This is a genomic window from Arthrobacter sp. UYCu512, assembly GCF_040547075.1.
GTDB lineage: Bacteria > Actinomycetota > Actinomycetes > Actinomycetales > Micrococcaceae > Arthrobacter.
Genome location: NZ_JBEPPA010000004.1, coordinates 1 through 229,026, shown reverse-complemented (window position 1 = coordinate 229,026; position 229,026 = coordinate 1). Strand labels below are relative to the sequence as shown.

Sequence of the window (229,026 nt, the reverse complement as noted above, 5' to 3'; positions counted from 1 at the left end):
ACATCACGTCGACGTCCCAGCGGGTGAAGCCCAGGCGCCGGTACAAGGAGACGGCAGGAACGTTGTCCGCGTCGACGTAGAGCATCACTGCGTGCAGGCCCTGACGCTGCAGATATCCGATGCCGGCGACTGTCAGTGCCTTGCCAAGCCCGGTGCCCTGCGCACCGGGTGCCACGCCCACCACGTAGACCTCGCCGATAGCGGGGTGGTCGCCGTGCCGCGGGTGCACCTTGGTCCAGTGGAAGCCGAGAATCCGGTCCGAGGAATCGACGGCCAGCAGGAAACCGGCCGGATCGAACCACTGTTCTGCCATCCTCGCGTCGAGATCTGCCCGCGTCATGTTTCCCTGCTCAGGATGGTGCGCGAAAGCGGCCCGGTTCGCGGCGAGCCAGCGGTCCTCATCCCGCGCCGGGACGAAGGCACGAAGGCTTACACCGTCCGGTAGGGGAATCGCGGGCAGTTCCGCGGCCGTGCTGGTGAGGCGCATCTTCCACAGTTCCCGGACCGGTCCGTAACCGTAGCGTGCGGCGAGGTCGGCAGCGGCTTCGTGGTTGCCATGGGACCAGGCCTTCAGGCCAGCAAAGCCGCGGGTGCTCCGGAGTTCGCCGACCAGCCGGTCCGCCACGCCTTGGTTGCGGTAGCTGGGGTGGACGGCGATTTCCAGCACACCGGTGCCGTCCGGTTCCTCGATGACGACGGCGATCCCGGCGAGATCCTGTGCCGTCGCCGGGTCGGACCCGTCATCGGGGCTGTACAGGGCGAGTGTCCGGGCCGTTGTGGTGCCGACGCTCCCACCGGTGTCCGCGGCACGCAGCGTCACGAGGGTCTGTTCGGACAGCGGCGGATTGCCGTCGGATTCCTCCGCGGCGGCCGCGAGTGCCGTGACGTCCTTCAGGAGCTGCGGATCCGCAGCTCCTTTGGCGGCGAGGACGGGCCAGGTTTCAGGATGCGCAGGACTCATGGTGCAAGGCTATACGGTGGCGCCGGGCAGGGCGGATTTTGTCGATCCGGGAACTTCTACGTATAGTCGTTAAGTCATCCGGTGCCTGGTCGGGAAGTATTCCCGGTTCGGTCAGCGCAGATGCGAGGGGGATCCACCACTGGGGTGGCCTCGATACGTTCGACCCGTATGTCCTCCACTGGTTAGCAGAAAGCCCCGGACTGATGTCCGGGGCTTTCTGCGTCTGCGCTGGTGCGTCCTTGGGCTGCCGCAGGCGCTGGCTGTCGGCGCTGCCGGGTCAGGCCCCGGTGAGTTCTTCCTCCGGGTGCCGGACCAGGGTCAGGCGGTAGCCGACGTTGCGGACCGTGCTGATCAGGTTCTCGTGGTCGGCGCCGAGCTTCGCCCGCAGCCGCCGGACGTGGACGTCCACGGTGCGGGTACCGCCGTAGTAGTCGTAGCCCCAGACCTCGGTCAGCAGTTGCTGGCGGGTGAAGACCCGGCCGGGGTGCTGGGCCAGGTATTTGAGCAGTTCAAATTCCTTGAATGTCAGGTTCAGCGGAGCGCCGTTGACGCGGGCCGTGTAGCTGGCCTCATCGATCACGACGCCGGCGGCCCGGATTTCGGCGGGGGCATCGTCCTTGTCAGGGACGGCCCGGGCGATGCCGAGGCGGATGCGGGCTTCGACTTCTGCGGGCCCGGCCGACTCGAGAACGATGTCATCGACGGCCCAGGCAGAGGAGACGGCGGCCATGCCGCCCTCGGTCAGTATCAACATCAGCGGGGCGCTCAGGCCGGTGGCCTTGAGCAGTTGGGTCAGGGAGCGCGCGCCGACGAGATCTTTGCGGGCGTCGAGGAGGACGATGTCGCAAGGGTCCGTCTCCAGGAGGGCTGTCGGCTCGGCGGGGAGAATGTGGACCCGGTGGTTCAGTAATTCCAGCGCAGGCAGGACGTCCACCGATGAGCCGGTGCTGTTCGTCAGTAGCAGGATGTGCGACATGTTTCCTCCAAGGGGTGTCCGCGCATCGTTGGGCGTCTGTAGCTGAGTTCGAGTATACCCAAACGCACCTTTCCGGACATGCTTTCGTCACCTTCGTCCGGTTCATTTGCGACACAAAACGGTCGTATAAGGCAGGATTGATCCGTCGGGCCCGCAGCCCGGTGACGTTGATCAGCTCGATTGGGGGTCCGCAGGTGAGCGAAAGTACGACCACGACCGGGAAGACGATCGGAAGACGGATGACGGATATAAAGATGTCGGGTGAGCAGTGAAAACCTGGATCATCGGCGTTATCGGCTTGGCCGGACTCGCCGCGATAGTCGGCGCATCGTACATCTCGGCGGCGGCGCTGCTGGCCGTGGCAGTGATCGCCGCCGCCGCCGTCGGAGTCGGCTGGCCGCATTTCCTGGGCATCCCGGCCAAAAAGACCCTTGCCGTCCTGATCGGGTTGCCCGGCGCCGGCGCCGCCGTTGCCGCGACGTACCTTCCCGGCCCGGGTTTCCTTGACTGGACGCCATCGTTTATGGCGGCCGGGGTGATGGCGGTCTTTGTGATGCAGCTGATCCGCGGGACCGGCCAGGCGCAGCGCCTGGAGTCCACGCTCGGTTCCAGCGCCGGTGTTTTGCTCTCCTGCCTGGGCGCAGGCTGGATCGCGTGCTCCCGATTCAACGGCGTCCGTGAAATGCTCCTGGTCGCGGCAATCAGCGCTGCGATTGCCCTGCTGGCCGGCCTGATCCGCTGGCCGGACAGGGTTGTGGCGCCGCTGGGCATCGTCGGTGCAGGGCTGGCCGGGCCGCTCGCGGGCCTCGTCTTTTCCGACATCGCGGTGCTGCCGGCCGCGGTCGTTGGGGTGGTGGTGGGCGCCGTGCTGATGAGTTTCCGCCGCCTGGTGATCCTTCGCGGCGAATCTCTCAGCTTTGCGGCGGCCCTCGGAATGGGGCTGGGCCCGGTCTCCGCCGTCGGTTCGCTGGCTTACTTCATAGACAAACTACTCATCTACTAACGCGCTAGGATGGCATCATGTCCGTACTTGCATTTGAAATCTTCTTCCTTGTACTGCTCGGCGTTGCCAGCGTGGCCATGGCGTGGTTCGCCGGCTTTGTTGTGTACCGCCTCTTCAAGGGCCAGAAGTAGACACCAGAACCACTAGCCGTCTTCGTTTCCAGGGGTAGCTGCTGTGCCGATTGAAATACCGACCGATCTGACACCCGAAATCGTTCCGCTGTCCTGGCTCATAGGTGAGTGGGAGGGTGAGGGCAGGCTGGGCGCCGGGGAAGAGGATTCCGAGCACTTCCGGCAACACGTGTCCTTCACCCACAACGGCCTGCCGTACCTGCAGTACCGGGCCGAGAGCTGGCTGACCGACGACGCCGGCACCACCTTGCGTCCGCTCACTGTCGAAACCGGGTTTTGGGCCCTGGAACGCAAACAGCGCGAGGAGGATGGCGGCCCCGGGCTGATCCCGGCGGACATCGTTCCCGTGCTCAAGAGCGCCGACGAAGTCGAGGCCCTGCGCAACAACGACGGCGGCTTCGATATCTCGGTCTCGATCTCCCATCCCGGCGGGATTTCCGAGTTGTATTACGGCCAAATTAAGGGCCCGCAGATCCAGCTCAGCACCGACATGGTGATGCGCGGCAGCCACTCCAAGGAGTACACCGCCGCGACCCGGATCTTTGGCCTGGTGGAAGGCAACCTGCTGTGGCGCTGGGACGTGGCCTCGGGCAAGGGATCTGCGGGGGGAAGCGGCCTGGCGGCGCACGCATCCGCCATCCTGCACAAAGCGAGCTGATCGGCGGCGCACGGTGCCTGCCGGCGGAAAAGCCCGGCTTTGATCTCTCACTGAAAGTCAGTTGTCCGGAACGACCGCAGGGAGCATCACAGTGAATGCCATACCCAAAACAACTGCCGATTTCAGCGACCTGAAGGCCGTGTATTTCAACGGCACCCTCAAGAGGTCCCCCGAGACCTCCAACACGCAGGGCCTGATTGACGTCAGCCGCGCCATCATGGAAAAACACGGCGTCAGCACCCGGGTCATCCGGACGGTGGACCACGACATCGCCAGCGGCGTCTATCCGGACATGCGCGAGCATGGCTGGCAGACCGATGAGTGGCCGGAACTGTATCCGGCCGTCCGGGACGCGGACATTGTGGTGCTGGCCGGACCCATCTGGCTCGGCGACAACTCCTCGCAGACGAAGAAGTTGATTGAGCGGCTCTACGCGCACTCGGGCGAGCTGAACGAGCAGGGCCAGTGGGCGTTCTACCCCAAGGTCGGCGGTTGCCTCATCACCGGAAACGAGGATGGGATCAAGCATTGCGCCATGAACGTCCTCTACAGCCTCCAGCACGTCGGCTTCACCATCCCGCCGCAGGCCGACGCCGGCTGGATAGGTGCCGTGGGACCGGGTCCGAGCTACCTTGACGAAGGCTCCGGCGGTCCGGAAAGTGACTTCACCAACCGCAACACCACCTTCATGACCTGGAACCTGCTGCATCTGGCACGGATCCTCAAGGATGCAGGCGGCATTCCTGCCTACGGGAACCTGCCCGAGGCCTGGAAGGCCGGCACCAGGTTTGACTTCGAAAATCCGGAATACCGCTAAGCGTTGAGGACTTCTACTACATATGACTACCAAAAACCCCCTGTTGGAGCGGCCCGGCGCCGTCGAGGCCGTCGGGGCTGATGCCGGCGTCGCCTCCCACTACGGCGAACCGCTGCGCGAACAGCGGGCCCTGGCTGCCGGGACCGCCCTTGTGGATCTGTCCCACCGCGGCGTCGTCACCGTTGCCGGGCCGGACCGGCTGAGCTGGCTTAACACGCTCTCCTCCCAGCAGCTGACCACCCTTGGGCCGGGGCAGTCCAGTGAACTGCTGCTGCTCAGCGTGCAGGGCCGGATCGAATTCGACGCACGGGTCGTGGACGACGGTGCCACGACCTGGCTTGTTGTCGAGGCGGCCGAGGCCGCGCCGCTGGCCGAGTGGCTGAACAAAATGAAGTTTATGCTCCGGGTCGAGATCATCGACGCATCCGCGGACTGGGCCGTGCTGGGTACCACCCGCCGGGTACCTGAGTTCTCCGGCCTGCTGGTCTGGGAAGACCCGTGGCCCCATGTCGGGGCCGGCGGCTACTCGTACGCGGTGGTGGGGGAGGATTCCCACCCGGGGCTCGAACGGCCGTGGTTCGAGTACCTCGTCCCGGCCGGGGAACTTGAAGTCACCGTCGGGGCACGCCCGCTCGCGGGGGTCTGGGCGGCCGAAGCGCTGCGCATCGCGGCGTGGCGGCCCCGCTGGGGCGCCGAAACCGACGACCGGACCATCCCGCACGAACTCGACCTGCTCCGCACCGCCGTGCACCTGAACAAAGGCTGCTACAAGGGCCAGGAAACAGTGGCCCGGGTGCATAACCTGGGCCACCCGCCGCGCCGGCTGGTGTTCCTGCAGCTCGACGGATCACAGCACACCATGCCCGCCGTCGGCAGCGAAGTCCGCGCCGGTGAGCGCAAGGTGGGCACCGTCACCTCCGTAGCCCAGCACTATGAAATGGGGCCGGTGGCCCTGGCAGTGGTCAAACGCTCGGTCTCGCCGGAGGACGTGCTGACAGTACTTGACGGCGAAGAGCCCTACACCGCGGCGCAGGAACTTATTGTGGCTCCCGACGCCGGACAGGTTGTAGGACGGCAGACCGGTTTCCTGCGGGGGACTCGATGACTGAGGGAAGCTCCGTGCCTGACGAAGAGACCCTGGCGCTGGCACACAGACTTTTTGACGCTGCCCGGCAGGGTGACTCCGCCACTCTTGGCAGCTACCTCGCCGCCGGGGCCCCGGCGGGCTTAACGAACACGGCGGGGGATTCCTTGCTGATGCTTGCGGCATACCACGGCCACGCCGACGCCGTCCGGCTCATCCTGGCGCACGGCGGAGACGCGAACACCGCCAACGACCGAGGCCAGACGCCGCTGGCAGGGGCCGTGTTCAAGGGCTACACGGAGGTGTCCCGGGTGCTGGTCGACGCCGGGGCGGACCCCGACGCCGGGACGCCATCGGCCCGGGCGGCCGCGCAAATGTTCGAGCGCAACGACATCCTGGCGCTGCTGGGCTGATCCGGTTCCCGGGATTCCCAACACTGTTGCGCCCGTATACTCCATGTGGAATAGTCGTGCTGGAATAGTGTTTCGGGCTCACCGGCCGCCATTACCAAAGGACCCCGCACCATGCCTCGAGCCACGCCGCTGACACCATTGGGCGTTGCCGCACTCTCCCTGCTCGCAGAAGAACCGATGCATCCCTACGAGATGTACCAGCTCCTGGTCGCCCGGCATGAGGACCGTTTGGTCAAGGTCCGTCCGGGAACGCTTTATCACGCAGTCGGGCGGCTTGAAGAGCAGGGGCTGGTGGCCGCGACCGGAACCGACCGTGAAGGCAACCGCCCGGAACGCACCACCTACGAGATTTCCGGGGCGGGCCGGGAGGCTTTGACCCTGCGGCTGCAGGACATGCTCGCTACTCCCGTCAATGAATATCCGTCCTTCCCGATGGCCGTCTCGGAGGCGTACAACCTGCGTGCCGGCGTCGTGATCGAACTGCTCGACCGGCGCCTTATCGGGCTCCGGGAGCAGCTCGACTTCCTCTCCGCCGCGCAAGAACGGGTCCGGGCGCAGCAGGTCGACCGCAAGTACTGGATCGACATGGAGTACCAGCAGGTCATGCTGCGCGCAGAGACCGGCTGGATCCGGAGCCTCCAGCAGGAGCTCGGAACCGGCCAGCTGACCTGGTAGCCACCCCCGGCTCCGCGTTCGACGAATAATTTCAGACATCCCCAGGCATCACCACCAGCACTAAGGAACCACATGGAAACTGTAGCCAGGCCGTGGCCGGCACTCTGGTCCCTCGTTATCGGGTTCTTTATGATCCTGATCGACACCACCATCGTCTCGGTGGCCAACCCCCGCATTATGGAAGGCCTGAACGCGGACATCAACTCGGTAATCTGGGTGACCAGCGCCTACCTGCTCGCCTACGCGGTGCCGCTGCTGATCACCGGCCGGCTGGGCGACCGCTTCGGCCCCAAGAAGCTCTACCTGACCGGCCTGGTCGTCTTCACGCTGGCCTCCCTTTGGTGCGGTCTCTCCGGCGACGTCCAGATGCTGATCGTGGCCCGGGTGTTCCAGGGCTTCGGCGCCGCACTCATGACACCCCAGACCATGGCGGTGATCACCCGGATCTTCGCACCGGACCGGCGGGGTGCCGCGATGGGCGTCTGGGGCGCCACCGCAGGCATCGCGACCCTCGTCGGCCCGATCCTCGGCGGCGTCCTCGTCGACGGCCTGGGCTGGGAATGGATCTTCTTTATTAACGTTCCGGTTGGCATCGTCGGGTTTGTCCTGGCCGTGCGGTACGTGCCGGCCCTGAGCACCCACCCGCACAAGTTCGACATCCCCGGTGTAGTGCTCAGCGCCGTCGGATTGTTCCTGCTGGTATTCGGCATCCAGGAAGGTGAGACGTACGACTGGGGGACCATCACCGGGCCGATTACGGTATGGGGCCTAATCATCTCGGGAATCGCCGTCCTGGTGGTCTTCGTTTGGTGGCAAAAGATCAACAAGGGCGAGCCGCTGCTGCCGCTGTCCCTCTTCAAGGACCGGAACTTCTCGCTCGCGAACATCAGCATCACCACCGTCGGCTTTACCGTCACGGCCTTCACCCTGCCGCTGATCTTCTACTACCAGATTGTCCGCGGGCTGACGCCCACCCAGTCTGCCCTGATGATGGTTCCGATGGCCGTGATCGCTGGTGGCCTGGCACCCGTCATCGGGAAGATTATCGACAGGGTCAATCCGAAGTACATCACCGCCACAAGCCTGGTTCTGATGTCCGTGGCGCTGTTCTGGAATTCCTCCCTGATGCACCCGGACACGCCGATCTGGCTGTTCCTGCTGCCGAGCGCTGTGCTGGGCTTCGCTAACGCCGGAATCTGGGCGCCCCTTAGTTCGACCGCCACCCGAAACCTGCAGCCCCGCCAGGCCGGTGCCGGTTCCGGGGTCTACAACACCACCCGGCAGATTGGGGCCGTCCTCGGCAGCGCTGCCATTGCAGTGCTCATTCAGTCCCGCCTGGCATCGGAGCTGCCGGCAGCTCCCGCCGGCGCCAGCCCGATGGCATTTGGCGGCACCCTGCCTGAGGCCCTGCGCGAGGGATTCTCGACGGCGATGGGCCAGTCCATTATGCTTCCCGCTGCCGTGATTCTGCTCGGCGCGGCGGTGGCGCTGTTCTTCGCGAAGCCCCAGCCGGTTCAGGGCTGGGGCAGGCCCGCAACCGCTCCGGCGGGGGCTTCGTCAGATGAGCAGGCGCCGGCAAAGCAGCGCTAACGCTCCAACCCCGGCGGCTTCCGGATCAGCCCAGCAGCACGCTGGTCTGGATGCCGCCGGCGGCCAGGCCCAGGCTGCGGGCGATGGCCAGTGCGCCCTTGTTGCTGACCTCGGCACACCATTGCAGCGTCAGCCCTGAGGCGAGTGCCTCATGAGCCGCGATGGAGGCCGCCAGTGATCCCAGCCCCCGGCGGCGCCAGTCCGGGGCGACCAGCACCCCCATCTGGGCCAGGATGCCTTCCCACTCGGTGTAGGCACCGCAGGCCACCGGGGTCTTGCGGCCGTCTTCCACATGCATGATGGTGAAACGGTGCTCAAGGTCCGCGAGGCCTACTTCGTTGACGTCATCCGGCGGGCAGGCGGATTCCAGCTCGACAGCTTCCGGGCTGCCCGGCGAGACGGTGAGCTCCTCAGCGGGTTGTTGCAGGGGCAGATCATCTGCGAAAAAAAGTGCCGTGGCGCCGAGACCGTGGCCTCCGTGCTCCCGGGTGAGGGCGAGCAGCGTGCCGTGTTGCGCCAGCTCCCCGTCGGTTAGCCCCCTGGCGGCGTCCAGCGCCCATTGTGGTCCCACGAATGCAGAATTGCCGAACAGCCGGACAAACCGGACGGCGCGGGCCGAGTCGTCTGCCCGCGTGATGCGTTCGCCCGCCGCAGCGGCAAACGCGCCGTCGTCCAGACCGAGGGAACGGGCCCACGCGAGCTGGATGATGTCGACGGAACCGGGCTCAAGTGTCATGACTCCACCCTACCCACCGGCGCGCCGGGGCCCGGGGCCTAACCGAAGAGGACCGCGGCCTCGTCGTAGCGGTACTGCGGGACGGTCTTGAGGTTACCGAGCGCGGCGTCGAAGCCTACATGGACGATGTCGGTGCCGTTGAGGGACACCATGGTGCCCCAGCGCGCTTCGACGACCGAATCGATCGCGGCCATGCCCAGCCGGGTCGCCAGGACACGGTCGAATGCGGTGGGAACACCGCCGCGCTGGATGTGGCCCAGGACGGTCGCACGGGTTTCGATGCCGGTCATGGCTTCGAGCTCGGGGGCCAGCCTTTCCGAGATCCCGCCAAGGCGCGGACGTCCGAAGGTGTCCAGCCCGCGTTCGGAGTGCGGCGTTTCCTGGTCATCCGGGACGAATCCCTCGGCCACGACAATGAGCGGCGCGCGGCCACGGTCCCGAGCCGAGACAACCCAGTCGGCGATCTGCTTCATCGAGGCTTTCTGCTCCGGGATCAGGATGGCGTGGGCGCCCGAGGCCATGCCGGCGTGCAGGGCGATCCAGCCCACGTGGCGTCCCATCACTTCGGCGATCATGCAACGGTGGTGGGACTCGCCGGTGGTCCGCAGCCGGTCGATCGCCTCGGTGGCAATTTCGACGGCGGTGTCGAAGCCGAAGGTGTAGTCAGTGGCGTCGAGATCGTTGTCGACGGTCTTGGGGACGCCCACGATCTTCAGGCCGGCGTCGGTGAGGCGTTTGGCGGCCGCCAGCGTGCCTTCCCCGCCGATGGCGATGAGGGCGTCGATGCCCAACCGGTCCATATTGGCCTTGATCACCTCGGGTCCGCCGTTGTTTTCAAACGGGTTGGTCCGGGACGTCCCCAGGATGGTCCCGCCCTGTTTGGCGATGCCGCGGACCATGCTGCGGGGGATATCGATGGTGTCTGCTTCGACGACGCCACGCCAGCCGTCCAGGAACCCCACGAACTCGTGGCCGTGCACGGCGATGCCCTTCAGGACGGCGCCTCGGATGACGGCGTTCAGTCCCGGGCAGTCGCCGCCACTGGTGAGGATTCCAATTTTCATGTCTCGGCTCAAATCCTGGTTCGTAGGTTTTCAGGAAGAGCGCCACGCTGAGCTCACCTAGAGTCTAGTGGCGCCTGTGGGGCAGGACACAACCTGTGACTTCGGGAAAGTGCCCCGGCCGGCCGGCCGGGGCACTGCGTTTCCTCGCGGGGACGGCGTCAGGGTCGTCCCGAGCGCTTGGCGAGGAACGTCTCAAGGACGACGGCGTTCCGCTGGTCCGGGAGGAGAAGCCAGGCCGCAAGATAAAGCACAAAAGCCGGTCCAGGCAGCAGCGCGACGAGCAAAAAGGCGATCCGGACGAACGCAACATCCACGTTCAGTTTGGCGGCGATGCCTCCGCAGACTCCGCCCAGCCAACGCTGCGGGCCGCGTTTGAGCCCAAGGCCCCTGACGGTGCTGAAGAATTTTTCCATGGTTCAAGACTTCCTTGTCGGGGTGGCTTTGTCACGTCCGCGCGATGAGAGCAGCCCGCCGACGACGAGAGCGGCTCCGGCGCCAATCATCAGGCCGATCACCACGTAGCTGCCGTTGAGCGACACGAGGCGCAGCTCGGAAACGATGATAAGTGCGGCCAGTGCCATCACTATCAAGCCCCAGACGATGGTGCCCACGCGGGGCGGTGATTCCACCTGCGGTTCCCGCGCTCCCGGCGGAGGCGGGGCTGCCGGGCTGCCGGCCGGTGCGTCATAGCTGCTCATGTCAATTACCTTCCTTGATGGTGACGTTGCTGAAGGTGCCGTCTATCTTGACGATCAGGGTCGCCCCCGGCATTTCGGTGTTGTAATCGATCTGCCGAGTGGTCATGCCACTGTGATTCTGGCTGCCCTCATTGAGGTTGCCCATGGTCATGTCTGCCTGGATTTCCACCGGAACGGTGTCCGGGATGACCACCGTGAGGTTGCTTGCTGTCGCGTCGAGAGGGACCACAAGGTCGGTTTTCAACGGAGGGTTGAGCGAGAGCCCGGTAAGGTCCACGGTTCCGGTGCCGGCCGTGATGTCGAAGCCTCCCAGTGCCTGCTCGATGCTCACCGGTGACCAGTCCGCATTCTGCGGACGGAAGCGGTCGCCGTTGGGCAACACATTGAAGATTCCGCCGACGACCAGGGCGAGCGCTGCCAAGAACCCGAGGCTGCCCGACGTGCGGCCCCTGAGACCGGCGATAAGGATGCCGAGACCCAGGACCACGGCGGCGCTGGCCCAGATAACGGCGCTGCTGGAGGTACCGAGGTTGATGAGGTTCGCGACGTCGAGGATCTTGATACCGCCGCCCACCAGCAGGGCAAGGCCGGCTGTCACCGCGACGGCGGGAGTGCCCGGGCCCAGCTTCCGGGGTTTGCCCGGCTGGACGGGCCCGGGCACCGGCTGGTAGCCGCCACGGAACGGGCGTGTTGCACCCGGCGGTTGGGGTGTGCCCCAGCCCGGTGCCGGCAGCGTTGACTCGCCGTTGTGGGCCGGTGTTTCCGAGGCCCCGTAGCCGGTTGCGGCGAAGGGGGCCACCCCTGCCGGTACCGCGGGCGTTGCCTGCTTTGGCGGGTAGGCGGTGTGGACCGCCGGGTCACCGTCCGGATGGCCAGCGGACAGGCCGGTGGCGCCGTTCCGGGACTTGTTGCGGTGCGTGAGGTAGTAGATGAGGTAGATGGCGCCGCCGACCCAAAAAACTGTCCAAAGGAAGGGGCCAGCGCCGTAGCGGTCCCAGCCCCAGGCGCCGCTGCCCAGGCTGGGGAAGCCGACGACCGTGGTGATCAGGGCCCCGGTCATGCCGGATGACCAGCGGCCCGCGGCGGCTTCCTGCAGATGGATGCGCCCGTCCGGTTCGGGCAGGAGTGCCCACGCGATGCCGTAGAGCAGGACGCCGACGCCGGCGAAGATTGCCAGCACTATCAGGATGCCGCGGACAATCAACGGGTCGACGCCGAAGTGCCGGGCTATGCCACTTGCCACCCCGCCGACCCAGCGCTCGCGGCCTCGGTGGACGCCGTGGCTCCGGATCCAGTCGAAGAAATCCTGCGGCGGGCTGCCGGCCGGCGGAGGCGTTGGCGCGTAGTCGTAAGGCGGAGGCGGAGGAGGTGTTGGCGCGTAGTCGTAAGGCGGAGGCGGAGGAGGTGTTGGCGCGTAGTCGTAGGGCGGAGGAGGCGGGTTGCCGGCCCCGGAACCGGCCGAATCCTCCAGCGGCGCGGTCGCGGAGGTGTTGGCGGCAGTGCCGGCAGAGGTCTCCGCGGCCGGCGCCGCAGGCTCTTCTGCGGCACCGCCTGCAGGGGCGTTTCCTTCATTGGGGTGCTCAGGGTGCGGATTCATACTTCGATCCTGCCGTCCGCCACGATTCCGTTCTACTGGGGAACACCCTGAACTGCCCCTGAGTCGACCCCGGTTCGGGCCGGAAACACGGCAGGGAAACCCTGATCCGTGTTTGGATTGCCTTATGACAACAGCCGCTTCCCGCCCGCCGCTGGTCCGCGGCAGCGACCGGGTGATCGCCGGGGTCTGCGCCGGCCTCGCCGGGCATCTGGGCTGGCCGGTGCGGATGATCCGAATCGGTATGGCGGTTGCCGCGCTCGCCGGCGGTGCCGGGGTGGCGTTCTACGCCTGGCTTTGGATCATGGTTCCCACCGCTGATGAAAGCGCCAGGCGCAGCGCCCGCCAGCCGGTGTCGCCCATTGCTCCCGCTGTGAGCGTGCCGGACGGTGAGTTTCCAGCCGGGTGGTGGCGCGGCAGGATCACCGGAATGCGCTACGGCAAGGAGATCCTGCTTGGGTCGGGCCTGCTGCTGGCCGCCGGCATCCTGATTGCCCGTCTGCTCGGCGTTGACATTCCGCTCGGGACCCTCGTCCCGGTTGCGGCCATCCTGTGCGGCGCGGCCATCGCCTGGATGCAGTTGGATGAAACCCGCCGGGCAGGCCTTGTGGACAAGACCAAAGCGGACCAGGCCGGCGGCTGGGCACGTCTTGCGGCCGGGTTGGCACTTGTTGTCACCGGCGTCCTGGTTATGGTGTCCGGCTCCGGGTCGTGGGAACAGACCTGGCTTGCGCTGCTGGCCTCGGTGGCGGTGCTAGGGGGCGTGGCGCTGGTCCTCTTGCCCTGGGGGCTGAAGTTCTGGCGCGACCTGGAGGCGGAACGGGCCGGGCGGGTCCGCGCCACCGAACGGGCCGAGATTGCCGCCCACCTCCACGACTCCGTGCTGCAGACCCTGGCCCTGATCCAGCGGCGGGCCGGCAACGAGACCGACGTCGTCCGGCTTGCCCGCGCCCAGGAACGCGAGTTGAGGGGCTGGCTGTACCGGGATCCGGGCCGGGAATCCGGTCAGTTGTCCGAGCGTATTAGGGCCGCCGCGGCGGACGTGGAGGACGCCCTGGGCCGCGCGGTCGAAGTGGTCTCTGTGGGGGACTGCGCCATGGCCGAACGCCACGAGGCGCTCGTCCAGGCCGCCCGAGAGGCGATGCTGAACGCTGCCCGGCACGGCGGCGGCGCCGTGTCCGTGTATCTGGAGGTCGCCGACGACGCGGCGGAGGTCTTCGTGAAGGACCGCGGTCCCGGCTTCGACCCGGACGCCGTCCCTGCTGACCGGCTGGGGGTCCGTGAATCGATTGTCGGCCGGATGAACCGCCATGGCGGCACCGCTACCATCAGCAGCAACGAAGACGGCACCGAGGTGCGGCTGAGGCTTCCGTTGGCGGCGGGAGCAGCCACGGGCGCTGCGGCCGCCAACGGCAACGGAGAGGCAACACAGTGAGCATTAGCGCGGAGGAACGTCCCGGACCGGGGATCCGGGTAGTAATTGTGGACGATCATGCCATCTTCAGGTCCGGCCTGAAAGCTGACCTGGACCCGAACATTGTCGTCGCCGGCGAGGCTGGGACTGTGGAAGAAGCCATCGCGGTGATCGCGGCGGTGCGTCCCGACGTGGTGCTCCTGGATGTCCATCTGCCCGGCGGGCTCGGCGGCGGCGGCCGAGAGGTGCTGGCCGGTTCAGCTCCCTTGCTGGGCAGTACCCGGTTCCTGGCCCTGAGCGTCTCCGACGCGGCAGAGGATGTTGTGTCGGTGATCCGGGCCGGGGCCCGCGGCTACGTCACCAAAACCATCTCCGGGAAGGAAATTTCCGACGCCGTGCGTCGGGTGGCGGGCGGCGACGCCGTCTTCTCGCCCCGGCTGGCCGGCTTTGTGCTCGATGCTTTCGGCACCGCCCCGGCCGACATTGCCGACGACGAACTGGACAGGCTCTCAGCCCGCGAGCTCGAAGTGATGCGGCTCATCGCCAGGGGCTACAGCTATAAGGAAGTCGCGAGGGAGTTGTTCATCTCGATCAAGACGGTGGAAACGCACGTCTCGGCCGTGCTGCGCAAGCTCCAGCTCTCCAACTGGCACGAACTCACCCGCTGGGCCGCCGAGCGCAGGCTCCTCTAATCCCACAAACCCGACGCTCCCGCAGTTTCGGCGGGTTGACGGGGAACGCTCCCGCAGTTTCGGCGGGTTGTCGGGGAACGCTCCCGCAGTTTCGGCGGGTTGTCGGGGAACGCTCCCGCAGCGGCCGGCAGCGGCTGCGGGAGCGTTCGTGATTCGCCCGCCGGAAGTGCGGGAGGGTTGTTTACTTGGCTTGGCCGAGGAAGTCCTGCAGGCGGGCGACGCCTGTGGCGAGGTCCTCATCGCCCAGGGCGTAGGAGAGGCGTAGGTACCCGGAGGGCCCAAAGGCCTCACCCGGAACCACAGCCACTTCCACCTCATCGAGGATCAGTGCCGCCAGCTCCGCGGACGTGGACGGCCGGACGGGTCCGTTTGCGGACGGCAATTCCTTGCCAAGCAGGGCACGGACGTCCGCGTAGACGTAGAAGGCACCTTTCGGCGTCGGGCAATCCACGCCCTCGATGGCGTTCAGTCCGGCCACGATGGCTTTGCGGCGCCGGTCGAAGGCGAGCTTCATCTCGTCGACGGCGCTCAGCGGACCGGACACCGCGGCGAGCGCCGCAACCTGCGGGATGTTGGAGACGTTCGACGTGGCATGCGACTGCAGGTTCGTGGCGGCCTTGATGACGTCGGCGGGGCCGATCATCCACCCGACGCGCCAGCCTGTCATGGCGTACGTCTTCGCCACGCCGTTGAGGATGACCACCCGGTCGCCCAGTTCAGGGACGGCCGTGGCAATCGAGGTGAATGGCACCCCGTCGTAGGTCAGGTGCTCGTAGATCTCGTCCGTGACCACCCAGAGTCCCTTGGCGGCTGCCCACTGGCCGATCTCCCGGACCTGTTCCGGCGAGTACACGGCGCCGGTGGGGTTGGAAGGGGACACAAAAAGGAGTATTTTCGTGCGGTCCGTAACTGCCGCTTCCAGCTGCTCCACGGCAACCAGGTATTCCTGCTCCGGTCCGGCGAAGACCTCGACCGGGACGCCGCCCGCGAGCCGGATGGCTTCCGGGTAGGTGGTCCAGAACGGAGTCGGGACAATCACCTCGTCGCCCGGGTCCAGTAGCGTGGCGAAGGTGTTGTAAACGGCTTGTTTGCCGCCGTTGGTGACGAGCACCTGGGACGCCTCTGCCCGGTAGCCGGAATCGCGGAACGTCTTGTCCGCGATGGCCTGCCGCAACTCCGGCAGGCCGGCGGCCGGGGAGTACCGGTGGTACTTGGGCTGGCTGGCGGCTTCGATTGCCGCCTGCACAATGTAATCGGGGGTCGGGAAGTCCGGCTCCCCGGCGCCGAAACCGATGACCGGCCGGCCTGCCGCCTTCAACGCCTTCGCCTTGGCATCAACAGCCAATGTGGCGGATTCGGCTATGGCGGAAATACGCTGTGAAATGCGGGCGGCAGGCATCGCGGGTCCATTTCTTCGCTTGCAGCTTCGGCGGCTGCGGGTGGGATTCGACGGAATCTACTCTATGCTGTTCATCGGATCCTCAGAGGTGCCCGTGCGGAAGTGTGACTGCAGCGTGGAAAGTCGTGGTCGCGGCTTTTTGCTCAACTGCTCCCGGCCGGACGCACGGTCCGAAGGGGCCGGTTCGACGTAGACGCAGTTGTTGCGTAGACTGGTTCTCCGGTGTTGAAAACACGACGATGGCCTGCGCCTCAGCGAAGTCTGGGGAAACAGGCCGGGGGCTTGTTTTTGATCCATAGGGTAGTGGCGCAATTGGTAGCGCAGCGGTCTCCAAAACCGCAGGTTGCAGGTTCGAGTCCTGTCTGCCCTGCGCAAGCTGTTCCGGTTTCTCCGGAACAAGCGCAGCAACCATGGTTCAGTTCAGGGCCGGGTATCCGACATTGCGAGGATGAGTGAGATCCAGGTGACCGAAACGGCTGCAGGCAGCTCCAGTGGCCGCCCCGCCAAGAATGCCCCCAAGGCAGGTTTCTTCGCCCGGATCGCGCTTTTTGTCCGCCAGGTCATCGGCGAACTGAAGAAGGTTGTCGCTCCGACCCGCAAGGAACTGATCAACTACACGCTTGTGGTGCTGGTGTTCGTCGTCATTATGATGCTCATCGCCACAGTGCTGGATCTAGCCTTCGGGGTCGGCGTTGGCTGGGTCTTCGGCGGCACAGGCCCCACGGACCGCTAAGGCGACCGGTCCGCAGACTTCGTGGCTTACCCCGGGATTCCGGCGGTTCTGCGGGGTGTGCGGAATTGAGTCATTTAAATAGGCATGTTAGGCAATGAGGAAGCAGGAGACCAAGTGTCTGAGCAGGAGCTCGAGGTAACTGAGACTGAGCTGGATAAGAGCCAGGACGCCGCGGTGGAGACCGGGGAACTGTCCGAGGCCGCGTCTGCTGCGCCCGCATCCGACGTCGCTGACGAGGCCGCTGACACAGCAGAAGCCGGGGAAGCCGCTGCGGAAGAGTCTGCTGAGGCGGACTCGGACGAGGTAGCCGTTGCCAGCGACGAAGCAGCCGGATCCGATGACGAATCGGCCGACGCGCTGGCAGCCGCTGCGGCCGCTGCAGAGGTTGACCCGGCCGATGAGTTCAAGGCCAAGCTGCGCCGCCAGGAAGGTGACTGGTTCGTCATCCACTCGTACGCAGGCTACGAGAACCGCGTCAAGGCCAACCTTGAGACCCGCATCCAGACCCTGGACATGGAAGACTTCATCTTCGAAATCCAGGTTCCGATGGAGGAAGTCGTTGAGATCAAGAACGCTCAGCGCAAGGTCATCAACCGCGTCCGGATCCCCGGCTATGTCCTGGTCCGGATGGACCTGACGGATGCCTCCTGGGGCGCCGTCCGCCACACCCCGGGCGTCACCGGATTTGTGGGCAACGCCCACAACCCGGTCCCGCTGCGCCTCGATGAGGTCTTCTCCATGCTCGCGCCGGTCTTCGAAGAAGAGCAGGCCGAGAAGGGCAAGCCCATCAAGCACGCTGCGGCGCAGATCGACGTCGACTTTGAGGTCGGCGAGTCGGTCATCGTCAAGGAGGGCCCCTTCGAGACCCTCCCGGCCACCATCTCCGAAATCAAGGTGGACTCCCAGACCCTGGTGGTGCTGGTTTCCATCTTCGAGCGCGAGACGCCGGTCACGCTGGCCTTCAACCAGGTCAGCAAGATCTAGCTGTTCCCACAGAATTCGTCCCGGGCTGCCCGCTTTAGCAGCCAGGGGCGGCCGGCCGCCTCGCCATGGCGGCCACCAAGCTGCGGCACGCTCCTGTGTCCCAGGAAGTAATTGAGAGAAGGACCCTACATTGGCTCCCAAGAAGAAGGTCACCGGCCTCATCAAGCTGCAGATCCAGGCAGGTGCCGCTAACCCGGCCCCGCCGATCGGTCCTGCGCTTGGCCAGCACGGTGTCAACATCATGGAATTCTGCAAGGCGTACAACGCTGCGACGGAAGCCCAGCGCGGCAACGTTATTCCGGTTGAAATCACGGTCTACGAGGACCGTTCATTCACGTTCATCACCAAAACCCCGCCGGCTGCAGAGCTCATCAAAAAGGCTGCAGGCGTCGCCAAGGGTTCGCCTACCCCGCACACCGTCAAGGTCGCGAAGCTTACCCAGGCCCAGGTCAACGAGATCGCCACCACCAAGATGGAAGACCTCAACGCCACCAGCCTTGAAGGCGCCGCGAAGATCATCGCCGGCACCGCCCGCTCCATGGGTATCACCGTCGAAGGCTAAATGCCTTTACCGCCGGGCAACCGGCACCACCTAAACATTTGAATGTTGGAAGCCCGGCACGGATTATCGAGCCGGAGTCCCAACTGTGGCAGGGCCCAGCGCGGTCCGCAGACCACAACTGCACAAGGAGAAATAAGCAGCATGGCAAAGCGCAGCAAAGCATATGAGGCAGCCGCAGCCAAAATCGACGCGGAGAAGTTCTACGCGCCGTTTGAGGCAGTGACGCTGGCCAAGGACACCAACCCGTCCAAGTTCGACGCCACCGTTGAGGTAGCTTTCCGCCTGGGTGTTGACCCTCGCAAGGCCGACCAGATGGTCCGCGGCACCGTTATCCTGCCGCACGGCACGGGTAAAACAGCCCGCGTCCTGGTCTTCGCAACGGGCGACAAGGCTGAGGCAGCAATCGCAGCCGGCGCCGACTTCGTTGGTTCCGATGACCTGATCGAAAAGATCGCAGCCGGCTGGACCGACTTCGACGCCGCCGTCGCCACCCCTGACCTTATGGGCAAGGTTGGCCGCCTCGGTAAGGTCCTGGGTCCGCGTAACCTGATGCCGAACCCGAAGACCGGCACCGTGACCGCTGACGTCGCCAAGGCCGTCAACGACATCAAGGGTGGCAAGATCGACTTCCGCGTCGACAAGCACTCCAACCTGCACTTCATCATCGGCAAGGTTTCGTTCGACGCCCTCAAGTTGGCCGAGAACTACGCCGCCGCTCTGGAAGAAGTTCTTCGCCTCAAGCCGTCCGCTTCCAAGGGCCGGTACATCCAGAAGGCTACCGTCGCCACCACGTTTGGCCCGGGCATCTCGGTTGACCCCAACGTCACCAAGGTCCTGACCGAGGTCTAATCCTCACCAGCCTTACAGCACACGACGGAAAGACCGTCCCGCATCCGCGGGGCGGTCTTTCCTGCATTCCACGACGAACGGCCAGGGCCCGGCGCGCGTCGCTGGTGGACCGGTATTGATGGAACAGCGGCCCAAAGCGGCATATGCTGGCCGTGGTTGCCCGGTTATCGCCGGGTTTCCGGCACGCACGGATGGCAGAACCGCTGGGGATGATGGCCGCAATGGCAAATGAAGTACGGATTGAACAGCTGTGGATCCCCGATTCGCTTGACGGGTCGGATGCCTCCGACTTCGTTGCCGCCGTCGAAGTGGGACGCAAGGTGCGAATGCAGACGTGGGGCAGCGATGATCTCGCCTACTTGCCGCAGGAAAAACTGCTGGAAATGGCGGACCCGTACGAGCGCCAGGTCATTCTCGTTGCCAAGGTGAGCGGGGAAATCGTCGGTACTGTGGACATCGCGCTGCCGCTCGCGGACAACCTCGACCTGGCCGAATTCGCGCTCGACATCCTGCCCGAATTCCAAGGACGGGGCGTGGGCCGGCAACTGCTTGAAGCTGCGGAGCACTTCGCCCGCGACGAGGGCCGGCACACCATCCTGGTCGACACGAACCATCCGAGTTCCTCGCTCGGTGACAGCGAAGCCGGGCAACTGGTGCCGGGCACGGGCTTCGGGTTCGTCCCGGACAACAGCCGCGAAGTCGAGTTCGCCCGCCACAGCGGCTATGCCCTGCAGCACATCGAGCAGTTCAGTGCCTGCGCGCTGCCGCTTGACGGCAAGCTCGTGGCGGAGCTGGGAACCGAGGCCGAGGAGGCGAACGCAGGACGCTACCGGCTGCACCATTGGACGGACCGGTGCCCGGAGCAGTGGCTTGAGGCCGTCGCGGCACTGGAAAACAACGCGGGCGAAGACGGCGTGCCCGGTGTCGATGATTCAAGCATGGTGTTCGACGGCGGAATCCTCCGGCAAGCGGAAGATGTCGCCATTGCGCAGGGCCGCCGGACAGTGGTCACCGCCGTCGAGCGTCTGGGCAGCGGTGACCTGGTCGGTCTGACCACGATCAGCGTCCTGGCACTGCGGCCCGATGTGGTCTTCCAAGATGACACAGTCGTCCTCCCGGAGCACCGCGGCAACAAACTGGGCCTGCTGATCAAGGTCGCCAACATGGAGCGGCTCTCCGAACAGTTCCCGGACGCCCGGGTGCTGTACACCTGGAACGCACCGGAAAACCGTTACCTGCTCACGGTCAACCAACAGCTGGGATTCACCACCGCCGGAGTCACCGGGATCTGGCAGAAGGAACTTCCGGATTTGGGCCCCAGCAACAGCTGAACCGTCCGACGTCGCCGATTTGGAGCAAGGGCCAGGTTTCGCGTAGGCTGGGGGGACCAAAGACCGTCGGTTGTTGGACATTCACTCTCCCAAGCAAGGCTCACTTCTGCAGCTGCGCCGGGAGAACCAGTGAATCTCCAGACGAAGGACCCTGAACATAGGGCGGCCGGCGCAGGTGAACGAAGCAAAGCTCCGCAGTCATGGACTGCGTCGAGACAAGCCCCGTGCATCTGCGCGGGGCGTTTTTAGTTTTTAGCTCTTTTGAGCGGGGACCGGGAACTACCGGCTCTATCCCCGGAAGGAGGGTTATGGCAACGCCTAGCAAGGTTTCAGCAGTAGCTGAGATCACTAACGATTTCAAGGAATCGAACGCCGCTGTCCTGACCGAATACCGCGGGCTCACCGTTGCACAGCTCAAGCAGCTGCGTGTTTCTCTCGGCCAGGACACCAAGTTCTCGGTCGTCAAGAACACCCTGACCGCCCTTGCAGCCAAGGAAGCCGGTGTCGAAGCATTCGACGGCCAGCTCGCCGGCCCCACTGCAATCGCGTTTATCAAGGGTGACGCAGTTGCCGCTGCCAAGAGCCTGACGGATTTTGCCAAGGCCAACAAGCAGCTGGTTATCAAGACCGGTTACTTCGAGGGCAAGGCACTGAACGCCAGCGAGGTAGCTGCCCTGGCAGCACTCGAGTCCCGTGAGCGCCAGCTTGCCATGGTTGCAGGCATCCTCAAGGCTCCTGCTGCCGCCGCTGCACGCACCATCGATGCTCTGCGCCTCAAGCTTGAAGAAGCGAACGGTGCCCCGGCCGAAGCCGAAGCGCCCGCCGCTGACGAAGCTCCGGCCGAAGCTCCCGCAGATGCAGCAGTAGAGACCGAAGCTCCGGCTGACGCCGCAGCCCCCGAAGAGAACTAACTCTCTTTCAAACCAGACTCCGGTGCGAAGGCGAGCCCCCGGGCTGCCGAGCACCACTATAGGAAGGACGCCACACCATGGCGAAGCTCACCAACGAAGAGCTCATTGAAGCTTTCAAGGAACTGACCATCATCGAGCTCTCTGAGTTCGTTAAGCTCTTCGAAGAGACCTTCGAAGTTACGGCCGCTGCCGTTGCCGTTGCTGGCCCCGCTGCCGGTGGTGCTGCAGAAGAAGAAGAGCAGACCGCATTCGACGTCATCCTGGAGCACCCGGGCGACAAGAAGATTGCAGTCATCAAGGAAGTTCGCGCCATCACTTCGCTGGGCCTCAAGGAAGCCAAGGACGTTGTTGACAGCGCACCGAAGGCCATCCTCGAAGGTGTCACCAAGGAAGCTGCCGAGAAGGCTGTTGCCCAGCTCGAAGAAGCCGGTGCCCGCGTTACCCTCAAGTAACCCGCCGCTTCAGGACCTGGCCGGGAACCTCGTGTTCCCGTTCCGCTCCGGGAAACCCCGCGCACCCCGGTGTGCGGGGTTTCCTGCGTTCCGGGCGGACATCAACGGCAGGTGAACTTCCCAAAGAGTTTGTGGAATCCCTGTTCTCGCGGGTGAATGCGCGCCTAGACTGTGGCTTTGTGCCAACAGGCCGCCAACGCTGAGGAGTCCCCACAATGACCGATCCCCATCACTCGCTTTCGCGCCGGACCATGCTGACTGCAGCCCTGGTGGGCGGCAGCGCGGCGGCTGCGGCCCTGTCCGGAGCCCCGGCCGCCCAGGCAGCCCCCGCAGCGGGCCGGAAGACGTTCAACCTGACGGTGCTTGGCACCACCGATCTGCACAACAACGTGTTCAACTGGGATTACTTCAAGAACGTCCCCTATGCGGATACCGCAGGGAACAAGATCGGCATCGCGCAGGCGGCCACCCTGATCAAGGCGATGCGGGACGAACGGGGAGCGTCGAACACGCTTACCATCGACGCGGGCGACACCATCCAGGGCACACCCCTGGCCTACTATTTCGCCAAGATCAGCCCCATCTCGGCGACGGTCACCCATCCCATGGCCTTGGCCATGAACGCGGTGGGTTACGACGCCGTTGGCCTGGGAAACCACGAGTTCAACTACGGCATCCCGCTGCTGCGGACCTGGGAAAGCCAGCTGAACTTCCCGCTGCTTGGCGCCAACGTCCACGACGCCACTACCGGCAAACGCGCTTTTACACCCTACGTACTCAAACGCGTGAAGACGAACAACGGCTGGCTGACCGTGGGCCTGGTTGGCTTTGTCACCCCCGGCTGCGCCCTCTGGGACCGCGACAACGTCCAGGGAAAACTGGATTTCAACGGCATCGTGGAGGAAGCCAGGACGGTTATCCCGCAGCTCAAGGCAGCCGGAGCCGACGTCGTTATCGTCACCAGCCACTCGGGCGCAACCCCGGGGTCGTCCTACGGCGATGCGCTGCCGTTCCCGGAGAACGCCTCCACGCAGTTGGCCGAAGAGGTCCCCGGCATCGACGCTATCCTGGTCGGGCACGCGCACCTGGAAATCCCGGAACGTTTTGTCACCAACAAGGCCACCGGAAGGCAGGTACTGCTGACGGAGCCGCTGAAGTGGGGCATGCGCGTGGCTGTAATGGATTTGGAAGTGGCCAAGGACAAAGGCCGTTGGACGGTCACCGCCGCCCACTCGCACTTGCTGGACGCCAAGACGGTCGATGCCGATCCCGCCGTTGTGCGCGCCGTCCAGGCAGGGCACGAGGCGACTGTAAAGTATGTCAACGAAGTCATCGGCACGTCCACGGCGCCGCTGAACACCGCCACCGCTTGCTGGGAGGACTCGGCGGCCATCGATGCCATCAACTATGTCCAGGCCAGCACCATCAAGGCCGAACTGGCCGGCGGCCCGTCCGCCGGGTTGCCGGTGCTCTCCATCGCTGCGGCCTTCTCCCGCTCGGTGGACGTCAAAGCCGGGCCGCTGACCATCCGGGACGTTGCCGGGCTGTACATCTTCGACAACACGCTGCTCTCCGTCAAGGTCACCGGGGCTCAGGTCCGGGACTATCTGGAGTGGTCCGCGCGGTACTTCAAACCGGTGTTCAGCAGCCCGGCACGCGCCGCCGACGTTACCAACGCTGCCACCGCGATGGCGCCGGGCGGGACGCCGGACTACAACTACGACGTTGTCTACGGTCTTGACGCAGCACTGAACTACGAGATCGACCTTGCCAAACCGGTGGGGGAGCGGATCACCGGGCTGCGCTACGGTGGCGAGGTCCTTCGGCGGGACCAGGAATTCGCGCTGGCCATCAACAACTACCGGCAAAGCGGCGGCGGCAACTTCCCGGCAGTCATGGCGGCTCCGGTACTCTCCAACAGCCAGCAGGAGATCCGGCAGCGGATTATCGACTACGTTGTGGATCACGGCACCCTGGACGTTTCGGTGTTCAGCCAGGACAACTGGCGGCTGACCGTCAACGGCGCGGCACTCACCGTCACCGCCTAGCCGGCCTGCGTCGACCCGGGCGATTTAACCCGGACAGGCTAGATCCCGCGCCGGCACGTGCCGGCACGTGCCGGCGCGTGACGGCCCGTGCTGGCGCGTGACGGCCCGTGCCGTCACGTGCCGTCACGCGCCGTGCCGCGCCGCGGCATGCTGTTCGTTCAATTCGGAGATGTCCGCGACCACGGCGTCGAGGGCGGCGGCGAAGGCATCGGCGTCCACAAACGCGCTGTAGCCATGCTCGCCCGCGCCCAGGGCAATCCTGCGCCCGGTGATGCTGCGGTCCACATAGACCGGCCATGGCCTGGTACTTCCCAGCGGGGTGATCGTGCCGCGTTCGTAGCCGGTGGCGCCAAGGGCGACCTCCGCACTGGGAAGGGACAGTTTGTTGACACCAAGCAGCGCGCGCAGCTTGGGCCAGGAAATCTGCCGGTCGCCCGGGATGAGCGCAAAGAGGAAGCTGCCGTCCTTGTGTTTGACCACAAGGGACTTCACGATATCCGCGGGCTGAATTCCGAGGATATCGGCCGCCTCCTCGAGGCTTTTCGCGGCTTGGCGTTCCACCAGACGGATGCTGAGGCCACGGGCGGCGGCGTCCGCCAGGAACCGCTCCCGGCCGGTGCCGCCACGAGCGTCCGCCGCCGCGCCTGGATCGTTCATGGTGGGCTCATTGACCAAACTCAGTCGCGGAACAGCAGGAGCGCTTCGCCCTGGCCTCCGCCGCCGCACAGCGACACGGCAGCCTTGCCGCTGCCTCTCCGCTTCAGCTCGTGCGCCGCATGCAGGGCCAGCCGGGCGCCGGAGGCGCCGATCGGGTGGCCCAGGGCGATCGCGCCGCCGTGGATGTTGCACTGCGCCAGCGGGTAGCCGAGGTCCTTGAGCGACTGCACGGCCACCGAACCGAAAGCCTCGTTGATCTCGATGAAGTCCAGGTCCGCGGCAGACCAGCCGGCTTTCTGCAGCGCGCTGGCAATCGCGTTGGCGGGCTGGGAGTGCAGCGAGTTGTCCGGGCCGGCCACCTGCCCGGGCTTGCCGACGACGGCCAGGTACTCAAGGCCGTTCTCTTCGGCAAACTTCCGTGAGGAGAGCACGAGGGCGGAGGCGCCGTCGGACAGGGGGGAGGAATTGCCCGCCGTGATGGTGCCGTCGGTGACGAACGCCGCCCGCAGGCCCGCCAGTGAGCCGACAGTTGTGTCCGGCCGGATCCCCTCGTCCGAGGCCAGGACAATCGGCTCGCCTTTGCGCTGCTTGACGCTGATGGGGGCGATTTCGCCGTCGAACACACCGTCCTTGGCGGCCCGCGCGGCGCGCTGGTGGGACGCTGCCGCCACTTCGTCCTGGGAGCTGCGGTCAATGCCCAGCGAAAGGTTCTTGGTCTCGGTGGACAGGCCCATGGATTGCCCGTCGAAAGCGTCGGTCAGGCCGTCGTGCGCTGCAACATCCAGGGCCTGGATGGACCCGTAGGTCCAGCCCTGCCGGGAACCGGGGAGGATGTGCGGCGCGCGGGACATCGACTCCTGGCCGCCGGCTATAACAACGGCGGCGTCGCCGCTGCGGATCATTCGGGCCGCGTCGATGACGGCAGTTAGCCCGGACAGGCAGACCTTGTTGATGGTCACACTGGGAACGTTCCAGCCGAGTCCGGCCGCGATGGCGCTCTGCCGTGCAGGGTTCTGGCCCGCGCCGGCCTGCAGCACCTGTCCCATGATGACAGAGTCCACCTGCTCGGCCTTTACACCGCTGGCGGCCAGGGCCGCCCGGATGGCGTGTGCGCCGAGTTCTACGGCCGTGAAACTTGCGAGCTGGCCGTTGAGGCGCCCCTGGGGGGTGCGGGCGGCGGCGAGGATGACAACATCATTGTTGTCTGCAGAGTGGCTCATGGTTGTCTCTTCCAATCGTGAACGTTGTACAGCAAGGCTATCGTGACCCCAGTCACGGGGCCATCCGGCGGCCTGTGGCACAGGGGGTGGACACCCCAGCCGGGAGCCGGGTCCAGTGCTTGCAATCGCGGGCGAAGTGGGGTAGACAAGTAGGTTGCTTTGCCGTATCGTAGATATTTGCGTCTTCCCTGTTTACCTTCAGCCTTCATATAGCGGTGGGCTTAGCCTGGCAGCTGCGCCATCATTGTGCCGTCTACAACGTGCACCACCATGGCCAGCGCGGGTCCCGGGTCATATAGCGGAACCGGACTGGTAGCACTGCGGAGTCACTCCGCAGGGTGCATAGCGGGGGAGATCTGAAAACGCCTGAAGGTCTGTGGAAGGATCCCTCTTGGTCGCCTCGAGCACCTCTAATGTAAACAACGCTGCAACCGCTATCAATGCCGACAGTACCGACGGTGCAACCCGCCGGCTCTCATTCGCAAAGATTCACGAACCTCTTGACGTTCCGAACCTGCTTGCCCTGCAGACGGACAGCTTTGACTGGCTGGTCGGAAACGAACGCTGGCAGGCACGCGTCGCCAAAGCCGTCGAAGAAGGCGACCTCAGCGTCGCCACCTCCTCGGGTTTGTCGGACATCTTTGAAGAGATCTCCCCGATCGAGGATTTCCAGGGCACCATGTCCCTGAGCTTCTCGGAGCCGGAGTTCGCTGATCCGAAGTACACCATGGCTGAATGCAAGGACCGGGACGCAACGTACTCGGCTCCGCTGTATGTCAAGGCCGAATTCATGAACAACAACACGGGCGAAATCAAGCAGCAGACCGTGTTCATGGGTGACTTCCCGCTGATGACCGAGAAGGGCACCTTCGTCGTCAACGGCACCGAGCGTGTTGTTGTCTCGCAGCTGGTCCGTTCCCCGGGCGCCTACTTTGAGCGCACCGCCGACAAGACCAGCGACAAGGACATCTTCACCGCGAAGATCATCCCGTCCCGCGGCGCCTGGTTTGAACTCGAAATCGACAAGCGCGACCAGGTCGGCGTTCGCCTCGACCGTAAGCGCAAGCAGTCCGTCACGGTGCTGCTGAAGGCCCTCGGCTGGACCGAAGGCCAGATCCTCGAAGAGTTCGGCCAGTACGACTCCATGCGCGCAACGCTGGAGAAGGACGCCACCGAAACCCGCGAAGATGCCTTGCTGGACATCTACCGGAAGCTGCGACCGGGCGAGCCGCCCACGGTCGAGGCTGCCCAGTCCCTGCTGGACAACCTGTACTTCAACTCCAAGCGCTACGATCTGGCCAAGGTTGGCCGCTACAAGATCAACCGCAAGCTCGGCATCGACCGCTCCCTTGGTGACAAGGAAGCCTCAGTGCTGCACGTTGAAGACATCGTCGCCATGATCAAGTTCCTCGTTGCCCTGCACGCCGGTGAGAAGACCCTCACGGGTAAGCGCGACGGCCAGGACCACGAGCTCCGTGTGGAGATCGATGACATCGACCACTTCGGCAACCGCCGTATCCGCGCCGTCGGCGAGCTCATCGAGAACCAGGTCCGCACCGGCCTGTCCCGGATGGAGCGCGTTGTCCGCGAACGGATGACGACCCAGGACGTCGAGGCCATCACGCCGCAGACCCTGATCAACATCCGTCCCGTTGTGGCAGCGATCAAGGAGTTCTTCGGAACCTCCCAGCTGTCCCAGTTTATGGACCAGAACAACCCGCTCTCGGGTCTGACCCACAAGCGCCGCCTGTCCGCACTCGGCCCGGGCGGTCTGTCCCGTGACCGTGCAGGCATGGAAGTCCGAGACGTTCACCCGTCCCACTACGGACGTATGTGCCCCATCGAAACTCCTGAAGGCCCGAACATCGGCCTGATCGGTTCGCTGGCGTCCTACGGGCGGATCAACCCGTTCGGATTCATCGAAACCCCGTACCGCCTCGTGGCTGAAGGGGTCGTCTCCGACGAGGTCGAGTACCTCACGGCCGATGACGAAGCTGAAGTCCTGATTGCACAGGCCAACGCTCCGCTCGATCAGAACAAGAAGTTCGCCGAGGATACCGTCCTCGTGCGTGCCCGTGGTGGTGGAGGCGAGCCCGTGCTGGTTCCCGCCGCCGAGGTCGAGTTCATGGACGTCTCCCCGCGCCAGATGGTGTCAGTGGCTACCGCCCTGATCCCGTTCCTCGAGCATGACGATGCCAACCGCGCACTTATGGGTGCCAACATGCAGCGCCAGGCCGTGCCGCTGGTCCGTTCCGAGGCGCCGTTCGTCGGCACCGGCATGGAGCGTGCCGCAGCCGTCGACGCCGGTGACGTCACCATCGCGAAGAAGGCAGGTGTGGTGACCGAGGTCTCCGCTGAGCTGGTCATCGTGTTGAACGACGACGGTACGGAAACCAACTACCGCATCAACAAGTTCGCCCGCTCCAACCAGGGCAACTGCTACAACAACCGCGTTCTGGTGAACGAAGGCCAGCGCCTGGAAGTCGGCGGCATCATCGCTGACGGCCCGGCAACGGACCAGGGCGAACTGGCCCTCGGTAAGAACCTGCTCGTGGCATTTATGTCATGGGAAGGCCACAACTTCGAGGATGCCATCATCCTGTCCCAGCGGATCGTGGCTGAGGACGTTCTTTCCTCCATCCACATCGAGGAGCACGAGATCGACGCCCGCGACACCAAGCTTGGTGCCGAGGAAATCACCCGTGACATCCCCAACGTGTCCGAGGAAGTTCTCGCCGGCCTGGACGAGCGCGGCATCATCCACATCGGTGCCGAGGTTGAAGCAGGCGACATCCTGGTCGGAAAGGTCACCCCGAAGGGCGAGACCGAGCTGACCCCGGAAGAGCGCCTGCTGCGCGCCATCTTCGGTGAGAAGTCCCGCGAAGTGCGTGACACCTCCCTGAAGGTTCCGCACGGTGAGTCGGGCACTGTCATCGGTGTCCGCGTCTTCGACCGCGACAACGACGACGAGCTGCCCCCGGGCGTCAACCAGCTGGTCCGGGTGTACGTCGCTGCCAAGCGCAAGATCACCGACGGCGACAAGCTTGCCGGCCGTCACGGCAACAAGGGTGTTATCTCCAAGATCCTTCCGATCGAGGACATGCCCTTCCTTGCCGACGGTACCCCCGTTGATATTGTCCTGAACCCGCTGGGTGTTCCAGGCCGTATGAACGTCGGCCAGGTGCTGGAAACGCACCTCGGCTGGGTTGCCAAGACCGGCTGGAAGATCGAGGGCGAGCCCGAGTGGGTCAAGCAGCTGCCGAACCTGCCGCGCGAGAGTGGCCAGACCACTGTCGCCACGCCGGTCTTCGATGGTGCGCGGGAAGAGGAAATCACCGGTCTCCTCGACTCCACCAACGTCACCCGCGACGGCGTCCGCCTGATCAACTCCTCAGGCAAAACCCGCCTCTTCGACGGCCGCTCCGGCGAGCCGTTCCCGGATCCGATCTCGGTCGGCTACATGTACATCCTGAAACTCCACCACCTGGTGGACGACAAGATCCACGCGCGCTCCACCGGCCCGTACTCCATGATCACGCAGCAGCCGCTGGGTGGTAAGGCACAGTTCGGTGGCCAGCGCTTCGGTGAAATGGAAGTGTGGGCGCTCGAAGCTTACGGTGCCGCTTACACGCTTCAGGAACTCCTCACGATCAAGTCGGATGATATCCACGGTCGTGTGAAGGTCTACGAAGCCATCGTCAAGGGCGAGAACATCCCCGAGCCGGGCGTTCCTGAGTCCTTCAAGGTCTTGATCAAGGAAATGCAGTCGCTGTGCCTGAACGTGGAAGTTCTTTCCACGGACGGAACCACAATTGAAATGCGTGACTCTGATGACGCAGTCTTCACGGCTGCGGAAGAACTGGGCATCGATCTGTCTCGTGCAGAGCCCAGTTCCGTAGAAGAGGTTTAGCAGGCGTCCGACGGCGGGTGGTCCCCATCCGCCGTCGGCACCTCCCTCTTCCCGTAACCCAAGACTTCAGAATTTAGAGAACAAGAGAGAACAGGGACCATATGTCCAGCGAATCCTCCTTCGGCCTCATGCAGATCGGCCTCGCCACCGCGGAAGACATCCGTGGCTGGTCTTACGGCGAGGTTAAGAAGCCGGAAACCATCAACTACCGCACGCTCAAGCCTGAGAAGGACGGCCTCTTCTGCGAGAAGATCTTCGGCCCGTCCCGCGACTGGGAGTGCTACTGCGGTAAGTACAAGCGCGTGCGCTTCAAGGGCATCATCTGCGAGCGGTGTGGCGTTGAAGTCACCCGCGCCAAGGTGCGCCGTGAGCGTATGGGCCACATCGAGCTGGCCGCCCCGGTCACGCACATCTGGTACTTCAAGGGTGTTCCGTCCCGTCTGGGCTACCTCCTTGACCTGGCACCGAAGGACCTCGAAAAGGTCATCTACTTCGCCGCCTACATGATCACGAGCGTCGACGCCGACAGCCGCCACGAAGAACTGCCCAACCTCCAGGTTGAGCACGACATCGAGAAGAAGCAGCTGATCGACAACCGCGACTCCGACATCGCCACGATCGCCCGCGACCTCGAGAACGAGCTTGCCCGTCTCGAAGGCGAAGGCGCCAAGGCTGCCGACAAGAAGAAGGCCCGCGACTCCGCCGACCGCCAGATGGCTAACGTCCGCAAGCGCGCGGATGCTGAAATCGAGCGCCTCGAGCAGGTCTGGGACCGGTTCAAGAACCTCAAGGTCGCCGACCTCGAAGGTGACGAAGGCCTGTACCGCGAACTGCGTGACCGCTACGGCATGTACTTCGAAGGCTCCATGGGTGCCGAGGCGATCAAGAAGCGTCTTGAGAACTTCGACATGCAGGCCGAGTCGGACATGCTCCGGGACATCATCGCCAACGGCAAGGGCCAGCGCAAGACCCGCGCCCTGAAGCGGCTCAAGGTGGTCAACGCCTTCCTGACGACCAACAACAGCCCGCTCGGCATGGTGCTGGACGCGGTCCCGGTGATCCCGCCGGAACTGCGCCCGATGGTCCAGCTGGACGGCGGCCGCTTCGCGACCTCCGACCTCAACGACCTCTACCGCCGCGTGATCAACCGCAACAACCGGCTCAAGCGCCTGCTTGACCTCGGCGCTCCGGAGATCATCGTCAACAACGAGAAGCGGATGCTTCAGGAAGCCGTTGACAGCCTCTTCGACAACGGCCGCCGCGGCCGTCCGGTCACCGGACCGGGCAACCGTCCGCTGAAGTCCCTGTCCGACATGCTCAAGGGCAAGCAGGGCCGGTTCCGCCAGAACCTCCTCGGCAAGCGCGTTGACTACTCCGGCCGTTCGGTCATCGTCGTCGGCCCGCAGCTGAAGCTGCACCAGTGTGGTCTGCCGAAGCAGATGGCGCTGGAGCTCTTCAAGCCGTTCGTGATGAAGCGCCTGGTTGACCTCAACCACGCGCAGAACATCAAGTCGGCCAAGCGGATGGTTGAGCGTTACCGCCCGCAGGTCTGGGACGTCCTCGAAGAGATCATCACCGAGCACCCCGTGCTGCTGAACCGTGCACCCACCCTGCACCGTCTCGGCATCCAGGCGTTCGAACCGCAGCTTGTTGAAGGCAAGGCAATCCAGCTTCACCCGCTGGTTTGTGGCGCCTTCAACGCCGACTTCGACGGCGACCAGATGGCAGTGCACCTGCCGCTGAGCCCCGAAGCCCAGGCGGAAGCCCGGATCCTGATGCTGTCCTCGAACAACATCCTGAAGCCGTCCGACGGCCGCCCGGTGACCCTGCCGTCGCAGGATATGATCATCGGTCTCTACCACTTGACCACCAAGCGTGTCGGTTCAGCTGGCGAGGGCCGGATCTTCTCCTCGGTGTCGGAAGCCATCATGGCGTACGACCTGCACGAGCTGCACCTGAACTCCCAGGTCAAGATCCGGCTGGAGGGCTTTGTCCCTTACGCCGGCTGGGAAGCTCCGGAAGGCTACGAGCCGGGTCAGACCGTGCTCGTCCAGACCTCCCTGGGCCAGGTCCTCTTCAACGAGACCCTGCCCGCGGACTACCCGTGGGTGGAGAACGTTGCGGACAAGGGCGAACTGTCCACGATCGTCAACGATCTCGCAGAGCGCTACCCGAAGGTGATCACGGCGGCAACGCTGGACAACCTGAAGGATGCCGGTTTCTACTGGGCCACCCGGTCCGGCGTTACCGTCGCCATCTCCGACATCGAGGTACCCAAGGACAAGCCGCGGATCCTCGCCGGTTACGAGACCATGGCTGCCAAGATCCAGGGACAGTACGACAAGGGCCTGATCGACGACGACGAGCGTCGCCAGGAACTGATCGAGATCTGGAACAAGGCAACCAACGAAATCGCCCAGGCGATGCGTGACAGCCTGTCGCCGATGAACACCATCAACCGCATGGTCTCCTCGGGCGCACGTGGTAACTGGATGCAGGTTCGCCAGATCGCGGGTATCCGTGGCCTGGTGGCTAACCCTAAGGGCGAGATCATCCCGCGTCCGATCAAGTCCTCCTACCGCGAGGGCCTGTCGGTGCTGGAATACTTCATCGCCACGCACGGTGCCCGTAAGGGTCTGGCCGATACCGCACTGCGTACCGCCAACTCGGGTTACCTGACCCGCCGTCTGGTGGACGTCTCGCAGGACGTTATCGTTCGGGAAGAAGACTGCGGCACCGAGCGCGGCCTGATGACCGCCATTGCCGTGGCTGACGCCAACGGTGAGCTGGTCCTGGACGAGAACGTTGAGAACAGCGCGTACGCCCGGACCCTGGCCGTGGATGTCGTTGACTCCAAGGGCAAGGTTCTGGCAGCGGGCGGCACCGACTGCGGCGACGTTGTTATTGCCGAACTGTTCGCCGCCGGCATCACCGAGGTCAAGGTCCGCTCCGTACTCACCTGTGAGTCCAGCGTCGGCACCTGCGCCCTGTGCTACGGCCGTTCGCTCGCCACTGGTAAGACCGTCGACATCGGAGAGGCCGTGGGCATCATCGCCGCACAGTCCATCGGTGAGCCGGGTACCCAGCTGACGATGCGTACGTTCCACACCGGTGGTGCTGTCTCCTCCAGCGGCGGCGACGACATCACCCAGGGTCTGCCCCGTATCCAGGAGCTCTTTGAAGCCCGTACTCCGAAGGGTGTCGCGCCGATTGCTGAAGCAGCCGGCCGGATCACCATCGAAGAGTCCGAGCGCCAGATGCGCCTGGTCATCACCCCGGATGACGGATCCGAAGAGATCGCTTACCCGGTGCTGCGCCGTTCACGTCTTCTCATCGAAGACGGCGATCACGTCAGCGTCGGCCAGAAGCTCATCAACGGTCCGGTCGACCCCAAGCAGGTTCTGCGCATCATGGGCCCCCGGGCCGCGCAGAAGTTCCTGGTGGACGAAGTCCAGGGTGTGTACCGCAGCCAGGGCATCGGTATCCACGACAAGCACGTCGAGGTTATCGTCCGCCAGATGCTGCGCCGCGTCACTGTCATCGAGTCCGGCGAATCGGATCTGCTGCCCGGCGAGCTCGCCGAGCGCAGCCGCTTCGAAGATGCCAACCGCCGTGTTGTGTCCGAGGGCAAGACGCCGGCTTCCGGCCGTCCCGAGCTGATGGGCATCACCAAGGCGTCCCTGGCGACCGAGTCCTGGCTGTCCGCAGCTTCCTTCCAGGAAACCACCCGCGTCCTGACGCAGGCGGCCATGGAAGGCAAGAGCGATCCGCTGCTCGGCCTGAAGGAAAACGTCATCATCGGTAAGCTCATCCCGGCCGGCACGGGTCTCCCGCGCTACACCGAGGTCACGGTGGAGCCCACTGAAGAAGCAAAGGCCAATCTGTTTACCGGCCCCAGCGCGTTCAGTGACTTCTCCTACGATTCCCTGGGCGGCGACGGAGCTCCTGAGTTCCACGCCATCCCGCTGGATGACTACGACCTGGGCAGCGACTTCCGCTAAGCCGCCAGTTCGACGTCGGGCCCCGTCACCGCTCCGCCTAACAGCGGAGCGGAGGCGGGGCCTTTGCGTTTGCTGGGTTCGATTAAGGGCTGGCGGCGGGCCGTGTTAGACTTGAAACTAATTGTTATTGTGGCAGTGGATGAGTGCGCCGGTTACAGCTGAAAGGCTGGGCCAGGACGACGTTTCCGGTTTGCAGGGTTCTTGTGCAACGTATGCCACATTTTCGCATGCCTAGGGGCAAGGGTGGACATTAGTCCGCGGATCCCGGCGTGCGGCCCGACTATTAAGGCTTCGCCTCAGCTGCTCTGGAGAGAACTTCAAAGCTCGAGCGGCGGGGCGCAGCGACAAGAGAGCGGCCGCCAACGGCCGCTCCGGATAAAACGGAGAACACGAGAGTGCCTACGATTAACCAGCTGGTCCGCAAGGGCCGCACGCCTAAGGTCAAGAAGACCAAGGCCCCCGCGCTTAACGGCAGCCCGATGCGCCGCGGTGTTTGCACCCGCGTCTACACAACAACCCCGAAGAAGCCGAACTCGGCTCTGCGTAAGGTTGCACGTGTCCGCCTCAACGGTGGCGTTGAAGTTACCGCCTACATCCCCGGCGTGGGCCACAACCTGCAGGAGCACTCCATTGTGCTCGTCCGTGGTGGTCGCGTTAAGGACCTTCCGGGTGTCCGCTACAAGATCGTCCGTGGTGCCCTCGATACCCAGGGTGTCAAGAACCGTAAGCAGGCTCGTAGCCGCTACGGCGCAAAGATGGAGAAGAAGTAATATGCCTCGCAAGGGTCCGGCCCCCAAGCGGCCGCTAGTTCTAGATCCCGTTTACGGCTCCCCGCTGGTCACCCAGTTGATCAACAAGGTGCTCGTTGACGGCAAGAAGTCCACCGCCGAGCGTATCGTTTACGGTGCACTCGAAGGTGCTCGTGCCAAGTCCGGCGGCGACCCGGTTGCAGCCCTCAAGAAGGCCATGGAGAACGTCAAGCCTTCCCTCGAGGTCCGCTCCCGCCGCGTCGGTGGCGCTACCTACCAGGTTCCGGTTGAGGTCAAGCCGGGCCGCTCCACCGCCCTCGCCCTGCGCTGGCTGGTTGGGTACTCCAAGGCCCGCCGCGAGAAGACGATGACCGAGCGCCTCCAGAACGAAATTCTGGATGCCTCCAACGGTCTCGGTGCCGCTGTGAAGCGCCGCGAAGACACCCACAAGATGGCCGAGTCCAACAAGGCCTTCGCACACTACCGCTGGTAATACTTCCCGGACGCCGCCGGCTCAACCGAGCCGGCGGCGGACGTGCAGTCCATCCGAAAGGGAGACACCGTGGCACAGGACGTGCTTACTGACCTTAGCAAGGTCCGCAATATCGGCATTATGGCCCACATTGATGCCGGCAAGACCACTACTACCGAGCGCATCCTGTTTTACACAGGTGTGAACCACAAAATCGGCGAAACGCACGACGGCGCTTCGACGACTGACTGGATGGAACAGGAAAAGGAACGCGGCATTACCATCACGTCTGCCGCCGTGACCTGCTTCTGGGAGAACAACCAGATCAACATCATTGACACCCCCGGGCACGTTGACTTCACTGTTGAGGTGGAGCGCTCCTTGCGCGTCCTCGACGGTGCCGTTGCCGTGTTCGATGGCAAGGAAGGTGTGGAGCCGCAGTCTGAGACTGTCTGGCGCCAGGCGGACAAGTACAACGTCCCGCGCATCTGCTTCGTCAACAAGATGGACAAGCTCGGTGCTGATTTCTACTTCACCGTAGATACCATCATCAGCCGCCTCGGCGCCAAGCCGCTGGTTATGCAGCTGCCGATCGGCGCCGAGAACGACTTCGTCGGCGTCGTCGACCTGCTCTACATGCGCGCACTGGTGTGGCCCGGCGACTCCAAGGGTGACGTCACCATGGGTGCCAAGTACGAGATCCGCGAGATCCCGGCGGACCTCCAGGAAAAGGCCGAGGAGTACCGCGCAACGCTCGTTGAGACCGTAGCGGAGTCCTCCGAAGAGCTGATGGAGAAGTACCTCGAAGGTGAAGAAATCACCACCGATGAACTCAAGGCCGGCATCCGAAAGATGACGATCAACTCCGAGCTGTACCCGGTCTTCTGCGGCTCCGCGTTCAAGAACCGCGGCGTCCAGCCGATGCTCGATGCCGTGGTGGACTACCTGCCGAACCCGCTCGACGTCCCGCCGATGATCGGTCACGATCCCCGCGACGAAGAGAAGGAACTGACGCGCAAGCCGTCTTCCGAGGAGCCGTTCTCGGCTCTGGCGTTCAAGATCGCTACGCACCCGTTCTTTGGTCAGCTCACCTTCATCCGCGTGTACTCCGGTCACGTGGAGGCAGGCTCCCAGGTGGTCAACTCCACCAAGGGCAAGAAGGAGCGCATCGGCAAGCTGTTCCAGATGCACGCCAACAAGGAAATGCCCGTTGAGGGCGCTACCGCCGGCCACATCTACGCAGCGATCGGTCTGAAGGACACCACCACGGGCGACACCCTGTGTGATTCTTCGAACCAGATCGTCCTGGAGTCCATGAGCTTCCCGGAGCCCGTGATCTCTGTTGCGATCGAGCCGAACACCAAGGGCGACCAGGAGAAGCTTTCCACGGCCATCCAGAAGCTCTCCGCTGAGGACCCGACCTTCCAGGTCTCCCTCAACGAGGACACGGGCCAGACCATCATCGCCGGCATGGGCGAACTCCACCTGGATATCCTGGTGGACCGCATGCGCCGCGAATTCAAGGTCGAGGCGAACGTGGGCAAGCCCCAGGTCGCTTACCGCGAAACCATCAAGCGTGCTGTGGAGCGTCACGACTACACACACAAGAAGCAGACCGGTGGTTCGGGCCAGTTCGCTAAGATCCAGATTGCGATCGAGCCGCTGGACACGTCCGAGGGCGAGATGTACGAGTTCTCGAACAAGGTCACCGGCGGCCGCATTCCGCGCGAATACATTCCCTCGGTTGACGCTGGCATCCAGTCTGCGCTGAACGACGGCGTCCTGGCCGGCTACCCGGTTGTCGGCATCAAGGCCACGCTGATTGACGGCGCGTACCACGACGTTGACTCCTCGGAAATGGCGTTCAAGATCGCCGGGCGGATGGCTTTCAAGGAAGCTGCACGCAAGGCGAACCCCGTTCTGCTCGAACCGCTGATGGATGTCGAGGTCCGCACCCCTGAGGAATACATGGGTGAAGTTATCGGTGACCTCAACTCCCGCCGCGGCCAGATGCAGTCCATGGAAGACGCGCAGGGTGTCAAGGTCATCCGTGCGCACGTCCCGCTGTCCGGCATGTTCGGCTACATCGGTGACCTGCGCTCGAAGACCCAGGGCCGTGCTGTGTACTCCATGACGTTCAACAGCTACGCCGAGGTCCCGAAGGCAGTCGCCGACGAGATCATCCAGAAGAACCGCGGCGAGTAGCCTCCAAGGCTTCCGCAGCAACAAACTCGGGTGCGTTTCCGGTTCCGGAAATTCACCTGGTGCAGGTGGCCGGCTTCGGTCCGCCGGACCGGCCACCAGCACCGACAGGCTCAAGGGACTAGTATTAGTTCCTGAATCTGCAATTTCATCAATCCAAAGCCCCCCAAGTAGACTTACTGAAGTTTCGCCGCGACAAGCGCGGTCGAAGGGTAAGTCATTTGAAAACGTTCTAGGAGGAACCTGTGGCAAAGGCAAAGTTCGAGCGGACTAAGCCGCACGTTAACATCGGCACCATTGGTCACGTTGACCACGGTAAGACGACGTTGACGGCCGCGATTTCCAAGGTGCTGTACGACAAGTACCCGACTCTCAACGAGCAGCGCGACTTCGCGTCCATTGACTCTGCTCCCGAAGAGCGTCAGCGCGGCATTACCATCAACATCTCCCACGTTGAGTACCAGACCGAGAAGCGCCACTACGCACACGTAGACGCTCCGGGTCACGCTGACTACATCAAGAACATGATCACCGGTGCCGCACAGATGGACGGTGCGATCCTTGTGGTTGCCGCCACTGACGGCCCGATGGCTCAGACCCGCGAGCACGTTCTGCTGGCCCGCCAGGTTGGCGTTCCCTACCTGCTGGTCGCGCTGAACAAGTCGGACATGGTCGATGACGAAGAGCTCCTCGACCTCGTCGAAATGGAAGTTCGCGAGCTGCTTTCGGCTCAGGGCTTCGATGGCGACAACGCCCCGGTTGTGCGCGTTTCCGGTCTGAAGGCCCTCGAAGGCGACCCGGTTTGGGTCAAGTCCGTCGAGGACCTTATGGAAGCTGTCGACGAGTCCGTTCCGGACCCCGTCCGTGACCGTGACAAGCCGTTCCTGATGCCGATCGAAGATGTCTTCACGATCACCGGCCGTGGCACCGTTGTAACGGGCCGCGCCGAGCGTGGAACCCTCGCCATCAACTCCGAGGTCGAGATCGTCGGCATCCGCCCGGTCCAGAAGACCACGGTGACCGGTATCGAGATGTTCCACAAGCAGCTCGACGAAGCATGGGCCGGCGAGAACTGTGGCCTCCTGCTCCGCGGTCTGAAGCGTGACGATGTTGAGCGTGGCCAGGTTGTCGTCAAGCCGGGTTCCATCACCCCGCACACCGACTTCGAGGCTAACGTCTACATCCTCTCCAAGGACGAAGGCGGGCGTCACAACCCGTTCTACTCCAACTACCGCCCGCAGTTCTACTTCCGCACCACGGACGTAACCGGCGTCATCACCCTGCCGGAAGGCACGGAAATGGTTATGCCCGGCGACAACACTGAAATGAGCGTTGCGCTCATCCAGCCCATCGCCATGGAAGACGGCCTCGGCTTCGCTATCCGCGAAGGCGGCCGCACCGTTGGTTCGGGACGCGTTACCAAGATCCTCAAGTAATACTTGCTGATCCGAGTTAGTCGCTGACCGGTCCGGCTGCCTGACGGCCGCCGTTAAGCAAGGAACAGCCCCGCTGCACTGCAGCGGGGCTGTTCTTTTTAACGTCCTGCTACCGTTGCAGGTGAAGAGAGGAGTCCGGCATGGAATGGATCATTTTCCTCGTGGTTGTCCTTGCTGTCGTCGCGGGCGGCTTGTGGGCCAAGAGGTACTTCCGGCACGAAATCAAGCGGGCGAAGCGGATCGACCGCGCCAACAAGCGCCAGTAGCCGCGCCGGCGGGCTAGGGATCGGATCGACTTTTCCGGGCCCGGCTTAGTGCCTGATACCAGTAGAACGAGTCCTTGGGCGTGCGCTCCTGGGTGTCAAAATCCACGTGGATCAGGCCGAAGCGCTGGGAATAGCCGGCCGCCCATTCAAAGTTGTCCATCAGGGTCCACACGTAGTAACCAAGCAGTTCAACGTCCTCGGCGACGCCGCCAGGCGCCGTCGCATCCAGGGCATGGCCCAGATGGGCCGCGATGTATTTGATCCGGTCCGCATCCGCTATGGCGCCGGAGACGTGGTCGGGCTCCGGAAAGCTGGCGCCGCTTTCGGTGATATACAGCGGGGGCAGCGCTGCTCCATAGCGGTCTTTCAGCTCACGGAGCAGCAGGCCCAGGTGCTCCGGTGCCACCGGCCAGCCAAATCCAGTGGTCGGGTACTCCGGGAATGCCACCAGGTGGAAGGGCATCTTCAGCATGGCGTCCACGTTGCCCGCAGGGGTGTCGCCCTGGCCGCGTCCGGTCGCGACCTTCACCGGATAGTAATAGTTCAGCCCGTAAAAATCGAGGGGCTGGTGGATGGTCCGGAGGTCGTCGTCGGAGGCATTGCCGAGTGCGCGGAACCAGGGCCTCGCGATCAGGGGGACCTTCGGGTACCGCCCCAGGAGGATCGGATCCGCATAGACCCGGTTAAGGACCAGGTCAAAGATGTCGGCAAGCATCCGGTCCGTGACCGACCGGCCGGCCGGCCGCACCGGGGAGTGCAGGTTGGTGACACCCACGGCGCCGGCAACTCCCTCGGCCCGCAGCGCCTGTACGGCGAGGCCGTGGCCCAACAGCTGGTGGTGGACGGCGGGCAGGGAGTCAAAGAGCAGCTCCCGGCCCGGCGCGTGCACCCCCAGGGCGTAGCCGTTGAGCGTCACGGATGCCGGTTCGTTCAGCGTTACCCACTGTGTTACGCGATCACCGAACCGGCGGCCGGCGGCCGCACTGTACTCCGCGAAGCGCTCCGCTGTGGAGCGGTTCAGCCAGCCGCCCCGGTGTTCGAGCGGCAGCGGAGTGTCCCAATGGTACAAGGTCGCCATCGGAGCGATGCCGGCCGCGAGCAGCTGGTCAATGAGCCGGTCGTAAAAGTCCAGCCCCTCGGTGTTGAACGGCCCGGACCCCTCCGGCTGGATGCGGGGCCAGGAGAGCGAGAAGCGGTAGGAGTCGACGCCGAGAGTGCGCATCAGCTCGACGTCTTCGGGAGTGCGGTTGTAGTGGTCGCAGGCGACGGCGGGGGAGTGGCCGTCCCGGATGCTGCCTGGTTTCTGGACAAAGGCGTCCCAGCCGGAGGGGCCGCGGCCGCCGGCGTCCAGCGAACCTTCGATCTGGAAGGCGGCCGAGGCGACGCCCAACAGGAAATCCGGGCTCAAGCGGTCGGCAAGAGCCTGCAGCGCCACAGCATCCTGCACGGTCATCTGCCCATCATCCCCACGCTGCCTGCTGAAGGCAATGAGTGTCCATCCGTTCCGGCGTCGACCGGGCTGAGAGACTGCCGCTGGCGCGGTGCCCGGACCGCCCGCCGCGGCTGCCGATTCGCTTCTGCCCATAAATTCCGGCATACTAGATGAGTTGTTCAAGCGCTCTTTCGCGTCCCGATCCGGATAATGCCGGGTGTCAGGGTCCAAGTAGGAGACCAAACATAACCCACTCCCCATGGAACTGCGGATGTGTATGCGTGAAAAGCGCGACACGCCCGACCGCGGGGGTCGGTTACGCCGGCAGGTTGAGGAACCCGGATTTGTCCGGATTCAGCTTGTGCGGCGGGTGGTAGTTACGACTTCAATTGCCTCGGCAGCCACATGCAACACGCAAGTAAACAGAGCAGCCCTCACTGGAGCAGCACTAACTGAAAGAGAGTCAGGCGACATGGCGGGACAAAAAATCCGCATCCGGCTGAAGTCATACGACCACGAGGTCATTGACGTTTCAGCACGGAAGATCGTTGAGACGGTCACGCGCGCAGGCGCCACGGTAGTAGGCCCTGTGCCGCTGCCGACGGAGAAGAACATCTACTGCGTCATCCGCTCTCCGCACAAGTACAAGGACAGCCGTGAGCACTTCGAAATGCGTACTCACAAGCGTCTGATCGACATCATCGACCCCACGCCCAAGGCTGTTGATTCGCTTATGCGTCTCGACCTGCCGGCCGACGTGAACATCGAAATCAAGCTCTAGGGAGGTGCTGAGAGACTATGACCGCAACCCGTAACGTAAAGGGCCTGCTGGGCACGAAGCTCGGCATGACCCAGGTCTGGGACGAGAACAACAAGCTCATCCCCGTCACTGTGGTCCAGGCTGACTCCAACGTCATCACGCAGCTGCGCAATGCAGACACTGATGGCTATGTCGCCGTTCAGATCGGCTACGGCCAGATCGATCCCCGCAAGGTCACCAAGCCGCTGGCTGGTCACTTTGAAAAGGCAGGCGTCACGCCTCGCCGCCACGTCGTCGAACTGCGCACTGCAGATGCTGACTCTTACGAGCTGGGCCAGGAGCTCTCCGTAGAGCTCTTCGAAGCCGGCCAGAAGATCGACGTTGTTGGCACCACCAAGGGTAAGGGCTTCGCCGGTGTAATGAAGCGTCACGGCTTCCACGGCGTTGGAGCTTCCCACGGTGCACACAAGAACCACCGCAAGCCCGGTTCCATCGGTGGCGCATCCACCCCGAGCCGCGTCTTCAAGGGCATGAAAATGGCCGGCCGCATGGGCGCCGTTCGTCACACCACGCTGAACCTCACGGTCCACGCGGTTGACGTCGAGAAGTCGCTGCTCCTGATCAAGGGCGCCGTCCCCGGCGCCCGCGGCCAGGTCGTACTCGTACGCACCGCCGTGAAGGGAGCCTAGTTCAATGACTAGCACTGTCAAGGTTGACCTGCCTGCAGAGATCTTCGACGTACAGACCAACGTGCCGTTGCTGCACCAGGTCGTCGTTGCCCAGCTCGCTGCTGCTCGCCAGGGTACCCACAAGACCAAGACCCGCGCCGAGGTTTCCGGTGCAGGTCGCAAGCCGTTCAAGCAGAAGGGCACCGGCCGCGCCCGTCAGGGTTCAATCCGTGCTCCTCACATGACCGGTGGTGGCGTTGTCCACGGCCCCACGCCGCGTGACTACAGCCAGCGCACCCCCAAGAAGATGATTGCTGCTGCACTGCGCGGCGCTCTCTCTGACCGCGCCCGTAACGGCCGCATCCACGTCGTCGCTGAACTGGTAGCCGGCACCAAGCCGTCCTCCAGCGCAGCACTGGCAACCCTGCGAGGTGTCTCCGAGCGTAAGAACCTGCTCGTTGTCATCGAGCGCGCCAACGACGTTGCTGCACTCTCCGTGCGTAACCTCACGGATGTTCACGTTCTGTACGCAGACCAGCTGAACACCTACGACGTTCTCGTCTCCGATGACGTTGTCTTCACCAAGGCTGCCTACGAAGCATTCGTTGCTGACCGGGCAGTGGCAAAGAACCAGGAGGATGCCAAGTGAGTGCAGCCACCCTCAAGGATCCGCGCGACGTTGTGCTTGCACCCGTCGTCTCGGAAAAGAGCTACGGCCTGATCGACGAGGGCAAGTACACCTTCCTGGTGGACCCCCGCTCGAACAAGACCGAGATCAAGCTGGCCGTGGAGAAAATCTTCTCCGTCAAGGTCGACTCGATCAACACCATCAACCGTGCCGGTAAGCGCAAGCGCACCAAATTCGGATGGGGTACCCGCAAGAACACCAAGCGTGCAATTGTGAGCCTCAAAGAAGGCACTATCGACATCTTCGGCGGTCCGCTCTCGTAGCGGAGACCACTTTAACGAGGAAATAAATTATGGGAATCCGTAAATATAAGCCGACTACCCCGGGCCGTCGCGGCTCGAGCGTAGCGGACTTCACTGAAATCACGCGGTCGACGCCGGAAAAGTCGTTGGTACGTCCCCTCCCGAAAAAGGGTGGCCGTAACAACACCGGTAAGATCACGACCCGTCACAAGGGTGGTGGACACAAGCGCCAGTACCGTCTGATCGACTTCCGTCGCCACGACAAAGACGGCGTCAACGCCCGCGTTGCCGAAATCGAGTACGATCCGAACCGCACGGCTCGCATCGCACTCCTCCACTACGTTGATGGCACCAAGCGTTACATCATCGCCCCGAACAAGCTGTCCCAGGGTGACACGGTGGAAGCAGGTGCCGACGCTGATATCAAGCCCGGCAACAACCTTCCGCTGCGCAACATCCCGGTGGGTACCGTTATCCACGCAGTTGAACTGCGTCCGGGTGGCGGCGCCAAGATGGGCCGCTCTGCCGGTGCATCGATCCAGCTCGTGGCAAAGGAAGGCCGCTTCGCCCAGCTGCGTCTGCCTTCCGGCGAAATCCGCAACGTTGACGTGCGCTGCCGCGCAACCGTCGGCGAGGTCGGCAACGCCGAGCAGTCGAACATCAACTGGGGTAAGGCCGGCCGTATGCGCTGGAAGGGCGTTCGCCCGACCGTCCGTGGTGTCGCCATGAACCCGGTCGACCACCCCCATGGTGGTGGCGAGGGTAAGACGTCCGGTGGACGTCACCCCGTCAACCCGAACGGTAAGCGCGAAGGCCGCACCCGCCGTCCCAACAAAGAGAGCGACAAGCTTATTGTTCGTCGCCGTCGTACTGGCAAGAACAAGCGATAGGAGCCTGGACACATGCCACGCAGCCTGAAAAAAGGTCCTTTCGTTGACCAGCACCTCTTTGTAAAGGTAGCCAGGGAAAACGAAAAGGGCACCAAAAACGTCATCAAGACCTGGTCCCGCCGTTCGATGATCGTCCCCGACATGCTCGGTCACACGATCGCCGTACATGACGGACGCAAGCACATCCCCGTGTTTGTCACTGAGTCGATGGTCGGGCACAAGCTCGGCGAATTCGCTCCCACGCGGACATTCCGCGGCCATGTCAAGGACGACCGTAAGGGCAAGCGCCGCTAGGCGCCTGCACTTACGTCAAAGACGAGAGAAGGAAAGCAATGGAAGCCAAGGCAATTGCGCGTCACATCCGCGTAACGCCTATGAAGGCCCGGCGCGTCGTCAACCTTGTTCGTGGTAAGCAAGCGAATGAGGCTCTGGCAATTCTGAAGTTTGCCCCGCAGGCAGCTTCGGAGCCGGTATTCAAGGTAGTTCAGTCGGCAATCTCCAACGCCCGGGTCCTCGCGGACCGCGACGGCGTGGCGTTTGACGAGGGTGACCTCATCATCAGCGAAATGTATGTTGATGAAGGCCCGACCATGAAGCGGTTTCAGCCGCGAGCCCAGGGTCGTGCATTTCAGATTAAGAAGCGCACGAGCCACATCACCGTGGTAGTCGCTACCCCGGAGAAAGAGGAGGCTCGCTAAGTGGGACAGAAAGTTAACCCGCACGGGTTCCGACTCGGCATCACCACCGATCACGTATCGCACTGGTTTGCTGACAGCACCAAGCCCGGCCAGCGGTACAAGGACTTCGTTCGCGAAGACATCCGGATCCGCCAGCTTATGTCCACGGGCATGGAGCGCGCCGGTATCGCCAAGGTTGAAATCGAGCGCACCCGCGACCGTGTCCGTGTGGATATCCACACTGCACGTCCGGGCATCGTTATCGGCCGCCGCGGTGCAGAAGCAGACCGCATCCGCGGCGAGCTCGAAAAGCTCACCGGCAAGCAGGTTCAGCTGAACATCCTCGAGGTCAAGAACCCCGAGATGGAAGCCCAGCTTGTTGCCCAGGGCGTTGCTGAGCAGCTGACTTCCCGCGTGGCTTTCCGCCGTGCGATGAAGAAGGCCATGCAGTCCGCACAGCGTGCCGGTGCCAAGGGCATCCGGATCGCTTGCTCCGGTCGACTGGGCGGCGCAGAAATGTCCCGCTCGGAGTTCTACCGCGAAGGCCGTGTGCCCCTGCACACCCTCCGCGCGAACATCGACTACGGCTTCTACGAGGCCAAGACCACCTTCGGCCGTATCGGCGTGAAGGTCTGGATCTACAAGGGTGACGTCACCGCCAAGGAACTGGCTCAGCAGGCTGCTGCTGCTCCGTCCCGCGGCCGTGGTGCCAGCGATCGTCCGGGCCGCCCGGGCGGCGCTGACCGTGGTGACCGCCGTCGTCGTAACGATCGCCCGGCTGAGGCTGCACCCGCTGCTGCCGAAGCTCCGGCTGTTGAAGCCGGAGCCGCAGGCACGGCGCAGTCAGTAGAAGGAGGACAGGCTTAAATGCTTATCCCACGTCGAGTCAAGCACCGTAAGCAGCACCACCCGGGTCGTTCCGGCGCTGCAACGGGCGGCACGAAGGTCTCTTTCGGTGAGTGGGGTATCCAGGCTCTGAGCCCGGCATACGTCACCAACCGTCAGATCGAGTCTGCCCGTATCGCGATGACCCGCCACATCAAGCGTGGCGGCAAGGTCTGGATCAACATCTACCCGGACCGTCCGCTGACGAAGAAGCCGGCCGAAACCCGCATGGGTTCCGGTAAGGGTTCTCCGGAATGGTGGGTCTCAAACGTCAAGCCGGGCCGGGTTCTCTTTGAGATCTCCGGGGTCGATGAAGAAACGGCCCGCGAGGCACTGCGCCTGGCGATCCACAAACTCCCGTTGAAGGCACGCATTCTGCGTCGCGAAGGTGGTGAATAGAAATGTCAGTAGGATCCAAGGAACTTGCATCCGCACAGCTGGACGGTTTCGACAACGAGCGACTCGTTGAGGAACTCCGTAAGGCCAAGGAAGAGCTGTTCAACCTGCGTTTCCAGTCCGCCACCGGTCAGCTGGAGAACCACGGTCGGCTGCGCGCGGTAAAGAAGGACATCGCCCGCATCTACACCGTTCTCCGTGAGCGCGAGCTGGGCATTCGTGCCGAGGTTGCCGCACCGGTTGTGGAAGCCAAGGAAGAAAAGAAGTCCAAGAAAGCTGCAACCAAGAAGGCCGACAAGGCTGAAACGGTTGAGACTGAGGAGGACACCAAGTGAGTGAAAAGGACGAGAACGTGACGGAAACTGTTTCCGGCGCAGCTACGGCTGACGAGCGCGGTGACCGTAAGACGAAGCGCGGCTACGTGGTCTCGGACAAGATGGAAAAGACCATTGTTGTCCAGGTCGAGGACCGTGTGAAGCACGCCCTCTATGGCAAGGTCCTTCGCCGCAACACGAAGATCAAGGCTCACGACGAAGAGAACAGCGCCGGCATCGGCGACCTCGTTCTCCTCGCCGAGACCCGCCCGCTCTCCGCTACCAAGCGGTGGCGTCTGGTGGAGATCCTCGAGAAGGCCAAGTAGCACCTGCAGCCTCGCTGTGAGTCGAGAAACCCCCGTTCCCTTCTGGGCGCGGGGGTTTCTCCGTTTCCCGCCAGCGTCGCTGCCGTGATATGGGGATACGCCTGAAACGTGCTAAGATTTTGAGTTTGTATGGCGCCCTCTGTGCGCTGTCATCAAACTCGTAAACAAGCGTGCCACGGCATAGTGCCCCCTGCTGCCCCGACCCGTCGGGATTCATTAGGGAAGCAAATGTTTTTGGCACGGGAGTTTAGGCCTGGTCTGGCAAAATCCAGGCAGGTCAAGAGACACCCCGATCAACCGTTCCGCAAGGCTCATTCCGTAGGAAGACTTTCGGTCTGAGAACCCGCGCGACGCAAGGAGTAAATAGTGATTCAGCAGGAGTCGCGACTCAAGGTCGCCGACAACACGGGTGCTAAGGAAATCCTTACCATTCGCGTTCTCGGTGGATCTGGCCGTCGCTACGCAGGCATTGGCGACGTAATCGTCGCTACCGTCAAGGACGCAATTCCGGGCGGCAACGTAAAAAAGGGCGACGTCGTCAAGGCTGTCATCGTCCGTACCAAGAAGGAACGCCGCCGTGCGGATGGTTCCTATATCAAGTTTGACGAGAACGCAGCTGTGATCCTGAAGGCTGACGGTGACCCCCGCGGTACCCGCATCTTCGGACCGGTTGGTCGTGAACTTCGCGATAAGAAGTTCATGAAGATCGTTTCTCTGGCTCCGGAGGTGCTTTAGTCCATGGCTAAGATCAAAAAGGGCGACCTGGTTCAGGTCATCACCGGTGCCAAGGCTGAGCGCGGCGGTGACAAGGGCAAGCAGGGCAAGGTTCTGCGCGTATACCCCGAGTCCAACCGCGTGTTGGTCGAAGGTATCAACCGCGTAACCAAGCACACCAAGGTCGGTCAGTCGCAGCGCGGCACCAAGACCGGTGGCATCGAAGTCGTCGAGGCTACGATCCACATCTCCAACGTGGCACTGGTTGACCCGTCCACCAAAAAGCCCACCCGCGTCGGTTTCCGCACCGAGACCGTTGAGCGCGATGGCGTGAAGCGCGAAGTGCGTGTCCGCGTGGCCAAGAGCTCAGGGAAGGACATCTAATGACTGAGACTCTCGAGACTCCGGCAAGCAAGATCGTTCCTCGTCTGAAGACCAAGTACGCGGATTCCATCAAGAGCACGCTCGTTGAGGAATTCAAGTACGAGAACGTCAACCAGGTTCCCCGTCTGGTGAAGGTCGTTGTGAACATGGGTGTTGGAGATGCCGCCAAGGACTCCAAGCTGATCGACGGCGCTGTCCGCGATCTGACCCTGATCACCGGCCAGAAGCCGCAGGTAACCAAAGCCCGCAAGTCGATCGCACAGTTCAAGCTGCGCGAAGGCATGCCGATCGGTGCACACGCAACTCTGCGTGGGGACCGTATGTGGGAATTCCTGGACCGTCTGGTCACGCTGGCTCTGCCGCGTATCCGCGACTTCCGGGGCCTCAGCGGCAAGCAGTTCGACGGCAACGGCAACTACACCTTCGGTCTGACCGAGCAGGTTATGTTCCACGAGATCGACCAGGATTCCATCGACCGCGTTCGCGGCATGGACATCACCGTCGTAACCACTGCCAAGACCGACAACGAAGGCCGCTCGCTGCTCAAGGCGCTTGGCTTCCCGTTCAAGACCGAAGATTAATCTAGCTACGTAAAAGGTCCGTCCGTGCTGGTTCCGAACTTGTTCGGCTGCCCAGCACGGTGGAAACCGTTATGAGGAAGGGCAAGAGCCCACCATGACAATGACAGATCCCGTCGCAGACATGCTTACGCGTCTGCGCAACGCAAACTCGGCATACCACGAATCTGTGTCTATGCCGTACAGCAAGCTCAAGGCACGCGTTGCCGACATCCTGAAGGCCGAGGGTTACATCGCCTCCTGGAAAGAAGAAGACGCGGAGGTTGGCAAGAAGCTGACCCTCGAGCTCAAGTTCGGTCCGAACCGCGAGCGTTCAATCGCTGGCGTTCGTCGTATTTCCAAGCCGGGACTGCGCGTTTACGCAAAGTCCACCAACCTGCCGCACGTGCTCGGTGGCCTGGGTGTCGCAATCCTGTCCACCTCTTCCGGCCTCTTGACTGACAAGCAGGCCGGCAAGAAGGGCGTGGGCGGCGAAGTCCTCGCTTACGTCTGGTAACGGGAAAGGAAGAGAATAATGTCACGTATTGGACGTCTCCCCATCACCGTTCCTGCCGGCGTTGAGGTCAAGGTTGACGGCTCTGTCGTCAGCGTCAAGGGTTCCAAAGGCGAGCTGAGCCACACTGTGGCCAGCCCGATCGAGGTTTCCCTGGAAGATGGCACCCTGACCGTCGCCCGCCCGAACGATGAGCGCGCCTCACGTTCGCTGCACGGCCTGACCCGCACCCTGATCGCCAACATGATCCAGGGTGTCACCGCAGGCTACGAGAAGAAGCTTGAAATTGTCGGTACCGGTTACCGCGTTCAGGCAAAGGGAACTGACCTGGAGTTCGCTCTGGGCTACAGCCACCCGGTTAACATCACGGCACCGAACGGCATCACCTTTGCAGTAGAGACCCCGACCAAGCTCTCTGTTTCAGGTATCTCCAAGCAGCAGGTCGGCGAGGTTGCTGCCAACATTCGCAAGCTGCGGAAGCCGGACCCCTACAAGGGCAAGGGCATCCGCTACGCAGGCGAAGTCATCCGCCGCAAGGTCGGAAAGGCTGGTAAGTAACCATGGCGATCGCAATTAACAAGAAGCGTACGAACAAGAGCAAGTCTGCCCAGCGCAGCCGTCGCCAGCTTCGTATCCGCAAGCGCATTTCCGGAACGGCTGTACGTCCTCGTCTGGTCGTCAACCGGTCCGCACGCCACGTATTCGTCCAGGTTGTTGATGACAGCAAGGGCCTGACCGTAGCGAGCGCCTCCACTTTGGAAGCCGACCTTCGTGCATTCGACGGTGACAAGACTGCCAAGGCCAAGCGCGTTGGCGAGCTCGTCGCCGAGCGTGCCAAGGCTGCCGGTATCGAAGCAGTTGTCTTCGACCGCGGTGGTAACAAGTACCACGGCCGGATCGCCGCCGTCGCTGACGGCGCACGTGAAGGTGGGCTGGCACTGTGACCGAAAATAACGAAAAGGACATTCAGGTGACTGAAGCTGTAGCTGCTCCGGCAACTGAGACCGCTGCGCCTGCTGCTGCCGCTGACGGCGCCCGTGGTGGCGCTCGTCGCGGCGAGCGTGGCGACCGCGGCCAGGGCCGTGGCGACCGTGGTGGCCGTGGTGGCCGCGATGGTGGCCGTGAAGCCGAAAAGAGCCAGTTCGTAGAGCGCGTCGTAACCATCAACCGTGTTTCCAAGGTCGTCAAGGGTGGTCGTCGCTTCAGCTTCACCGCCCTCGTCGTCGTCGGTGACGGCAACGGTATGGTCGGCGTTGGCTACGGCAAGGCTAAGGAAGTTCCTGCCGCCATCGCGAAGGGCGTCGAAGAAGCCAAGAAGTCCTTCTTCCGCGTCCCCCGCATCGGCAGCACCATCCCGCACCGCGTTCAGGGTGAAGCCGCCGCAGGCGTTGTTATGCTGCGTCCGGCTTCCGCCGGTACCGGTGTGATCGCCGGCGGTCCGGTCCGTGCAGTACTGGAGTGCGTGGGCATCCACGACATCCTCTCCAAGTCGCTCGGATCTTCCAACGCCATCAACATCGTGCACGCGACCGTTGACGCGCTGAAGCGCCTCGAAGAGCCGGCAGCAGTGGCAGCACGCCGCGGCCTCCCGCTCGACGAGATCGCTCCGCCGGCAATGGTGAAGGCGCTTTTGAACCAGAAGGCAGGTGTCTGAGTCTTGGCTAAGAACGTGCTTGTCTCCGACGCACAGTTGGAGATCACTCAGATCAAGTCCGCCATTGGCGGCAAGCAGAACCAGCGCGACACCCTTCGGTCCCTCGGCCTGAAGCGGATCGGACACACCGTTGTCCGCACCGCCGACGCCGTGACCGTCGGAATGCTCAACACGGTTCCGCACCTGGTAAAGGTAGAGGAGGCGAAGTAAATGGCAGAGAAGAACACCGCCGAAAAGGCACAGGGCGCCGCTGCTGAGAAGCAGAACGCACTGAAGGTTCACCACCTGCGTCCCGCCCCGGGTGCCAAGACCGCCAAGACCCGTGTTGGTCGTGGCGAAGGTTCCAAGGGTAAGACCGCTGGTCGCGGTACCAAGGGTACGAAGGCCCGCTACCAGATCAAGGCTGGCTTTGCCGGCGGCCAGTTGCCGCTGCACATGCGCCTGCCGAAACTGCGCGGTTTCAAGAACCCGTTCCGGGTTGAGTTCCAGGTAGTAAACCTGGACAAGCTCAACGAGCTGTTCCCGGAAGGTGGCGCAGTCACCGTGGAGAACCTGGTCGAAAAGGGTGCGGTTCGCAAGAACCAGCCCGTCAAGGTGCTGGGCACCGGTGACATCACCGTCAAGGTTGACGTCACCGTGCACGCATTCTCGGCCAGCGCCGCAGAGAAGATTGCCGCAGCAGGCGGAAGCACCACCGCCCTCTAAGGAGGCGGCGGGGCAGTTGCCCGTTGTGAAAACTCCCGGTAGCCGGGGCTTCGGCCCCGGCTGCCGGGAGTTTTTCTCGTTTCCCGGTCCGGCGATTGTTCGCAGGGCGCGTCCACCCGTTAGACTCGGTTGTTGGGTTTATTTGACCTGCCTCACACGACTTTACTTAATACTCAGGAGGACGCTTGCTTAGCGCATTTGGCCGGGCCTTTCGCACGCCTGATCTGCGACGCAAGTTGTTGTTCACGCTGGGAATCATCACCATCTTCCGCTTGGGTGCCTTTGTCCCCTCGCCCGGTGTGAGCTACCAGAATGTCCAGCAATGCTTGCAGAACGGTCAGACCTCGGGCGGTATCTACCAGCTCGTCAACCTGTTTAGCGGCGGTGCGCTGCTGCAGGTGTCCGTCTTCGCCCTGGGCATCATGCCCTACATCACGGCCAGTATCATCGTCCAGCTGCTCCGGGTGGTTATTCCCCGGTTCCAGATGTTGTACGAAGAAGGTGCCTCCGGCCAATCGAAGCTGACGCAGTACACGCGTTACCTTACGATCGCGCTGGGCCTGTTGAATGCCACGACCCTGGTGTCGTTGGCCCGCTCCGGCCAACTGCTGCCCAACTGCCAGCTGCCGATCATCCCGGACACCGGCATCGTGACCACCATCCTGATCATCATCACGCTCACGGCCGGCACCGGCCTGATCATGTGGATGGGCGAGCTTGTGACCGAAAAGGGTGTTGGCAACGGCATGTCGCTGCTCATCTTCACCTCGATCGTCTCCAGCTTCCCCGGCTCCCTGGGTGCCATCTGGACCTCCAAGGGTCCGGGCACCTTCTTCCTGGTCCTGGTCATCGGATTGCTGACGGTGGCCGCCGTGGTCTTTGTGGAGCAGTCCCAGCGGCGCATCCCGGTGCAGTACGCCAAGCGCATGATCGGCCGCCGCACCGTGGGGGGCACCAGTACCTACATCCCGATCAAGGTGAACATGGCCGGCGTCGTTCCCGTCATCTTCGCTTCGTCGATGCTGTACCTGCCGGGCCTGATCTCGCAGTTCAACCAGCCCAAGCCCGGCGAGCAGCTGGCCCCCTGGGTGGAGTGGATCAACAACAACCTGGTCCGCGGTGACCACCCCGTCTACATGGCGCTCTATTTCGCCATGATTGTGTTCTTCACTTACTTCTATGTTGCGATCACTTTCAACCCTGAAGAAGTATCTGAGAACATGAAGAAGTACGGCGGCTTCATTCCGGGTATCCGTGCCGGCAAGCCGACTGCAGATTACCTGCAGTACGTGCTTGCCAGGATCACGCTTCCCGGTGCCATTTACCTCGCTTTTGTTGCACTTATCCCGCTGGTCGCCCTGGTCCTGATCAACGCCAACCAGAACTTCCCGTTCGGTGGTACGTCGATCCTGATTATGGTCGGCGTCGGGTTGGAGACCGTCAAGCAGATTGACGCGCAGCTACAGCAGCGTCACTACGAAGGGCTTTTGCGATGACGAGAATGTTGATTATCGGACCTCCCGGATCCGGCAAGGGTACGCAGGCGGAACGCATTTCTGAGCGCCTCGGCGTTATTGCGATCTCCACGGGAGATATCTTCCGCGCCAACGTCAAGGGTGAGACGCCGTTGGGCATCGAAGCCAAGAAGTACATGGACGCCGGCGACTTTGTCCCGGACAGCGTGACCAACAAGATGGTTCGCGACCGGCTGCAGGAGGGCGACGTCGGGAACGGCTTCCTCCTCGACGGCTACCCGCGGACCACAGCGCAGGTCGACTACCTCGACGGGATCCTCGCCGAAGGGGACCAGAAGCTCGACGTCGTCCTGCAGCTGACGGCCGACGACGAGGAGCTTGTCACCCGCCTGCTGGGCCGCGCCAGGGAAACCGGACGCTCCGACGACAACGAAGCCGTCATCCGGCACCGCCTCGACCTCTACCACGGCCAGACGGAAGCCGTCGTCGCCAAGTACGCCGAGCGTGGCATCCTGACCCGTGTTGATGGCATTGGCGGCATCGACGAGGTCACCGACCGTGTGATGGAAGCGATCAAAGCGGCCCAGTCGGCCTGACCGGATCATGAACCTTGAGGCCCCTCCCGTGAACCGGGAGGGGCCTCAGCCATTTGGCCATCCGCCCATCGGGGCGGCCGGCCCCACCGAAAGGAAGTTGCGAATGGCATTCGGCCAGCCACGCATCGAATACAAGACCAACGCCCAGATGCGTTCCATGCACCAGGCCGGGCTCGTCCTCAGCCGGGCCCTTGACGCCGCGACAGCGGCGGCCGCCCCGGGGAAGACCACCAAAGACCTTGACGCTGTGTTCGCCGCCGTCCTCAAGGACGCTGGTGCCACATCGAATTTCCTCGGATACCACGGGTTCCCCGCGACCATCTGCACCTCGGTCAACGAGGAAGTAGTGCACGGCATCCCCGGCGGCCGCGTCCTGGCGGACGGGGATATCCTTTCGATCGACGGCGGCGCGATCCTGGACGGGTGGCACTCGGACTCCGCGCGAACCGTTATCGTGGGCACGGCCGATCCTGAGGACCAGAGGCTCTCCGACGTCACCGAGAGCGCAATGTGGCATGGGATTGCCGCCCTCGCGACCGGGAAGTTCGTCGGCGACGTCGGGAACGCCGTCGACGATTACGTTTCCTCCGTGCCCGGCAAGGCCTTGGGCATCCTCGAGGACTATGTGGGCCACGGCATCGGTTCCGAAATGCATATGGCCCCGGACGTACCGAACTTCCGCACCACTCACCGCGGACCGAAGATCCGTCCCGGGCTGTGCCTGGCCATCGAACCCATGCTGGTCCGGGGCAGCATCGAAACCGCTGTCCTGGACGACGACTGGACAGTCGTGACCACCGACGGCAAACGGTCCTGCCAGTGGGAACATTCCGTTGCGGTCCACGAGAAGGGCATCTGGGTTCTGTCCGCGCCGGACGGGGGAGCGGCGAAGCTGGAACCGTTCGGCGTCGTGCCCGTCCCGATTCCCTAAACCCGCTTAACCCAAGTAGCTCGCAGTTGTGGCCGTTATGAGTGCTCAAAACGGCCACAACTGCGAGCCAGTTGGGTGGGAGGGACTTAGCTCTTGAGTTTAGGCTTCACGTCCTTGGTGTAGATCCCTTCCAAGGTGCTTTTGAGTGCCGTCATTGTCGCCTGGACATCGCCCTGCTGGGTGAGGATCGCCGCGGCGGACTTGGCCATTTCCTGGTCGGCGCCGGGCAGGAACACCCGCGCGTTGTCCTGCACGCGCGTCACGGCGAGCTGGTCCATGGCTGTCTTGATCTGCGGGGTGGCAGCGAGAACAGCGGTCATGTCCGCGGACGTCCGGGTGGGCATGTAGCCGGTGGCCGCGGAGAAGTCTGCCGTGTTTTCCGGTTCCGTAATGAACTTCAGGAACATGGCTGCTGCGAGCTGGACCTCCTTGCTGACGCCGCTGGGGATGCCCAATCCCGCACCGCCGGTGGGGCACACAGGGCTCTCGTTCTTGGGTCCGCCCGGGAGGTAGCCGACGCCGACATTAAACTTCGCGGACTTCAGGACCCCCAACAGCGAACCCGTTGAGGAGATCGTTGATGAGGTAATGCCCGCGGCGAAGTCGTCGGCAGCTTCCTTGGAGGAGACGCCTGCCCACTTGTCCTTGAAGATGGAGTCCTGGGCCCACTGCAGCGCGGCGACCGACTCGGCGGAATCGCAGTTGATGGACCATTCATTGGACCAGCTGCCGCCCCAACCCCACAGGTTATTTTGCAATGTCCAGCCGGCGTACCCGGCCAGGGCCGGGTAAATGTAGGCATACTGGGCGCCGGAGCTGGCCTGCAGCTTAGGGGCCCACTCGGCAAATTCCTGCCACGTCTTCGGCGCGCGGTCCGGCAGCCCGGCTGCCTTGAAGTGGTCCTTGTTGTAGTAGAACAGCGGGGTGGAGCGGCCGTAGGGGAGCGCCCACTGCTTGTCCTCGTACTGGTAGTCGGCGACCAGGGACTTTTGGAAATCCCCCACCTTGATGTCCAGCTGCTTGACCAGGCTGTCCAGCGGGATGATGTTGCCGTTGGTGTAGTAGCGGAACCACCAGACATCGGAGAGCACCACAAGGCCCGGAAGGCCTGACTTGGCGGCCTGGGATGTTTGGAACTTCTGTGCGATTTCCTCGTAGTTCGCCCCGGCGGTGACGAGGTTGACTTTGATCTCCGGGAATTTGGCCTGGAACTTGTCGATCATGGCTTTTTCCACGTCCTGGGACTTGCCCGGGTGGTTGCTCCAGAAATCGATCGAAGCTGCCGGCTTGACGCCGTTGAAGTCGATGTCGGCGGCGGTGGTTGCTGCCGCAGTGCCGCCGGTGGACGGGCCGCCGCAGGCAGACAGCGCAGCGGCGCCGGCGCCTGCGCCGGCCAGTCCCAGGAAGTGCCTTCGGCCAAGATTCGATGCCATGGTGGATCCTCTCGATGATGCTGACTCGTTGAACGGTGTAGACGTTGTGGGCAGGGGAACTTTCGAGCGCTGTGTCATCCGGTGACGCTGCCCTGGGTGAGGCCGGCGACGATATAGCGCTGCAGGGCGGCAAAGACCAAGAGGATGGGCACAATGACCAGTACGGCGCCGGCCATCAGGATGCCCCAGCCGGAGCCGTTTCCTTCCGAGTTCTGCAACAGCGTCAGGCCGACGGGCAGTGTCATGGTTTCCGGCCGGTCGGTAATGATAAGGGGCCAGATGTAGTCGTTCCATTCGCTCACCACTGTGACCAGGGCGACGGTGGCTATGGAGGGGCCGGAGACCGGGACAGCGACCTGCCACAGCCGGCGCCAGTGGCCCGCGCCGTCGATCTCGGCAGCCTCCAGGATGGAGCCGGGCAGCGTCATAAAATGCTGGCGCAGCAGGAAGGTGCCGAAGGCGGTGCCGAGTCCGGGCAGGATGATGCCCCACAGCGTGTTTTTTCCGCCCATGCCCGCGATCAGGATGTAGTTGGGCAGGATCGAAACCTGCGGCGGCACCATCAGCGCGACCAGGATAAGAATGAAAATGGCGTTCTTGAAGGGAAAGCGCACAAAAACCAGGGCGTAGGCGGTCAGGATGGCCAGGATCACCTTCACGGTGGCGCCCACGGTAGTCACAATCAGGCTGTTGAGGAAGAACTGGGCAAACGGCACGGTGGTCATCGCAACGCGGTAGTTGTCCAGGTTTACGCTCTCCGGCAGGAGCTTGAGGTCCATGGTGATGATTTCACCGGGTTGCTTGAGGGAACTGAGGACCATCCATAACAGTGGCAGGACCACGACGAGGGTGCCGAGGATGAGGGGGACGTAGCCGCCGGCGATTGTCTGCACCAGGTTGGCGCGGGAAAACGGCCGCTGGCGCGGCACCTCAGCCTCGGTGCCGGAGGCGGCTGCGGCCGGGGGATCGGGATTCACGGGCGAGAGTGTGCTCACGAGTAGTGCACCTTCCGTTCGACGAACCGCACCTGCAGCACGGTGATGATGAGCAGGATGCCAAAGAGGATCACGGAGATTGAGGCGGAGTAGCCGGCCCGGTTGAAGGCACCGAAAGCCTGCAGGTATGCCTCGTAAATCAGGGTGCTGGTGCCGTTGCCCAGCGGGGTCATGATCCGGATCAGGTCGAAGGCCTGCAGGGAGCTGAGCATTGTGGTGATCAGCAGGAAGAAGGTTGTGGGAGAGAGCAGCGGAACCGACATGCTGACGAAGCGGCGGAAACCGTTGGCGCCGTCCAGGGAGGCGGCCTCCATCACATCCTGGGGGAGCGACTGCAACCCGGCGAGGTAGACGACGGCGCAGTAGCCGAGGTTTTTCCAGACATAGACGATGATGACCATCACCAGGGACAGTTGCGGGTCGTTGATCCACTGGGGGCTCTGCTGGCCGAAGCCTCGCAGCAGCCAGGCGAGCACGCCGTAGCCGGGATCAAAGATGAACAGCCAGACCAGCCCAACGCCCACACCGCTGAGCACGTAGGGGGCAAAGACGGCGGACCGGGCGAAGGTGGTTCCGCGGACTTTGGAGTTCAACGCGAGGGCTACCAGCAAACCGAGGACCATGGAGCCGCCAACGGTGATAACGGTAAAGACGGCGGTGGTCCCCAGGACCTTGGCGGCGTCGGCGCTGGTGAAGAAGTTGATGTAGTTGTCGAAGCCGACGACCGTGGCGGAAGCGGAGCCAAGGGTCCAGTCAAGCGTGGAGTAGTAGATGTTATTGATCAGCGGCAGGTAGGTAAACACCGCTATCAGTGCAAGGTTTGGCAGGGCCAGCGCCAGGAAGACCATAAAATCCCGGCGGGTCCGGTTGGACCAGCGTCCCCGGCGCGGGTCCGGTGCGACAGTCCGGGCGATAGCCGGAGGACTCTCGGTCAATTGTCGTGTCATAGGGGTCTCTAACGGATCCGGGCCTGCCGATGGCAGGCAAGTGGGCGGGGGATCAACAACACTTCACCACACAGGTGGTGGGCGGAACCCCGATCAAGCCCCGGTCGGAGCATTGTTTTGGCAGGCTTCCGTGCCCGTTTACCTAATGTTGGTTGCAGTATTACACAAAGTTCGCCCGGGACCGTGTGATGTGCGCCGGTCATGTTCACGGCGGCTGCGCGCACAATGGACCCATGACTGCAATCACTTCGATCACGGACGTGCCGGGAATCCGGGTGGGCCACACGGAAAGGACGGCCGCCGGGTGGCTCAGCGGGGTGACGGTGGTGCTCGCTCCGGCCGGCACTGCGGGCTCCGTCGACGTCCGCGGCGGCGGCCCAGGAACGCATGAAACCGACGCGCTGGACCCCACAACCCTGACCCGCACCGTTGACGCCGTCGTACTCACCGGAGGGAGCGCCTACGGCCTGGCCGCCGCCGGCGGGGCCCAGCGCTGGTGCGAGGAGCACGGCCGCGGGTTAACCGTGCCCGGCGGACTGGTCCCAATCGTGCCGGCGGCGGCAATCTTCGACCTTGGCCGCGGCGGCGACTTTGCTGCCCGCCCGGGACGCCGCCATGGGCTACGCGGCCACAGCGGACGCGGCCGGCCGCACTGAAGGGCACGCCGTCGAACGAGGCAACGTAGGCGCCGGCACCGGCGCCCTCATTGGCCGGGGGACCTATAAGGGCGGCATAGGCACAGCCTCGATCACGCTGGAGAACGGCGTCGTGGTCGGGGCCCTCGCCGTAGTTAACGCCCTGGGCCTGCCCTACGAGGGTTCCGGCGCGATCACTGATCGGCAAGCGAAAGCCACGGCTGCGCCGCCGCTCAACACCACCCTTGCCGTTGTAGCCACCAATGCGGTCCTGGACAAAGCCGAATGCAAACGCACCGCTTCGGCGGCGCATGCCGGCCTGGCGCGGGCACTGTATCCCAGCCACACCCTGGCCGACGGCGACACCGTCTTTTGCCTCGCCACCGGCGCCCTGTCGCTGGACCGCAGCAGCGAGGCGGCTCGGCAGGGGAGCCTGATCAGCCTGCAAAGTGCGGCTGCCGACGTCGTCCGCCTGGCGATCCTGGACGGGATCGCCAGCGCGCGGGCCGTGAGCACTCCGGCGGGCCACTTTGGTGCATACGGACGCTGAGTGCGCTACGATTGCTGGATTTAACATTTCGGCGGCAATGCCGTAGTGTTGTCTGTTGGTTGTCTGCCCTGTTGTGCCCTTTTGTGGCCGGGAGGCATCAGCCAATCAATCAAAAACGTCCGTGGTCATTTCCGGTGCAACCGGAAGGGCTGCGGCAAACAACAGTTAGCGGAGGGTATGGCCAAGAAGGACGGGGTCATTGAGATCGAGGGCGTTGTGACTGAGGCGCTGCCTAACGCGATGTTTCGCGTTGAGCTCACCAACAAGCACGTCGTTCTGGCACACATCTCTGGAAAGATGCGCCAGCACTACATCAGGATTCTCCCTGAGGACCGGGTAGTGGTGGAGCTGAGCCCGTACGACCTGACACGTGGTCGTATCGTCTACCGCTACAAGTAAACACTGGACGGCCAAGGCAACAGCCGAAGGCCGGTCCAGCTGACCACTGCAACACGCAAAGGAACGCCATGAAGGTCAAGCCGAGCGTCAAGCAGATCTGCGAAAAGTGCAAAGTGATCCGCCGTAATGGCCGGGTCATGGTGATCTGCGAGAACCCGCGCCACAAGCAGCGCCAGGGCTAATTTCCCTTTCGGGAAATCCTGGGTTGCTAACCCACGCAAGTAAATAAAAGGCAGCACAAGCTGATCTGGGACGTATGGGCCCGGACAGCTAACCCCCGGTCGGAGGCTGGGGCCGCACGCACCGTGCGGGTGTACTGCCTACGACCTCCGGTTTATTCAAGGAGCACTGCCTCTATGGCTCGTCTCGCTGGCGTAGACATTCCCCGCGAAAAGCGGTTGGAAATTGCGCTTACTTACATCTACGGCGTGGGCAAGACCCGTGCACACGAAACCCTGGCTGCCACCGGCATCAGCGCGGACGTTCGGGTCAAGGACCTGTCCGACGCCGAGCTCGTCCAGCTGCGTGATTACATTGAAGGCAACTACAAGGTTGAAGGTGACCTTCGCCGCGAAGTAGCAGCAGATATCCGCCGCAAGGTGGAAATCGGCAGCTATGAAGGTATTCGCCATCGCAAGGGCCTGCCAGTGCGCGGACAGCGTACAAAGACGAACGCACGTACCCGCAAGGGCCCGAAGCGCACCGTCGCAGGCAAGAAGAAGACGCGCTAAACCGCTCGTCTTCCACCCGATAACTTTCTGTAGGAGAAATAATGCCCCCGAAGACTCGTGGCGCGGTTCGCAAGCCGCGTAAGAAGGACAAAAAGAATATCGCGCTGGGCCAGGCGCACATCAAGAGCACCTTTAACAACACCATCGTTTCCATCACGGATCCGAACGGTGCTGTCATCTCCTGGGCTTCCTCCGGTGAGGTTGGCTTCAAGGGCTCACGTAAGTCCACCCCGTTCGCAGCCCAGATGGCCGCCGAAGCCGCCGCAAAGCGTGCGCAGGAGCACGGTATGCGCAAGGTTGACGTATTCGTCAAGGGCCCGGGTTCGGGTCGCGAAACGGCTATCCGTTCACTGCAGGCCGCTGGCCTTGAGGTTGGATCCATCCAGGATGTAACCCCCAGCGCCCACAACGGTTGCCGTCCGCCGAAGCGCCGCCGCGTCTAAGGCTTTCCAACGCACCGGTGCTTGCCCGGACCTTCGATGGTCCGGGCAAGCCCGGCGGCGTTAAGTCCTCAGACCGATCTTTCCACCACCTGTGTTGCGTCATATAGCGGATGCTCGCCGAAAGGAAACCTAAGTGCTCATTGCACAGCGCCCCACCCTCTCCGAAGAGGTCGTCTCCGACAACCGCTCCCGTTTCATCATTGAACCGTTGGAGCCCGGCTTCGGATACACCCTCGGAAATTCCCTCCGCCGTACCCTGCTCTCCTCCATCCCCGGTGCCTCTGTCACGAGCATCCGGATCGATGGCGTGCTGCACGAGTTCACCACGGTTCCGGGTGTCAAGGAAGATGTCACTGAGATCATCCTTAACATCAAGAACCTCTCGGTCTCCTCCGAGCACGACGAGCCGGTTGTTGCTTACCTGCGCAAGCAGGGCCCGGGAGTCGTCACGGCCGCGGACATCGCTCCGCCGGCCGGCGTCGAATTCCACAACCCGGATCTGCACATTGCCACACTGAACTCGAAGGGCAAGTTCGAACTCGAACTGACCATCGAGCGCGGCCGCGGCTACGTTTCGGCCGCTCAGAACAAGTCCGGCGACTCCGAGATTGGCCGCATCCCGGTCGACTCGATCTACTCGCCGGTGCTGAAGGTTACTTTCCGCGTGGAAGCTACCCGTGTTGAGCAGCGCACTGACTTCGACAAGCTGATTGTCGACGTCGAGACCAAGCAGGCCATCGCCCCGCGCGATGCGGTTGCTTCGGCAGGTACCACCCTGGTGGAACTGTTCGGTCTGGCCCGCGAGCTGAACACCGCAGCTGAAGGTATCGAGATTGGCCCGTCGCCGACGGATGCTGCGCTGGCAGCAGACATGGCCTTGCCGATCGAGGATCTGGACCTCACCGTCCGTTCCTACAACTGCCTCAAGCGTGAGGGCATCCACACCGTGGGTGAACTCGTTGCCCGCTCCGAGGCTGACCTGATGGACATCCGTAACTTCGGTGCGAAGTCCATTGATGAGGTCAAGGCAAAGCTTGTTGAACTGGGCCTGTCCCTCAAGGACTCCCCTCCCGGATTTGACCTCGCAGCACGCGCCGCAGCAATTGAAGAGGACGACGCCGCGTTCAGCGACGACGAGCTCTAACAAACAGATCTTGGCCTGCCGGCTGGATGCACCACGGTGCGCAGCCCAACGGCTTCCATATGAGGAGAAACTATTATGCCTACCCCCGCTAAGGGTCCGCGCCTCGGAGGCGGAGCAAGTCACGAGCGCCTGATGCTCGCGAACCTGTCCGCCGCACTGTTCGAGCACAAGCGGATCACCACCACGGTGACCAAGGCCAAGCGACTGAAGCCGTACGCCGAGCGCCTGGTGACTTTCGCCAAGCGCGGCGACCTGGCTTCCCGCCGCCGTGTACTCGGCTTGATCAGCGACAAGGGCATCGTCCACGAGCTGTTCACCGACATTGCGCAGGCAGTGGAGAACCGCAACGGCGGCTACACCCGCATCACCAAGATCGGCAACCGTAAGGGCGACAACGCTCCCATGGCTGTCATTGAACTGGTTCTCGAGCCGGTTTCCGCGAAGCAGGCAGTCGTAGCCGAGGCTACCTCCGCCGCCAAGCGCGACGCCGACAAGGCGGCCCCGGTTGCTGAGACCGACGCTGCCGAGACAGAAGAGGCTCCGGCCGCCGAGGTCACCGAGACGGAAGCAGTTGCTGCCGAAGAGGCTCCGGCCGCTGAGGAAGCCGCCGCAGAGTCCAAGGACGCGAAGTAATTCGCTGACTTCTTCGCCTAGACTTAAGTCTATGAACGACCAGAAACCCGTTGCCCCCGTCCGAGGGGGCGGCGGGTTTTTGCGTATCCGGCTGGATCTTGCGTACGACGGCGGGCCCTTCAGCGGGTGGGCCGTCCAGCCCGGCCGGCGAACTGTCCAGGGCACGCTCGAGGACGCCATTGCGATGCTGATCCGCCGGCCCGTCAGGGTCACCGTCGCCGGGCGGACCGACGCCGGGGTGCACGCCCGCGGACAGGTCGTGCACGTTGACCTCAGTGCGGCAGAGTGGACGGGCCTGAACCGCGGCGTGGAACTGGACCCCGCAGTGGCCCTGCTCCGCCGCCTCCGCGGCTCCCTAAGCCGTGGTCTCGGCGACCTCACCGGCGCCATTGAGGTCCATAGGGTCGCCATCGCCCCGGAGGGCTTTGACGCCCGGTTCTCAGCGCTCTGGCGCCGCTACAGCTACCGGATTGCTGACGGGCCGGCGCTCTGGGATCCATTGGGGCGGAGCTCCACCCTGTGGCACCCGGAACAGTTGAACGTCGTGTTGCTCAACGAGGGTGCCTCCCAGTTGCTGGGCCTCCAGGATTTCCGTTCGTACTGCAAACCGCGGCAGGGCGCCACCACCATCCGGGAGCTCCAGCGCTTCGAGTTCGCCCGCGGTGCCGACGGGGTACTAGTGGCCACGGTCCAGGCTGATGCGTTTTGCCACAACATGGTCCGGTCGTTGGTTGGATCAGCGCTGTTCGTGGGGGCCGGCATCGAGACGCCGGACTGGCTCTTCGAGCGGCTGGTGGCCCGCCAGCGTGATGCCAAATCCGTTCTGGCCGCCCCGCATCCACTGGTGCTGGAGGAAGTGGCCTACCCTTCGGCAAGCGGGCTGCTGGCTAGGGCCGAGTTGACCCGGGCGCGGCGCCGAGAGCAGCCCGCAGTGGATTAGAAGGCCGGCGGGGCGGCCTCGGCGGGCAGGACCATGGTGAAGGTGCTCCCGCAGCCCGGACGCGTGTTGCAGCTAAGGGAACCGCCGTGGCCCTCAATGATCGCCTTGGTGATGGACAGGCCCAGCCCGGCCCCGGGGATCGGGCCCTCACGAACCGCGGGGCTGCGGAAGAACCGGGTGAAGATCCGTTCGGCGTCGCTGGCGGTCATCCCCATTCCGGCATCCTCCACGTGCAGCAGCACCAGCCCCTCCGCCGTACTGGCGGAGACGTGGACGCTGCCGCCGCCGGGTGAGTACTTAATGGCATTGGAGACGAGGTTGTCCAGGGCCTGGCTGATCCGCAGCGGATCAACATCGGCCCAGAGCGGGTCCGGCAGGTCCATGGTCAGCAAGACCCGGGACGCGTGGGCGTGGGCTTGGGCCGAGCCGAGGCTCGCTTCCACAAGGCTGGTCAGGTCAGTCCGGCGCGGATGGACGTAGACGGTCGCGGTCGCGGACATCAACAGGTCCGAGACAAGGGCCAGCAGGCGCTCGGCGTTGCGTTGGGCCACTTCGACCCGCCGCACGGTGGTGGTGGAGAGCTCCGCGGAATCACCGAGGACCAAGTCCAGGTTGCCGATGATCGAGGTCAACGGGGTGCGGAACTCATGTGAGACGGTGGAGACGATGTCGTCCCTGACGGCGAGGGCCTCCACCAGTCCGGTGACCTCGGTGAACACCACGACGGAGCCGCAGAATCCGCCGTCGTCGTCCCTGAGCGGCCGCGCGCCAGTGGAGACCACGCGGTTGCCGGGGGCTTCGCCAAAGCGCACCAGGTAGTCCGCGAAACACTCGCCGGAGGCCGCCCGCCGCAGCGGCCGTCGTTCCGGGGCGAGGGGTGTCTCAGGGTCCTGCCCGGTGAGCAGCAGCCGTGACTCGTCCGTACCCTTCGCGGCGCCGGCAGGGGTGGCGGATTCCTCCAACGCCGTTTGCCAGCTGTTGGTCAGCAGGCGCCCGCCCGCGGCGTTGACGGCGACGATGCCAACATCGACAGTGTCCAGGATGGTTTTGAGAAGCCGCTCGCGTGCCCTGCTGGCAGCGAGCAAGGCCTGCAGCTGGGACTCCTTGGCTTCGATTCGCCGTTGCTCCTGGTGCACCCGCAGGCGGGCATATCGCAGGGCAACCGACACGGCAAGCGCCGTGCCCGGCAGGAGCAGCAGCACTGCGATCCGGTCCGGCCCGGCGGCGTTGGCCGGGATCCACGGCAGGACGGCCAGAAGCGGCCCGAAGAAGCTGATGGACAGGCAGGCAGCTGTGGGCAAGCCGGAGCTGGAGATCCAGACCACCGGCAGGATGGAAAGCACGCCGACGCTGGACAGGCCCGCGGGGCTGCCGCTGAACCCGATCGCGACGAGATCCAGAAGCGGGATCATCAGCGGGGCGAGCCGTCCGAGACGTTCCCACGGCACCACAACGCATGCCAGCAGGGCCACCGTGTGCAGTGCCACGGCGAAAAGAAACACCGGATCACTGAAGAGCACTTGCCAGCCGGCGGGTGATGCCAGGACGACGGCGACCATGGCCACCGCCAGCGGCAGCTGGCAGGCCAGCGACCGCACCCGAGGCCCCAAGGCACTGAAGTAGCCGTCCACCCTTCGGACCAGTTGCTGTTCACTCACTGAAGCCTTACTCCTTCCTCGCTGCTCCAGTTTTACACCTCCTGTCACACAAGATTGACTCAACACTTAGGAATTGGGCTTCTATTCCTGCGCCGGAACCGTCTTTTCCGCGTCCCCGTGGGTATCCTGACAATGCCGGTGGGGGCCGGTGTGATCAGCATTGCCGGCGCGTCCGCGTCGGAAGATGGAGCAGGACCTGATGTGAGGGGCGCCATGACTGACCTTGGAGTCGCTGTCGTCGTTGAGGACGACGAAGACGTTCGAAACCTGATCGAAGCCGTACTGAGCCAGGCGGGATTCGACGTCCATTTGGCAGCCCGCGGCCGGGAAGGGGTGGACGTCGTCCGTCGCTTGGACGCTGACGTCGTCACCTTGGACGTTGGGCTGCCCGACATCGACGGCTTCGAAGTACTGCGCCGGATCCGCCTGTTCAGTGATGCGTACGTCGTGATGTTGACAGCGCGAACGGACGAGATGGACACACTCACCGCGCTGCACACCGGCGCCGACGATTTTTTGACCAAACCCTTCAGGCCCCGCGAACTCCGTGCCAGGGTGGCGGCGATGATGCGGCGGCCCCGGCAGAACACTATCAGCGCACCACTCGGCACTGCGGTCGCTGCGGGTTTCGCCGCCCCGGCTGTGCCGCAGGATTCCATGCTCCGGCACAACGGTCTGGAACTTAACCCGGACAGCCGGACGGTCACCGTGGACGGCGCGGCCACCAGCCTTACCCGCAGCGAGTTCGATCTACTGCATGCCCTGCTCAAGGGAGCCGGTGCCGTCCGCTCCAAGTCTGACCTGGTCCGCGTGGTCCGGGGCGAGTACTACGCCGCGGACGCGTATATCGGTGAATCCGACGAGCGGGCCGTTGAGGTCCATATCGGGAATCTTCGGCGGAAGCTGCGCGAGGATCCGCTGCAGCCGCGCTGGCTTCAGACGATCCGCGGTGTGGGGTACCGGCTGGCACCCCAGCGCGGCTAGCTTTCCCGGAGGACGAAGCCGGACTGCAGTTCGTCCACGGTGTCGCTGCCGCTCTCGGCAACTTCGGCCAGGAGGGACCGGGCGCGGTCCATGTCGCCGGCTCGGATGGCAGCCTCAAGTTCTGCGGCGAGCCCGGCCAGTTGTACTCCGCCAACCATCTCCGAGGACGTTCTAAGGCTCAGCACAGCCTCCAGGGAGCCGGCCTGGTCCCGGCGCCCCAGCGCCGACGCCAGGCAGCTGTAGCGGCGATCCCACATCTTTGCGTAGTCTCTGGCGAAACCTTTGGCTGCGGAAGGGCTGTCCAGCTGGGTACCGAGATCCTGGAGCGCCGCAGGGTCGACGAGGGGTGGAACTGCTGGATCGGCCGCCTCGCGGACGTTCAGGCTGGCTCCGCTGGCGGTGGCCTCGCCCGAGAGGGCAGTGTTCGCGCCGCCGTCTTCTGGGGGACTTGTAATGCACATGTGCCCAACGTTACTGCCTCCACCCGGACACGCTCCGCGTTCTGGGGGTTCCTGCGGAAACCTTTCGGCTTGCCGCAGGAACTTCTCCTTACAAGCCGCTGAAAGTCGCGATGGCGTTAATGACGGCTGGGCCGAGCAGTGCGATGAAGAGCACGGGCAGGATGCAGAGCATGAGCGGGAAAAGGACCTTGACGGGGATCTTCATGGCTTGCTCCTCGGCCCGCTGCCGGCGCTTCCGCCGCATTTCGCTGGCCTGCGTCCGGAGCACCGCGGAAATCGAGATTCCGTACCGGTCCGCCTGCAGGATGGCGTTGACGAAGCGACGGAGGTCCGGCGCGCCGGTCCGGTCCGCGAGGGCCAGGTACGCCTCGCGGCGAGACATCCCGATGTGCATATCCTGCAGGGTCCGGACCAGCTCGGCGGCCAGTGGTCCTTTTCCGTTTTGGCCGGTCCGTGACATGGCGGCATCGAACCCCAGGCCGGCTTCCACAGCGATGGTCATCTGATCCAGCATATCCGGCAGTTCCAGTCCGATGGTGGCCTGGCGCTCGAGCCCCCTGCTGTAGATCAGGAGATCGGGGAGGAAATAGCCAACCATGGTTACGGCGATCGAGAGCCACAGTGTCTTGGCGCTGGGATCACCTCTGATCAGCAGTAACCCGACGACGACGGCGATGCCCGCGGCGGCGAATTTGGCGGCCATGAGGCGCTTGAGCGGCCACGCGGGAGGACGGCCCGCCAGGGCGAGCTGCCGGTCCAGGTTTGCCACCAGACGCCGGGGGGTGAACCGTCCGGCGAAAGACTCCAGTACCGAGTTCCTCGCTTTGACGGGCTTCTTGGCGGGAACAAGCCCCCGGGACAGGTTTGCCACGATGGAATCCTTCCCGGCGACACGGGTGCCGACGACGGACCACGTTGCCAGGGCAATAGCCGCCATGATCAATCCGATAGCTGCAATAGCCGTTGCCGACATAAGAAACTTCTCCTCTCAGGCCTTCGCTAGAACTTGAACTGAACGACTTTGCGCAGCCAGAGTCCGCCCAGACTGAAGAGGACTGCCGCGGCGCCGACCATCGTGAGGCCCAGCGGTGTGGTCACCATGGGATCCATGTACCCCGGGCTGATGACCATCAAGGCTCCCGTGATCGCCACCGGCAGCAGCATCAGGACCAGCGCCGAGATCTTCCCTTCGGCGCTGAGAGCCTTCACCTGGCCGCGGATCTGGCTCCGCTCCCGGATGGTCTGGCCCACCTGGTCCAGCACGTCAGCCAAGTTGCCGCCAACCTCCCGGTGGATGGCGATGGCTTGGGCCACCCAGGAAAAATCCTCCGAGCGCATGCGCAGGGCGGCGTCGTCCAGAGCCTCGCCCAGATCCCGGCCGAGCCTCGTTTCGTTGATGATCCGTGCGAACTCAGCGGTGGTGGGGGCCTCGGCTTCCCCGGCCACCGCGTCAATGGCGCGCAGCAGGCTGTGGCCGGCGCGCAGGCCACCGGCGAGAAGCTGCAGGGTCTCGTCGAGCTGTGCGGCGAATTTTGCTCGGCGGCGCGATGCCAGGAACCGCAGGATGAAGCGCGCACCGAACGGCGAGAGTAGCAGGAGAATTAACGCCGGAAGCGGACCTAGCACGGCCAGCGCTACGGCGCCGATGATGGCCGCGCCGGCCAGTCCGAGGACCACAAACTCCGCGGCCTTCATACTGAGGCCTGCCTGTTCCAGCGATGCCGCCACCGCTGCAGTGTAGTTCCGCCTCTTCAACAGGGATTCCACGGCTGCAGTTGCCCGGGCCCCCATACCCCGGGCTAAGGTACTCCGGCCGGGAACTGTGGCGGCCCGCCGGTTGAGCAGGGTGGCCGGTCGGCGCGGCGCCACAACGAACAGAACGGCAACGCCCAGGGCCGCGTAGCTCAACAGAAATCCCAGGATCATTTCCATGAGTTTGCCTTCGTCATCGGGCCCGGGCCAATACGGGAGCAGGATTGAAAATCCCGGGGGAGAGCTCTATGCCGAGTTCCGTGAAGCGGTCCGTAAACCGCGGGCGGACCCCGGTGGGCATCGGCTTGCCGAGGAAACGGCAGTTGGCATCGAGTCCGGCGCTGTAGTCGAAGACAAATGCGTCTTGAAGGGTCACGATCTCGCCTTCCATGCCCTGGACTTCGGTGACATGGGTGACGCGGCGGGTGCCGTCGCGGAGCCGGGTGAGTTGGACGATCACGTCCACGGCGGAGGCGATCTGTTCCCGGACTGCGCGCAGCGGCAGGTCCATCCCGGCCATCAGTACCAGGGTTTCGAGCCGGGCGATGGCGTCCCGGGGGGAGTTTGAGTGGACCGTGGACAGGGAACCATCGTGGCCGGTGTTCATGGCCTGCAGCATGTCCAGGGTCTCTCCGCCTCTGACCTCACCCACCACGATCCGGTCGGGCCGCATCCGGAGGGAGTTGCGGACGAGGTCGCGGATGGTGATTTCGCCTTTACCCTCAATGTTGCTGGGCCTGCTCTCCAGCCGGACCACATGGTCCTGCTGCAGTTGGAGCTCGACGGCGTCCTCGATGGTGACGATGCGTTCGCCCTCCGGAATGAAGCTGGACAGGACGTTGAGCAGCGTGGTTTTGCCCGTCCCGGTGCCGCCCGAGACGATGATGTTCAGGCGGGCTTTGACGCAGGCGTCGAGGAGCTCGGCCATTTCCGGGGACAGCGTGCCGAAGCTGATGAGGTCGTGGACCTGGAAGGGGTCGGTGGCGAATTTGCGGATGGTCAGTGACGACCCGTTGACGGCCAGCGGCGGGACAACGGCGTTGACTCTGGATCCGTCGGCCAGCCGGGCGTCCACCAAGGGCGAGGATTCATCGATGCGCCGTCCCACCCGCGCAACGATGCGCTCGATGACCTTCCGGAGGTGCGCTTCGGAGGCGAAACGGACCCTGCTGCGGGTCAGTTTCCCATCCTGTTCGACGTAGATCATGTCCGGGCCGTTGACCATGATCTCCGTGATGCTCTCGTCGTCAAGGAGGCGCTGCAGGGGTCCGTAGCCCAGGACATCATCGCTGACGCCCTTGATCAGGCGTTGTCTTTCATCCTTGGTCAGCGGCACCTGCTCGGCCTCGACCACCTCGATGAGCTCTTGCTGCACCAGCGCGTGCAGCTGATCCTCGGTCAGGGACGTATCAATCAGCCGGGTGCCCAGCCGTTCGAACAAAATGGAACCGGCCCGATCTTTCAACTTGGCCAGGGCGTCCCGGGCCGGGGCGGCCTCCGCCGGCGCGGGCTTCCGGGGACTCCCGGCGGCGGACGGGGGAACCGGCTGGGTGGTGCCTGCCGCGCGAACGGAGCGGGCATCCGGCGCACGCTTGACCGGGACCGGGACCGGTGCAGGGCCAGGCGCAGGGGCAGGGATAGAGGTCGGGTCCGGGGCGGGCATCAGTGAGGATGCGGGTGCGGGGCGGTCAGGACGTGCGGGTGCTTCGTAACGGGCCTGCTGTCCGGCAGTGTCGCGGGCAGCCTGCAGGCGCTGGGCGAGGTTCATTTGGCTCCTACCCGGTGCCGGGGCCCGTACCGCCGGGGCGGGACTGCAGGGGCGACGAAGCGGGCCAACAATGTTTGCAGTGCTTTGGTGGCCGGTCCGCGGACCGCTCCGTTCAGCAGGGGGGATCCCTGGTTGGTGGAAAGAGCGACCGCTCGGGAGCGCGGTATCACCACGTCCACGCTGGTTCCCAGCGCAGTCTCCACATCGCGCAGTGAGACGCCGGCCTTGAAGTCCGCGCCGTTGAGGATCATATGCCGCTTGAGCGGATGCATCCCCAGCTCGGCCAGCACGTCCAGTTCCCTGCGCATGCCCCGGACGCCCGGCACATCAGGACCGGTGACGAAGATGAAATCCGTGGCTTGGTCCAAGGCGGCAAGGGTGTGGTCCGACAGGCCGGGGGCGGTGTCCACTACAACATAGCGGTACTGGCTGGCCAGTTGGCCGAGCAGGTGGGCAACGTCCTCGCCGGTCAGTCCCTCGGCGGCGTCGGGGGAGTCCGGGGCGCAGAGTGCATAGAGACCACTGGGATGGGCGCTCAGGAACGTCTTGAGCACCATGGTGTCCCGCCGCGCGGGACCGTGTACGGCGTCGGACACCGAGTGTTCAGCGGAGATGGCGAGTGCGCTGGCAACGTCGCCGAACTGCAGATCCAGATCCACCAAAACTGCGCCGTGCGGCGCTGACCTGGCGAGGCCCACTGCGAGATTGCTCGCGATAGTCGTCTTTCCGACGCCGCCCTTGGGTGAGACGACGGCGATGACCCGCCCGGCAGGCGTCGCAGCCTTGGTCTGTTCCACGGGCACAGCTCTGCGGTGCACAGCGGCGCTACGCACGGCACGGTGGAGCAGCGCCGCGATCTCGGCAGCACCGGCCTCCGGTTCCAGCAGGTCAAGGACTCCGGCGCGCAGCGCCGCCAGCACAACGCCGGGGTCCGGCTGAGCCGCCAGGAGTACCGCCACTTCGGGGCATTCTACGTCGAACGCCGTCGCGAGCGTCAGCGCCAGCTCCAGCGGCATGCCCGGGCCAAGGATCAGAACCTCGAGATCAGCGGGGCGTTCCAACTGGCTCCGAACGTCGGCAGGGCGCCCCGGAAGCCTGCCGCCCTGCCAGCGGTGGACGTCCCCCTGCAAGGGCCCCGTGGCGGCTGCCCCGATCCGGCCCGGCAGGCCAGGATCATCGGTCACGACGACGTAACGGCTCACTTGTAGATCCCCTCGCGGCTCAGTTCGCGGGTGCCGTCTTCCCCGGCGGTTGAGGGTTCGCCGGAGAGCCAGATGGTGCCGAACTCCTGTCCATAGACAACTTTCTCCGCGTTTGCCGAGGTCAGTGCCAGGGTCACCAGCAAGTTCTCGGATGCGGCCCCCGGGCTGGCTTCGGAGCTCGATTTTTCCGTGACAGGGGCGGTTGCTCCCTGGACGGCAGTGACTAGGACTTTGTGCAGCGTCAGATGCGTGACTTCCGCCGGCGGTTTGGTTATGCCAGCACCGAGGGAGATGAAGATCCCCACGGTGTCCCCGGCCTTGAGCAGTCCGCCCACCGCGCGCTGCGGCGCCAGGAGGATCGACACCTCCTGCATCCCGGCCGGCACAGTGGCAGTCCCCGGGTCCGTCGTGGTGGCCGGATCCCGGAATCGGGTGCGCAGGAGCTGTTCACCGGGCACCAGGTCCACGGTTGTGACGAGTCCGCTGATGGCTGCAGGATCGGACACGGCGTCAGCCGCAAGAGTCTTTGCGGGCACAGCTTGCCGCGTGGCGCTCTGCAGCACCGTGGCTGAAGGGGTTCCGGCGGGCACCGCCGCGCTGACTATGAGCACCTCGGAGGTCTGGACTCCAGCGAAAGCTCGCTGCTCTGCGCCGTTGGTGTAGGAGACCAGCAGGATGCTCCCGACCACTGCCAGCACGACGGCTGCTACCGATGCCAGGACTCTGCTGTTCACTCTGATTGCTCCTACAGGGTTAACGCGACGAAGAAGGCGTTGAGGGACTTTCCGTCCAGCTCCTCAACGCCGAAAGACTGGAGATCCGCGAGGGAGACCAGCGTAATGAATTTGCCCTTGACGCCCGTGCACTTATTGCAGCCAGCCTCCGATCGCTGCTCGCTCGGCCAGCTGTGCGCGGTCACTTTGAGGGCGGCGAAACCGTCGATAACGTATGACACGTTGTTTCCGTTGCCGGAGGCGCTGGCGTAGACCGGAAGGAGGATGGTGGTGCCATCAATGTGGCATCCCTTGGGGCCGCTCTTGCCCGGCTCGCCGCCGATGACCTGGTGGACGTCGACGGAAGTCTGGCAGTCATTCCTTGCGTCTGCGTCTAGCCAGCCAAAAGCGCCCGGTAATGTTTGGCCACCTGCGCCGGTGCAGGTGGAGGTACTGGTGATCCAAAGCTCAACATCTTTGGGTGCCGAATCGAAAATGCAACGGGGGGCGGTGAACGGAAAAACGGTGGCTTTTGACGGGCTGCCCCACGAGGCCTTTGCCTCCGCCTCTACCGTGGTGGACTTGATGCCCAGGACCGGGGCAAACCAGTGCCGGACGGCGCTGCCGCCGTCCGGGGTGGCGGTGCTGGTCCGGACCGTCACGGAGTTCCCGGAAATGACGGCCGTGGCGGCGGAAACCCCGTCGTGGGCGTTCTTCCCGGCGAGCAGCGTGGCCGTGGCGTCGGGATTGGTGCATCTTCCCGCAGCGCAGTCCTGAGCAATGGCCAGAGCCGCAGCGTCGGCCCCGTTCTGTAGCTGGAACCGTTCCGCATAGATCATGCCGACGTCCACCACGATTGCGGTCATGCCGAGCAACACCACCATAAAAATTGCCATGATCACGGCCACGGCGCCGTCTTCCCCGTTCCTCAGCTGCCTGTTCAGCCGCCGCATCGCATCACCGCCCGTCCGGTCAGCGGGACAGAGTCGGCGAAGAGGCCGGACAACAGATCCACGGAGTAGGTGATGGTGACCGTTACATCCGTGGCGGCGGCGCAGGACGCCGGCGTGACCTGGATGTTCCCGGCGTTGAGCCGGGGATTGAGGTTTGGCGCCGCAGCGATCGCCGTGTTGATCGCCGTGCCGGGCAGCTTCTGGATGGCCATCACCCGTACCGATTCCCGGGCGGCGGCGCTCAGCTGCAGCTGGGCGTTGAAGACCCGGCCAAACTCGATAACCCCCAGAAGAAGCAAAAGAAGCAACGGAACGATCAAGGCGAACTCGACTGCGGCGGCGCCGCGCTCTGAGGATGATCGTTCCATTGCTTCTTTCGGCAGACGTAGGGAATGCGGCCACAATCAACCGAGGCACCGCAGCGCCTCGAGAGGCAGCTGTCCGGCCGGGCCGGCTACTTGAGCGTGGTCTTGGCGCTGAGGCCCGTGAAGAAGGCGCTCAGGTCTTTGCCGAAAGCGGTGACACCGACGATCAGGACCACGGCGATCAGGGCCACCAGGAGGCCGTATTCGACCGCGGTGGCGCCCTTTTCATCGTTGCGAAGGCGGGACTGGAGCGTGAAACCGAGGGTGTGCAGGTTTGCTGCCAGACGAGCGAACATAAAGACTCCTGAAGAGAGATGCGGCTGGCCCAGCGCCAGCTCCAGAATATACGTTAGAACGTGCCAGGACGCTTCGGGCCGGTGCTGCGCGCAAGCTGCGCAAAGGCTTGACGTACGGGCTGTTCCTGCGCTGGACCTGTGCCTACGCTGGGAAATGGAGCGCTCCTCGCGGGCTACGACGTGAACAAAACAACCCCCAGGGCCGCCGCGAGCAGAGAGGGCCCAAAAGCAACCTCAGCCGCTCGGCCCGGTACCTGCCGCCGGATCGCGACTAGGGAGACAATCCCCCCGATGACGAAGCCCAGGGCGCCGCCGTAAAGTACCTGGCTCCAACCCAGGAAACCCAGGTGGAGGCCCACAGGAGCGGCGAGCTTCACATCGCCCATTCCGATGCCATGCGGCGACACGAGCGCCAGGCTCAGGAATACAACGAACAAGACCGCCGCCCCGGCCACTGCGCGAAGAAACCCGAACCAATCGGTCGTGGCCACGCTACTGACAGCGAAGAGCGCCAAGCCGGACACGAGCAAGGCGCCCACGAGTGGATTTGGCAGCAGGCGGAGAGTGAGGTCGATGCGGGCCAGCTGGACGGCGAGCACGCCAAGCACCAGAAAGGCTGGCAGCGACCAGACCGCACCGAACCGGAGTGCCAGGGCGACGCAAAATAGGCCAGTCAGGGCCGACGTCGTAATTCGTGTCCATCTGGCCGGCAATACGCCAAGGCGGGGGAGCGAGCGAGCGATCGCCAGCTCGGAGAGCATCGCCGCGAACAGGCCGAACAGTCCCGCGGAAATGACGAGGAGCGGCCCGGCGCTGGCTGCAATACCTGATAAGGACACTAGGACTCCCTGACTGGAGCAGCACGGGGGCGGGCCGGGCTGACCGTGCACCGTGCACGGGGACACCCCATTTTGACCCAGCGACACGTCTTCGGCTATTCTTGGTAGTCGTTGTGCGTGTCCTTCTCGATGATGCGTGCCCACGTGGGAATCCGGTTGCAGGATGACTACCCGGTGGGCACAGTCGAGACCTCAGGATGACTGGTTACATAGAGCCCTCACCTCTGTTCCGGTAACGCATAGATAGTAGGTGCACCTTCGTGTGACGCCTAAAACAAGAACGCCAGAACAAGAACGAGGCAAACACCGTGCGTACGTACACCCCGAAGCCCGGCGATATCAACCGCCAGTGGCACGTCATTGACGCCACCGACGTTGTCCTTGGTCGTCTTGCCAGCCAGACCGCAATCCTGCTGCGCGGCAAGCACAAGGCCACCTTTGCGTCCCACATGGACATGGGCGATTTCGTCATCATCATCAACGCTGAAAAGGTTGCCCTCACCGGCGCCAAGCTGGAGCAGAAGCGCGCATACCGCCACTCCGGCTACCCGGGCGGCCTGACCTCGGTCACCTACGCGGAGCTGCTGGAATCCAACCCGGTTCGCGCCGTGGAGAAGGCCATCAAGGGCATGCTCCCGAAGAACTCCCTCGCTGCACAGCAGCTGGGCAAGCTGAAGGTCTACAAGGGTGCAGAGCACCCCCACGCAGCCCAGCAGCCCAAGACGTACGAAATCACCCAGGTCGCCCAGTAGTCCTGGCCACCAACCAACTTTTTATCAAGGAGAATCGTGGCTCAGAACGAAGAACTGACCACCGAGGCCGTTGTGGCTGAGGAAAACCTGACCAGCTACACCTCGGAAAGCGGTCCTGCAGAAGCAGAAGCGCCCAAGAAGGAACGCCCGGCCCTCACGGTTGCCGGTGCAGCAGTTGGCCGTCGCAAGGAAGCCGTCGCACGCGTTCGCATCGTGCCCGGCACCGGCAAGTGGATCATCAACGGCCGCGAACTGGCCAACTACTTCCCGAACAAGCTGCACCAGCAGGACGTCAACGAGCCCTTCAAGATCCTTGATCTTGATGGCGCCTATGACGTCTTCGCCCGTATCCACGGTGGCGGAATTTCCGGCCAGGCCGGTGCCCTGCGCCTCGGCATCGCCCGTTCACTGAACGAGATCGACACCGAGAACAACCGGGCCACCTTGAAGAAGGCCGGTTACCTGCGTCGTGACGCCCGCGTCATCGAGCGCAAGAAGGCCGGCCTCAAGAAGGCCCGTAAGGCTCAGCAGTACTCCAAGCGCTAAACTGCGCTGGCGCGAAAGCCCGTTCCGCCCATTGTGGCGGGGCGGGCTTTCGCCGTTTGCCCTCCGCAACGGCCGGTATTCGGCCGGCGCCGCGGGCTCGGCGGGGCCCGACGGGCGGAAGATGGCCCGCCATCGTCTAAACTTGACCCGATGTCTAGATTATTTGGAACAGATGGTGTCCGGGGTTTGGCGAACGGCCTGCTGACGGCCGAGCTGGCGATGCAGCTGGCCCAGGCCGCGGCAGTGGTGCTTGGCCACGACCGTAATACGAGCGTGACCCGGCCGCGTGCCGTGGTCGCCCGGGACCCCCGGGCCAGTGGTGAATTCATCGCAGCTGCCGTCGAAGCGGGGCTTTCCAGCTCCGGGATCGACGTGTACGACGCCGGTGTGCTGCCGACCCCGGCCGCGGCTTATCTGGTGGCAGATCTCGACGCAGACTTCGGTGTGATGATCTCCGCTTCGCACAATCCTGCCCCGGATAACGGCATCAAGTTTTTTGCCCGTGGCGGCCAGAAGCTCCCTGACGCCGTTGAAGACGCCATCGAGGAACAGCTCGGCAAAGAGCCATTCCGGCCGATCGGGGGCGATGTTGGCCGGATCCAGCGTTTCTCGGACGCCGAGGACCGTTACATCGTCCATCTGCTCGGCACCCTCCCACACCGCCTGGACGGTCTTAAGGTCGTTTTGGACTGTGCCCACGGTGCGGCGAGTGGCTGTTCCCCCCAGGTCTTCAAGGACGCCGGCGCTGACGTTGTTGTTATCGGCGCGGAACCGGACGGCCTGAACATCAACGACGGCGTTGGCTCCACCCATCTGGGACCGCTCAAGCAAGCAGTCCTGGAGCACGGTGCGGACCTCGGGATTGCGCATGACGGCGATGCGGACCGCTGCCTGGCCGTTGACCACGAAGGCGGTGAAGTGGACGGCGATGAGATTATGGCCATCCTCGCCGTTGCGCTGAAAGCCTCCGGCAAGCTCAAGGACGACGTCCTCGTCGCGACAGTGATGAGCAACCTCGGCCTCAAGATCGCGCTGCGCGAAGCCGGCATCAGCCTGCGCGAAACAGGAGTGGGCGACCGCTACGTCCTGGAAGGGATGCGCGAAGGCGGCTACAACCTTGGCGGCGAGCAGTCCGGCCACGTGATCTTCGCCGACCATGCCACCACCGGCGACGGCGTCCTCACCGGCTTGCAGATTGCCGCCCAGGTGGCACTGACCGGCCGTCCGTTGAAGGAACTGGCCGCGGTGATGACCAAACTTCCGCAGGTCCTGATCAACGTCAGGGGAGTGGACCGCACGCGGGTCAAGGGCGACGGCGCAGTGGCTGAAGCCGTTGCGCGGGCTGAGGCCGAGCTCGGAGACACCGGACGGGTCCTGCTGCGCCCCTCAGGCACCGAGGCTGTGGTCCGGGTGATGGTTGAGGCGGAGTCCCAGGACACGGCCCAGCACGTCGCGGAGCGCCTTGCCCAGGTGGTCCGGACCGAGCTGGCCTTGGAGCTCGTCGCCGACTGAGCTTTCCCGCACGCTGTTGTGGAGTGTCCCCCGCGGGGGACACGCCACAACTGCGTGCGGCGCCTTTAGCTGGCGCGCCCGCTCTGGAGCGCGTCGCGGATCTCGGTGAGCAGGGCGATCTGGGGATCCTCGGCTGCTTCTGCCTTGACGTCGGCGTTGATGCCGAGGCGGCGGTTGCGTCGTTCGATCATGTGGTTCATGGGGACGACGACAACAAAGTAGATAGCTGCCGCGATCAGGAGGAAGTTGACGATCGCGGTCAGCAGCACACCGAACTTGATGTCATTTCCGTTCAAGGTAACAACGGCGAAACTGTCAAAGTTGGGCGAACCCACCAGGCCTGCAATGAACGGCATCAGCACGCTCTGGACTAGTGCCGTTACCACGGCGCCAAAAGCGGCGCCGATGACGACTGCGACGGCAAGGTCTACGACGTTGCCCTTGAGAATAAAGTTCTTGAACCCGGTTAGCATGTCCTCAAAATAGCCCGCCTGTGTGAACACCCCGTATCAGGGAGGTTAGTTCCCGTAGCGTGTCGGTCGGCCGCTCCGGAGCTCGGGTCCAGGCACCCGGCCTACCGGTAGCCCGGCGCCGCTTCGAGGCCGAAGTACTCCTCGAGAGTCGCAACGCCCCGGGTGTTCATATCGACCGCCGCTTCCACGCCCACGTAGCGCAGGTGCCAGGGTTCGTAGTAGTAGCCGGTTCGCTCGTGGAACATCCACGGGTAGCGCACCACAAAACCAAACCGATGGGCGTTGGCCTTGGCCCAAAGTGCTGCCGGTTGCGTGGCGAATGCGGGGGTGAAGCTGTCCTGCCCGCTGCCGTCGCCGATGTCGAAGGACCAGCCCGTCTGGTGTTCCGAATAGCCCGGCCGGGCGGAGGCGGTATCCGCACCGGCCTGCCCCTCCGCAGCCACCCACTTGTTATAAGTCGCGATCTGGGTGGCGAAGGAGCGGTACCCGCTGGCCAGGGTGATGGAGATGCCGTCGGCCGCAGCCGCAGCAAACATCTCTTCCGCTGCTGCCGCCGTCGTGCTGTTCAGTAGCGCCGCTTCGCCGGAGGTGGCCAGGCGCACCCGCGGCTGGACGAGGCCGGCCGGAGCGAAGTCGGCGGGGGAAAGTGGCCGGTGCTTGTTCACGATGACCCACGGGCTCGCCGGGTCGGTGAGTGAGTGCCGGGCCGGGGGTGCGGCAGTGGACACCGCGGGGGCCGGGGCCGGGGCCGGAGCTGCTGCTGTTGGCTCGGTGGCTGCGGGACTGTCCGGCAGAATCCCTGCCGCAGCCGTCGCCGAAACCGTCCCCCCGGTGGCTGCCGGCGGCGTTGCCGACACGGACGGCGGCGGCCGGATCCCTTCGGGAGCGCAGGCGCTGAGGACCGCGAGGCCCGAGCCGGCCAGCAGGAGCCGGCTGAAAGCCCGCCTGCCGGGGCCGGCGGCTGACTCCGGTGCCGGCTGCGGCGCGGCCGAACCGTCATGGCACACGTGTGCTACACCTTGCGGAGCAGCATACGGCGGATGGAGTGGTCTGCGTCCTTGGTGAGGACCAGCTGTGCACGGCCCCTGGTGGGGAGCACGTTCTCTTCGAGGTTTGGTTCGTTGATGCGTTTCCAGATATCCCGGGCAGTCTGTTCCGCCTCGGCATCCGAGAGCGTGGCATAGCGGTGGAAGTAGGACTCCGGCTGCGCGAACGCCGTGGTCCTAAGGGTGCGGAAGCGGTCCACGTACCATTCCTCTATATAGGAGGTTTTGGCGTCAACATAGATGGAAAAGTCGAAGAAGTCACTCAGCGCCAGCCCCTGCCGGCCGTCCTGGCGCGGCCTGGCCGGCGCCAGCACGTTCAGCCCCTCAACGATCAGCACATCGGGGCGGCGCACCACCACTTCCTTGCCCGGGACGATGTCGTACGTTACATGGGAGTACCAGGGTGCCCGGACTTCTTCGGCCCCGCCCTTGATCTCGCTGACAAAGCGGAGCAGGGCGCGGCGGTCGTAGGATTCGGGGAATCCCTTCCGTTCCAGGAGCTGCCGCCGCTTGAGTTCGGCCAGCGGGTACAGGAAACCGTCGGTGGTGATCAGCTCCACGTTGGGGGTACCGGGCCACCGGCGGAGCATCTCGCGGAGTACCCGGGCGATTGTCGATTTGCCCACGGCGACCGAGCCGGCGACGCCGATCACAAACGGCGTGCGCTGGGTCTGCTCTCCCAGGAATGTTGTGGTCGCGGCATGGAGCTGGCCTGCCGCCTCGACATACAAATGCAGCAGCCGGGACAAGGGGAGATAGACCTCGCGGACTTCCTTTATATCCAGGGGGTCGCCGAGGCCACGGAGACGGAGCACGTCCTCCCGGTTGAGGGGCTGCTCCATCTGGGCAGCGAGCCGGGACCAGGTCTGCCGGTCCAGCTCCACGAACGGGGAGACGCCGTCGCCGTTCGCATCATTGCGTTGCAAAGTCACCCTAGAGATTCTGCCCTTCGCCGGGCCGAGAGCGAAATGGGCCGTCAGCGGACCGCCGCGCGGCAGGCAGGTTGCGGGCTGGCTGCTGATCCTACGCCGGGGGCCCGGGAAACCCGCTAGGCTTGTGTCCATGTGTGGAATCGTTGGATATGTGGGCCACTCCGCTGGCCGGGTAAATACTGGACACAATGCTCTGGACGTTGTCCTTGAGGGACTGCGGCGCTTGGAATACCGGGGCTACGACTCTGCAGGGATCGCCGTAGTGGCGGACGGAACCATTTCATCGCGCAAAAAGTCGGGCAAGCTGAGCAACTTGATCGCCGAACTTGAGGCCAACCCGCTGCCTGACTCGCTGACCGGCATCGGTCACACTCGATGGGCAACCCACGGCGGTCCGACGGACCAGAACGCGCACCCGCACCTCTCCGACGGGGGCAAGCTGGCCGTCATCCACAACGGCATCATCGAAAACTTCGCCGAACTCAAGCTGGAACTCGTGCACAAGGGAGTGACTTTCCTCTCCGAGACGGACACCGAAGTCGCTGCGGCCCTCCTGGGCGATATCTACCGGAATCAACTCCAGGGCGACCCCGCCAACGGCGGCCTCACCAAAGCCATGCAGCTTGCCTGCCAGCGCCTGGAAGGTGCGTTTACCCTCCTCGCCGTCCACGCGGACCAGCCCGATGTTGTGGTGGCAGCCCGCCGGAACTCCCCGCTCGTCGTCGGACTCGGTGACGGCGAGAATTTTCTCGGCTCGGACGTCTCCGGGTTCATCGACTACACCCGGCGCGCCGTCGAACTCGGCCAGGACCAGATCGTCACCATCACCGCAGACACCGTGGAAATCACCGACTTCTACGGCGCCCCGGCCGAGGGCAAGGAATACCACGTCAACTGGGATCCGGCTTCGGCGGAAAAGGGCGGCTTCCCGTCCTTTATGGAGAAAGAAATCCACGACCAGCCGGATGCCGTCCTGCAGACCCTGTTGGGCCGCTCGGACATCAACGGCAAGCTGACCCTCGACGAGCTCCGGGTAGATCCGGAACTGCTCAAGAACGTCAACAAGATCATCGTCCTCGCCTGCGGCACCTCCGCCTACGCCGGCCAGGTCGCCAAGTACGCGATCGAGCACTGGTGCCGGATCCCGACCGAGGTGGAGCTCTCGCACGAATTCCGCTACCGCGACCCGATTGTGGACGAGAACACCCTGATCGTCTCGATTTCCCAGTCCGGCGAGACCATGGACACCCTGATGGCCGTCCGTTACGCCAAGGAACAGGGCGCCAAAACGGTCTCGATCTGCAACACCAACGGGTCCACCATCCCGCGTGAGTCCGACGCCGTGCTGTACACCCACGCCGGGCCGGAAATCGCCGTCGCCTCCACCAAGGCTTTCCTGGCGCAGATCACCGCCGCCTACCTCCTGGGCCTCTACCTGGCCCAGCTGCGCGGCAACAAGTTCCAGGGCGAGATCAAGGACATCCTCGCGGACCTGAACAAGATCCCGGCCAAGATCCAGCAGATCCTCGACAACGAAGCACAGATCAAGGAACTCGGCCAGTCCATGGCGGACGCCAAATCCGTCCTGTTCCTGGGCCGCCACGTCGGCTTCCCCGTGGCAATGGAGGGTGCGCTCAAGCTCAAGGAACTCGCCTACATCCACGCCGAGGGTTTTGCCGCCGGTGAACTCAAGCACGGCCCGATCGCCCTGATCGAAGAGGGCCAGCCCGTGTTTGTGGTGGTTCCCTCGCCCCGCGGCCGCGACTCGCTGCACGCCAAGGTTGTCTCCAACATCCAGGAGGTCCGGGCCCGCGGCGCCAAGACCATCGTCATCGCGGAAGAAGGCGACGAGGCTGTCAAGGCATACGCCGAGCATGTCTTCTACATCCCCGAAACCCCCACGCTGCTGGCACCGCTGCTCAGTACCGTTCCACTGCAGATCTTTGCCCTTGCCCTGGCCTCCGCCAAGGGTTACGACGTGGACCAGCCTCGCAACCTGGCCAAGAGCGTGACCGTAGAATAGCGCCATGATTGTTGGCATTGGCGTAGACGTCGTAGACATTGAACGGTTCGGCCGGCAGCTGGAGCGCACCCCCGGGCTGCGTGACAGGCTGTTTGTGCCGGCGGAGCGCGAACTGAACACCCGCTCCCTGGCTGCCCGGTTCGCCGCCAAGGAAGCCGTGGCCAAGGTCCTCGGCGCTCCGGCCGGCATGAACTGGCAGGACTGCTGGATCGGTCTTGACCAGCACGGGCCCACCGTCCAGGTCAAAGGAACTGTGCTTGCCGTGGCGGAGTCGAAGGGCGTTAAACGCTGGCACCTGTCGATGAGCCACGACGGCGGAATTGCCACGGCGACGGTCATCGCCGAAAGCTGAGCGTTACCCGCCTGACCAGAACCGGACTACCCGCAGCGAGTGCACCGCGAACGGACTGAAACGATGATCAGCGCCTACACCGGAAACCAGATTCGTGCGGCTGAAGAGAGCTTTCTCCACGCCAGCCGGGCACCCCGCGCGGGCGCTGTCCTGATGCAGCGGGCCGCCTACGGGCTGGCCAACGCGGTAGTCCGCGAGCTCCGGTCCCGCGGCAGCCGGCTCTATGGCGCCAGCGTCACGGTGCTGGCCGGGAAGGGCAACAACGGCGGGGACGGATTGTTCGCGGCAGCCACGCTTGCGGGCCGGGGAATGCGGACGACGGCCGTCCTGACGGGGGGAGAAGCCCATCCGGGGGCACTCACCGCCTTTGAAGCGGCAGGCGGCCGGGTGCTGCGTCTGTCGTCGGAGAACATCGCCGCCGCCGCGCTGGCCGCCGCCGGTTCCGGCGTCGTGATCGACGCGGTCCTTGGCACGGGCGCCCGCGGCGGGCTCCGCGGCCCTGCCGCTGCGCTGTTCGAGCAGCTGGCGGGGTCGCGGCCCGGACTCGTGGTGGCCTGCGACCTCCCCAGCGGCGTAGACGCCGATACCGGTGAAGTCAGCGGACCTGTGCTGCGCGCCGAACTCACTGTGACCTTTGGGGCGGCCAAGGCCGGCCTGCTGGCCGATCCCGGCGCGGACTTCGCCGGCCGCGTGCAGCTTGTCCGCATCGGCATTGACGATGTCCTGCCGGAGCCGGCCCTGCGCCGTTTCGAAGCCGGGGATCTGTCCGCCCTCCTGCCGTATCCGGAACGGCGCTCCCAGAAGTACTCCCGCGGTGTCCTGGGTGTCGTGGCAGGATCGACGCGCTATCCCGGCGCAGCCGTCCTGGCCTGCCGCGGCGCGCTGGCCGCAGGGGCGGGCATGGTGCGCTACCTCGGCCCGCCCGAGGTCTCCGACCTGGTCCGGCGCTCCTGCCCCGAAGTTGTCTGCGGCTCCGGCAGCGTCGCTGATGCCCGCGTCCAGGCGTGGCTCCTGGGCCCGGGCCTTGATGAGCAAGCACACGCGCAACTGGAGCGCGTCAGCGACGCCGCCGCCGCCGGCCTTCCGGTCGTCGCGGACGCCGGGGCGCTGCCGGCTTTGCCGCGGACCCTCGCCCCGCACGTTGTGCTGACGCCGCACGCCGGCGAACTTGCCGCCCTGCTGGCTCGATACGGCGACGGAGCCGGCCGTTCCGCGGTGGAAAGCGCCACGCTCGCGTCCGCCCGGCGGGCCAGCGGGCTCACCGGGGCCACGGTACTGCTCAAGGGCGCCACAACCCTCGTCGCCGCACCGTCCGGGACCGTTTTCAGCCAGTCCGAAGCGACACCCTGGCTGGCAACGGCCGGCAGCGGAGACGTCCTGGCCGGTGTCCTCGGCGGCCTCCTGGCGCAGCTGTCGGATCACTCTGGAGCTTTCGGGCGCCGCGGCATTGCTGCCGCCGACCGCTGGGCCGCAATCGCGGCGCTGGCCGCCAGCGTCCACGGCCGGGCCGGGAGCGTGGCATCGGGCGGCGGGCCGGTGACGGCGTCGAACGTTGCGGAGGCCGTACGGGAGGTTATGTCGAGGATGTAATATAACCGCGCGTTGAGTGCGCCACGTCAGATAGTAACCTTACTTACAAGTAGTCTTTCTAGAGAATTTTCGCCACGCACGAGGAGTACACATGGAAGTCTGGCCCGGAACGGCATATCCGCTGGGAGCCACTTTTGACGGCACCGGAACAAATTTTGCCCTGTTCAGCGAACGCGCCGATCGGGTGGAGCTGTGCATCCTCGCTGATGACCTGACCGAAACCCGGGTTGAGCTGACCGAGGTGGACGGCTATGTGTGGCACTGCTACCTGCCGCACATCCAGCCCGGACAGAAATACGGCTACCGCGTCCACGGCCCGTATGAACCCGAAAACGGCAACCGCTTCAACGCCAACAAGCTGCTGATGGACCCGTACGCCAAAGCAGTCCAAGGCCAGATTGACTGGGATCCGGCGCTCTTCACCTATGAATTCGGCGACCCCGATTCCCGGAACGACAGCGATTCGGCGCCCCACACCATGCACGGTGTAGTCATCAACCCGTACTTCGAATGGGACGGGGACCGCCAGCTGCGGATCCCCTACCACCAGTCGGTCATCTACGAGGCGCACGTCAAGGGCCTGACCGAGCTGCACCCTGAAATCCCCGAAGAGCAGCGCGGCACCTACGCCGGCGTCGCGCACCCGGCGGTCATTGATCACATGAAAAAGCTCGGCGTCACCGCAATCGAACTCATGCCGGTGCACCAGTTCGTCAATGACGGCACGCTCGAGGAAAAGGGCCTCAACAACTACTGGGGCTACAACACCATCGGCTTCTTCGCGCCGCAGAACACCTACAGCTCCTCCGGCGACGTCGGGCACCAGGTCCAGGAGTTCAAGGCCATGGTCCGCGATCTGCACCGGGCCGGCATCGAGGTGATCCTGGACGTGGTTTACAACCACACCGCGGAAGGGAACCACCTGGGCCCCACGCTCTCCTTCAAGGGCATCGACAACCAGGCCTACTACCGGCTCGTTGACGACGACCAGAAGCACTACATGGATTACACCGGAACCGGAAACTCCCTCAACGTCCGGCACCCGCACTCCCTGCAGCTGTTGATGGACTCCCTGCGCTATTGGGTGACGGAAATGCACGTCGACGGCTTCCGCTTCGACCTCGCCTCCACCCTGGCCCGAGAATTCTACGACGTCGACAAGCTCTCCACCTTCTTCGAACTCATCCAGCAGGATCCGATTGTTTCCCAGGTGAAGCTGATCGCCGAGCCGTGGGACATCGGCCCCGGGGGCTACCAGGTGGGCAACTTCCCGCCGCAGTGGACCGAATGGAACGGCAAGTACCGCGATACGGTCCGCGACTTCTGGCGTGGTGAGGCATCCACCCTGGGTGAATTCGCGTCCCGTCTGACCGGCTCGGCGGACCTGTACGAAAGCTCTGCCCGGCGCCCGGTGGCCTCGATCAACTTCGTCACCGCCCACGACGGCTTCACCATGCGCGACCTCGTCTCCTACAACGAAAAGCACAACGACGCCAACGGCGAAGGCAACAACGACGGCGAATCCCACAACCGCTCCTGGAACTGCGGCGAGGAGGGGGACACGGACAACGACCACGTACTGACCCTCCGCGCCCGCCAGCAGCGCAACTTCATCGCCACCCTGCTGCTTTCGCAGGGCGTCCCGATGCTCCTGCACGGCGACGAACTGGGCCGCACCCAGCAGGGCAACAACAACACCTACTGCCAGGACTCGGAACTGAGCTGGATCCACTGGGAGGCGATGGACCAGCCGTTGGTCGAGTTCACCGCCGTCGTCAACAAGATCCGGCACGACCACCCGACGTTCCGGCGCAGCCGCTTCTTCGACGGCCGCCCGGTCCGCCGCGGCGAGGGCGAGAAGCTCCCGGACATCGTCTGGCTGAAAACGGACGGCACCGAAATGCTCCCGGAGGACTGGGACAGCGGCTTCGGGCGGACCATCGGTGTGTTCTACAACGGAGACGGCATCCAGGAGCAGGACTCCCGCGGACGCCGCATCACCGACGACAGCTTCCTGTTGTGCTTCAACGCCCACGACGACGACGTGGACTTCGCACTGCCGTCCGCGGAGTACTCGCGTTTCTGGGACGTGCTTGTGGACACCGCAGACCAGGCTGACACCGAGGAGCCGCTTAAGGCTGGTGCGGTGGTGAAGCTCGCGGCCAAGTCGATGGTGGTGCTCCGCGCCCACTCCGGTCCCGAGGTGGAAGTGGACTACTCCGCAGCCGCGTCGCTGGCCTCCATGGCCGAGCACGAGGACGCCCTCGAGGAAATGGTGGAGTCCCAGGAGGAAGCCGCCGCTACCAGCGCTTCGAAGGCTGCCGCCGAATGAGGACTCCTGTCTCCACCTACCGGCTGCAGGTCCGGCCCGGGTTCACCCTCCAGGATGCTGCCGAGACCGTGCCGTACCTGAAATCGCTCGGCGTGGACTGGATCTACCTCTCGCCGATCCTCACCGCCGAAAAGGGATCGGACCATGGCTACGACGTCACCGACCCCGCCGCGATCGACCCCGACCGCGGCGGCACCGAGGGTCTGATCGCGGCGTCGAAGGCGGCGCGGGACGCCGGCATGGGTGTGCTCGTTGACATCGTGCCCAACCATGTCGGCGTCGCAACCCCCGCCCAGAACCCGTGGTGGTGGTCCCTGCTCAAGGAGGGACAGCAGTCCCGTTACGCCCCGGCGTTCGACGTCGACTGGGACTTTGGGGCAGGCAGGATCCGGATCCCAGTACTCGGGGAGGACTCCGACGTTGACGCGCTGGAGATCAAGGACGGGGAGCTGCGGTACTACGACCACCGCTTCCCGCTTGCCGAAGGCACGTATACCGCAGGTGACTCCTCCGCCGATGACCCCCGCGAGGTGCACGACCGGCAGCACTACGAGCTGATCGGCTGGCGCCGGGCCGACGACGAACTGAACTACCGCAGGTTCTTTGCCGTCAATTCCCTGGCCGGCATCCGGGTGGAGCTCCCGGAGGTCTTTGATGAGGCCCACGCCGAGATTGTCCGCTGGTTCCGCGAGGGCCTGGTCGACGGTCTCCGGATCGACCACCCGGACGGCTTGGCCGACCCGGAGGGTTACCTGCACCGGCTCCGCGAAGTGACCGGCGGCAGCTACCTGCTGATCGAGAAGATCCTCGAGCCCGGAGAGCAGCTTCCAGCCGGCTTCGACTGCGACGGAACCACCGGGTACGACGCCCTCGCGGACGTGGACCGGCTCTTCGTCGACCCCGCCGGGCAGGCAGACCTCGACGCCCTCGACACCGGGCTGCGCGGCGGCCAGGCGGCGGACTACGAGGACATGATCCGGGGGACCAAGCGCCGGATCACGGACGGGATCCTGCACTCCGAGATGCTTCGGCTGGCCCGGCTGGTCCCGGCCGGTACCGGTCTCAGGGCAGACCAGAGCGCCGACGCCCTGTCCGAGATCATCGCCGCTTTCCCCGTTTACCGCAGCTACCTGCCCGTGGGCGCCGACGTCCTGGCGGAAGCGTGCGAACTCGCAGCCGGCCGGCGTCCTGACCTCGCCGACGCCATTGCGATGCTGCTCCCGCTGCTGCTTGACGCGGGCCCGGAGCCCGATGCCGAGCTGGGGCGCCGCTTCCAGCAGACCTCCGGCATGGTCATGGCCAAGGGGGTGGAGGACACCGCGTTCTTCCGCTACACCCGGCTGGGCACCCTGACGGAGGTCGGCGCCGACCCTACCGAGTTCTCCCTCGCAGCGGAAGAATTCCATCACCGGATGGCGCGCCGGCAGGCGGAGCTCCCTTTGTCCATGACCACGCTGAGCACCCACGACACCAAGCGCAGCGAAGACACCCGCGCACGGATCTCTGTGCTTGCCGAATTGGCACCGGAATGGCGGGCTGCCCTGGCCCGGCTTCAGGACCTTGCACCGCTGCCGGACGGACCGCTGGCCAACCTGTTGTGGCAAGCCATCGCCGGAGCCTGGCCCGCGGACCGTGAGCGTTTGCAGTCCTATGCACTGAAGGCCGCCCGTGAGGCCGGCAACTCCACCGACTGGCTGGATCCGGACGCGGGCTTCGAGGAGAAGCTGGCCGCCGTCGTCGACGCGGCCTTTGACAACCCTGAGGTTGTGGCGGAACTGGAATCCCTGGTGCAGCTCCTGAATCCCTATGGTGCCGTCAATTCGCTTGGGGCCAAGCTGGTCCAGCTGACCATGCCCGGAGTCCCCGATGTCTACCAGGGCACCGAGTTCTGGGACCGCTCGCTGACCGATCCGGATAACCGGCGGCCCTTCGACTACGGTGCGCGGCGTGCCGCACTGGCCGCGCTGGACGCCGGCGAACGTCCGGCGTCGTACACCGATGACGCGGCGAAACTCCTGGTCACCTCGAGGGCGCTGCGGCTGCGCCGCGGCCGGCCCGGGCTGTTCACGGGGTACCGCCCCGTGGTGGCTGCAGGGCCGGCTGCGGGGCATCTGGTCGGCTTTGACCGCGGCTCAGCGGCGGGACCGGGCGCGGTGACGCTCGCCACCCGGCTGCCCCGCACCCTGGAGCAGCAAGGCGGCTGGCGGGAGACCGCCATTGACCTGCCCGGAGCCATGACCGACGAACTGACCGGCGCCACGTTCGGCCCGGGTGCCGTGGAACTGGCAGCCATCCTGGGCCGCTACCCGGTCGCCTTGCTGGTTCCCGCCGAGCACTGACGTAACCTCCGAAAAGCGAACGGAAAGCTGTGATCACTTTGCCTGCCGATGGAAATGAACGCTTTGACCTCTGGGCGCCGGAACCGGCCGCCGTGACGCTGCTGGCCGACGGTCGGCAGTACCCGATGACCCGCCGGGCACCTGCCGATGCCGCTGACGGCTGGTGGACCGCACCGGACGCCCCGGCCAGCGGGGAGGTCGACTACGGCTACCTGCTCGACGGCGACACCACACCGCTGCCGGACCCCCGGTCCCGCCGGCAGCCCGACGGGGTGCACTCGCTCTCCCGGACCTTCGACGCAGGCAGCCACACGTGGTCGGACGGAAACTGGCAGGGCCGCGGGCTGCAGGGAGCGGTGATCTACGAGCTCCACATCGGGACCTTCACCCCCGAAGGCACCCTGGACGCCGCGGCCGGCAAGCTGGACTACCTGGCGGAGCTTGGTATTGATTTTGTGGAGTTGCTGCCGGTGAACGGCTTTAATGGAACCCACAACTGGGGCTACGACGGCGTTCTCTGGTACGCCGTGCACGAGGGCTACGGCGGCCCTGCCGCGTACCAGCGGTTCGTGGACGCGGCCCATGCTGCCGGTCTGGGTGTGATCCAGGACGTGGTTTACAACCACCTCGGACCCAGCGGGAACTACCTTCCGCGCTTTGGTCCGTACCTGAAATCGGGCGAGGGCAACACCTGGGGCGACTCGGTGAACCTCGACGGTTCCGGGTCCGACGTGGTGCGCGGTTACATCCTGGAGAACGCCGCCATGTGGCTGCGGGACTACCACGTCGACGGGCTTCGGCTCGACGCCGTGCATGCCCTCAAGGACGAGCGGGCCGTCCACCTGCTGGAGGAGTTCGGTGCGCTTGCGGACAGCATCTCCGCCGAAACCGGACGCGCTGCCACCATGATCGCCGAATCGGACCTCAACGATCCGCGGCTGCTTTACCCGCGCGGCATCAACGGCTACGGCCTGGCCGGCCAGTGGAGCGATGACTTCCACCATGCGGTGCACGTCAACGTGAGCGGCGAAGCCACCGGCTACTACGCCGACTTCGAGTCCATTGAAGCCCTGGCCAAGGTCCTGGTGGACGGGTTCTTCCACGACGGCGGCTACTCCAGCTTCCGTGGGCGGCACCACGGCCGACCGATCAACACCGGTGTGGTGCATCCCGCGGCCCTGGTGGTCTGCAGCCAGAACCACGACCAGATCGGCAACCGGGCCACCGGCGACCGGCTGTCCCAGACGCTGGGATACGGTCAGCTGGCGCTGGCGGCCGTCGCGACCCTGACTTCGCCGTTCACGCCGATGCTCTTTATGGGTGAGGAATACGGCGCCACCACACCCTGGCAGTTCTTCACCTCGCACCCCGAACCGGAACTCGGCAAAGCCACTGCGGAGGGCCGGATCAGGGAGTTCGAACGGATGGGCTGGGACCCCGCCGTCGTCCCCGACCCGCAGGACCCGGAAACCTTCACCCGTTCCAAGCTCGACTGGGCCGAAGCCGCCGCGGGTGAGCATGCCCGTCTGCTGGAGCTGTACCGCAAGCTGATCTCGCTGCGGCGCACGACGCCTGAGCTCGCCGGACTCGGCTTCGAAGACACCGCTGTCGCCTTCAGCGAGGCCGAAGGCTGGCTCCGCCTGCGCCGCGGCAGTGTGGAGGTCGCCATGAACTTCTCCGCCGAACCGCGCCGGCTCAGTGTTGCGGGCGCCTCGATCTCGCTGGCCACCGAGGACGCAGTACACCTCGCCGACGGCCAGCTCGCCCTTCCCGGCCACAGTGCCGCCGTCATCTCGAAATAGGACAGGATTGAACGTATGACTTATGTTGCAGCAGCAAGCCGTTATGACTCCATGCCGTACCGCCGTGTGGGCCGCAGCGGACTGAAGCTCCCGGCCATCTCCCTGGGGCTGTGGCACAACTTCGGGGATGATAAGCCGTTCGAGACCCAGCGGGCCATCCTGCGCCGGGCCTTCGACCTGGGTGTGAACCACTTCGACCTGGCGAACAACTACGGCCCGGCCGCCGGTTCGGCCGAAACCAACTTCGGCCGCCACCTCAAGGATGATTTCGCGCCTTACCGGGACGAGCTCATCATCTCCACCAAGGCCGGCTACAACATGTGGCCCGGTCCGTTCGGCGAATGGGGTTCCCGTAAATACCTGCTCGCGAGCCTGGACCAGTCGCTGACCCGGATGGGCCTGGACTATGTGGACATCTTCTACAGCCACCGTCCCGACCCGGAAACGCCGCTGGAAGAGACCATGGGCGCACTGGACCACGCCGTCCGGTCCGGGAAGGCCCTCTACGCGGGCATCTCCTCCTACACCCCGGAGCAGACCCTCGAAGCCGCCCGGATTCTCAAGGAACTCGGCACCCCGTTGCTGATCCACCAGCCGAGCTACTCCATGCTGAACCGCTGGACCGAAAACGGCAGCCCCAACCTGTACGAGGCGATCGAACAGGTCGGTGCCGGCTCCATCGCATTCTCGCCCTTGGCCCAGGGAATGCTGACCGACCGTTACCTGAACGGGATCCCGGCCGGTTCCCGCGCCGCCCAGGAGAAGTCCCTGGCCGAAGACAGCATCACCGAGGAGAAGCTGGACCGGGTGCGGGGCCTGCAGCGGATCGCCGAAAGCCGCGGCCAGTCCCTCGCCCAGATGGCCATCGCCTGGATCCTCCGTCCGCAGGAGAAGGGCTCCGCCGTGACATCGGCGCTGGTCGGCGCCTCCAGTGTCCGGCAACTGGAGGACACCCTGGCGGCGATCAACAACCTCGGCTTCAGCGCCGAAGAGCTGAGCGCGATCGACGAGTTCGCCGTCGAGTCCGAGATCAACCTGTGGGCGCAGAAGTAGCCTGCCTCGCCTGCGGGCGCTAAGGAAGGTGCGGCGGCCGGGAACAACTTAGGCCGCCGCGCCGTTGACTAGAATGCTAAGGGCGCCGTATGGCGCCGTGCCCGTTGCCGCCGTCGTGCATCAGAGTACTTCCGCGCCGGGCACATGAAGTCGTCCTCAAAGGAGTTCCGTGTCTTCACATCCGATTCGTGTTGCAATCGTCGGCGTAGGTAACTGTGCCACTTCACTGGTCCAGGGCGTTGAGTACTACCGCAATGCCGACCCACAGGCCACGATTCCCGGGCTGATGCATGTGGAGTTCGGCAAGTACCACGTCAACGACGTCGAGTTCGTCGCCGCCTTCGATGTCGATGGCAAAAAGGTGGGCCTGGACTTGTCCGACGCCATCCTGGCCAGCGAAAACAACACCATCAAGATCGCCGACGTCCCGCCGACCGGTGTTACCGTCCAGCGCGGCCCGACCCTCGACGGACTCGGCAAGTACTACCTCGAGACCATCGAGCAGTCCCCGGAGGAGCCGGTCGACGTTGTCCAGGCCCTCAAGGACGCCAAGGTCGATGTGATGGTCTGCTACCTGCCGGTCGGATCGCAGGAGGCCGCCGAATTCTACGCCCAGTGCGCGATCGATGCCGGAGTTGGCTTTGTCAACGCCCTGCCGGTGTTCATCGCCGGGACCAAGGCCTGGGCGGACAAGTTCACCGCCGCAGGCGTGCCGATCGTGGGCGATGACATCAAGAGCCAGATCGGCGCCACCATCACGCACCGCGTGATGGCAAAGTTGTTCGAGGACCGCGGCGTCACCCTGGACCGCACCTACCAGCTGAACGTCGGCGGCAACATGGACTTCAAGAACATGCTGGAGCGCGACCGGCTCGAGTCCAAGAAGATCTCCAAGACGCAGGCCGTGACGTCCAATGTCGAAGCCGTGCTCGCCGCCAAGGACGTCCACATCGGCCCGTCGGACTACGTCCAGTGGCTCGACGACCGCAAATGGGCCTTCGTCCGCCTCGAGGGCCGCAACTTCGGCGACGCCCCGGTGTCGCTGGAATACAAGCTGGAGGTCTGGGACTCGCCCAACTCTGCCGGTGTGATCATCGACGCCATCCGTGCCGCGAAGATCGGCATGGACCGCGGCATCGGCGGCCCGCTGCTCTCCGCCTCGAGCTACTTCATGAAGTCGCCGCCGGAGCAGTTCAACGACGACCTTGCCCGTGAAAAGGTCGAGGCCTTCATCCGCGGAGACGTGGAGCGCTAAGCCCCGCTCTTTCGCCCCCCGACAACGCTCCCGCACCTTTGGTGTGGGAGCGTTCGTGTGTCCGGAGTGTCCGGGAGTGTCCGGGAGTGTCCGGGAGGCGCTCCCTCACGTCCGGTCGCTTCCAGCCCGATCCTCCCTCACTTCCGGTCGTTTCCAGCCCGATCCTCCCTCACGTTATGCAGGTATCGGCGGAGCGCTCCTTCAGTCTTCGCTGGAAAAGCCGGCAGCAGAGGACGGGCTGAGGTATGCGTTGCGGAGGAGTCGCTTAATCCTGGCGGTGGCGACGGCGAAGCCGTCCGCAAGGTCATCTCTTGTCAGGACGAGCACCGTCCATCCCGCTGCCTCGAACGCTTTGTCACGACGACGGTCGCTAAATATCTGGGCAGGGAGCAGATGGTGACCGCCGTCGTATTGCACTGCCACCCGACGCCGGCGATAGCCAAGGTCCGCTGTTGGGGAGCCCGGTCTTTCCGGGCGGAGCAGGAGCTGGAGCTCCGGCTCCGGGAGCCCGGCGTCGCACATCACAAGGCGCAACAGCGTCTCCGGACCTGAATCGGATCCCACTCGCATCAGGTCAAGTGCCGCCCGGGCACGGACGATTCCCTGCAGATTCGGGTGGCGTTTCAGCATCGAACGCAGCCCATCCATGGTCGCGAAGGGTTCGCTCCGTCCTTCCAGGCCCACCCGGGGAATACGCACGAGCTCGTCTCCCATGCAGACAAGTTCGGGCAGGCTCAACCGCCGGGCGAGGTCGAGCCACGTCCGGGGCCGGGTGCTGATCCGGATGCCGTCCGCTGTTTCGACCTCGTCGTCCCAAGCGAGAACCGTATGCCCGACTATGCCCTTGCGGCGGACCTCGGGCAGCTCCCGCGGCTTGCTTAGGTGGAGCTCCTCAGAGTCCGAGAGCCAGGGAGGCAAGAGCTGACATCGAAGTCTGGCGGCTGTGACGTGTGAGATCCAGGCACCCGGCGACGCGACGGACAATGCTCGAGCCGCCGTTTCCAACTCGAAGCGCCACTCCACGGGCCGGTAGAGACCCCTGCTGATCTGCCGGATATCCGACTGTCTGAGTCTGTTTTTGGGCACTCCCCAGGACCGGGCGTCAGCGACAGTGAAGGGTGCTGTGCCGAGTGGCCCGGGAAGCTCCGTTCGCATTCTCATGCTGGAATTGTGAACCCATTCAGGTAACCGTGCAGGAGTTATCCACAGTTGCCCGGGAATGGCCCGTAGCGGTAGTCACCGGTTCCGACGTCCCTTGGCGGGTGGGTCGCGGGATGTGAGGGAGGGTTGGCGGGTGGGCTGCGGGATGTGAGGGAGGGTTGGCGGGTGGGCTGCGGGATGTGAGGGAGGGTCTAGAAGAGGCCGACCGGGTTGCCGTCGGCGTCAACGTCCATCCGCATCGCCGCAGGAACTCTGGGCAGCCCCGGCATGGTCATGACCGCTCCGGTGAGGGCCACGATGAAGCCCGCGCCGGTCTTCGGAATGAGGTCGCGGACGTGCACGGTGAAACCCTTGGGGGCGCCCAGCTTGCTCGCGTCATCGCTGAAGGAATACTGCGTCTTCGCCATGCAGACCGGGAAACCGGACCAGCCGTTTTTTTCGATCTCCGCGAGCCGCTTGAGCGCAGGGACAGAGAAATCAACCCCGTCGGCGCCGTAGATTTCCTGCACGATCGTCCGGATCTTGTCCTCCACCGACATCTCCAGCGGATACAGGTGCCGGAAGGTGTGCGGGGCGTCGATCGCGGCGGCGACCCTGGCCGCAAGCTCGTCGCCGCCGTCGCCACCACCCCCGCGGCCCCAGACGTCGGCCACCGCCGCCTGGACACCCTCCGCGGCGCACCATTCCAGGAGCCAGTCCAGCTCCTCGCGGGTGTCCGTGGCGAATTTGTTGATCGCCACCACCGGGGTGATGCCGAATTTCTCCACATTCCGCACGTGGCGCTGAAGGTTGACGACGCCGGCTGCCAGCGCATCCAGGTTCGGTTCGTTGAGTTGATCCTTCGCGACGCCGCCGTGCATTTTTACAGCGCGCACGGTCGCGACCACCACGACGGCGGAGGGGGCCACATCGGCGACGCGTGACTTGATGTCCATATATTTCTCTGCGCCCAGGTCCGCGCCGAAGCCTGCCTCGGTGACGACGATGTCCGCGAGGCTGCGCGCAGTCTGGGTGGCGATCAGGGAATTGCAGCCATGGGCAATGTTGGCGAACGGTCCGCCGTGCACCAGGGCCGGAGTCCCCGCGATGGTCTGCACCAGGTTCGGCTTGATGGCGTCCTTGAGCAGCATGGTCAGCGCACCCTGGACACCCAGTTCGGCCACCGTGACCGGCTGCCGGTCGTAGGTGTAGCCGAAGGTGATGCGGCCCAGGCGTTCCCGGAGGTCGGAAAGGTTCGTAGCCAGGCAGAAGACGGCCATGATCTCCGAGGCGACGGTGATGTCGAAGCCGTCCTGCCGGGGGATGCCCTGGGCCGGGCCGCCGAGACCGATCACCACCTCCCGCAGTGAACGGTCGTTTATGTCCAGCACGCGCTTGAAGGTCATCCGACGAGGGTCGATGTTCAACTCGTTGCCCTGGTAGATGTGGTTGTCCACCAGTGCCATCAGGGCGTTGTTCGCCGAGGTGACGGCGTGGAAGTCGCCGGTGAAGTGCAGGTTGATCTCGTCCATCGGCAACACCTGGGAATAGCCGCCGCCGGTGGCGCCGCCCTTCATGCCCAGGACCGGGCCCAGCGAAGGCTCGCGGAGCGCGATCATCACGTTGTGGCCCGCGCGGGCCAGGGAATCCGCCAGTCCCACGGTTGTGGTGGACTTGCCTTCCCCGGCGGGCGTCGGCGACATCGCAGAAACAAGCACCACCTTGCCCGGGGATCGGACCGGCGCCCCGGGCATGGAACCCGCCAGCCGTGCCGGGTCGATCTTCGCCTTGTACCGGCCATAGAATTCCAGGGCTTCGGCGTTGATGCCCGCCGCTGCCGCGATCTCCGCTATCGGCCGCATGGTGGCCTTCTGCGCGATCTCCAGATCACTGGGCACCGGGGCACCAGCGGTGGGGGTTCCTGCGGCGGATCCGTCAGTAACGGTGTCAGACATCGTCGTCCTTTGCTTCGTGGCATCGGTGGGTGTTCCGGCCAGTGGTTCGGGCCGGTGTTACCGGCCCGCGGTTCCGGTGGCGGGTGTGTGGCCCAGCGGAATGGTCAGGTTTCCAAAATACTGGCTCAGCGCCGTGTTATAGCTCTCCAACGTGATGGCGGCGGTGCGTTGCCAGCCGAATTCCTGCGCGTGCAAGGCGGCCGCGCGGCCCATGTCCCTGCGGGTCGCAGGATCGTCGTACAGCGCCTCCAGCGCGTCCGCCCAGTCGGCAGCCTTGTGGCCATCGACGAGCAATCCGGTCCGGCCGTCGAAGATGGCACGGGACAGTCCGCCGACCCGGGTGGCGACCACCGGTGTGCCGCAGGCCTGGGCTTCGAGCGCCACGAGACCAAAGGACTCGCTGTAGGAAGGCATCACAACGACGTCCGCGGACCGGTACCAGCCGGCCAGCTCCGGGGCGCTGACCGGCGCGTGGTGCGTGACGACGTCGTCCATCCCGGCCGCGCTGATCAGCGACTTCAAATCGAAGTCCCTGGAGCCGCTGATGGCACCGACGATGGTGAGTTGAAGGTCGATGTCCGGCCGGCGTTCGCGCAACAGGGCGGCGGCCTTGACCAGGATCTGCGGGCCTTTCAGCCGCTGGATGCGCCCGGCGAACAGCAGGTGGAAACGTTCGGGCGGGACGCCGTGGTCCGCACGGGCCCGGCTGCGGAACGCTGGTGTAAAGATGCCCAGGTCCACACCCGGCGGGGCCACATCGATGTGGTCGTTGTCCGCGTTGTAGTGCGAGACCAATTCGGCCGCTTCGTTACCGGTGTTGGCGATCAGCCGGGTGGCGCCGTCGACAATCCGTTGCTCGCCGTCCTCGCGCCGGCGGGGTTCCGGTTGTTCGCCGGCGACCAACAGCAGGTTCTTCACCTTGGCCATGGTATGCATTGTGTGCACGAGGGGCAGCCCCCACAGGCCGGCGAGCTCAAGCCCGGCGACCCCGGACACCCAGTAGTGCGAATGGATCACGTCGTAGCGGCCGTGCGGCTGCAACTGCCGGATCCGGTCGATTTCGGCAACCATGCTGTGCAGAAGCTCGGGCAGTTCTTCTTTGGGCAGCTTCCGGGCCGGACCGGCCAGGACGTTGTGGACGCAGACGCCGGGGGAGGGATGCTCGACGGCGGCTTGTCCGGCGGACGTGGACCGGGTGAAGATCTCCACTTCGACGCCGGTCTCGGCGAGGGCTGCTGCAAGGGCACGGATGTACACGTTCATGCCCCCAGCGTCGCCGGAGCCGGGCTGCTCCATCGGCGAGGTGTGCAGCGAGAGGAATGCGACGCGGCGGACCAGCGACATTGTTCTCCTCCCCGCTCCGGAACGCATCCCGGCGGACGCGCACCTTGTTCAGCTGGTCCCGGGACACACGTCCGGACCTGTGTTTCGATAAAACACTACTCCTGAAGTTACCGCCGTTTCACAGGCCGGCGGGCGGTGCCGGTCAGAGAGCCTACGGTGCTGCTACCGTGACGACTGTGCGCGCACACGAAACGAGGGATTCCACCGTCCCCGGCTGGGAAATCCGGCCGGCCGCCGCCGGGGATTGGCCCGCGGTCTGGGAAATCGTTGAGCCTGTCGTCAGGGCCGGGGAAACCTTCACCTGGGACCGGACCACTACCGGGCACCAGGCATTTGAACGCTGGTTCCAACAAACGCCCGGCCAGACCTTCGTCGCGGCGGGCCTGGGGGAGCTCGCGGGCGTCATCATGGGCACCGGCGAGCTGCATGCAAACCAGGGCGGCGGCGGAGGCCACGTTGCCAATGCCGGGTACATGGTCCACCCGGACTACCAGGGCAAAGGGGTGGCCCGTTCGTTGTGCGCCTATTCGCTGGACGCAGCGCGGGCCGCCGGGTTCCGTGCGATGCAGTTCAACGCCGTGGTGGAAAGCAACGTCAATGCCGTTGCCGCCTGGCAGTCCCTGGGCTTCGAGGTGCTGGCCACCCTCCCGGAAGCGTTCCTGCACCCACGCCTGGGCTACGTCGGACTGCACGTCATGTACCGCAGGCTATAGCGCCGCGGGCTCGGCACTTAATCCCGCCACAGATTCTGCAGTTCCGGAAACGCCCGTTCGTAGCCGGCCAGCAGCCTTCCCGCGAGGTCCCCGGAGTCGAGGTCCCCGGAACCGCCGGGTCCGGAGCCGACCAGCGGGTGCCTGGCAAAAGCAGCCCGGGCCGCATCCCGGCGTCCGGTTCCGGCGCTCCCGGCGTCCCGGCGGGTGGCGCTCACAACGAGGCGCTCGACGTCCTTGACCTGCTGCAGCAGGGCCAGTTGCGCCGGTGCCGGGCGTTCCTGCTGAAGGGGAACAACGCCGTCGGGCGTTACCTGGCAGGGGACCTCGACGACGGCGTCCGCGGGCAGTCCCGGAATAGCCGCGATCCGGCCCGCTGCCGGATCGCCGCCGGTGTTGCGGGTATTGAGGATCAGCTCCGCCGGGCCGCCGCCGGAGAGGGCGCGCATCACGGCGAGGGCAACCCGTTCGTAGCCGCCGCCGGCCAAATCCGTTTCATCCCGGCGCTCGCCAGCGGATCGGGCCTCGGCGAGGTAGCCTTCCTCACGGGATCGGCGCGCGGCGTCCCAGAGCCGGTAGGCGTCCTGGCCGGCGGCCGCGAGCCGCGGATACAGTTCGGACTGCTGCCGTTCGATGGACTCGCCGCGGGTCGTGGCGGCGGACCTGATGCCGGCCAGGGCGCGGCCGGTCTCGTAGTAGTAGTAGAGGTATTCGTTCGGCAGGCATCCCAGTTCCGCAAGGAAAGGTTGCCCAAACAGGCGTCCTTCCTCGAAACCGGCCAAAGCGTCTGCATCGGCCAGCAGTCCCGGAAGCATGTCCTGGCCGCCGGACTCCAGACGGTAGAGCCAGCCCAAGTGGTTGAGGCCGTAGTACCCGACGCCGTCGAGCGTCCCCGCGGGCAGTGCGACGCCCGCGGCACCCGCAGCCCGGTGCACCAGCCCGCTGGCCGAATCGCAGATGCCGACCACCTTGGGCCCGAGGACCGGCACAAGGGCCTCGGTGACCATGCCCGCCGGATTCGTGAAATTCAGCAGCCACGCGTCAGGACAGTGGCGCCGCATCTGCTCAGCGAGCTCCAGCATGCGCGGAATCGACCGCAACGCGTACGAGATGCCGCCGGCTCCTGTGGTCTCCTGGCCCAGGAGCCCGAGGTCCAAGGCCACCCGCTCGTCGGCGGTTCGCCCGGCCGTCCCGCCGGGACGAATCGCGGCGAACACCAGATCCGTGCCGGACAGCGCCTCGGCCAGGGATGTGGTGGCCCGCACCGCGGGTAAGGTTGCGGTGCCTGGCACGTACGGTGCCGGGTACGAGGCAAGCACCGCACGGATCGCGTCGAGGCGGCCGGGATCGACGTCGTACAGCACCAGTTCCCGGACCAGCCCGGCGAAGGGCCCCGCACAGAGCGCCCGGTAGATCAGCGGTACCCGGAATCCGCCGCCGCCGGCAATCATCAGCCGCATGCCGACAGTCTATGCGCGGAGGGGACCGACTGGACCGGCAGGCGCCTTTCCAGCGGTACCTCGACGGCGTAGGGTGCCAACTATGGACGCGCTTCCGACGCAGCGATTTGATCCGCTTGCCTCCGCCCGTACCCCCGGTGCGGCGGGTTTTGACTTGTTGCTCACGGGGACGGTCTTTCAGGACATCATTTTCACCGGGCTGCCGCACGCCCCCGTCGCCGGCACCGAGATCTGGAGCGACGGGATGGGCAGCTGCCCCGGGGGCGTAGCCAACCAGGCCATCGCCGCGGCACGGCTGGGGCTGCGGACCGGGCTGGCGGCTGCCTTTGGCGATGACGGCTACGGCGACTACAACTGGAAGATACTGGCCGGACAGGAGCACGTGGACTTGTCCCTGTCCCGGCGGGTCGCCGGTTGGCATTCACCGGTCACAGTCTCCCTGAGCGTGGAGCATGACCGGTCCATGGTGACCCACGGGCACCCGGCCCCCGTCAGCTCCAGCGAACTGATCGGCGAGCCGCCGCCGGCGCTCGCCGCCGTCGCGGAGCTCGGCGAGGAAGTGGAGCCGTGGGCAATCGACGCGCACAAAGCCGGGGTCCGGCTGTTCGGCGACGTCGGCTGGGATCCCACCGGCGCCTGGTCCTCCTCCCGGCTGGACAACCTGAAGTATTTCCACGCCTTTTTGCCCAACCAGCACGAAGCCATGGCTTTCACCCGCCATGACAACCCGTGGGCCGCACTCTACGCCCTGGCGGACAAGGTGCCGGTCGCCGTCGTGACCCTTGGATCCCAGGGGGCGATGGCGGTGGACTCCGAAACGGGCGAGGAGGAGTGGGTGCCGTCGCTGCCCGTGTCCGCGTTCGACCCGACCGGTGCGGGGGACTGCTTCGGAGCCGCCTTCATCGTCGGTTGCCTGGCCGGCTGGCCGCTGGGTGACAGGTTGAGGTTTGCCAATCTCTGCGCGGCCCTGGCAGTGCAGGAGGTCGGCGGCTCGCTGGCGGCGCCCGGTTGGGGGGACATCGCCGACTGGTGGCAGCGGGCCAACGCCCGCAAGGAACGCCAGTCCAGCCAGTGGATGCGGCGCTACCGTTTTCTGGAGGACATCATCCGGGACGTACCGCCGGAGGCGCAGCGGCGGGCGACGGCGACCATCGCCCACCTCTCGGACGCGTAGCGCTGTTCCAACCGGGAGCCCACCAGCGGACATGTCTGCCGGTGGGCTCCCGTCCCGGTGGACATGCTCTCCGTGCGAGCCGGGGAATGGGCATAAACCTGTTGTGCCCAGCGGTGGGTGCTAACAGTGGGCATGTCCCCCCGGAGCAGGGCTGCCGCGGGGCCTGAATTAAGCCCCATGCGCGGCCACCCCTAGAATCGTTAAGTGACTTACCCAGCAGCAACAGGTGACTTCCGGCCCGTCCCGGAGGCCCAGCCCGGCCACGCCGAAGAACGCTCGGCCGTAATCGACCTTGCAGCCATCCGGCACAACGTCCGCCGCATCGCAGCCGTAGCATCACCGGCGCGGGTGATGGCAGTGGTCAAAGCCGATGCTTACGGTCACGGCGCCGTTCCCGTGGCCCGTGCTGCCCTTGGCGCCGGCGCCACCTGGCTGGGAACCGCCCATATTTCCGAAGCCCTGGCCCTGCGCGCCGCCGGGATCGAGGCGCCCGTGCTTGCCTGGCTGCACACCCCGGAGAGTAACTTCGCCGCCGCCGTGGCCGCCGGGATTGATATCGGGTGCTCGGGGTGGGATCTAAAGCGCACCGTGGCTGCAGCCCGGGAGCAGGAACGGCCAGCCCGAGTGCACCTAAAAGTGGACACCGGGCTGGGCCGCAACGGGGCAACCATGAGTGCCTGGGACGGTGTGGTCGGCGAAGCCATGGATTACCAAGACCAGGGCCTCCTGCGCGTGGTGGGTATTTTTTCCCATCTGGCCGTCGCCGACGAACCCGAACGGCCGGAAACGGACGAGCAGCTGGCCGCCTTCCGCGAAGCCCTCGCTATCGCCCAGGACGCCGGCGTGGACCCCGAGGTGCGGCACCTTGCCAACACCCCGGCCACGCTGTCGCGGCCGGACACACACTTTGACCTGGTCCGCGTGGGCCTGGGCCTCTACGGGCTGTCCCCGTTCGAGGACCAGAGCCCGGAAGAACTGGGCCTGCGCCCCGCCATGACCGTCCGTACGGTGGTCTCGCACTGCAAAGACGTGCCCGCCGGCCAGGGCGTCTCCTACGGGCTGAATTACCGCACCGGCAGCGCCAGCACGCTGGGCCTGATCCCGCTGGGCTACGCCGACGGGGTCCCGCGGATCGCAACCGGCGGACCCGTCCGGGTCCGTGGTGTGAACTACCCCGTGGTGGGACGCATCGCAATGGACCAGATGGTGATCGACCTCGGTCCGCTCAGTGTGTCGGCCGGAGGGACCAGCGTGCTGGGCGCCGAGGCCGTGCTCTTTGGCAACGGTGAGGACGGCGGTCCCACCGCCGAGGACTGGGCCCGGGCCGCCGGCACCAACAATTATGAGATCGTCACGCGGATCAGTCCCCGGGTTCCGCGCCGCTACATCAATGAAATGCCCGGCCGCGAGGGGTCGCAACCGTGAGCGGGGTGCTCTGGGAACGGACCCTGACAGTCCGGAGCGCGGAGGAAACCCACGCCCTTGCCGCCGTCCTCGGTACCCAGCTCCAGGCCGGTGACCTGCTGGTCCTCACCGGCGAGCTCGGAGCGGGAAAAACCACCTTCACCCAGGGCCTCGGCGAGGGACTGGGCGTCCGTGCCGGCATCATCTCACCGACGTTCGTGCTCGTTCGCATCCACCCGAACCTGCCCTCCGGTTCCCGTCCGGGCGGTCCGGACCTGGTGCACGTGGACGCGTACCGGCTGGGTTCCGCGTCGGAAATCGACGACATCGACCTGGAAAACACCATGGACAGCGCCGTCACAGTTGTCGAATGGGGCCGGGACCGGGTGGAACACTTGAGCGAGAGCCGGCTCGAGGTGGATCTGGTCCGCAGCCTCGGCGGCGCCGCTGCGCCACCAGCTGCCGCGTCGGTGCCCGGCCCCGTTGTGCCCGGCCCCGTTGAACCAGACACCCTGGATTTTGACCCTGCGGACAACGATGAACCTCGCACCATCATGATCCGCGGGTTCGGTCCCCGCTGGGTGGACCGGCCCGTGCTGCCCGCTCCCGGCGAGAATCCCGCGCAGCCCCTGCCCACCACCCCGGAAGGGACCTGATGCTGATCCTTGCCATCGACACCTCGGCCGTGGCCAGCGCCGCCCTCGTTTCCGATGACACCCCGGAATCGGTGGTGGCGAGCTTCGCCACACAAGATACCCGCAGCCACGCCGAAGTACTGGCCCCGGGAATCGCGGCGCTCCTTACGGAGGCCGGATTGGACGGCTCCGACGTCGACGCCGTCGTCGTCGGAGTAGGACCGGGTCCGTTCACCGGGCTGCGCTCGGGGATCGTCACGGCCCGCACCCTCTCGTTCGTCTGGGGCAAGCCGCTCCATGGCCTCATGAGCCTTGACGCCATCGCCCTGGAAGTGGCGGAGTCCACGGTCGCGGCGCCGGAGTTCATTGTCGCCACGGATGCCCGGCGCAAAGAGGTCTACTGGGCCCGGTACGCCCTGGCCAGCGGCCAGCTGCCGCAGCTGCTGGACGGCCCGCACGTCGGCTTTGCCGGGGCGCTGCCCGAGCTTCCCGTCTACGGCGCCGGCGCCGGTCTCTATGCAGACCTCGTTAAGGCCGTTCCCGAGTTCAGCTCCCGCCAGCCGGAAGCCCTGTCGCTGGGCCAGTTCGCCCTCGCGCGGCTCGCGGCGGGCGAACAGCTGCTCGACTCCACCCCGCTCTACCTGCGCGAGTCCGACGCCCAGGTACCCGGTCCGCGGAAGAGGGCGCTGTGAACGCCCCGTCCGCTGGCCGCGGTGCGGAACCGGCAGCGCTGCCCGGCGGCGTGAGACTTCGGCTCATGACCGCTGCGGACATTCCCGCAGTGGATGAGCTGGAGCGCCAGCTGTTCCCGGTGGACGCCTGGCCACTGCAGATGTTTGTCGCCGAACTGGCGCAGGCCGGCACCCGGCACTACCTCGTGGCCGAGCGGGCAGGGCAGATTGTGGGCTATGCAGGGCTGATGTGCATCGAGCCGATCGCGGATGTCCAGACCATTGCGGTTGCGCCGGATTACGAGGGCCGGGGCATTGGTTCGGCTTTGCTCACAGCGCTCATCATGGAAAGCCGGCTGCGCCGTGCCGAGGACGTGCTCCTGGAGGTCCGGGCCGACAACCCCCGGGCACAACAGCTCTACCGCCGCTACGGGTTCGAGCAGATCCACCTCCGGGCCCGCTACTACCGCGACGGCGTTGACGCGCTGATCATGCGGCTGCGGCTGACCAGTCCCGAATCCGATGCCACTCCCAGGGAAGCAGCCCGACCATGAACCGCACCACTTATGTCCGGCCGCTGGTCCTGGGCATTGAGTCCTCCTGTGACGAGACCGGCGTCGGGATTGTCCGCGGGACCCGGCTGCTGACCAACACGGTGTCCTCCTCCATGGATGAGCATGTCCGGTTCGGCGGCGTGATCCCCGAGATCGCCTCCCGCGCCCATCTCGATGCCTTCGTCCCCACGCTCCGCGCGGCCCTGGCCGAGGCCGGGGTGACGCTGGAGGACATCGATGCGATCGCCGTGACCTCCGGTCCGGGCCTCGCGGGAGCCCTGATGGTGGGTGTCTGCGCGGCCAAGGCGCTCGCTGTGGCAACGGGCAAACCGCTCTACGCCATCAACCACCTCGTCGCCCATGTCGGCGTCGGCCTGCTCCAGCCGGACGACGGCGGCCCGCAGGCTTTCGCCGGGTCCGCGGCGGCAGCCGGCGGGCGCGGGAGTACCGTGCCGCGAAACGGCCTGCCGGAAAACCTGGGGGCCTTGCTGATCTCCGGCGGGCACACCGAAATCCTGCGGATCCGGAACATCACCGCGGACGTGGAATTGCTCGGGTCCACGATCGACGACGCCGCCGGCGAGGCTTACGACAAGGTGGCGCGGCTGCTGGGCCTGGGCTATCCGGGCGGACCGGCCATCGACACGCTGGCACGCACCGGCAACGCCAAAGCGATCCGCTTCCCGCGCGGCCTGAGCCAGCCCAAGTACATGGGGTCCGCGGACGAACCCGGCCCGCACCGCTACGACTGGTCGTTCAGCGGACTCAAGACCGCCGTCGCGCGCTGCGTGGAGCAATTCGAGGCACGCGGCGAGACGGTGCCGGTGGCGGACATCGCCGCAGCCTTCCAGGAGGCGGTCGTGGACATCATTACCTCCAAAGCGGTGCTGGCCTGCCGGGAGAACGGCATCACCGACCTCCTGCTGGGCGGCGGCGTGGCGGCAAATTCACGGCTGCGCCAGCTCACGGAACAGCGGTGCAGCGCCGCCGGGATCCGGTTGACCGTCCCGCCGCTTGCCCTGTGCACGGACAACGGCGCCATGGTCGCCGCGCTCGGCGCCCAGCTGGTGATGGCCGGGATCGCGCCAAGCGGCCTCGGTTTCGCCCCGGATTCCTCGATGCCGGTCACCACCGTCTCGGCCTGAGGCCGCCCCGGCGCGGCCCCGGCTCTACGCTTCGGGGCCCTGGCGCATCTGCTGGACCAGGTCCAGTACGACGGCGCGCAGGTCCCCGCCGTGCTCTGCCGCCACGCGCCGCTGCCGCTGGTATCCGGCGCCGCGCTCAACGATCTTCAGGACGTCCGCCAGCTCCGCAGCGCAGCCCAGCTTCTCGGCGACGGGCCGGAGCCGTGCGACAGTTTCGCGGATGTGGTCCGTAACAAGCTGCTCGTTCCCCTCCGCGTCCAGGATGATGATGGCGTCCAGGCCGTAGCGGGCGGCACGCCACTTGTTCTCCTGGACATGCCAGGGCGGCATGGTGGGAATGGTGCCGCCGTTGTCCAGTGTCGTTGAAAACTCATCAACGAGGCATTGGGTCAGCGCTGCGACGGCGCCGACTTCCTCCAGGGTTGCCAGGCCGTCACAGATCCGCATCTCGATGGTGCCAAAATGAGGGACGGGCCGGATATCCCAGCGGATTTCGGAGAGCGAGTCGATCACGCCGGTGGTGGACATGTCCTGTGCGTACGATTCGAAGTCCGCCCAGTTGGCGAATTGGAAAGGCAACCCCGCGGTCGGCAGTTGCTGGAACATCAGGGCACGCTGGGAGGCGTAACCGGTGTCTTCGCCGCCCCAGAACGGGCTGGAGGCGGAGAGCGCCTGGAAGTGCGGGAAATAGTTCACCAAGCCGTCCAGTACCGGCAACACCTTGTCCCGGCTGTCCAGGCCGACATGCACGTGGACGCCGTAGATCACCATCTGGCGGCCCCACCACTGTGTGCGGTCAATGAGCTTGGCGTAACGCTCTTTGTCTGTCACCGGTTGCAGCTGCGGCGGGCTGAAGGGGTGGCTGCCCGCGCAGAAGATTTCAACGCCCATCGGATCGGTGACTTCACGGACTGCGGCGAGGGAACTGGTCAGGTCCGCTTTCGCTTCCGCCACGGTGTTGCAGATCCCGGTGACCAGCTCCACGGTGTTCAGCAGCAACTCCTGCTTGATGTGGGGGTGCTCGTCGTCCTCGTTCAGTTCGGGGTGCCGCGCAGCGACGCCGCGGAGCACCTCTTTGGCGACGGAGGCCAACTCCCCGGTTTCCGCGTCCACGAGGGCTAGTTCCCATTCCACACCAAGAGTTGATTGCCTGGATGAAGCGAAATCAATCTTCATGTGGTCCCTTCACTTTTCTGCTGTCCGTTTCCCTGCCCCGACCGGCAACGTCGTGGGCGGATGTGCCGGACAGTTGGCGAGGCAACGGTGCCTCAAGTCTAGTGCAGGGGTAACATCGGACCGGTGGCAAGACTGCAGCGAAAACGTGAAAGTGTTCACAGAAGTACGCGGAAGACCGCCTTGGTCCCGGCCGTCGTCCTGCTTGTGTTCGGAACCTCCTCTTGCTCCGGGCCGCCGGCGCCGCCGCCCTCCGGAGCGGCGCAAACCGCCGCACCATCCGGACCGGCACAGCCGAGCGGCGGCACTGCCGCGCCGCTGCCCGATAGTAAGGATGCCTCCGCCCTGGCCGGGACACGCCCGCTCGGATGGGGACCGCAGGAACGGGACGCGGCCGATGCGGCGCGGGCTGTTGCCGCCATGAGCACCGAAGAGCTGGCGGGCCAGGTTCTGCTGCCGTTTTTTCCCGGACTCGACCATACCGCCCATGCCGCGGTCATCGAGCGCCTGCACCTGGCCGGTTCCATCATCATGGGGGACAACGTTCCGGGGACCGCAGACGGAAGCGTTGACACCACAGCCATGCAGGCCGCCGCCGGCCAGCTCCAGGCCGCGGCCCGCGCCGGCGGCCGCAGCTGGCCCGGCCTGATCGGCGTCGACCAGGAGGGCGGAAAGGTGGCACGGCTCAGGGCGCCGCTGACCGAATGGCCCGCCCCGATGAGCTACGGCGCGGCGGGAAGTGCGCCCCTCGCCGGAGAGGCCGGCGCAGCCATGGCAGCTGAACTGGCGGCACTGGGCTTCAACACCGACTTTGCCCCGTCGGCCGACGTCACCATGGGCCCGGCCGATCCTGCCATCGGCGCGCGCTCCATGTCCGGCAACGCCGACGCCGCAGCCGCCTACAGTGTCGCCTTTTCCCAAGGAATGCTGGCCGGGGGGCTGCTGCCGGCCGCCAAGCATTTTCCCGGCCACGGCTCCGTCACCGTGGATTCCCACGCCGGGCTGCCCGTCCAGGATGCCAGCCTGGATGCACTCCGCGCCAAGGACCTGCGGCCCTTCCAATCTGTCGTTGACGCCGGGCTGCCGATGGTCATGACCGGCCACATTGCCGTGACGGCGCTTGATCCCGGGGTCCCGGCCTCCGTCTCCAAGGCGGCCTACGCGGAACTTCGCCGGATGGGATTCAAAGGTGTTGCCATCACCGACGCGCTAAACATGGCGGCGATCCAGGACCGGTACCCCAACGACTCCGCCGCTCCGCTGGCCCTCGCCGCTGGCGCTGACCTGCTGCTGATGCCCGCCGACGTCGAGGCGGCCCACGCCGCGATCGTCGGCGCCGTGCGCAGCGGTGCGCTGCCGCCGGCACGGCTCGCGGAGGCCGCGCAGCGTGTAGTTACCATGATGATCTGGCGCGGCCGCACCGGACAGGGCCCCGGCACGGCGCCCGGGAGCGGCAGCGAACTCTCGCAAAAGGTCTCCCGGGCCGCCATCACCGTGCTCGCCGGGCCCTGCCGCGGTCCGATCGTGCCGGCCAGCGTCCGTGTGGCCGGCGGTTCGGCGCAGGACCGCTCGCGCTTCGCCGCATCCGCGAGCAAGGCCGGCATCAGCATCGGCGAGGGCCCGCTCGTCCGGCTGATCGGTGCCGGACCACAGCCGCCTGCACCGGAGGCGGCAGCCGAGGTGGCGGTGGCCCTCGATGCGCCCTGGCCGCTGGCCGACGTCACGGCCCGCAGCAGAATCGCGGTCTACGGACGCAGCCAGGGCGCGTTCGACGCGCTGGCCTCGGTTCTTGCCGGGACTGCCACGGCCCCCGGCAAACTTCCGGTCGACGTTGGGTCCCAGCCCGCGGGCACCGGCTGTGACTGATGCCGGCCCCGGCCGGGACCGGCCTGTCGTTTAATGGAAGGGTGCCCATCCTGAATAAAGACATGACCTTGTGCATCTCCCTCTCGGCCCGGCCGAGCAACAACGGGACGCGCTTCCACAACCACCTGTATGACCAGCTTGGCCTGAACTGGATCTACAAGGCCTTCGCCCCCACCGACCTCGCCCAGGCCATCGCCGGCGTGCGTGGCCTGGGAATCCGCGGCTGTGCCGTGTCCATGCCGTACAAGGAAGACGTGACGGCGCTCGTGGATGTGATGGACCCGTCGGCGAAAGCCATCGATTCGGTCAATACCATCGTCAACGACGGCGGCACCCTGACCGCCTACAACACCGACTACACGGCGATCGAGCAGTTGCTGCAGCGCAACGCAGTACCCGCCTCCTACGCGGTGTGGTTGTTGGGTGCCGGCGGCATGGCGAAGGCCACCGCCGCCGCCCTGCGTGATGCCGGGTTCCGCGACGTCACAGTGATCGCGCGCAGTGAGGAGGCGGGGCGGGCGCTCGCAGGGCTTTATGGCTTCGCCTGGCGCGCCGACGTCGATCCCGCCGGCGCGGGGGCGGCGGACATGATCATCAACGTCACCCCGATTGGTATGGCCGGAGGGCCGGACGCCGGGGCGCTATCCTTCCCGCAGGAGGTTTTGGACGCCGCGACGGTGGTCTTCGACGTCGTCGCGCTGCCCGCCGAGACCCCGCTGATCAAGGCCGGCCGTGCAGCCTGTAAGACGGTCATCACCGGTGCGCAGGTGGCGACAATCCAGGCGCTGGAGCAGTTTGTGCTCTACACCGGGATCCGGCCCACTGACGAGCAGGTCCACGCAGCCGAGGCTTTTATGCGGGATCAGTAGGCGCTCGGAATCCGGCGGTGAGTCACTGGACCGGCTCGACCGAAATGGCCACCCGCTCCTCGCCGATCCTGGTGAGGACCAGGGTGGCCGCCTTCTTTCCCTTGTTCTTGGCACTGCCTGATTTACCCCCGGGGAGCAGTTGTTTGCGCAGCTCCTCCGGAGTGACAGCGGTGCCGCGCTTTTTGATGTCCAGCACTCCGATGCCCTGGTCCCTGACCCAGGCCTTGAGCGCCTTGACGTTGTAGGGCATCACGTCCAGGACTTTGAACGCCCGGGCAAAAGGGGTGTCCAGAAGTTCGGGCGCGCAGATGTAAGCGATGTGCTCGTCCACGAGGTGGCCGCCCAGCTGGAGTGCGACGTCGGCCACCAGACCGGCTCGGATGACGGCGCCGTCGGGTTCGTAAAGGTAGCCCTCAACCGGGCCGATCGGGGCGACCGGTCCGCCGTTGAAATCCTCGGCGCTGCTGAGCTCCGCGGCCCCAGCAGGCCCGAGCAGGAGGGCTGCCCGCCGGATCCCCGGGCGCCGGAGCGCATTGAACCACAGTGCGACTTCGGTGACGTCCCCGCCGACCGAGACCCACTGGGCCTCGCAATTGCCGGGTACCGAGTCGTGCGGCATGCCCGGGCCCATCTTCACACCCACCGCCATGCCGGCGCCGGCCAGGGACTCAACAAAGGACAGCGGCGGGGAGAAGTCCTCCGGGTCCCAGAGGCGCTTTGTGCCCGAGGTGGAGGTGGTCCGGCGTGCTGGGTCCAGCCAGACGCCGTCTATTCCCTCGAGGGAAACCGACGTCGCGTCGGAGTGCAGCACTGTGGCGTTCCGGAACGGGATCAGGTTCATCGTGGCGCAGGCCGCCGTCGTCTCGTCCCGCTCCACTGCCGTGACCGTGATGTCCAGCGATGCAAGCGCCATGGAATCGGCGCCGAGGCCGCAGCCGAGATCTGCTGCATGCCGAACGCCTGCCGCCGCGAAGCGCTGCGCGTGCCGCGCCGCCACGGTCAGCCGGGTGGCCTGTTCCAAACCGGCTTGGGTGAAAATCATCTGCCGGGCGAACTCGCCGAACTTGGCTTCGGCCTTGGTCCGCAGCCGGGACTGGGTGAGCACGGCAGAGACGAGTTCGGGGGAGTGGCCGGCCTTCCGCAGGGTTGCGTTGAGGCGGAACGCCTCGTCCTCGCGGTACGCGCCCAGTGACGCCAGCAGCTCCCAGCCTGCGGGGTTGAGGAGCGGGGCGATCTGGTCCTGCGGTGCGTCAGCCATGGGATCAAGCCTAGTTCAGGCAGTCGAGGCGCCGTGCGCCCGATAGGCTAGACGGCATGGAAGACAGCGGCACGGCAAACACCGGCTCGGACGCAGATGACCCCAATGACCGGACCGCCGGCCGGGATGCCGACGGCGGCCGGGCCACCCGCCGGGGATTGGCCCGTTACGCCCGGCCGGCGCTGATCGCCGGCATTGTGCTCGCGGTGGTTTGCGCGGCGCTGCTGGTGATTATCTTTTTCCTTGATTCCTTCAACGCCACGGTTTATTCCGTCGGCGGCAAAGACGTTGCGGACGCCACCGACGAGGCGAGGGACATCCGGGACACTTATGCCGCGGCCCGAACCGGCGGCATCGTCGTCCTGGCCGCCGGCGTCGTCCTTGCCGCCGCCGGCGCCCTGGTGCTGTACCGGCACCGGGGGGAGGCCGGTGCCAGCGACGCGGACAACGGCGAAGACGTGAACTTCGAGGACCTCGGCTGAGGGCAGCCGGCAGTCGTGCGGCGTTAACGGGTGACGAAATTCTGGCACTCACCTTGACCGAGTGCTAACTACTTACATAGAGTCGTCATTAGCACTCTCCCTAGGAGGGTGCTAATACTCAAGCTGGACCTGCCAGGTACGCTGCCGGCACCGCGACGACGGTTTGTGCGCCTTGGCACCACAGCTTTAAAGTCCACGAATTTGCTGACGAAAAGGAGAGGTCCTTGTCGGTCTCTATTAAGCCTCTTGAGGATCGTATTGTTGTCCGCCCGCTCGAAGCCGAGCAGACCACGGCCTCCGGCCTGGTTATCCCGGACTCCGCGCAGGAAAAGCCGCAGGAAGGCGAAGTTGTTGCAGTTGGCCCCGGCCGCTTTGACGACAACGGCAACCGCGTTCCGATCGACGTCACCGTCGGCGACGTTGTTATCTACTCCAAGTACGGCGGAACCGAAGTCAAGACCGGCGGTACCGAGTACCTCGTACTGTCCGCCCGCGACGTCCTGGCGATCGTCGTAAAGTAACTCTTATGGACCCCGCGCCGCCGATCCGTCTGATTCATCTCTGACAGGTCAGTTGCGCGGGGTTCTGTCTTGAAAGGACAAAAACCATGGCAAAGCAGCTTGCGTTTAACGACGCTGCCCGCCGGTCGCTTGAAGCCGGCATCGATAAGCTCGCCAACACGGTCAAGGTGACGCTTGGCCCGCGTGGCCGCAACGTTGTGCTGGACAAGAAGTGGGGCGCCCCCACGATCACCAACGATGGTGTCACCATCGCCCGTGAAGTCGAACTGGACGACCCCTACGAGAACCTTGGCGCGCAGCTTGCCAAGGAGGTCGCCACCAAGACCAACGACGTGGCCGGCGACGGCACCACCACCGCCACTGTGTTGGCACAGGCGCTTGTTAAGGAAGGCCTCCGCAACGTTGCGGCAGGCGCCGCACCGGGCGAGATCAAGCGCGGCATCGAGGTTTCCGTCGAAGCCGTCGCTGCCCGCCTGCTCGAAAACGCACGTCCGGTCGAAGGCACCCAGGTCGCCAACGTCGCCTCCATCTCCGCACAGAGCGACGAGGTCGGCGAGCTCCTGGCCGAGGCATTCGGTAAGGTCGGCAAGGATGGTGTGATCACCATTGAGGAATCCTCCACCACGCAGACCGAACTGGTCCTCACCGAGGGCATGCAGTTCGACAAGGGCTACCTGTCCCCGTACTTCGTCACCGACGCAGAACGCCAGGAAGCAGTCCTCGAAGATGCGCTGATCCTCATCAACCAGGGCAAGATTTCATCCGTCCAGGACTTCCTGCCGCTGCTGGAAAAGGCGCTGCAGAGCTCCAAGCCGCTCTTTATCATCGCCGAGGACGTCGACGGCGAGGCTCTCTCCACGCTGATCGTCAACCGCATCCGCGGCACCCTGAACGTCGTTGCCGTCAAGGCTCCGGGCTTCGGTGACCGCCGCAAGGCCATGCTGCAGGACATCGCCACCCTTACGGGTGCGCAGGTTGTTTCGCCGGAACTGGGCCTCAGCCTGGATACGGTCGGCCTGGAGGTGCTCGGTACTGCCCGGCGTATCACCGTCACCAAGGACAACACCACCATCGTTGACGGCGCCGGTTCGGCCGAGGACGTCGCAGCCCGGGTTTCCCAGCTGCGCGCCGAGCTGACCCGCACCGATTCCGACTGGGACAAGGAAAAGCTCCAGGAGCGCCTGGCTAAGCTGGCCGGCGGCATCGGCGTGATCAAGGTTGGCGCGGCTACCGAAGTCGAGCTGAAGGAAAAGAAGCACCGCATCGAGGACGCCGTGTCCTCGACCCGCGCTGCCCTGGAAGAAGGCATTGTGGCCGGCGGTGGCGCTGCCCTCATCCACGCCCTCAAGGCCCTCGACGAGGACCCTGCCGTCAAGGCCCTCGAAGGTGACGCGGCCGCCGCTGTCGGCATCGTCCGCCGGGCACTGACCCAGCCGCTGCGCTGGATCGCCCAGAACGCCGGCTTCGACGGCTACGTGGTGGTCGCCAAGGTGGCCGAATCAGCCAACAACCAGGGCTTCAACGCCAAGACCGGCGAATATGAAGACCTCATCGCGGCCGGCGTTATCGACCCGGTCAAGGTGACGCGTGCGGCCCTGCGCAACGCGGCTTCCATCGCGGCGCTGGTGCTCACCACGGAAACCCTCGTGGTCGAGAAGCCTGCCGACGAGGACGAGCACGCGGGCCACCAGCACTAAGGTCCGGCGGCGGCGCCCCGGACGGTGCCGCAGTTTCCCTCGGAGCAGCCAGCCAAGGGAGCAGCCAGCCAAAGACCAGTAAACAAAGGACCGGACCAGCACCCGCTGGTCCGGTCTTTTGTGTGTTTTAGGCAGTCATCAGCGTCTGGACCCCGTGGCGGTCCGTCGTGGCCGCAGGCTCGCACCCCGCAGCCGGTGTCTGGTGACGAGCCGGTAAAAGATCAGCACGGCAACCGCGGCCGCGACGATGCCCACGAGGTTCAGCCCCAGCTGCACCGCCGAGCCGGCAGCCTTTTGGTATTCGCCCAGGACCAGGGCCACCGCCACGAAGCCCGCGGCCGGGACCGTTGTGACCGAGATGAACACCCCGACCAGCGCTGCGGACCGCCGGCTGATCACGGAGAGCATCCCAGCGGTCCCGGCCAGGACGGCAACGATGAGCGAATAGGGGCCCGGGTGGTAAATGAAGTCGACGGCAGAACCGCGGTCCAGCACGTCGGGCGGAAAGAGGCCCAGCGGTACTGACAGCCACGCCGTGAGCGCGGCCGCCAGCATGGCCGCGGGGAACCCGACGCCAAGCGCCAGTGCCGCACTGCGGCCCAGCTGCCATTGGCCGCGGACAAGTGCCACGGCCAGGGCCGCCAGGGGGCCGAACTCCGGTCCCACCGCCATGGCCCCGACAATGGCGATAGTGGAATCCGTGACGATCCCGATGGCCGCCAGCTGGGTCGCGAGGATCAGGAACGCCAGGTAGCTCCACGTAAGCCGCGAGTCTTCGCCCGTCTGTCGGGATACCTCGTCCCAGATCACGGTGTCCGCGCCTTCGCCGGGGGCGTCGGCGGTGGCCTTGTCCGCACGGTCGGAGAGCACCAACTCCGGCATGGCCACCGAGATCGAACCTTGCTCCTGGACATTCAGGGCTTGGAGTTTCTCCACGAGCCGCTCCACGGATTCCCTGGCGACCAGGACGTGGATGATGTCCCCGGCGGGAAGGACAGAAGCGCCCGGCTGGCGGGAAACTTCCGCGACGCCTAGCTCTCCGGTGCAGCAGTCCGTCACGGCGGCGGACAACTCGGCCGGAACACAAATACGCAGCTCTGCGATCACGATGGGGCCTCCTCTGGCTCGTTACAGGGTAGCCCCGGGCCGGCGGGGAACCTGCCGCTGGCCCGCCGGTCACCGCGCTGTGATTGGCCAGAAAAATTACGGCTCGGTAACATTGATGTTTTGGAAACCGGCCTGAAGGGCTCCCAGTGTCGATCGAGCGCAGCACAGCCAGCCCGCAGCAGGCGGTCGCGGGTTCTCCGGCGCCCCCACAACCGGGCTACCGGCCCGAAGTCCAGGGCCTGCGCGCCCTTGCGGTCCTGATGGTGGTCACGTACCACGTGTGGCTCGGCAGGGTCTCCGGCGGGGTGGACGTCTTCCTCCTGATTTCCGCCTTCCTGATGACTCTCAGCTTCGCCCGAAAGGTCGAAAGCGGCAGGCCCCTTCGTCTCCTGAGCCACTGGCTGCACCTGCTCAAACGGCTGCTGCCCGCCGTTGTAGTCGTTATTCTGGGTGTACTTGCAGGCACCCGGGCAATCCTGCCCGAGAGCCGCTGGCCGGACATCCTCGACCAGGCCTGGGCCTCCCTTCTCTACCGGCAGAACTGGCTGCTGGCGGACTCCGCCGTCGACTACTACGCGCAGGACCACTCCGGCGCCAGTCCGCTGCAGCACTTCTGGTCGCTGTCCATCCAAGGGCAGGTCTTCCTGCTGTGGCCGCTCGTTTTTGCCGGCGCCGCAGTGCTGCTGCGCCTCCTGCGCCGGCGGACGCCGTGGGCAAACCGGATCAGTTACCCCGGCCTCCTGGCCGCGGCGTTTGGTGCGATTTTCGTTGCCTCACTGATTTACTCCATTGAGCAAACCGCCGCCAACCAGGCCTATGCCTACTTCGACACCCGCACCCGGCTCTGGGAATTCGCGCTCGGATCGCTGCTGGCGCTTGCACTTCCACACCTCAAACCCGGTAAAGCGCTCCGGGTTGTCCTCGGCTGGGCCGGGCTGACCGCGATGCTCTCCTGCGGCTTGCTGCTCACCGTAGACCGCTCCTTCCCGGGCTTCATTGCGCTGTGGCCGACGCTGGCAGCTGCGGCCATCATCGTGGCCGGACAGAGCGGGAGCCGCTTCGGCGTCGACCGGATCCTGAGCTGGAAACCGCTGGTGGCACTCGGGGACAACTCGTACGCCCTGTACCTCTGGCACTGGCCGCTGCTGGTGCTTGCCCTTGCCGGGATGGGCATCGCCGCGCCGAACCTGATCCAGGGCCTGGCCGTGGTGGCCGCCTCGATCGTGCTGGCGGTGCTGACCACCAGGTTCGTGGAGAAGCCCTTACGCGAGTGGCACTGGCCGCAGCGACGGGCCTGGCGCACCGCCGTCGTGATCGCAGCGTGTGGCGCGCTGCTGGCTGGCCCGGTGTCCGTGTGGCAGAGCAAGATCATGGCCGACGAGGCGGCCGCGGCGGCGCAGCCGAAGGAACTGACCCCCGGCGCGGCCGCCCTGGCGCCCGAGAACGCGGGTAAACCTACTCCCGCCGCGAAGATCATTCCGGCTCCGGTCGCCATGAAAAACGAATGGGCTGACATCGACGGGCTCTGCACGGACGGGAACGTGCCCGCCGACCCGCTGCTCGCCGGATGCCTGCAAAACACCCGGCCGGAGACTGTCACCAAACGCATTGTGGTCCTGGGCGACTCCCACGCCCAGCAGTACATGGCAGCACTCGGGCCGGTCGCCCGGACCCGCGGCTGGGAAGTGGTGGCACTGCTGAAAGGCAACTGCCGCTTCGGCGGTGAGTCCCCGGAGCGGGACGCCGAGTGCAACGCTTTCAACGCCGCCAGCGCCCGGTACGTCCTGGACCAGCAGCCCGATGCCGTTTTCACAGTCGCCTCGCTCACCCACACCGAAGCGCCGTTTGAAACCGAGGTGCCGCAGTATCTTGAGGGCATTCAAGCCTTCACCGACGCCGGTATGGACGTGGTCGGCATCCGCGACAATCCGCGCTTTGGCATCAACATGCCCGAATGCGTCCAGAAGAACGGCTCGGACGACCCCAAGTGCCGGGTGCCGCTGCAGGAGTCCTTGGCCCGTTCTTCACCCCTGGACGCCTACCGGGGGAGGGTCCAGGGCCTGTACCTGATGGACCTGAGCGACTTCATCTGCGCCGACGGAATCTGCCCGGCCGTGGTCGGGAATGTGTACGTGTACAAGGACGACAACCATCTGACCAAGACCTACGTCCAAAGTATGCTCCCCATGTTCGAAGAGCGGCTCCTGGCAGCCACCGGCTGGACGTGACGCGGCGGCGTCCGGTGCAGTTGCTCACATTCCTGCCCCGGAATATGGGGATTGGCGGCAAGGTTCTACTATTTATTCAACACTTCTGCACAGGCCATGCCCGTAATGACGGGCTGGTCATCTGTTGCAACCCCTACCCGTGAAACCCGTACCCAAGGTAAGAGGCGCACTCATGACCCAGCCCGAACACAACCCCTTCGGCTTTATCGGCCTGACCTACGACGATGTCCTGCTGCTGCCCGGACACACCAACGTCATCCCGTCCGAGGCGGATACGTCTTCCCGGATCTCCAAGCGCATCACCGTCAACACGCCGTTGCTCTCCGCGGCGATGGACACCGTGACGGAGTCCCGGATGGCGATCGCCATGGCACGCCAGGGCGGCCTCGGCGTGGTGCACCGCAACCTTTCCATCGCCGACCAGGCCGACCAGGTGGACCGCGTCAAGCGCAGCGAATCCGGCATGATCACCAACCCGCTGACCATCGGCCCGGAAGCGACGCTGGCCGAGCTGGATGAAATCTGCTCGCATTACCGCGTTTCCGGCCTGCCCGTCGTCGATGAGGGCATGCGGCTGCTGGGCATTGTCACCAACCGCGACACCCGCTTTGTGCCGGAAGCGGATTTCCCGATCCGCCTGGTCAGCGACGTAATGACCAAAATGCCCCTTGTTACTGGGCACGTCGGCATCAGCCGCGAAGAAGCCTCACACAAGCTCGCGACCAACAAGATCGAAAAGCTCCCCCTGGTCGACGAGCAGGGCCGGCTCAAGGGGCTCATCACCACCAAGGACTTCACCAAGGCCGAGCAGTACCCGCTGGCCACCAAAGACGACGAAGGCCGGCTGCGCGTCGGTGCGGCCATCGGGTTCTTCGGTGACGGCTGGGAACGTGCGATGGCCCTGATCGACGCGGGCGTTGACGCCCTCTTCGTGGACACCGCCAACGGCCACTCCCAGGGTGTCCTGGACATGATTGCCCGGCTGAAGTCTGACCCGGCGGCGGCGCACGTGGACATCATCGGCGGCCAGGCCGCCACACGCGAAGGCGCCCAGGCGCTCATTGACGCCGGTGCTGACGGCATCAAGGTCGGTGTGGGTCCGGGTTCCATCTGCACCACCCGCGTTGTTGCCGGCGTCGGCGTCCCGCAGATCACCGCCATCTATGAGTCGGCAAAGGCAGCCATCCCGGCCGGCGTTCCGCTGATCGCCGACGGCGGGCTGCAGTATTCCGGGGACATCGGCAAGGCGCTGGTCGCCGGCGCGGACACCGTGATGCTCGGTTCCCTGCTGGCCGGCTGTGACGAGTCTCCCGGGGATCTGATTTTCGTCAACGGCAAGCAGTTCAAGCTCTACCGCGGGATGGGATCGCTCGGGGCCATGCAGACCCGCGGCAAGAACACTTCGTACTCCAAGGACCGCTACTTCCAGGCCGACGTCTCCGGTGATGACAAGCTCATTCCGGAAGGCATCGAGGGCCGGGTCGCCTACCGCGGGCCGCTGGCCTCCGTGGCGTACCAGCTGGTCGGCGGACTCCGCCAGACGATGTTCTACACCGGCGCCCCGACGGTGCCCGAGCTCAAGGCCCGCGGAAAATTCGTCCGCATCACGCCGGCCGGGCTCAAGGAATCCCACCCGCACGACATCCAGATGACGGTGGAGGCGCCGAACTACGGTTCGCGCTAAAACACCCAACTGACTCGCAGCAGGGGCCGTTTTGAAGGCTCATAACGGCCCCTGCTGCCAGTCAGTTGGGCAGGGGGATATGTTCTAGGCTGGAGGCATGTCCGCACTCCTGCCCGCGCGCGAGCCGAAACGCAAACTGGCGCTCAGGCCCTACGCCCGGGCTGTAGCGCAGGTGCTGCGCGTGAGTTTCCGGGCCTCGCCCGCCGCCGTCGTGATGAAGATCGTGGGCTCGGTGATTTCGGCGCTCCTGCCGCTTGTAACCACCTACTTCGCTGCCCTGACCACGACGGCGCTGGCGGCGGCCTACGCGGGGAACGCCGCGGCCGGCCAGCAGGCGATTGTCTACGTCATCATCACTGCCGGGCTGGGATTGTTCTGGGGCGCTTTCAGCAGCGTGGACCGGTACATCCAGCAGCTGATGAGCTTCAAGGTCGGCGCGATCGTCGGGGACCTGATGTACGAGCGGTTCCTGGCCCTGGAGTTCTGGCGCTATGACGACAAAGAGACGGTGGACCTCTACGACCGGGCCAAGCGCTTCTCCGATTCCTACGCCCGGGTCCTGGACCGGATCGCAGCCATTTTCACCCAGCTTGTCTCGGTGCTCCTGGCGATCGGCGCGTTGCTGCTGGTCAGCTGGTGGATTGCCGTGATCGTGCTGGTGGCGATTGTGCCCAGCGTGTACCTGCAGTTCAAGCTCTCCCGCGAGCAGATCGCGCACTGGAACACCCAAGTGGATTCGCGACGGCAACGCCGGATGATTGAAACCAATCTCCTGCGTCCCCAGCACATCGCCGAGATGCGGCTCTACGGGATCGTGGGCTACCTGATGGGGCTGCGCTCCCGGCTGCGGGACGCTGATGAAAAGCGCCGGCTCGACTTCCAGAAGCGCTACATCCCCAAACAGCTCGCTGCCGACGCCCTGCAATACGGTGCGGAGGTGGTCTCCCTGGTCTGGGTGGTGGGCCAGATCATCGCCCGGGCCCAGCCGGTGGGGCAGTTCCTCTACGTCCAGCAGATTGTCAGCCGCGCCCTGTCCACCGCCAACAGCCTCGTCTCTTCCCTGAGTTCCATCGACGAGGACCTCGCGAACCTCAAGGACTACGAGCTCTTTATGGCGCTGCCGGTCCCGTCGGAGCAGGCCCCGCCCCTGCTGCAGGCGCCCCGGACCGTGGAACTGCGGGATATCCGGTTCACCTACACCGGCAGCGAGCTGGAAGTCATCAGGGGTATCTCGCTGACTATCCGCGAAGGCCAGCACATCGCGATCGTGGGGGAGAACGGTGCCGGAAAGTCCACCCTCATCCGGATTCTCGCCGGGCTGTACCGCCCGGACTCCGGACAGGTACTGCTCGACGGCGTCGACCTCGCCGCCGTCGACGTAAAGACCTGGCACCGCCACCTTGCGGTGCTCAGCCAGGAGTTCCTGAAGTACGAGTTCGCCACCGCGGCGGAGAACATCTACTTCGGTGACGTGGATACACCGCGCGACGACGAACGGATCCGCCGGGCGGCGGCCGATGCCGAAGCCCTCGAATTCATCAACAAGCTGCCCAACGGGCTGGACAACCACGTGAGCAACTGGATGGAGGACCCGCGCGGCCGGAAAGGCAGCGGGCTCTCCGGCGGCCAATGGCAGCGCCTCGCGATGGCCCGGAACTTCTACCGCGGTGCCTCTTTTATGGTGATGGACGAGCCGACGTCGGCGATCGACGCACTCGCCGAGCACCGGATCTTCACCCGGCTCTTCGCGGACCGCAGCAGCACCATCATCGCCATCAGCCACCGGCTCGCCACCATCGAAAAGGCGGACACCGTCTACATGCTTGAGGACGGCCTGATCGTCGAGCAGGGCACACACAAGGAACTGGTGGCCATGCGGGGCCGCTATTTCCGGATGTTCGAATCGCAGCTGGCCGTGGACGAGGCCGAAGGCGCCTGAGCGGACACCCGGGCTAGCGGGAACTGCTGTGGCCCGGCCCTTTTTTGCGCAGGACGACGGTGACGACGATTGCGGCCACCGTACCGCGGAAAAAGGCCGGAACCGCCCCGGCTAAACCATTGAACCGGCCGTGGACCCTCTCTGGTGCCGGACGAAAGCGAGCCTCAACCCCGATACGAGTGCCAGCGATCCGGCAATGAGCAGCAGTGTGGCCACGTCGTAGAGGACGAGTTGAACGACCAGGACCACCAAGGCGCCCAGACACGCCAGGAAGCCGATGGCGCTGACCAGCTTGGGCCAGAAGCCCGGGACTGCACTTTCAACGGTGTAACTCTGATCCAGGAGGTACATGATGAGCGTGCAGGTTGAAGCGGCCGCCGAGGTGGTCGCGGTGGAAGGTGGTGAGCGGGTGTCGGTGGCTGAGAAATCGCCGGTCGTTAACAGGGCGTTGATCGCGCGGTTGGTCGGTGACGCGCAGGCGCAGGGATTGTCCATTGACGGCGAGGGCGGGCTGCTGGCGCAGTTGACCAAGCTCGTGGTCGAGTCCGCGCTGGAGGGTGAGATTACCGCTCATCTGGGCTATGAAAAGCACGAACGCGCCGAGGAGCCCGCCGGGAACAGCAGGAATGGGACCCGGTCCAAGACGGTGCTGACGAAGGCCGGCCCGGTATCGATAGAGGTTCCCCGGGACCGTGCGGGGACGTTTGAACCGGCCGTGGTGGCCAAGCGGCAGCGCCGGCTCGGCTCGATCGAGGACGTCGTGCTGTCCCTGTCGGCCCGTGGGATGACGCATGGGGACATTGCTGCGCACCTGGCCGATGTGTATGGCTCGGAGGTATCCAAGACGACGATCTCCACGATCACCGACAAAGTCCTGGAGGGGATGGCTGAGTGGCAGAACCGGCCTTTGGACCCGGTCTCCCCGGTGGTGTTCATCGACTGCATCCACGTGGAAGTCCGGGACGGGCAGGTCGCTAACCGACCGGTCTAGGTGGCGTTGGCCGTCACGACCGAGGGGAACCGGGACATCCTGGGTCGGTGGGTCGGGGACGGCGGTGAGGGTGCGAAGTACTGGCTCCAGGTCCTGACCGAGATCAAGAACCGCGGCGTCGAGGACGTCCTCATGCTCGTCTGTGACGAACTCAAGCACCTGCCGGACTCCGTCGGGGCCGTCTGGCCGGAGACTGTCGTGCAGACCTGCATCGTGCATCTGATGCGCAACAGCTTCCGCTACGCGGCCCGGCAGGACTGGGACAAGATCTCCCGGGCGCTCAAACCGGTCTACCAGGCCGCCACGGTTTCCGAAGCCGAGGAACGGTTCCTGGAGTTCGGCGAGGAATGGGGCAGGAAGTACCCCGCGATAGTGCGGTTGTGGGAGAACGCCTGGGCCGAGTTCGTGCCGTTCCTGCAGTTCGACCGCGAGATCCGCCGAATCGTGTGCACCACGAACGCGATCGAGTCCGTCAATGCCCGGATCCGCAAAGCCGTCAGAGCCCGCAGACACTTCCCCACCGAGCAAGCCGCGCTCAAGTGCGTCTACCTCGCAGTCATGGCCTTGGACCCGAGGGCAAGGGCCGGGCCAGATGGACCCAACGATGGAAAGGCGCCCTCAACGCCTTCGAAATCGCCTTCAACGGCCGGCTCTCCGCAGCCCCCGGTGCTCGCGTGCAACGATGGTGTTCTAGGCCAGACTCAAAGACGAGCCAGACAGGGGGCACATGCGACAGATCGTGTCGACTGTGGTCCTTCCGGTACCGGATTAGCTCTGTAAACCTTGACCTGACGTGGAAGCTGGATGGCATCACAATGGAGGGCTCGATTATGTGTCCCGATGGTAATGGGCCATTCCCTTCAGTAATCTTCATTGCTGGCAGCGGCCCAACAGATCGCGATTGGTGCTCACCGATATTGCCCGCTAGCAATGGCAGCGCTCGGCTGTTGGCAGAGTCCTTCGCTGATGCGGGTATCGCTTCTCTTCGTTACGACAAGCGGGCGTCCGGCCCGCACACGATGGAGAATGCCGGAAAGCTCAGCGAGAAGATGGGCATGAAGTCGCATTTGAACGAGCTGATCGCAGCCGTCACTGAGCTCTCTCGGCAGGACTTCGTGGACTCGGCAAGAATTGTGGGGCTCGGCCACAGTGAGGGAACCCTGCACGTGCTGCACTACGTTACAACGGCCCACGACGTCCCCTTCGCGGGAATCATCCTCGCCGCGCCACCTGGTCGGCCGATACAAACAGTGCTGATATCGCAACTGGCGCTCCAGGCACAGATTATCGATGACACCGAATTCATGTCGGAGGTGCACGACGCCGCTGCGCGTTACTCCTCCGGGCAGCAGATGGATCTTGATCCGAGCCTGCCGGACAACGTGAAGATGGCCCTTGCTGGCTTCGAGGCTCCGGCGAATCTTCCTTTCGCCCGCGAGTTGTGGATCGAATCGGCGAGTGATTCGCTAGCGAAGGTACAGATCCCCACGTTGGTCCTCATTGGCACGAAAGACCTCCAGGTAGACGTTCACGCCAATGGCACCCCACTTCAAGAGGCCGCTGCGGGGATGGCCAATGTAACGTTCTGCTTCCCGGCCGACGCCAATCACGTATTCAAAGAGGATCGACGCTCTCAGACTGATACCGCCGCGTCGCCAGGCAGTGGATACAACGAGCCGGACACGCATCTTGACCCCGAGAGTTTGGAAACGATCCCCAACTGGCTCGCTGTCAATGGCATGTCAGCTTGACGTATCGTAGCTCAGCCTGAAGGGAATGTGCATCACGAAAGCGCGCTTCACGCTGCTGACGAGACACAAATTCCTAGCTCAGGCGCCACGTGCGCTGTTTTGGTCAGCGATTGCAGCGCAATCGTCCATAGCTTCGAAATACGTTACGAATGCAGCGTTAGTGAGCGTCGCCGAGGTGATCTCTAACGCGGCCTCCGTCGAAGGCGCGGGGTCCGTGTTGTTTCAGTTCAGAACGACAAGTCACAGCCAACCGCGGTCCCGGGCTACCCTCGCTGCGTCGTGCCGGGTCGTTGTCGCGGTTTTCTGAGTGGCGTCCGAGAGGTAATTTCGAACAGTGCCAGATGCAAGGTGCAGTCGCCGAGCGATGTCCTTGACCGAGTACCCCTCGCGTGTCTCCCGTAAAACATCAGCTTCGCGCGCTGTCAGGGGTGAGTCATCGACAACCGAGGCCTCAAAAACATCGTGTGCTATCCAGCGATCGCCGTTATTGACTTTGCGGATCACTTCGGCGATCTCTTCCGGGTCAGAACTCTTACTCATAAAACCCAGCACCCCGAGCTTGAGTGCTCGCCGGAGGACGCCCTGCCGAGCATGCCGGGTGAGCATCAGTACGCGCTGTCCGGCATTCTTGGACATAATCGATTCGACTGCATCCAAGCCGTCCATCTCAGGCATCTCCAGGTCGATGACGAGTACATCTGGAAGGTGCTCAAGCGTCGCCGTCACGGCCTCGCGACCGTTCTCCGCCTGCGCCACGACACTGATCGTCCCGTCAAGAGTAAGGACCGCCGAAAGTGCCGTCCGCAACAAATGCTCGTCATCGGCCAGAATGATCCTAATCGGACCCGCCTTTTTCATCGTATGTCCTCGATCCCCGTAGTTTTGCGTTCGGGATCAATCCGAGCGGAAACGATAAACTTATCTGCCGATTGTTCGATCCACAGCGCGCCACCCGCGCCCTCCACTCGATCCCGTAGCCGAGCAAGACCCCTCAGGGTAGAGCCACCCGCATCGGCTGCGCCGTCGTTGATGACTTCGACAGATTTCGGCGAGGCACTGATCGTGACGAGGGTTGGACGCGCATGGCGGAGCAGGTTAGTAGTAGCTTCCCGCAGAACCTGTGCTAAGAGAGGATCCGCGGCATCCCCGCCCGCGTTGTCGAATCTCACCTCGACCACCACGCCAGCTGCCTCGACGAGACTCTTCGTGTTCTCGAGCTCAGCCAACAAATTTAGCTTGTAGCGCGCATATGTCAGCGCTCTCGTCTCCGCAATGGTCTCGTCGACGAGGCGACGGATCTCGCTGAATTCCACATCGGCTCGGTCGGGATCTGTGTGCACCACGCGTCGGCCCAAGGCGGCTTTCAACTTGATGACATGAAGCGAATGGCCCTGAATGTCGTGAAGGTCCCCGGCGAAGCGCATTCGCTCGCGGGCGGCCGCAAGCTCAGCCTCGGTCTCCTGAGCGCGTTCGAGTCGCCGCACCACCTTCCAGGCCTGTTCACTGAGCAAAATCACCGCGACGATAAAGAGCGTGCCGACAGCTGGAAGCACAAGATACTGGGCCGCGAGCACCCAACTGGCTGGGTGGAAAACAAATGAGCTCGCCCCCACCGCGGTGACCGACAACGCGAACGCGAAGATCCACAACCGCCATCTTCGTGTCCGCGCAAGCAGGAGCGCACCGATAAGCGCCACTGGTACAAAACCGATCGGGCTCGATGCGGTCAGTGAACCAATAATCCACGACGCTGTGGTGAACATGAGCGCAAGGATTGCCTGGCGCGGGTACCCATCCAAACTCCACTTGCGCAGCAGAGCAAGAGTGACGAGGAATCCTACGGCGACGAGCAGAGCTTCCGACCAAGATGTTGCAGTGAACACGATCCCGACAATGCTAAGAGGCGCAATCGCCACTACAGCGCTAACCATCGCCACCCTGCGCATCCGTGTGATGCTTGGAGCCTCATCCTTCGCGTGATCGTCGATGGTTAGCTCCGATTCTCGGCTTCCTGCTGCTTGATCGCACGACCGACCGGGCGTTTTGCGATCATCGCCACGATGCCGAGCCCAAGAGCGACATACTGCAACGCAGAGTTCTGAATGAATCCTTCCACGATATTCGCTGGAAGTGTCATGAAGAGGCCAAAATCAAAATAGAAGTAGCCAATGTAAGCAAGGAAGACGGTCGCGCCGAAGACAATGACCGCACTCAGCGCAAGATCGAAGATTTTCATGGACTCCACGATCCCGTGCACGCGGCGTCGACGGTAGTGACGCCGCGTCACATCAATGTGATGACGCCTCGCCACTGCAAGCGCATCGAAACCTAAGATGTGATGGGTTACATGACACCTATAGCCACCATCCAGGTCCATGCACCGTCACCGCTCTGGCGGCGCCCCTTTACAATCATCCGCGAAAACAAGCGCGCCTACCTCGTACTCAACCTTGCCAGTTACGGACTGGCAATCATCGGTTTCTTGATCGGACTAGCCTTTCCTGCACTCAGTGCGGTGCAGGTGACGTCGTTGGAACAAGACGGCACTGCCGAAATCGTGCGTGGGCTACTCAACACCCCGCCGCTTTTTGCACTGATAATTCTTGGCGTAAACGTCTTCCGGCTCAGCCTGCTGACCATCGTGCTTCCGTCGCTCATCGTGCCGTTTGCTGGACTCGCACTCTTCGCGTACTGGGCAGTCCAGGTAGGTATCACACTCGCGCCGTCGACCCCGGAGGGATGGGTCTCGCTCATTCCTCATTCTCTGACCTTCGTCATCGAACTCCAGGCCTATGTGCTCTTTGCCCTCGGCGCTTACCTCATCGGAAGAAGCTGGATGTTTCCGCGCAGAAACGCGGCGCAGAGCCGTCGCAAGGGCTATCTACAGGGCTTGAAGCAGATCGGTCTTCTGGCGCTCCCCGCACTAGTGCTGCTCATCATCGGTGCCGTGTGGGAGGCGTACTCGATCCGGTACTTCGTCTACCCGCTCCAACAACTACTGCTGTAGCTCCCCTTGATGCCCCGCCGGAGCGTGCCTTCTGGCCGACAGACGTTGAGATGCCCGAAGCTATCGGAGCCTTTCCTGAGACGATCGTCCTGCAAAGTGAGCTAGACCCGCTCGCACCGTGGATCGCCCCGTTCTGGACTTCCTTCTGGGAGATGCTGACCGGCCCGGTTCCCTGGTCGTCCCTGCGAAGTCTTTGCCGCTGGAAGAGCAAACGTTCGAGCAGTGGGCTCCGCTCGGACTTAGGGGGGCCGGCACGACCCTAACTTCACCGATCCGCTGTCTATTGCTCCTACCGGCATGCGTTCGATCAATGGCGATTGACACCGCGATGCTCCACGCGTGCGACTGGCAACGAAATCAACCCACTGAAAGATGGCGAAAATGACGGACCTAGAAGCGTTGACCAGGCTCGAGAATGCGATCAACTCCCATGACGCCGAGAGCATCGCCGCATGTTTCTCCGCCGGCTATGTTTCAGAGACCCCTCATCATCCATCGACGAATTTTGAGGGGCGCGTGATTGTGCTGAGCAACTGGACGGCGATGCTCACCCGATTCCCGGACCTTAAGGCACGAGTTCTGCGTCATGCGGTGAACGGCGACGAAGTGTGGTCGGAATGGGAAATGACAGGCACTGCGGCCGATGGTATTTCCGCGGGGATCGTCGGCCCCGTCATCTGGCGAACCGATGCTTCTGGCCTTGTGTACTGGGCGCGTTTCTATCTCGACCCTGTAACCGAAGATCCAATCAGGCCTTCTGACAACGATTCCGAGCTCCTCACTTGATCGAACCACACTCTCTCACCAAACGTTTTGGCGATAAGACTGCCGTAGACGGTATGAACTTCACTACGCGTCCGGGCCTGGTGACCGGCTTCCTTGGGCCCAACGGCGCTACGAATCGGACAGATATCCTTCCAGAACGTTGGCTCGCAGTCTGAGTTCGAACGCCCCCATGTCTCAACGGATTCGGGGCGCTCGAACTCCAACGAGAGCGTCAGCGCGGATACAGTGCAAATGGGGTTACTGTTGTCGGGTAACCTACGATGTGTAGGTTTTTTCCTAGTATGCATAGATTCCGTGTTGTCGGGTCACTGATGGAAGGTTGTTGCCGTGCGCAGGGGGGTAACCAAAGCGGGTTTAGCTTTAGCTGGTGCCGAGCTCGCTGATCAGATTGGTCTTCAGGGCGTGACTGTTGCTGCACTTGCTCGTCACTTTGACGTGAAGCCAGCAAGTTTGTATTCTCACGTCCTGAGTACCGCGGACCTAAAGACCGGTGTCGCACTTCTGGCTTTGGAAGAACTCGCAGATCGCGCGTCTGATGCCATTGCTGGTCGCGCTGGCAAGGACGCTCTCATGGCCCTTGCCGATTCCTTCCGCGATTACGCCCGGGACCATCCCGGGCGTTTCGCTGCCACTGAGTTGAGACTCGACCAAGAGAGCGCAAAGAAAAGCGCTGGATGGCGTCATGCCCGGTTCCTGGGGGCAATTATGCGCGAATATCGGCTCACCGAAATCAACCAGGTCCACGCCGTGCGATTGTTCGGGAGCACGATCCGAGGCTTTATCGCTTTGGAAATGTCGGGGAGTTTCGATCACAGCGCTCCAGACGCTGAGGAGAGCTGGTACCGCATCCTCGAAACTCTCGACGCCACTTTTAGTCATTGGCCTGGCCAATGAATTCCACTCCACTGCCCACGGAAGGACACCGGTTGTCGTCTCAATCCTGGATCATCACCCCTATCACTGCGGATATTGTCCGCGGCGCGCTAGAACTTGAGCACACCGAACGGGGCACCTTGTTCCACCGGCTGCCCTCATGGGCGCGTGCACAAAGTACTGATCCTCAGCTAAGAATGGTCGAATCCCAGCCCTCTGGAGTACGCCTGGTCTTTCGATCCTGTGCCACAGCAATCGAACTCGATGTCCACCGGACACGGACGACCTATGCCGGCTTCCCGCAGCGTCCAGACGGGATCATCGAGCTCATGATTGATGGCAACCTCACCGCGCATATCACCACATCGGGGGGCACTACTTCCACCATCGACATGGCCACTGGGGCAACTGCGCAGATAACGGATCCGATGCTCACCGTCCGGTTCGCCGAGCTCCCCGGGCACGCGAAAGTTATAGAAATTTGGCTTCCCCACAACGAGAATCTTGAGATCCTTCAGTTACGCACTGATGCCCCTCTCGAACCAGGGAGCGTACGGCATCGGCCGGTATGGCTTCATCACGGTAGTTCCATAAGCCAAGGCTCGAACGCCACGCGCCCGAGTGAAATTTGGCCAGTAAGAGCGGCACGCCTCAGTGATGTCGAGCTGATCAACCTCGGTTTTGGCGGTAGCGCCCTTCTGGACCCCTTCATGGCCAGAACGATGCGTGAGACAGACGCAGACCTCATCAGCGTCAAGATAGGGATCAACCTTGTCAATAACGACCTGATGCGGCTGCGAGCATTCGGGCCCGCAGTTCACGGTTTCCTCGACACCATTCGCGAGGGTCACCCCGACACTCCCCTTCTGGTCATTTCACCGATCTATTGCGCCATCCATGAAGACACCCCAGGCCCGGGAGCCTTCGACATGGATGCTCTGGCAGAGGGAACCATCACATTTCGGGCCGCCGGCGCCCCAGCAGAACGAGCCGCAGGCAAGCTAACCCTCACCACCATCCGCGAGTCACTAAGTACTATCGTCGAGCAACGACAAAAACAGGACCCCCACCTTTTTTACCTCGACGGACTCGAACTCTTCGGGAGCACTGACGCCCAGGAATTCCCCCTACCCGATGCCCTGCACCCGAGCCCCGCAGCACATCGATTGATCAGCGAACGCTTCACACAAATGGCGTTTGAGAACAACCAGCCCTTTGGCACCCCGACGCGCCAAAAACCACGACATTAACAACCATCCAACCCCACACCCCCACAGCATTCCATGGCACCAACGACAACTGGTCAAAAGAACCCCAGACACGTGCCGTCACCGGCCACCGACTCGACGATGAAGTCCACTGTCATCCCGTGAAACGGGCTTACTTGGGGGCGGATGGTTGATGGACTCTCGAATCTGCAGGCGGCTGCCACCGATGAGGATCCCTTCCTGTTCGCCCCCGTCTGTCGAGAGTCCACACAACGCTAGTGCTGCTGACAGCGGATCTGAGGCGCGTTTCCGAAGACCCGAGGTACAGTGACGCACCGGTGGATTCTCACCATCCAAGCCCTGCCAGGACGCTGGTTGCCGCTATTGCCACAGCGCTCGTCCAGAGGAAAATTGCGATGACCTGCCAGAAAATAACGCGCTTCTTTGGGATGCCCATACCGACGAAAAATGCTGCGGTAAGCATCGTTGGCAGTGCCAACGGGGCAAGTAGGCTTGCGCCGGGGACCCCGAACTTCACCAGCCAGCGACGTAGCTTCACCTGGCCCTTCGCTCCCCGAGCTGGCTTACTATCGCCATCACCGGCGGGATAGTCGATCACGTCAACGGAAGAGGTGTTGGGCGCCGTGGACGATGATTTGTTTTCATCGGGGGCTCCATGGGGAGTCGGAGTAAAAGTCCCCGTTTCTTGGGCTGATACCGTGCGCGATGCACGATGCACAACAACGCGTTCGCGGACATTAGAACCCAATAGAACGATAGCGATGACGCACAAAATGTTGCCTGTTGCACCAGCTATAGCGGCAATGATCGGGTTAATACCCGCAATGATGCCGAAAGCTGCTGCTCCTTCTCCCTCAATATAAGGGACCGCGCCAGCCAGGGCCACGATTAACGGTTGAAGGATACTCGGTACTTGATCGATGAAGATTTGCAGCCACTCATATGGATTATTCATGTCTTTTCCCTGTTCGGTCTCGGCGCCCGTAGACGACGCCTTTGCCCAACAGTCAAGACTGTGTTCTTACGACAGAGTCAAGCACTACCTCTCCGCTAACCGATTCCTGACTTCTTGCTTTGACCCTGTTCTCGGAACATAGTCTTGAATGGGTTCCTGATCACAGTCGGCCCGCGGCGGTGAAGCAACGGGAAAGGAAACGGACATGCCTTGGAGTACACGCGAGGTAGCCGAACTCGCCGGAACGACTGTGAACACTATCCGTCACTATCACCGGTCAGGGCTTCTCGAGGAACCAGCGCGGATGACCAATGGCTACAAGCAATACGGGGCCCGACATCTTGTTCGTTTGCTGCAGATCCGCCGGCTCCGCGACCTTGGCGTACCACTCGCGCAAATCGAGTCCATAGGTTTTGGCGGGGAACCAACCCACCCAGGGCTGCTGGGAATCGAAGCGGAACTATCCGCGAGCATCACGCGCTTGCAACGTGCACGTGCCGAAATTCGAGCGATCCTGCAGGGCTCCACAACCACAGACCTGCCCGCAGGTTTCGAAGAGATCTCCGGACTCTTGTCGGCTCCGGAACGTTCACTCATGCTCATCTACTCTCAGCTCTACGACGAGGCGGCAATGGCTGACCTCAAACAGATGGTGGAGTCCGAGCCTCGAGAAGACGACGCGAACGAGGAGTTCAATACGTTGCAGTCCGACGCAGATGAGGCCACCAAACAACGACTTGCGGCGACGTTCGCACCTCTTATCGCACAACACCTCGCGGACTACCCCTGGCTGGTGGACCAAAAAGCGCACCTCTCCAAAAGCCCACAAGTCACCCAGGAAACCTTTGTCGAAACCATGACCGAGCTTTACAACGAGGCGCAACTAGAGGTGCTTGCCCACGCGAGCGTCATCGCCACACAGAACCAGGACAAAACAGCCGCAACAGCGAAAGAGCCGATGTACCAAGCAACCGCAGTGACGACGATTCCCGTGACGCATGACCTCGGACTCAGCTCGGGCCCCGGCACTGTGGCCGACGAGTTAGCACCTTTTGTGGACCGCCATTTGCTCGAACGCTCCGACATTTAGGGACTGCCCCGGGTTTGCTTGACTCCTGACTTGTGAGGATTTACTCCTTGCAGCAAGGATGTTCACATGCCCAAGCCTTTCCCCGCTGAGTTCCGTCGTGACGTGGTCGCCGTGGCACGGAAGCACGAAGCCCCGATCTCGCTGTACATCCGACTCTTAGCGCGGGTAGTAGAGACGCTTGCCTCCCGACGCCACCAATAGCAAGCGTCCACGCTCAGCCCGAGTTCGGCCGCAACGGCACGGATCGTGCCGCCTCGATCCAGGCGCCGAAAGAACTCCTCCCGCTCCTTGGCTTTGTACTGCACATTCTCTCTCTCTACCCCTCGGTCGCCCGGCCATCGCACACCCTCACGCTCAGATTTTTGCGACGATGACTGGAATCCAAGCGGTCCGGTGTTCGGTGATGTCCGGCAGCATGGCAAATGCTGCACCATAGACTGCCAGGAATACGAGGGCCGTAACGGGCAGTCCGCCACGGACCTTTGCGAAGATTGCCGGCAGTTCACGGGCGACGGCGATTTCATGCATCTGCCGTGCGGTAGAAAATAGGGTTGCATTGATTGCGGAGCTCGCCGCCAGCAATGCCCCGAGACTGGCGATCCAGTATCCGGCCGTGCCAAGGGCGGCTTGGCCGGCCGCGGCAAATGCCACCTTCTTCTGCGAAATGATGATTGCGTCGCTGACCAGCATCTGGGCGCCAACCGTCACCGTCACGTACACCAGCGTGACGATGGCGGTCGAGAGTCAGAGCGCCCGCGGCAGTGTCCACCGTGGGCGGTCCAAATCCTCGTAGTCGTAGGAGAGTAGCTCGAAGCCCTCATGGGCGACAAAGATCGAAGCCGCGGCCACGATCACGCCACCTAGCCCCTAGTTGTCCAGCGGCGCCAGCCGCTCCGGTGCGAAGTGCAGGAACCCCACCGTCGAGATCAACGCCAGCACCGCGACTTTGATCAACACGACAATGTCTTCGGACAGCGCCGAGGCGCCCACACCACGGAGGTTGATTCCCAGGAATACCAGCAAGATCAGTGCCGCGAAGCCGTCGGCGAAAATCCCCGGCAGGCCCAGGACGTTTGCCGCATAGTGGCCAAAGGTGAATCCGTAGACTGCCAGGGCGACCAAGTACCCGAACATCAGCAGCCAGGAGATGTATGAGCCAACGCGCGGATAGCCGGCATCCTGCAGGTATACGAACAGGCCGCCGGACCGTCCGGCCCGGGCCGAAAGGGCCGCGAACGAATGCGCCGTGACAATGGCGATGCCACCGCCGATAAGAAAACTACCCACGGCCAGGTGGCCGGCAAGCGCCACGGTGACGCCGAGAACGCTGAAGATACCTCCGCCGATCATGCCTCCGACTGCCATCGCCACGGCATCGCGCAGTCTTAACTTTCCAAGGCCCTTGTTACGCCGCGCGGCGGTTCCGGGACGAAACGCAGCCTTGGGCGGCGAGGATCTGCTGGACATCTGAGCCCACATTCCTTTATGCAGCCACGGTTGGTGCGATCTTGCTAGCCGGCCTCTGGACATTGTGCCCCGCGTAATTCGAATCCGGCAGGGGGTTAGTGCCCTTGTGAGCCCATCCCGGTCCGGCAGGCGCGGCCAAATGCCCGTCACGGGCAGGGTCAAGTAAAGTGGGGACGTGACTTACGAGATTGAGATTGGCCGTGGCAAGCGTGGGCGTCGTGCCTACTCCCTGGATGACATTGCGATCGTCCCCAACCGACGCACCCGCGATCCCAAGGACGTATCCGTCTCCTGGCAGATCGACGCTTACAAGTTCGACATGCCCGTTATTGCCGCGCCGATGGATTCCGCGATGTCCCCGGAAACCGTCATCGCGCTGGGCCGCCTCGGCGGGCTCGGCGTCCTCGACCTCGAAGGCCTGTGGACCCGGTACGAGGACCCGCAAGCCGTCCTGGACCAGATCGGTGCCCTCCAGGACGAGACGAACAGCCCCGCCGTGACCCGGCGTATGCAGGAGCTTTACCAGGCCCCGATCCAGCCCGAGCTGATCACCTCGCGGCTAGCGGAGATCCGCGCCGCGGGCGTTACGGTTGCCGGCTCCCTCACCCCGCAGCGGACCCAGGAGCACTACAAAACCGTCGTGGCGGCCGGCGTCGACATCTTTGTGATCCGCGGCACCACGGTCTCGGCCGAGCACGTTTCGAAGGACCACGAGCCGCTGAACCTCAAGCAGTTCATCTACGAACTCGACGTTCCCGTAATCGTCGGGGGCGCGGCTGGCTACACCCCGGCCCTGCACCTGATGCGCACCGGCGCCGCGGGGGTGCTGGTCGGTTTCGGCGGCGGAGCCACGAGCACCACCCGCCGGGCCCTCGGCATCCACTCGCCGATGGCCTCCGCCATCTCCGACGTCGCCGCCGCCCGCCGGGACTACATGGATGAGTCCGGCGGACGCTACGTCCACGTGATCGCCGACGGCGGGATGGGTTCCTCCGGCGACATCGTAAAAGCTATCGCCATGGGCGCGGACGCCGTGATGCTCGGCAGCGCCCTCGCCCGCGCCGAGGAAGCCCCGGGCAAGGGCTGGCACTGGGGCCAGGAAGCGCACCACCTTGAACTTCCCCGGGGTGACAGGGTCAACGTTGGCACCGTCGGACCCCTCGAAGAGGTCCTTTTCGGCCCCGGCCACCACACCAACGGAACATCCAACCTGATCGGTGCACTGCGCCGTTCGATGGCGACCACCGGCTATTCGGACCTGAAGGAATTCCAGCGCGTCGACGTCGTGGTGTCGCCTTACGCCGGCAACTGATAGCCCCCTGCCCATCCGGTGAAGTTGGAAGTAGTGTGGTGCACTACGAGATTTGATCCGGATGGAGGCGTGACATGAACAGTTTTCCCGGCGGTTCTTCAAAGACCGGCGGTGCCCTGGGGCCCGCGGAACGCGAAGCGTCGCTCGCTGTACTCAAGGGCACCACGGATCCCGGCAAGGAACTGGACATCCTGATCGTCGGCGGCGGCATCGTCGGCACCGGTGCCGCCCTGGACGCCGTCACACGGGGCCTCAGCGTTGGCATCGTCGAGGCAAACGACTGGGCAGCGGGTACCTCTTCGCGGTCCTCCAAATTGATCCACGGCGGCCTTCGCTACCTGGAGATGCTCGACTTCGCCCTGGTTAAAGAGGCCCTGCACGAGCGCGGGCTCATCCTCTCGGTGCTCGCCCCGCACCTGGCCCGGCCGGTACCTTTCCTGTACCCGTTGACAAAACCCTTCATCGAACGTCCATATGTGGGGGCCGGCATTGCGCTCTACGATGCCATGTCCATCTCGACCGGCCAGCAGCGGGGCGTCCCGTTCCACAAGCACCTGAGCCGCCGGGGAACGTTGCGGGCGGCGCCGAGCCTCAAGGATGACGCCTTCGTCGGATCCATCAGGTACTACGACGGACAGGTCGACGATGCCAAGTACTGCGCCAACCTGGTCCGAACCGCCGCCTACTACGGGGCCCACGCCGTGAACCAGATGTCCGTCGTCGCGTTTGTCCGGGAAGGCGAACGGGTGGTCGGGGCGAAGGTGGTCAACCATGAGGACGGCTCCACGTTTAATATCAAGGCCAAGCAAGTCATCAACGCCACGGGCGTCTGGACGGACGAGACCCAGGCGATGGTGACCGACCGCGGCCAGCTTAAAGTGCGCGCCTCCAAGGGCATCCATCTCGTGGTGCCGCGGGACCGCTTCCAGTCCACCGTGGGACTGATCCTGCGCACCGAAAAATCGGTCCTGTTTGTCATCCCCTGGGGCCGGCACTGGATCATCGGGACCACGGATACCGACTGGCACCTGGACAAGGCCCACCCTGCTGCCTCCAGCAAAGACATCGACTACATCCTCGAACATGTGAACAAGGTGCTGAAGCGGCCGTTGACCCGTGAAGACGTTGAGGGCGTCTATGCCGGACTCAGGCCGCTCCTGGCCGGCGAAAACGATTCCACGGCCAAGCTTTCGCGCGAGCATGTGGTGGCCCATCCGGTACCGGGGCTCGTTGTGGTGGCCGGCGGTAAATGGACCACCTACCGGGTAATGGCCAAGGACGCCGTCGACGAGGCAACCCGCAGCATGGACGAACGCGTTGCGCCCAGTTGCACGGAATCCATTCCGTTGCTGGGTGCCAGCGGATTCAAGGCGGCCTGGAACAAACGCAACCGGATGGCCGAGGAAACCGGTGTCCACGTGGCGCGGATCGAGCACCTGCTCAACCGCTACGGGTCCATGGTCCCGGAAGTGCTCGCTCTTATCACCGAGAACCCCGACCTTGGCGAGCCGTTGCCGGGCGCCGACGACTACCTCGCCGCCGAAGCCGTCTACGCCGCCACCCACGAAGGGGCCCGGCATGTGCAGGACGTCCTGACCCGCCGCACCCGGATTTCGATCGAAGCCTGGGACCGCGGTGTGTCAGCAGCGCCGGTAGTCGCTAAACTGATGGGAGATGTCCTCGGCTGGAGCGATGCGCAGCGCGAGGGCGAAATCAAGCACTACCTGGCCCGGGTCGACGCCGAACGGCTTAGCCAGGAGCAGCCGGACGACGAATCCGCCGACGCAGCACGCCTGGGCATCGAGGACATCGTCCCGTTGCGTTGACCGGCAGCATCCGCCTGTGGTCCCAACCGGGGCTGCAGGCGGAACCGCGCCACTTCGAAGGGATACCACTTGGCGGAACCATTGGACCGGTACGACGCCGAGCTCACCACCCCGGAAATGGTGATCCTCGAGATGGACGCCGTGGACAAGCTCGACGCAACAACCCAGCTGGCGGAACGGATGCATGCCGCCGGACGCATTTCCGATCTCCCGGGATTCCTCCGTCACGTCAACGCCCGTGAACACCAACTGGCCACCGGACTGCCAGGCGGCGTCGGCCTGCCCCATGCCCGCAGCGAGTTCGTCTCCCGGACCACCATTGCCGTCGGCATCACCAAGTACGGCAAGGCACTCGATTTCGGCGCCGCCGACGGGCCGGCAACAGTGGTCTTGCTGATCGCGACACCGGCCAGTTCCTTCTCGGAGCATCTGGAAGTGCTGGCCACCCTTGCCAGGTCACTGTCGAAGGAATCGTTCCGCGAATCGCTGCGGCGCGCCTACGACCCCGAAGTCATCGCAGAACTCATCAATTCCAGCCTGGTCTTTTTCGACCACTGAAGATCGGGACGGGGACTTTCGCGCCGACTCCCTCGCCACGCACGGACCGTGCTGCCCCGCTCCTGCGCCGGGTCGCCCTGCTGCCCGTTTCGCTGTTCTACACGCCGACGAAGTACGGTTAAGGGGTGCTGAAAACTGCCCTCAAACCCCGCTGGATCGCCGGACTGGTGTTCGCGATCGTCGTATCAGGGGTGTTTGTGCTGCTCAGCCAGTGGCAGTTCGGCCGCTCCACCAGGGCTGAGGTGACGGTCTCCGCCACGACCGAGGAACCCCAAGCCCTCACCACGGTGCTGCGGCCCGGCGATTTCTTCCCCGGTTCGGTCGCGGACCAGATTGTCACCGCCACCGGCAGGTACGATCCGCAGAAGCAGGTGCTCGTCCCGGGACGGCTGTACGACGGCGCCAAGGGCTACTGGATCGTTTCGGCCCTGGCCGTCCAGGATGCCCCCGTCCTGACCGGTTCCGCCGCCACACCCCAGACCTGGATCCCGGTCGCCCGCGGCTGGGTCGCCGACCCGGCGGACGCGTCCGCCCCGCCGTCGGGCAGTGTTGCCCTGACCGGACGGCTGCTGCCATCCGAGGCTCCGGTCCCCGGGACCGACGCCGGTCCCGGCCGGGCCAGCGCCGTCTCCGTAGCGGAACTCATCAACACCTGGGAAGTGAGCAGCTACCCCGGCTTTGTCACCGCGGGTTCGGAGCGTTCCGGCGGCAACGACGTCGGCGCGGCAGCCTCCGGAGGGAAAATGAAGCCGCTGAACATCGGGCCGCAACCGCCTGCCGAGAAGGTCAACTGGTTGAACCTCTTCTACGCCGCGGAGTGGGTGGTGTTCGCTGGCTTCGCGCTGTTCATTTGGTGGCGCCTGGTCAAGGACGACTACCGCCGGGGGCTTGAAGACGCCCTCGATGCGGAGTATGACGCCGCGGCGCTGCACCATCCCGAACCGGACCCCACCGAACCGGACCCCACCGAACCGAAAGTGCAATCATGATTGAGCCCCAGCCGGCCGTCCAGCCGCAGCAGTCCAACGTGCCGGGAACCGGGCGCGGCAAGAAGCGCCGATTTGGCGGCACCGAGGCCCAGATCCGCTCGGCGCTGAAGTTTTACAAGGTCCTCGCGTATATGACCGGCAGCATGCTGCTCCTGCTGTGCGCGGAACTTATTGCCCGGTATGTGTTCGGCCAATATCTCTTCGGCGGCGGGACCAACGCCGTCACCGGCCAGCAGTTCGGTTTCGGATTCGCCGATGCGGAGCCGCCGGGGGTGATCGGCGGCGTAAATCTGTCCGTCGCGGTGCTGATCGTGCACGGCTGGATGTACGTTGTGTACCTTATGTCCAACTTCCGACTGTGGTCGCTGATGCGCTGGCCGTTCGGGAAAATGATCATCCTGGCACTCGGCGGGGTGGTGCCCTTCCTGTCCTTCTTCGTGGAGAAGAAGTTCCACGCCGAGGTGGAGGTTGAACTTGCGGCGAACCCGCAGGCCCCCCAGCGCTATTGAGCGGCGCGGTGTGAGTTCGCTTACCCGGCGGCCCATCCGCGGTCCTGGCGGCTTCTCAATGTGCGGGCGGGCGGCGCCGCAAAGTACCCTAGAAGGGTGACTATTCCCACTGCATCCCAGACGTCCCACAAGCCCGTCCTGGTTGTTGACTACGGTGCCCAGTACGCGCAGCTGATCGCCCGCCGCGTCCGGGAAGCGAATGTGTATTCGGAAGTGGTTCCGCATACCTACAGCACCGAGCAGCTCCTGGCCAAAAACCCCGCCGCAATTATCCTCTCCGGCGGACCCTCAAGCGTTTACGCCGAAGGTGCCCCCACCGTTGGTTCGGACCTCTTCGAAGCCGGAGTACCGGTTTTCGGGATCTGCTACGGCTTTCAGGCCATGGCCAACGCCCTCGGCGGCGAAGTCGCCCAGACCGGACTCCGCGAGTATGGCGCCACCGAGACCACCACCATCGGCGAAGGCCGCTCCATCCTCGAAGGCATGCCGCAGCACCAGAGCACCTGGATGAGCCACGGCGACTCCGTGCACGAGGCGCCGGCGGGCTTTGAGGTCCTCGCGACGACGGCCGGCGCCGACGTCGCGGCTTTCGCGAACGAGGAAAAGCGCCTCTACGGCGTGCAGTGGCACCCCGAGGTCAAGCACTCGGCCTACGGCCAACAGGTCCTGGAGAACTTCCTCTTCAAGGGTGCCGGACTGGAACCGAACTGGACGGCCGGCAACATCCTTGAGGAGCAGGTTGAGCGGGTTCGTGCACAGATCGGCGATGCCCGGGTCATCTGCGGTTTGTCCGGTGGCGTTGATTCCGCGGTGGCGGCTGCCCTGGTCCAGCGCGCCGTCGGCGACCAGCTGACATGTGTGTTTGTCGACCATGGACTGCTGCGCGAAGGCGAAGCGGAGCAGGTTGAACGTGACTTCGTGGCGGCAACTGGCGTCAAACTCTATGTGGCCAACGAGCAGGAGCGCTTCCAGTCGGCCCTGGCCGGAGTGAGCGACCCGGAGACCAAGCGCAAGATCATCGGCCGCGAATTCATCCGTGCCTTCGAGGAGGCCGAGCTTGCGATCATCGCAGAGGCGGCAGCGCACGGCGAGAAGATCAAGTTTCTCGTCCAGGGCACCTTGTACCCGGACGTCGTCGAGTCCGGCGGCGGTGAAGGTGCCGCGAACATCAAGAGCCACCACAACGTGGGCGGGCTGCCGGAAGACCTGCAGTTCGAACTCGTCGAGCCGCTGCGCGCCTTGTTCAAGGACGAGGTCCGCGCCGTCGGCGCGCAGCTTGGCCTGCCGCAGGAAATTGTAGGGCGCCAGCCGTTCCCGGGACCGGGCCTTGGCATCCGGATCGTCGGCGAAGTGACGAAGGAGCGGCTGGACCTGCTGCGCAAGGCAGACGCCATCGCGCGCGCCGAACTGACCGCCGCCGGCCTTGACAACGAGGTCTGGCAGATGCCGGTAGTGCTGCTGGCGGACGTCCGCAGCGTCGGTGTTATGGGAGACGGCCGCACCTACGGTCACCCGATTGTCCTGCGTCCCGTTTCCTCCGAGGACGCCATGACGGCGGACTGGTCGCGACTGCCTTACGATCTGCTGGCCAGGATCTCCAACCGCATCACCAACGAGGTGGAAGGCGTGAACCGCGTTGTGCTCGATGTGACCAGCAAGCCGCCGGGAACCATCGAATGGGAATAGTCCCGTAGTGGGCGGATGAAATGGCCGGGCTCGTCGGGAGGCCGGCCATTTTCCGTTCGGTCGCCGCATCCCTGGACCGCCCGGCAGCGGGCGGCGGCGGCCCGCGGCACGAGCGGCGATGCTGGGAATTCGGTTTGAATTTGTGTCCCGCCAGTGTTGCGTCGCCTCGCCGGGGCCGGATTCGGGCTACCCTCGAAATTATGCCGGTATGGTCCAGGACGTCCCGCGCGGGCACGAAAAACGTGAGCAGAGTAAACGCAAGCACAGAAAAGAAGGCAGCAGTGTCAGTTGGTCAAGGCCACCCCGAGGGCTCCGAGGAGCTCAGGAAATGGCTGTCGGGGCTCAAGCCGGTCACCGGAGCAGACACCATGCTGCGCTTCACCAAGACGCCTGAGGGCTCCATAGACCTGACCAATGCCCATCCCTCCGGCATGGCACAGTTGATGGCCGGCCGACGCACCCGGCTGTCCACCTTGATCCGTGATCACCAGCAGTACGTTGTCGCCGCGAGGGCGTCCCGCAACCTGCGCTCCAAAATCTTCGAACTGGCCAATGACCGCGGCATCGATGCGGGATACTTTTCGGCGGGTACCGTCGTGTGGACCTCCGCAGTCGGCGGCAAACCGCAGCGCGTCTCAGCCCCGGTTATGCTCAGTTCCATCTCCCTCACGGTCCGTCCGGGCGAGGACGATTACGAACTGCAATTGACCGAACAGGCCAAGATCAACCCCGCCCTGATCCGGCATCTGAAGACCATCCACGGCATTGCTTTCGACGTCAACGCGGTAACCCGGATGGCGTACAGCACCGCCCGCTTCGATCCCCAGCCGGTCCTTGACCGCCTGAGCACCCTCATCCAGCCCATCTACGGCGCCGAGGTCGAGCACAACCTTCTGGTGTCCACCTTCGCGGACTTGTCCGGAAACCTTGAGGATCCATGGATCAACGAGAGCCATCCCCTAGTGGCGGCGTTGGGACGGGCCGCCGCCGGCCAGCCGTTGCAGGTATCCGAGCTTAAGCCCGGACGGTTCCCAAGCACCGATGAGCGGGATCCCGCGGATGAACTGTTGCTGCTCGACGCCGACACCGACCAGCAGTACGTCGTCGACGCCGTCCGCGCCGGGGACTCGCTGGTGGTCAGCAGTCCGCCCGGCACCGGCCAGACCCAGACAGCAATCAATACCATCGGGACCCTCCTCGATCAGGGTAAGACGGTTCTGGTGGTGGGGGACCGGCGAGCCAGCCTGGGTGAGATCTCCACCCAGTTGGAGACCCTGGGACTGGATTCAGCCCTGTTCCAGCTTGCCGGGAACGCCACTGCCCTGCAGCTGAAGGGCCAGCTCGTCAGGGCCATCGTGCGCAATGAGAAATCCCTCGAGCCCCAGCTCAGCAACCTTCACAGCACTTTGATTGAACACCGCCATGCCCTTCGGGACCATGTTGCCTCGTTGCACAACGTCCGCCAGCGCTGGGGATGCTCTCCGTACGAGGCGATGCAGTCATTGGCCGAGCTGACCTCCATCCAGCCGGCGCCGGCCACCACCGTCCGACTCAAGCGCAGTGTGCTGGACAATATCCGGGACCGCGAGGAACTCGCTGGCCGGCTCCACCGTGCGGCCGAGCTGGGAAGCTTCAGCAGGGCCTCGACCACAAGTCCGTGGCATGGTGCCCGGCTGCTGACCCGGAAGGAAACCGAGGAAGCCCAGCAGGTGGCCAGCTCCGTGGCCAGGAAGCTGCCGGAACTGCGCGAGCTGATGAACGGTGTCGCAGAACACGCCGAAATCCGCCTGGGCCGTTCGTTTTCGGAGTGGGGGGACCAGGTTGAGCTGTTAGTTGCTGTTCGCGAAAGCCTGGATAAATTCACGCCGGACATCTTCGACCGTCCGGTCCACGACCTCATCTCCGCCACCGCAGCTTCCTCCTGGCGGCGCGAACGGAACATTGAGATGCCGTCCATGCAGCGCTCCCGTTTGCGCCGGGTGGCCAAGGAATATGTCCGGCCGGGTGTCCACATTGCCGACCTGCACAGCTCCCTCGTCCTCGTCCAGGAGCAGCGGGCCGCATGGGCCGACTACGCCACGACGCAGCGGCACCCTGCAGTGCCTTCCGGCCTGGGCGAGATCATCGCCCTGTACCGCGAGCTCGAAGCGGAGCTGGTCGAGCTCGGCCACGCCGTCAGGCACACCGCGGCGGGCGGTGAACTGCATGGCAGCCCCTACGAAGATCTTATGGAGCGGCTGGACGCGCTGGTTGCCGACACCGGGACGCTCGAAACTTTGCCGGAGCGGACCCTCCTGGTCGAAGACATGCGCGAGCATGGCCTGGGCGAACTGCTCGCTGACCTCGCCGAGCGTGAGGTGCCCGCAGGGTCTGTGGCCGCCGAGCTTGAGCTCGCCTGGTGGCAGTCCGCACTCGAAGCCATGATCAGCGGGGATGATTACCTGGCTATGTCCGACGGCGACGCCCTTCGCCAGCTCGAAGCGGAGTACCGCCTCGCGGACAACGCGCACATCGCCAGCGGCGCCGCCAGGCTGCGCTGGCAGCTGGCAGACCGCTGGCGGGCGGCCATCGCAGAACACCCGCGGCAAGCGGAACTGCTGCGCAGCCTGCTCAAGGATGGCCGGGTCACCCTCTCGGCACTGACGGGCCAGGCCCCGGACTTGCTGCCGATGCTGGTTCCGGTGTGGTCCGTCAGCCCTTACCTCCTGTCGGCGGTTTTGCCGGTGGAGCAAAAGTTTGATGCCGTTGTGATCCTTGACGCCGAGGCAACGTCGCTGCAGGCCGTCCTGCCGGCCGTAGCCCGCGCCGCGCAGGTTATTGCTTTTGGTGACGACCGGATTGCCACGCCGCGGACATTCACCGTCGGTGTCGAGCGGCTTGCGGCCGGCGAGAGCTCCCATCAAGGCGTCGAAAGCGCCTTCAAGGCACTCGCCGGTGTACTGCCCGTCTGGAACCTGCGGACGGTCTACCGCGCCGTGGATGAGGACCTTGTCCGGCAACTGAGCAAGGGCTTCTACGACGGCGGACTCCGCAGGTTGCCGGAGGGCCAGTCAGCCACCGGGCTGGACCGTGCCCTCACTGTGGAATACCTGCCGGACGGGACGGGCCTGCCCAGCGCGGACCAGGACGGCGTCGAATCTGTGGTGGCCGAGGTAAACCGGGCCGTGGAGCTTGTCTTCGAGCACGCCCGCCTCCGGCCGCGGACGTCGCTGGCCGTCGTCACCGGCAGCCTCCGGCATGCGGCGCGGATCGGCGAGTCGATCCGGCTTCAGCTGCCCAACTACCCGATGCTTGCCAGCTTTTTCACCGCCGGCGAAGAGTCCTTCCGGGTCGTGGATCTGGAACGTGCCCAGGGACTGGTCCGCGATCACGTGATCTTCTCGCCGGGTTACGGACGCACCCCGCACGGGCGTGCGCTGCATAGCCTGGGCCCGCTCTCCGTCGATGGTGGACGAGCAAGGTTTGCCCTCGCCATGACGCGGGCACGCCGGTCCCTGCACGTGCTCAGCTGCTTCCGTCCGGAGGACCTCGACGTGACCCGGCTGAGCCACGGCGCGGTGGACTTCTATGAACTGCTGGACCGGGAAATCGCGGGTAACTCCGATCTCGGAAGTCCCGCGTCGCGGGCTGCAGCCAGCGAACAGGCTCTCGGGGCCGACCCCCTCGTGGCCGACCTCGGGGACCGGCTGCGGGCCCGGGGCGCACGGGTCTGGCACCAGTACGACGGCGCGCTGAATATGGTGGCCGCGGCCGACCCGTTGAGTACCCTCGGACAGGACGATGCGGAGATTCCGCGGCCCGTGGCCATTGAGTCAGACGGCACCGAACAGTACCGAAAGCTCACCGTCCGGGAACGCAGCAGGCTCCGCCCGCAGCTGCTGGAACGACTCGGCTGGCGCTACATGCCGCTCTGGACCATCGAGGTGTTCACGGATCCTTCGGCCTGCGCCGACCGCATCGGCGGATATCTGGGCCTGGAAAAGCCGGCCGTGACGCACCGTAAACCCACATCGCCGGGGTTCTTCGACGACGACGTCGAAAACCTTGCCGTCAACGAAGCGCAAGCCTCGCGGGGACGGACGTCCGGCATACAGGACAGTGCGCCAGACTACAGAACAGACCAAGGCAGCAAGGAGGCCAGCGGCATGACTGCGGATGGCGATACCGGTAACGGTGGCGAGGCCCAGGACGACACCAGCGCCCAGGACAGCGGACCGGACAATGCGTCCGCGCAGTCGGCGTCGGCGGCATCCCCGTCCGGTGTGCTGCCGAACAAGGCGGCGGAGGATGACCCGCAGCGCTGGGGCGACGAGCCCGGCGGCTACGACCATGACTCGTGGCTGCAAGAGCAGAAGCCCCCGCACTGGGCCTAAGTCCTTTTCGGGCCTGCTCCGCCGGGGCTTTCGGACGGTGAAGCGACTAGCCGGGGACGGCCGTGACGAGGACGAAGAAGAGTTTTCCCTGCGTCGAGGCCCCTGCGAGCCGACGCGCCTGATCGGCGTCGGCGGCCACAACGAGGAGGCCCTCGTTTTCACCTGTCCCCAGCCATGGGCCGGCACGGCTGCCGTGCCCGGAAGTCCACAGCACGGGAACGGCAGCTGCCAGCAGCTGGGATGCGGCGGGCTGGTCGAAGCTGTTGCCGGTGGTGATGACTACGTCGACGAGTTGCCCGGGGGAGAGCAACTGGATCGAGGCCGGATCCGCCATCCGCAGGGGAACTGCGGCCGATCCCGGCGGCTTTCCAGCCAGCAGGCCAGGTCCCACTAGCTGCGAATCTGCGAGTAACTGGCCCTTGCGGAGGGCGACGGCAAGCTGCTGGCCTTGGAGGGAACCAGCGCTCACGAAGCTGCCCGCGGGAACCAGGCCCCTGGGCACGTGGAGGACCGTCAGGTCCTCCACTCCAAGGGACTGGCCGGCGGGGAGATCCCGGGCAGCAGCGAAGGCGGGGACAGTGTCGGCCGGCTCAGGTGTCAGTTGTTGAACCGTGAGGCCGGCGGCGATGCAGAGCAGCAGCGCCACGGCGAGCCGGCGGTTGCGGTTGAGCCATCGGACCAGCCGCCGGCGGGACGGCCTGCCGGCGGGTCTTCGGCCCCGCGGCGGGACTGCTGACTTTGAGGGTGCTGCCGGCGTGGACAGATCAAGGCGGCGGCCCGGGGATCGCCAGCGCCGGATAATAGAGGAGTGTCGCCACGGGTCGATACGGAAGATCTCAAAGAAATCTTCCGGCAGCTTCCATGTGGTCGGGACGGCGGTTCCAATGGGGGCCATAACCCGAAGCTACCCACCGGCGCGCACGCCTGGCAGTTACAGTTCGGTCTATGTGGACAAAGCGGTGTGGCAGCAGCACGGCCTTCGTAACGGCGCTAGCTTGCGGACGCGCCTGCCGGCGCAGTGGATGCAGCCGGTGCGGGCGCCGGCGTCGGCGTCTGTGAAACGGTGCTGCCCTTTGCGTCGCGCGAGTCCGTCCGGTAAAAACCGGAACCTTTAAAGACCACACCAACGCTGTTGAACTTCTTGCGCAGGGTCCCCTGGCACTCAGGGCAGGAGGTGAGGGTGCTGTCGGTGAAGGACTGCACGATCTCAAAGGCGTGGCTGCAGTCCTTGCAGGCGTATGCATACGTGGGCACTGGAAATCCTCCTCAGGGGCAAACGAGCAGGTCCCGTACCGCCGGTTCGGGATCCCGGCCGGTAGTTCTATCGGCGGAATCCGTCCCTTAGCAGTCGCAGGGCCTGAGTGCTAATTCTATCACCCCCGCGACCGGTCCCCGGCAGCCCGGTGCTGCAGCTGCACCACGCCGGACGGGGTCAGTGCGGCACCCACCTTCCGGTCGAAGGACTCCGCCGGGATGCTTCCGGCAGGGAGCACCTCGCCGTTGTACACAACGGCGGCTGCCGGCACCGGCGGCAACAGCCCGCCGTCGGACGTCGGCGTCCCGGGATACGGGAGTGCGGCCAGCTTCGCCAGAAATTTGTCGTAGTAGCCGCCGCCCTGCCCGATCCGGTTGCCGGAGTAGTCGACCGCGGTGGCCGGCAGGAAAATGCCGTCCGCGCAACGAATCACGGAAGCATCGTGTCGCTTGCCGGCGGGTTCCTGGATCGGCGCGTACCGGCTCCGCGCGAATCGGGAGGCCGGCGTCCAGTAGACCCAGCTCAGCTCCAGGCCGGGCTCGCAGACCGGAAGGAGCAGCCGATGCCCTTCCTGGTGGAGTGCTGCCAGCAGGGGAAGACTTGGCGGTTCCGACCCCACACCAAGGTAGGCGGCAAAAGTGCCGGAGCGGCCGCCCGCCAGGCGGGCTGCCCAGGCAACGCCGTACGTGGCGATTCCGGCACCGGCGGTCGCCAGGGCCGCCGGCGTCAGTGCAGCTCGCCGGGCCCGGTGGCTGGCCCGGGTCTCTTCCTTCGATGCCACGATGCCTTGTCCCTCCGCTGGTGCGGCCGGCAAACCGCGGTTGGTGCCGGTCGGAAATGATTACCTAATGCTTGGTCCCTCCGTTAGATTAGTCGAGTGACTACACCCAACGCTCCCGTCCGCAAGGCCGTCATCCCCGCAGCCGGCCTCGGAACGAGGTTTCTTCCGGCGACCAAGGCCATGCCCAAGGAAATGCTGCCGGTCGTCGACAAGCCGGCCATCCAGTACGTCGTGGAGGAAGCAGTCAACGTCGGTCTGACCGACATCTTAATGATTACCGGCCGCAACAAGCGCGCGCTGGAGGACCACTTCGACCGCGTCCCTACCCTGGAAGCCACCCTTCAGGCCAAAGGAGACACCGCGAAGCTTGAGTCCATCCAGGCGGCCAGCAACCTTGGTGATATCCACTACGTGCGCCAGGGCGACCCGCTGGGACTGGGGCACGCCGTCCTGCGGGCAAAGCAGCACGTGGGGTATGAACCGTTCGCTGTCCTGCTCGGCGATGACCTGATCGATGCCCGCGATGAACTTCTAAGTACCATGATCGAGGTTCAGGCCAAGACCGGCGGGTCGGTGATCGCACTGATCGAGGTGGAGCCGTCAGCGATCAGCGCCTACGGCTGCGCCGACGTTCAGGCGATCGAGGGCGAAGAGTACGTCCGGATCAAGCACTTGGTAGAGAAGCCTGACGTCGAGGATGCCCCGTCCAACCTCGCGATAATTGGGCGCTACGTCCTCCACCCGGCTGTCTTCGAGGTACTGGAACGCACCGAGCCGGGACGCGGCGGCGAAATCCAGCTCACCGACGCGCTGCAGGAACTTGCCTCCGGTGACGGTGACGGCTACGGCGTGTACGGCGTTGTCTTCCGTGGCCGCCGCTATGACACCGGCGATAAGCTCAGCTACCTCAAAGCCTGCGTCCAGCTCGCCTGCGACAGTGACGACCTGGGCCCAGGCCTGCGGGAATGGCTGCCCGGCTTCGCTGCGAGCCTTGCTCCCAGCCTGACCAAGTAGCTTCGGTGGGGGGCAGCTTCCACTGGCCGGTGACGCTGGAAAGCGGCGAGCTTGTCTTGCGCCCGATTCGGCACCGGGACCGCAAGGAATGGACGACTGTCCGCTCCCGCAACAGTGAGTGGCTGGCCCCTTGGGAGGCGTCGAACCCGGAGCCTGGCGGTGGTCTGCCGGACTACCGCCAGATGGTGCGGTCCCTCAAGGCGCAGGCCGCGCAGGGTGTTGGCCTGCCCTTCCTCATTACGGCGCGGACCGCCGGCTTCCGGGAACCCGTTATTGTGGGACAGCTGACGGTTTCGTCTATCGCTTGGGGTTCGGCGATGATGGCCACTCTTGGATACTGGGTGGACCGGGACCGGGCCGGCCAGGGCATCGCCCCGACAGCCGTGGCACTGGTGACGGACTATTGTTTCCAGAGCCTCGGGCTGCATCGGATGGAGATCAACATCCGCCCCGAAAACGGACCAAGCCTGCGCGTGGTGGAGAAGCTCGGCTTTCGCGACGAGGGCTACCGTCCCCGGTTCCTGCACATCAACGGCGAATGGGCGGACCACCGGAGCTTCGCGCTGACCTCTGAAGAAGTGCCAGGCGGGCTGCTGGCACGCTGGCAGCAGCCCGGACCCAAGTGAGCGGCCGGGCCTTTACCGACAAGCCCGCACGGCATAAATCCAGTCAATTGCCAGTTACCCGGCGACACACCGGGGACAATGCCGCTCCGAGCAGCGCATTGCTCATACGGTTTTGATGTGGACTTCCCTCTTAGCAGCTCTGTGATCCTTGTCATTGCTGTTGCGCTCTGGATTGTTTGGGTTGCTCCGTACATCCTCCGGAACGGACGACACCACCTGCAACCCGTGGGCGAGCTCGTGGCGGACGTCATTGATCTAGAACCAGCAGCCCCGCAAGCCGGGAAAGTCATGAAGATGACGGCCCAGCAGGAGAAACCCATGACCAGCAGCCAGCGCACCGAATCCGTCCGGGGAACTACCCGGCTTGACGGCGGCCGTGGGCCTGCCGCTACGGGCCCGGCTTTCAAGATACATTTCGGTCGGCTGGCCCTCGCGCTGGCCGGTTCGCTCTCGCTGCTGACCGGCGTGGTGTCCGCGCTGTTGGGGGTCTTTGGCCTCGTTTCACTCTGGGCGCCCGTTATTGCACTGCTGGGCACGGCAGCGGCAGTAGTTGTCCTCCGCGGACTCGCGGTCCGTGACCGTCGCCGTAAGGTGAACGCTGCCTTCCGCGCGGCGATGAGCGCTCCGGCGCGCCAGGCAGCGCCGGCCCCGGCGCGCACACCATTGCGGCAATCGGCGGGGGAGCCCCGTGAACGGGCCGAGAACCCGCTCTTTGACGCCCAGGCAGACGATGTTGAACACCCCCCGGCACCGAAGCCGTTGACTGCCCAGGACCTCCGCGAGGCGGCCATCGCGGAAGCTGCGGCTTCGGGCGACACGTCCGTACGACCTGCCGCGGGTAACCCGGGTGTTGGAGAATCCAGCTGGGAGCCGGTGGAAGTCCCCAAGCCAACCTACGTGGAGGCGCCGAAGGCCCCGCGTGCCGCTCCTGAGCCGCTCGACCTGCCCGAAGCCCCGAAAGCTGTTGGCAAACCCTCGCTGAAGCAGGGCGTGGTGCAGGCACCCGCCGGCACCACAGATACGGACTCTGAACAAAAGCCCCTCGGCAAGGCGCAGAGCGCCCTGAGCAACCTCGACGACGTCCTGCAGCGGCGCAGGGCCTGACCACTCGTTTCCGAAGCCCCGGGCTGCTCGCAGTGGGCCGCCCGGGGCTTTCCTTTTGTCCCGGCGCGTCCGGCCGGAACGGCCGGAACCGGCAGGTCCAAAACGGCCGGAACCGGCAGGTCCAAAACGGCCGGAACCGGCAGGTCCAAAACGGCCGGAACCGGCAGGTCCAAAACGGCCGGGAACCGGGCGCCGCCCGGTAGCCTCAGGGCATGACAAGAATTTGTGTAGCCGGCGGAACCGGCCAGGTGGGCCGGGAAGTGGTGCACCAAGCTGTCGCCGGCGGACACGTGGTGACATTCCTCAGTCGGAACCCGCCTGAACCCGGCCCCAACGTCCGGACCAGCGGCGCGGAATACTTTCCGGCGGACGTCGCCACCGGGGCGGGACTGGCGGCAGCGCTGGCCGGCGCGGATGTTGTGATCGATTGTCTGGAGGGGCGGGCAGGCAATGCCCTGACGCATTTCGCCGACGGCGGCGCACGCCTGCTTGCGGCTGCCCAGGACGCCGGTGTGGCGAGGGCTGTGCTGCTCTCGATCGTCAATTGTGACCGCAGCGCCTTCGCGTACTACGCCTCGAAGGCAGCCAAAGAACAGGTCTACGCGCGGGCCGGGATCGATAGCGTCACGGTCCGGGTGACACAGTTCCATTCCTTCCTCGCGACGATCTTCGCGGCGGGCTCGAAGCTGCGCGTCATCCCGGTCGTCGACGGCGTTAGGTTCCAGCCCATTGCGCCAGCCGACGCCGCGGCTGCCCTGCTCGAGGCGGCGCTTGAACCTTCGGCAGGCAAGCGGCACAGTCTCAGGACAATTGGGGGCCCGGAAATCCAGGACATGCGGGACTTCGCCCGGCAATGGAAGTCTGCGACGGGGTCGCGTGGACTTTTGATCCGTCTCCCGTTGCCTGGGGCACTGGGCGAATACCTGCGCGCAGGCCTGAATGTGGTGCCGGAACAGCGCCGCGCCGGTGAAACTTTTAGTGGCTGGTTGGCAAAGAAGCCAGATAGTTTGTAGCCTAGGGACACCGGCAACGCCGTTCCATCTGGACCGGCGTTGCTTCGGGGCTATAGCTCAGTTGGTAGAGCGCTTCGTTCGCATCGAAGAGGTCAGGAGTTCGAATCTCCTTAGCTCCACAACAAAAGCCCTCCAAGCTGCGGAAACGTTCGGTTGGAGGGCTTTTTCCTTGCCCCGGCTATTGGGCGGCACCGGCTCCGCCAGCCGCACAAGCCCTTGGTTCCGACGGTCACCGAGATGTATCGTTGACTATCGTTGTATATCGTTCGCGATTGACTCAAGGAGAGCATAATGCGCAATTCATACCCGGCAGGCGGATTTCGCGGCAACAACATTGACGGCATGTGGGAGGCCGTTGAGGAGTTGCGTTCACGGTTTGAGAAACGCTCCGGCACCCGCGCGGGCCGTGGCGAAGTGCGCTCAGCGGTGCTGTCGCTGCTCGCTGAACGGCCCATGCACGGCTACCAGATCATCCGTGAAATCGAGGAGCGCAGCGGCGGTAGCTGGAAGCCAAGCGCCGGCTCGGTTTACCCGACGCTGCAGCTGCTGGCCGACGAGGGGTTCATTAAGGCCGAGGAATCCAACGGACGCAAGATCTACTCGCTGACCGAAGCAGGCCGGGAGGATGTGGCCGGTGCCGGCGCGTCAACGCCCTGGGAGTCAACAGCTCCGGCGTCGGGCCCGGCATCAGGCCCCGGTTTCGGAGCGCTGCCCAAGGCCGGCATCGAGCTAGCGCAGGCTGCGACCCAGGTGGGGCGCACCGGCTCGCCGGCGCAGGTGCAGGAGGCCGTGCGGGTGCTCGACGAGGCACGTCGCCGGCTCTACTCGATCCTCGCCCAGGACTGAGGGGAGTGGCGTCGGTTCGCCGAACCCGGGCCGATGCGGGACCAGGCGCCGGGGACATCCGGGCCCGCTACCGTCGCATCCTGCGCTTTGCCGCGTGGCATCTTACAGTGACCTGGTGGTTCGAGCTGTTCCTGCCGCGCCTCGGGCTGGCCAGGATTGCCGAGCGGACCAGAACAAAGAGGATGCGGCGCTTCGCGCAGCGTTTCCACGTGCTCGCGGTGGACCTTGGCGGCCTGATGATCAAGGTTGGTCAGTTCCTGTCCTCCAGGCTGGATGTCCTCCCGCCGGAGATCACCAAGGAGCTGGAGGGACTGCAGGACGAGGTGCCTCCGGTTTCGTTCGCCGCGATCCGAACCCTTGCAGAGGAGGAGTTCGGCGCACCGCTGGAGCTGGTGTTCGCCTCGATCGAGGAGACGCCGATCGCCGCGGCGTCCCTCGGCCAGGCGCACCGGGCGAGGCTTCTTCCGGGCGATGCCGCCGACACCGGGTTGGACAGCGTGGTGCTTAAAGTGCAGCGTCCCGGCATCGACGCGATTGTCGACGTCGATCTGGCGGCATTGCGAAAAGTAGGCGGCTGGCTCAGTCACGTGCGCCTGGTCTCCGATCGTGCCGACATGCCGGCCCTGGTCGAGGAGTTCGCGCAGACCAGCCTGGAAGAAATCGACTACCTGCACGAGGCCGCGAACTCAGCGCGCTTCGCTGCTGACTTCGCCGACGATCCCCGGGTGAGTGTGCCGGAGGTCGTCTGGGAGCGCAGCACCCGACGGGCGCTGACCCTGGAAGATGTCACGGCGATCAAGATCACCGACTCCGAAGCGCTCGTTGCGGCGGGCATCGACCCGGCACAGGTTGCCCCGGTGTTCGCGTCGGTGATGTTTGACCAGATGTTCACGAACGGCTTTTTTCACGCCGACCCGCATCCGGGCAACATTTTTGTTACTCCGGCTACGGACCCCGCAGCAGAGCGCCCGTGGACGTTGACTTTCATTGACTTCGGGATGATGGGTGAGGTGACGGCGAGTACCCGCGGTGGCCTGCGGAAGCTGCTCATCGCGGCCGCTTCACGTGACGGCCAGGGGTTGGTGACTGCAATCCGCGACGTGGGTGTGCTGGTACCCAGCGCCGATACGGTCGAACTTGAGCGGGCGATGATTCACCTCTTTGCCCGGTTCGGCGGGATGGGCTTCGCCGAACTCCGCGAGGTGGACCCGCGGGAGTTCCGTGATTTTGCGGTCGAGTTCGGCGACGTCGTCCGCTCCTTGCCGTTTCAGTTGCCGGAGAATTTCCTGCTAATCATCCGGGCGATGTCCCTGACGTCGGGGGTGTGCAGCACGCTGGACGCCCGCTTCAATTTGTGGGACACGGTGGAACCCTATGCGGGCCAGCTGTTGCGCGACGAGCGCGGCAACATTGTGCAGGATGTGGCCCAGCAGGCGTTCGACACCGCCGGGTTGGCCCTGCGCCTGCCGAAACGCCTGGACGGGCTCCTGACCCGGCTGGAAGACGGTTCACTGGCGGTTGCCAATCCGCGCCTGGAGCAACAGGTAAAACGGCTAAACCGCTCGGCGCAGCGGATCGCTTCGGTGTTGATATTCGGTGCCCTGCTCATGGCCGGTTCCGTGCTCCGCGCGGACGACACGGTGCTCGGCAATGTACTCCTGGCCGCTTCGGTGCTTCCGCTGCTGCACGGATTGTGGGCGGGGCGCAGCGGCCTCTGAGCTGACCGGCACCCGGCTATAGGCCGGGGGTGCGGATCAGCGCTGATTCCGGCGCTGCATAGGGGCTCCCAGCGCGCTGCGGGACGCAAATCGCTCCACGACGAGGGTTTCGAGTCACAATGCCATAACTCTGCTCTCGCCCCGCTGCGGCGGGGCCGAGGCCTGACGAAACCCTGCGCACGAGGCCCCCAAACCTCACCTTTACGCCCTTAGCGAACGCGCCGTTGTTAGTGTGAATGAGTCGAAACAGATGCGCAGGAGCCGGACGGGACGCCAGTCCGGCTGCAGCGAAGGCAACTCGCCAGTGAGCTGCCGGTCCCCGGGAGCACAACCCACGACCTGCCCAGCAGGAACAAGCCGCGAAACGCGGCACACGCCGTTGGTTTGCTTGCCGCATTCGACCAGACCCACCGTTAACGAAGCATTCACACACGACAGTGCCAGGCTAGGGCCGGGAGCTGTCGCGTAGACAGGCCAACAGTGAGCGAAAATATTGCAGTAAGCGTCAAGAACGTCTTTAAGGTTTTTGGCAAGAAGCCCCTCGAAGCCGTGCGGCGGCTGAAAGCCGGACAGACCCGCGACCAGGTGGCCTCCCTTGGAACCGCTGCTGTCGTGGACGCCTCTTTTGAGGTCAGGGCCGGTGAGATCTTTGTGGTGATGGGCCTTTCGGGCTCCGGCAAATCCACGCTGATCCGCATGCTGAACGGGCTGTTGCCCGCCTCCGCTGGCTCCGTTGTTGTCGACGGCACGGACATATCCCAGCTCGCCGGCGCGGCCCTTCGCCAGGTACGGCAACGGAAAATCTCCATGGTTTTCCAGCATTTCGCCCTGATGCCGCACCGCACCATCATCGAGAACGCGGCCTACGGCCTGGAAGTACAGGGCGTTGCCAAGGATGCCCGCCTGGCCAAGGCAAAAAAGATCCTGGCACTGGTCGGCCTCGCCGGCTGGGAGGACAAGTATCCGTCCCAACTCTCCGGCGGCATGCAGCAGCGCGTGGGACTCGCTCGGGCCTTGTGTGCAGAAACCGAGATCTTGCTGATGGACGAAGCTTTCTCCGCGCTTGATCCGCTGATCCGCAGGGAAATGCAAGAGCAGCTCCTGACCCTCCAGGCCGATCTGGGTAAGACCATTGTCTTCATCACCCACGACCTCAACGAGGCTATGTTCCTCGGCGACCGGATCGCCGTTATGCGCGACGGGGAAATCGTTCAGATCGGGACCCCCGACGATATCCTGACCCAACCTGCCAACGACTACGTGGCCCACTTCGTCAAAGATGTCGACCGCACCCGTGTGCTGACTGCAGGCTCGGTGATGGAACCCGCCCGGGCAGTCGTAAATCTCACCGGCGGACCCCGCAATGCCTTGCGCGCCATGCGGGATCTGCAGACCTCCGCCGCGTTCGTCGTCGATAAGAGGCGCAATTTTCACGGCATCGTGCGGGACCGCGATGTAATGCAGCTCGTTGAAGCCCGCAGCCCGGAACTGTCAACGGTGATTCGAAACGCCGCCGACTTCGTTTCTCCGGACACTGCCCTCGCGGACTTGTTCGGCCTGGCCGTGGAGAGCCCGATTCCGCTCGCCGTGGTCGACGACGCCGGTCGGCTGGTCGGGGCGATCCCGCGGGTGACGCTGCTGGCCGCCTTGGGCAACGTGCCGTCCACCACGACGGGCATCCCGGTGGTGGAGAGCACCCCCGCACCGATTCCCGAGCAAATCATTACAGCCGCGCTCCAATCGACCTCGGCCGAAACCGCAGCAACCTTCGGAGGCGAAAAGTAGCCATGGACTCCATCCTTTTCAGAATTCCCCTAGGCGCCTGGGTGGACAGCGCCCTCGAATGGATCATCGCAACTTTCGGCGGATTCTTTACCGTGCTCCGATCAATCTTTCTGGCACTCTTTGACGGTGTCAGCTGGCTGCTGAGCACCCCGCCGTTCTGGACCGTCATCGTTGTCCTGTGCGCGCTGGCATTTTTCGCGCGGGGCTTCAAACTCGCACTGGGGTCCCTGCTCGGATTCCTCCTCATCTACGGGGTAGGGCAATGGGAAAACGCGATGGACTCGCTGGCGCTTGTGCTGGTGGCCAGCGCCTTGGCAATCGTGATCAGCGTGCCGCTGGGCATCCTGACCGCAAGGTCCTCGGGCGCCTCATCAGTGGTGAAGCCGGTCCTGGACTTTATGCAGACGATGCCGGCCTTCGTCTACCTGATCCCGGCGCTGCTGCTGTTCCGGGTCGGCGTCGTGCCCGGCATCGTGGCCACCATCATCTTCGCGATGGCACCAGGCGTACGGTTCACCGAGCTCGGCATCCGCGGAGTTGACCGCGAAGTTGTGGAAGCGGGACACGCCTTTGGCGCCAGCCCCCGGCGGATCCTTACCCAGATCCAGCTTCCGCTGGCGACACCGACGATTATGGCCGGCATCAATCAGGTCATCATGCTCTCCCTGTCGATGGTGGTCATCGCCGGGATGGTCGGCGCAGGCGGACTGGGCGGCGATGTGGTCAAAAGCCTCAGCCGGATTGACGCCGCGCTTGGCTTCGAAGCCGGGATCTCGGTGGTCATTCTGGCCATCTTCCTGGACCGGGTGACAGCCAGCCTGGGCCGCCGGGCCGAAGCCACCACCAACTGAATGCCGGGAGGCAGTTCAGCCCACCTACCGAAAGACTCCCGGAGGCATTCACTCGCACCCGGGACTGGGCCGCGCTTCGGCGCGGGATCGAAAGGAAACACATGAAATCTTCACCACTTATGCACCTGACAGCCTTTGGCGCTGCAGCACTGCTGACTCTCTCGGGCTGCGGCACCGGAGGCAGCGCAGACACCGCCAGCAGTGGTCCCGGCAACGGCGACAAAAAAGATGTCAAAATCGCTGTTTTCAACGGCTGGGATGAAGGCATTGCCGCCTCTGAACTCTGGAAAGCCGCGCTGGAGGAGAAGGGCTACAACGTGTCGCTCGAATATGCGGCGCCGGCACCGGTCTACTCAGGTTTGTCAACGGGCGACTACGACGTCACCCTGGACACTTGGCTGCCTGTTACGCACAAGAGCTATATCAAAAAATACGGCGCTGACATGGTTGACCTTGGCTCGTGGAATGACGAAGCAAAGCTGACCATTGCGGTGAACAAGGACGCCCCCGTGGATTCCCTGGATGAGCTTGCCGCCAACGCAGACAAGTTCGGTGGCCGGCTCGTCGGGATCGAACCGGGCGCCGGACTGACGGAAGCCACTACGGACAAGGTCATCCCGGAATACGGCCTGCAGGACATGGAGTACCTGACGTCCTCCACGCCGGCCATGCTGTCCGAACTCAAGACGGCCACCAGTAAGGGCGAAAACATCGCGGTCACACTGTGGCGCCCGCACTGGGCCTATGACGCCTTCCCGCTGAAGGATCTCGCCGATCCCAAGGGCGCCCTGGGCGCAGCTGAAGGCATTCACAGCTTCGCCAGTAAGTCCTTCGATAAGGATTTCCCGGCCCTGGCCGGATGGCTGAAGGGCTTCAAGATGGACTCGGAGAAGCTGTACTCCCTTGAGAACGCCATGTTCAATGGAGAAAAGACTGATGATTACGGTCCCGCCGTCAAAAAGTGGATGACCGAGAACAAAGACTATGTTGCTTCGCTGACCGATTAATTCCTCGGTAGGCGGGCACTGGCGGAGAGAACGGTGCCGGTCACGGCGCCGCACGGCGGTTTCCGGGCACGGTTGGCCCGGGAACCGCCTCCGTTAACCGGCTGCCCTGCTGGAAGGCTGCCGTGGATTGCCGCGAAAATGCGGTTTTTGCACCGAAATGTGCGGTGCCATTGCACCAGTCCTCCGGTTCTTGTGCCAAGGTAGGATTCGGCACCCGCCAGGGTATGTCCTGGAACGGGCCACAGGCCCCGGATACGGAGTAATTTTGACGAACAATCACCCCCTCGACGCGGGTTCTGCCCGTCCGCGCCGCGGCACGAAGCTTGTGGCTGCAGCGGCCGCGGCGCTGGCCGGGTTGCTCACGGTATCCGGCTGCGCCGGACCCGCGACGCTGGCCGCCGAACGCGTGGTGGATACGACGCCGGTCGCCACCGGTTGGTTGCACACCGCTGGGGGCACCATCCAAGACTCGAACAACTCGCCGTTCGTTATCAAAGCCACCTCCTGGTTCGGGCTGGAGACCCCCGACTGCGTCCCGCACGGACTGTGGGGGACGCTGACGATTGATGAGGCACTGGCCAACATCAAGTCCATGGGCTTCAACACCGTCCGGCTGCCGTTCTCGAACGAGTGCCTGGCTGCGACGGCGGTCAAAGGAAACGTGAACTACTGGGCGAACCGCGCCTACAACCTCGAAGGCAAACGGCCCCTGGACGTGATGGACACGGTCATCGCCCGAGCCAAGGCTAACGGGCTGCAGATCATCCTGGACCGGCATCGACCAAGCAGCGCCGACCAGTCACCCCTGTGGTACACGGCTGCCGTCCCGGAGACGAAGTGGATCTCCGACTGGAAGATGCTCGCCGACCGGTACAAAAACGATCCCACCGTAATCGGGGCCGACCTGCATAATGAGCCGTACGGTGCGGCCACCTGGGGCCGCGGTTCGGCCGCCACCGACTGGCAGGCGGCGGCCACCCGGGGCGGGAACGCCGTCCTGGCGTCAAACCCGAAGCTGCTGATCATCGTTGAAGGCATCGAAAACCAGGGCGACGGGTCAGCGACCTGGTGGGGCGGTGGACTTTCCGACGTCGGCGCCAAGCCGGTAGTCCTTAACACGCCCAACCGCGTGGTGTACTCCCCGCACGACTATCCGGCATCCCTCTACGCGCAGAAGTGGTTCAGCGACGCGAACTACCCGAACAACCTGCCGGCCGTCTGGGACAAGAACTGGGGCTACATCCAGAAACAGGGCATCGCCCCGATTTTGCTCGGTGAATTCGGCTCTGCCCTGGCAACAGAATCGGACAAACAGTGGATGAGCTCGATCGTCTCCTACCTGGCCGCCAACAAGATGAGCTACGCCTACTGGTCCTTCAACCCGAACTCCGGGATCACCGGCGGCCTCGTCAAAACGGACTGGCGCACCCCGGAGACCGCTAAGCTCGCTGCCCTCGCGCCGATTCTGACCGGAACGCCGGTTATTAACTTCCCGTCACCGTCCCCGTCCCCGTCAGCGACGCCGAAGCCGACCGCGACGCCGACTGTGGCGCCGACACCGTCCCCGTCGGCGACGCCGAAGCCGACCGCGACGCCGTCAGCGACGCCGACCCCGACAGCATCCCCGTCCGGTGCCCCTGCCATCACCGCAACATGGAAGGCCACCAGCTCATGGAACGGCGGGTACGTTGCCAGCCTGGAAGCCACAGGCCTCCGGATAGCGCCCAGCTGGTCGGTGTCCTGGAAAGACCCCAATGTCACCAAGGTGGTCAACTCATGGGGCGTAAAATGCACCATCGTCCCCAAGGCGTCGGTTAGCTGCACGGGATCCGATTGGGCCGCTTCCATTCTGCCCGGTCTGAAGCGCACTGCAGGGGTTCAGCTGGACTCCTTAAAAGCCCCGGTCAACCCGGTGCTTACGCTTAAATAGCTGCGAGCGGGAGCGTCGCGGCGCTGCCGGACCCTCCCGCTGCCCCTTGCGGACCCACCCTTGCGGCCCGGAACGGGTGCGGCGGCCGGCCCGGGTCACTGCCCTGGTCCGGTATGCCGATATCCTGTTCGATAAGACGAGGAGAACCATGACCACCCTGAAGGAACGCCTGCATGCCGACGTCGTCGGCCACATGAAGGACCGCAACAAGGTTGCACTCACCACGGTGCGCAACGTCCTGGGTGAAATCGAAACACGCGAAAAGTCCGGTAAGACCCCTATCGTGTTGGACGATGCCCAGGTGACATCCCTGCTGCAGAAGGAAGCCGCCAAACGCCGCGACACGGCCCGTATTTACATCGAAGCGGGGGAGTCGGAGCGGGCCGCCGCCGAAATCGCAGAAGCCGAAATCATCGAGGCATACCTGCCGCAAGCCCTGAGCAAGGCCGAAGTGGAAGCAATTGTCGATGAGGTCGTCGCTTCCCTCACGGCTGACGGCAGTGAACTGACCATCCGCCAGCTGGGTGCCGTGATGAAGCCAGTGACGGCGAAGGTCGCCGGACGTTTCGACGGCAGGGCCGTCAGCGAGATTGTGCGCAGCCGCATCACGCAGTGAATAACAAGCGGATGACCGGGCGTGCGGTGAGCTCGCCCGGAGTGAGCCCCCAGCGGCCCCCTGTATCCTGAGAGGTGCCCCGCATGGCGGTCCCGCGGGCTTCCGCCGCAAACGTCAGTCTCCGATCCGCCCCTCGGACTCTGGGATTGGAACTCTTATTACTACCGCCGTTCCTGGCCGCCCGCCGGCACCTCTAACGCTGGCCCGCAAGCCCCCTCGGGCACCGGCACCGGATGATCCCGCCGTCGTGACGTGGGCCGAGGCCGGCCAGGGCAAGACCGCCCGCTGGCGCTCAGCGAACGGCAGGCTGGCGCCGTCGCGTATCGAGGTGGTCACCGATTCCCTGACAGCCGATGACGCGAACCGGATGGCGTCCCAGGGCATCGCGATGCTCTGGCACGGTGACTTCCACAATGCGCGTCAAATCCTCAACGCCCTGGACCGGCGGCTCGGGGCCGGGAAAAAGAAGGCCGCTGCCGCACCTGCCGATGAGTTCTACCGCCACAGGCAGTCCCGGTCGCACCGCGCACGCGTTCTCGGCTTGTTGCTGATTCCGCTTGATCCGGGCCCGGTGGTGCCGCTACGGCGCGCCCCGGACATCCGCGCGGCCGCCGAGGCGGCATACGGGACCATCAGCGAACCGTCGGTGGTGTCGCTCCATGAGCTGGTCGGGGCTATCGGAGCGCACGAGTGGCGGCGGAAGGGTGTCCACGTGGACGCCCTGCAGGGCCGCATCCATCCGCACTACGGCACGTTTTTCCCGACCCGCAGTGAGTACGTGGACCTGGTGGCCGCGGCCGCGCTGCCATCGCACACGCTGGCGTTCGACGTCGGCACCGGCACCGGGGTACTGGCAGCCGTCCTCGCCCGGCGCGGCGTCCAGCGTGTGCTGGCAACAGACAATGAACACCGCGCGGTTGCGTGTGCCCGCGAAAACTTCCGGAGTCTGGGGGTCGAGGACCGTGCCGAGGCGGTCCTGACCGATATGTTCCCGCCCGGGCGCGCACCACTGATCGTGTGCAATCCGCCCTGGATTCCGGCGACGCCGCATTCGTCCCTCGACAACGCCGTCTACGACCCCGGCAGCCGGATGTTGTTCCGTTTCCTGAACGAACTTCCCGACCACCTGGAACCAGGCGGCGAAGGCTGGCTCGTCCTGTCGGACCTGGCGGAACACCTGGGGCTGCGGTCCCGTAAGGAACTGATTGACGCCATCGAGGCGGCCGGCCTGAAAGTACTGGAACGGCTCGACACCAGGCCAACCCACCCCAAGGCATCAGACCGCAACGATCCGCTGTTCGCCGCCCGCGCAGCCGAGGTCACCTCCCTGTGGCGGCTCGCAATCCGTTAGTGCTGCGCCGCGCCAGACGCACAATTGCTGTTCCGAACCCATCACCAAGAAAGAAAACAACCCATGAGCCTGATCCGGCTGCAAGATGTCAGTGTGCGCTTCGAGAACACCCAGATCTTTCGCGAGGTGTTCTTCCGCCTTGAAGCCGGGGACCGGGTGGGCCTGATCGGGAAAAACGGCTCCGGCAAGACCACCATCCTCAAGCTCATCCTCGACCAGGTCACACCTGACACGGGCACCGTCGCCCTGGAGCTGGATACCAAAGTGGGCTACTTCTCCCAGTTCTCGGAACTCAACGGTGAAGCGACCATCCTGGAAGTACTCGATGCGCTGTTTTCCGACATCAAGACGGTCGAGGCGGAACTGGCCGCCATCGATTCCGCCATCGCCGATGGTCCCGCCGAGAGCGAACTGGACCGGCTGATCAGCAGGCAGGCTGAGCTCTTCGAGGACATGGAACGGCTCAACGGCTGGGACTACCCGCGGCGCATCGATACCGTTCTGACCACCTTGGGCTTTGACGAGGCCCACCGCCGCTGCGCGATCGACGAACTCTCCGGAGGCTGGCGCAACCGTGCGGCGCTGGCCAAGATCCTGCTCGAAGGCCCCGACGTGCTCCTGCTCGATGAGCCCACCAACTTCCTGGACGTCGCCGGTGTCGAGTGGCTCGAAAGCTGGTTCCGGGACTTCAAGGGCGCCGCAATCATCGTCTCGCACGACCGGAAATTCCTGGACGCCGTGGTCACGCGGATCATCGAGGTTGAGAACTTCCACCTGCACGAATACCCGGGGAACTTCGGCGAATACGTGGTGCAAAAACAGTTCCGACTCAAAACCCTCGAGCAGCAGTTTGTGCACGAATCTGAACTGCTGGCCTTTGAAGCCGAGGGGATTGCCGACCGGCGTGAAGCCGCCAAAGCGGCCGGCCGCGGGCTGGGGAACCAGTTGGCCAAGATTAAGAAGTCCCGCACACCGCGTCCCGTCGACCAGATCGTCACGGAGATCTACGGCGGCCTGCACGTCAAGGACGTCCTCTGCCGGGTGGAGGGGCTGGGCAAGGCCTATGGGGACAAGCTGCTGTTCGAGAATTTGAGCTTCGAGATCCGGCGGGGGAACCGGATTGTGATCCTTGGCTCCAACGGCACTGGCAAGTCCACGCTGCTGAAGGTGCTGACCGGCGAAGAGCAAGCCGATTCCGGTGCGGTGGCCTGGGCCAAGGGGCCGGGTTTTGTCTCCTACAACCAGATGCTTGAGGACCTCGACGACGCCGATACGGTGTCGCACGCGGTCAATGCGCTGCCTGACAGCCTGGCCTTTAGCGCCACGAAGAAGTCCGTTAACCGGTTCCTGGCGATGTTCCAGTTCTCCGAGGCCGACCTCAAGCAGAAGATCGGGAACCTGTCCGGCGGGCAGAAGGCGCGCGTCGCCATGGCGCAGTGCCTCCTCTCCGGCGCCTCGGTCCTGCTGCTGGATGAGCCGACCAACCATCTGGACATGTCCAGCACCCAGGTCATGGAACGTGCGCTGATGCACTTTCCCGGTGCCGTGGTGGTGGTCAGCCACGACCGTTTCTTCAGCGAGAAAATCGCCAACCGCCACGTGGTGTTCGGCGCCGACGGCGCAGCCCCCGGTGAAATCGATGTCCGTGTCGCCTAGGTGTTCGTCCACCGGGGCATCCACCTTGCCGGCGGTTTAAACGCCCCGGGACTGCGCTGGTGGCCCTGAAGCGGGATAATCGAACCATGGCTACGCAAGATCCGGACCGGGACCCGTGGGATGAGTTCGACAAGCTCACTCCGGCGCAGCCCGACCGGGTGCGCGGCTACCCCGGCGGTGAACCCGTCGGGTTCGGTTTCCGCACGGGCGTGCGCAGTGCGAAAGTGGCCGTCGGCTTCGCCGTTTATGCCTTGACGCTCGGCACCATCCTGGTGGTGGTTGGCGCCGTCGCCTTCAGCAGCCAAGGCCAGTGGCTCCTGCTCGGGCTGATGGTGCTCATCGAGGCCGTGTTCATCCTGGCATTCAGCCGGCTGCTCGCACAGGCACGGCGACGCCGCTGACGGCGACTCCGGCGACGCCGCTGACGGCGACTCCGGCGGGGCCGCTATTTCCGGTGCCGGGCGGTTACGGCGAGGTAGGCGCCCAGCGCGCCGACGCCGCCGATACCGGCGGCGAAGAGTGTTTTCGGCCAGTTCCGCCAGCGGTCCGGCTGGACTGACACCAGCTCCCCGACGGCGTTGATCAGGGCTGCGGTGATAAGCCCGGCGACAATCCGGTTCCCGGTCTTCTCCGCCTTGTCCATGAGCCGGTCCAGTTCATCGGCGCGGAAATGAATGTCGATGCCACCGCGCTCGAGGACCTCGACCATTCGGCGCAGGATTTCCGGCGCATCTGCCCCGAAGCGCAGGGCCTCCCGGCCGAGCTTCGCCAGTCGCTCCGTGAGGGCTTCCGGTGACAGCGAGCCGAGGATAATCTTCTGCGTGTAAGGGCCCAGCTGGGTGGTCAGCTCGAATCGGGGGTCCAGCTGTTTGCCCAGCCCGTCCGCCATGACCAGCATCTTCAGCAGCAGGGCCATCTCCCGCGGCAACCGCAGCCGGTATTTGCGCAACAGGCCCGCCAGCTCCGAAAGGACTGCCACGATCGCAATCTCGGCCAGCGGCCGGCCGGCGTAACGGTCCACAAGCCGGCCCAGGTCCGCTTGCAGTTCGGCCAAGCCATCGTTTGCCTGAGCCGCACACAGGCGGACCAGGGCCGTGGTCAGCCGGGCGGCGTCCTGTTCCACGACGGCCAGGAGCATCCGGACCAGGTGTTCGCGGGTGCCGTCGCTGATTCGGCCTACCATGCCGAAGTCAATGATGCCCAGGCGCCCGTCCGGTTCCACAAAGAAGTTCCCGGGATGCGGGTCGGCGTGGAAGAAGCCGTCCTCGAAAACCATCTTCAGCAAGATGCTGCACGCCTCGTGGGCGAGCATGCCGGTGTTGATTCCCGCAGCCTGCAACGCGGCGGCGTCGTTGACTTTGATGCCGCGGATACGCTCCAGCGTGAGGATCCGGGATGTGGTCGTGTCCCAGAAGACCTTGGGAATATGGACCCGGTTGTCGGCGGCGAAATTTGCGGCGAAGTGCTCCGCGTTCCTGGCTTCCTGCAGGTAGTCCAGTTCTGCGCGCAGGGTCTGGGAGAACTCGTCGACGAGGGCAGCCAGATGGAGTCCGGCTGCCCTCGTGGACGCCCGCTCGGCCCGTTTGGCGAGCTCGGCCACGAGCTCCAGATCCTCATTGATCTGGTCCACAACGCCGGGCCGGCGGACCTTGACCACAACGTCGAGATTCCGGCCGCCACCGGCAGTGTCACCCGGGACAGTTTTCGCAAGGTCTGCCGGGTCCGGCGCGATCCGGGCGCAGTGGACCTGGCCGATGGAACCGGTGGCGAGCGGATTGTCCTCCAGCGATTCGAGCAGCCAGTCCGCCGCGCTGCCGAGTTCCTCGGCGATCACCGCACGGACCTGCCCAGCAGCAACGGGCGGGGATGCGTCCTGGAGTTTGGCCAGTTCGGTGGCGTACTCCGGAGGCAGTAGGTCCGTTCGCGTTGAGATGATCTGGCCGAACTTGATGTACACGGCCCCGAGGTCTTCCAAGGCGAGCCGGACGCGCACCGGCAGGCTCGCTTCCCGGGGTGGCCGATGGTGATCCTGTCCCGCGTTCCCGCCGGCGGGCCGGAACCTGTCCAGCCCGAAGTGTGCCAGCGCGAAGCCCAGCCCGTGCTTGGTCAGGATCTCCACGATGTCCCGGAACCGGTCCCGCCGCGCGCTCATGACGCCAGACTACACGCGGACCTGCCGGGCGGGGTCGGCTACAGCCAGTCCTTCCGTTTGAAGATCGTGTACATCAGCGCTGCGGTTCCGGCCATCAGCCCGATGGCCATTGGGTAGCCGTAGGCCCACTGCAGTTCGGGCATCCGGACGAAGTTCATCCCGTAGACGCCCGCGACAAATGACGGGGCGAAGAAAATTGCCGCCCACGACGAAATTTTCTTTACCTGCTCGTTCTGCTCGGCGCTGGCCTCGTTTTGCCGGTTGGCGGTCAGCGTGCCATCGAGGGTGAGTGCGTTCTGCAGCAGGTCGCGAAAGGAATCAGCGCGGGAAATCAGCCGCTCCACGTGGTCTTCGACGTCGCGGAGCTTGTGTTGGAGATCGATGTCCACGCCGTATTTTTCGAATCCCCGCCGCAGCAGCTGCATCATCGCCGGCAGCGGGTGGATGGCCCGCTGGAACTGGATGACTTCCCGGGCCAGTTCGTAGATCCGCCGTGAAACAGTGGAATCGCCGCTGAACAGCTGGTCTTCGATCTCGTCGATATCATTTTCCAGTCCCGCCACGACGGGAACGTAATCGTCCACTACCTGGTCCATCAGGGCGTAGAGGACAGCCTCCGGGCCGTGGCTGAGGAGCTCTGGACGCTGTTCCAACTGTCGCCGCACCTGCGCCACCCCGCCGCTCTCGGCGTGCCGGATGGTGACCACAAAGTTCCTGCCAGTGAATACGTGGAGTTCGCCGAACTCCACTGTTTCAGTCTCGTCCAGATACCGTGCGGGCCGCAGCACAGTGAAGAGGTTGTCATCGTAACGTTCCAGTTTGGGTCGCTGATGGGCGGAAATTGCATCCTCTACGGCGAGCGGATGCAGTCCAAACTCCGCGGCGACAGCGGCCATTTCGTCTTCGGTCGGCCGGTAGAGGCCAACCCACGCCATGCCGCCCTGCCGGTTCAGGATGTCAAAGGTCTGTTCGAGGCTCTGCGGCTCGACGCTGCGGACGCCGTCAACGTAGACGGCGTTATCGATGATAGTCACGGGACCATTATCCCGGCTTCTGCGCCCGCGGGGCTGCTGGAGCCGCCGCGCCGCCCAAGGCCAGCCGGCTAATCAGCGGCTCGGTCCGGTAGGGGATATGGGTATGCAGGGCCAGGACTGTCTCGGTCCGGATGACGCCTTTGACCCGAAGGATGGAGCGAAGGGCAACCTGGAGGTTGTGGGTGTCGGTGGCCACAACGCGGCACCAGACATCGCCGCGTCCGGAGATCTCGTGCACTTCCAGGACCTGTGCAATCAGGCGCAGTGCGCCCACCACACCGTCGAGTTCCCGGTGGTTCACCTCAATGGTGACGAATGCGACGACGTCGTAGCCCACCGCCTCCAGGTCGATTTCGCGGCCGCCGTCGTGCAGCAAACCGGAACGCTGCATGCGCCTTACCCGGGACTGGGCGGTGTTGCGCGCGATGCCCAACGTTTCACTGAGCTCGCCAATCTGTACCCGCGGATCCCGGATCAGCGCCAGCAGGATTTTCAGGTCGGTGGGGTCCAGGCTGTTCAAATCATCACTCCGGTTCATTTTGACGGTAGCAGCTTGACTGTTTTGATCAATTTTGGCATGAAAATAGGCTGACTCGATCAGCAATGCCCCATTCTTGATGTATCAAATCATCACGGGCTGGCCGTTCCCCCATCACAGGGAATACGCGGTCCGGTTTTACGCAAGGGCATGGATATGACGGTCTTCAGCGAGCTTCGCATGCGCCCCGCCACGGCAGAACGCTGGGGCTGGGACGCCTCCACTACGGCCCGGCTGGTGATGGCCGGCGCCGTGATCTTCACGCTGCTTGTCGGCGCGAATCTAGCGACCCCGATCTACCCGCTGCTGCAGGCCAAGCTTGGCATCACCGCCCTGGATATCACTGTGGCGTTTTCCGCCTATGTACTGGCGCTGGTGGCCACCCTGATCCTGGCAGGCCACTGGTCCGACCACATCGGCCGGCGGGCAGCGCTGATGCTTTCGGTGCTGGTGGGCCTTGCGGGAGGTTCGGTGTTTGCAACGGCGGACAGCATGTTCGCGCTGTGTGCCGGCCGGGCGCTGCAGGGCATTGCTGTGGCGCTCGCCACCGGCGCCAGTTCGGCGGCGCTGCGCGAGCTGCTGCCCAGCCGTCCCGAGTGGGCGTCGAGGTTCACCTTGCTGGCGTCGGCGGGCGGCGTGGCGGCCGGTCCCGCCATCGGGGGAGTGCTTTCGATGCTGCCGGGGCCCACCTCGACTCCGTACTACCTGCATTCGCTGCTACTTGCAGGGCTGCTGGTCCCGCTGTACCTGCTGAAGGCCCGTCCGGCCATCACCTCGATCGCGGGTCCGCAGCCGTTGCGGGTGCTGGCGCCGCGCCGGCCATCGGTCTCCAGCGAGGCGCGCGGGGCATTTTGGCTGGCGTCCTCGGTGGGCTTTCTCAGTTTCACCGTCTTCGGCTTCTGTCTCTCCTTGGCGCCTGGCTATTTCGCCCAGATTGTGCACGCCGATTCGCGGCCGCTGATCGGGCTGCTGGCGGGACTGACGCTCGGGTCCTCCGCGCTCAGCCAACTCCTCGCCGTCCGGGGCCGTTTTGTGGTGCCTGCCGGGCTGGGCGTGCTGGCCGTGTCGGTGCTGCTGATCGCCGCGGCTGCCGCGTGGAGCAGCCCGTGGCTGCTGATCACCGCAAGCGTGGCCGCCGGAATCGGACAGGGAGTCTCCTTCCGGACAGTATTCAATGATGTTGCCGGAAGGGTCGAGGCGTCCCGCCACGCACAGATCATCAGCACCGTCTACGTCATTACCTACCTGGGCAGCGCGTTTCCCGTCATCGGGCTTGGGCTGGCAGCCGGGGTCGTTGGCCTGCAGACTGCGGTCACGGGCTTCGTTGTGCTCTGCGCCATCGCAGCGGGTGTCCTTGCTCTGATCACGCTGCGCGGGGCGTTGCGCCGGGCCTGACGTGATCGCCGGGCCTGACCTGAGAGCCGCACCGGACGGCGGCGGACGGTAGTCCTAATCCGGCAGCGGGCCCAGGTTTCCCTGGATGTGGTCGAACACGAGGGTGGTTTCGGTGTGGCCCACGACCGGGTCGGTGGCCAGGTTGTCCAGCACCCAGTCCCGCAGATCTTCAGTGGTGGCGACTGCGATATGCAGCAGGTAATCGACCGAACCCGAGGTGTGGAACGTGGACAGGACTGCAGGGAGCTTCGGGACCCGGGCGGTAAAGCGGTCGATCTGCTCGCGGTCGTGGGCCCGGAGCCTGACGGCAATGAGGGCCTGCACGGAACGGCCGATCGCGGACAGGCTCAGCTTCGCCTCGAAGCCTTCGATGATGCCGCGTTCGGTTAGCGCCCTGGTGCGCATCAGGGCCGTGGACGGAGCGATGCCGACCAGTTCGGCGAGCTGCTTGTTGGAGATCCTGGCGTCGGCCACGAGGGCCGCGAGCAAGCGCTCGTCGATGGCGTCCAACGGCTCGCCGGAGCTGGCTCCGGGCCGAAGATTCTTCGCACTGCTGCCCACGGGTCCTCCTTGGTGTGTTGTCAGTTCATCATAAGCGGCTGATTCCGGCACTTCCATTCGTCGACCCTACAAAACTCCGAATTATTGCCGGATACTTCTGGTATTCAATGGTGAATATTCATAAGGAGCAACGGTGCTTTCTCAAGACTCGCTGGCAGTCCACGCCGGCCGGAACGGCCTCACGGAACTGGGCGTTCACGCTGTGCCGATCGATCTTTCCACCACCGCGCCGCTTCCGTCCGTGCACGACGGGGGCCTCGCCTATGAACACATGGCCACCGGCGGCGCTCATTTGGAAGGGCAGAGCACCGTCTACCAGCGGCTCTGGAATCCGACCGTTGCGCGGTTCGAAGAAGGCGTCGCCGTCCTCGAAAAGACACCGGAGGCGGTCGCATTTGCCACCGGTATGGCCGCGCTTAGTGCTGTATTGCTAGCGGTCGTCGCGACCGAAAAGAAGCATGTGGTCGCGGTGCGGCCGCTGTACGGCGGGAGCGACTATCTGCTGGCATCGGGGGTGCTTGGCAATGACGTTACATTCGCCACCCCGGACGGTGTGCACGCCGCGCTCCGGCCCGATACCGGACTGGTGATCCTTGAGACGCCGGCTAACCCGAGCCTGGAACTCGTCGATATTGCCCGGGTGGCCGCAGCGGCGGACGGCGTCCCGCTTCTGGTTGACAACACTTTCGCGAGCCCCATCCTTCAGCAGCCCTTCGACCTTGGTGCCGATATGGTCCTGCACAGCGCCACCAAGTTCCTCGGCGGACATGGCGATGCGATGGGCGGTGTGGTGGCTGCCGCTCCCGAATGGAGCACGCGGCTGCGCCAGATCCGGGCCGTCACCGGCGGCATTCTCACACCGTGGCCGGCCTACCTGCTCCACCGCGGCCTCGCCACGCTCCCGGTCCGGGTGCGCGCTCAGCAAGCCAGTGCGCAGAAGGTTGCGGTCGCCCTGGCCGGGCACGGGCTCGTTCGGCGTGTCTTCTACCCTGGGCTGCCCGAGTGCGATCCGCAGGGGCTGATCGGCAGCCAGATGGCGGGTCCGGGCTCGCTGATCGCGTTCGAGGTGGGCAGCGCTGAGCAGGCCGAACGGATTCCCGGTGCGGTCGGCATGATTACGCATGCGGTTTCGCTCGGCGGCATCGACACCCTGATCCAGCATCCGGCTGGGCTGACGCACCGGCCGGTTGCAGCCGAGGCTAAACCGAATGCCAGCCTGCTGCGGGTCTCGATTGGCCTGGAAGACCCGGCCGACGTTGTGGCTGACCTCGTGCAGGCCATCGAAGCTACCCGCTAGCCGGAGCCGGAGCAGCGGCCGGGGCCGCCTGCCGGGCGGGGTGCACGACGGCGGTGATCACAGCCGTCGTGCCGGCCAGCCCGATCACGGCCAGGGCCAGGGCCGCCCAGCCAAGTGACTGGAAGACCAGTCCGCCGGCCCAGCCGATGACGCTGGATCCGAGGTAGTAGGCGAGGTTGTAGAGCGAGGCTGCCTGGGCCCTGCCGGTCCTGGCAATTACCCCGGTCCAGCCAGCGCCGACGCTGTGCGCCGCGAAAAAGCCGGCTGTGAACAGCAGCAGGCCCACCAGGATGGGCGCCAGCAATTGAAGCAGTGTCAGGGCCAGGCCGGCCACCATCAGCATCGTTCCTGCGATCAGCACAGTGCGCCGCCCGAACCGCGCAGTGAGTCCGCCGGCCCAGCGGGAGGAGACAGTGCCGGCAAGGTAGGCCAGGAAGATCAGGCTGACAATAGTGGCCGGCAGGCCAAAGGGTTCCCCGGAAAGCCGGAAGCCAAGGTAGTTGTAGACGGCCACGAATCCGCCCATCAGCAGGAATGCCTGGATGTAGAGGGCCATCAGGCGCGGGTTCCGGGCGTGTCCGGCCAGAGTGCGGAGCGCGCCGCGAAAGCCGCCGGCCGTTGCCGCCGTGAAGCCCCTGGCCCGGGGCACCAGGAGCAGGAACATGGCGGCCGCCGCGGCCGCGAGGAGCGAGACGGCCAGGGCAGCGGCCCGCCAACCCCAGAGTTCGCCGACAAAGCCGGCAACCAGCCGGCCGGCCAGCCCGCCCAGGGTGGTGCCGGCGACATATGTTCCGGCCGCCAGCGCCGCGTGGGCCTTGTTGACCTCCTCATGCAGGTATGCAATGGCGATGGCGGGGATGCCGCCCAGGGCCATTCCTTCGAGCATCCGCAGGCCCAGCAAGATCGGGAGGCTGGCGGCGAGCGGGACCATCAGGCCCAGGACCGTCGCCGCCGAGATGCCCCACATCATGGCACGGACGCGGCCGATGCGGTCGGCCAGGAACGACCAAGGAAGTACCGTCACGGCAAGCCCCGCAGTGGCTACGGAGATCGTCAGTGCCGCCTCGGCTGCCGTGACCTGCAACTCCGTTGCCATCATCGGCAGGACCGCCTGGGTGGAGTACAACTGCGCGAAGGTGGCGACGCCGGCAAAGGCCAGTCCGGCAAGAATCTTCGTGTAGGCCGCGGATCCCCTGGCGTGCCCTGGCCAGGCCGGCCCCGCCACGCCGATGACGCCCGGTGTTGCCGCGGAGCCTGCGGTGGGGAGTTGGCGGCGCAGGCGTCGGGGCATGATCTCAGGATAGGCTCCCCAAAGGCATGTCTCCAATGCATGTTTCCCATAGAATCAATAGCAAATATGGAACGATGGAAAGATTGGTCGACGGGCGTGGAGCACAAACAGATGGCCCAGCTGCTGCCGCTGCTTCCTTTGCTGGCCGAGCTCGGACGGACCCAGCACATTACTGCGACGGCAGAAGTGCTGGGACTGCCACAATCGACAGTCAGCCGGGGAATCGCGAGGGCCAGCAGCATCATCGGAACCGAACTGCTGATCCGTGACGGCCGCGGCGTGCGGCTGACCTCCGCGGCCAGGGCGCTCCTTCCGCATATCGAGGCTGCGCTGGGCGAGTTCCAGTCCGGCCTGGACCTGGTCCGGCATGAGTCGGAGGTGGCACGGGGCCGGATCGCGGTGTCCTTCCAGCACACCTTCGGGGAGGCAATGCTGCCGCTGTTGATCAGCGCCTTCCGCGTCCGGCATCCCCAGCCGGCCTTCGACCTCAGCCAGGGGGCACGGGCCGGTTGCCTGGCGGAGTTGGCTGCCGGTGCGGCAGACCTGGCGCTGACCGCCCCTGTCGCGGTTCCCGGCCGGCTGATCTCCTCCGCTGCCCTGTACCGGGAACCGTTGCGGCTCGTTGTGCACCACAGGCACCCGCTCGCGGGACGCCGTCGGGCCGCTCTGGCGGAGATCCGGGGCGAACCCTTCGTGGCGATGGGTCCCGGCTATGGCATGCGCTCGCTGACAGACGCGTTGTTCCGGGAAGCTGGTTTCCGGCCCCGCATCGCGTTCGAGAGCCAGGACACCCACACCGCCAGGGGACTCGTCTCGGCAGGGCTCGGCGTCAGCATCCTCCCGCCCGGCGGCCCTGCCCCTGCCCCCGGCGGCCCTGCCCCTGCCCCCGGCGGCCCTGCCCCTGCCCCCGAGGGCGCCGCGCAGCCCGGCGACCTTGGCTGGGTGGAGCTCGCACTGGATTCAGGCCTCGCCTTTCGGGAGATTGGCCTGGCCTGGCGGGAACGGCGCGGGGGAGCAGGCCCCGAGCCGTACCCGGTGCGCCTGTTCCGGGAGCTGGTGCTCAGTGAAGGCCCTGCACTCCTGGCAGGCTTCGTCCGCGAGCGCTCCGGCGCCTGAAACCGCCGTCATCCGCTAGCGGGTTCGATCCGGGCTCGCCGCATCGAAACCGCGAGTACGTCCGAAAGCCGCGAGCCGGCGGTATCCCTTCCGGCCGTCAGCCCAGCAGCTCCGCCACTACCTCCGCAACGGATCCGGCCCGGGCCCGTTGCCAGCCCGTCCCGGCCCAGAGGTTGACCCGCTCTCCGTCCCCTGCGGCGGCAGCAGCGGCGCGCAGCGGGGCGGTCAGGTGGTGCACAGCCGGGTAAGCGTCCGGGGCATCGGGATGGTCCCGGACAAAGTCGTTAACCAAGGCCCGGGCCGGCCGTCCGGTGAAGGCCCGGGTCAGCGCCGTCCGGGTGAAGTGCGGACTGGCGAGGGCATCCTTATGCAGCTGCCGGGCGCCGCTTTCGGCCGTGCGGAGGAACGCGGTGCCCAGCTGCGCCGCCTGGGCCCCCGCGGCCAGAACCTCCTCGACTCCCGCCCGGTCCATCACTCCGCCGGCAGCCACCAGCGGGATCCCGACGGCGGCCCGCACCGCTGTGACAAGTTCCGCCGTCGAGCCTGGCCCGCCGCCGCCGCCGCCGCGGTTGTGGCCGCGCCCCGTGGCGCCCGGCTGAAAGGCCGCACTGTGGCCGCCGGCGCTGCCGTGCTGCACCACCAGTGCGTCCACGCCCTGTCCTGCGGCCTCCAGCGCCTCGGAAACCGTCGTGACGGTCGCAAGCACAGCGGAGCCGGCCCGATGCAGCGCGCGCACCACGTCGGTGCCCGGCAGGCCGAACACAAAGCTGACCAGTTCCACCGGATCTGCCATCAATAACTCGACTTTGCCCGGCCACTGGTCGTTGTCATCAAGCCGCAGCGGCGGGATATCAATGCCGTACCGGAGGGCATCCGCGCGCAGGCTGCCGCGATAGTCCTCAAGCTGCGCGCGTAACGCTGCGGACGGTGGCAGCTGGGCGGGGTCCGGCACAAAGACATTGATCCCGAACCGGCCCCCGAGGGCGCGCGAGCTGCGGATCTCCGCCTGCATGGCCTCCACGGTTTTGTAGCCTGCGGCCAGGAAACCCAAGCCGCCGGCATCGTGCACCGCTTTCACAAAGTCCGGAGTTGATGCTCCGCCGGCCATCGGGGCGGCGATGATGCGCGAGTCGAAGATGTGGTGCGACATTGCTCACTCCTGTCGGTGATTCAGTAGTCTGGTCCGGTGACTCATTCTGACATCCCGCCGGCGGCGGACCCTGTTCTCCCGACCGCGCCCGCCACGGGTGCCGTGATCGGCCTTGATATCGGCGGGACCAAGACGCGCGGGGTGCGCTTTGAGGCCGGCAAGGCAGTGGCCGACGAATCCGTAGGCAGCTCCAACGTCCAAAATGTCAGCCGCGAAGAGGCTGCCCTGAACCTCGTGGAGCTCTTCGCCAGGATCGGCGGCGGCAAGGTTTCCCAGGTCTATGCGGGCGCCGGTGGCATCGATACCGATGACGACGCCGCGGCGCTCGCCGCCCTGATCGCCCCTAACGTGCCGGGTGCCCGCATCACAGTGGTCCACGATTCGCGGCTCCTGCTGGCGGCCGGCGGCGCCACCACCGGCGTCGCTGTTATTGGCGGAACGGGCTCGGCTGCTTGGGGCCGGAACAGTGGCGGCGAGGAAGCCCGGGCCGGCGGCTGGGGCTACCTGCTCGGAGACGAGGGCAGCGGCTACTGGCTGGGCCGTGAGGCGGTACGCCACAGCCTTCGCCGGATGAATCAGGGGCTGGAACCGGACCAGCTCACCACGGCGCTGCTGGCATCCTGCGGTGCGGATGAACCCAACAAACTGATCGCGCTGTTCCATTCTGCGGACACGGGGCGCCGGTATTGGGCCGAGCGGGCCCGGCTGGTGGTCGATGCCGCCCTCGCCGGCCACGCCGCCAGCCAGGAGCTGGTGGACCAGGCCGGACGGGATCTCGCTTCCCTCGCGGTGCAGACGGTCCGGCAGTTGGGCAGCCAGGGCCCGGTAATCCTGGGCGGCGGACTGGGTATGAACGTGCAGCTCCTGCAGGAATCCTTCCGGGCCGCGCTGGCCGATGCGGGCATCACCGACGTCCGCGTCCTGGCGCAGGACCCCGTCTTTGGAGTGCTGCGGCTGGTAGCCGAGCAGCGCCGAGGCTGATCCGGCCGGCTACTACGCTGGAGCAATGAGCCTGAACTTCGACACCCGCCCCGCCGCGTACGCGGTCATCATCCGCGACGGCGCCATCCTCCTGGCGTATTGGAAGCAAGGTGGCAAGGAAGGCTGGACCCTGCCGGGGGGCGGCCTTGACCTGGCCGAGCACCCTGTCGACGGCTGCCGCCGTGAGGTTTACGAGGAGACGGGGTACCACGCCGAAGTCGGTGCCATGCTGGGGATTGATGTTGGCCATTGGCCGGCTGAGATCCGGATCGACGGCGGTGAACGGGACTTCCAATCGCTCCGGCTCGTCTACGAGGCGACGGTCACCGGCGGGCACTTACGGCACGAGGTGGACGGCAGCACCACACACGCGGCCTGGATTCCGTTGGCCGAGGTCGAAGGGCTGAACAAGGTCTCGCTCGTCGACGCGGCGCTCCGGCTCCGCCGCGAGCGGCCAGTCAACGGAAAAGTCTCCTGACGGCGTCCTAGCCAGGGCGGGGGAGCCCGGTTAGGCTGGGACCGTCGGCAAAATATGCGGCGGCATTCTGGAAGTGACGCGGGAGGTGGAGATGATGACTGCAACCGAACTGTGCGCACTGCGCGCCACCACCAGCCAGCCCCATATTTTTTCCCCGGTCAGCAGCAACCGCCAGCCCTAACTCGGCGAGGTTCAAACGAACCCGCAGCGCGGCACGCGCACCGGGGCCCACCTAAGGGTTCCTCGTTGAGATCTTCTTCTGCACGTCCAGGCGCCATGGGCGCCAGCCCGGCCAAAACCAAGCAACTGCTTGTGGGCCCCGCGGCCTACGGCTTCACTGCCGGCATCGCCGATCGGTACGCGGCCCACCCTGTGCCCGGCGGCACCGGCACGGGGCGGATCATCAGGGTGGACCGAAACCTGGTCCTCATCGCCACCTGCGATACGACCCTCCACTTGCCCTACCCCGGCAACGGCGCACTGCCCGTCACCGGGGACTGGGCCTGGCTGGGATCCAACGCGGCTGGAGAGGCTGCCATCACCGGGATTCTCCCGCGGCACTCGGAACTGAGCCGCAAACGCGCCTTTGAAGGCTCGTCCGAGGCACAGGTCCTCGCCGCCAACATGGATGTCGTCGGCATTGTGGTGCCCGTGGACCGGCCGCTTAGCCATAACCGGCTGGAACGGACCCTCGTCGCCGCGTGGGACTCGGGTGCCACACCGATGGTCATCATCACCAAAGCGGACCTTGCCGACATCGCGGACGACGTCGTTGGCACCGTAATTCGCCAGGCCGCCGGCGTCGCGGTAATCACCACCTCCGCGGAACAGCGTGACGGCCTCGACGAACTGCTGGGCCACCTCCCGCCCGGCGGCACCCTTGTGCTGCTGGGCCCTTCGGGGGCCGGTAAGTCGACTCTTATCAACGCCCTCGCCGGCGTCCGGGTCCAGGATACGGGAGCAGTCCGCGCCGGTGACGGCAAAGGAAAGCACACCACCACCTCCCGCGAACTGGTGCCTCTGCCCGGCGGTGCGGTGCTGATGGACACTCCGGGGGTTCGAGGCTTCGGGCTCTTCGATGCCGACGGCGGGATGGCGCAAATGTTCGGCGATCTCGAGGAGCTCTTCGCACGGTGCCGGTTTTCCGATTGCGCCCACGGCAGCGAACCCGGCTGTGCCGTGCAGGGCGCACTCGGTGACGGATCCCTCGATGACCGCCGCTGGGAGAGCTACCTGAAACTGCAGCGTGAACTCAAAGCCCTGTCCCGGCGGCATGATGCTGCCGCCGACCGCGCTTTTGCGCGGGGGCGGCAGCAACAGATCGCCGACGCCGGTAAAAGCCAGCGGGCGGCGGCGCGGGACAGCCACGAGGCTGCGGAAAACCAAGGTGTAAGACGCGGCAGGAGAGGCCGGAGCGGGCAGCCAGGGGCCGGCCGGCGGCACCGGTGACACTGCGCAGGGTGCCGCGGGATGTGCCGTAGCGCAAGGGTGGGTGCCGCGGCGGAAGTTTTTTCCTGCGGCACCCATCCAAAACCGGCCGCCCTACGAATCATTAAGTCAGCAACAGCGCCCTTGACGATTTCACTGCTTTTTCCTGACTTTGTCAGTAGCGCTGGCTACGCTGGGTCCTACTGCTTTACAGTCAAAAATCAGCATGCCTAAGATCAGCAAGCTGGACCGTCCGATATTGCCGCCAACAGTTAGGTAAGCCCGGAAATGGCTGAAGCCATGATCGAGTTCCAGAACGTCACCAAGCAGTACCAGGGCGGCGCGCCGGCCGTCGATGACCTGACCATGTCCATCGACAAGGCAGCCATTACGGTCTTTGTCGGGCCGTCGGGGTGCGGCAAGACCACCTCGCTGCGGATGATCAATCGGATGGTCGAGCCGACGTCGGGATCCATCACAGTGGGTGGCGAGGACGTTACGACAGGGCCGGCGGCGAAGCTGCGCCGCTCCATGGGCTACGTGATGCAGTCTTCCGGGCTGATGCCGCACCGCTCGGTACTGGACAATATCGCCACGGTTCCCCGGCTCAACGGCGTGTCCAAGGCCGAGGCGCTCAAACGCGCACACGAACTTCTCGACGTCGTCGGGCTGGCGTCCGCGCTGGGCAAACGGTATCCCTCTCAGCTGTCCGGCGGCCAGCAGCAGCGTGTGGGAGTGGCGCGTGCGCTTGCCGCGGACCCGCCCGTGCTGCTGATGGATGAGCCTTTCAGCGCCGTGGACCCGGTGGTCCGCGACGAATTGCAGCAGGAACTCCTGCGGCTACAGCGCGACCTGGCCAAGACCATCGTGTTCGTCACGCACGACATTGACGAGGCCACGGTGCTGGGGGACAAGGTGGCTGTCTTTGGCCTGGGTGGCAAACTGGCGCAGTACGCAACTCCGGAAGAGATCCTGCGTGCCCCCGCCAACGACTTTGTGGCCTCGTTTGTGGGCCGGGACCGCGGCTTCCGCCACCTCGCTTTCAGCCCGTCCGACGGCGTCACAGTGCACCCTGCCAGGACAGTTACTGCCGATGAACTCAAACTCGCCGGCAACGACGCCGCCGGTTGGCAACTGCTGGTCGGTCACGACCTGCGTCCGCTGGGCTGGTCGGGCCCGGGCATGGGGTCCGAATCGGTTCCCGGCGGGTCTCTCTTCCGCAAGGGCGACACGCTCCGCCGCGCGCTCGACGCGGCCCTGTCCTCGCCCTCCGGTCTCGGCGTCGTCGTGGACGAGGACGGCCGGGTGGCCGGCGTTATCACCGCTGAAGAAGTCCTCGCCGTGATCGAATCGGACCGGCACGTCCGGCACGGCGCGCTCTGATGGAATGGTTCCTGGCAAACAGCGCTCAGGTCTACAGGCTCGCCGGGCAACACCTCGTCCTGGCCATCTTGCCGATGGTTTTCGGAGTGCTGATTGCAGTGCCGGTGGCACAATTTGCGCGGCAGAACCGCGGACTGCGGTCCGTGCTGGTGACGGCGTCCTCACTGCTGTACACCATCCCGTCCCTGGCGCTTTTTATCATCCTGCCGACCGTGCTGGGGACGCGGATCCTGGACCCGGTCAACGTGGTTGTTGCCCTGACCCTCTATGCCGTCGCCCTGCTGGTACGTGCCACCCTGGATGCTTTTGACTCCGTCGACGAGGACCTCCGGCAGGCGGCGGTCGCCATGGGCTTCAAGCCCTTTGCCCGCTTCCTGCAGATCGATCTGCCGCTTTCCCTGCCGGTGCTTTTTGCCGGATTGCGCGTCGTCTCAGTAAGTAACATCTCACTGGTCAGCGTCGCGGCCCTGCTGGGCATCGGCAACCTCGGTATGCTTTTCACCTCCGGGCTGCAGCGCGATTTCGTCACCGAAGTGATGGTGGGCATCATCGCCATCCTGATTCTCGCGCTGGTGATGGACGCTGTCCTGGTCCTGCTGGAGCGGCTGCTGACACCCTGGAACCGTGCCGCGGCCGCCCCGGCTGCCGGCACCGAATCCGGCCACCACACGCCGGGGACCAAGGCCGCGGCGCTCCGGTTCGCCCGTCCCAAGACGGGCGGGGGAAACGCATGAGCAACGTCGTGACCGAAACCTTCGCATGGCTCGGCGACCCCAAGCACTGGACGGGCAGCGCCGGCATCCCGGAACGTCTCGTGGAGCACCTGCTGTACACCGGCCTGGTGATGCTGATCGCCACCGCCATTGCGGTGCCTATCGGCCTCTACGTCGGGCATACCGGGCGCGGGCGGGTCGCCGTTGTTGCTCTCGCCGGCGCCCTGCGTGCGCTGCCGACCCTCGGCCTGCTGACGCTCTTTGTCCTGCTGGCCGGCATCGGACTGATGCCGCCGATCTGGGCGCTTGTGATCCTGACCGTGCCGCCGCTGCTCGCCGGCACCTATGCCGGCATTTCCAGTGTGGACCGGAACGTCGTCGACGCCGCGCGGGCCATGGGCATGACCGAACTCCAGGTGCTCTTCCGGGCCGAGTTTCCCAACGCGCTGCCCGTGATGTACGGCGGATTCCGGACCGGTACACTCCAGGCCATCGCCACCGTCTCGGTCGTCGCATATATCAACCTGGGGGGGCTTGGCCGCTACTTGTTCGACGGGCTTGTGCTCTCAGACTTCCCGCAGATGCTGGGCGGCTCCCTGCTCATCGCCGGCCTCGCGATCACCGTCGACCTGGCCCTTGCCCTCATCCAGCGGCTCTTCCTGTCCCGGGGAACCGCATCACAGCCAAACCGAAGCCATCAGGCTGCGGTTGATCTCACAGACCCCGTACCAGCGGGGACTGTTGTTCAAGGAGGTACGTCATGAAGGAAACCCGCCAACGAGCACTCGGCAGGCGCGCATTCGGCGGCCTGGCCGCCGGCGTCGGCCTGGCCATGGCATTGTCCGCCTGCGGCGGCTCATCCGATCCGCTCTCCACCGCACCCGCCTCTGCCGGAACCGGCTCCGGTTCCGGCGCGGCCCTCGTAATCGGTTCGGCCGATTTCCCTGAAAGCCAGATCGTCGCCGAGGTCTACGCCGGTGCACTGAACGGGGCCGGCGTCACGGCAAGCACCAAGCCGAACATCGGTTCCCGCGAGGTTTATTTCAAGGCGGTCCAGGACGGATCAGTGGACGTCATTCCCGATTACAGCGGAAACCTGCTGCTGCACGTGAGCAAGGACGCCACGGAGGTCTCCGCGGGAGACATCTACAAGGCACTCTCGGAGAAGCTGCCTGAGGGACTGGCCGTGCTGGAGGCTTCCAAGGCAGAGGACAAGGACGCGATGGTTGTGACCAAGGCCACTGCGGAGAAGTACCAGTTGAAGTCGATCGAGGACCTCGCCAAAGTCTGCAGCGAAATCGTGGTGGGTGCCCCGGCGACCTTCGCGGAGCGCGCCTACGGGCTCCCCGGCCTGAAGAAGAACTACGACTGCGTGCCCAAGAAGCTGGAACCGTTCAGCGACGGCGGGGGTGCCGTCACGCTCAAGGCCCTCCTCTCGGACCAGGTCCAGGTAGCCGACATCTACACCACCACTCCGTCCATCGCAGACAACGACCTGGTGGTGCTCGAGGACCCGAAGGACAACTTCATCGCCCAGCAGGTCCTCCCGCTGTACAACAAGGCCAAGATGACGGACAAGGCGAAGGAAACCCTGAACGCGGTCTCGAAGGTTCTCACCACCGAAGACCTGATTAACCTCAACCGGGCTGTCAGCGGCAGCCAGAAGCAAAACCCGAAGGACGCTGCTGCGGCCTGGCTCAAGGACAAGGGACTGGTCAAGTAGGGCCTGCCCCCGGCTTTTTCTGAGGAACGACGGCGGTGGCCGGACTTCCCTGCGGATGCGGGGCGGGCCGGCGGCCGCCGTCGCGGTTTTTCCGCCTGTGACGGCGGCCCGGTGTTGTGAGTCAGATCTCGCCGGAACTACATCCGCCATATGGCATATTTGATGAATGGCAGAATTCAAGCAGTCCACCAAGCTTCATAATGTCCTTTACGACATCCGTGGACCAATCCTTCAGGCCGCCCAGCAAATGGAGGCGGAGGGTCATCGGATCCTCAAACTGAACATCGGAAATCCGGCCCCGTTTGGGTTTGAAGCGCCGGACGCGATCCTGGTGGACATGATCCGACACCTGCCGCACGCCCAGGGCTACAGCGACTCCCGTGGCATCTTCTCGGCCCGGACAGCTGTCTCCCAGTACTACCAGACCCGCGGGATCCAGAACATCCACGTCGATGACATCTACCTTGGCAACGGCGTCAGCGAACTTATCACCATGTCCTTGATGGCGCTGCTGGACGACGGCGACGAGGTCCTCATCCCCACGCCGGACTACCCGCTCTGGACGGCCTCCGTGGCCCTGGCCGGCGGCCGGCCGGTGCACTACCTGTGCGATGAGGAGTCCGGCTGGCAGCCCGACCTGGAGGACCTCGAAGCGAAAATCACCCCGCGCACCAAGGGCATCGTGGTGATCAACCCCAACAACCCCACCGGCGCCGTCTATCCAGAGGAAACGCTCAAGAAGATTGTGGTCCTGGCCGAAAAGCACGGACTGGTGCTGTTCGCCGACGAGATCTACGAAAAGATCCTCTATGAGGACGCCGTGCACGTGAACATGGCCAGCCTTACCGGTGACGACGTCCTGTGCCTGACTTTCAGCGGACTGTCCAAGGCCTACCGGGTGTGCGGCTACCGGGCGGGGTGGATGGCTATTTCCGGACCAAAAAAGGAAGCCGCGGATTATCTCGAGGGCATCAACCTGCTGGCGAACATGCGTCTGTGCGCGAACGTCCCGGCGCAGCACGCGATCCAGACGGCGCTGGGCGGATACCAGAGCATCAACGATCTGATCCTGCCGGGCGGCCGGCTGCTCGAGCAGCGTAACAAGGCCTATGACATGCTCAACGCCATTCCCGGGGTCAGCACGCAGCAGGCACGGGGGGCGATGTACCTCTTCCCCAAGCTCGATCCTGAGGTTTACCGCATCCGCGACGATGAGAAGTTTGTCCTGGACCTGCTGCGTGAACAAAAGATCCTTGTCTCCCACGGCCGCGCCTTCAACTGGGTCCGCCCCGACCACTTCCGGATGGTCACCCTGCCGCTTGTGAAGGATCTGGAGGAGGCCATCAACCGTATGGCGGACTTCCTGAGCCGGTACAAGGGGAACTAGCCTGAACTGAGCAGCGGCGCGGGCGGTTGTCCGGCGTTCCGAACGGAGGCTGCCTGAACCGGAAAGAGGCAAGGGATGTCAGACATCGTGAGATTCAAGCAGCACCCTTCTGAGACTTTGAAGGTGGGTAAGGGTTTCAGGCTGAAGGACGTGGATCCGGACGCCACCCCGGGATACCCGGGGGACAAAAGTGATGGCGAGCTGCTGCTCTCCGACCTGGACGATAACCTGACGGTGTTCCAGGAGCAGCTCTTTGCCGAGTCCCGGTTCGGCGGCACCAAGCGCCTCCTGTTGATCCTGCAGGCCATGGACACCGCTGGCAAGGGTGGAATCGTGAACCACGTGATGGGCACCATGAACCCGCAGGGGGTCCAGTTGAGGTCGTTTAAGGCCCCCACTGACGAGGAGAAGTCGTATGACTTCCTGTGGCGGATCGAGAAGGAAGTGCCCGCGGCCGGCATGGTGGGAGTCTTTGACCGGTCCCACTACGAGGACGTCCTGATCCACCGCGTCCACCGTTGGGCGGATCCGAAGGAACTCGAACGCCGCTACCAGGCCATCAACGAATTCGAAGCCCGGCAGACCGCCGCCGGGACGAAGATCGTTAAGGTGATGCTCCACATCAGCCCCGATGAGCAGAAGGAGCGGTTGCTCGCCCGGCTGGACGATCCGGCCAAACTTTGGAAGTACAGCAGCAACGACCTTAAAGAACGCGCGTTCTGGGACGACTACATGGCTGCCTACCAGGCGGCTTTCGACCACACGAATTCCAGCGCTTCACCCTGGCATGTCGTGCCGGCCAACAAGAAATGGTACGCCCGGATCGCCGTCCAGCAGCTGCTGCTGGACGCGATGGACGGGCTGAAGCTGGAGTGGCCGGTTCCCGAGCTTGACGTCGCACTGGAGCGGGACCTTGTGGAGCGCTCCTGAGCGGCCGTGCCGGGACTACTCCGGGCTGTCCCGGGCGGCTAGGTCCCGGGCCGCGGACAGGCGCTTGCGGGCACCCTCGAGCCATTGTTCGCAGCGTTTGGCCAGAGCCTCGCCGCGTTCCCACAAAGACAGCGACTCCTCAAGGCTTACGCCGCCTGCCTCGAGTCTGCTGACGACCCCGACGAGTTCCTCGCGGGCTTCCTCATAGCTCAGGGCATCAATGTCGTTGCCGGGCGTGGTTTCTGCTGCCATGGTGTGCTGCTCCTTGTTGCGTCGGGGGAAGGAATTGATCGGGGCTGGCCGGGCGGGGTTTTGATTCTGCGGTGACCCGCTTTGCCGGCACCGGACTTAGTCTTCGGCGGGTTCCTGGCCACCGGTCGACTCTGCGGTGAACCGGCCACCGGCCACGCGAACGGTGAGGGGAGTGCCGGGCGGAGCCTGCTCGGGGTGCCGCACAACGCCGTGCCCGGTGCCCGGGGTCGAACCGCCGACGGCGAGCTGCACTACCGCATATCCCCGGTCCAGGGTTTTCTGCGGCGAGAGGGCCCGGACCTGGGCCTTCAGGTGCACCAGCTGGTCGGACGCCCGCACGACGGCGGTGGTGACCGCGGCCCGGGAACGGCCGGTGAGCCGTTCGACGTCGTCGTACCGGCTCCTGACCATAACGTCGGGGGACGCCAGCACAGGACGGGATCTCAACGCCGCCAACCGGTCCGTTTCGCGTTCCACCAGTCGGGTGACACCGCGCCGAAGCTGCTCCCGGGCCTGACGGACCCGGGCGAGCTCCTCGACGACGTCCGGGACGATCCGCTTGGCAGCGTCGGTCGGGGTGGAGGCGCGCAGATCCGCGACATCGTCAAGAATCGGCCGGTCCGCCTCGTGGCCGATCGCGCTCACTATCGGTGTGGACGCGACGGACACCGCACGGATAAGTTCCTCGTTGCTGAACGGCAGCAGATCCTCCAACGCACCGCCGCCGCGGGCGATCACGATGACGTCCACCGCCGGGTCCGCATCCAGTTCGCGGAGTGCGGCGATGACCTGTGCGACCGCAGTGTTGCCCTGGACAGCCACCTCTCGGACTTCGAATTCCACAGCGGGCCAGCGCAGTGCTGCGTTGCGCAGCACATCCTTCTTGGCGTCCGAGTTGCGCCCGGTGATCAGGCCGATCCGGTGCGGAAGCAGCGGCAGGCGCTTCTTGCGGGCATCGGAGAAGAGCCCTTCCGCCGCCAGGGCATGCCGGAGCCGCTCGATCCGTGCGAGCAGGTCACCAAGGCCAACCGGCCGGATGTCCTTTACCGACATGTTCAACCTGCCGGTCTTGAGCCACAATTCCGCCTTGAGCAGGGCTACGACCCGGGAGCCTCGTTCCAGCGGGCTTTCCTGCCGGTCCAGCACATTAGTCCAGACCGACGCAGGCAGGGAGATTTCGGCGTCGATGTCTCGCAGCGTGAGGTAGGCGTTGGTGCCCCGCCGGTTCAGTTCGATCACTTGGCCTTCGACCCAGGCGGACGGGGCGCGGTCAATGTGCGTCTTGAGCTTTTGGGACAACAGCTGCAAGGGCCAAGGATTGTCGGGGCTGGTTTCTGCCGCCGTGGCCGGAACGGTCGTGGCTGCTGCGGCGTCCTCAGACATGCCGGTACCCCGGTACGGGGATGGCCTGGTGCATATGGATAGGTGTCCTTTGCCGGGGCGGGGCGGCCCGCACGGGTCCTTCTCGGCGATTGCGCATCAGGAAGGGCCAGCGGCGGACAACTCGAATGTGTCGGGTTCAACTCTATCCATAGGCCTACCATGGGGGCGCGACTTTATTGTTCGGCAGGACGCCCCCCGTAAGATGGCACTACCCGTCAATTTCCTAGGAATCCTTGTGCGCACTTTTGTTTCGGCCGTAGCGGTAATCATCGGTCTTGTCCTTACGGCTGTCGCTATTCCAGCCATGTGGGTGGATCGGAATATCGTGCAGGAGGACGGTTTTGTGGCGTTCGCCGCCCCGCTGGGCAAGGACCCGGCGTTCCAGCAGCGGCTGGCCGGCGCCGCGGTCGGCAGCCTCGGCGCGGATCAAATTCCCCCGGCGATCAGTGGACTCGTTACGCCAGTCTTGCAACGTGCCGCCAAGTCCCTCACGGCCATGCCCGGCTATCCCGAGGCCTGGACCGAAACCCTGCGCAAGAGCCACCGGCTGAATTTCGCCGACCCCAAGGCTCGTCCCGCCGGCACGGGCACCGGAACCTCATTGACGCTGGACCTCGCCCCACTCGTCGGTCTGGTGGCGAACCAGGTGGCGGAAGCCACCTCCTTGCAGCTGACGGCCCCTGACCAGCTGCCGATTACCCTTGGGCAACCGAAGCACCGGCAGATCCTGGACCGGGTCTCCGCTGTCGCTCCGATTGGCTACCCGCTCGCCGCCGGCGCCCTCATCTCCTTCGCGCTGGCCTTCGTGGCCGCCCGGCGGCGCCCCACAGTCCTCGCCGGGATCGGGCTCGGTGCCCTCGTGCTGGCCGGAGCCTGGCAGCTTGCTGCCGGCGCAGCCGGGAGTGCGGTGAAGGGAACGTCCAGCGGCAACGCGGTCGCGGAGATCTTCAAGAGCGAGTTCGTCTCCGCTGCCAGCTCAAGTTTCGGCCAGTGGATCCTGGCGGCAGCGGCGGCTGGCGGCGTCTTGCTCGCGGCCGGCCTGATCCTGCGCGCCCGCCCCCACCGCCGGGTGCCGCAACCGCTGGCACAGCAGCAGGTCCCTCAACACCGGTAGCATTGGGGCATGACCTCCACAGCCGTGTCCATTCCGATGCCAACCGTCCCGCGCCGTCGGCGTTCGCCGGAGGAAGTGCTGGCGGCAGCCGCCGTAGCGGGCCCCAAAAGGGTTCTGCTCGCCGCGCCGCGCGGCTACTGCGCCGGCGTCGACCGGGCAGTCATCGCGGTGGAAAAAGCGCTGGAGCACTACGGCCCTCCGGTTTACGTCCGCAAGCAGATCGTCCACAACGTGCACGTGGTGAGCTCCTTGGAGGAAAAAGGGGCAATCTTCGTTGACGAGACCGACGAGGTCCCCGAGGGTGCCCTGGTGATCTTCTCTGCCCACGGCGTCTCGCCGGCTGTGGTCCAGTCTGCCGAGGACCGGGGTCTGCGGACCATCGACGCGACCTGCCCGCTCGTCACCAAGGTGCACAAAGAAGCCGTGCGCTTCGCGAAGGACGACTTCGACATCCTCCTAATCGGCCATGACGGCCATGAGGAAGTCGAGGGAACGGCAGGCGAGGCTCCCGAGCACATCCAAATCATCAACGGCCCGCACGAGGTCGGCAAGGTTACGGTCCGGGACCCGGAAAAGGTCATCTGGCTTTCCCAGACCACGCTCAGCGTTGACGAAACGATGGAAACCGTCCGGCTCCTCAAGGAACGGTTCCCCACCCTGCAGGATCCGCCCAGCGACGACATCTGCTACGCGACAACTAACCGACAGGTCGCCATCAAGAAGATCTCACCCCAGGCCGACTTGGTCATCGTCGTCGGATCGGCAAACTCGTCGAACTCTGTCCGGCTCGTGGAAGTGGCGCTGGAGTACGGCGCGAAGGCTTCCTACCGGGTGGATTTCGCCAACGAGGTCGACGAATCCTGGTTCGAAGGGGTGGCGACCGTTGGTGTGACCTCGGGCGCCTCGGTTCCGGAAGTCCTGGTCAAGGACGTCCTGCGACTGCTGGCTGACTACGGCTACGGCACCGTCGAGGAAGTCGTCACGGCCGAGGAAGACCTGCTTTTCTCGCTGCCGAAAGAACTTCGCGCCACGTTGAAGCAGGCCGGGGACGTCACCCGTGCCCTCGGCGGCCGCGGGGCACGCACCACCCAGACCTCTTAGGAACTCCCGGCCCCGGGCCGGCTAGGCTGCCGATTCCCGGACCTCCTCGCCCGAGTCGCTGCCGGGGTTCCCGGCCGAGGTCCCGGAACCGTTCCCGGGCTGGAGTTCGGGGGCGGCCACGGAACGCGGCGTCACCTCCACGGCAGCAGGTGTGACCAGACCTGCGGCGTCCAGGGCATTGAGCTTCCGGGCCGTCGGCAGCACCCGCGCCTCCAGGGTTCCCACCAGGGAGTTGTAGCGTTCCACGGAGGTTTTCAGCGAGGAGCCGAGCTTGGTGACGTTCTCACCGAGCGTTCCCATCCGTTCGTACAGCTGGCGGGCAAGTTCGAACAGCTCCCGGGCGCTGTCCGTCAGGACGTCTTGACGCCAGGTGAAGGCTACGGATTTCAGCACTGCCAACAAGGTTGAGGGCGATGCCAGCACCACATTCTTGGACAGGGCATAGTCCAGCAGGGCCGGGTCCGCGGACAGCGCGGCCGCGAGAATCGATTCGGCCGGCAGGAAACAGACCACAAGTTCCGGGGAGTTGCCCGGAATGTCCCAGTACTTTTTCCCGCTCAGCGCGTCCACATGGGCCTTCAAGGCCTTGGCATGGGCCAGGAGATGAGCCTGCTGCCCGCCCAGCGACTGTGGGTGGGGCGGGCCCGCGGCGGACGCACCAAGCTCCTGTGCCGCCAGATATGACGTGAGCGGTACCTTCGCGTCGACGACGAGTTGCTTCTGACCGGGAAGCTGCACCACCAGGTCTGGCCGGACACTGGCCTCGGTTGCGCCGTGGGCCTGCCCGCTGTGGACCTGCTCGTGGAAATCCACATGGCGCAGCATCCCCGCGGCCTCGACCACGCGGCGCAACTGGACCTCACCCCACTGTCCGCGGGCGCTGTTGGACCGCAGCGCGGACTCAAGGGCATGCGTTGAGCGCAGCAGCTGTTCGTCGGAAAGGCGGGCTTCCTGCAACTGCTGCGCGAGCTGCCCGTACTGTTCCAGGCGGTCGCGTTCCAGGAGCGAAACCTGCCGCTGAACGGCCGTGAGCTTCTCCGCCACCGGGGCCAGGGCCCGCAGTACGCTGCCGTCCTGGTTCCGGGATTCGCCGAGTTCCCGGTTCTGGGCTGCCAGCAGTCGCCGCTCGGCGTCCGCCGCGGCGAACTGGGCGCTGACCTCGGCAAGCCGGCCCGAGACGGCGTCGAAGTCGTGCTCCACCGCGGCGGTTCGTCGCCGCACCAGCAGGTAGGCCACGACGGCGCCGGCGACGGCGCCAATGAGAAGCATCAGAAGTGAAAGGATCAGTGCAAAAGCGTCCATGCCTTCACTCTGGCATGCCCCTGTGACAGTTTGCGTCCGACTCCCGGCAGCGGTCCCGGTCCCGGGCCGCAAGCGGGTAGAATTGGTCCTCGTGGCTCTTACTATTGGCATCGTCGGACTGCCCAACGTCGGCAAATCAACTCTTTTCAACGCACTGACCCGCAACCAGGTGCTCGCAGCGAACTACCCGTTCGCCACGATCGAGCCCAACGTTGGTGTGGTCAACCTGCCGGACCCGCGGCTCGCCAAGCTGGCCGCCGTCTTTGGGTCCCAGCGTCTGCTGCCGGCTCCGGTGTCGTTTGTGGACATCGCCGGTATCGTCAAGGGCGCCTCGGAGGGCGAAGGCCTGGGAAACAAGTTCCTTGCCAACATCCGCGAGGCCGAGGCCATCGCGCAGGTTGTCCGTGTGTTCGCTGATCCCGACGTCATCCACGTCGACGGCAAGGTGGATCCCCGCTCCGACATGGAGACCATCAACACCGAACTGATCCTGGCTGACTTGCAGACCATTGAAAATGCAATTCCCCGGATCGAAAAAGAAGTCAAGATCAAGAAGCGGGAAGCGGCTGAACTTGCAGCCATCCAGGCGGCCCAGGCCGTCCTGGAACGCGGCGACACCATCTTCTCCTCGGTCAAGAGCGACAAGCTGGAGATGGAACACCTCAGGGAGCTCAGCCTCCTCACGGCCAAGCCATTTATCTACGTTTTCAACGCGGACGAAGGTATCCTCGGCAGCCCCGAGAAGCAGGAAGAACTGCGGGCCATGGTTGCCCCGGCAGACGCCATCTTCCTCGACGCCAAGCTCGAGTCCGACCTCGTGGAACTGGACGAGGAGGAAGCCCGCGAGATGCTGGAACTGAACGGCCAGGAAGAATCCGGACTCGACCAGCTGGCGCGCGTCGGCTTCCACACCCTTGGACTCCAGACTTACCTGACGGCCGGCCCCAAGGAAACCCGGGCGTGGACCATCCACCAGGGTGATACGGCCCCGCAGGCCGCCGGCGTGATCCATTCTGATTTCCAGCGCGGATTCATTAAGGCCGAGGTCGTCTCCTTCAACGATCTCATCGAAGCCGGTTCCATGGCCGAGGCGAAGTCCCGGGGCAAGGTCCGGATAGAAGGCAAGGAATACGTGATGGCCGACGGCGACGTGGTTGAATTTAGATTTAATGTGTAGATTCTTCGCCTGAATCAGTTGAAATGCCGCCCTCCGTGAAAACGAACGAGGGCGGCATTTCTTGTAACAGAATTGATAGTCGTAGCGTCAAGGACCTTCGGACGGAGTCCGGGTGCATAGGAAATTTCGGGCTTTTTCCTCGGATACCCAATGACCTGCGACTCCAACGCGAGGCGATGCGGGTCTTTCCCTTACCAGCGCTCACGAGTCATTTCACAGCTAACCCCTTGATGCCGACCGGGGAGGGGGCCATCTCGGTCGTTTCCTTATGGGGCCAGGGCTGAGGCGGTGGAACCGGCGGTTTCCGGTATGGAGCAGGCAGTTGCCCTCGCCGCGTCATCAATCCCCGGGGGAATCGTTGTAGCGGCCCTGAACGACGTTGTTACCAACACTCTCGGCCCGAACACCAGGGAAGCGCTGGCCCGGACCGGGACGATCGTCTCGTCGACGGTGCAGGCAGTTAGTTTCTACGCTCAGGGCGACCTCGATATGGCCGCCGGGGCCCAGCGAAGCGCGGCTATGGCCGGCTCCGATACTGAAATGCCGGGCACTCGTCACCGGCCCCTGCCCCAGTAATCGCCGAAGTTGAAGGGTTAGCGACGTGGTCTTAGCGCCAGAGGTTTGCACAGCTGTCGGAGCCTCCGGACTGGATCCCTCCGGGGGGTTCCGTCTGCCCGACTCCGATTCGCTCGACTCCGCAGCCGCCGATCTCACCATCCACGCTGCGGCATTCCGCAATGGCATGGACACCGCGGCGCAGACCTGGACGGGATTAGGCGCCTCCTATGCCTCCGAGGAGTCCCCCACCGTTCTGGCGGCCTTCTCCAGGGTTTCACCGCTGGCGGCACGAGTCGCGGAGGACGCCCAGCAGACATCCCAGTCTCTGAGGGCTTTCTCGTCAACCTGCCGGGACCTGCGGCAGCGGCTGGAGGCCTATGGCCGCGGAGTGCAGCAACTGGATGCAGACATTGACGCGTTCCCGACATCGGTCGAGAAGAAAACTATGGTCAAGGACCAGCTCATCGTGGTGGAATTTATATTCAATGTGTAGCTAGACCGCCGTTCGGCGACTTTATCAGCTGCACAAGTTATCTGAATAAATCATTTCGGATACTTGCCAGACACCTTTGCCACGGCGTTGGCGGACTCGTGAAGAACCGGTAGCCGTTGCGCAGGAGTGTGAGACAATGCTCCCTCGGTTGCGGGACCTATCCCAATGCGCCCCAGGCATCGTAGTTGTTCCACCTAAGAGTTGATGTCCAGGACCCTTGCTGTGCGACGGAGCCGGGCTGCGGTCCGAACCGGGTCGATAGTGAGCGTTTCTGGCCCCGATACCGTTGCGGCCGGTGTGTTCGCCCAGCGGGCGCCTGCTGGAGCTAAATCGCCTCCTGTAACACACAGTGTCTGGGCTGCCGCGGAGATCTCGGACAGTGGGCCCTCTTAAAATGGGGGTCTACCGAAAGTAGAGATCAGCATGACCGCATCACGGAAGCGATTTACCCAGGAGTTCAGGGACGAGTTGTGCCGGGAGGTGATCAACACGTCCAAGCCGATCAAGGACGTGGCCACCGCGTACGGTGTCGGCCCCGAGACGCTCCGGAACTGGCTGGTCAAGTACCGTGAGGCCAACGGCGGCACGGAGGCGGATCTGACAGTGCCGGAACGGGCCCGGCTGAAGGAGCTCGAGAGGGGAAATCAGGAGCTACGGGCGGAGACTGCTTTCCTGAAAAGCCACCGCTTACTTCGCGCGGGAGCAGCGGTAGTGAGCAAGTACGAATACATCGACTCCCAGAAAAGTGAGCCCGCCAACCTGAATTCGGTCTGGGCCGCCCGTCCTCAATCGGCCACCTCGGCCCGCCGGCAGGGCCTGACCGAGCGGATCCAGCACTTCTTCGAGGAGTCCGAGGGCACCTACGGCTACCGGCGCATCCACGCCGATCTCGCCGCGGAACAGACCGAGTGCTCGGCCGAGCTGGTGCGGCAGCGTTGCCGACCGCACGCCCGATCCCCACCGTCACCGGTATCGGTGGCGGGCAGGTTCTGTCGTTGCCTGGTGGTGTCACCGGGATCGGCGACGCCTGGACCGCGCCGGGCTGGCGCGCCGCCCGGCCCACCGACCAGACCGACCCGTGGGCTGTTATCGGCGCGCCGACAGCCCCTGCCCCGGGTCCGGGTGGCACTGCCGGTGCTGATGCCGCTGGTTTGGGTGCTGTATCCGGGTTGGCAGGTACGCTGCCGGCAGGGATCACCCTGACCGGCAACGGCGGACTGGACGTCGCGGGTCTGGAATGGCTCGGGGCGCGGGCGTACGACCCGGCAACCCGGGGTTTCCTGTCCACCGACCCCACCGGGCTGCGTCCGCTCACTGGTGAGGAGCTGAAGGCCTACGACGGCTCCTCCCGGGGAGCGTTCGCCGCCGCCGGGAACTGGCTCGGCGAGAACTGGGAGTATCTGGCCGGGGGTGCCATGGTCATTGCCGGTGGCGTCATGATCGCCACCGGCGTGGGCGGGCCCGTGGGAATGATGCTCGTCGGTGCCGGTGCCGACATGATCATTCAAAAGGCCACAACTGGTGAGGTAGACCCTTTGCAGGTCGGGTTCAGCGCTGTCTTGGGCGGGTTCGGGGGGGTCGGCACCGCAGCATTGGCATCTCGAGCCGGCCCTACAGGGATGTAGAGCGTGGTTGCGGCCGCGGCAGGTTCAGGGGGCATCAGTGGCAGTGTCGAAGGTACCTATGGTTACTGCACGGGCCCCGGCCCCCACACTGTCACAGGTGCATTCGGCGCGACTACGCAGGGAGCAGTGTGCGGAGCGGGCCTTAGCGGTGTTGGTGGCGCCGCCGGACATAAGATTGGGCAGAAGGTGATGAGGGCAGTCACCGCCCGTCCCGACGCTGGAACGATGGCCATGGGCAGAGTCATGAAATACCGTGTGGCGCCTTACACTGATGCGCATGGAATGGGATATTATAAAGGTGCATCAGGCTACGACTTTACGGATGCCCACTTTTCCCCCGAAGTGCGAGACGGTATACATATTTGGGCGAATAAAAAGTGGATCGATTATCAAATGATGCAGGGCAAAAATTTGGTAGACATCGGATCCCCGGACGAAAGTCTTCGGCCCGACTTTCTCGACCCCCTAGAATCTAGTCCGTATTACAACATGAAATTCCGTCGCGTTTCAGGATATCAGCGATACACAAGAGACCACCAGCCCGCCTGGGACTTGAAGGAACAAAATGTCTTATCCTAAGATCTTTTTAAGGGCTGTCGAGTATGAAAAAGTTGGCATTTTTGGACTGACGAACCGGTGGACATACGAATTTATAAAACCCGGGATGCAGGAAAAAAGACTGGGTACGAAGGAATTACTCAGGGAACTTGTCCCTGGGAAGGATGACGCACGTCAAGATGCCTACGATTGCATCAGCCGCGCCCAGAAGCTCTTCAATAATAGCCAGTCGGGGTGGGTTTGGTACCCGTGGGGGACGGTCGTTTCCGATTTGAATAGCGTATAAAAGCCGCGACAGAAGAACGTCGAGCAGTTACTTTGCTCGCGAGCCCCCGAATCCTGTTGGTGCGAGACTCCCAAGCCCCACAGCTTGGTGTGGCTAGACCGCGTGGTGGCAAGGCGTACTAGTTGGCTTCGTCGTCGCCGAGCCCGGCGTTTGAAGCGGGTCGCTCTACTCGGGTGTGGGAGGTGACTGTCCTGGAACCTGATCTCCCTCCAAGCTACGCAGGGACGTTGACTGAACTGGCAAACGCCGTTGGAAAAGAACAGGGGTGGTTGCCGCATTGAGCGAAGATACGAGTTCCCGAGAAGTGGCGAATAAATCTTGTGGTTCACTTACTGAGAATGATCTCAAGCACGGAAATAAGGCTCTTCAGAATTGAGAGTGTAGTTTCGGTCTGAATCCTCCGGATTCCAGCAGTGACCTGGCGACATAGTTGGTGAGGTTGCGGAAGCCGAGGGCGGAGCCGCGGAGGTGTTCGAGCCGGCCATTGATGGCTTCGGTGGGGCCGTTCGATGTGCCGGGTCGGTCAGAGTAGGCCAGCACGTCTCGGGCGCTGCGTTTGAGGGTTCGCCCGAGAGTCCTGAGCTCGGTCAACGCGGCGGGGACGCCAGCGCTTAGGGAGTCAATGACAGCTTGCATCATCTCCCGGCCTTTGGTGGCCCTTCGCATTTAGGCATGGTTTGTTTGTTTCGCCCGGTAGGGGCGATGTCCGCCGGCGGCGAGCAGGCATCTGAGCCGGTAGTTGGTGAAGTTGCGGAAGCCGCGGGCGATTCTGCGGGTGGTTTCGATGACGCCGTTGATCGCTTCGGTGGGGCCGTTGGAGGCGCCGTTGGTGTCGAAGTAGGCCAGGACCGCGGCTTTCCAGGCCCGCAGGGTCCGGCCGAGCCGGGCCACTTCCGGGAGGGGGCAGGTCAGGAACGACGCGATCACCTCAGCCACGAGTGCCCTGCCGTGTTCCGGGCGGGCGTGGTAGATATTGCGGAGCTTCTGGTAGCACTGCCAGGCGAGGGTGACTTCGTGGTCCGGGTCCCCGGCGGAGAGTTTCGCGTCGAGCCGTGAAGCCTGTTTCTCGGTGAGGTGTTCGGCGCCGATCTGCAGGGTCCGGCGGATCCCGTAGAGCGGATCGCCCTTGCGGCCGCGGTGTCCCAGGGTGTCCTGCTGGACCCGGCGGCGGACCTCATCCACCATGGCCGAACCCAGCTTCACGACATGGAACGCATCCAGAACCGTGATGGCTTCGGGCAGTTCGTCGCGAATCGCGTTCGCGTAGCCGCGGAACGGATCCAGCGCGGCTGTCTTGATCCCGGCGGTGAACCCGGTACCGCGGTCTTTGAGCCAGTCGGCGTAGGCCTTTCCGGAACGTCCCGGAACGAGGTCCAGCAGCCGGGCGTGAACAACGCCGTCAGCATCGCGGGTGTGGTCCACGATCCCGGTGACCATCCCCGTGCCGGGCGGACCGGTATGAGCCCAGACATGTTCATCGACGCCCAGCGCATCCACACCCTTCAGTCGCCCCTGTCAGCGATCCGCCGTGCGGCCTCTGCCCTGATCCCGTGCCAGACCGTGTGCTAGGAGACGCCGAGCTGGTGGGCCAGGGCCGAGACCGACGTGGCGAAATGCTGGAGCGCATCGGTCGCCCAGTTCACGGAACGGTTGGTGAGTTTCGCCCGGGGACCGGCCAGTGGGTGCTCTTCGGTGAACGTGGTCTTCGGGCAGTCCGGGTCCGGGCACCGCCAGAGACGCTTGGCCCACAGCAGCCGCACCGGACGGCCGAAACAGGGAATGTCATGGAGCCGGACCTGCCGGCGGCCATGGCCGACCGCAACAACACCGCAGTCCGGGCAGCCAGTGACGTCCTCCCCGGTTTCAACGCGCAGCACCAGGCCGGTCCCGGATGTCGTGACGGAGTTGACGTGGATGCCCTCGACACCGAGCAGCGCATCCGCGCGCGTGCGCCACCGGCCGTCGGAGCAAGACATAGAGTTATTCATGTCAGGGTCTCTTCTGGGTATTGGTTGCTTGGTCGCTACCAATTCAAAGAGGCCCTGACCTCTTTCCCGCCGCACCACGCCGCACCCGGAACGGCCTACGCCACGGCGCCAGTCTCAGAACCCTCTAACCACGCTCATCTGCGAAGGACCAGATATGCCTGCTGGTCCATTCAGTGACCGGCCGCAGCGAACGCTCCCCGGAAGGAGCTGTCGTACTGGGTCAATCGCCCGCGCCCCGAGCTTTCCAGACCCGCGACGTCAAGGCCGCCGTTGCCGGTCAGGGTGATCCCGGTCAGCAACACACCCGCCAGCCCGGACAACACACTCAGACCGGCCCCGCCGGGTACGCTCCCCCGCGTCATTCAAATGCCCGACATGACATCATGGGCACTCGCTTCTCGACCGTCAGTCGCTAAACAACGGCTCTCATTTCACCATCCGATAATCCTGCACAGATGGGGTTTCATTCCGGATTCCCTTAGTCAGTACTCGCGAGAACCAGCCAATATCAAAATCGTATTCACTGCCAGGCTTGAAAGACGCAGCAACCTCGTCTTGATTGTCAAAAGTCACCCTCGGAGACACATAGATACTTCCGCAGTTCGCCGTCTCAACGAAAACCCCCGCCGTCGATGCCGAACCCCTAGATCCGCCAGAACTCGTTTCCGGTTTCGCGGTGAGTATTTCGCAACGGATAGTCTCGACACCGATCGAATCCCATACGGAAAGCAGCAAAACAAAAGCACCGAACCCGAGAACTAAGACTCCCAGCACGTTCCAATACCACTTCAACGTCGGCCGCTTGGGTATACGCCCCGAACCGTCGTCCGTCTTAACCATTCCATCTCCCATTCCGATCACCAGCCACTCGCACGACGTCCACTCCCGGGCCCAGCGGAACCGTTGGCAAACCCCTGGACCGCGCCGTTTAACAAATCCTCGCGCCTAGCATCACCTGGCTGCAGTCCCGTATTGACCGCACCAACGACAGACCCACCTAACCGATTCGTTAGGTCCTCCGTCAAAATTGATCCCCAGTTATCGGGTGCGCCAGCGTGCTGACCGCTTGAGACTGGACCCATCGACCCCGGAAGGCGGTTGGCAACACTGTTCCGAATGATTATCCAAGCTTACTGAACACAGCAGAGCCGCCAGCTGCGGTCACGAAACCGGTGCCGGCCGTGGCGAAATAACCATTGATCGTCTGGACTTCATTATCGTCCAAAGCGTAAGACACCACATTGCTGCCTGAACCGCCCGTGCCTGCGGCCAGGGAGGACCGGACCACGGAGCTACGCAATACAGCGTTGCTCGTGGTCACCACGCGTGAGGTTGAACCCGCCGACGTCGCCACGCGGGCAGCGTTCGCCCCCCGCGCCAGAAATCCCCCCGCGGTGCCACCAAGCCCACCACCGACAGCACCAATAGCTGCATCTTTCCAGACCCGGTTCATATTGACGGCGGCCGTGGCCGATCGCGATGACGCCGCACTCCGGGCAGCCGCTGAGGGTTTCGCCGGTTTCGACGCGTAGAAGCAGGCCCTTAAAAATTACGATCTAGACAATCCGATTCTCTCCCAAGGCCCTCACCCCCGCCCCGCACCTCTCACGCGGCAGCGCTGACTACACTCTCAATTCTGAAGAGCCTGATTACATGTACCAAGTGCATACCCAGCCAGGAGAATCCCGTGTTGTTGAGGCGAAACGCCTCGCGGATGCTATGGGAGGTAGCCCCCGTGGTCCGTGGAACGACTTGCAGGAGTGTCAGCGAACAGCCTCCCGACTTTTTCGGGAGGGCCGCCGGGAGGAGTGGGTTGAGTACGGGACCGCCATTGTGGTTTCAAGCGAGTCGCTCGGTCACATCGACTGAGAAATAGGAGCCAATCTGCGTTGGGGAACGTAGCGTTCTTCCGAGATGGAGATCGCTCCCGAGGAGGGGTTGCTCGGAGTGCGCTAGCCTGAACGGCATGAATCGCATGGAAATGTCTGACGCTGCGACGCTCATGACCCTGCTACGTGATGCGAAGCGCTCCTCGACGCTCAGTACGCTGCTGCCGGGGTGGGACATGCTGCAGGCCGACGTCCCTTCAAGGGAACGGGTAGAGACGGCAATAGCAATCCTGGTCGGTTCCGGCCTTGCTGAGGTCGACTCGTCCTGGGGGATGCGGCTCACGGAGCAGGGCGGACGGCTCAGGCGGTCCGTGAAAGGTAGTCAGGGGATGCGGATGATCCCGGGGGAGATCAGCGATCTGCTGGCAGGATGCCAGTTGAGCCGTGCGACGCTGAATCTGCCTCAGTCGGTCTTTGATCCGGCGCTCAAGGACTATCTCGACGCGGCCCGCCGCAGGGCTGAGCGCCGGTCGCGGCATCGTTGGTGGTGGCCCGACCCATTTAGGCGCCCCGTCCAGTGAAGCCGTCATCCTCGACATCCCGTTCTGAGACGCACGAAAGGCCGCCCGTGACGTTGTTCGACTGCTGAACGTGGTGGAGTTCAGGTTCAATGTGTAGTTCCTGACCTCACGAGACCTTTTGCGATGGCCGCCAAGAACACATGTTCTTGGCGGCCATGCGCTTTCTGAGACCCGTTGCCACCGATGTTGTCAGCATGTTTGCCGTACAAAGAATGACGGCCCAAGGTCAAGTCCCAGAACCAATTAACCGGACGTCCCCTCGTCGGTCTAAGGTCTCGAGTCAACGAAATCCGGGTCAGTCTCCAGCTCCGGACGCGTCAGTGGTTGTCCGGTTCCAAGTCATGGATCGGTTCCTTCCGGAATTCCTTCTCCTGAGGTGCGCCGGATGCACCTTGGCTACCGTCCGATCAGGTCGGCCAAGACATGGGCTTCACTGATGTCGGCGGCTTTGGTTGCCGTCAGCAACGTCAGCCGTTGGTCCTTGGCGAGTTCGCTCAGATGGTTAAGCGCCTGCGCCCGGGCGGGTTCTTTAAGCTCGGCCTTGTAGCGCTTGGCAAACTCGTCGAACTTGGCAGGGTCGTGGCCGTACCATTTGCGCAGCTCCGTTGACGGGGAGACGTCTTTGCACCACTCGTCCAGTGCCGCCTTGGCCTTGGTCATCCCGCGGGGCCAGATGTGGTCTACCAGAACCCGGACGCCGTCGTCGTCCCTGATCGGATCATAGACCCGGCGCACCTGAACATCAGTTGTAGTCGACATTCCCCAGCCTCCTCGCTGACTTGCGGCACGGCACCGATACCTTTCTTGGGAAAGCGACGCCGGAAGCGGCCAAAAACCCTGTGGGTCTTTGTCCTCGGTGACATTATGCTCTCCCGATCCCTGCAGGAGCCACATCACCATGAGGATGCACCGGACCGCTCAGCAGGCTTGCGAGAGTGACCTGGTCGCCGAGACCCTCGGGTGCCAACCGCTCTTTCCTTGCTGCGCGGCGCCTTGCATCGGGTGTGGTCGTCCGCTAATGGTCGAAGGACAGGGCGGCACCGTCACCGCTATCGATCCAAGCCCGGAGCCTAACATCAATCGGTTCGGTGGCGGTGGACGAATCAGGTCAGGGTAATGACGCACAGACTTGGTTGAACAAAGGGGAGCAGACGCACGTCCGGCGGCGTGTCGCCGTCGCCGTCGCGTAACTGTTGCACGAGTCCAAGGTGGACCGAGCAGACCACCAGCGGGTGACGCCGTGCAGCATCGCGGAATGGGCACCGCCGCACCTGGACGACATCGCCGTCCGGCGCCGGGTCGAAACCGAGCCCGTCAAGGACCTCAAGGAGCCCGCTCCGTCGATCGACGGAGTCGGAGCGTTCGGCTAAGAGCCCGCGTGCCCAGTCACGGCCGGCGTTAATGGCACAAACTAAGGAGCGGGTGGCCGGTGCACCGCCGTACGACCCAGAACTGGTCAACGACAAAAAGTACCACCAGAACTCGTACAGCTACTTCGGCTTTGCCCCCTACTGGTGGGGCGGCTATTCATACCCGATCCTCCCCATCGCACGATAGGGCGGAGCAGCTGGCTGCCGTCTGGGCGGTCACATTCAGCGGCCGCCGTCGAAAAGAAGAGGTACCACTGTGTCCCTTCCAATAACGAAGTTGGTTCAATCGGGTTCTCAAGGACATGCCTATCCGGACCGAGCCGGAGCCGGATGCCCCCGATGGATCATTTACCTTGCACAGCTCAATGAATTATTGAGACTGCCACGCTGCTTCGGCATGGGGCCGATTGTGTTTGTGCGATTTGAGCACCCGTGGGTTCGGTGTACTTATTGTGTAACACGCGGGTGTGCGTCGGTGCCGCGGATGCCCATAAATTGCAGCACCAAGGGGTGCGCGGCCGCGGGGCATGACATACATCTCTCCAACTCTCAAGGCTGTGGCATGAAACTTGGGGCGCTTCACGCCGGGGTGCGCGTGAAGCTTGCCTCGCTGTCTGGGGAATACCGCAGTCGTCCAACCTCAGCAAACCGACTCGGGCTGGGCTGCCTGCCGCACGTGATTTAGGATCTACCCCATGACGAATCTTCAGGGTGCGGTTGTTCTGGTAGTCGGCGCCACCGGCGGGCTCGGCTCGCGGATCGCCGATCAGCTGGAGAGTAGCGGCGCCATTGTTGCCCGGTCGTCAAAGTCTGCTGGGCACGATCTACGTTCACCTTCTGTGATTCGGGAGGTGCTGGATGCCACGAATGCGCAGCACGGACGTCTCGACGGGCTGGTGGTTGCGTCCGGGGTCGTCGCCTTCGGCGCCGCATCAGACCTTGAACCCGCCACGGTGGACGAACTGTTCGCTGTGAACACGACCAGTGCGATCCAGCTCATTACCCAGAGCCAGCCCTACCTCGCGGCCTCGGCACATGACGGCCGGGAGCCCTTCGTGGTAACACTGAGCGGCGTTGTCGCTGAGACACCCGTCGCCGGTCTGGCAGCATACTCGGCGTCGAAAGCTGGGCTCGCGGCTTTTGTTGTCGCAGCGGCGCGCGAGTATCGTCGCGCGGGCATCCGACTCGTGGATGCCCGCCCAGGCCACACAGGCACCGCGCTGTCCGAGCACCCGATCGCCGGGTCAGCGCCGCGATTCGGAGCGCCGCTGGATCCAGACCTCGTTGCAGCGCGGATCATCAACGCGATCGTCGATGGCGAGAAGGATCTGCCCAGCACCGCCTTCCAGACGCGGCCGAGATGATGAAACTGAGCGCTGAATGCGAAGGCCACGGCTCAAGTAGGCGAGCCTGGCCTTCCGAATACAGCGCTAGAGAGTCGGATGGATTCTGAAGTGGGTTCATTGCTGACGGCCGGGGCATGGAATCCACCTGGCTCCTGCTCGGAACCGCTCCGAGCAGGAGATATTCGCTTACGGAACGTGGTGGAGTTCAGCTTCAACGTGTGATGGCCTGGTGAATTCATCAGGTCAGCAGGTCTAACTTGAGAAGCCCCGATTTCAGAATCGGGGCTTCTTTTGTGCCCGTGCACGTTAGCGGCGAGAACAAACCGCGTCAAGGAAATGGTGGAATTCCGGCCTTGGCGCGGAGCAGATTGTTGCAGCTCGATAACGAACTTTACTGGTGGTCAACTTTCCCTCCCTTTGCCTGGTTTTGGGTTTACGCTTCATCCCATGTGAGACGAACCACACTGCCGCTGGGGGAGTGCGGACGTCTGACCGGTGCCTCGGGCGCCGATCACCACCACACCTATAACAAGGAGGCGGAATGCGCTTCGGTCGTATTTCCAAAGCAGTGGGCGTGGCAGCAGCTGCTGCGCTGGCACTCAGTGCCTGCGCCGGCAACAGCGGCGGGACAACCCCCACCAGTGCTGCGGCTGGAGGCCAGCAGGGCGGCTCTGTTGCTGTTGCCGAAACCAACGGCTTCAGCAGCTTCAACTCCGGAACGGCGGATGGCAACTCCGACGTGAACGGACACGTCGGTTACGCCACCCACTCCAGCTTCATTTACATCGACGACAAACTGAACATCGTCAAAAACGAAAAGTTCGGCAAGTACGAGAAACTCTCCGACAATCCGTTGACTGTCAAGTACACCGTCAACGAAGGGGTGAAGTGGTCGGATGGCACGCAGGTGAGCGCCGCCGATCTTCTGCTTTCCTGGGCCTCAGGTTCCGGATACTACGACGACGCCGATGCTGAAGCCAAGACAGGCACCACCTATTTCAAGACGGCGGCCGATACTTCCGGGTTGAACCTGACGGACTTCCCCGAGCTCGGGAGTGACGGGCGGAGCCTGACGCTCAAGTATTCCAAGCCATTTTCCGATTGGGAACTGGCGTACAGCTTCCCGGGTAACGGCGGCGTCGATATTCCCGCCCATGTAGTGGCCAAGCAAGCGGGCCTGAAAGACGCACAGGCCCTGGTGGATCTGCTCAAGGGTCTTAAGCGCGGGGACAGCAAGTCACCGCAGCCGGTCAACGAGGGCTTGAAGGCCGTCGCTGATTTCTGGAGCACCGGGTATGAGTCGAAGACGCTGCCCAGCGACCCGAGCCTGTACCTCTCCAACGGTCCCTACATCATCAAATCCGTGGTGCCGGAACAGTCAGTCACCCTGGTCCGCAACAAGGATTACAACTGGGGCCCCGCTCCGAAGCTGGACGAAATCGTGGTCCGGACCATCGGCGCTGCCCCGGCCCAGGTGCAGGCACTGAAAAACGGCGAAGTGGACATTATCAATCCGCAGGCTTCAGCGGACACCGTGGACCAGATCAAGGCCCTCAGCGGGGTCAACCTGCTCTTGGGCAACCAGCTCTCCTACGATCACCTTGACCTGAACTTCTCCGGCCCCCTGGCGGAGAAGAGCGTTCGCGAAGCGTTTTTGAAGACAGTTCCGCGCAAGGACATTGTGGACAAGATCATCAAGAAGATCGATCCGCAGGCCAAGCCGCTCGACTCGCAGATCTTTGTGCCGGCCCAGGCCGCCTACGCTGACTCGGCTGCCAAGAACGGGTCGTCGATGTACCAGGATGTCGATATTGACGGTGCCAAAAAGCTCCTCAACGGTGCTACGCCGGAGATCCGCATCATGTACAACAAGGACAACCCCAACCGGGTGGATGCTTATTCGCTGATCCGTGAGTCCGCCACGAAGGCAGGATTCAAGATTGTCGACGGCGGCCTCGGAAAAGCGGACTGGAGCTCAAGCCTTGGCGACGGCTCTTATGATGCGACCATCTTCGGGTGGATCAACTCCGGTGTTGGTGTCTCGGGGACTCCCCAGATCTTCAAAACCGGAGGTGGATCGAACTTCAACTTGTTCTCTGATCCCGAAGCCGACAAAGCCATGGACGAATTGATCGTCACCACGGATAAATCGAAGCAGGATGAGCTTCAGACCAAAATTGACGCGGCCATCTGGAAGTCCGCGTATGGCGTTCCGCTGTTCCAGTCACCGGATGTCAAGGCATCCTCTGACCAGATCACCGGGGTGACCGCAATGCCGAACCAGACCGGCGTCTGGTGGAATGTCTGGGACTGGTCCCGGAAGTAATCCAACGCTGAGCGAACAAATCGCCTAGCAGGGGCGCCGGGGCCGAGTTTTATGGCCCCGGCGCCTTCTGACTACCCACCGGCACTTTGCCGGCTCCACTGGCATTTGAAGGCCGGGGCACGGCGCGATTCTGCGATTGGCCCGGACTGACCCGGACCTGGATCCTGAGGCTTATACATAATGGTGACCTATATCGTCAGACGGCTGGTCACGGCCGCACTGATTCTTCTGGGAGCGTCCTTTCTCGTTTATCTCCTGACAGCGTCCTCAGGTGATCCGCTGGCTGATCTGCGGGCCAGCAACGCCCCCAACAAGCAGCAGTTGATGAACGCCCGCACGGAGTTGCTGGACCTCGACACCCCTGCCCCTGTCAGGTATTTCAAATGGCTGGCCGGTGCCGCCCAGTGCCTCGTTCCTTTTGCCGGTTCCTGCGACTTGGGCAAAAGCGTTTCGGGTCAACCCATTACCGAAGCCCTCGGCATAGCACTCGTCCAGACGCTGACACTTGTCACCGGAGCGACCATCCTGGCCATCCTGATCGGTATCACGCTGGGCATCATTACGGCACTTCGGCAGTACAGTGCGCTCGACTACGGTGTGACCTTTATGGCCTTCCTGTTCTTTTCCCTGCCGATCTTCTGGGTAGCGGTGCTCCTGAAGGAGTACGGCGCGATCGGCTTCAACGACTTCCTGCGAAACCCCGAAATACCGATCCCCACAGCCTTGGGGATCGGCGCCGTCGCCGGCGTGATCGTTGCGGTCGCCGTCGGAGGGGAGCTGCGGCGCAGGCTCGTGACGGGCGGCACCGTTTTTGTGGCTGTTACTCTCGTCCTCATCTATTTTTCCGCCACAGAATGGTTCAAGACGCCGGGGCTGGGGCCTGTTGTGATCGCGGTCGCCGGGGCCGGCATCGCAGTTGCTGTGACGGTGCTGGTTTCGGGCCTGCGGAACCGCCGGGCCCTGCGGGCAGCACTGCTTGTGGTGGCGCTGGGCGTCATCTCCTACTTCGCCGTGCAACCGCTGCTCGACCAGGCAACGGCGCTGATGATCGCCCTGTTGGCTCTCGCCACGGTCCTGGTAGGCGTCGCCGTCGGCTATTTTATGGGCGGATACGACCGTGGACAGTCAATGCGGGCGGCGGGTATCACCGCGTTCCTGGTGGGAGCGCTTGTGGTGTTGGACCGCTTTATGCAGGCGTGGCCCAGTTACTTCAGCAACAGTCGGGTCAGGGGGCGCCCGATCGCCACGATCGGCGCCGGTACCCCAAATATCGAAGGGGACTTCTGGGTGCTCAGCCTTGACACCTTCACCCACCTGATTTTGCCGACCGTGGCGTTGATCCTCGTGTCACTGGCCAGCTACACCCGCTTTACCCGGTCCTCGATGCTCGAAATCATGAACATGGATTACATCCGCACCGCGCGGGCCAAGGGGCTCTCTGAACGGTCCGTGATTATGGGGCACGCGTTCCGCAATGCATTGATTCCGATTGCCACAATTGTCGCTTTCGATATTGGCGCGCTGATCGGCGGCGCCGTCATCACGGAGAGTGTGTTCTCCGTCAGGGGCATGGGATTCCTTTTTCTGGACGGAATTACCCACATCGACCCGAACCCGGTGATGGGCGTTTTTGTCTGCGTCGCTGTGACCGCCATGGTCTTCAACCTAATTGCGGACCTGGCGTATTCCGCACTCGATCCGCGCGTGAGGATAAAAGCATGAGCCAGCCAACGCAAGAGGAACAGATCCTGGCACAGCAGGCTCTTCGCGACCAGGAAACAGCGTCGTCCGAGCCTGAACCGTCTGGACTCAGCCAGGGACAGATTGTCCGGAAGAGGTTTTTCGGTCACACCGGCGCGCTCCTCGGGCTGGCCGTATTTGCGCTGATTTTCATCTTGTCCTTCTCCTCCGTCGGTGTCGCGGGAATACCCGGCTGGTGGAAGTACAACCACCTGGATGTCTCCCCGCTGGTGAACGACGGCGCTCCAACCGCTGGTCTGTGGCCTCCTGCCTGGGGGGAACACCCGTTCGGGCAGGATCGAATCGGCCGGGACTTGTTTGCCATGACGATGCGCGGGGCGCAGCAGTCCATCACCATCATGGTCCTGATCGGCTTGATCGCCGGGATTCTAGGCGCCGTGATCGGCGGCCTTTCCGGCTACTTCCGGGGCTGGGTAGAAGCGGTACTAATGCGCATCACGGATGTCATTATCATCATTCCCGTCCTGCTGCTCGCCGCTGTCGTCGCCCAGATTGCCGGGCGCCGGGACGAAGGAAGTTTGTTTTCCGCCTTTGCGAACTCCAACGGGATCCTCGTACTGGGCGTCTTCCTCGGCCTGGTTAGCTGGGTCGGGCTGGCTCGTCTGGTCCGCGGGGAGTTTCTGACCCTCCGTGAGCGCGAGTTCGTCGATGCGGCGCGGATCTCCGGGGCGTCCAACGGCAGGATCATCTTCAAGCACATCCTGCCCAACGCCATCGGGGTGCTGATCGTCAACGTTACCCTGACCATGTCAGCCGCCATCTTGCTGGAAACTGCCCTGAGCTACCTCGGCGTCGGCGTCAAAGCTCCGGACACCTCGCTGGGCCTGCTCATTTCGCAAAATCAGGAGGCTTTTGCCACCCGGCCGTGGCTCTTCTGGTTCCCGGGCCTGTTTATCGTGCTGATCTGCCTCAGCATCAACTTCATCGGCGACGGCTTGCGCGACGCGTTCGATCCGCGCCAGAGGAAGTTCAACGCCAGGAAAGCGGCCGACACCACTGTGGATCCCGTTCCGGTGACGGCATTTGACGAAACCAAGGGCCACTAGACCATGGTCCCGTTCCGGTCCCGGAGGCCGGGCAACCCGCTAGGACCCGGCGACAGCCCAGTAGCTGGCCGTCAGGAGCAGCACGTCGACGCCGACAGCCGGCCAGCGGTATGTCACGTTTGCCGGTGTGGTGGCGGCGTCCCCGGCCGCGAGCCGGCCGGACTCGACCAGCTCATCCCAGCGTGCTCGCACGAGCCGGGCGGCCTGACCGGAATCGGTGCTCCTGAGATCCCCCGGCCGGACGGACCGGCCGGGACCGTACGTTGTTCCCGGGAGCCCGCGCAGATCTTCCGGGCGGGCGTTCCGGCCGCCCCAGATCCCTGGCGCCGGTGCGGCCCAGGAGGTGTAGCTTCTCTTGGCCGTGACGAGGGTCAGTGCGAAACGGGTGTCCACATGCACCAGGGCCGCCCACGGCACCACGATGGTGCGGAACGGGTTTTCCAATCTGATCCCGGCATTGTCGACCATGACGGCGGGCCGCCAGAACAGCTGCCAGCCAAGAAAAGCGACCAGGACCAGCGGGGCGATACCGGCCAGGGCGCCGGGCCCCCCGGAGGCCACGCCAACGACGATGCCGGCGGCGGCCACCATCCAGGCCAGCAGCGCAAACCACTTGTTGGTGCGGGCTTTGAAGATTTCGACTTTACCGGCATAGGGCGCAGAGCTCATGCTCCCCATAATTCAGCACTCCGGGCCCCAGCACTAATTTTTGGTGACCCCGGCGCCCGTGCGGAAGGAAGGCTCCATCATGACTGACTTCATCACCCTCGGCCCGGCCGCTGATCCGGCACCAGGCCAAGGGGTGCCCGTCCTGGAAGTCCGCGGCCTGAGTGTCGACTTTGGCGTGGACAAAAAGTGGGTTCCGGCAGCGATCGGGCTGAACTATGAGGTGCGTGCCGGCGAAGTACTGGCCATCGTGGGGGAATCCGGCTCCGGTAAGAGCGCCAGTTCAATGGCGTTGCTCGGCCTGCTGCCCGATAACAGCCGCGTGACCGGAAGCGTAAAGCTTGCCGGGAAGGAACTCCTCGGGATCAGCGAGTCGAACATCCGGTCGGTTCGGGGCAAGGACGTTGCCGTGATCTTCCAGGAGCCCATGACGGCACTGAATCCGGTCTATACCGTCGGCGCCCAGATCGTTGAGACGGTGAGGCTTCACAGCGAAGTATCACCCGACGAAGCCCGGCTGCGGGCGCTGCGTATGCTTGAACTTGTGGAGCTGCCGGATCCGGAAAAGGCGTTCCGGTCGTACCCCCACCAGCTCTCCGGCGGCCAGCGCCAGCGCGCCATGATCGCCCAGTCGCTCTCCTGCGACCCAAAGCTGCTGATCGCCGATGAGCCCACTACTGCCCTGGACGTGACGGTGCAGGCAGAAATCCTGGACCTGATGCGTAACCTGCGCAACAAGCTGGACAGCGCCATCGTCCTGATCACCCACGATATGGGTGTGGTGGCCGACCTGGCTGACCGGATCGCCGTGATGCGCGGGGGAGTGATCGTGGAAACAGGCACAGCCGCCGAGATCTTCCATAACCCGCAGCACCCGTACACCAAGGCACTGCTGGCCGCCGTCCCGCACCTCGGCCAGGGCGGCGCAGACACCACCGGGGCGGTGGACGTCACCGCAGCGCTCGCCGCCGCCACCCATACTGAGCTCACTTCCGTGCCGGAAGAGCTGCGCCGGCAACGCGAGCACAACAACGCGGCTGCCCTGGCCGCCGCGGAAGCCATCAAACCCCAGGCCGAGCCCGTGCTGGAGCTCACTGGCGTGGCCATCGAATACCCCAAACAGGGCCGGGTGCCGGCATTCCGTGCGGTAGAGGGCGCCAGCCTGGTGATCTATCCGGGCCAGGTCGTCGGGCTGGTGGGGGAGTCCGGCTCCGGGAAAACCACCATCGGCCGCGCCGCCGTCGGGCTGTTGCCGGTGGCTGCCGGCACCATGAAGGTTGTTGGCCAGGACATTTCTGCCGCCAAGCGCAACGGGCGGCAGCTTCACGAGATGCGTCGGCACGTTGGCATGGTGTTCCAGGATCCGTCGTCGTCGCTGAACCCGAGGCTTCCGATCGGCGAGAGTATTGGCGAGCCGATGTTCCTTGCCGGGGTGGCGAAGGGCGCCAGTCTGCAGCAGCGGATCGAGGCGCTGCTTGACCAGGTGGAACTCCCGAGGAACTACCGCAACCGCTACCCGCACGAGCTCTCCGGCGGCCAGAAGCAGCGCGTTGGCATCGCGCGGGCGCTCTCGCTCAAGCCGAAACTGATGGTCGCCGACGAACCGACGTCTGCACTTGACGTCTCCGTCCAGGCCAAGGTGCTCGAGCTCTTCCAGGCCCTGCAGCAGGAGCTTGGCTTTGCCTGTCTTTTTGTCACCCACGACCTCGCCGTCGTCGACGTGCTCGCGGACCGGATCTGCGTGATGCAGCGCGGCCGTATTGTCGAACAGGGCACCCGGGACCAGATCCTGCGGAACCCGCAGGAATCCTACACCCAGCGGCTCCTGGCCGCAGTTCCGCTGCCGGATCCGGAAAAACAGCGGGAACGCCGCGAGCTGCGGGCCCAGTTGCTGGCAGCCGAACAGAGTTAATCGACGATAACTAAGATCGCCCGGCGCCGAATAGTACCAGCCAGTAGCGTGTGACTTGAAATACCTGGCGCGTGACGGTAGAAGTCACGCTTTTGTTGTGTCACGGTTTGGCAACAGAGTTCCATCATCTGGACAGTGTGGGGTTAGGCTAGTGCCATATGTAGCCCACGTCACAGGATATTTCTGTGCCTGGGCCGCGGGGAAACACAAGTTTTCCCTCAAGAACTCCCACAACTCATAGGAGGCGGAATGCGTTTTTCGCGCACTTCCAAAGCACTGGGCATGGTGGCCATCGCCGCCCTCGCCCTGACCGGATGCGGCGGCAGCACTACCGCTGGCGGCGGCACCACTGGCGGCGATACCAGCAAGGTCATCATGGCCGATGGCTCGGAGCCCCAGCGCCCGCTGATGCCGGCCGACACGAACGAAGTCGGCGGCGGAAAGGTCATCGACATGATCTTCGCCGGGCTGGTCAGCTACGACCCCAGCGGCAAGCCGGTCAACGAACTCGCCGAGTCCATTGAAGGCAAGGACGGCCAGAACTTCACGATCAAGATCAAAAAGGACCAGAAGTTCACCAACGGCGAGGCCATCACGGCCAAGTCCTTTGTTGACTCCTGGAACTTCGGTGCAGCCGCCAAGAACGCCCAGCTCAGCGGAGGCTTCTTCGAAAGCATCAAGGGCTACGACGAGGCCAGCGCTGAAGGCTCGACGGTTGAGACCATGTCCGGGCTGAAGGTCGTTGACGACCAGACGTTCACCGTGGAACTGAAGCAGCCCGAGTCGGACTGGCCGCTGCGTCTTGGCTACACTGCGTTTGTGCCGGTTCCTTCCGGCGCCCTCGCGGACCCTAAGGGCTTCGGCGAGAAGCCGGTCGGCAACGGTCCCTACAAGCTGGCCGACGGCGGCTGGCAGCACAACGTGCAGATCCAGCTTGTGCCGAACCCGGACTACAACGGTCCGCGGAAAGCCAAGAACGCCGGCGTGACGTTCAAGATCTACCAGAACGACGATGCTGCCTACCAGGACCTGCTGGGGAACAACCTGGACATCCTCCAGACCATCCCCACCAGCGCCCTGCTGAACTTCAAGTCGGACCTCGGCGACCGCACCATCAACAAGCCGTACGCCGGTAACCAGACCATCGCCATCCCGGAGTACCTGCCGGAGTGGAGCGGCGAGGCAGGCAAGCTGCGCCGCCAGGCCATTTCCATGGCCATCAACCGCGAAGAGATCACCAAGGTGATCTTCAACGAAGCCCGCCAGCCGGCCAAGGACTTCACGGCTCCGGTGCTGGACGGCTACAGCGACTCCATCCCGGGTTCCGACGTCTTGAAGTTTGACGCCAACAAGGCCAAGGAAACCTGGGCCAAGGCCGACGCCATCCAGAAGTGGGATGCCAACCAGACCTTCACGATTGCCTACAACGCCGATAAGGGCGGACACAAGGCATGGGTTGAGGCTCTCGTCAACCAGGTCAAGAACACCCTGGGCATCAAGATCGAAGGCAAGCCCTACGCCACCTTCAAGGAAGTCCGCAATGACGCCACCGCAGCCACACTGACCGGTGCGATCCGCGCCGGCTGGCAGGCCGACTACCCGTCGCTGTACAACTTCCTCGGCCCGATCTACAAGACCGGCGCAGGCTCCAACGATGCCCGCTACAACAACACGAAGTTTGACCAGGCCATCTCCGACGGCCTCAAGTCAGCCACGGTTGCCGACGGCAACAAGGCCATGAACAAGGCGCAGGAGATCCTGCTTCAGGACCTCCCGGCGATCCCGCTCTGGTACCAGGTCGCCCAGGGCGGCTGGAGCGACAAGGTCACCAACGTTGACTACGGCTGGGACGGCGTCCCGCTGTACTACGCGATTACCGGCAAGTAAATCTGATCGACGGCGGGGGATGCCTGGAAAGGCACCTCCGCCGTCGTTCTGCTTCCACAACTTTCTCTCCTGACGGCGCGGCTCCCGGGCGCAGCCATTCGTGGCCCCGGCAACGGACGACACTGCCGCCCTCATGTATTCATAGTGAAAAGGTTCTTCGATGAACAACTCCACAGCATTCCTGAACGGGATGCCCGCTGACGGGGGTGTACTCCGCTAATGGCGACGTATGTTCTCAAGCGATTTCTGCAGCTGATCCCGGTTTTCCTCGGAGCGACCCTCCTGGTCTACTTCCTGGTCTTCAGCCTTCCCGGCGACCCGATCGTCGCCCTCTTCGGTGACAAGCCGGTCAACGAGTCCGTGGCAGCCCAGCTGCGGGCCCAGTACAACCTGGACCAGCCCTTCTGGATCCAGTATTTCCTGTACCTCAAGAGCATCCTCACGTTCGACCTCGGCATGGACTTCTCCGGCCGGCCGATCGCCACCGTGCTCGGCGAGGTCTTCCCCGTTACAGCCCGGCTTGCCGTGATGGCCCTCATTTTCGAAGCTGTCTTCGGCATCGCCTTCGGCCTGCTGGCCGGCCTGCGCAAAGGCAAGCTTTTTGACGCAACGGTGCTCGTCGCTTCCCTGATCGTGATCGGCATTCCGATCTTCGTCCTGGGCTTCCTGATGCAGTTCTTCATCGGTGTCCAGCTGGGCTGGGCCAAACCCACTGTCAGCTCCGCCGCCACCGTCCAGGACCTGATCCTGCCGGCCATCGTGCTGGGCTTGGGTTCCTTTGCCTACGTCCTCCGGCTGACCCGGACCAGCGTGATCGAGAACATGAGCGCGGACTACGTCCGGACAGCCACCGCCAAGGGCCTGTCCCGCGGACGGGTCGTTCGTGTGCACATCCTGCGCAACTCGCTGATCCCGGTGATCACCTTCCTGGGTGCTGATCTTGGCGCGCTGATGGGCGGCGCGATCGTGACTGAGGGAATCTTCAACGTTCCCGGCGTCGGAAACCGGCTCTACCGGGCCGTCACAACCGGTGAGGGTCCGACGGTGGTCTCGATCGTCACCGTCCTGGTCCTGATCTACGTTGTGTCCAACCTGCTCGTTGACCTGCTCTACGCCTGGCTTGACCCGAGGATCCGCTATGACTCCTGAGAACACCGTTCCCGCTGCCCGGAAGCCGCAGCCCGGCCGCGAGGCTGAACACTTCGTCGCAGACCTCGACGAGACCCCGCTCCAGGTCACCGACAAGGTCAAGGACGAGAATGCGCCGCTGAGCCTCTGGGGGGAGGCCTGGAAAAACCTCCGCCGCCAGCCGCTGTTCCTGATTTCCGCGTTCCTGATAGTTGTTGTTGTCCTGGTCAGCGTCTTCCCGGGGCTGTTTTCCCCGATCAATCCGCAGTCGGAGGCCTGCCAGTTGGCGAACTCCAACGGTGGTACCTCTGCAGGCCACCCGCTCGGGTTCACCCGGCAGGGCTGCGACGTGTATGCCCGCGTGATCTACGGGACCCAGTCCTCGGTGATCGTGGGGCTGTTCACCACCATCGGCGTGCTTGTCATTGGCGGCGTTATGGGCGCGTTGGCCGGCTATTACGGCGGCTGGGTGGACGCCATTCTGGCGCGCATCAATGACATCTTCTTTGCCCTTCCGCTGATCCTCGGCGCCATCGTACTGACCCAGTTGCCCGTTTTCCGGGCCAACCGGAACGTCTGGTCCCTGGTGGTAATCCTGGTGATCTTCGGCTGGCCGCAGATCGCCCGAATCACCCGCGGTGCCGTGATCGAGGTCCGGAACGCGGACTTCGTGACGGCTGCGCGGTCGCTGGGCGTTTCCCGGTTCCGCTCGCTCCTGCGCCACGTGATGCCCAACGCGCTCGCCCCCATCATCGTGGTGGCCACGATCTCGCTTGGCACCTTCATCGTGGCCGAATCCACGCTGTCCTTCCTTGGCATCGGGCTGCCGCCGAGCGTTATGTCCTGGGGTAACGACATCCAGTCGGCGCAGTCATCGCTGCGCTCCAACCCCATGCCGTTGCTCTACCCGGCCATCGCCCTGTCCATAACCGTCCTGAGCTTCATCATGCTGGGCGATGCCCTCCGTGATGCCTTGGATCCGAAAGCGCGCAAGCGATGAAAGGGGACGCCATGAACGCCTCTGTCGAAATTCACGAAGCGGAGACCGTTGTGCGGCCGCTGCTGGAAATCCGCGACCTGGCCATCACCTTCGCGACCAGCAACGGTGACGTCAATGCGGTCCGGAACGCGCACCTCACCGTGATGCCCGGCGAGACTGTCGCCATCGTCGGTGAGTCAGGCTCCGGCAAGTCGACGACTGCGCTGGCCGCCATCGGGCTCCTGCCCTCCAACGGCCGGGTCTCGGCCGGGCAGATCCTTTTCGACGGCGAGGATATTTCCAACGCCAGCGAGAAGCGGATGATCAAACTGCGTGGCAGCAGCATCGGCATGGTCCCGCAGGACCCGATGTCCAACCTGAACCCGGTCTGGAAGATCGGTTTCCAGGTTCGGGAGACACTCAAGGCCAACGGCCTGCCCAGCGGTACGGACGACGTCGCCAAGGTCCTCTCGCAGGCCGGGCTGCCCGACGCCGCCCGCAGGGCCAAGCAATACCCGCACGAGTTCTCCGGCGGCATGCGCCAACGCGCGCTGATCGCGATCGGCCTGTCCTGCCAGCCGCGGCTGCTGATCGCCGATGAGCCAACGTCGGCCCTGGACGTGACCGTGCAGCGCCAGATCCTGGACCACCTGGACAAGATGACCACCGAACTCGGAACGGCCGTTCTGCTCATCACCCACGACCTGGGCCTCGCCGCCGAACGCGCCGACAAGGTCGTGGTGATGTACCGCGGCCAGGTCGTGGAATCCGGGCCGTCACTGGAGCTGCTGCAGAACCCGCAGCACCCCTACACCCAGCGGCTGGTGGCTTCGGCTCCTTCACTCGCATCCCGGCGCATCCAGGTCGCGAAGGAACTGGGTGTCGAAAGCGCTGACGTCCTGTCGCCCGCAACGGACGTTGTGGTGGAGCCGGCCATGACGGAGGAAGTCCTCCGGATTGAAAACCTGACAAAGGTCTTCAAACTGCGTTCCGGCTTCGGGAAGTCGACGGACTTCGCCGCCGTCGACGATGTCTCCTTCAGCGTCAGGCGCGGAACCACAACGGCAATTGTGGGGGAGTCGGGTTCCGGCAAGTCCACGGTGGCGCAGATGGTGCTGAACCTGCTGCAGCCCACGGCGGGGAAGATTATCTTCGACGGCGTGGACACCTCCACGCTGAACAGCAAGGAAATCTTCGCCTTCCGCCGTCGGGTGCAGCCGATCTTCCAAGACCCGTACGGTTCCCTGGACCCGATGTACAACATCTTCCGGACCATTGAGGAGCCGCTGCGGACCCACAAGATCGGGGACAAGGCCAGCCGCGAGAAGAAGGTCCGGGAGTTGCTGGATCAGGTGGCACTGCCGCAGTCCACCATGCAGCGGTATCCGAACGAGCTCTCCGGCGGGCAGCGTCAACGCGTGGCGATCGCGCGTGCCCTGGCGCTGGACCCCGAGGTCATCATCTGCGACGAGGCCGTCTCGGCCCTCGACGTCCTGGTGCAGGCCCAGGTGCTGAACCTGCTCGCGGAACTGCAGTCACGGTTGGGTCTGACCTACCTGTTCATCACCCACGACCTCGCGGTGGTGCGGCAGATCGCGGACCACGTCTGCGTCATGGAGAAGGGCAGGCTGGTCGAGACCGGCTCCACGGATGAGGTCTTCGACGCGCCGCAGCAGGACTACACAAAGGCGCTGCTCAACGCCATCCCGGGTGCGCGGCTGATGCTGCCTCCGGAAGTGGCATGAGCTGATTGACCGAAGCACACGGCAGGAGCCGGTGTCCGCCTGCGGGCGGTCACCGGCTCCTGCCGTTTAACGCCTGCGTTCTTAGCGGCCGGCGGCGGATTCGGTCGAACCGGATTCCGCCTGCACTGAACCCGCTGACACGGAACCCGCCTGCCCGGAGCCCGCCTGCCCGTTGCCCGCGGACCTGAACCCCAGGTCGTCCAGCCGGCCGGCCAGCAGAAGACCCAGTGCCGTGTGCCCTGCGGGGTTCATGTGGACTCCGTCGGCCATGGAATTGGTGAGGTTGTAACGCGTCAACCAGTCGCCGACGCCCACAAAGGGGATTGAATTCCTGGCCGCCACAGTGCCCAGCAGCGTGTTGACTTCGCTGCGGCGTCCTCCGCCGTTGGCCGTCCCACGGGCGAGGGTCCCCACCATGGCCAGCCGTGCGTCGGGGTAGCGTTGCCGGATGCTGGCGATCAGCCGCTCGGCGTTGGCGGAAATCTGCGCATCGCTTGCCCCGCGGGAGGCATCATTGCCGCCGCCTTCGATCACAACAAGAGGCGGTGAGCCGTAGGGCAGCAGCCAGTCACCGTGCTGCAGGGCGTCGATGTAGTTACCAGTCGCTCCGTTGGATGCGACAAAGCCGGTGCCCCCGCGGCCGCAGAAATGGACCTCGTATCCCAGGCTGGCCAGTGCTCTCCGGGGCCAGGACGATGTGGGTTCGGACTGTGAATCACCAATCAGCACCGCGGTCCGGGAGATGTCCGCCACGACCATCTCATTGCGGCCGCTGGCCGGATTCCGGAAGACGGTTCCGGGCCGCAGGCTGCCCGGAATTGCCGATTGGGCATTCCGGACGGAAGGGCCAGTGACGGCTTCCGCACCGGGGCTGGCGGTCGTGGCGGGGGGAATCTGCCCGCAGCCTCCCACCAAGACGCCTGCGGCGATTATCGGGGCAACCAAGCGGGACAGGGCCGGGGCGATGCGCATTTGATGTCTCCGAGCTGGCTGCTGCTGTCAGAGCAAGCATGGGGCATCAGGGACGGAAAAGCCAGTGACTTTACTCACAGTCAACGCTCGATTTCCCGTGGTGCCTGACCCGGCCTTCCGACCGGAATGAGGGTTTTTAGGCCAATAAATGCCCAAGCGTTTAGAATGGAAGAAGGTGCCCTGTGCCAAAGGGGCGCATCCGTCGTGCGTTCCGGTTGGAAATGTCGCGATACAACAGCTGACTTCACCACTGAATCGAGCAATTACGCATGTCTGAAACCACCACCAACACCGCGGTAGCCACTGCATCGCGCAGTGACCTGCGCAACGTCGCGATCGTGGCCCACGTTGACCACGGCAAGACCACTCTGGTCGACGCCATGCTCAAGCAGACCAACTCCTTTGCCGCACACAACCACCTCGAAGACCGTGTGATGGACTCCGGTGACCTCGAGCGCGAAAAGGGCATCACCATCCTGGCCAAGAACACCACGGTGGCCTACAACGGACCGTCCTCCAACGGCGAGACCATCACCATCAACGTCATCGACACCCCCGGCCACGCCGACTTCGGTGGCGAGGTTGAGCGCGGCCTGTCGATGGTTGACGGCGTCGTCCTCCTCGTTGACGCTTCTGAAGGCCCGCTGCCGCAGACCCGCTTCGTCCTGCGCAAGGCGCTCGCGGCCCACCTGCCCGTGATCCTCCTGGTCAACAAGACCGACCGTCCTGACGCACGGATCGAAGAAGTTGTCCACGAATCCATGGACCTCCTCCTGGGCCTGGCCTCAGACCTCGCCGACGAAGTTCCGGACCTGGACCTGGACAAGATCCTCAACGTCCCCGTTGTCTACGCCGCTGCCAAGGTTGGCCGCGCCTCCCTCGAACAGCCCGCAGACGGTTCGGCTCCCGAGAACGAAGACCTCGAGCCGCTGTTCAAGGCCATCATTGAGCACATTCCGGCGCCGACGTACAACCCGAACGGTGTCCTCCAGGCGCACGTCACCAACCTGGATGCCTCCCCGTTCCTGGGCCGCCTGGCACTGCTGCGTATCTACAACGGCACCCTGCGCAAGGGCCAGACCGTTGCGTGGGCCCGCGCGAACGGTGAAATGAAGAACGTCAAGATCACCGAGCTGCTGGCCACCAAGGCCCTGGACCGTGTCCCGACCGAGTCCGCCGGCCCCGGCGAGATCGTCGCCGTCGCCGGCATCGAGGAGATCACCATCGGTGAGACCCTGACCGACGTGGACAACCCGCAGCCGCTGCCGCTGATCACTGTTGACGATCCGGCCATCTCCATGACCATCGGTATCAACACCTCGCCGCTGGCCGGCCGGGTCAAGGGCGCCAAGGTCACGGCCCGCCAGGTCAAGGACCGTCTGGACAAGGAACTGATCGGTAACGTCTCCATCAAGGTGCTCCCGACCGAGCGCCCGGACGCCTGGGAAGTCCAGGGCCGTGGTGAGCTCGCCTTGGCCATCCTGGTTGAGCAGATGCGCCGCGAAGGCTTCGAACTGACCGTCGGCAAGCCGCAGGTGGTCACGAAGACCGTCGACGGCAAGGTGCACGAGCCGATGGAGCACATGACCATCGACGTGCCGGAAGAGTACCTCGGCGCCGTCACCCAGCTCATGGCCGCCCGTAAGGGCCGCATGACGAACATGGCGAACCACGGCACCGGCTGGTGCCGGATGGAATTCATCGTTCCGGCCCGTGGCCTGATCGGCTTCCGTACCAAGTTCCTCACTGACACCCGAGGCGCCGGCATCGCGGCGTCCATCTCCGAGGGCTACGAGCCTTGGGCCGGTCCGATCGAGTACCGCACCAACGGTTCGATGATCGCTGACCGCGCAGGTGTTGTTACACCGTTCGCCATGATCAACCTGCAGGAACGCGGATCATTCTTCGTCCGCCCCACCTCCGAGGTTTACGAAGGCCAGATCGTCGGCGAGAACTCCCGGGCCGACGACATGGACGTCAACATCACCAAGGAAAAGAAGCTCACCAACATGCGTGCGGCTTCCTCCGACACCTTCGAGAACCTGACGCCGCCGCGCGACCTGACCCTCGAAGAGTCCCTCGAATTCGCCCGCGAAGACGAGTGTGTCGAGGTGACGCCGGAATCCATCCGTATCCGGAAACTCATCCTGGACGTCAACCAGCGCGCCAAGTCCAACCGGGCACGCGCGAAGGTCTAGTCACAGCGCCCGTCGCTGTCACGAAGGATGGTTTGTGAATAATGGAGCTGCCGGCATGGCAGGCGGTATTGCCGCCGCCGTGCCGGCAGCTCTTTTTGTTGCCCTCGCGGGCACCGCGCTGCATGGGCAGGACATCCTGGTGGGCGGCGTCGAGGTGCCGTGGGGCGCGGTTGCGGCGCTGGTCCTGCTTGGCGCCGTCGAGCTGTGGCTCAGCGCCAGGTTTCGTTCCGCCCTTCCGACGGCGGTCTGCGGAGTCATCTGCTACGCGCTGACGGGCTGGTGGTCCACCCTGGAGAACGGCAGGCGGCTGATCATTGGCGACCTGGCCGGCAGCCTCTGGATCTACGGCATCGCGGTGGTCACCGTCGGCATGCTGGTGTGGGGTCTGCGCTACCGGCGCATCCAGGGGTAGGCCCGCTGCTCGGCACCCTCTCGCCCGTCGGACATGCCCATTCTTCGGTGCCCTTCTGCGGCGGACATGCCCATTCTTCGGTGCCACGCGTGCGCATGAGGGCACTATATCCATCCGTCGTCCGCGGCGGCGGACATGCTCATCCTTCGGTACCCCTTGGGCACCCCTTCGGCTGCGGACATGCTCATTCTTGACCGCAGAACAAGTTCGGCAATTGCCCGGAACGCTTGACCCGTTCTTTTGCACATGGCGTTGAACGGCACTGTTCCGACCGTTCGCTCGGGTGCCACGCTTTTTTTATGGTCACTGCCATAGATGTTCTGGCAAAATACGACGGCGTCGCCCGCGCCAAACACCTCGCTGCCGCCGGTGTCTAGAGCTTTCAGCTCGAGTCTGCGCTCGGCTCGGGTGCCGTATCCCGGGTGGCCCGCGGCGTTTACGCGCTTACCACCGCCGATGCCCGGCTTATCGCCATTCGGTCGCTGCCGGCCGAGCCTGCGTGTGCAACGGCCGCGCAGTTCCATGGTCTGTGGGTTCTTAAGACGCCAGTGCTTCCTCATGTCGCGGTTCCCCATAGCCGCAGCTACTCCGGTTTCGTATGCCACCGGTCCGCTGCGCCGCCCACTTTGGTGGACACTGTCGTTCAAAGCCTGCGATGCCTGCCGGACCTTGACGGCCTGGTGATTGCGGAGTCGGCCGTCGCCCTCAAAGGCGTACCGCTGTCCGGGCTGCGGCTCAGGCTGAGTGGCCGAAACGATGAGAGGGAGCGCCGAATCGTGTCCGCCATCGTCCCGCAGTCGCAGTCCATCATCGAATGCATGGCCCGGTACTGGCTGCGGAGCGCCGGATTCCATGTCGAGTCCCAGGTCAATATCCCCGGAATGGGTCATATCGATCTTATGGTGGACGGCAAGCTTGGCATTGAGACGGACGGCGCTGGCTTCCACATGGACCGGACAAGCTTCGAGGAGGACCGGCGTCGGTGGAACGTGATGACCCGGCGGGGCATACCGATCCTTGTCGTCAGCTATTCGTTACTCCTGAACCGGCCCGAGGAATTCATCGGCATGGTTCGGGACGCGTTGAACAGGTCGTCCGTCGCCGCCTAGCAATGGACATGCCCTGCCTGGGGAATTGTGCGGGCCAAGTGCGGTCGGGTTAGCGGAGGACATGTGCACTTTTCGCGGGCCGAACCGGTGGGCATGTCCACTGGAGGCGGCGCGTCGTGGGCATAGTGGTGATATGTCCAGTGGCCACGGTCACGGGAGGGCATGTCCGGTTGGGGTCCGGCGCGGCGGTGCAGGGGGGACCTCTTTGGCGGCCACCACCAACCGAAAGGGGATCACGTCGTCGGAACGGCGGGTCCGGACGGTGCACGCGTCGTCGTCGCGCGCAATGAGCTCGCCCAGGGCATCTGTGAATCCGCCCTCAATCCGGTATCGGACCACCACCCGGGTGCCGGGCTCGGCGGTGGCCAGGAACTCTTGGGGCGAAGGCATCGGTGAACTCACTTGTTCATCCTAGGGTGGCTTGATTCAATCGGACGGGCCCGTGTGACGCCCGGCTAGGTTCGCGGGAACCGGCTGGGAGATAATAGGCTCAGAAGTCAGCAGCCCGGCGCTCAGGCCGGGAGCAGTAATCCGGCAGCCGCCGGAACCAACGTGGAGAGGCCAGGGACGTGACCTACGTAATCGCGCAGCCGTGTGTAGATGTCAAGGACAAGGCATGTATTGAAGAATGCCCAGTCGATTGCATCTATGAAGGTGAACGCTCCCTGTACATCCACCCCGATGAGTGCGTGGACTGTGGTGCCTGCGAGCCGGTCTGCCCCGTCGAAGCCATCTATTATGAGGACGACACTCCCGAGGAGTGGGCGGACTACTACAAGGCCAACGTCGAATTCTTTGATGAGCTGGGGTCCCCGGGCGGGGCCGCAAAGGTCGGAAATACCCACACGGACCACCCGATGATCGCTGTCCTGCCTCCGCAGAACCAAGAGAACTAAGGCGGTTCCCGGTGGCACCTGCGCTGCGAAACTTCGGTCTCAGCCTGCCCGACTATCCGTGGGAGGCCATGGCACCGTATCTGGCCAGGGCCGCAGAACACCCCGGGGGAGTCGCCAACCTGTCCATCGGAACCCCGGTGGACACCACTCCCGAGGTGGTGCAGGAAGCACTGCGTGCAGCCTCAAACGCTCCCGGCTACCCGACAGTCCACGGCACCGCAGAGCTCCGGGAAGCCATCGCGGCATGGTTCGAACGCCGACGCGGCGTCCCCGGCCTGGATCCACAGGACATTATGCCCACGGTGGGCTCCAAGGAACTCGTGGCCTGGCTCCCGCTCCTGCTCGGCCTGAAGCCGGGCGACGTCGTTGTCCGACCCACAGTCGCCTACCCCACCTACGATATCGGTGCCACATTTACCGGGGCAGAGCACGTCCCGGCCGACGACCTCGATCAACTCGATGCCGGAACCCGGGCACGGGTGCGCTTGGTCTGGGTCAACTCGCCGGCGAACCCCACCGGCAGCGTCCGCGATGCCGAATCACTGCGCCGCATCGTACGCCAGGCCCGCGAACTCGGCGCCGTCGTCGCCTCGGACGAGTGCTACGCCGAACTCGGCTGGGGCGAATGGGACGTTCAGCGCGGGGGCTCCCCGGTCCCCAGTATCCTGGATCCCCAGGTTGCGGAGGGCTCCCATGAGGGACTCCTGGCTGTGTACTCGCTGAGCAAACAGTCCAACCTGGCCGGATACCGCGCGGCTTTTGTGGCTGGCGACCCCGCCATCGTGGCGAACTTGGTCAACAGCCGCAAGCACGCCGGGATGATCGTTCCGTACCCGGTCCAAGAAGCCATGCGCGTCGCCCTCGGCGACGACGTCCATGTGCAGGCGCAAAAGGACCTTTATCGCGGCCGCCGTGAACGCATTGTGCCAGCACTGGAACGGTTTGGGCTGGCGATTCACGAGTCCCGGGCAGGTCTCTACCTCTGGGCGACCGCCGGAGAGGCCACCTGGGAGACCGTCGGCCGTCTCGCTGACCGCGGAATCGTAGTGGGACCGGGCGTGTTTTACGGTGACGCGGGCAACGGATTTATCCGGGTTGCGCTGACGGCAAGTGACGAACGGATCGACGCGGCGGCCGCCCGTTTGGCCGTGGGGCCGTAGGAATGCTGTGACACGTGCCACATCCGGTGCGTTTAGGTCGGTCCCTGGTGGCCTTGGATTAGTGCCACCCGGGATCTGCCGGTAGTTTTTAACTGACTATCAATGGTGGCTTTCCACAAGAAGGCAGCGCAGCCGTTGGAATCCGTGGCTAAAACAGGTTCCGTGGGCAGCTTCACCAGAAGTTGGACCAGCTTTCTACAGAGGCCCCGAGGCCTCAGAGGAGACTCCATGACTGAGACCACCAGCGCAACCCTGCGGCACGCCGGCGGAGAGCTTGAACTCCCGCGCATCCAGGTTGTAGAAGGAAACGAAGGCTACGACGTTTCCAAGCTGCTGAAGCAGACCGGTGCCGTTGCATTTGACCCCGGCTTTATGAACACTGCGGCAACCACCTCCGCCATCACCTACATCGATGGTGATGCCGGAATCCTGCGCTACCGCGGCTACCCGATCGAACAGCTCGCCAAGCACTCCAGCTTCCTGGAAGTTTCCTTCCTGCTGATCTACGGCAACCTGCCGACCCCCACTGAGCTGGAAGCCTTTGACCAGCGGATCCGCCACCACACCCTGCTCCACGAGGAGCTCAAGGGCTTCTTCAGCGGCTTCCCGCGTGATGCCCACCCGATGCCGGTACTGTCCTCCGCGGTGTCCGCACTTTCCACGTTCTACCAGGACTCGCTGGATCCTTTTAATGCCGAGCAGGTGGAGGTCTCCACCTACCGGCTGCTGGCCAAGATGCCGGTTATTGCCGCGTACGCCCTGAAGAAGAGCATCGGCCAGCCAATGCTCTACCCGGACAACTCGCACAACCTTGTGGAGAACTTCCTGCGATTGAGCTTCGGCTTGCCCGCCGAGCAGTACGAGGTGGACCCGGTCGTCGCCAAGGCACTGGACCTGCTCCTGATCCTGCATGCGGACCACGAGCAGAACTGCTCGACGTCAACGGTCCGGCTCGTTGGTTCCTCCAACGCCAACCTCTTCGCCTCCGTCTCCGCAGGCATCAACGCCCTCTTCGGCCCTGCCCACGGCGGCGCCAACGAGGCCGTACTGAAGATGCTCCGCCAGATCCAGGCCGACGGCACCAAGCCCGAGGACTACATGGAGAAGGTCAAGAACAAGGAGGACGGCGTCCGGCTGATGGGCTTCGGACACCGTGTGTACAAGAACTACGACCCCCGGGCCAAGATCGTGAAGGCGACGGCGCACGAGATCCTCACGAAGCTCGGCGGCAACGACGAACTCCTCGAGATCGCCCTGCGCCTGGAAGAGAAGGCGTTGAATGACGACTACTTCATCCAGCGCAAGCTCTACCCGAATGTGGACTTCTACACCGGCCTGATCTACAAGGCCATGGGTTTCCCCGAGAAGATGTTCACCGTGCTCTTCGCGATCGGCCGTCTGCCGGGCTGGATCGCCCAGTGGCGTGAAATGATCAGTGACCCCAACACCAAGATCGGCCGTCCGCGGCAGCTCTACATCGGCGAGCCGGAGCGCAACTACCCCTCCGTGTAATGCACTCAAGAAGTACGACGCCGGCCGCTCACCCCACGAGGTGAGCGGCCGGCGTCGTATATATCTCTCCTCGGGATGGTGCCCATGGGTCCGGTGGTGACCATTTGCCGAGGTGGGACGCCGGTTGCCGGTGCGCCCCGGCGTCGTGCGGGCACATTCGTGCTAAAAAGGAATAATGCCCAAATTTGTCGACGCCGCAATCCGGCGCCAGGAAGTTGTCGAAGCGGTCTTCCGGATTGTCGCAGCCGATGGACTTGAACGGGCGTCGCTGCGCGAAGTCGCAGACGAGGCCGAACTGGCTGTCGGATCCGTCCGCCATTACTTCGCCAGCAGCGACGAACTTTTGGCCCATTCGTTCGGAGTGGTTGTGGACCGGGTCGTCGGCAGGCTGGAGTCCGCCGACGAGCGCCTCGCCGGGACCCGGCCCGGGACCCCGGAACACCATCGGGGCGTGTTAACCCTGCTGGGCGAGTTCCTTCCGCTCGACGAGGAACGCGCTGTCGACGCCTGCGTCTGGATGGCTTTTAAGAACGCAGCGCGGACCAAGCCTTTCCTCGCCGCGGAGGCAGACCGGAGCCACCGGGCCGTCGCCGCGATCGTCGGACGGCTCGTGATGGATCTTTCGTCCGCGGCCGGAACCGACGCCAGCCAGGACGAGCAGCGTTTGGTCACCGAAGCTGAGCGGCTGCTGGCCACCCTCGACGGCCTCACCATGCACGCGTTATTGCAGCCCGAATGGATGACCGCGCAGGTATGCAGCGACGTGCTGGAGGCCCATCTCACCGGACTGGGCAGCCACCCCGGTAGCCATTAACCTGGGCTGACGCGAGGAATACACTGGAGTCGTACGTCGTGCCAAGGAGGCAATTGGATGCACCACACAGGCGGGCCGGGTTGGCGGATCACCATGGATACTTCGGGTCCCATGCTCATTGCACTGTACCTTCGCGACGCGGCCGGGCTGGACGGCGCCGGGCATCCAGCCCTATGCCACGCGGCGCCGAAAATCCGGCCCGCTGACCACACACACCTCATCGCGGAGGTGGGCGGGGTTAGCGCGCTGAGGACGGAATGGGAGGCGTGGTGGGAACAACTCCTGAAAGCGCATCCCGAGATGTCGCCGGAACTGGGTCCGCCCGGCTTCCGTGACTTCGGCAATTCCCCTGCCCTCCGGCGGGTACTCCAGGCGCATTTTGGAGCTGCGCTGTCCTGGGCCCGGGAACGCCGCGGCGAGTACCTGACGTTGGAAGCTGAACGTGAAGTCGCTGGGTCGGTGCAGCTGCTGCAGGACATGGTGGATGACAGGCTGCTCGAGGTGGGCCGGGCCGCCAGGGATTTCACCCTGACCATCATTGAACTTCCACTTGCAGAACCCCGGGCCTGGTATCTGGAGCCGGACAAGATCGTGATGAGCTCTGAGCTGCTCTCCCAGCCGGAGCTGTTCCGCAGCTTTGTGCAGCCCGTGGTGGATTTGCTGGTCTGAGTTCCGCCGGTCCGTGCACTGCATGCGGACCGAACTCACCGCTTAGCGCGCCGGCTCTTCGGCGACGGTGATCCTGAGAAGCCCGGCCGGCATTTCCGCCGGCTGCCAGCCGTTGCGCTTCTGCCTGCTCCATTGGCGCCCGTCGACCTGGACTTCCGTGACGGAGAGGACCTTGGCGTTGGCAACCGCCCACTGGGCGACGGCCCACGCCTGGGCACCTTCGGTTTCCAGTACAAGGCTCCGGGCCTCCGTGGTGGCAGGAATTGCGCCAAAGTCGGCGGTCAGCCTGTCCTGCACGGCGGCCGGGTCGCCCGCCGCATCGGGGTCCCGCAGGGTGCAGTCGAGGCCCGCGGGGGTCTGTCCGGTCAGTGCGGAGGCGAAAGCACGGGCCATCGGCTCATGCGCCGCGTAAGCGTTCGGGTAGGCCGATCGCTGGACGCGCTGCGCGGCGTCGGTGATGGCCATGTTCTGGAAGCCCGGGATCTTCACCAGGGCATCGTAGAAGGCGTTGCTCGCATGGTGGGGATCCATCACCTGATCCGTTGTGCCCCAGCCCTGCGAGGGGCGCTGCTGGAAGAGGCCACGCGAGTCCGGGCCGGCTTCGTCGCCGTGGCCGATGTTCCGGAGCTTGGACTCCTGCATTGCCGTGGCCAAGGCAATACTGGCCGCCCGGGCCGGGAGGCCCCGCCGGACGGCGACGGCCGCGATCAAGCCGGCATTGGCGGCCTGATCCGCGGCAAGATCATCGCTGCTGCCACCCACAGCTGTACAACGTTCGGTGATAAGGACTTCCGAGCGCTGCAGGAAGGTCACGGCCGTGTAGATCCCGCCGGCGACCAGCGCGAGGGTCAGCAGCAGCACAAGCCGACGGCGCAAGCTGCCTCTGCGTGCCACGAACTACTCCCTCAGGCCCTGCCGGGGCCGCGGTATTCTGCCGACGGTTTTATCTTTGCGCACCCCGGCCTAGTTTGCGTGAAGTGCCTCGTTGAGTTCAACGGTTTGGCCCTTACGGGGGAGGACCTCAACCTCGCCGGTGGAGGAGTTGCGGCGGAACAGTAGATTGGGCACACCCGAGAGCTCAACGGCCTTGACGATCCGGCTGGTGTCTTCGCCGTCGGCGTCATTGGCGCCGACCACGCGGACGCGGGTGCCGGCCGTCACGTACAGGCCGGCCTCTACGACGGAGTCATCGCCGATGCTGATGCCCACCCCGGAATTGGCGCCCAGCAGTACGCGTTCGCCCAGCGAAATCTTTTCCTTGCCGCCGCCGGACAGGGTCCCCATGATCGAGGCGCCGCCGCCGACGTCGGACCCGTCACCGGCGACCACACCGGCCGAAATACGGCCTTCGACCATCGAGCTGCCGAGCGTACCGGCGTTGAAGTTCACAAATCCTTCGTGCATCACTGTGGTGCCTTCAGCCAGGTACGCACCGAGGCGGACGCGGTCGGCGTCGGCAATCCGCACGCCGGAGGGGACAACATAGTCGACCATGCGGGGGAACTTGTCCACGCCGTAGACGGTGACGGCGCCGCGCCTGCGCAGCCGGGCGCGGGTCAGTTCGAAGCCCTCAACGGCGGCCGGCCCGAAGCTGGTCCACACAACGTTGGGGAGCTTGCCGAAGATCCCGTCCAGGTTGATGCTGTTCGGCCTGACCAGGCGGTGGGAGAGCAGATGCAGGCGCAAGTAGGCGTCTGCGGTATCGGCGGGCGCTTCGTCAAGGTGGATCTGGACGAACACGACCTTCTGCTCGGTGCCGCGGTCAGCGTCAGCGCCGGTCGAGGCGATCTCGAGGAGCGCCTGGTCCGCGTTGGCTACATCCCGGAGGCTCTCGGCCGCAGTCCCCAGGGCCGGGGCCGGGAACCAGACATCCAGCACGGTGGCTGCACCGTTGCCGGTCGCGATCGTGGCAACGCCGTATCCGTAGGCGGAGCGGGCGTCGGCGGGCACGGCGGAAGAAGCGGTTTCAGTCATGTTCCCAGTGTATCGACGGCGGCTGCGGTGGCCGAAACCGGCACCTTCCACATGACCGGGTGGTTGACGCTGACGGGGTTACCCGGAATGCCGCATACGCGGGACGGCCAGGGAGGCCAGCGGATAAAGTGGGAGGGTGACTGCCCCGGACCCGAACCTGCACCCAAACGCCCGCACCCACGCTGCCGCCCGCCTGGACCTGCACCAGGACGTTGCCCTGCTGACAGCGCAGCTGATCGACATTTACAGTGTTTCCGGCGCTGAGGGGGAACTGGCCGACGCGGTGGAGCATGCCCTGCGTGCCATCAACGGGCTGGACGTGGTCCGCGACGGTGACGCAATCATTGCCCGGACCAATCTGGGCCGGGCCGAACGGGTTATCCTGGCCGGGCACCTGGACACGGTGCCGCTGCCCGCGACGGACGGCTCCCTTGGTACCGTACCGTCCTACTGGCCCTCGGGCGCGCCCGGAAAGGGGATTCTCTACGGGCGCGGTGCCACCGATATGAAGGGCGGCGTCGCGGTTCAGCTGGCCCTCGCGGCAGGGCTGTTCGACGCAGGCGCGGAGCCGGACAAGGACGTGACGTTCGTCTTCTACGACCACGAAGAGGTTGAGGCCGTCAAGAGCGGACTGGGCCGCTTGGTCCGTAACCACGGCGGCCTGCTGGACGGGGACTTCGCGATCCTGCTGGAACCCACGGACGGGACGGTCGAGGGCGGGTGCAACGGCACGATCCGCTTCGAGGTGACCACCGTTGGCGAAGCGGCGCATTCGGCCCGCGCTTGGATGGGCAGCAATGCAATCCACGCAGCCGCGCCAATCCTTGCCCGGCTCGCCGAGTACCAACCCCGCACCATCAACGTGGACGGGCTGGACTACCGCGAGAGCCTCAACGCGGTGAAAATCAACGGCGGAACCGCCGGAAACGTCATCCCGGACCGCTGCGTTGTCGAAATCAACTATCGCTTCGCCCCGGACAAATCCCCGGACGACGCCGAACAGCACGTCAGGAAGCTGCTGGCGGGATTCGACGTCGTTCGCACCGACGCTGCAGCGGGCGCCCGGCCCGGGCTGAACCACGCGGCCGCCGCGTCCTTCGTGGCTGCCGTGGGTGGGGAGCCGAAACCAAAATACGGCTGGACCGACGTCGCCCGCTTTAGTGAGTTGGGCATCCCCGCGGTGAACTTCGGCCCGGGGGACGCTTTGCTGGCGCACAAGGACAACGAGCATGTCGAGGCCGATGCGATCCGCGAATGCCTGCGTGCGCTGCGGAGCTGGCTCGCCGGCTAGCACCGCCAAACAGCAAAAAAGGTCCGGAACCCTGGTTCCGGACCTTTTTCGTGCTGCGAGCGAACTATTTGGTGTCGACGGCTACCTGGCCTTGGCCATACCGCCGGCTGCTTTTTTCGAGCCACGGCGTTCGATCCAGATGGCCAACCGGGATACTGCCAGGTTGATCAGGATGTAAATCGCCGCGGCCACAAAGAAGATGGGGAAGAGGAACTGCGGGCCGAGGAAGTCCGCCATGACCTGCACGGCGCGCAGGAGCTCACCGTACGCCACGATGTACCCCAACGAGGTGTCCTTAAGAAGAACAACAAGCTGGGCTACAAGCGAGGGCAGCATCCGGCGGATCGCCTGCGGCAATTCAATGAACATACGGGATTGGAAGCTGGTCAGGCCGATGGCCAGGCCTGCTTCACGCTGGCCCTTAGGCAGCGACTGGACGCCGGCGCGGATGATCTCCGCGAAGATCGCAGCGTTGTAGAGCACGAGCCCTGCAACGACGGCGACGTAGGAACTGGTCCCGAACACCAGCAGTACAAAGAACATCATCAGCACCACTGGCATGCCGCGCAGGAATTCCAGGACAACCCGGATCGGAATCCGGATCGCCGGTACCAAGGAAATCCGCAGCAGGCTAATGACCAGGCCCAGCGGGAAGGCAATGACGGCAGCGACGGCCGCTGCGGTCAGGGTGGCGCCAAGCCCGTCGCCAATGAGTTTCCAGACGTCGGGATTGCCGAAGATTTCCCAGCGGCGCGCCTCGAAGATCCCCTGCGAGGCAAGGGTGGCGATAGCCAAGGCCAGCAGCCCGGCGATCAGGAGCGCACCGATGACAGAAGCGATCAAAGAGATGCGGCGGGCCTTGGGCCCGGGGACGTCGTAGAGAACGGAAGTCATCGGGCGATCGCCACCTTTCGTTCAACGCGGGCGGCAAAGATGCCGAGCGGGATAGTGATCAGGAGGTAGAAGAAAGCGACTCCGGCAAGGACCCAAAGAACCTTGTCACCATTGGCGTTCGCCAGTTGCTTGCCCTCGCCGAAGAGTTCAAGGACAAAAAAGGCGCCGGCAACCGAGGAGTTCTTCACGAGGGCGATCAGGATATTGATCATCGGTGGAATCACGGTGCGCAGGGCCTGCGGCAGGACAATGTGGGAGAGCACCTGGCCGAAACCCATACCGATACTGCGTGCAGCTTCAGCTTGGCCTACTGGAACGCTGTTTACACCGGACCGGACGGCCTCGGCGATAAAAGCGGAGGTGTAAGCGCTCAGGGCGATGATCGCGGCAACTTCGAACTGCTGGAACGTCACACCCAACCGCGGCAGCACAATGGCGGCGAAAAAGAAGGCAATCGTCAGGGGGGTATTGCGGACAATTTCGACATAGAACATGCTGAACCCCCGCAACGCCGCCACCGGGGAGACGCGGGCTGCTGCCAGCAGGGTACCGACGATCAAGGAGATAATGCCGGAAACGACGGCAAGAAAAAGGGTTCTGAGAAATCCGTCCCAATACGCCGGGAGGTTTTCAATGATGACGTCCATAGGGTCCTTCAGCTGCGTTGAGGGGGCCAGGCGGAAGACGGAAATGGCGGCGGCCCGCGCCGGTCAAGGCACTTGCCGCCGCCACACCGGCTAGTAGCGGTTGATGGCGGGGAGTTCCGGGACGGTCTTGATGACCTTGCCCGCGGTACCTTCCCAAGCCTTCTTGTAGGTGTCGTCCTTGGCAAACGCTTCGAGCTGGTCGTTGATCCAGCCGCGGAAGGCGGTGTCGCCCTTTTTCAGGCCGATGCCGTAAGGCTCCTTGGTGAACGTCTGGTCAGAAGCCAGCTTGAAGGCCTCCGGCTCCTTGTCGACAAATCCGGCGAGGATCACGTTGTCGGTGGTGATGGCTTCAACCTGCTTGTTGCGCAGCGGCTCAAGGCAGGCGGAGTAGGTTGCTGCCGGGACAAGCTCAGCTCCGTACTTCTCCACGATGGTGCCGGCCGGTGTTGAGCCGGTCACGGAGCAAACCTTCTTGCCCTTGACGTCCTCGGGCTTGGTGATGGAGGTGTTGTCCTTGTTCACCATCAGCGCCTGGCCGGCTTCGTAGTACGGTCCGGCGAAGTCGACCTCGTTTTTACGCTTGTCGCTGATCGTGTAGGTAGCGACGATGATGTCGACCTTGCCCTGCTTGATGAATTCCTCGCGGTTGGCGGACACCGTTTCCACCCACTCGATCTTGTCGGCGGGGATGCCCAGCTTGCCGGCGATGGCCTTGCCGATTTCGACGTCGAAGCCCACCGGCTTGCCGTCCAGGCCCTTCTGGCCGAAGAGCGGCTGGTCAAACTTGGTGCCAATGGTGATCTTGCCTGCCGAGGAGAGCTTCGCCATGGTGGTGTCGGCTGCAAAGCTCGGCTTCTCGGCGACCGGCGGGGCGCTGGTGGTGGTGCTGCTGCTGCCGCCGCAAGCGCTCAGGCCGAGGGCTACTGCAGCGGATGCTGCGATCAACAGGGATTTCCTACGGGTCAAAAATGCCTTCATGGCATTCCTTTCATTGGAGGGCCATTGGTGGACGGCCAGGATGCGAATCGTATGGTCGGCTAATGGGTCAACAGCTTGGACAGGAAGTCCTTGGCGCGGTCGGTTTTGGGATTGGTGAAGAACTCCTCAGGCGTGGCGTCCTCGATGATTTCACCGTCGGCCATAAACACCACGCGGTCCGCTGCCTTGCGGGCGAATCCCATCTCGTGCGTTACCACGATCATGGTCATGCCGTCCTTCGCCAACTGGACCATCACGTCGAGGACTTCGTTGATCATTTCCGGGTCAAGGGCCGAGGTGGGCTCATCGAAGAGCATAACCTTGGGTTTCATGGCCAGGGCCCGGGCGATCGCGACGCGCTGCTGCTGTCCGCCGGAAAGCTGGGCGGGGAGTTTTGGGGCCTGATGTCCGACGCCGACGCGCTCCAGCAGCGTCATAGCTTCCTTGTCGGCCTGCGCCTTGGACTCGCCCTTGACCTTAATCGGCCCGAGCGTGACGTTTTCCAGGATCGTTTTGTGCGCGAAGAGGTTGAAGGACTGGAACACCATTCCGACGTCGGCCCGCAGCTTGGCGAGGTCTTTGCCCTCGGCGGGCAGTTCCTTTCCGTCAATGGTGATGACGCCGTCGTCGATCGTTTCGAGGCGGTTAATGGCACGGCAGAGCGTGGACTTGCCGGATCCCGACGGTCCGATGACAACAACAACCTCGCCCTTGCGGACGTTCAGGTTGATGTCCTTCAGCACGTGCAACTGGCCGTAGTGCTTATTGACGGCATTCAGGGAGACGAGAGCATCGCCGGGCACTTGAGTAGTCATAAGAAGAATCTAGCGAACATCGGCGGCATATGACCGCAATCACTCCTACTTCCTACGGATCGTAATTGAAGAGATACCTGCAGGTCAGAGACTCTGGGGCAACCTCGGGTAACCTCCGGCGCTGCGCTGCGCTGCGGACCGGCACTGCGCGCAGCGGTGTCCCCGCGGGGCTGAGCCGGTGGGCCGGGGCATCCGCGCTACCCTGTGGGCATGAGTACAGATTCGCAGCAGCACGATCAGCCGGCCGGCGCCGCAACGACAGCCGGCAACACACCCGGCGCAGGCGCCGGACAGCCGCCAGCCAGCGTTGGTGACGCGCCGCCGGCCGCCGGGATCCGGCGTAAGGGTCCGCTGGAATTGCGGCGCAAAGCTGCCAAAGTCACGATGTCCGACAGCACGCTGCTGGATACGAAGGGTCCGGGCCAGTTCGTCCACACCGACCCGTGGCGTGTCCTCAGGATCCAAAGCGAGTTTGTCGAAGGGTTCGGTGCGCTGGCGGACCTGGGCCCGGCGGTCAGCGTATTCGGCTCGGCCCGGACCGTACCCGGCAGCACTAACTACGAACTCGCCGTCGAAGTGGGACGTCAGCTGGCAGAAGCCGGGTTGGCCGTGATCACCGGCGGCGGCCCCGGTTCGATGGAGGCAGCCAATAAGGGCGCAGTGCAGGGCAACGGGGTGTCTGTGGGGCTCGGCATCGAACTGCCCTTCGAGCAGGGGATGAACCAGTGGGTGGACCTGGGTATCAACTTCCGTTACTTCTTCGCCCGCAAAACCATGTTCGTGAAGTACGCCCAGGGGTTCATTGTGCTCCCGGGCGGCCTCGGGACACTTGATGAACTCTTCGAGGCTATGGTCCTCGTCCAGACCCGGAAAGTCACCTCCTTCCCGATTGTCCTGATCGGCTCAGACTTCTGGGCGCCGATGCTGGCGTGGATTCAAAACACGCTGGTCTCCGAGGGAATGATGTCAGCGGAGGATCTGGACCTGCTGCAGGTCGTGGACGACCCGGCCCTGGCGGTCGCGCTGGTTGTGGAGGGCGCCGCACGGCACCGGAATCCCAACGGGACAAGCACCTCCAGCGGAACGGTAAACGGCTCCGGCCCAGAAACAGCCGGCGGCACGCGCGGCTGACCGCCCGCCCGCCCGCCGGAGGAGCGCCCGTCTGGCACGATGGGAGAGTGAGTTTTTTCCTGGTCCTTCTTGCGGTCGCGCTGACCGGCGCCGCGTTCCTCCTTGGCACCGGCAACGCGTCGAAGATCTTCCGCGGCCGCCGGGGCACAGACTCCGGCGAGCTGCACGCCCTCGATGACGGCTTCGACCAGCCGGTTGCCAACCTTCCGCCGGTGCTGCTTCCGGCCCAGGCCGTGCCGTCCGACGTCGACCGGCTGCGTTTTGCTGTGGCCCTTCGCGGTTACCGGATGGACCAGGTGGACGAGGTGCTCGATGAGTTGCGGGACCAGCTCGCCGCCAAAGACGGCACCATCGCGGATCTTGGCGCTGAACTCGCACGCCGTCGGCGGGAACCGTGAGAAGTGAACCGCCGCAGGCCCGGGCGCCGGCGGCCGAGCATGTTCCGGCCAGGCGGGGTGTAGCCGGGCTGGCTGTCGGGCTGGCTGCCCGGCTGGCGGGCTGGCCATGGTGGGCCCAGGTGGCCGGGCTCTACGCCGCCGCCCGGTTCATCAGTGCCTGCATTTTTATGGCCGCCGCCCTGCACCAGGGCCCCAATCCTTGGTTCCCGGCGAAGCCGGACTATTGGTCGTTCATAAATATCTGGGACGCCCGCTGGTATGGCGAAGCACTCCAAAACGGCTACCCGGACGTCTTGCCGACGGACGGTGCCGGAAACGTTCAGGAGAACGCGTGGGCGTTCTACGCGCTCTTTCCCATGCTGGGCCGGGTGGTCGCCGGGCTGACCGGAATGACCCCCGCGTTCGCCCTGACGCTTATTGCCATGCTCTGCGGTCTGGGTGCGGCACTTGTCATCTACCGGCTCTTCCGGCTCCGGGCCACACCCGGCGCCGCGCTGTGGGGAACAGTGTTGGTTTCCACCTTCCCGGTGTCGCCGGTGCTCCAGGTGCCCTACGCCGAGTCGCTGAACCTGCTGTTGCTGTCCACCGCCCTGCTGCTGGTGATGGAGCGCCGCTACCTGTGGGCCATGCCGGCCGTAGTACTGATGTGCCTGTCCCGGCCCACCGGGGTGCCTTTCGCCGCGATGCTGGGGATGCTGTTCCTCTTCCGGGTGTGGCGGCGACACCCCCGCACCCGCCGGCCGGCCCTCGGGGATGGTCCCGGGACCGGCGCCGCGGAGTGGTCCTTGGCGGCCACCCACAGCAGGACCGAACTCTGGTCGCTCGGCGGGCTGACAGCGGTCAGCGGAATCGGCGCCCTCGCCTGGCCGGTAATCGCCTGGTACGTTACCGGCGACCTGCAGGCCTATACAAAAACTGAAACCGTCTGGCGCGGCGAGGAGTTGGTGGCGCTAAAACCCTGGTTCGACACCGGAATTCTGCTCTTCGGACCGGTTATTGGGGTGCTGGCGCCTTTCGCTTTCGTTGCGCTGTTCGCGGCGGCCATGATGTCCCGCCCCGTGCGTGCGCTGGGCGCTGAACTGCGGCTGTGGTGTGTCTGCTACCTGGGCTACCTGCTGGTCTTCCTGCACCCCCAGACCAGCACGTTCCGGATGCTGCTGCCGCTCTTCCCGCTGGCCCTCGGCGCAGCCTTCATCTCCCGGTCCCGCGCTTACCGCGGCACCCTGGTGATCATGTTCCTGCTGCTGCAGATGGTCTGGATCGTGTGGCTGTGGGCCTGGGCGCCACTGCCCGGCGGAGGGGACTATCCGCCGTGACGCGGAGCACCTTTGGGCGCAGCCGGCCCGGTGCGGCGCGGCGCGTCGGAAAGTCCAGCGATTAGCTACAGCCGCGTTGTTACGCGATAATAGCTGGTAAGCAAGGACAAGAAGCAAACTGAGTATGTGGCCCTGATGGTACCCATCACGGCCGCCGGGCAGCTTGATTGACTAAGCGGACGCAGCCCGGCCGGGCTGGTATGTCACTGGACTAATGGAGGGGATATTCCTTATGGCGGCAATGAAACCACGCACCGGCGACGGCCCGATGGAAGTTACCAAAGAAGGACGAAGCTTGATCATGCGTGTGCCGCTCGAAGGTGGCGGACGGCTCGTGGTCGAACTCAACTCCGCTGAAGCTGCCAATTTGAAGGAATGCCTCGTCGGCGTTACCGAATAGCTTCGCTGAATGCTCTAACAGCGGGCGGGGGGGGCCCCCCCGGGGGGGGGGGGCCCCCCCCCCGGGGGGGGGGGGGCCCCCCCCCCCCCCCCCCCCCGGGGGGGGCCCGGGCACCCGACTAAGCGGGCCCCCCCACCCCGCCCCGGGGGGGGCGA

At 64.5% G+C, this 229,026-nt stretch carries 219 protein-coding genes, 2 tRNA genes and 6 pseudogenes (1 of these 227 only partly in view); 158 read left to right on the top strand and 69 right to left on the bottom strand.

What is annotated here, in order from left to right; translation table 11 throughout:
- Together mshD and ABIB49_RS06265 are read right to left on the bottom strand one after the other, a co-directional pair.
- On the bottom strand, positions 1–961 hold the 5' portion of the coding sequence (mshD, locus tag ABIB49_RS06270) for a mycothiol synthase (RefSeq protein WP_226774785.1). The gene continues 23 nt to the left of window position 1, outside the view; the window shows 961 of its 984 coding nt (coding positions 1–961); it begins with the start codon at positions 959–961; its stop codon lies beyond the left edge, outside the window.
- Positions 962–1,238: 277 nt separating this feature from the next.
- On the bottom strand, positions 1,239–1,937 hold the full coding sequence (locus ABIB49_RS06265) for a winged helix-turn-helix transcriptional regulator (protein WP_282359766.1): 699 nt from the start codon (positions 1,935–1,937) through the stop codon (positions 1,239–1,241).
- 268 nt (positions 1,938–2,205) lie between these two features.
- Between ABIB49_RS06265 and ABIB49_RS06260 the strand changes: the two genes are divergently transcribed.
- The 7 genes from ABIB49_RS06260 (at position 2,206) to ABIB49_RS06230 (ending at position 8,308) form a co-directional block, all read left to right on the top strand.
- Positions 2,206–2,940 carry a permease gene (locus ABIB49_RS06260; protein WP_282359765.1) on the top strand — a complete coding sequence of 245 codons (735 nt, stop codon included), beginning with the start codon at positions 2,206–2,208 and terminating at the stop codon, positions 2,938–2,940.
- A gap of 174 nt (positions 2,941–3,114) precedes the next feature.
- Positions 3,115–3,729, top strand: a complete 615-nt coding sequence (locus ABIB49_RS06255; protein WP_226774782.1) for a nitrobindin family protein — start codon at positions 3,115–3,117, stop codon at positions 3,727–3,729.
- A gap of 91 nt (positions 3,730–3,820) precedes the next feature.
- A complete protein-coding gene (locus ABIB49_RS06250) occupies positions 3,821–4,546 on the top strand; it encodes a flavodoxin family protein (protein WP_226774781.1) in 726 nt (241 codons plus the stop codon).
- A gap of 22 nt (positions 4,547–4,568) precedes the next feature.
- Positions 4,569–5,651 (top strand): CAF17-like 4Fe-4S cluster assembly/insertion protein YgfZ, encoded by a 1,083-nt coding sequence (gene ygfZ, locus ABIB49_RS06245; protein WP_354156815.1) that lies wholly within the window; start codon positions 4,569–4,571, stop codon positions 5,649–5,651.
- The gene (locus tag ABIB49_RS06240; RefSeq protein ID WP_226774779.1) at positions 5,648–6,043 is read left to right on the top strand and encodes an ankyrin repeat domain-containing protein; all 396 of its coding nucleotides are present in this window, start codon (positions 5,648–5,650) and stop codon (positions 6,041–6,043) included. Before ygfZ ends, ABIB49_RS06240 begins: the two co-directional genes overlap by 4 nt.
- A gap of 111 nt (positions 6,044–6,154) precedes the next feature.
- Entirely contained in the window at positions 6,155–6,718 is a 564-nt protein-coding gene (locus ABIB49_RS06235; RefSeq protein ID WP_226774778.1) for a PadR family transcriptional regulator, read from the top strand.
- A 72-nt stretch (positions 6,719–6,790) separates the two neighbouring features.
- Positions 6,791–8,308 (top strand): DHA2 family efflux MFS transporter permease subunit, encoded by a 1,518-nt coding sequence (locus ABIB49_RS06230; RefSeq protein ID WP_354156814.1) that lies wholly within the window; start codon positions 6,791–6,793, stop codon positions 8,306–8,308.
- A gap of 25 nt (positions 8,309–8,333) precedes the next feature.
- Here ABIB49_RS06230 and ABIB49_RS06225 read toward each other — a convergent pair whose 3' ends face one another.
- The 5 genes from ABIB49_RS06225 to ABIB49_RS06205 all read right to left on the bottom strand — a co-directional run bounded on the left by ABIB49_RS06225 (position 8,334) and on the right by ABIB49_RS06205 (position 12,403).
- Positions 8,334–9,044 carry a GNAT family N-acetyltransferase gene (locus tag ABIB49_RS06225; protein ID WP_282359761.1) on the bottom strand — a complete coding sequence of 237 codons (711 nt, stop codon included), beginning with the start codon at positions 9,042–9,044 and terminating at the stop codon, positions 8,334–8,336.
- 38 nt (positions 9,045–9,082) lie between these two features.
- Positions 9,083–10,108 carry a 6-phosphofructokinase gene (locus ABIB49_RS06220; RefSeq protein ID WP_226774775.1) on the bottom strand — a complete coding sequence of 342 codons (1,026 nt, stop codon included), beginning with the start codon at positions 10,106–10,108 and terminating at the stop codon, positions 9,083–9,085.
- A 158-nt stretch (positions 10,109–10,266) separates the two neighbouring features.
- Entirely contained in the window at positions 10,267–10,521 is a 255-nt protein-coding gene (locus ABIB49_RS06215; protein ID WP_226774774.1) for a PspC domain-containing protein, read from the bottom strand.
- A 3-nt stretch (positions 10,522–10,524) separates the two neighbouring features.
- Complete coding sequence (locus tag ABIB49_RS06210) at positions 10,525–10,806, bottom strand: hypothetical protein (RefSeq protein ID WP_226774773.1); 282 nt, start codon at positions 10,804–10,806, stop codon at positions 10,525–10,527.
- A gap of 1 nt (position 10,807) precedes the next feature.
- Positions 10,808–12,403 carry a PspC domain-containing protein gene (locus ABIB49_RS06205; RefSeq protein WP_226774772.1) on the bottom strand — a complete coding sequence of 532 codons (1,596 nt, stop codon included), beginning with the start codon at positions 12,401–12,403 and terminating at the stop codon, positions 10,808–10,810.
- 124 nt (positions 12,404–12,527) lie between these two features.
- Between ABIB49_RS06205 and ABIB49_RS06200 the strand changes: the two genes are divergently transcribed.
- Positions 12,528–13,835 (top strand): ATP-binding protein, encoded by a 1,308-nt coding sequence (locus ABIB49_RS06200; protein ID WP_282359760.1) that lies wholly within the window; start codon positions 12,528–12,530, stop codon positions 13,833–13,835.
- Positions 13,832–14,506 carry a LuxR C-terminal-related transcriptional regulator gene (locus tag ABIB49_RS06195; RefSeq protein ID WP_354156813.1) on the top strand — a complete coding sequence of 225 codons (675 nt, stop codon included), beginning with the start codon at positions 13,832–13,834 and terminating at the stop codon, positions 14,504–14,506. The genes ABIB49_RS06200 and ABIB49_RS06195 overlap by 4 nt, the downstream gene beginning before the upstream one ends.
- Before the next feature lie 181 nt (positions 14,507–14,687).
- Here ABIB49_RS06195 and ABIB49_RS06190 read toward each other — a convergent pair whose 3' ends face one another.
- The gene (locus ABIB49_RS06190; RefSeq protein WP_226774769.1) at positions 14,688–15,905 is read right to left on the bottom strand and encodes a pyridoxal phosphate-dependent aminotransferase; all 1,218 of its coding nucleotides are present in this window, start codon (positions 15,903–15,905) and stop codon (positions 14,688–14,690) included.
- Between the two features lie 297 nt (positions 15,906–16,202).
- On the opposite strand from ABIB49_RS06190, the gene ABIB49_RS06185 reads away from it, so the two are divergent.
- The 9 genes from ABIB49_RS06185 (at position 16,203) to ABIB49_RS06145 (ending at position 23,775) form a co-directional block, all read left to right on the top strand.
- Positions 16,203–16,275 (top strand) — tRNA-Trp (locus tag ABIB49_RS06185).
- Between the two features lie 78 nt (positions 16,276–16,353).
- On the top strand, positions 16,354–16,638 hold the full coding sequence (secE, locus tag ABIB49_RS06180) for a preprotein translocase subunit SecE (RefSeq protein WP_226774768.1): 285 nt from the start codon (positions 16,354–16,356) through the stop codon (positions 16,636–16,638).
- 114 nt (positions 16,639–16,752) lie between these two features.
- Positions 16,753–17,622, top strand: a complete 870-nt coding sequence (nusG, locus tag ABIB49_RS06175) for a transcription termination/antitermination protein NusG (protein WP_282359759.1) — start codon at positions 16,753–16,755, stop codon at positions 17,620–17,622.
- Between the two features lie 130 nt (positions 17,623–17,752).
- Positions 17,753–18,184: a 50S ribosomal protein L11 gene (gene rplK / locus ABIB49_RS06170; RefSeq protein ID WP_024365990.1), complete on the top strand. Its 432-nt coding sequence runs from the start codon at positions 17,753–17,755 to the stop codon at positions 18,182–18,184.
- A gap of 141 nt (positions 18,185–18,325) precedes the next feature.
- A complete protein-coding gene (gene rplA, locus ABIB49_RS06165; RefSeq protein WP_024365991.1) occupies positions 18,326–19,033 on the top strand; it encodes a 50S ribosomal protein L1 in 708 nt (235 codons plus the stop codon).
- 221 nt (positions 19,034–19,254) lie between these two features.
- Positions 19,255–20,364 carry a GNAT family N-acetyltransferase gene (locus tag ABIB49_RS06160; RefSeq protein ID WP_226774765.1) on the top strand — a complete coding sequence of 370 codons (1,110 nt, stop codon included), beginning with the start codon at positions 19,255–19,257 and terminating at the stop codon, positions 20,362–20,364.
- Between the two features lie 308 nt (positions 20,365–20,672).
- Complete coding sequence (gene rplJ / locus ABIB49_RS06155) at positions 20,673–21,275, top strand: 50S ribosomal protein L10 (protein WP_226774764.1); 603 nt, start codon at positions 20,673–20,675, stop codon at positions 21,273–21,275.
- Positions 21,276–21,352: 77 nt separating this feature from the next.
- Positions 21,353–21,727 carry a 50S ribosomal protein L7/L12 gene (gene rplL / locus ABIB49_RS06150; protein ID WP_024365995.1) on the top strand — a complete coding sequence of 125 codons (375 nt, stop codon included), beginning with the start codon at positions 21,353–21,355 and terminating at the stop codon, positions 21,725–21,727.
- 215 nt (positions 21,728–21,942) lie between these two features.
- On the top strand, positions 21,943–23,775 hold the full coding sequence (locus ABIB49_RS06145; protein ID WP_282359757.1) for a bifunctional metallophosphatase/5'-nucleotidase: 1,833 nt from the start codon (positions 21,943–21,945) through the stop codon (positions 23,773–23,775).
- Between the two features lie 123 nt (positions 23,776–23,898).
- Here ABIB49_RS06145 and ABIB49_RS06140 read toward each other — a convergent pair whose 3' ends face one another.
- Positions 23,899–24,432, bottom strand: coding sequence for an aminoacyl-tRNA deacylase (locus tag ABIB49_RS06140; RefSeq protein WP_282359756.1), 534 nt, complete (start codon positions 24,430–24,432; stop codon positions 23,899–23,901).
- A 20-nt stretch (positions 24,433–24,452) separates the two neighbouring features.
- Positions 24,453–25,652 carry an acetyl-CoA C-acetyltransferase gene (locus tag ABIB49_RS06135; protein ID WP_282359755.1) on the bottom strand — a complete coding sequence of 400 codons (1,200 nt, stop codon included), beginning with the start codon at positions 25,650–25,652 and terminating at the stop codon, positions 24,453–24,455.
- 391 nt (positions 25,653–26,043) lie between these two features.
- Here ABIB49_RS06135 and rpoB point away from each other — a divergent pair, with 391 nt between their 5' ends.
- From rpoB to ABIB49_RS06100, 7 genes are all read left to right on the top strand, one after another.
- Complete coding sequence (gene rpoB / locus ABIB49_RS06130; protein WP_226774760.1) at positions 26,044–29,562, top strand: DNA-directed RNA polymerase subunit beta; 3,519 nt, start codon at positions 26,044–26,046, stop codon at positions 29,560–29,562.
- Between the two features lie 101 nt (positions 29,563–29,663).
- Positions 29,664–33,563 carry a DNA-directed RNA polymerase subunit beta' gene (locus ABIB49_RS06125; protein ID WP_226774759.1) on the top strand — a complete coding sequence of 1,300 codons (3,900 nt, stop codon included), beginning with the start codon at positions 29,664–29,666 and terminating at the stop codon, positions 33,561–33,563.
- 395 nt (positions 33,564–33,958) lie between these two features.
- Complete coding sequence (rpsL, locus tag ABIB49_RS06120; RefSeq protein WP_011692814.1) at positions 33,959–34,333, top strand: 30S ribosomal protein S12; 375 nt, start codon at positions 33,959–33,961, stop codon at positions 34,331–34,333.
- Between the two features lies 1 nt (position 34,334).
- Entirely contained in the window at positions 34,335–34,805 is a 471-nt protein-coding gene (gene rpsG / locus ABIB49_RS06115) for a 30S ribosomal protein S7 (protein WP_011692813.1), read from the top strand.
- A gap of 69 nt (positions 34,806–34,874) precedes the next feature.
- Positions 34,875–36,989, top strand: a complete 2,115-nt coding sequence (gene fusA, locus ABIB49_RS06110; RefSeq protein ID WP_226774758.1) for an elongation factor G — start codon at positions 34,875–34,877, stop codon at positions 36,987–36,989.
- Between the two features lie 242 nt (positions 36,990–37,231).
- Positions 37,232–38,422 (top strand): elongation factor Tu, encoded by a 1,191-nt coding sequence (gene tuf / locus ABIB49_RS06105; protein ID WP_226774757.1) that lies wholly within the window; start codon positions 37,232–37,234, stop codon positions 38,420–38,422.
- Positions 38,423–38,562: 140 nt separating this feature from the next.
- Complete coding sequence (locus tag ABIB49_RS06100; protein WP_283480268.1) at positions 38,563–38,688, top strand: hypothetical protein; 126 nt, start codon at positions 38,563–38,565, stop codon at positions 38,686–38,688.
- A gap of 13 nt (positions 38,689–38,701) precedes the next feature.
- Here the strand turns inward: ABIB49_RS06100 and ABIB49_RS06095 are convergent, their stop codons facing one another.
- On the bottom strand, positions 38,702–40,141 hold the full coding sequence (locus tag ABIB49_RS06095; RefSeq protein WP_354156812.1) for a GH1 family beta-glucosidase: 1,440 nt from the start codon (positions 40,139–40,141) through the stop codon (positions 38,702–38,704).
- Positions 40,142–40,592: 451 nt separating this feature from the next.
- Here ABIB49_RS06095 and rpsJ point away from each other — a divergent pair, with 451 nt between their 5' ends.
- The 23 genes from rpsJ to map all read left to right on the top strand — a co-directional run bounded on the left by rpsJ (position 40,593) and on the right by map (position 53,496).
- The gene (rpsJ, locus tag ABIB49_RS06090) at positions 40,593–40,901 is read left to right on the top strand and encodes a 30S ribosomal protein S10 (RefSeq protein WP_038464699.1); all 309 of its coding nucleotides are present in this window, start codon (positions 40,593–40,595) and stop codon (positions 40,899–40,901) included.
- A gap of 17 nt (positions 40,902–40,918) precedes the next feature.
- Complete coding sequence (rplC, locus tag ABIB49_RS06085; RefSeq protein ID WP_024366134.1) at positions 40,919–41,569, top strand: 50S ribosomal protein L3; 651 nt, start codon at positions 40,919–40,921, stop codon at positions 41,567–41,569.
- 4 nt (positions 41,570–41,573) lie between these two features.
- Entirely contained in the window at positions 41,574–42,197 is a 624-nt protein-coding gene (rplD, locus tag ABIB49_RS06080; protein ID WP_056425230.1) for a 50S ribosomal protein L4, read from the top strand.
- The gene (gene rplW / locus ABIB49_RS06075) at positions 42,194–42,499 is read left to right on the top strand and encodes a 50S ribosomal protein L23 (protein WP_056425233.1); all 306 of its coding nucleotides are present in this window, start codon (positions 42,194–42,196) and stop codon (positions 42,497–42,499) included. Before rplD ends, rplW begins: the two co-directional genes overlap by 4 nt.
- A gap of 29 nt (positions 42,500–42,528) precedes the next feature.
- Positions 42,529–43,368, top strand: a complete 840-nt coding sequence (gene rplB / locus ABIB49_RS06070; protein ID WP_226774755.1) for a 50S ribosomal protein L2 — start codon at positions 42,529–42,531, stop codon at positions 43,366–43,368.
- 12 nt (positions 43,369–43,380) lie between these two features.
- Complete coding sequence (gene rpsS, locus ABIB49_RS06065) at positions 43,381–43,662, top strand: 30S ribosomal protein S19 (RefSeq protein ID WP_018773666.1); 282 nt, start codon at positions 43,381–43,383, stop codon at positions 43,660–43,662.
- Between the two features lie 38 nt (positions 43,663–43,700).
- Positions 43,701–44,066 carry a 50S ribosomal protein L22 gene (gene rplV / locus ABIB49_RS06060; RefSeq protein ID WP_069949298.1) on the top strand — a complete coding sequence of 122 codons (366 nt, stop codon included), beginning with the start codon at positions 43,701–43,703 and terminating at the stop codon, positions 44,064–44,066.
- A complete protein-coding gene (rpsC, locus tag ABIB49_RS06055) occupies positions 44,067–44,912 on the top strand; it encodes a 30S ribosomal protein S3 (RefSeq protein WP_226774754.1) in 846 nt (281 codons plus the stop codon).
- A complete protein-coding gene (gene rplP / locus ABIB49_RS06050; protein WP_024366129.1) occupies positions 44,913–45,329 on the top strand; it encodes a 50S ribosomal protein L16 in 417 nt (138 codons plus the stop codon). It abuts the gene before it with no gap.
- Between the two features lie 2 nt (positions 45,330–45,331).
- A complete protein-coding gene (gene rpmC / locus ABIB49_RS06045) occupies positions 45,332–45,661 on the top strand; it encodes a 50S ribosomal protein L29 (RefSeq protein ID WP_269461899.1) in 330 nt (109 codons plus the stop codon).
- Entirely contained in the window at positions 45,658–45,966 is a 309-nt protein-coding gene (rpsQ, locus tag ABIB49_RS06040; RefSeq protein WP_136321879.1) for a 30S ribosomal protein S17, read from the top strand. Before rpmC ends, rpsQ begins: the two co-directional genes overlap by 4 nt.
- 366 nt (positions 45,967–46,332) lie before the next feature.
- Positions 46,333–46,701 (top strand): 50S ribosomal protein L14, encoded by a 369-nt coding sequence (gene rplN, locus ABIB49_RS06035; protein ID WP_024366126.1) that lies wholly within the window; start codon positions 46,333–46,335, stop codon positions 46,699–46,701.
- Positions 46,702–46,704: 3 nt separating this feature from the next.
- Entirely contained in the window at positions 46,705–47,064 is a 360-nt protein-coding gene (gene rplX, locus ABIB49_RS06030) for a 50S ribosomal protein L24 (RefSeq protein WP_226774753.1), read from the top strand.
- Positions 47,064–47,645 (top strand): 50S ribosomal protein L5, encoded by a 582-nt coding sequence (gene rplE / locus ABIB49_RS06025; RefSeq protein ID WP_226774752.1) that lies wholly within the window; start codon positions 47,064–47,066, stop codon positions 47,643–47,645. The genes rplX and rplE overlap by 1 nt, the downstream gene beginning before the upstream one ends.
- A 94-nt stretch (positions 47,646–47,739) precedes the next feature.
- Positions 47,740–48,138 (top strand): 30S ribosomal protein S8, encoded by a 399-nt coding sequence (gene rpsH, locus ABIB49_RS06020; protein ID WP_024366123.1) that lies wholly within the window; start codon positions 47,740–47,742, stop codon positions 48,136–48,138.
- An 18-nt stretch (positions 48,139–48,156) separates the two neighbouring features.
- On the top strand, positions 48,157–48,693 hold the full coding sequence (rplF, locus tag ABIB49_RS06015; protein WP_226774751.1) for a 50S ribosomal protein L6: 537 nt from the start codon (positions 48,157–48,159) through the stop codon (positions 48,691–48,693).
- 2 nt (positions 48,694–48,695) lie between these two features.
- The gene (gene rplR / locus ABIB49_RS06010; RefSeq protein WP_024366121.1) at positions 48,696–49,079 is read left to right on the top strand and encodes a 50S ribosomal protein L18; all 384 of its coding nucleotides are present in this window, start codon (positions 48,696–48,698) and stop codon (positions 49,077–49,079) included.
- A gap of 26 nt (positions 49,080–49,105) precedes the next feature.
- Positions 49,106–49,789: a 30S ribosomal protein S5 gene (gene rpsE / locus ABIB49_RS06005; protein ID WP_226774750.1), complete on the top strand. Its 684-nt coding sequence runs from the start codon at positions 49,106–49,108 to the stop codon at positions 49,787–49,789.
- A 3-nt stretch (positions 49,790–49,792) separates the two neighbouring features.
- Positions 49,793–49,999: a 50S ribosomal protein L30 gene (gene rpmD, locus ABIB49_RS06000; protein ID WP_160664304.1), complete on the top strand. Its 207-nt coding sequence runs from the start codon at positions 49,793–49,795 to the stop codon at positions 49,997–49,999.
- Positions 50,000–50,494 (top strand): 50S ribosomal protein L15, encoded by a 495-nt coding sequence (gene rplO, locus ABIB49_RS05995; protein ID WP_058931722.1) that lies wholly within the window; start codon positions 50,000–50,002, stop codon positions 50,492–50,494.
- A 185-nt stretch (positions 50,495–50,679) separates the two neighbouring features.
- The gene (gene secY / locus ABIB49_RS05990; protein ID WP_253032183.1) at positions 50,680–51,990 is read left to right on the top strand and encodes a preprotein translocase subunit SecY; all 1,311 of its coding nucleotides are present in this window, start codon (positions 50,680–50,682) and stop codon (positions 51,988–51,990) included.
- Positions 51,991–51,995: 5 nt separating this feature from the next.
- Positions 51,996–52,565: an adenylate kinase gene (locus ABIB49_RS05985; RefSeq protein WP_226774812.1), complete on the top strand. Its 570-nt coding sequence runs from the start codon at positions 51,996–51,998 to the stop codon at positions 52,563–52,565.
- Between the two features lie 103 nt (positions 52,566–52,668).
- A complete protein-coding gene (gene map / locus ABIB49_RS05980; RefSeq protein WP_226774747.1) occupies positions 52,669–53,496 on the top strand; it encodes a type I methionyl aminopeptidase in 828 nt (275 codons plus the stop codon).
- An 86-nt stretch (positions 53,497–53,582) separates the two neighbouring features.
- Here the strand turns inward: map and ABIB49_RS05975 are convergent, their stop codons facing one another.
- The 3 genes from ABIB49_RS05975 to ABIB49_RS05965 form a co-directional block, all read right to left on the bottom strand.
- A complete protein-coding gene (locus ABIB49_RS05975; RefSeq protein WP_226774746.1) occupies positions 53,583–54,929 on the bottom strand; it encodes an ABC transporter substrate-binding protein in 1,347 nt (448 codons plus the stop codon).
- 74 nt (positions 54,930–55,003) lie between these two features.
- A complete protein-coding gene (locus ABIB49_RS05970; protein ID WP_396021270.1) occupies positions 55,004–55,924 on the bottom strand; it encodes a carbohydrate ABC transporter permease in 921 nt (306 codons plus the stop codon).
- Positions 55,921–56,871 (bottom strand): carbohydrate ABC transporter permease, encoded by a 951-nt coding sequence (locus ABIB49_RS05965; protein ID WP_226774745.1) that lies wholly within the window; start codon positions 56,869–56,871, stop codon positions 55,921–55,923. Before ABIB49_RS05965 ends, ABIB49_RS05970 begins: the two co-directional genes overlap by 4 nt.
- Before the next feature lie 233 nt (positions 56,872–57,104).
- On the opposite strand from ABIB49_RS05965, the pseudogene ABIB49_RS05960 reads away from it, so the two are divergent.
- The 8 genes and pseudogenes from ABIB49_RS05960 (at position 57,105) to ABIB49_RS05925 (ending at position 62,346) form a co-directional block, all read left to right on the top strand.
- Positions 57,105–58,056: pseudogene (locus ABIB49_RS05960) on the top strand (P1 family peptidase).
- Between the two features lie 177 nt (positions 58,057–58,233).
- Positions 58,234–58,455: a translation initiation factor IF-1 gene (gene infA / locus ABIB49_RS05955; protein ID WP_011775571.1), complete on the top strand. Its 222-nt coding sequence runs from the start codon at positions 58,234–58,236 to the stop codon at positions 58,453–58,455.
- Positions 58,456–58,523: 68 nt separating this feature from the next.
- Positions 58,524–58,637, top strand: a complete 114-nt coding sequence (rpmJ, locus tag ABIB49_RS05950) for a 50S ribosomal protein L36 (RefSeq protein ID WP_009358722.1) — start codon at positions 58,524–58,526, stop codon at positions 58,635–58,637.
- A gap of 174 nt (positions 58,638–58,811) precedes the next feature.
- Complete coding sequence (gene rpsM, locus ABIB49_RS05945) at positions 58,812–59,186, top strand: 30S ribosomal protein S13 (protein ID WP_024366110.1); 375 nt, start codon at positions 58,812–58,814, stop codon at positions 59,184–59,186.
- A 41-nt stretch (positions 59,187–59,227) separates the two neighbouring features.
- Positions 59,228–59,629 carry a 30S ribosomal protein S11 gene (gene rpsK, locus ABIB49_RS05940; RefSeq protein ID WP_018773682.1) on the top strand — a complete coding sequence of 134 codons (402 nt, stop codon included), beginning with the start codon at positions 59,228–59,230 and terminating at the stop codon, positions 59,627–59,629.
- A 133-nt stretch (positions 59,630–59,762) separates the two neighbouring features.
- Positions 59,763–60,773 carry a DNA-directed RNA polymerase subunit alpha gene (locus tag ABIB49_RS05935; protein WP_024366109.1) on the top strand — a complete coding sequence of 337 codons (1,011 nt, stop codon included), beginning with the start codon at positions 59,763–59,765 and terminating at the stop codon, positions 60,771–60,773.
- A 75-nt stretch (positions 60,774–60,848) separates the two neighbouring features.
- Positions 60,849–61,406, top strand: a complete 558-nt coding sequence (gene rplQ / locus ABIB49_RS05930) for a 50S ribosomal protein L17 (protein WP_253032186.1) — start codon at positions 60,849–60,851, stop codon at positions 61,404–61,406.
- A 31-nt stretch (positions 61,407–61,437) separates the two neighbouring features.
- On the top strand, positions 61,438–62,346 hold the full coding sequence (locus ABIB49_RS05925) for a tRNA pseudouridine synthase A (RefSeq protein ID WP_282359743.1): 909 nt from the start codon (positions 61,438–61,440) through the stop codon (positions 62,344–62,346).
- On the opposite strand, the gene ABIB49_RS05920 is transcribed toward ABIB49_RS05925, so the two are convergent.
- The gene (locus ABIB49_RS05920; RefSeq protein ID WP_282359742.1) at positions 62,343–64,004 is read right to left on the bottom strand and encodes a sensor histidine kinase; all 1,662 of its coding nucleotides are present in this window, start codon (positions 64,002–64,004) and stop codon (positions 62,343–62,345) included. The genes ABIB49_RS05925 and ABIB49_RS05920 overlap by 4 nt on opposite strands.
- Positions 64,005–64,217: 213 nt before the next feature.
- On the opposite strand from ABIB49_RS05920, the gene ABIB49_RS05915 reads away from it, so the two are divergent.
- Positions 64,218–64,988 carry a response regulator transcription factor gene (locus tag ABIB49_RS05915; protein WP_282359741.1) on the top strand — a complete coding sequence of 257 codons (771 nt, stop codon included), beginning with the start codon at positions 64,218–64,220 and terminating at the stop codon, positions 64,986–64,988.
- Here the strand turns inward: ABIB49_RS05915 and ABIB49_RS05910 are convergent.
- From ABIB49_RS05910 to ABIB49_RS05865, 10 genes are all read right to left on the bottom strand, one after another.
- Positions 64,985–65,449, bottom strand: a complete 465-nt coding sequence (locus ABIB49_RS05910) for an Hpt domain-containing protein (protein ID WP_282359740.1) — start codon at positions 65,447–65,449, stop codon at positions 64,985–64,987. The two genes, ABIB49_RS05915 and ABIB49_RS05910, sit on opposite strands and share 4 nt — an antisense overlap.
- A gap of 88 nt (positions 65,450–65,537) precedes the next feature.
- A complete protein-coding gene (locus ABIB49_RS05905) occupies positions 65,538–66,422 on the bottom strand; it encodes a type II secretion system F family protein (RefSeq protein ID WP_282359739.1) in 885 nt (294 codons plus the stop codon).
- 26 nt (positions 66,423–66,448) lie between these two features.
- Positions 66,449–67,381, bottom strand: a complete 933-nt coding sequence (locus tag ABIB49_RS05900) for a type II secretion system F family protein (protein ID WP_282359738.1) — start codon at positions 67,379–67,381, stop codon at positions 66,449–66,451.
- Positions 67,382–67,394: 13 nt separating this feature from the next.
- Positions 67,395–68,969: a TadA family conjugal transfer-associated ATPase gene (locus ABIB49_RS05895; RefSeq protein WP_282359737.1), complete on the bottom strand. Its 1,575-nt coding sequence runs from the start codon at positions 68,967–68,969 to the stop codon at positions 67,395–67,397.
- On the bottom strand, positions 68,966–70,171 hold the full coding sequence (locus tag ABIB49_RS05890) for a CpaE/TadZ family protein (protein WP_282359736.1): 1,206 nt from the start codon (positions 70,169–70,171) through the stop codon (positions 68,966–68,968). The genes ABIB49_RS05895 and ABIB49_RS05890 overlap by 4 nt, the downstream gene beginning before the upstream one ends.
- A complete protein-coding gene (cpaB, locus tag ABIB49_RS05885) occupies positions 70,168–70,905 on the bottom strand; it encodes a Flp pilus assembly protein CpaB (protein ID WP_226774602.1) in 738 nt (245 codons plus the stop codon). Before cpaB (ABIB49_RS05885) ends, ABIB49_RS05890 begins: the two co-directional genes overlap by 4 nt.
- Positions 70,906–70,916: 11 nt before the next feature.
- A complete protein-coding gene (locus tag ABIB49_RS05880) occupies positions 70,917–71,837 on the bottom strand; it encodes a pilus assembly protein TadG-related protein (protein WP_226774603.1) in 921 nt (306 codons plus the stop codon).
- Positions 71,825–72,205 carry a TadE/TadG family type IV pilus assembly protein gene (locus ABIB49_RS05875; RefSeq protein ID WP_226774604.1) on the bottom strand — a complete coding sequence of 127 codons (381 nt, stop codon included), beginning with the start codon at positions 72,203–72,205 and terminating at the stop codon, positions 71,825–71,827. The genes ABIB49_RS05880 and ABIB49_RS05875 overlap by 13 nt, the downstream gene beginning before the upstream one ends.
- A gap of 86 nt (positions 72,206–72,291) precedes the next feature.
- A complete protein-coding gene (locus tag ABIB49_RS05870) occupies positions 72,292–72,498 on the bottom strand; it encodes a Flp family type IVb pilin (RefSeq protein WP_226774605.1) in 207 nt (68 codons plus the stop codon).
- Positions 72,499–72,671: 173 nt separating this feature from the next.
- On the bottom strand, positions 72,672–73,337 hold the full coding sequence (locus ABIB49_RS05865; protein ID WP_282359735.1) for a prepilin peptidase: 666 nt from the start codon (positions 73,335–73,337) through the stop codon (positions 72,672–72,674).
- A 308-nt stretch (positions 73,338–73,645) separates the two neighbouring features.
- Here ABIB49_RS05865 and rplM point away from each other — a divergent pair, with 308 nt between their 5' ends.
- The 3 genes from rplM to glmM all read left to right on the top strand — a co-directional run bounded on the left by rplM (position 73,646) and on the right by glmM (position 76,147).
- Positions 73,646–74,089 carry a 50S ribosomal protein L13 gene (rplM, locus tag ABIB49_RS05860; protein WP_024367145.1) on the top strand — a complete coding sequence of 148 codons (444 nt, stop codon included), beginning with the start codon at positions 73,646–73,648 and terminating at the stop codon, positions 74,087–74,089.
- Positions 74,090–74,125: 36 nt separating this feature from the next.
- Positions 74,126–74,635, top strand: coding sequence for a 30S ribosomal protein S9 (gene rpsI / locus ABIB49_RS05855; protein ID WP_069949264.1), 510 nt, complete (start codon positions 74,126–74,128; stop codon positions 74,633–74,635).
- A 150-nt stretch (positions 74,636–74,785) separates the two neighbouring features.
- Positions 74,786–76,147: a phosphoglucosamine mutase gene (gene glmM, locus ABIB49_RS05850; RefSeq protein WP_226774607.1), complete on the top strand. Its 1,362-nt coding sequence runs from the start codon at positions 74,786–74,788 to the stop codon at positions 76,145–76,147.
- A gap of 65 nt (positions 76,148–76,212) precedes the next feature.
- On the opposite strand, the gene mscL is transcribed toward glmM, so the two are convergent.
- The 3 genes from mscL to coaA form a co-directional block, all read right to left on the bottom strand.
- Entirely contained in the window at positions 76,213–76,620 is a 408-nt protein-coding gene (gene mscL, locus ABIB49_RS05845; protein ID WP_253032200.1) for a large conductance mechanosensitive channel protein MscL, read from the bottom strand.
- 101 nt (positions 76,621–76,721) lie between these two features.
- Positions 76,722–77,627, bottom strand: coding sequence for a M15 family metallopeptidase (locus tag ABIB49_RS05840; RefSeq protein WP_283480294.1), 906 nt, complete (start codon positions 77,625–77,627; stop codon positions 76,722–76,724).
- A gap of 5 nt (positions 77,628–77,632) precedes the next feature.
- A complete protein-coding gene (coaA, locus tag ABIB49_RS05835; protein ID WP_226774610.1) occupies positions 77,633–78,598 on the bottom strand; it encodes a type I pantothenate kinase in 966 nt (321 codons plus the stop codon).
- Positions 78,599–78,728: 130 nt separating this feature from the next.
- On the opposite strand from coaA, the gene glmS reads away from it, so the two are divergent.
- The 8 genes from glmS (at position 78,729) to ABIB49_RS05795 (ending at position 91,344) form a co-directional block, all read left to right on the top strand.
- Positions 78,729–80,621, top strand: a complete 1,893-nt coding sequence (glmS, locus tag ABIB49_RS05830) for a glutamine--fructose-6-phosphate transaminase (isomerizing) (RefSeq protein ID WP_226774611.1) — start codon at positions 78,729–78,731, stop codon at positions 80,619–80,621.
- A gap of 4 nt (positions 80,622–80,625) precedes the next feature.
- Positions 80,626–80,973 (top strand): holo-ACP synthase, encoded by a 348-nt coding sequence (locus ABIB49_RS05825; protein ID WP_226774612.1) that lies wholly within the window; start codon positions 80,626–80,628, stop codon positions 80,971–80,973.
- Positions 80,974–81,036: 63 nt separating this feature from the next.
- Positions 81,037–82,563: an NAD(P)H-hydrate epimerase gene (locus ABIB49_RS05820; RefSeq protein ID WP_354156811.1), complete on the top strand. Its 1,527-nt coding sequence runs from the start codon at positions 81,037–81,039 to the stop codon at positions 82,561–82,563.
- A gap of 91 nt (positions 82,564–82,654) precedes the next feature.
- Positions 82,655–84,895 (top strand): glycogen debranching protein GlgX, encoded by a 2,241-nt coding sequence (gene glgX, locus ABIB49_RS05815; protein WP_282359728.1) that lies wholly within the window; start codon positions 82,655–82,657, stop codon positions 84,893–84,895.
- On the top strand, positions 84,892–87,234 hold the full coding sequence (treY, locus tag ABIB49_RS05810; RefSeq protein ID WP_282359727.1) for a malto-oligosyltrehalose synthase: 2,343 nt from the start codon (positions 84,892–84,894) through the stop codon (positions 87,232–87,234). The genes glgX and treY overlap by 4 nt, the downstream gene beginning before the upstream one ends.
- Positions 87,235–87,266: 32 nt before the next feature.
- A complete protein-coding gene (treZ, locus tag ABIB49_RS05805; protein WP_282359801.1) occupies positions 87,267–89,036 on the top strand; it encodes a malto-oligosyltrehalose trehalohydrolase in 1,770 nt (589 codons plus the stop codon).
- A 15-nt stretch (positions 89,037–89,051) separates the two neighbouring features.
- A complete protein-coding gene (gene mgrA, locus ABIB49_RS05800) occupies positions 89,052–90,089 on the top strand; it encodes an L-glyceraldehyde 3-phosphate reductase (RefSeq protein ID WP_282359726.1) in 1,038 nt (345 codons plus the stop codon).
- Between the two features lie 169 nt (positions 90,090–90,258).
- Positions 90,259–91,344 (top strand): inositol-3-phosphate synthase, encoded by a 1,086-nt coding sequence (locus ABIB49_RS05795; protein ID WP_226774617.1) that lies wholly within the window; start codon positions 90,259–90,261, stop codon positions 91,342–91,344.
- 201 nt (positions 91,345–91,545) lie between these two features.
- Here the strand turns inward: ABIB49_RS05795 and ABIB49_RS05790 are convergent, their stop codons facing one another.
- From ABIB49_RS05790 to mshA, 3 genes are all read right to left on the bottom strand, one after another.
- Positions 91,546–92,505, bottom strand: coding sequence for a PDDEXK family nuclease (locus ABIB49_RS05790; RefSeq protein ID WP_226774618.1), 960 nt, complete (start codon positions 92,503–92,505; stop codon positions 91,546–91,548).
- Positions 92,506–92,696: 191 nt separating this feature from the next.
- Positions 92,697–94,439, bottom strand: coding sequence for a formate--tetrahydrofolate ligase (locus ABIB49_RS05785; protein ID WP_283480298.1), 1,743 nt, complete (start codon positions 94,437–94,439; stop codon positions 92,697–92,699).
- Positions 94,440–94,496: 57 nt separating this feature from the next.
- Complete coding sequence (gene mshA / locus ABIB49_RS05780; RefSeq protein ID WP_354156810.1) at positions 94,497–95,783, bottom strand: D-inositol-3-phosphate glycosyltransferase; 1,287 nt, start codon at positions 95,781–95,783, stop codon at positions 94,497–94,499.
- Positions 95,784–95,959: 176 nt separating this feature from the next.
- On the opposite strand from mshA, the gene ABIB49_RS05775 reads away from it, so the two are divergent.
- A complete protein-coding gene (locus tag ABIB49_RS05775; protein WP_283480300.1) occupies positions 95,960–96,496 on the top strand; it encodes a GNAT family N-acetyltransferase in 537 nt (178 codons plus the stop codon).
- A gap of 17 nt (positions 96,497–96,513) precedes the next feature.
- On the opposite strand, the gene ABIB49_RS05770 is transcribed toward ABIB49_RS05775, so the two are convergent.
- Positions 96,514–97,953, bottom strand: coding sequence for a family 4 glycosyl hydrolase (locus ABIB49_RS05770; protein ID WP_283480301.1), 1,440 nt, complete (start codon positions 97,951–97,953; stop codon positions 96,514–96,516).
- 82 nt (positions 97,954–98,035) lie between these two features.
- Between ABIB49_RS05770 and ABIB49_RS05765 the strand changes: the two genes are divergently transcribed.
- From ABIB49_RS05765 to tsaD, 6 genes are all read left to right on the top strand, one after another.
- Positions 98,036–99,127 (top strand): carbohydrate kinase family protein, encoded by a 1,092-nt coding sequence (locus ABIB49_RS05765; protein ID WP_282359720.1) that lies wholly within the window; start codon positions 98,036–98,038, stop codon positions 99,125–99,127.
- 204 nt (positions 99,128–99,331) lie between these two features.
- Positions 99,332–100,552 carry an alanine racemase gene (alr, locus tag ABIB49_RS05760; protein WP_226774018.1) on the top strand — a complete coding sequence of 407 codons (1,221 nt, stop codon included), beginning with the start codon at positions 99,332–99,334 and terminating at the stop codon, positions 100,550–100,552.
- Positions 100,549–101,187: a tRNA (adenosine(37)-N6)-threonylcarbamoyltransferase complex ATPase subunit type 1 TsaE gene (tsaE, locus tag ABIB49_RS05755; protein ID WP_282359719.1), complete on the top strand. Its 639-nt coding sequence runs from the start codon at positions 100,549–100,551 to the stop codon at positions 101,185–101,187. Before alr ends, tsaE begins: the two co-directional genes overlap by 4 nt.
- The gene (tsaB, locus tag ABIB49_RS05750) at positions 101,187–101,858 is read left to right on the top strand and encodes a tRNA (adenosine(37)-N6)-threonylcarbamoyltransferase complex dimerization subunit type 1 TsaB (protein WP_226774016.1); all 672 of its coding nucleotides are present in this window, start codon (positions 101,187–101,189) and stop codon (positions 101,856–101,858) included. Before tsaE ends, tsaB begins: the two co-directional genes overlap by 1 nt.
- A 65-nt stretch (positions 101,859–101,923) precedes the next feature.
- On the top strand, positions 101,924–102,391 hold the full coding sequence (gene rimI / locus ABIB49_RS05745; RefSeq protein ID WP_226774015.1) for a ribosomal protein S18-alanine N-acetyltransferase: 468 nt from the start codon (positions 101,924–101,926) through the stop codon (positions 102,389–102,391).
- Positions 102,388–103,536, top strand: coding sequence for a tRNA (adenosine(37)-N6)-threonylcarbamoyltransferase complex transferase subunit TsaD (gene tsaD / locus ABIB49_RS05740; RefSeq protein ID WP_354156809.1), 1,149 nt, complete (start codon positions 102,388–102,390; stop codon positions 103,534–103,536). Before rimI ends, tsaD begins: the two co-directional genes overlap by 4 nt.
- Positions 103,537–103,560: 24 nt before the next feature.
- Here the strand turns inward: tsaD and ABIB49_RS05735 are convergent, their stop codons facing one another.
- Positions 103,561–104,712, bottom strand: a complete 1,152-nt coding sequence (locus ABIB49_RS05735) for a glutamate--cysteine ligase (protein ID WP_226774013.1) — start codon at positions 104,710–104,712, stop codon at positions 103,561–103,563.
- 417 nt (positions 104,713–105,129) lie between these two features.
- Here ABIB49_RS05735 and ABIB49_RS05730 point away from each other — a divergent pair, with 417 nt between their 5' ends.
- Both ABIB49_RS05730 and ABIB49_RS05725 read left to right on the top strand, forming a co-directional pair.
- Complete coding sequence (locus ABIB49_RS05730) at positions 105,130–106,575, top strand: glycoside hydrolase family 3 N-terminal domain-containing protein (RefSeq protein WP_282359718.1); 1,446 nt, start codon at positions 105,130–105,132, stop codon at positions 106,573–106,575.
- Positions 106,576–106,616: 41 nt separating this feature from the next.
- Positions 106,617–107,444: a shikimate 5-dehydrogenase gene (locus tag ABIB49_RS05725; protein WP_282359717.1), complete on the top strand. Its 828-nt coding sequence runs from the start codon at positions 106,617–106,619 to the stop codon at positions 107,442–107,444.
- Between the two features lie 22 nt (positions 107,445–107,466).
- On the opposite strand, the gene ABIB49_RS05720 is transcribed toward ABIB49_RS05725, so the two are convergent.
- A complete protein-coding gene (locus tag ABIB49_RS05720) occupies positions 107,467–108,702 on the bottom strand; it encodes a THUMP-like domain-containing protein (RefSeq protein ID WP_226774011.1) in 1,236 nt (411 codons plus the stop codon).
- 56 nt (positions 108,703–108,758) lie between these two features.
- Between ABIB49_RS05720 and ABIB49_RS05715 the strand changes: the two genes are divergently transcribed.
- The 3 genes from ABIB49_RS05715 to groL all read left to right on the top strand — a co-directional run bounded on the left by ABIB49_RS05715 (position 108,759) and on the right by groL (position 111,402).
- Positions 108,759–109,184, top strand: coding sequence for a hypothetical protein (locus tag ABIB49_RS05715; protein WP_226774010.1), 426 nt, complete (start codon positions 108,759–108,761; stop codon positions 109,182–109,184).
- A 224-nt stretch (positions 109,185–109,408) separates the two neighbouring features.
- Positions 109,409–109,705, top strand: a complete 297-nt coding sequence (groES, locus tag ABIB49_RS05710) for a co-chaperone GroES (RefSeq protein WP_024367421.1) — start codon at positions 109,409–109,411, stop codon at positions 109,703–109,705.
- An 86-nt stretch (positions 109,706–109,791) separates the two neighbouring features.
- Positions 109,792–111,402: a chaperonin GroEL gene (gene groL / locus ABIB49_RS05705; protein WP_226774009.1), complete on the top strand. Its 1,611-nt coding sequence runs from the start codon at positions 109,792–109,794 to the stop codon at positions 111,400–111,402.
- A gap of 138 nt (positions 111,403–111,540) precedes the next feature.
- Here groL and ABIB49_RS05700 read toward each other — a convergent pair whose 3' ends face one another.
- The gene (locus ABIB49_RS05700; protein ID WP_282359712.1) at positions 111,541–112,509 is read right to left on the bottom strand and encodes a DUF389 domain-containing protein; all 969 of its coding nucleotides are present in this window, start codon (positions 112,507–112,509) and stop codon (positions 111,541–111,543) included.
- Positions 112,510–112,661: 152 nt separating this feature from the next.
- Here ABIB49_RS05700 and ABIB49_RS05695 point away from each other — a divergent pair, with 152 nt between their 5' ends.
- The 3 genes from ABIB49_RS05695 (at position 112,662) to ABIB49_RS05685 (ending at position 118,360) form a co-directional block, all read left to right on the top strand.
- Positions 112,662–114,737 carry an acyltransferase family protein gene (locus ABIB49_RS05695; protein WP_282359800.1) on the top strand — a complete coding sequence of 692 codons (2,076 nt, stop codon included), beginning with the start codon at positions 112,662–112,664 and terminating at the stop codon, positions 114,735–114,737.
- 172 nt (positions 114,738–114,909) lie between these two features.
- Positions 114,910–116,421 (top strand): IMP dehydrogenase, encoded by a 1,512-nt coding sequence (guaB, locus tag ABIB49_RS05690; RefSeq protein WP_226774007.1) that lies wholly within the window; start codon positions 114,910–114,912, stop codon positions 116,419–116,421.
- Positions 116,422–116,518: 97 nt separating this feature from the next.
- Positions 116,519–118,360, top strand: a complete 1,842-nt coding sequence (locus tag ABIB49_RS05685; RefSeq protein ID WP_283480309.1) for an ABC transporter ATP-binding protein — start codon at positions 116,519–116,521, stop codon at positions 118,358–118,360.
- A 111-nt stretch (positions 118,361–118,471) separates the two neighbouring features.
- Here ABIB49_RS05685 and ABIB49_RS05680 read toward each other — a convergent pair whose 3' ends face one another.
- Positions 118,472–118,711, bottom strand: coding sequence for a hypothetical protein (locus ABIB49_RS05680; protein ID WP_282359710.1), 240 nt, complete (start codon positions 118,709–118,711; stop codon positions 118,472–118,474).
- Here ABIB49_RS05680 and ABIB49_RS05675 point away from each other — a divergent pair.
- Positions 118,710–120,013 (top strand): annotated as a pseudogene (locus ABIB49_RS05675) (IS256 family transposase); the annotation flags it as partial. The gene ABIB49_RS05680 and the pseudogene ABIB49_RS05675 overlap by 2 nt on opposite strands.
- Before the next feature lie 285 nt (positions 120,014–120,298).
- Positions 120,299–121,102, top strand: a complete 804-nt coding sequence (locus tag ABIB49_RS05670) for an alpha/beta hydrolase (protein WP_348774703.1) — start codon at positions 120,299–120,301, stop codon at positions 121,100–121,102.
- Positions 121,103–121,342: 240 nt separating this feature from the next.
- On the opposite strand, the gene ABIB49_RS05665 is transcribed toward ABIB49_RS05670, so the two are convergent.
- From ABIB49_RS05665 to ABIB49_RS05655, 3 genes are all read right to left on the bottom strand, one after another.
- Entirely contained in the window at positions 121,343–121,960 is a 618-nt protein-coding gene (locus ABIB49_RS05665; protein WP_282359708.1) for a response regulator transcription factor, read from the bottom strand.
- Positions 121,957–122,985 carry a sensor histidine kinase gene (locus ABIB49_RS05660; protein ID WP_282359707.1) on the bottom strand — a complete coding sequence of 343 codons (1,029 nt, stop codon included), beginning with the start codon at positions 122,983–122,985 and terminating at the stop codon, positions 121,957–121,959. Before ABIB49_RS05660 ends, ABIB49_RS05665 begins: the two co-directional genes overlap by 4 nt.
- 107 nt (positions 122,986–123,092) lie before the next feature.
- Positions 123,093–123,338 (bottom strand): hypothetical protein, encoded by a 246-nt coding sequence (locus tag ABIB49_RS05655; protein WP_282359706.1) that lies wholly within the window; start codon positions 123,336–123,338, stop codon positions 123,093–123,095.
- Between the two features lie 111 nt (positions 123,339–123,449).
- On the opposite strand from ABIB49_RS05655, the gene ABIB49_RS05650 reads away from it, so the two are divergent.
- The 5 genes and pseudogenes from ABIB49_RS05650 (at position 123,450) to ABIB49_RS05630 (ending at position 127,018) form a co-directional block, all read left to right on the top strand.
- Positions 123,450–124,109: a hypothetical protein gene (locus ABIB49_RS05650; protein ID WP_282359705.1), complete on the top strand. Its 660-nt coding sequence runs from the start codon at positions 123,450–123,452 to the stop codon at positions 124,107–124,109.
- 381 nt (positions 124,110–124,490) lie between these two features.
- Entirely contained in the window at positions 124,491–124,895 is a 405-nt protein-coding gene (locus tag ABIB49_RS05645; protein ID WP_282359704.1) for a nuclear transport factor 2 family protein, read from the top strand.
- Positions 124,892–125,017, top strand: a pseudogene (locus ABIB49_RS05640) (ABC transporter ATP-binding protein); the annotation flags it as partial. The gene ABIB49_RS05645 and the pseudogene ABIB49_RS05640, both read left to right, overlap by 4 nt.
- Positions 125,018–125,222: 205 nt before the next feature.
- On the top strand, positions 125,223–125,789 hold the full coding sequence (locus ABIB49_RS05635; protein ID WP_282359703.1) for a TetR/AcrR family transcriptional regulator: 567 nt from the start codon (positions 125,223–125,225) through the stop codon (positions 125,787–125,789).
- 32 nt (positions 125,790–125,821) lie between these two features.
- Complete coding sequence (locus tag ABIB49_RS05630) at positions 125,822–127,018, top strand: SGNH/GDSL hydrolase family protein (protein WP_282359702.1); 1,197 nt, start codon at positions 125,822–125,824, stop codon at positions 127,016–127,018.
- A gap of 304 nt (positions 127,019–127,322) precedes the next feature.
- Here ABIB49_RS05630 and ABIB49_RS05625 read toward each other — a convergent pair whose 3' ends face one another.
- On the bottom strand, positions 127,323–127,952 hold the full coding sequence (locus ABIB49_RS05625; RefSeq protein WP_282359701.1) for a small multidrug efflux protein: 630 nt from the start codon (positions 127,950–127,952) through the stop codon (positions 127,323–127,325).
- 205 nt (positions 127,953–128,157) lie between these two features.
- On the opposite strand from ABIB49_RS05625, the gene ABIB49_RS05620 reads away from it, so the two are divergent.
- On the top strand, positions 128,158–129,042 hold the full coding sequence (locus tag ABIB49_RS05620; RefSeq protein ID WP_282359700.1) for a MerR family transcriptional regulator: 885 nt from the start codon (positions 128,158–128,160) through the stop codon (positions 129,040–129,042).
- A gap of 354 nt (positions 129,043–129,396) precedes the next feature.
- On the opposite strand, the gene ABIB49_RS05615 is transcribed toward ABIB49_RS05620, so the two are convergent.
- Together ABIB49_RS05615 and ABIB49_RS05610 are read right to left on the bottom strand one after the other, a co-directional pair.
- Positions 129,397–129,774 carry an amino acid permease gene (locus ABIB49_RS05615; RefSeq protein ID WP_354156825.1) on the bottom strand — a complete coding sequence of 126 codons (378 nt, stop codon included), beginning with the start codon at positions 129,772–129,774 and terminating at the stop codon, positions 129,397–129,399.
- 135 nt (positions 129,775–129,909) lie between these two features.
- Positions 129,910–130,509, bottom strand: coding sequence for an APC family permease (locus ABIB49_RS05610; protein WP_282359699.1), 600 nt, complete (start codon positions 130,507–130,509; stop codon positions 129,910–129,912).
- Positions 130,510–130,684: 175 nt separating this feature from the next.
- On the opposite strand from ABIB49_RS05610, the gene ABIB49_RS05605 reads away from it, so the two are divergent.
- From ABIB49_RS05605 to ABIB49_RS05575, 7 genes are all read left to right on the top strand, one after another.
- Positions 130,685–131,821, top strand: a complete 1,137-nt coding sequence (locus ABIB49_RS05605; RefSeq protein WP_226774004.1) for a GuaB3 family IMP dehydrogenase-related protein — start codon at positions 130,685–130,687, stop codon at positions 131,819–131,821.
- A 74-nt stretch (positions 131,822–131,895) separates the two neighbouring features.
- On the top strand, positions 131,896–133,647 hold the full coding sequence (locus ABIB49_RS05600) for a glycerol-3-phosphate dehydrogenase/oxidase (RefSeq protein ID WP_226774003.1): 1,752 nt from the start codon (positions 131,896–131,898) through the stop codon (positions 133,645–133,647).
- Positions 133,648–133,716: 69 nt separating this feature from the next.
- The gene (locus ABIB49_RS05595) at positions 133,717–134,205 is read left to right on the top strand and encodes a PTS sugar transporter subunit IIA (RefSeq protein WP_226774002.1); all 489 of its coding nucleotides are present in this window, start codon (positions 133,717–133,719) and stop codon (positions 134,203–134,205) included.
- A gap of 125 nt (positions 134,206–134,330) precedes the next feature.
- Positions 134,331–135,194, top strand: coding sequence for an SURF1 family protein (locus tag ABIB49_RS05590; RefSeq protein ID WP_226774001.1), 864 nt, complete (start codon positions 134,331–134,333; stop codon positions 135,192–135,194).
- Entirely contained in the window at positions 135,191–135,703 is a 513-nt protein-coding gene (locus ABIB49_RS05585) for a DUF3817 domain-containing protein (RefSeq protein WP_226774000.1), read from the top strand. Before ABIB49_RS05590 ends, ABIB49_RS05585 begins: the two co-directional genes overlap by 4 nt.
- Before the next feature lie 96 nt (positions 135,704–135,799).
- Positions 135,800–137,389 (top strand): glutamine-hydrolyzing GMP synthase, encoded by a 1,590-nt coding sequence (guaA, locus tag ABIB49_RS05580; RefSeq protein ID WP_226773999.1) that lies wholly within the window; start codon positions 135,800–135,802, stop codon positions 137,387–137,389.
- 281 nt (positions 137,390–137,670) lie between these two features.
- Entirely contained in the window at positions 137,671–141,762 is a 4,092-nt protein-coding gene (locus tag ABIB49_RS05575; protein ID WP_282359698.1) for an AAA family ATPase, read from the top strand.
- 46 nt (positions 141,763–141,808) lie between these two features.
- Here the strand turns inward: ABIB49_RS05575 and cpaB (ABIB49_RS05570) are convergent, their stop codons facing one another.
- The 3 genes from cpaB (ABIB49_RS05570) to ABIB49_RS05560 all read right to left on the bottom strand — a co-directional run bounded on the left by cpaB (ABIB49_RS05570) (position 141,809) and on the right by ABIB49_RS05560 (position 143,798).
- On the bottom strand, positions 141,809–142,657 hold the full coding sequence (gene cpaB, locus ABIB49_RS05570; protein ID WP_354156808.1) for a Flp pilus assembly protein CpaB: 849 nt from the start codon (positions 142,655–142,657) through the stop codon (positions 141,809–141,811).
- A 95-nt stretch (positions 142,658–142,752) separates the two neighbouring features.
- Positions 142,753–143,016: an FmdB family zinc ribbon protein gene (locus ABIB49_RS05565; protein ID WP_226773997.1), complete on the bottom strand. Its 264-nt coding sequence runs from the start codon at positions 143,014–143,016 to the stop codon at positions 142,753–142,755.
- Between the two features lie 119 nt (positions 143,017–143,135).
- Positions 143,136–143,798, bottom strand: coding sequence for a 5-formyltetrahydrofolate cyclo-ligase (locus ABIB49_RS05560; RefSeq protein ID WP_283480959.1), 663 nt, complete (start codon positions 143,796–143,798; stop codon positions 143,136–143,138).
- 96 nt (positions 143,799–143,894) lie between these two features.
- On the opposite strand from ABIB49_RS05560, the gene galU reads away from it, so the two are divergent.
- The 15 genes from galU (at position 143,895) to ABIB49_RS05485 (ending at position 159,716) form a co-directional block, all read left to right on the top strand.
- Complete coding sequence (gene galU, locus ABIB49_RS05555; protein WP_282359696.1) at positions 143,895–144,812, top strand: UTP--glucose-1-phosphate uridylyltransferase GalU; 918 nt, start codon at positions 143,895–143,897, stop codon at positions 144,810–144,812.
- A 5-nt stretch (positions 144,813–144,817) separates the two neighbouring features.
- Positions 144,818–145,438, top strand: coding sequence for a GNAT family N-acetyltransferase (locus ABIB49_RS05550; protein WP_354156807.1), 621 nt, complete (start codon positions 144,818–144,820; stop codon positions 145,436–145,438).
- A 117-nt stretch (positions 145,439–145,555) separates the two neighbouring features.
- A complete protein-coding gene (locus tag ABIB49_RS05545) occupies positions 145,556–146,542 on the top strand; it encodes a hypothetical protein (protein ID WP_282359694.1) in 987 nt (328 codons plus the stop codon).
- A 212-nt stretch (positions 146,543–146,754) separates the two neighbouring features.
- Positions 146,755–147,555: an SDR family oxidoreductase gene (locus tag ABIB49_RS05540; protein ID WP_282359693.1), complete on the top strand. Its 801-nt coding sequence runs from the start codon at positions 146,755–146,757 to the stop codon at positions 147,553–147,555.
- A gap of 46 nt (positions 147,556–147,601) precedes the next feature.
- A tRNA-Ala gene (locus tag ABIB49_RS05535) sits at positions 147,602–147,674 on the top strand.
- A gap of 172 nt (positions 147,675–147,846) precedes the next feature.
- Positions 147,847–148,401, top strand: coding sequence for a PadR family transcriptional regulator (locus ABIB49_RS05530; RefSeq protein ID WP_226773991.1), 555 nt, complete (start codon positions 147,847–147,849; stop codon positions 148,399–148,401).
- A 5-nt stretch (positions 148,402–148,406) separates the two neighbouring features.
- On the top strand, positions 148,407–150,119 hold the full coding sequence (locus ABIB49_RS05525; RefSeq protein ID WP_282359692.1) for an ABC1 kinase family protein: 1,713 nt from the start codon (positions 148,407–148,409) through the stop codon (positions 150,117–150,119).
- Between the two features lie 480 nt (positions 150,120–150,599).
- Complete coding sequence (locus ABIB49_RS05520; RefSeq protein WP_226773989.1) at positions 150,600–151,904, top strand: quaternary amine ABC transporter ATP-binding protein; 1,305 nt, start codon at positions 150,600–150,602, stop codon at positions 151,902–151,904.
- Between the two features lie 2 nt (positions 151,905–151,906).
- On the top strand, positions 151,907–152,755 hold the full coding sequence (locus ABIB49_RS05515) for an ABC transporter permease (protein ID WP_226773988.1): 849 nt from the start codon (positions 151,907–151,909) through the stop codon (positions 152,753–152,755).
- A 101-nt stretch (positions 152,756–152,856) separates the two neighbouring features.
- Positions 152,857–153,762 carry a glycine betaine ABC transporter substrate-binding protein gene (locus ABIB49_RS05510; protein WP_282359691.1) on the top strand — a complete coding sequence of 302 codons (906 nt, stop codon included), beginning with the start codon at positions 152,857–152,859 and terminating at the stop codon, positions 153,760–153,762.
- Between the two features lie 265 nt (positions 153,763–154,027).
- Positions 154,028–155,692, top strand: coding sequence for a cellulase family glycosylhydrolase (locus tag ABIB49_RS05505; protein WP_282359690.1), 1,665 nt, complete (start codon positions 154,028–154,030; stop codon positions 155,690–155,692).
- A gap of 148 nt (positions 155,693–155,840) precedes the next feature.
- Positions 155,841–156,308, top strand: a complete 468-nt coding sequence (locus ABIB49_RS05500; protein ID WP_226773985.1) for a GatB/YqeY domain-containing protein — start codon at positions 155,841–155,843, stop codon at positions 156,306–156,308.
- A gap of 247 nt (positions 156,309–156,555) precedes the next feature.
- A complete protein-coding gene (locus ABIB49_RS05495; protein ID WP_282359689.1) occupies positions 156,556–157,659 on the top strand; it encodes a N5-glutamine methyltransferase family protein in 1,104 nt (367 codons plus the stop codon).
- A 63-nt stretch (positions 157,660–157,722) separates the two neighbouring features.
- Positions 157,723–159,315 (top strand): ABC-F family ATP-binding cassette domain-containing protein, encoded by a 1,593-nt coding sequence (locus ABIB49_RS05490; RefSeq protein ID WP_282359688.1) that lies wholly within the window; start codon positions 157,723–157,725, stop codon positions 159,313–159,315.
- An 86-nt stretch (positions 159,316–159,401) separates the two neighbouring features.
- Positions 159,402–159,716: a hypothetical protein gene (locus ABIB49_RS05485; RefSeq protein ID WP_226773982.1), complete on the top strand. Its 315-nt coding sequence runs from the start codon at positions 159,402–159,404 to the stop codon at positions 159,714–159,716.
- A gap of 44 nt (positions 159,717–159,760) precedes the next feature.
- On the opposite strand, the gene ABIB49_RS05480 is transcribed toward ABIB49_RS05485, so the two are convergent.
- From ABIB49_RS05480 to ABIB49_RS05470, 3 genes are read right to left on the bottom strand one after another with little or no spacing between them, the layout of a single operon-like run.
- Entirely contained in the window at positions 159,761–161,467 is a 1,707-nt protein-coding gene (locus ABIB49_RS05480) for an ABC1 kinase family protein (protein ID WP_282359687.1), read from the bottom strand.
- 38 nt (positions 161,468–161,505) lie between these two features.
- Positions 161,506–162,501 (bottom strand): magnesium/cobalt transporter CorA, encoded by a 996-nt coding sequence (corA, locus tag ABIB49_RS05475; RefSeq protein WP_226773980.1) that lies wholly within the window; start codon positions 162,499–162,501, stop codon positions 161,506–161,508.
- A 7-nt stretch (positions 162,502–162,508) separates the two neighbouring features.
- Complete coding sequence (locus ABIB49_RS05470) at positions 162,509–163,039, bottom strand: Lrp/AsnC family transcriptional regulator (RefSeq protein WP_226773979.1); 531 nt, start codon at positions 163,037–163,039, stop codon at positions 162,509–162,511.
- A gap of 156 nt (positions 163,040–163,195) precedes the next feature.
- On the opposite strand from ABIB49_RS05470, the gene ABIB49_RS05465 reads away from it, so the two are divergent.
- On the top strand, positions 163,196–164,434 hold the full coding sequence (locus ABIB49_RS05465) for an MFS transporter (RefSeq protein ID WP_283480965.1): 1,239 nt from the start codon (positions 163,196–163,198) through the stop codon (positions 164,432–164,434).
- Between the two features lie 54 nt (positions 164,435–164,488).
- Here the strand turns inward: ABIB49_RS05465 and ABIB49_RS05460 are convergent, their stop codons facing one another.
- Positions 164,489–164,995, bottom strand: a complete 507-nt coding sequence (locus tag ABIB49_RS05460) for an Lrp/AsnC family transcriptional regulator (RefSeq protein ID WP_226773977.1) — start codon at positions 164,993–164,995, stop codon at positions 164,489–164,491.
- Between the two features lie 133 nt (positions 164,996–165,128).
- Here ABIB49_RS05460 and ABIB49_RS05455 point away from each other — a divergent pair, with 133 nt between their 5' ends.
- Entirely contained in the window at positions 165,129–166,292 is a 1,164-nt protein-coding gene (locus ABIB49_RS05455) for a trans-sulfuration enzyme family protein (protein WP_282359684.1), read from the top strand.
- Here the strand turns inward: ABIB49_RS05455 and ABIB49_RS05450 are convergent.
- Entirely contained in the window at positions 166,282–167,583 is a 1,302-nt protein-coding gene (locus ABIB49_RS05450) for an MFS transporter (protein ID WP_282359682.1), read from the bottom strand. The two genes, ABIB49_RS05455 and ABIB49_RS05450, sit on opposite strands and share 11 nt — an antisense overlap.
- A 66-nt stretch (positions 167,584–167,649) precedes the next feature.
- On the opposite strand from ABIB49_RS05450, the gene ABIB49_RS05445 reads away from it, so the two are divergent.
- Positions 167,650–168,699, top strand: a complete 1,050-nt coding sequence (locus ABIB49_RS05445) for a LysR family transcriptional regulator (protein ID WP_282359681.1) — start codon at positions 167,650–167,652, stop codon at positions 168,697–168,699.
- 97 nt (positions 168,700–168,796) lie between these two features.
- Here the strand turns inward: ABIB49_RS05445 and ABIB49_RS05440 are convergent, their stop codons facing one another.
- The gene (locus ABIB49_RS05440; RefSeq protein ID WP_282359680.1) at positions 168,797–169,849 is read right to left on the bottom strand and encodes a nitronate monooxygenase; all 1,053 of its coding nucleotides are present in this window, start codon (positions 169,847–169,849) and stop codon (positions 168,797–168,799) included.
- A 36-nt stretch (positions 169,850–169,885) separates the two neighbouring features.
- Here ABIB49_RS05440 and ABIB49_RS05435 point away from each other — a divergent pair, with 36 nt between their 5' ends.
- The 9 genes from ABIB49_RS05435 (at position 169,886) to ABIB49_RS05395 (ending at position 178,872) form a co-directional block, all read left to right on the top strand.
- On the top strand, positions 169,886–170,830 hold the full coding sequence (locus tag ABIB49_RS05435) for an N-acetylglucosamine kinase (protein ID WP_502913762.1): 945 nt from the start codon (positions 169,886–169,888) through the stop codon (positions 170,828–170,830).
- A 25-nt stretch (positions 170,831–170,855) separates the two neighbouring features.
- Positions 170,856–171,308 (top strand): NUDIX hydrolase, encoded by a 453-nt coding sequence (locus tag ABIB49_RS05430; protein WP_226776063.1) that lies wholly within the window; start codon positions 170,856–170,858, stop codon positions 171,306–171,308.
- Positions 171,309–171,584: 276 nt separating this feature from the next.
- Positions 171,585–172,757: a ribosome small subunit-dependent GTPase A gene (gene rsgA / locus ABIB49_RS05425; protein ID WP_282359679.1), complete on the top strand. Its 1,173-nt coding sequence runs from the start codon at positions 171,585–171,587 to the stop codon at positions 172,755–172,757.
- Positions 172,758–173,024: 267 nt separating this feature from the next.
- The gene (locus ABIB49_RS05420) at positions 173,025–174,119 is read left to right on the top strand and encodes an ABC transporter ATP-binding protein (RefSeq protein ID WP_282359678.1); all 1,095 of its coding nucleotides are present in this window, start codon (positions 173,025–173,027) and stop codon (positions 174,117–174,119) included.
- Complete coding sequence (locus ABIB49_RS05415) at positions 174,119–174,853, top strand: ABC transporter permease (protein WP_282359677.1); 735 nt, start codon at positions 174,119–174,121, stop codon at positions 174,851–174,853. The genes ABIB49_RS05420 and ABIB49_RS05415 overlap by 1 nt, the downstream gene beginning before the upstream one ends.
- Positions 174,850–175,596, top strand: coding sequence for an ABC transporter permease (locus ABIB49_RS05410; RefSeq protein WP_226776066.1), 747 nt, complete (start codon positions 174,850–174,852; stop codon positions 175,594–175,596). The genes ABIB49_RS05415 and ABIB49_RS05410 overlap by 4 nt, the downstream gene beginning before the upstream one ends.
- Positions 175,593–176,555, top strand: coding sequence for an ABC transporter substrate-binding protein (locus ABIB49_RS05405; RefSeq protein ID WP_282359674.1), 963 nt, complete (start codon positions 175,593–175,595; stop codon positions 176,553–176,555). Before ABIB49_RS05410 ends, ABIB49_RS05405 begins: the two co-directional genes overlap by 4 nt.
- Before the next feature lie 166 nt (positions 176,556–176,721).
- Positions 176,722–177,942, top strand: coding sequence for a pyridoxal phosphate-dependent aminotransferase (locus tag ABIB49_RS05400; RefSeq protein ID WP_226776068.1), 1,221 nt, complete (start codon positions 176,722–176,724; stop codon positions 177,940–177,942).
- Between the two features lie 75 nt (positions 177,943–178,017).
- Positions 178,018–178,872 carry a PPK2 family polyphosphate kinase gene (locus ABIB49_RS05395; protein WP_226776069.1) on the top strand — a complete coding sequence of 285 codons (855 nt, stop codon included), beginning with the start codon at positions 178,018–178,020 and terminating at the stop codon, positions 178,870–178,872.
- Positions 178,873–178,887: 15 nt separating this feature from the next.
- Here ABIB49_RS05395 and ABIB49_RS05390 read toward each other — a convergent pair whose 3' ends face one another.
- Positions 178,888–179,124, bottom strand: coding sequence for an exodeoxyribonuclease VII small subunit (locus ABIB49_RS05390; protein WP_226776070.1), 237 nt, complete (start codon positions 179,122–179,124; stop codon positions 178,888–178,890).
- Positions 179,125–179,220: 96 nt separating this feature from the next.
- On the bottom strand, positions 179,221–180,507 hold the full coding sequence (gene xseA / locus ABIB49_RS05385; RefSeq protein ID WP_282359673.1) for an exodeoxyribonuclease VII large subunit: 1,287 nt from the start codon (positions 180,505–180,507) through the stop codon (positions 179,221–179,223).
- A 235-nt stretch (positions 180,508–180,742) separates the two neighbouring features.
- Between xseA and ABIB49_RS05380 the strand changes: the two genes are divergently transcribed.
- Together ABIB49_RS05380 and ABIB49_RS05375 are read left to right on the top strand one after the other, a co-directional pair.
- Complete coding sequence (locus ABIB49_RS05380; protein WP_282359672.1) at positions 180,743–181,621, top strand: hypothetical protein; 879 nt, start codon at positions 180,743–180,745, stop codon at positions 181,619–181,621.
- A 9-nt stretch (positions 181,622–181,630) separates the two neighbouring features.
- Positions 181,631–182,722 carry a 4-hydroxy-3-methylbut-2-enyl diphosphate reductase gene (locus tag ABIB49_RS05375; protein WP_226776073.1) on the top strand — a complete coding sequence of 364 codons (1,092 nt, stop codon included), beginning with the start codon at positions 181,631–181,633 and terminating at the stop codon, positions 182,720–182,722.
- A gap of 21 nt (positions 182,723–182,743) precedes the next feature.
- Here the strand turns inward: ABIB49_RS05375 and ABIB49_RS05370 are convergent, their stop codons facing one another.
- Positions 182,744–184,024, bottom strand: a complete 1,281-nt coding sequence (locus tag ABIB49_RS05370) for a DNA recombination protein RmuC (RefSeq protein WP_282359671.1) — start codon at positions 184,022–184,024, stop codon at positions 182,744–182,746.
- A 91-nt stretch (positions 184,025–184,115) separates the two neighbouring features.
- Here ABIB49_RS05370 and ychF point away from each other — a divergent pair, with 91 nt between their 5' ends.
- From ychF to ABIB49_RS05340, 6 genes and pseudogenes are all read left to right on the top strand, one after another.
- Complete coding sequence (gene ychF, locus ABIB49_RS05365; protein WP_282359670.1) at positions 184,116–185,201, top strand: redox-regulated ATPase YchF; 1,086 nt, start codon at positions 184,116–184,118, stop codon at positions 185,199–185,201.
- Between the two features lie 309 nt (positions 185,202–185,510).
- Positions 185,511–185,777, top strand: a complete 267-nt coding sequence (locus tag ABIB49_RS05360) for a DUF6507 family protein (protein WP_354156806.1) — start codon at positions 185,511–185,513, stop codon at positions 185,775–185,777.
- Positions 185,778–185,802: 25 nt separating this feature from the next.
- The gene (locus ABIB49_RS05355) at positions 185,803–186,252 is read left to right on the top strand and encodes a hypothetical protein (protein ID WP_282359668.1); all 450 of its coding nucleotides are present in this window, start codon (positions 185,803–185,805) and stop codon (positions 186,250–186,252) included.
- A gap of 423 nt (positions 186,253–186,675) precedes the next feature.
- Positions 186,676–187,221: pseudogene (locus ABIB49_RS05350) on the top strand (transposase); the annotation flags it as partial.
- A gap of 200 nt (positions 187,222–187,421) precedes the next feature.
- Positions 187,422–187,877: an RHS repeat-associated core domain-containing protein gene (locus ABIB49_RS05345; RefSeq protein ID WP_282359667.1), complete on the top strand. Its 456-nt coding sequence runs from the start codon at positions 187,422–187,424 to the stop codon at positions 187,875–187,877.
- Positions 187,878–188,063: 186 nt separating this feature from the next.
- The gene (locus tag ABIB49_RS05340; RefSeq protein WP_354156805.1) at positions 188,064–188,456 is read left to right on the top strand and encodes a hypothetical protein; all 393 of its coding nucleotides are present in this window, start codon (positions 188,064–188,066) and stop codon (positions 188,454–188,456) included.
- A 631-nt stretch (positions 188,457–189,087) separates the two neighbouring features.
- Here ABIB49_RS05340 and ABIB49_RS05335 read toward each other — a convergent pair.
- The 4 genes and pseudogenes from ABIB49_RS05335 to ABIB49_RS05315 all read right to left on the bottom strand — a co-directional run.
- A pseudogene (locus ABIB49_RS05335) lies at positions 189,088–189,360 on the bottom strand (transposase); the annotation flags it as partial.
- A 27-nt stretch (positions 189,361–189,387) separates the two neighbouring features.
- Positions 189,388–190,709: pseudogene (locus tag ABIB49_RS19290) on the bottom strand (ISL3 family transposase).
- 170 nt (positions 190,710–190,879) lie between these two features.
- A complete protein-coding gene (locus ABIB49_RS05320) occupies positions 190,880–191,071 on the bottom strand; it encodes a hypothetical protein (RefSeq protein ID WP_282359665.1) in 192 nt (63 codons plus the stop codon).
- A gap of 64 nt (positions 191,072–191,135) precedes the next feature.
- Entirely contained in the window at positions 191,136–191,549 is a 414-nt protein-coding gene (locus ABIB49_RS05315) for a hypothetical protein (RefSeq protein ID WP_282359664.1), read from the bottom strand.
- Positions 191,550–192,675: 1,126 nt separating this feature from the next.
- Here ABIB49_RS05315 and ABIB49_RS05310 point away from each other — a divergent pair.
- Positions 192,676–193,119, top strand: a complete 444-nt coding sequence (locus ABIB49_RS05310; protein WP_283480968.1) for a hypothetical protein — start codon at positions 192,676–192,678, stop codon at positions 193,117–193,119.
- Between the two features lie 396 nt (positions 193,120–193,515).
- Here the strand turns inward: ABIB49_RS05310 and ABIB49_RS05305 are convergent, their stop codons facing one another.
- On the bottom strand, positions 193,516–193,878 hold the full coding sequence (locus ABIB49_RS05305; protein ID WP_282359662.1) for a DUF488 domain-containing protein: 363 nt from the start codon (positions 193,876–193,878) through the stop codon (positions 193,516–193,518).
- A 449-nt stretch (positions 193,879–194,327) separates the two neighbouring features.
- Between ABIB49_RS05305 and ABIB49_RS05300 the strand changes: the two genes are divergently transcribed.
- The 6 genes from ABIB49_RS05300 (at position 194,328) to ABIB49_RS05275 (ending at position 200,968) form a co-directional block, all read left to right on the top strand.
- Entirely contained in the window at positions 194,328–194,489 is a 162-nt protein-coding gene (locus tag ABIB49_RS05300; protein ID WP_282359661.1) for a hypothetical protein, read from the top strand.
- Positions 194,490–194,520: 31 nt separating this feature from the next.
- Positions 194,521–194,676, top strand: a complete 156-nt coding sequence (locus tag ABIB49_RS05295) for a hypothetical protein (protein WP_226776078.1) — start codon at positions 194,521–194,523, stop codon at positions 194,674–194,676.
- Between the two features lie 508 nt (positions 194,677–195,184).
- A complete protein-coding gene (locus tag ABIB49_RS05290; protein ID WP_282359658.1) occupies positions 195,185–195,853 on the top strand; it encodes an SDR family NAD(P)-dependent oxidoreductase in 669 nt (222 codons plus the stop codon).
- 523 nt (positions 195,854–196,376) lie between these two features.
- On the top strand, positions 196,377–198,161 hold the full coding sequence (locus tag ABIB49_RS05285; RefSeq protein WP_354156804.1) for an ABC transporter family substrate-binding protein: 1,785 nt from the start codon (positions 196,377–196,379) through the stop codon (positions 198,159–198,161).
- 180 nt (positions 198,162–198,341) lie between these two features.
- Positions 198,342–199,883 (top strand): ABC transporter permease, encoded by a 1,542-nt coding sequence (locus tag ABIB49_RS05280; protein ID WP_226776081.1) that lies wholly within the window; start codon positions 198,342–198,344, stop codon positions 199,881–199,883.
- Complete coding sequence (locus ABIB49_RS05275) at positions 199,880–200,968, top strand: ABC transporter permease (RefSeq protein ID WP_226776082.1); 1,089 nt, start codon at positions 199,880–199,882, stop codon at positions 200,966–200,968. Before ABIB49_RS05280 ends, ABIB49_RS05275 begins: the two co-directional genes overlap by 4 nt.
- Before the next feature lie 39 nt (positions 200,969–201,007).
- Here the strand turns inward: ABIB49_RS05275 and ABIB49_RS05270 are convergent, their stop codons facing one another.
- Positions 201,008–201,637: a PH domain-containing protein gene (locus ABIB49_RS05270; RefSeq protein WP_354156803.1), complete on the bottom strand. Its 630-nt coding sequence runs from the start codon at positions 201,635–201,637 to the stop codon at positions 201,008–201,010.
- Between the two features lie 79 nt (positions 201,638–201,716).
- On the opposite strand from ABIB49_RS05270, the gene ABIB49_RS05265 reads away from it, so the two are divergent.
- The 5 genes from ABIB49_RS05265 to ABIB49_RS05245 all read left to right on the top strand — a co-directional run bounded on the left by ABIB49_RS05265 (position 201,717) and on the right by ABIB49_RS05245 (position 209,285).
- Positions 201,717–203,546, top strand: coding sequence for an ABC transporter ATP-binding protein (locus tag ABIB49_RS05265; RefSeq protein WP_226776084.1), 1,830 nt, complete (start codon positions 201,717–201,719; stop codon positions 203,544–203,546).
- A gap of 249 nt (positions 203,547–203,795) precedes the next feature.
- Complete coding sequence (locus ABIB49_RS05260) at positions 203,796–205,433, top strand: peptide ABC transporter substrate-binding protein (RefSeq protein ID WP_226776085.1); 1,638 nt, start codon at positions 203,796–203,798, stop codon at positions 205,431–205,433.
- A 219-nt stretch (positions 205,434–205,652) separates the two neighbouring features.
- Positions 205,653–206,582, top strand: a complete 930-nt coding sequence (locus tag ABIB49_RS05255; protein ID WP_226776086.1) for an ABC transporter permease — start codon at positions 205,653–205,655, stop codon at positions 206,580–206,582.
- Positions 206,572–207,561 carry an ABC transporter permease gene (locus ABIB49_RS05250; protein ID WP_226776087.1) on the top strand — a complete coding sequence of 330 codons (990 nt, stop codon included), beginning with the start codon at positions 206,572–206,574 and terminating at the stop codon, positions 207,559–207,561. The genes ABIB49_RS05255 and ABIB49_RS05250 overlap by 11 nt, the downstream gene beginning before the upstream one ends.
- 11 nt (positions 207,562–207,572) lie before the next feature.
- Positions 207,573–209,285, top strand: a complete 1,713-nt coding sequence (locus tag ABIB49_RS05245; RefSeq protein WP_354156802.1) for a dipeptide ABC transporter ATP-binding protein — start codon at positions 207,573–207,575, stop codon at positions 209,283–209,285.
- A gap of 81 nt (positions 209,286–209,366) precedes the next feature.
- Here the strand turns inward: ABIB49_RS05245 and ABIB49_RS05240 are convergent, their stop codons facing one another.
- Positions 209,367–210,257, bottom strand: a complete 891-nt coding sequence (locus ABIB49_RS05240) for an SGNH/GDSL hydrolase family protein (RefSeq protein WP_354156801.1) — start codon at positions 210,255–210,257, stop codon at positions 209,367–209,369.
- 269 nt (positions 210,258–210,526) lie between these two features.
- On the opposite strand from ABIB49_RS05240, the gene typA reads away from it, so the two are divergent.
- A complete protein-coding gene (gene typA / locus ABIB49_RS05235; protein WP_226776090.1) occupies positions 210,527–212,455 on the top strand; it encodes a translational GTPase TypA in 1,929 nt (642 codons plus the stop codon).
- 34 nt (positions 212,456–212,489) lie between these two features.
- Positions 212,490–212,867: a hypothetical protein gene (locus ABIB49_RS05230; RefSeq protein ID WP_226776091.1), complete on the top strand. Its 378-nt coding sequence runs from the start codon at positions 212,490–212,492 to the stop codon at positions 212,865–212,867.
- 104 nt (positions 212,868–212,971) lie between these two features.
- Here ABIB49_RS05230 and ABIB49_RS05225 read toward each other — a convergent pair whose 3' ends face one another.
- Positions 212,972–213,391: a hypothetical protein gene (locus ABIB49_RS05225; RefSeq protein WP_354156800.1), complete on the bottom strand. Its 420-nt coding sequence runs from the start codon at positions 213,389–213,391 to the stop codon at positions 212,972–212,974.
- Positions 213,392–213,496: 105 nt separating this feature from the next.
- Here ABIB49_RS05225 and ABIB49_RS05220 point away from each other — a divergent pair, with 105 nt between their 5' ends.
- Entirely contained in the window at positions 213,497–213,976 is a 480-nt protein-coding gene (locus ABIB49_RS05220) for an endonuclease domain-containing protein (protein ID WP_354156799.1), read from the top strand.
- 150 nt (positions 213,977–214,126) lie between these two features.
- Here the strand turns inward: ABIB49_RS05220 and ABIB49_RS05215 are convergent, their stop codons facing one another.
- On the bottom strand, positions 214,127–214,378 hold the full coding sequence (locus tag ABIB49_RS05215) for a putative acetyltransferase (RefSeq protein ID WP_226776093.1): 252 nt from the start codon (positions 214,376–214,378) through the stop codon (positions 214,127–214,129).
- A gap of 167 nt (positions 214,379–214,545) precedes the next feature.
- Between ABIB49_RS05215 and fdxA the strand changes: the two genes are divergently transcribed.
- The 5 genes from fdxA to ABIB49_RS05190 all read left to right on the top strand — a co-directional run bounded on the left by fdxA (position 214,546) and on the right by ABIB49_RS05190 (position 219,027).
- A complete protein-coding gene (gene fdxA / locus ABIB49_RS05210) occupies positions 214,546–214,872 on the top strand; it encodes a ferredoxin (RefSeq protein WP_226776094.1) in 327 nt (108 codons plus the stop codon).
- 11 nt (positions 214,873–214,883) lie between these two features.
- Positions 214,884–216,032 (top strand): succinyldiaminopimelate transaminase, encoded by a 1,149-nt coding sequence (gene dapC / locus ABIB49_RS05205; RefSeq protein WP_226776095.1) that lies wholly within the window; start codon positions 214,884–214,886, stop codon positions 216,030–216,032.
- A 228-nt stretch (positions 216,033–216,260) separates the two neighbouring features.
- On the top strand, positions 216,261–217,544 hold the full coding sequence (locus tag ABIB49_RS05200) for a citrate synthase (RefSeq protein ID WP_226776096.1): 1,284 nt from the start codon (positions 216,261–216,263) through the stop codon (positions 217,542–217,544).
- A gap of 175 nt (positions 217,545–217,719) precedes the next feature.
- Positions 217,720–218,358, top strand: a complete 639-nt coding sequence (locus tag ABIB49_RS05195; protein WP_226776097.1) for a TetR/AcrR family transcriptional regulator — start codon at positions 217,720–217,722, stop codon at positions 218,356–218,358.
- Between the two features lie 57 nt (positions 218,359–218,415).
- A complete protein-coding gene (locus ABIB49_RS05190; protein ID WP_226776098.1) occupies positions 218,416–219,027 on the top strand; it encodes a hypothetical protein in 612 nt (203 codons plus the stop codon).
- Between the two features lie 42 nt (positions 219,028–219,069).
- On the opposite strand, the gene ABIB49_RS05185 is transcribed toward ABIB49_RS05190, so the two are convergent.
- Both ABIB49_RS05185 and dapD read right to left on the bottom strand, forming a co-directional pair.
- Complete coding sequence (locus ABIB49_RS05185; RefSeq protein WP_226776099.1) at positions 219,070–219,921, bottom strand: hypothetical protein; 852 nt, start codon at positions 219,919–219,921, stop codon at positions 219,070–219,072.
- 69 nt (positions 219,922–219,990) lie between these two features.
- Positions 219,991–221,001 (bottom strand): 2,3,4,5-tetrahydropyridine-2,6-dicarboxylate N-succinyltransferase, encoded by a 1,011-nt coding sequence (gene dapD / locus ABIB49_RS05180; protein WP_226776100.1) that lies wholly within the window; start codon positions 220,999–221,001, stop codon positions 219,991–219,993.
- Between the two features lie 136 nt (positions 221,002–221,137).
- On the opposite strand from dapD, the gene dapE reads away from it, so the two are divergent.
- Complete coding sequence (gene dapE / locus ABIB49_RS05175) at positions 221,138–222,292, top strand: succinyl-diaminopimelate desuccinylase (RefSeq protein WP_282359649.1); 1,155 nt, start codon at positions 221,138–221,140, stop codon at positions 222,290–222,292.
- An 81-nt stretch (positions 222,293–222,373) separates the two neighbouring features.
- Here the strand turns inward: dapE and ABIB49_RS05170 are convergent, their stop codons facing one another.
- The 4 genes from ABIB49_RS05170 to ABIB49_RS05155 form a co-directional block, all read right to left on the bottom strand.
- Complete coding sequence (locus ABIB49_RS05170; RefSeq protein WP_226776102.1) at positions 222,374–223,186, bottom strand: amino acid ABC transporter permease; 813 nt, start codon at positions 223,184–223,186, stop codon at positions 222,374–222,376.
- Complete coding sequence (locus ABIB49_RS05165) at positions 223,183–223,833, bottom strand: amino acid ABC transporter permease (RefSeq protein WP_226776103.1); 651 nt, start codon at positions 223,831–223,833, stop codon at positions 223,183–223,185. The genes ABIB49_RS05170 and ABIB49_RS05165 overlap by 4 nt, the downstream gene beginning before the upstream one ends.
- Positions 223,834–223,923: 90 nt before the next feature.
- A complete protein-coding gene (locus ABIB49_RS05160) occupies positions 223,924–224,811 on the bottom strand; it encodes a glutamate ABC transporter substrate-binding protein (protein WP_253032297.1) in 888 nt (295 codons plus the stop codon).
- A gap of 59 nt (positions 224,812–224,870) precedes the next feature.
- Positions 224,871–225,626 (bottom strand): amino acid ABC transporter ATP-binding protein, encoded by a 756-nt coding sequence (locus ABIB49_RS05155; protein ID WP_226776105.1) that lies wholly within the window; start codon positions 225,624–225,626, stop codon positions 224,871–224,873.
- Positions 225,627–226,010: 384 nt separating this feature from the next.
- Between ABIB49_RS05155 and ABIB49_RS05150 the strand changes: the two genes are divergently transcribed.
- The 4 genes from ABIB49_RS05150 (at position 226,011) to ABIB49_RS05135 (ending at position 228,871) form a co-directional block, all read left to right on the top strand.
- Positions 226,011–226,757 (top strand): LOG family protein, encoded by a 747-nt coding sequence (locus tag ABIB49_RS05150; protein ID WP_502913768.1) that lies wholly within the window; start codon positions 226,011–226,013, stop codon positions 226,755–226,757.
- Positions 226,758–226,804: 47 nt separating this feature from the next.
- Entirely contained in the window at positions 226,805–227,155 is a 351-nt protein-coding gene (locus ABIB49_RS05145) for a DivIVA domain-containing protein (protein WP_226776107.1), read from the top strand.
- A gap of 68 nt (positions 227,156–227,223) precedes the next feature.
- Positions 227,224–228,471, top strand: coding sequence for a putative hexosyltransferase (locus ABIB49_RS05140; RefSeq protein WP_502913767.1), 1,248 nt, complete (start codon positions 227,224–227,226; stop codon positions 228,469–228,471).
- A 232-nt stretch (positions 228,472–228,703) separates the two neighbouring features.
- Entirely contained in the window at positions 228,704–228,871 is a 168-nt protein-coding gene (locus tag ABIB49_RS05135; protein ID WP_160664543.1) for a DUF3117 domain-containing protein, read from the top strand.
- The last annotated feature ends 155 nt before the right edge of the window (positions 228,872–229,026 follow it).

Coding starts and splice junctions, on each gene's coding strand:
- ABIB49_RS05485 (WP_226773982.1), top strand. CDS start 159,402: ATGGCTACGCAAGATCCGGACCGGGACCCGTGGGATGAGTTCGACAAG.
- rplJ (WP_226774764.1), top strand. CDS start 20,673: ATGGCAACGCCTAGCAAGGTTTCAGCAGTAGCTGAGATCACTAACGAT.
- rplF (WP_226774751.1), top strand. CDS start 48,157: ATGTCACGTATTGGACGTCTCCCCATCACCGTTCCTGCCGGCGTTGAG.
- glmS (WP_226774611.1), top strand. CDS start 78,729: ATGTGTGGAATCGTTGGATATGTGGGCCACTCCGCTGGCCGGGTAAAT.
- ABIB49_RS05310 (WP_283480968.1), top strand. CDS start 192,676: ATGAATCGCATGGAAATGTCTGACGCTGCGACGCTCATGACCCTGCTA.
- ABIB49_RS05395 (WP_226776069.1), top strand. CDS start 178,018: ATGTCAGACATCGTGAGATTCAAGCAGCACCCTTCTGAGACTTTGAAG.
- rplL (WP_024365995.1), top strand. CDS start 21,353: ATGGCGAAGCTCACCAACGAAGAGCTCATTGAAGCTTTCAAGGAACTG.
- ygfZ (WP_354156815.1), top strand. CDS start 4,569: ATGACTACCAAAAACCCCCTGTTGGAGCGGCCCGGCGCCGTCGAGGCC.
- ABIB49_RS05650 (WP_282359705.1), top strand. CDS start 123,450: ATGACACCTATAGCCACCATCCAGGTCCATGCACCGTCACCGCTCTGG.
- ABIB49_RS05915 (WP_282359741.1), top strand. CDS start 64,218: ATGACTGACCTTGGAGTCGCTGTCGTCGTTGAGGACGACGAAGACGTT.
- ABIB49_RS05825 (WP_226774612.1), top strand. CDS start 80,626: ATGATTGTTGGCATTGGCGTAGACGTCGTAGACATTGAACGGTTCGGC.
- ABIB49_RS05240 (WP_354156801.1), bottom strand. CDS start 210,257: ATGCGCATCGCCCCGGCCCTGTCCCGCTTGGTTGCCCCGATAATCGCC.
- rpsH (WP_024366123.1), top strand. CDS start 47,740: ATGACAATGACAGATCCCGTCGCAGACATGCTTACGCGTCTGCGCAAC.
- ABIB49_RS05790 (WP_226774618.1), bottom strand. CDS start 92,505: ATGAGAATGCGAACGGAGCTTCCCGGGCCACTCGGCACAGCACCCTTC.
- ABIB49_RS06125 (WP_226774759.1), top strand. CDS start 29,664: ATGTCCAGCGAATCCTCCTTCGGCCTCATGCAGATCGGCCTCGCCACC.
- map (WP_226774747.1), top strand. CDS start 52,669: ATGGCATTCGGCCAGCCACGCATCGAATACAAGACCAACGCCCAGATG.
- ABIB49_RS05905 (WP_282359739.1), bottom strand. CDS start 66,422: ATGTCGGCAACGGCTATTGCAGCTATCGGATTGATCATGGCGGCTATT.
- ABIB49_RS06205 (WP_226774772.1), bottom strand. CDS start 12,403: ATGAATCCGCACCCTGAGCACCCCAATGAAGGAAACGCCCCTGCAGGC.
- ABIB49_RS05370 (WP_282359671.1), bottom strand. CDS start 184,024: ATGGACGCTTTTGCACTGATCCTTTCACTTCTGATGCTTCTCATTGGC.
- rpmC (WP_269461899.1), top strand. CDS start 45,332: ATGTCAGTAGGATCCAAGGAACTTGCATCCGCACAGCTGGACGGTTTC.
- rplQ (WP_253032186.1), top strand. CDS start 60,849: ATGCCTACCCCCGCTAAGGGTCCGCGCCTCGGAGGCGGAGCAAGTCAC.
- rsgA (WP_282359679.1), top strand. CDS start 171,585: ATGGGCGCCAGCCCGGCCAAAACCAAGCAACTGCTTGTGGGCCCCGCG.
- secE (WP_226774768.1), top strand. CDS start 16,354: ATGAGTGAGATCCAGGTGACCGAAACGGCTGCAGGCAGCTCCAGTGGC.
- infA (WP_011775571.1), top strand. CDS start 58,234: ATGGCCAAGAAGGACGGGGTCATTGAGATCGAGGGCGTTGTGACTGAG.
- ABIB49_RS05195 (WP_226776097.1), top strand. CDS start 217,720: ATGCCCAAATTTGTCGACGCCGCAATCCGGCGCCAGGAAGTTGTCGAA.
- ABIB49_RS05685 (WP_283480309.1), top strand. CDS start 116,519: ATGTCCGCACTCCTGCCCGCGCGCGAGCCGAAACGCAAACTGGCGCTC.
- ABIB49_RS06240 (WP_226774779.1), top strand. CDS start 5,648: ATGACTGAGGGAAGCTCCGTGCCTGACGAAGAGACCCTGGCGCTGGCA.
- ABIB49_RS05285 (WP_354156804.1), top strand. CDS start 196,377: ATGCGCTTCGGTCGTATTTCCAAAGCAGTGGGCGTGGCAGCAGCTGCT.
- ABIB49_RS05530 (WP_226773991.1), top strand. CDS start 147,847: ATGCGCAATTCATACCCGGCAGGCGGATTTCGCGGCAACAACATTGAC.
- guaB (WP_226774007.1), top strand. CDS start 114,910: ATGACCCAGCCCGAACACAACCCCTTCGGCTTTATCGGCCTGACCTAC.
- ABIB49_RS05430 (WP_226776063.1), top strand. CDS start 170,856: ATGAGCCTGAACTTCGACACCCGCCCCGCCGCGTACGCGGTCATCATC.
- treY (WP_282359727.1), top strand. CDS start 84,892: ATGAGGACTCCTGTCTCCACCTACCGGCTGCAGGTCCGGCCCGGGTTC.
- ABIB49_RS06220 (WP_226774775.1), bottom strand. CDS start 10,108: ATGAAAATTGGAATCCTCACCAGTGGCGGCGACTGCCCGGGACTGAAC.
- ABIB49_RS06095 (WP_354156812.1), bottom strand. CDS start 40,141: ATGACCGTGCAGGATGCTGTGGCGCTGCAGGCTCTTGCCGACCGCTTG.
- ABIB49_RS05415 (WP_282359677.1), top strand. CDS start 174,119: ATGGAATGGTTCCTGGCAAACAGCGCTCAGGTCTACAGGCTCGCCGGG.
- rpsS (WP_018773666.1), top strand. CDS start 43,381: ATGCCACGCAGCCTGAAAAAAGGTCCTTTCGTTGACCAGCACCTCTTT.
- ABIB49_RS05225 (WP_354156800.1), bottom strand. CDS start 213,391: ATGGAACTGCGCGGCCGTTGCACACGCAGGCTCGGCCGGCAGCGACCG.
- ABIB49_RS05390 (WP_226776070.1), bottom strand. CDS start 179,124: ATGGCAGCAGAAACCACGCCCGGCAACGACATTGATGCCCTGAGCTAT.
- ABIB49_RS05445 (WP_282359681.1), top strand. CDS start 167,650: ATGGAACGATGGAAAGATTGGTCGACGGGCGTGGAGCACAAACAGATG.
- ABIB49_RS05895 (WP_282359737.1), bottom strand. CDS start 68,969: ATGAACCTCGCCCAGCGCCTGCAGGCTGCCCGCGACACTGCCGGACAG.
- rpsJ (WP_038464699.1), top strand. CDS start 40,593: ATGGCGGGACAAAAAATCCGCATCCGGCTGAAGTCATACGACCACGAG.
- dapD (WP_226776100.1), bottom strand. CDS start 221,001: ATGACTGAAACCGCTTCTTCCGCCGTGCCCGCCGACGCCCGCTCCGCC.
- ABIB49_RS06215 (WP_226774774.1), bottom strand. CDS start 10,521: ATGGAAAAATTCTTCAGCACCGTCAGGGGCCTTGGGCTCAAACGCGGC.
- ABIB49_RS05375 (WP_226776073.1), top strand. CDS start 181,631: ATGACCTCCACAGCCGTGTCCATTCCGATGCCAACCGTCCCGCGCCGT.
- ABIB49_RS05420 (WP_282359678.1), top strand. CDS start 173,025: ATGGCTGAAGCCATGATCGAGTTCCAGAACGTCACCAAGCAGTACCAG.
- ABIB49_RS06140 (WP_282359756.1), bottom strand. CDS start 24,432: ATGAACGATCCAGGCGCGGCGGCGGACGCTCGTGGCGGCACCGGCCGG.
- ABIB49_RS05155 (WP_226776105.1), bottom strand. CDS start 225,626: ATGACTACTCAAGTGCCCGGCGATGCTCTCGTCTCCCTGAATGCCGTC.
- ABIB49_RS05275 (WP_226776082.1), top strand. CDS start 199,880: ATGAGCCAGCCAACGCAAGAGGAACAGATCCTGGCACAGCAGGCTCTT.
- ABIB49_RS05585 (WP_226774000.1), top strand. CDS start 135,191: ATGATTGAGCCCCAGCCGGCCGTCCAGCCGCAGCAGTCCAACGTGCCG.
- ABIB49_RS05360 (WP_354156806.1), top strand. CDS start 185,511: ATGGAGCAGGCAGTTGCCCTCGCCGCGTCATCAATCCCCGGGGGAATC.
- ABIB49_RS05450 (WP_282359682.1), bottom strand. CDS start 167,583: ATGCCCCGACGCCTGCGCCGCCAACTCCCCACCGCAGGCTCCGCGGCA.
- ABIB49_RS05900 (WP_282359738.1), bottom strand. CDS start 67,381: ATGGAAATGATCCTGGGATTTCTGTTGAGCTACGCGGCCCTGGGCGTT.
- xseA (WP_282359673.1), bottom strand. CDS start 180,507: ATGTCTGAGGACGCCGCAGCAGCCACGACCGTTCCGGCCACGGCGGCA.
- rpsG (WP_011692813.1), top strand. CDS start 34,335: ATGCCTCGCAAGGGTCCGGCCCCCAAGCGGCCGCTAGTTCTAGATCCC.
- ABIB49_RS05610 (WP_282359699.1), bottom strand. CDS start 130,509: ATGTCCAGCAGATCCTCGCCGCCCAAGGCTGCGTTTCGTCCCGGAACC.
- ABIB49_RS05600 (WP_226774003.1), top strand. CDS start 131,896: ATGAACAGTTTTCCCGGCGGTTCTTCAAAGACCGGCGGTGCCCTGGGG.
- ABIB49_RS05490 (WP_282359688.1), top strand. CDS start 157,723: ATGAGCCTGATCCGGCTGCAAGATGTCAGTGTGCGCTTCGAGAACACC.
- ABIB49_RS05440 (WP_282359680.1), bottom strand. CDS start 169,849: ATGTCGCACCACATCTTCGACTCGCGCATCATCGCCGCCCCGATGGCC.
- ABIB49_RS05245 (WP_354156802.1), top strand. CDS start 207,573: ATGAACGCCTCTGTCGAAATTCACGAAGCGGAGACCGTTGTGCGGCCG.
- ABIB49_RS05965 (WP_226774745.1), bottom strand. CDS start 56,871: ATGACACGACAATTGACCGAGAGTCCTCCGGCTATCGCCCGGACTGTC.
- ABIB49_RS05735 (WP_226774013.1), bottom strand. CDS start 104,712: ATGAAGATTGATTTCGCTTCATCCAGGCAATCAACTCTTGGTGTGGAA.
- rplE (WP_226774752.1), top strand. CDS start 47,064: ATGACTGAGACTCTCGAGACTCCGGCAAGCAAGATCGTTCCTCGTCTG.
- ABIB49_RS05295 (WP_226776078.1), top strand. CDS start 194,521: ATGGCACAAACTAAGGAGCGGGTGGCCGGTGCACCGCCGTACGACCCA.
- ABIB49_RS05515 (WP_226773988.1), top strand. CDS start 151,907: ATGGACTCCATCCTTTTCAGAATTCCCCTAGGCGCCTGGGTGGACAGC.
- ABIB49_RS05645 (WP_282359704.1), top strand. CDS start 124,491: ATGACGGACCTAGAAGCGTTGACCAGGCTCGAGAATGCGATCAACTCC.
- ABIB49_RS06160 (WP_226774765.1), top strand. CDS start 19,255: ATGGCAAATGAAGTACGGATTGAACAGCTGTGGATCCCCGATTCGCTT.
- ABIB49_RS05190 (WP_226776098.1), top strand. CDS start 218,416: ATGCACCACACAGGCGGGCCGGGTTGGCGGATCACCATGGATACTTCG.
- ABIB49_RS06225 (WP_282359761.1), bottom strand. CDS start 9,044: ATGACACTTGAGCCCGGTTCCGTCGACATCATCCAGCTCGCGTGGGCC.
- ABIB49_RS05465 (WP_283480965.1), top strand. CDS start 163,196: ATGACGGTCTTCAGCGAGCTTCGCATGCGCCCCGCCACGGCAGAACGC.
- rplD (WP_056425230.1), top strand. CDS start 41,574: ATGACTAGCACTGTCAAGGTTGACCTGCCTGCAGAGATCTTCGACGTA.
- ABIB49_RS05730 (WP_282359718.1), top strand. CDS start 105,130: ATGAGCACCGAAGAGCTGGCGGGCCAGGTTCTGCTGCCGTTTTTTCCC.
- tsaB (WP_226774016.1), top strand. CDS start 101,187: ATGCTGATCCTTGCCATCGACACCTCGGCCGTGGCCAGCGCCGCCCTC.
- mgrA (WP_282359726.1), top strand. CDS start 89,052: ATGACTTATGTTGCAGCAGCAAGCCGTTATGACTCCATGCCGTACCGC.
- ABIB49_RS05280 (WP_226776081.1), top strand. CDS start 198,342: ATGGTGACCTATATCGTCAGACGGCTGGTCACGGCCGCACTGATTCTT.
- rimI (WP_226774015.1), top strand. CDS start 101,924: ATGACCGCTGCGGACATTCCCGCAGTGGATGAGCTGGAGCGCCAGCTG.
- ABIB49_RS06100 (WP_283480268.1), top strand. CDS start 38,563: ATGGAATGGATCATTTTCCTCGTGGTTGTCCTTGCTGTCGTCGCGGGC.
- ABIB49_RS06265 (WP_282359766.1), bottom strand. CDS start 1,937: ATGTCGCACATCCTGCTACTGACGAACAGCACCGGCTCATCGGTGGAC.
- ABIB49_RS05625 (WP_282359701.1), bottom strand. CDS start 127,952: ATGAATAATCCATATGAGTGGCTGCAAATCTTCATCGATCAAGTACCG.
- ABIB49_RS05480 (WP_282359687.1), bottom strand. CDS start 161,467: ATGAGCGCGCGGCGGGACCGGTTCCGGGACATCGTGGAGATCCTGACC.
- ABIB49_RS05305 (WP_282359662.1), bottom strand. CDS start 193,878: ATGTCGACTACAACTGATGTTCAGGTGCGCCGGGTCTATGATCCGATC.
- ABIB49_RS05665 (WP_282359708.1), bottom strand. CDS start 121,960: ATGAAAAAGGCGGGTCCGATTAGGATCATTCTGGCCGATGACGAGCAT.
- mshA (WP_354156810.1), bottom strand. CDS start 95,783: ATGTCGCTGGTCCGCCGCGTCGCATTCCTCTCGCTGCACACCTCGCCG.
- typA (WP_226776090.1), top strand. CDS start 210,527: ATGTCTGAAACCACCACCAACACCGCGGTAGCCACTGCATCGCGCAGT.
- ABIB49_RS05720 (WP_226774011.1), bottom strand. CDS start 108,702: ATGGCTGACGCACCGCAGGACCAGATCGCCCCGCTCCTCAACCCCGCA.
- mscL (WP_253032200.1), bottom strand. CDS start 76,620: ATGCTAACCGGGTTCAAGAACTTTATTCTCAAGGGCAACGTCGTAGAC.
- ABIB49_RS05925 (WP_282359743.1), top strand. CDS start 61,438: ATGAACGACCAGAAACCCGTTGCCCCCGTCCGAGGGGGCGGCGGGTTT.
- ABIB49_RS05770 (WP_283480301.1), bottom strand. CDS start 97,953: ATGCGGCTGATGATTGCCGGCGGCGGCGGATTCCGGGTACCGCTGATC.
- ABIB49_RS05170 (WP_226776102.1), bottom strand. CDS start 223,186: ATGACTTCCGTTCTCTACGACGTCCCCGGGCCCAAGGCCCGCCGCATC.
- ABIB49_RS05510 (WP_282359691.1), top strand. CDS start 152,857: ATGAAATCTTCACCACTTATGCACCTGACAGCCTTTGGCGCTGCAGCA.
- rplX (WP_226774753.1), top strand. CDS start 46,705: ATGGCTAAGATCAAAAAGGGCGACCTGGTTCAGGTCATCACCGGTGCC.
- ABIB49_RS05470 (WP_226773979.1), bottom strand. CDS start 163,039: ATGAACCGGAGTGATGATTTGAACAGCCTGGACCCCACCGACCTGAAA.
- ABIB49_RS05265 (WP_226776084.1), top strand. CDS start 201,717: ATGACTGACTTCATCACCCTCGGCCCGGCCGCTGATCCGGCACCAGGC.
- ABIB49_RS05870 (WP_226774605.1), bottom strand. CDS start 72,498: ATGTTCGCTCGTCTGGCAGCAAACCTGCACACCCTCGGTTTCACGCTC.
- ABIB49_RS05200 (WP_226776096.1), top strand. CDS start 216,261: ATGACTGAGACCACCAGCGCAACCCTGCGGCACGCCGGCGGAGAGCTT.
- rplA (WP_024365991.1), top strand. CDS start 18,326: ATGGCAAAGCGCAGCAAAGCATATGAGGCAGCCGCAGCCAAAATCGAC.
- ABIB49_RS06145 (WP_282359757.1), top strand. CDS start 21,943: ATGACCGATCCCCATCACTCGCTTTCGCGCCGGACCATGCTGACTGCA.
- glgX (WP_282359728.1), top strand. CDS start 82,655: ATGGAAGTCTGGCCCGGAACGGCATATCCGCTGGGAGCCACTTTTGAC.
- ABIB49_RS06210 (WP_226774773.1), bottom strand. CDS start 10,806: ATGAGCAGCTATGACGCACCGGCCGGCAGCCCGGCAGCCCCGCCTCCG.
- ABIB49_RS05135 (WP_160664543.1), top strand. CDS start 228,704: ATGGCGGCAATGAAACCACGCACCGGCGACGGCCCGATGGAAGTTACC.
- ABIB49_RS06190 (WP_226774769.1), bottom strand. CDS start 15,905: ATGCCTGCCGCCCGCATTTCACAGCGTATTTCCGCCATAGCCGAATCC.
- ABIB49_RS06135 (WP_282359755.1), bottom strand. CDS start 25,652: ATGAGCCACTCTGCAGACAACAATGATGTTGTCATCCTCGCCGCCGCC.
- ABIB49_RS05820 (WP_354156811.1), top strand. CDS start 81,037: ATGATCAGCGCCTACACCGGAAACCAGATTCGTGCGGCTGAAGAGAGC.
- rpsM (WP_024366110.1), top strand. CDS start 58,812: ATGGCTCGTCTCGCTGGCGTAGACATTCCCCGCGAAAAGCGGTTGGAA.
- ABIB49_RS05540 (WP_282359693.1), top strand. CDS start 146,755: ATGACAAGAATTTGTGTAGCCGGCGGAACCGGCCAGGTGGGCCGGGAA.
- ABIB49_RS05260 (WP_226776085.1), top strand. CDS start 203,796: ATGCGTTTTTCGCGCACTTCCAAAGCACTGGGCATGGTGGCCATCGCC.
- ABIB49_RS05165 (WP_226776103.1), bottom strand. CDS start 223,833: ATGGACGTCATCATTGAAAACCTCCCGGCGTATTGGGACGGATTTCTC.
- rplB (WP_226774755.1), top strand. CDS start 42,529: ATGGGAATCCGTAAATATAAGCCGACTACCCCGGGCCGTCGCGGCTCG.
- tsaD (WP_354156809.1), top strand. CDS start 102,388: ATGAACCGCACCACTTATGTCCGGCCGCTGGTCCTGGGCATTGAGTCC.
- rplC (WP_024366134.1), top strand. CDS start 40,919: ATGACCGCAACCCGTAACGTAAAGGGCCTGCTGGGCACGAAGCTCGGC.
- ABIB49_RS05405 (WP_282359674.1), top strand. CDS start 175,593: ATGAAGGAAACCCGCCAACGAGCACTCGGCAGGCGCGCATTCGGCGGC.
- ABIB49_RS06235 (WP_226774778.1), top strand. CDS start 6,155: ATGCCTCGAGCCACGCCGCTGACACCATTGGGCGTTGCCGCACTCTCC.
- ABIB49_RS05290 (WP_282359658.1), top strand. CDS start 195,185: ATGACGAATCTTCAGGGTGCGGTTGTTCTGGTAGTCGGCGCCACCGGC.
- ABIB49_RS05715 (WP_226774010.1), top strand. CDS start 108,759: ATGGAAGACAGCGGCACGGCAAACACCGGCTCGGACGCAGATGACCCC.
- ABIB49_RS05150 (WP_502913768.1), top strand. CDS start 226,011: ATGTCCGACAGCACGCTGCTGGATACGAAGGGTCCGGGCCAGTTCGTC.
- ABIB49_RS05315 (WP_282359664.1), bottom strand. CDS start 191,549: ATGGTTAAGACGGACGACGGTTCGGGGCGTATACCCAAGCGGCCGACG.
- glmM (WP_226774607.1), top strand. CDS start 74,786: ATGTCTAGATTATTTGGAACAGATGGTGTCCGGGGTTTGGCGAACGGC.
- ABIB49_RS05975 (WP_226774746.1), bottom strand. CDS start 54,929: ATGGCATCGAATCTTGGCCGAAGGCACTTCCTGGGACTGGCCGGCGCA.
- ABIB49_RS05270 (WP_354156803.1), bottom strand. CDS start 201,637: ATGAGCTCTGCGCCCTATGCCGGTAAAGTCGAAATCTTCAAAGCCCGC.
- ABIB49_RS05500 (WP_226773985.1), top strand. CDS start 155,841: ATGACCACCCTGAAGGAACGCCTGCATGCCGACGTCGTCGGCCACATG.
- ABIB49_RS05320 (WP_282359665.1), bottom strand. CDS start 191,071: ATGACGCGGGGGAGCGTACCCGGCGGGGCCGGTCTGAGTGTGTTGTCC.
- ABIB49_RS05255 (WP_226776086.1), top strand. CDS start 205,653: ATGGCGACGTATGTTCTCAAGCGATTTCTGCAGCTGATCCCGGTTTTC.
- ABIB49_RS06230 (WP_354156814.1), top strand. CDS start 6,791: ATGGAAACTGTAGCCAGGCCGTGGCCGGCACTCTGGTCCCTCGTTATC.
- ABIB49_RS05160 (WP_253032297.1), bottom strand. CDS start 224,811: ATGAAGGCATTTTTGACCCGTAGGAAATCCCTGTTGATCGCAGCATCC.
- ABIB49_RS05765 (WP_282359720.1), top strand. CDS start 98,036: ATGGACGCGCTTCCGACGCAGCGATTTGATCCGCTTGCCTCCGCCCGT.
- ABIB49_RS06200 (WP_282359760.1), top strand. CDS start 12,528: ATGACAACAGCCGCTTCCCGCCCGCCGCTGGTCCGCGGCAGCGACCGG.
- rplO (WP_058931722.1), top strand. CDS start 50,000: ATGGCAGAGAAGAACACCGCCGAAAAGGCACAGGGCGCCGCTGCTGAG.
- rpsK (WP_018773682.1), top strand. CDS start 59,228: ATGCCCCCGAAGACTCGTGGCGCGGTTCGCAAGCCGCGTAAGAAGGAC.
- rplP (WP_024366129.1), top strand. CDS start 44,913: ATGCTTATCCCACGTCGAGTCAAGCACCGTAAGCAGCACCACCCGGGT.
- cpaB (WP_354156808.1), bottom strand. CDS start 142,657: ATGGCCCCCATTGGAACCGCCGTCCCGACCACATGGAAGCTGCCGGAA.
- ABIB49_RS05400 (WP_226776068.1), top strand. CDS start 176,722: ATGGCAGAATTCAAGCAGTCCACCAAGCTTCATAATGTCCTTTACGAC.
- ABIB49_RS05250 (WP_226776087.1), top strand. CDS start 206,572: ATGACTCCTGAGAACACCGTTCCCGCTGCCCGGAAGCCGCAGCCCGGC.
- ABIB49_RS05910 (WP_282359740.1), bottom strand. CDS start 65,449: ATGTGCATTACAAGTCCCCCAGAAGACGGCGGCGCGAACACTGCCCTC.
- ABIB49_RS05785 (WP_283480298.1), bottom strand. CDS start 94,439: ATGTCTGACACCGTTACTGACGGATCCGCCGCAGGAACCCCCACCGCT.
- rplV (WP_069949298.1), top strand. CDS start 43,701: ATGGAAGCCAAGGCAATTGCGCGTCACATCCGCGTAACGCCTATGAAG.
- ABIB49_RS05620 (WP_282359700.1), top strand. CDS start 128,158: ATGCCTTGGAGTACACGCGAGGTAGCCGAACTCGCCGGAACGACTGTG.
- ABIB49_RS05655 (WP_282359706.1), bottom strand. CDS start 123,338: ATGAAAATCTTCGATCTTGCGCTGAGTGCGGTCATTGTCTTCGGCGCG.
- ABIB49_RS05680 (WP_282359710.1), bottom strand. CDS start 118,711: ATGTACCTCCTGGATCAGAGTTACACCGTTGAAAGTGCAGTCCCGGGC.
- ABIB49_RS05880 (WP_226774603.1), bottom strand. CDS start 71,837: ATGCGGCGGCTGAACAGGCAGCTGAGGAACGGGGAAGACGGCGCCGTG.
- ABIB49_RS05875 (WP_226774604.1), bottom strand. CDS start 72,205: ATGGAACGATCATCCTCAGAGCGCGGCGCCGCCGCAGTCGAGTTCGCC.
- rpmJ (WP_009358722.1), top strand. CDS start 58,524: ATGAAGGTCAAGCCGAGCGTCAAGCAGATCTGCGAAAAGTGCAAAGTG.
- rplR (WP_024366121.1), top strand. CDS start 48,696: ATGGCGATCGCAATTAACAAGAAGCGTACGAACAAGAGCAAGTCTGCC.
- ABIB49_RS05410 (WP_226776066.1), top strand. CDS start 174,850: ATGAGCAACGTCGTGACCGAAACCTTCGCATGGCTCGGCGACCCCAAG.
- groL (WP_226774009.1), top strand. CDS start 109,792: ATGGCAAAGCAGCTTGCGTTTAACGACGCTGCCCGCCGGTCGCTTGAA.
- ABIB49_RS05985 (WP_226774812.1), top strand. CDS start 51,996: ATGTTGATTATCGGACCTCCCGGATCCGGCAAGGGTACGCAGGCGGAA.